The sequence below is a fragment of the Streptococcus sanguinis SK49 genome (assembly GCF_000212815.1).
GTDB lineage: Bacteria > Bacillota > Bacilli > Lactobacillales > Streptococcaceae > Streptococcus > Streptococcus sanguinis_C.
Window position 1 is genome coordinate 891,198 of record NZ_GL890985.1, and the last position, 230,686, is coordinate 1,121,883.

The window sequence follows — 230,686 nt, forward strand, 5'->3', positions numbered from 1 at the left end:
TGCATCGACGAGTGAGTCCGTATCAGCAAGCGAGTCATCTTCGACCAGTGCGTCTGTAAGTGCCAGCGAATCCGCGTCAACGAGTGCCTCAGTATCAGCTAGCACATCGGCCTCCACGAGTGCATCTGTAAGCGCTAGTGAATCTGCCTCGACCAGTGCGTCCATAAGCGCCAGTGAATCAGCCTCAACAAGTGCGTCAGTGAGTGCCAGCGAATCCGCGTCTACGAGTGCCTCAGTATCAGCTAGCACATCGGCCTCCACGAGTGCATCTGTAAGCGCTAGTGAATCGGCCTCCACGAGTGCATCTGTAAGCGCTAGTGAATCGGCCTCAACAAGTGCATCTGTAAGCGCCAGTGAATCTGCCTCGACCAGTGCGTCCATAAGCGCCAGTGAATCAGCCTCAACAAGTGCGTCAGTGAGTGCAAGTACTTCAGCCTCAACAAGTGCGTCTGTATCAGCGAGCGAATCAGCCTCGACCAGTGCGTCCGTAAGCGCCAGTGAATCAGCCTCAACAAGTGCGTCAGTGAGTGCCAGCACATCGGCCTTAACAAGTGCGTCGGTATCAGCCAGCACATCTGCCTCAACGAGTGCATCCGTAAGCGCCAGTGAATCTGCCTCGACCAGTGCGTCAGTTTCTGCGAGAGAGTCCGCTTCGACGAGTGCATCAGTAAGTGCTAGCGAGTCCGCCTCAGCGAGTGCATCTGTAAGCGCCAGTGAATCTGCCTCAACAAGTTCGTCCCTAAGTGCCAGCGAGTCCGCCTCAGCGAGTGCGTCTGTATCAGCGAGTGCATCGGTATCAGCTAGCACATCTGCCTCAGCGAGTGCGTCTGTATCTGCGAGCGAGTCCGCTTCGACGGGTGCATCTGTAAGCGCTAGTGAATCTGCCTCGACAAGTGCGTCGGTATCTGCGAGCGAATCCGCCTCGACAAGTGCATCAGTGAGTGCTAGCACATCGGCCTCAACAAGTTCGTCAGTGAGTGCAAGCGAATCCGCTTCAACAAGTGCGTCGGTATCAGCCAGCACATCCGCCTCAACAAGTTCGTCGGTAAGCGCCAGTGAATCTGCCTCAACAAGTGCATCAGTAAGTGCAAGTACATCTGCCTCAACAAGTTCGTCGGTATCAGCCAGCACATCCGCCTCAACAAGTGCATCAGTAAGCGCCAGTGAATCTGCCTCAACAAGTGCATCAGTAAGTGCAAGTACATCTGCCTCAACAAGTTCGTCGGTATCAGCCAGCACATCTGCCTCAACGAGTGCATCAGTAAGCGCCAGTGAATCTGCCTCGACAAGTGCGTCAGTTTCTGCGAGAGAGTCCGCTTCGACGAGTGCATCAGTAAGTGCTAGCGAGTCCGCCTCAGCGAGTGCGTCTGTATCAGAGAGCGAATCCGCGTCCATGAGCGCATCTGTAAGCGCTAGTGAATCTGCCTCGACAAGTGCGTCGGTATCAGCGAGCGAATCCGCCTCGACAAGTGCATCAGTGAGTGCTAGCACATCTGCCTCAACAAGTTCGTCAGTGAGTGCAAGCGAATCCGCTTCAACAAGTGCATCAGTAAGTGCAAGTACATCTGCCTCAACGAGTGAATCTAGATCCACGAGTGCGTCAGTTTCTGCCAGCACGTCAGCTTTGACGAGTGCGTCTGTATCAGCGAGCGAATCCGCGTCCATGAGCGCGTCTGTATCTGCGAGTGAATCTGCCTCGACAAGTGCGTCAGTTTCTGCGAGAGAGTCCGCTTCGACGAGTGCATCGGTATCAGCCAGCACATCAGCCTCAACGAGTGCGTCTGTATCTGCGAGTGAATCTGCTTTGACAAGTGCCTCAGTGAGTGCCAGCACGTCAGCTTCAACGAGCGCATCTGTAAGCGCCAGTGAATCTGCCTCGACAAGTGCATTAGTCAGCGCTAGCATGTCTGCGTCTACTAGCGCGTCAGTAAGTGCTAGCGAGTCCGCCTCAGCGAGTGCGTCTATAAGAGACTCTCAATCGACATCATTAAGCGCTAGTGTCTCAGTCTTTCATAGTCAGTCTGTATCAGCAAGTCTTTCTACGAGTCTGTTGGCTAGTCAGAGCACATCAGAAAGTCAGTCCGCTTCTGAAAGACAGTCTGAGCTGGATCTGATTTCCAGAGGTCTTTTACCTCAGACAGGGGAAACGGAGAGCAAAGCTTCCATCCTAGCTTTAGGCTTAGGAGCATTGAGCTTGAGCTTCAAGAAACGTAAAAAGAAAAGTAACTCTGAGAAGTAGTGTCAAGTAGAACTAATTAGTTTATATTTAGGCTGTTAAAAGTTCGCTTAGTTGGTAAGCTGTAGAAGTACTGAATGGAGCAAGATATGAGGAAATAACTTGATTTTCTCTAGTGTTTGTTAAAATTCTAGACACCGTACTAGTAAAAATAAACTGAGAAAAAATTGAAACAGGAAGTTTTGACAACTTCCTGTTTTTTGACAATTTTGTGAGAAAAAATATTTTTTATTGAATAAGAGAAGACTAGCTAATCTAGATTTTTAAGGTAATATTTTATATAATATCAAGTATAGAAATGATGTTTTAGAGTTTATGAAATGAAAGAGTAAGGGAAGAAATGAAAACGATTGTTTTGGTTGGTGATCAGGCCTATCAGGAGCAAGTTTCGACTACAATTAAGTCGATTTTGTATTACAATAAAAATGTAAAAATCTATGTTTTCAATCAGGGATTGAGTGACGAATGGTTTCGTGATTTTAATGAGCTGGCCGAGCAGCTGGACAGTGAATTGGTCAATATCAGCTTGGACCAAGTGACGATCAGTCCAGATTGGCTGACTCAGGACCATATCAGCTCAGCTACCTATGCTCGCTATTTTATTCCACAGTTTGTTGCTGAGGGGCGAGTCCTTTATCTGGATAGCGATCTGGTGGTCAATAGAGATTTGCAGCCTTTATTTGATATTTCTCTAGAAGGCAAGCTTGTGGCTGCGGTTGGAGATGCCGGAGATTATGGCTTTAATGCTGGCGTTCTGCTAATTGATAATCGAGCTTGGAAAGAAAGGCAGCTGCAGGAAACCTTTATCAAGGAAACGGACCGCATCATGGGCTTGGTCCAGTCTGGCCATATGGAGGCTTTTAACGGTGATCAGACGGTTTTAAATCATGTGCTGGCTCAGGACTGGCTGCCCTTGGATAAGATTTACAATCTGCAGGTAGGTCATGACTTGGAGGCCTTTTACAGCGGCTGGAATGGCCATTTTGAGCTGGATCAGGAACCTCTGATTATCCACTATACCACCTTTCGCAAGCCTTGGAACTCGGAAGTTAGCTATCGCTACCGTCAGCTTTGGTGGGACTTTCAGGCCTTGAGCTTGGCGGAGATTTCAGCCCATCATCGGGGAGAGTTTGAGCTGCAAGACCGATGGGAGAAGGCGGCTCTGAATTGCATGCTCCTGACTGATGTACAGGAGTTAGAGCAGATAGAGTTTTTAGCCCAGTCCCTGCATAGCGTTCATTTTTATATAGCCTGTTACACAGATATGGGAGCTTATCTGCAATCTTTGAGTCAGTATGAGAACATCCATCTTTATCCGCAGGTTATTCATGCAGTTCTGGATGAGCTCATTGATAAGTGCCAGGTCTATTTGGATATTCACCATGGAAGCGAGCACTATCAGCTGAGCAGTCGTTTCAAGGCACTTGGAAAGCCAGTTCTGGCTTTTGACAATACTAAGAAAAATGAAAACGAAGACCTGATCTATCCGCATGAAAATCCACAGGAGATAGTGGAAAAACTGCGCAGTCTGATGAAAAAAGAGAAGCCGCAAGCCTTTCGTGCTGTGGTGCTGGCAGCTAATGCTGCTTACAGTGAGCAGGTCTTAACCACCATTAAGTCCATCGTCTGCCACAATCGCTTTATCAAGTTTTATGTCATCAACAGTGACTTTCCAACAGAGTGGTTTGTCAGCATGCAGAAAAAGATGGCCAAGCTAGACTGCCAAATCGTCAATGCTCGAGTGTCTGCTTCGCTAGTGTCAAATTTTAAAACGGATATTAGTTATACTGTTTTCCTGCGCTATTTTGTAGCGGATTTTGTCGAGGAAGACAAGGCTTTGTATTTGGATTGCGATATCGTTGTCACGCGGGATTTAAGCTCCTTATTTGAAACAGAACTTGGAGATGCACCACTTGCTGCGGTCAAGGATCTGGGTGGGCAAGTGTATTTTCATCAGCATATCTTTAATGCTGGGTTCTTATTAATCAATAATGCCCTTTGGAAGCGAGAAAATATTCGCCAACGTTTGATTGAACTGACCAATGAATGGCATGACAAGGTACCTTCTGGTGACCAAAGCATTCTCAATATGCTTTTTGAAAACCGCTGGATGGAGCTGCCTTTTGCTTATAACTGCATTACGCTGCACACGACCTTTTCGGACTATGAGCCAGAAAAAGGTCTCTATCCGCCTGTGATTCACTATCTGACTGAGCGAAAGCCTTGGAAAGAGTATACCCAGTCCATCTATCGTGAGGTCTGGTGGTTCTATCAGGGACTGGATTGGTCGGATATGCAGGAGCCAGTCGGAGCCCTGACTCAAAAGATGGTGGAAGGGGAAGATGGATCAAGTCTGTCCTGCCTAGTCTACACCTACTCTTGTGACCTGATGCATATCAACTATCTGATTCAAGCCCTGCCTGCCTGTCATTTCTACATCGCTGCACCAGTAGTGGTAGCAGAGCCAATCACGCGTTTGCTCCAGTATCCTAATGTCAGCGTCAGTTCAGATATAGCGGGCATTCCGGCTCTCTTGGAGTCGCTGGAAGCCAAGTCTCAGCTGCTGCTGGATATCAATGCCGGTGATGAGGTAGGGAACATTATTGCTCGCTTTAAGTCTGCTGGTAAGCCAGTCTTTGCCTTTGATAGTACAGTCCATGGCCAGCAGGGGCAGGAAGTCTTTCCAGCTGATAACCCTGAAGTCATGGTGCAGGCTATTGAGAAGCTGGGCTTAGCCGAGCCTGAGGAGCGGCAGATTTCTGTACTCTCTATCGACCAGTCGCTGGATTATCTCTTGGAGAAAGGTGCTTCAGTAGTTCGCTTTGGAGATGGGGAGATGGATTTGGTTGCGGGCCGTAGTATCGTCTATCAAGACTTTGATCCAGAGCTGTCAGCACGCTTGAGAGAGATTATGTCTATGGAAAGCAATGAGCGTTTGATGATTTGTCTGCCCGATGTCTTTACAGGGCTAGAGCGCTATTCCATCGATGCCCAGAATTTCTGGAGTCTAAATCATTTGCCACATTTTCTTGAGAAATATAAAAATATTTGCCGAGCACCTTGGTATGGATCGACCTTTATTTCCCGTCCTTATATTGACTTGGAAGATAAGACACCGTCTGCGGGCTATTTTGCAAAGCTCAAGCAGCTATGGAAGGACAAGGACCTCTTGATCGTAGAGGGCTTGACTTCTCGCTCTGGTGTGGGCAATGACCTCTTTGACGGGGCTAAATCCATCAAGCGGATTATCTGTCCTTCTCGCAATGCCTACAGCAAGCTGGATGCCATCAAGCAGGCTGTTCGAGAATATGCGGACAATCGTCTGATTTTGACTATGCTGGGTCCGACGGCCAAGGTCTTGGTCTATGATCTGGTTCAGGAAGGTTATCGGGCGCTGGATATTGGGCATATTGACTCAGAGTATGAGTGGTTCCAGATGGGGGCTAGCCACAAGGTCAAGCTGTCGCACAAGCATACGGCTGAGCACAACTTTGATCAGGATATTGAGTTTAGAGACGACCAAGCTTATGACAGTCAGATTGTTGCCAATCTGGCTCAGGAATGAAGATTAGAAAAAGAATATGAAAGTTAATATTACCAATCTATACGGTATGTCTGGCCAGAGTACGGCCTTGATTGCCCAGAATGATGTGACCAAGCTAGCCAAGCAGCTGGGCTTCAATGAATTGAGTTTTTACTTTTACGATATTTACAGCGACAGCCAGTCGGAGCTAAGTACCCGTCTGGACGGTATCATGGCTAGTGTGGGCTATGGCGATGTGGTTATCTATCAGTCGCCGACTTGGAATGGCCGGGAGTTTGACCAGGCCTTTATCAGCAAGCTGAAGATTTTGCAGGCTAAGCTGATTACCTTTATCCATGATGTGCCGCCGCTGATGTTCCCGTCAAACTACTATCTGATGCCGGAGTATATCGACATGTATAATCAGTCCGATGTGGTCATCGTGCCTTCTGAGCAGATGCGGGACAAGCTTCTGTCAGAGGGAATGACGGTGGACAAGATTTTAGTTCAGCGCATGTGGGATCATCCCTATGATCTGCTCCTGCACCAGCCTCAGTTTGCGCCTAAGCTGTATTTTGCAGGAAGTGTAGAGCGTTTTCCACATCTGATCAATTGGTCTTATGCTACGCCGCTGGAGATTTTTTCGCCTGAGGAAGAGTCAAACCCAGAGGCCAATGTCAGCTATCGTGGCTGGGTCAGCCGGCCAGAGTTGCTCTTGGAGCTGTCCAAGGGCGGTCTAGGCCTGGTCTGGGGTGTTGAGGAAAATCCAGCAGACGAGCCGGAATACTACGGTCTCAATATCTCTCATAAGTCTGCCACCTATCTGGCAGCTGGGATTCCGGTTATCGTCCCTTCTTACCTGTCCAATGCAGAGCTGATTCGCGAGCGCGGTCTGGGCCTTGTCGTAGACAGTCTGGAAGAGGCCAGTCGGATCGTAGAAAGCCTGACTGCAGAGGAATATCAGGCTATGGTCGAGCGGGTTAGAAAGTTCTCTTTCTTGCTCAAGGAAGGTTATTTTAGCAAGAAAGTCTTAGTAGATGCGGTGATGGAAGTCTTATCTTAGAGCTTTTCCAGCCATCGTCATGAGGAGTCAGTGTGAAGTCATTTTTTAAACCGGTCATTATCAAAAAGTTTCTGTGGACCTTATTTTTCTTATTTATCTATGTCTTGGGAACCAAGCTGACCCTGCCTTTCATCGATATGAGTAAGGCAGCTGCCATGGACGGAACCTCTACGATCTTGAACTATGCGACAGCCCTGATGGGGGGAAATCTACGCAGTATGTCGCTCTTTTCTGTCGGCCTGTCTCCTTGGATGTCCTCTATGCTGATCTGGCAGATGTTTGCTGTGTCCAAGCGCCTAGGCTTGAGTAAGCTCCCTCTGGAAGTGCAGGAAAGACGGCGGATGCTGCTGACTTTGGTCATCGCCTTGATTCAGTCCGTGGCCCTGGTCCTAAACTTGCCACTGCAAGAAGCAGGCGGGGTGGATATGACTACGATTATGGTCTTAGATACCTTGGTCTTGATGGCTGGAACCTACTTTCTCATTTGGCTGACGGATTTGAATGCTGCCATGGGACTTGGAGGCTCCATCATGATTGTCATGGCCAGCATGATTGCCTACATTCCGCAGGATATTTGGAATTCCATTCAGGAGCTGAAGATTTCTTCACTTTGGCTGGCCTTGATGCTGGTTTTCAGTCTAGTCTTTCTCTATCTGGCTGTTACAGTTGAACGGTCCAAGTACCGAATTCCAGTCAATAAGATCAATATCCATAACCGTTTCAAGAAATACTCTTATCTGGATATTCGTCTGAATCCTGCTGGTGGGATGCCGATTATGTACGCTATGACCTTGGTCAGCATTCCACAGTATTTCCTTTTGATTATCCACTTTCTCCAGCCGGAAAACCAGTTGATTGAGCAGTGGATAGAAGCGCTGTCTATGGGAAGTCCAGCTTGGTTTATCCTCTATCTGCTGACCATTTTCATCCTGGCGCTGGCCTTCGCCTTTATCAATATCAGTGGCGACCAGATTGCTGAGCGGATGCAGAAGAGTGGAGAGTATATTGAAAATGTTTATCCGGGAGGAGCAACCCGCCGGTATATCAATGGTTTGGTGACTTATTTTGCACTAGTGGGGGCTTTCTATCTTATCCTGATTTCTGGTCTGCCTATGATAGTGGTACTTCTGGACATTCGCTATCTGCGGCTCAGCATGATTCCGGGGATTTTTATGATTTTTATCGGGATGGTCTTTTCTATTAAGGACGAGGTGGATGCCTTGACGCTTAATGACCGTTATCGTTCATTGTTGTAGGAGAAACTATGTATTACTTTATTCCTTCATGGAGTGGCAGTGGGGATCGGGTTTGGCACCGGGATATTGTCCCTTGGTACCGCTCCATGCAACGACTGGAGTTTGATGACTCGATTCATCAGATTCGGATTTTTCAAAGTGAAAATCTGCCAGTCCAGCTGCTTTTGCCAGCCTATATGCCGCATGCCCGCTATCTCTTGCATCGGCAGGATATTTTTGAGACGGACTATTACTCGGTCTTTGATGAGATTCAGGGGATTCAGTCTAAAGAAATGCAGGTCCTGCAAATCAAGGATCTGGACTGGGAACCAGACTGTGAGTTTGTCTATACGCCCTTTCTAATCATGGTCCGCAGGCAGGGACAGCTCTATGCCCATGTCGAGTTTGGAGTAGAAGGCTTTATCAGCTTCATCAAGTTTTTCAAGGATGACCAGCTGGAGAAGTTTTATATCTTTGATGACCGGGGCTTTGTCTCCAGTATCACCTATTATGAAGATGGTCAGCCCCTTTATCAGGACTACCTGCAGCCGGATGGTGACTGGCGGATTCGTGAGCATCTCAAGCCTGACGACAGTCGGATAGAGGTCAACCCTGCTTACTTACTGGACTTTGATAAGCTGGAGTATGAGCGGATGCCGGACTTAATCTTGGAGAAATTAGGTCACTATATCGAGCGCAATGCAGGAGAGGACAGCCGGTTTGTCCTAGCAACGCATCCCTTATACACTCAAGCCATTTTGCGCTTATTGCCCAAGAATGTTCAAATCATTCTCAGCTTTTTCTACGAGCGCAATCATACAGTGGATTGGTCAGCTCTAGAAGCAGATTTGCAGCAGGCAGATTTAGTCTTGACTGATCGTATGGATTTCAAGAAGGCTATCCAGCGCTACCTGCCTAGGCAGGCTCAGAAGGTGCATTACCTATCGCCTTTTGATACCCGTCTGCAGTTGGGCAAGAGTCAGCGCCGCCGTGAATCCAAGATTTTTTATCAGATTAATCTGGAAGAAGGGCTTAATGACTATGCCATCTTCAAGGTTCTCCACTATGTGGCCAAGCATCCGGATACGGAGCTGACTATCGGTGTTTACAATGCTTGGCAGGAAGGAATCCAAAAGGTGGAGACCAAGGTGCAGGAGGTTATTGATGAATTTCTGAATCGCTATGAATTTGTCAAGAACTACCGGCGCAGTGAGCAGGCTGAGAATGCCCTGCTGGAAAATCAGGAGCAGGACCTCCGTTTCACCATTAAAAATATCACAGACGAGCTCAGCTTGATTCAGGAGCTGGATGATACGCGGTTAATCATCGACCTGAGTGAGCAGCCCAATCTCTATACGCAGATTGCTGGGATTTCTGCCGGGATTCCGCAGATCAATCTGGTGGGCTCGGACTATGTGACCCATCTGCAAAATGGCTATATCTTGGACTCTATCTCTGATCTGCCGACTGCTGCAGACTATTACTTGGAAGGTTTGAAAAATTGGAACCAGGCCCTGATTTATTCCATTGAAAAAATCCATCATAATACTGGTCTGGAGCTGATTGGCCGGTGGGAGCAGTGGCTCAAGGAGGCTGAGAATGCAAAATAAGCTGAAAATCTTACAGATTGGCTCAAGCGATTGGAGCAAGGAGCTTGCTATTCCGGACAATATGGCCTGGTATTATTTCTTTCCCAACTCCAATCTAGCTATCAAAAAGGTCATGGAGATGGATAAGATTGGCAAGTTTGATGCGATTCTGGTAGACGATTTGCGTCGGATTCCAGATTTGTTTATGATTGAGTCCAAGATTATCCCTTATACAGTTTTCTATGATCAGGAACAGAAAACCCAGGAAGCGGATATTGAGTACTTCCTTAAGCGTCACTGTGCTCAGCCAACGGATATGAGCGATCGAGCTGACCTGCTCCGCAAGCTGTCTAAGGCTCTCTTTTCCGGCCAGTATGGAGATAAGATGACCCCGCTTGATATGGTGGTTAGCCCCGGATTTCGGGGCAAGATTTGCTACAATGGCTATGAAAATCTAGAGCTGGAAGGTGACTTTGGTCAGGACTTTCAGTCAATCCTGTCTTGGAAATACAATATTATAGCCAACAAGTTCAATCCAGTTGAACTCTGGCTTGAATATGAAAAGTCAGGCAGCTGTGAGCTGCGGCTGCGCCTCTATAATATCCAAGAAGGTTCGACTGCAGACATCGCTCGCGAGACTGTTTTCGCAGAAGAGGACATGCGCGAATCCATGGTTCTGGACAATGACTTTACTTCCTATCTGGGAGTCAGTCTGGAGGCTAGAGGCGAGGGACGGATTCAGGTTGGCGCTCTGCACCAGCGTCTGACCCGCTTTGAGTTTGGTAAGTATGTTCTGGGTGGAAAGATTTTTCGTGATAGTCACCGTCAGGAGATTAATTACTTCTTTTATCCAGGAGATTTGAAGCCGCCTTTGGCTGTTTATTTCTCTGGTTACCGTCGGGCGGAAGGCTTTGAGGGCTTCGGAATGATGCGGAGTTTGGGCTGTCCTTTTCTCTTGTTTTCAGATCCGCGCGTGGATGGCGGTATGTTTTATCTGGGCAGCCAAGAGCTGGAGAGCAGTATTCATAAGATTATCCAAGAGCATTTGGACTTTCTGGGCTTTACCGAGCGGGATCTGATTCTATCGGGCATGTCGATGGGGACCTATGGTGCGGTTTATTACGGTTCGGAGTTTCGTCCGCGAGCTATTGTTTTGTCCAAGCCCTTGGGAAATCTAGGCACTATTGCCCAACGTGGTCGTTTACGCCTGCCTGAGGTCTTTCCGACAGCTCTAGATGTCCTTCACCGTCACACGGGTGGCAAAGATCAGGAACATGTAGAGGAGTTGAATCAACGCTACTGGCGTAAGTTTGAGAAGGCTGATTTCAGTCGGACGACCTTTGGTATCGCCTATATGAAAGAAGAGGACTATGATCCGACGGCCTATGAGGACCTGGTAGCAGCTCTTCATCTGACTGAGGCTAAGCTGATTAGCAGAGGTGTCCCTGGACGCCATAATGACGACTTAGCTGTGTCTGTGTCTTGGTTTATGAATTACTATCGAATGATATTGGAAAAGGAATTTGGGAGAAAGAAATGAAGCTTCAAAAAAGAAAGGGCATATACTGGGAAGAGCTGAGAGGGGTTTCGGCAGCTGGTAAAATGACTGACTTTACCTATCTCTATGGCACTACCCTTATTATTCATTCCCCTTCACATGTATTTTTTGAAAATAAACTGATGGCCTCCGGCCAGACCATCCATGAATGGTCTTCCAAATGGAATTATCAGCGAGACCGGCAGGTGCCTGCTCTCCCCTTGCTCAAAAAGGGGGCTCGCTATTGCCTGTCTAGAGATATGACCACCTATCCTGAATCCAGCGTCTTTCTGAAAATCATCTTCTTTGACCGCTATGAGAAAGAAATCAGCAATCAAGTGGAGCGCTCGGAGAGTATGATTTTTACCTACCCAAACGAAGCCTATAGCTATAAGGTTCAGCTGCTGAGTGCAGGAGTTGAGTCCTTAGAGTTTCATTGCCTAAACATTGACCAAATCATAGAGGAGTCTGATGATTAAAAATCATTTTCAAATTCAGCGCTTGAAGAAAATCTTAGCCAAAGTCAAGAGCTTTGAGTCAGAAATGGCAGGCTTGTCAGATGCTGAGCTGCGGAAGAAAACTCAGGAATTTAAGGAGAGACTGACCGCAGGTGAGACTTTAGACGACTTACTGCCGGAGGCTTATGCTGTGGTGCGGGAAGCGGACAAGCGGGTGCTGGGCATGTTTCCCTACGATGTGCAGGTCATGGGGGCGATTGTTCTCCATGAGGGCAATGTCGCTGAGATGGCTACAGGGGAGGGCAAGACTCTGACGGCTACCATGCCGCTCTATCTTAATGCCTTATCTGGTCAAGGAGCTATGCTGGTGACCACCAATACCTATCTGGCTCTGCGGGACGCTCAGGAAATGGGGCAGGTCTATCGTTTTCTGGGGCTGACTATTGAGGCTGCAGTGGTAGCTGATGGGTCTGGAAATTTGACGCCCAAGCAGAAGCGGCTGATTTACCAAGCGGATATTGTCTATACGACCAATAGTGCCTTGGGCTTTGACTATCTGATTGAAAATCTAGCAGAGAATAAGGATAGCCAATATCTTAGTCCTTTCAACTATGTCATCATAGACGAGATTGACTCCATCCTCTTAGACAGCGCTCAGGTACCTTTGGTTATCTCTGGTGCTCCTCGGGTTCAGTCAAACTTCTATGGTATCATGGATACCTTCATTACGACTTTGAAAGAAGAAGAGGATTATCACTACGATGACGAGAAAAATGAAGTCTGGCTGACATCCAAAGGTATTCTGGCAGCAGAGTCTTTTCTTGACTTGGAGCATCTTTTTTCTAAGGAAAATCAAGAGTTGGTCCGCCATCTCAATCTAGCCTTGCGGGCCCACAAGCTCTACAAGAAGGACAAGGATTATGTTGTCCGCCAGGGTGACAAAGAGGCAGAAGTCGTACTTTTGGACCGCTCAACGGGCCGTCTGCTGGAAATGACTCGGCTTCAGGGAGGCCAGCACCAGGCTATTGAGGCCAAGGAGCATGTCAAGCTGACGGAGGAAACGCGGGCCATGGCTTCCATCACCTATCAGAATCTTTTCCGGCTCTTTCGGAAAATCTCTGGTATGACCGGGACCGGCAAGGTGGTGGAGAGCGAGTTTATGGAGACTTACTCCATGTCTGTCATCAAGATCCCGACCAACCAGCCAGTTATTCGGCGGGATTTACCAGACCAGCTTTACCAGACCCTGCCAGAAAAAGTCTTTGCTTCATTGGACGAGGTCAAGCACTACCATGCCCAAGGCAATCCGCTCTTGATTTTCACCGGTTCAGTAGAGATGTCAGAGATTTACTCTTCTCTACTGCTGAGAGAAGGCATCGCCCACAATCTGCTCAATGCCAACAATGCGGCGCGTGAGGCGCAGATCATCGCTGAGTCTGGACAGAAAGGTGCGGTGACGGTGGCTACATCCATGGCCGGCCGCGGTACGGATATAAAGTTGGGACCGGGTGTCGCTGATTTGGGTGGTCTCGTGGTGATTGGCACTGAGCGGATGGAGAACCAGCGGATTGACCTACAGATTCGTGGCCGTTCAGGCCGCCAAGGTGATCCGGGAATTAGTAAGTTTTTCATCTCGCTAGAGGATGATCTGCTCAGGAAGTGGGGACCAGACTGGCTCAAGAAGTTCTACAAGGACTACTCAACCGAAGAAGTTCAGCAGCATCCAGTCCAGCTGGGACAGCGCCGCTTTAGACGCTTAGTGGCTAAGGCTCAGAGAGCTAGCGAAAGCAGCGCCAAGATGTCCCGTCGGATGACGCTGGAATATGCCCAGTGTATGAAGATTCAGCGGGAGATTACCTATGCTGAGCGCAATCGCTTGATTCAAGCTGAGGAGCGGATCGATGAAGAAATCAGCCGTGTCCTCAGTCAGGTCATTCATCAGGCAGCCTATGAGCAGTCCTATGAGTCACGGGCTGACCTCTATCGCTTTATCTTAGACCATTTCAGCTATCATGCTGAGCGTATTCCTTATGATTTCGATATTTATTCGCCGGAGAAAATTGCAGAGCTCTTGCAGGATATTGCCGAGCAGGAATTGCAGGCAAAGAAAGCCTATCTCAAGTCTGACAAGCTCTTTACCCATTTTCAGCGGGTGTCCGTTCTCAAGGCTATTGATGAGAACTGGGTCGAGCAGGTGGACTATCTGCAGCAACTCAAGACGGCCTTAAGCGGTCAGCATTTCTCTATGAAAAATCCTCTGGTAGAATATTATCAAGAGGCTTACGATGGCTTTGAATATATGAAGGAGCGCATGAAGCAGCAGATTGTCAAGAATCTTTTGATGAGTGAATTGGCACTCAATCCCAAAGGAGAAGTCATTATGTACTTCCCGTAAGACGAGGAGAATATGACAGTATATAACATCAACTTAGGCATCGGCTGGGCCAGCAGCGGTGTGGAATACGCCCAAGCTTATCGGGCCCAGCTTCTGCGCAGAATCCAGCAGCCGGCTAAGTTTATCTTTATGGATATGATTTTAGCGGATAATATCCAGCATCTGACGGAAAATATTGGTTTTCTGGATGAGGAAGTTATCTGGCTTTATAACTATTTTACTGATATCAAGATTGCACCGACGACGGTGACGCTGGATCAGGTGTTGGCTCAAGTCGCAGGTCAGCCGGAACGCTCGGAGAGAGAGGGCAAGATTGTCCGTTATTTCTATCCGCAGGATGATCAGTTTATCACTTGCTATCTGCGGCAGGAAGACCAAGACTTTGTGGAGCATGTGGAGTATGTCTCGCGGGGGAGATTGATTCGCAAGGATTATTTCTCCTATGTCCGCTATGCCAGTGAATACTTCGCACCCCACAATGATGCTGCAACCCTCTACCAGCGCCGTTTCTACCATGAAGACGGCAGTGTGGCCTATGACATGCTGATAGAGGATGGTCAGGAAGAGCTCTATTGCTTTCCAGATCGGATTTTCTATTCCAAGGCTGAGCTAGTTCGTTATTTTCTTCAGAGCTTGGAGTTAAAATCTGATGATGTGGTTATCTTGGATAGGGAGACTGGGATTGGTCAGGTTGTCTTTGAGGAGAGTCAGAAGGCTAAGCTGGGAGTAGTGGTCCATGCAGAGCATTTTAGTGAAAATGCCAGCAGTGACGACTACATTCTCTGGAACAATTTCTATGACTACCAGTTTACTAATGCAGACAAGGTGGACTTTTTCATCGTGGCAACAGAGGCTCAGAAAACGATTCTAGAGCAGCAGTTCCAGCATTACTTGGATAAGCAGCCCAAAATTGTCACCATACCGGTTGGGAGTCTAGACCAGCTAACTTATCCCAAAGAGCCTCGCAAGCCTTTCTCCATGATTACGGCTTCGCGACTTGCTACAGAAAAGCATATTGATTGGCTAGTGGCAGCGACTGTCCAAGCACAAGCCCAGCTGCCTGAGCTGACTCTGGATATTTACGGTAAGGGGGGCGAAGAGGAGAAGCTGCGCCGCAGGATTGAGGAAGCAGGAGCTCAGGACTACATTCGGCTTAAAGGGCATGCAGATTTGAGTCAGATTTATGCAGGCTATGAGCTTTATCTGACGGCTTCAACCAGCGAAGGCTTTGGTTTGACTCTTATGGAAGCGGTCGGATCAGGTCTGCCCCTCATTGGCTTTGATGTCCGCTATGGCAATCAGACTTTTATCGATGATAGCAAAAATGGTTATCTGATACCGGTCAGTTCCAATCAGGTCGAGGATCAGATTATTGCTGCTTTTGTGGAGAAAATAATAGCTCTCTTTAGCCAAGGACGCCAGCAGGAGATGAGCCAACACTCTTATCAAGTGGCCGAGAATTATTTGACCAGCCGAGTTGAAGCGGCTTGGTCCCAGCTTTTAAAGGAGGTCAGAGATGATTCAGCTCTTTGATTATTACAATCAGGAAACCCAGGATCTGCATGATTCCCTCCTTGCAGCTGGCTATGACTGTCCGACCATTGTCATTGAGGCCAATGGCTTTCTGCCGGACGACATGATCTCCCCCTATACTTACTTTCTGGGGGATGAAGAGGGAGCAGACCACCCGCTCTTTTTCAATCAAGTGCCGGTGCCACCTTTCTGGGAAATCACAGGCGACCACCAGTCAGCGCGTGTCAGTGACATGGGGGAAGAAAGGGCACGGATTCACTATGCAAGTCAGGCCAAGGGCCGGCTGGTCAAACAGGTGGATTGGCTGGATAAAAAAGGCCAGCTGCGACTGAGTGAACGCTATAATAAGCAAGGCCGCTGCTTTGCGAAAACAGCCTATAAATCAGGCCAGGAGGCTTTCAACACAACCTATTACAGCACTGATGGTCAGGAGCGTATCGTGGAAAATCACGCCACCGGTGACATCATCCTGACTCTAGACCAAGAGCCCTTGCGGATTTTTAAAAGCCGAGTGGATTTTATCTGTTTCTTTTTAGAGCGGCTAGACTTGGACTTGGATCACATTCTCTTTAATTCGCTGGCTTATTCTTTCCTAGTTTCCCACAGCTTGACAGGGCGTGCTGGGCAGGATATTCTCTTTTGGCAGGAACCTCTGTATGATGAGCTTCCGGGCAATATGCAGCTGATTCTGGAAAATAGCCAGCTGCGGGCGCAGACCATTGTCATTCCAGATCTGGCGACTTATGAAAAGGCCAAGAGTCTGGCTACAGCTGACCAGCAGCAGAAGTTTCTGCATCTGGGCTATCATTATGATTTCAAGCGGGATAACTACCTACGAAAAGATGCTTTAATTCTTACCCATTCGGATCAGATTGAAGGCTTAGAGACCTTGGTTCAGTCCCTGCCACAGCTAGTCTTTCGCATTGCAGCACTTACGGAAATGTCACCTAAACTCTTGTCTATGCTGTCCTATAAAAATGTCGTCCTTTATCAAAATGCCAGTCTCAAGCAGATCGAGCAGCTCTACTTGGAATCGGACATTTATCTGGACATCAATCACGGAGGTCAGGTCCTGCAGGCAGTTCGCAAGGCTTTTGAGAACAATCTCTTGATTCTAGGCTTTGAGCAGACCCTGCATGACAGGCACTACATTGCTCAACAGCATATTTTCGACAGCAGCCAGCCAGCTCAACTGGCATCAACTTTGGAAGAAGCCTTATCTGGTGTTGAGCAGATGCGGTCAGCCTTGCAAGCTCAAGGCCAGCATGCCAACGATGTACCCGTCAGTCTTTATCAGGAGACTCTCCAAAGCTTATTAGGAGGTCAGCATGGCTAAAAAAGATTTATTTCATAAGGATATTGAGGGGCGGTTAGATGAGATCAAGCATGGTAGACCCAAGAAAGAAAAGGCCAGTCTGGGAGAAAATCTTAACAAGATTTTTGTCATCGCTTTGGGCTTGATGATCTTGATTGGCTTGATTTTTACATTGATTGGAGCCTTGAGGAAATAAAATGCAAACAATATTGATTACACTTACCATTGTAGCAGCTCTTGTCTTGATTTTGCTGGTTAGTCTTCTTCCCAGAGAAAACCAGCAATTTTACAGAGACACCAATATATCAATCGGCAAGTCAGGCTACTGGGAAACCCATCTCGCAAAGAAAATCCTAGTTCTTTTGGCAAGCCTTGCCTTGATTATTCTCATGATTTTCTTTATGATTCAATCCCTCTAGCATCTGTTTAGGAAGTTACTCAGACGACTGCTAAATAAGAAAGACCCTCTATTGCAGACAATAGAGGGAATTTTTATAAGCAAATTTTGTATGTAAAGGTTTTAATTTCTGAAATCACCTTGATATTTTTCTGAAAAGGAGTAAACTGGATATACAAGTGATGGAGGTTTGGTATGAAATTATACGTTCAGTTGATGATTATTTTTATGATTTCCCTCGTTGGAGAAGGGATTTCAAGTGTTTTCCATCTGCCAGTTCCGGGCAGTATCATAGGTTTAGTCTTGCTGTTTTTGGCTCTGCAGTTTAAGCTCCTGCGCCTACGTCATATCAGTATGGTTGGCAATTTTCTTTTAGCAAATATGACCATCCTTTTTCTGCCTCCAGCAGTTGGTATCATGGATAAATTTCAGGTCATCGCGCCTTATCTGCTGCCGATTATTTTGATTGTTTTAGGAGCGATTGTGCTTAATGTCTGCGTGATTGCAGTTGTGGTGCAGCTGATTAAGACTCGTTTTGAAGGAGATTATGAGGAAGGAGACGCCAGCAATGTCTGATTTATGGAGCAACCCTCTCTTTGGCCTTGCCTTATCTATCTTGGCCTATCTTTGTGGCCTATTGATTTTTCGAAGATTTCCTCATCCCTTGACAACTCCTTTGCTGATTGCAGCAGTTTTGGTCATTGCTTTTTTAAAATTAACCGGTATTTCCTACAAGGATTACTATGTCGGTGGCTCCTATTTAAACAACCTGATTGTGCCATCTACGGTTGCTTTGGGGATTCCGCTTTACAAGACTTTTCATTTGATGAAGCACCATGCACGCAGTATTTTGATTGGGACCTTTGCGGCGGTTGTAGTCAATACCAGCTTCACTGCTCTGCTGGCTAAGTTTTTCGGAATGGACTTCTTTCTGGCTGTTTCTCTTTTTCCGAAATCAGTCACAACGGCCATGGCTGTCGGTATCACAGACAAGCTGCAAGGTCTTGCTACAGTGACATTAGTGGTGGTGGTTGCGACGGGCATTCTGACCAGTGTCTTAGGACCAACGCTTCTTAAGCTTTTAAAAATCACAGACCCGGTAGCTATCGGTCTAGCTTTAGGGGGAACCGGCCATGCGGTAGGAACGGGAACCGCCTTTAAATACGGCCAGGTCGCAGGAGCTATGGCAGGACTTGCGATTGGCGTGACCGGCCTCATGTACGTTCTGGTCAGTCCTATCGTGGCAGCGATTATTCTGAAGTAAAAATAAACAAGGTTGAAACAAAACGTTTCAACCTTGTTTTGACTATTGCAGATTTAGTTTGTTTTTTATGATGGCATAGATTGTAAAATAGAAATCGAAAATTTTGACCAGTTCAAAGACGATTCGGATAACCAGTGAAAAATCCAGTACCTGGCTAAGATTTGTATAGAAGTTATCATAACTATAATCATACAGATTTAGGAAGTTTGTTGCGGAATATGGAGTAGGCAGGAATATGGATAAGACCGTCAAAACAGTCCAAATCAAAAATCCAAAGAGTACAGCCATCATAATCCGATTTTTCTTAAAGAGCTGCCCAATAGATATGACCAAATAAAAGAAGAGAATGCCAGAGATAATTTGTAAAAGATTAAGGAATCCATATTTGATAAGCCAGATCCAGATATCTGGTATGTAACTAAGGTAACTAAACAGTTCTCCTAAGGAATGACCCGCGATAGGTAGGGCGATTCCAAAAATTAGGAGACTGCCAACAAACATGGTTAGTGTACACAAGAGACTCCATAAAATTGCTGAGAGGAGCTTGGATAGGAGAATCTGATGTGGTGTGACCGGAAGAGTCCAAGTCAGATAGCCTTCACGTCCAAATACATTTTTATAAAAACGCCGGATAATAATGATAGTATTAGACAGAAAGACAGCGCAGGCTGCTGAAAATATCAGTAAGAAGAGCAAGTAGAAAAAAACTAGAAATCCTAAAGTAGACGATGGATAATCACTCAGAAAATTCAGCTGTTCAGGTTTCAGAACACTGCCGGCAAATATCCCCATGACAATCGAGAGACTTAAGAAGATTGCAAAAGTGATACAGTACCATTTGTAATTAGACTTAAAATCGTATTTAAATAATTTTCCAAACATATAGTGAAGTCCTCCTAATAAAAGCGAAACTGGCTGCGGAAGAGATTATCAATGGATTGATTATACTGTTGACGAAGCTGATTAGTATTTTCATGCAGAAGAATCTGACCTTGGTTAATCAGGATTACTTCATCCAAGATTGGCTCGATATCTGCAATCAAGTGGGTGGAAATGATGACAGAAGACTGAGGTGTGCGGTTTTGAATGATGGTCTGCAGGATATAGTCGCGAGCAGCCGGATCAACACCACCGATAGGCTCGTCTAGGATATACAGTTCCGCATGGCGGCTCATGACCAGAATGAGCTGCATTTTTTCCTTGTTTCCTTTTGAAAGGCTTCCGATGCGCGCTTGAGGATCGATATGAAGATCCTTTAGAAGCTGCATGGCTTTCGCGATGTCAAAATTATCATAAAAATCTTGGAAATATTTTACAGCTTCGATTACTTTGGAGCTGTCGCTCAGATAAGTCGTATCTGGCAGATAGGAAACGATTCTTTTGGTATCAGGAGAAGGTTTGACGCCTTTGAGATAAATATGACCAGAGGTGGGCTGCAAGAGACCATTGATAAGCTTGATAATAGTTGTCTTGCCGCTGCCATTAGGACCTAGAAGTCCGATAATTCTGCCAGGTTGGATGTTTAAGCTCACATCATACAGGGCGGGTGCGTCGCCATAATTTTTATGGACATGGTCAAGATAGACCAGAGGATACTGATTCATACATGTCTCCTTTATTTTCTTCAATTTACAATTATTATACCTTTTCCTTAGGAAAATGGCAAAGAAAGCCGGAAGGGGTGAATGGAATCTTTATGTTCAGTCAAACTCCTATTTCCCTCATTCAGTGAATTGCGGTATAATAGTTATAAGAAGAAGCAAAGCGTGTTCAAGGAGAATAATGTGGTAATACAACTTGATACCAAGACTGTTTACAGTTTTATGGATAGCTTGGTCCCGATAAAGAAATATGTGCAAAAAGCCAAGGACTTAGGATACAGTCATCTAGGCATGATGGATGTGGACAATCTCTATGGTGCCTATCATTTCTTAGAGGAAGCCGAATCTGCGGGACTGCAGCCGCTTTTAGGCTTGGATCTGAGTCTGATCAAGGATGAGCAGGAGCTTCATCTCCGTCTGTTGGCCTTAGACAGTCAAGGCTATCGCAATCTGATGAAAGTCTCAACTCTCAAGATGATGGGACAAAAGAACTGGGAGGATGTTCAGCATCTATTTAAGGGATTAGCTTTGATTGTTCCTGCTTTTGACGGAGTAGCAGATTTAGATTTGGGGTTGGATTTTTATGTTGGTGTCTTTCCAGCAACGCCCAAGCAGGAGTTCGGTCGGCCAACCCTGCCCCTGCATACTGTCCGATATTTTGACACGGGGGATTTGGAAACCTTGCAGATGCTCCGGGCTATTCGAGAAAATGCCAGCCTGCGGGAGATTGGCAGCCTTCCCAATCATGAGTTTTTGCTGGCACCAGATGCTCTGGCAGGAGCTTTTAAGGAAACTTTCCCAGAGAGTCTGGCTAATCTTGAGAAGCTAGTCCGTCATGTTCACTATGATATCAATAGGGAGCTGAAACTGCCCCGCTTTAATCGGGAGCGGCCAGCTGTGGAAGAACTAAGGGAGCGGTCTGAAGCTGGCTTAAAAAAACGCGGTTTAACACGCAAACTTTATCAGGAACGGCTGGATCAGGAGCTGGCTGTCATTCATCAGATGGGCTTTGATGATTATTTTCTCATTGTCTGGGATTTGCTGCGCTTTGGTCGCAGTCAGGGCTACTATATGGGCATGGGTCGAGGCTCTGCTGTTGGCAGTCTGGTGGCCTATGCTTTGGAGATTACTGGGATTGACCCAGTCAAGAATAACCTGCTTTTTGAGCGCTTTCTAAATCTAGAGCGCTATACCATGCCCGATATTGATATCGATATTCCTGATGTTTACCGGCCGGAGTTTATCCGCTATGTTCGGGACCGCTATGGCAGTATGCATGCGGCTCAGATTGTGACCTACTCAACCTTCGGAGCCAAGCAGGCCATTCGCGATGTCTTCAAGCGCTTCGGTCTGCCAGAGTATGAGCTAACCAATATCACTAAGAAAATCCGCTTTGGCGATAGTCTGACCTCTGCTTATGAGAAAAATATGGCCTTTCGTCAGATTATCAACAGCAAGCTAGAATATCAAAAGGCCTTTGATATTGCTAAAAAAATTGAAGGTCATCCCCGTCAGACTTCTATCCATGCAGCTGGAGTTGTGATGAGCGATAATGACCTGACTGACCAGATACCGCTCAAATACGGCGAGGACATGTATATCACCCAATATGATGCCCACGGTGTGGAGAGCAACGGTCTGCTCAAGATGGACTTTCTGGGCTTGCGCAATCTGACCTTTGTCCAGCGGATGAAAGAAGCAACCCTGAAAAAATATGAGGTAGATATTAAGATTGCAGAGATTGACTTGGCGGATGCAGACACTCTGAAACTCTTTGCGGCTGGTCAGACCAAGGGGATTTTCCAGTTTGAGCAGCCGGGGGCTATCAGCCTGCTCAAGCGGATTCAGCCGGTTTGCTTTGAGGAAGTAGTGGCCACAACCTCTCTCAACCGTCCTGGAGCCAGCGATTATATTGACAATTTTGTCAAGAGAAAGCATGGACTGGAGCAGGTGGCGCTGATTGATGATAGTTTGGCTGATATTCTAGCTCCGACTTACGGTATCATGCTCTACCAAGAGCAAGTCATGCAGGTTGCCCAGCGCTTTGGTGGCTTTAGTCTGGGGAAAGCCGATATTTTACGAAGGGCCATGGGCAAGAAAAGTGCTGCTGAAATGCACCGCATGCAGGAGGACTTTGTCGCAGGTGCTCTCAAACTTGGTCACTCGGAATCCAAAGCCAAGGAAGTCTTTGCTATTATGGAGAAGTTTGCTGGTTATGGCTTTAACCGCAGCCACGCCTATGCCTACTCAGCTCTGGCCTTTCAGCTGGCTTATTTCAAGGCTCACTATCCAGATGTTTTCTTTGATGTCATGCTCAATTACTCTAGCAGTGACTATATCACTGATGCCCTGAGTTTTGACTTTGAAACAGCGCCCCTCAGTATCAATAATATTCCCTACCATGATAAGTTTCAGGATAAGAAGATATTTTTAGGCATGAAAAATATCAAAGGCCTGCCTAGGGATTTGGCTTACTGGATTATCGAAGAGCGACAAAATGCTGCCTTTACTGGGGTGGAAGACTTTATTCTGCGCCTGCCTCAGAATTACCATAAGATTCCGCTGCTGACTCCTCTGATTCAGCTGGGGCTCTTTGACAGTTTTGAGAAAAATCGCCAAAAAATTCTAGCCAATCTGCCTAATTTATTTGTATTTGCGGATGAGCTGGGCAGCCTCTTTGCCGATACGACTTATTCTTGGACAGAGGCTCAGGATTTCAGCGATGCTGAAAAGTTTGAGCTGGAACAGAGCATTATCGGTGTGGGGCTTAGCGATCACCCCTTGGTTAAACTGGCCAAAGAAGCGGACCAGCCCTTTAGCTGGATTAGTGATTTGACGGAAAATAGCAGAGCTAGGATTTTAGCTCAAGTCCAGACTGTCAAGACTATTCGGACTAAAAAGGGCGAGAACATGGCCTTCTTGCAGGTTTCAGATACGAAGAAAAAACTGGATGTTACCCTCTTTCCTGATACTTATAGACAGCTGGGTGAACGTATTAAGGAGAAGGGCATTTACTACTTGACTGGCAAGATGCAGGAGCGGGATGGACGCTTACAGCTGGTCTTGTCAGATATAGAAGAAGCCACTACAGAACGCTTCTGGATAAAACTTGCTGGACATGAATATGATCGGGAAATATCTCAGATTTTGCAGAAATACCCCGGTAATATTCCGGTTGTCCTGCGCTATGAAGATGAGAAGCACACCATGTCTGCACCGCATTTTCGAGTGGAGAAATCGGAGCAGCTGCAAGAGGAATTGAAGAATTATACTATGAAAACGATTTTTCGTTAAAAAATATGGAAAATAAGAGAATTTTCATGATGATTGTGGTATAATCTATAAGAATGTTAAAAAGAAAAAGGAGCAAAAAGCGAAATGAAACGTATTGCTGTTTTGACTAGTGGTGGTGATGCCCCTGGTATGAATGCTGCCATCCGTGCGGTTGTTCGTAAAGCAATTTCCGAAGGAATGGAAGTTTACGGTATTTATGATGGTTACGCTGGAATGGTAGCTGGCGAGATTTACCCACTTGATGCAACATCAGTTGGTGACATTATTTCTCGCGGTGGAACTTTCCTTCACTCTGCTCGTTACCCTGAGTTTGCCCAAGTTGAAGGGCAGCTGAAAGGAATTGAGCAGCTTAAAAAACATGGAATCGAAGGTGTCGTTGTTATCGGTGGTGATGGATCTTACCACGGTGCGATGCGTCTGACAGAGCACGGCTTCCCCGCTGTTGGTGTTCCAGGAACCATTGACAATGATATCGTCGGAACAGACTTCACTATCGGTTTTGATACTGCTGTTACTACAGCTATGGATGCGATTGACAAGATTCGGGATACCTCATCCAGTCACCGTCGTACTTTCGTTATCGAAGTAATGGGTCGTAATGCTGGTGATATTGCTCTTTGGGCAGGTATTGCATCTGGTGCGGATGAAATCATCGTTCCAGAAGAAGGTTTCAAAATCGAAGAAGTTGTTGAAAGCATTAAGAATGGCTATGCCAAGGGTAAGAAACACAACATCATCGTCTTGGCTGAGGGTGTCATGTCAGCGGATGAATTTGCTGAGAAGCTGAAAGAAGCTGGTGATATGAGTGACTTGCGTGTCACAGAGCTCGGACATATCCAGCGTGGAGGCTCACCGACTGCGCGTGATCGTGTCCTTGCATCTCGTATGGGAGCACATGCTGTTAAACTGCTTAAAGAAGGTATCGGCGGAGTTGCTGTTGGAATCCGCAATGAGCAGATGGTTGAAAGCCCAATTCTGGGAACTGCTGAAGAAGGAGCACTCTTTAGCTTGACTGCTGAAGGCAAGATTGTTGTCAATAATCCGCACAAGGCTGATCTGGACTTGGCTGATTTGAACCGCAGCATCAATATTTAATTATTATTTGTTATTCAGGCCAAGAGGCCAAATAGAAGAAGGAGTTTCATACAATCATGAATAAACGTGTAAAAATCGTTGCAACATTAGGTCCTGCGGTAGAAATCCGCGGTGGTAAAAAATTCGGTGATGACGGATATTGGGGAGAAAAGCTGGATGTTGAAGCATCAGCTCAAAACATAGCTAAGCTGATTGAAGCTGGCGCAAATACATTCCGTTTTAACTTCTCACACGGTGACCATGCTGAGCAAGGAGAGCGCATGGCAACTGTTAAGCGTGCAGAAGAAATTGCCGGCCAAAAAGTTGGTTTCCTACTTGATACAAAAGGACCAGAAATTCGTACAGAATTGTTTGAAGGCGATGCAAAAGAGTACTCTTACAAAACTGGTGAAAAAATCCGTGTTGCTACTAAGCAAGGTATCAAATCAACTCGTGATGTGATTGCTTTGAACGTTGCCGGTGCCCTTGACATCTACGACGATGTTGAAGTTGGTCACCAAGTTTTGGTTGACGATGGTAAACTTGGTCTTCGTGTTTTCTCAAAAGACGATGCAACTCGTGAATTTGAAGTAGTCGTTGAAAATGACGGTATCATTGCTAAGCAGAAAGGTGTGAACATCCCTAACACTAAGATTCCTTTCCCAGCACTTGCTGAGCGCGATAATGATGATATCCGTTTCGGTTTGGAACAAGGTATCAACTTCATTGCGATTTCATTCGTACGTACTGCAAAAGACGTCGACGAAGTTCGTGCAATCTGTGAAGAAACTGGTAATGGACACGTTCAATTGTTCGCGAAAATCGAAAACCAACAAGGTATCGATAACTTGGACGAAATCATTGAAGCTGCTGACGGTATCATGATTGCCCGTGGTGACATGGGTATCGAAGTACCATTCGAAATGGTTCCAGTTTACCAAAAAATGATCATCACTAAGGTAAATGCAGCTGGTAAAGTGGTTATCACAGCAACTAACATGCTTGAAACCATGACAGAAAAACCACGTGCAACTCGTTCAGAAGTATCAGACGTATTTAACGCTGTTATCGATGGAACTGACGCAACTATGCTTTCAGGTGAGTCTGCAAACGGTAAATACCCACTTGAGTCAGTAACAACAATGGCGACTATCGATAAGAACGCTCAAACCCTTCTTAACGAATATGGCCGTTTGACAACTGACAACTTTGAGCGTAACTCTAAGACTGAAGTTATGGCTTCAGCAGTTAAAGATGCTACAAACTCAATGGATATCAAGTTGGTAGTTACTCTTACTAAGACTGGACACACAGCTCGCTTGATTTCTAAATACCGTCCAAACGCTGATATCTTGGCTATCACTTTTGACGAATTGACTCAACGCGGTCTTATGCTGAACTGGGGTGTTATTCCAGTGACTACTGAAACTCCATCTAATACAGACGATATGTTTGAAATCGCTGAAAAGATTGCAGTTGAGCAAGGCTTGGTTGAATCTGGTGATGATATCGTTATCGTTGCTGGTGTGCCGCTTGGTGAAGCAGTTCGTACCAACACAATGCGTATCCGTACAGTACGTTAATCTAAGATAATAAGAAGAACCGTTGATTGAAAAATCATCGGTTTTTTCTCTTGTCGAAGTGACGACCATTATCTTGTGTGGGAAGAAGGACACATCAGCGTTTTGATTTTTGAAATAAGATTGTCCCTTTGTCTATTTTATCTAAAAATGATATAATGGTATAAAAGAGATGGGAGAGACTAATGTTAAAGAGAGATTTATTAAGAAATATTATTATTTTTTCAGTACTGGCAGCTATCATTATAGGGCTGAGAGTTTTTATTTATACGCCTTATCGGGTGACTGAGCAAGACAGCAATGCTTACTTGGCAAAGAATGACTTGGTCTTGGCGACGAGAAAGCAAGACATCAAGCGTGGAGACTTTGTTCTCTATGAAGTGGACGGCAAAGACTATGTCGGCCGGGTCATTGCCCTGGAAAAGGATCAAGTAACCTATATGGATGATCTTCTTTACCTGAACGGTCAGGTCATGTCGGAAGAATACATTGAGAAAATGCGCGAGAAATATCTAGCTTCAGCAGGAAGTTCGGGTTACTATACTCATGATTTCTCTGTTATGGATTTGAAGGGCTCAAAGTCTGATAAAATTACTAAAGATTCTTATTTGATTCTTAATGATCGACGGGAAAATACGAAGGACAGCCGAGAATTTGGGCTCATCAAAGCCAGTCAAATCAAGGGAGTGGTGGAGTTCCGACTCTCACCGCTTAATGAATTTGGTTTTATTAAGAATAAGTAAATTAAAGTCTATTTTAAACCAAGGCAGGGCAAGCCTTGGTTTTTTCTTTGAAAATCAACTTTAAAGTTACAAGTAAACATAAAGATACTTGTCCTGATGTGGTATACTAATATCAAAAGACTGTTAAAGGAGACTGCTCTTGAAGTCAAGAAAGAAAAAATTATTATTTTTGGCTATACTTGCACTGATTTTTCTGACTGCATGTAGCAGCATAGTAAATAGAGATGGTGAAAAAATATGGATGTCAGAAACTGAAATGTCGGAGCTTCATAAGAAAGAGCAAAAGCTTGCACTTTATATCATTAATCATTATGAAGATGTTCAAAAAATTGAATTTACAAAGATTTCAAGAAAGCCTTTTGGACAGGCAAGATATGCTGCTTTACTTGTTAATGATAAGATAAAGATTTATACCGACCTAGATGATAGCTATGACAACTATTATTTGTCTGACAATCCTGAAAAAGACGGCCTGAAAGCTAAAGAGAAACCAACAAATTTGCAAAGTCTAGATAATATTACTGTTATTTATTATACAGGGAAATGAAGGATGTGTTGCAATGAAAAAGCCAGACTGACTTAATCATCAGACTGGTTTTTTCGTGTCTCTTGGTGAAAGATGTTTTGCCATACTTCGTGGCGGCGCCAGAGGCTGGTATGGATAACACCGTCCATTTCATAGCGGATGAGTTTGGTTTTCTGGCTGACAGAAAGCAGTTCAACGTTTTTGAGAGGAGTTTTTGAGGCTCTTTCTGCCTGAAATTCAGCCTTGTTTAGCTGTCGGCCATCTTGGGAAATGTAGAGAAATTCGGCGGACAGAAGTGTATCCAGTTGGTTGCCTTGCTCCACGAGCTGTTCACGCATGAGCAGGTTTGGGTAAAGATTGTCCAGCGTCTCATCCTCGGGAATGGGAGCAGGCTCAATATGAATGTCAATATCAAAGACTCCGAAGCGCTCCATAAGCATATCCTCAACTTGGTCCGCAATCTCATGGCTTTCAAAAACAGACAAATCCGGATTCATTTCCAAGATAATATCCAGATATATATTACTGCCATAGGTCCGGCCGCGCTGTGACTTGACTTGAGTGATTTTAGGAATTTCCAAGATAGCTTGCTTATAGTCCTGCAGCAGGCTTTCATCAAATCCGTCGGACAGGCTGAAGGAAGATTCCATAAAGATATCGTAGGCCGTCTTGAGAATGAAGAAGGTAATGATAATGGCTGCTAGCTTATCAACGATTGGAAAGTTAAAGGCGCTGGCAATGATAGCAACTGAAGTGCCGATAGAAGTGACAGCGTCTGATAGGTTATCCTTGGCTGCGGCATCCAGAGCCTTGGAGTGAGCTTTTTTAGCCAGTGTTTTATTGTAAAAATAAACACCTAACATAATGATTGCCGAGATGATTCCGACCACGGCACCAACTGGGTCAAGCTTGGTCTCTTGATTGGAAATAATTTTCTGAATGGTCTCTATCAAGACATCAAATCCAACGAAAAACATGATGAAAGATGTGATGAGACTGGCCAGATCTTCTATCTTCCAGTGGCCAAAGCGATGGTCACGGTCGGCTGGTTTTCTAGCCATACGCAGGCCAATTAAAACGGCGATATTAGCCACGATATCAGAGACGTTGTTGAAGCCATCGGCCGTCAGACTGGAGGACTGGAGGGTCGAGCCTGCGATAATCTTGACCGCTGAGAGAATCAGATAGGTAGCGATGGACAGGATGGCTCCTCTCTCCGCTAGCTTCAGATTGTTACTAGGATTTTTCATGACAGCCTTTCTTTCTAGTGGGGCAGCAGAATGGAAAAGAGACTTGCGAAAAAATGTCATCTCTGGACAGGTACTCTAAGTCTCATATGGGCATATTATAGCAAAAATAGGCCTGATTTTCAATTTGAATCGGGCTTAGGGTGCCTTAAATGACTTTGCCGAAAATCTAATCTAAAATCAGAAATTCCTCTTCTTTCTGGTTTAGCTTCATCAGGATTTTTGTTATAATAGTAGCATTGACTTTGAAAGAGGAAGAAAAATGCATCCTTTATTAAACGGTATGAATGACCGTCAGGCTGAGGCGGTTCAAACAACAGAAGGGCCTTTGCTGATTATGGCGGGAGCTGGATCGGGTAAGACCCGTGTCCTGATCCACCGCATTGCCTATTTGATTGATGAAAAAATGGTCAATCCATGGAATATCTTAGCCATTACCTTTACCAATAAGGCGGCGCGGGAGATGAGAGAAAGGGCTGAAAAACTTAAAACGGAGGCCCAAGATTGCTTAATCGCTACCTTCCACTCCATGTGTGTGCGTATTCTGAGACGAGAAGCAGATCATATTGGCTACAACCGCAACTTTACGATCGTTGATCCTGGCGAACAGCGGACTCTGATGAAGCGAATTCTCAAAAATCTCAATCTGGACCCTAAAAAGTGGAATGAGCGTGCCATTCTGGGAACTATTTCCAATGCTAAGAACGACCTGATTGATGAGGTAGCCTATGCAAATCTAGCTGGTGATATGTATACAGAGATTGTAGCTAAGTGCTACACGGCCTATCAAAAGGAATTGCGCCAGTCTGAGGCTATGGACTTTGACGACTTAATCATGCTGACCCTGCGACTCTTTGATCAAAATCCTGACGTTTTGACCTACTACCAGCAACGCTACCAGTACATCCATGTGGACGAGTATCAGGATACCAATCATGCTCAGTATCAGCTGGTCAAGCTCTTGGCTTCCCGCTTTAAGAATATTTGCGTAGTCGGAGATGCTGACCAGTCTATCTATGGCTGGCGGGGAGCCGATATGCAGAATATCCTGGACTTTGAAAAGGATTATCCAGAAGCTAAGGTAGTTCTGCTAGAGGAAAACTATCGTTCCACCAAGACCATTCTTCAGGCAGCTAATGAAGTCATCCGAAACAACCGCAACCGCCGTCCTAAAAATCTCTGGACTCAAAACGAAGACGGTGAGGAAATTGTCTACTATCGGGCTAATGACGAGCAGGATGAGGCTCTTTTTGTCGCCCGAACTATTGATCAGCTGAGCCGAGAAGGATATAGTCATAAGGATTTTGCAGTTCTTTACCGGACCAATGCCCAGTCACGGACAGTGGAGGAAGCCCTGCTAAAGTCCAATATTCCCTATACCATGGTCGGTGGAACCAAGTTCTACAGCCGCAAGGAAATCCGAGATGTTATTTCTTATCTCAATCTCATCGCCAACCCTAGCGACAATATCAGCTATGAACGCGTGGTCAATGAGCCTAAGCGTGGTGTCGGACCAGGAACGGTGGAGAAAATTCGGGATTTTGCGTCCAGTCAGGAAATCTCCTTGCTAGATGCGTCGGCCAATATCTTGCTGTCTCCGGTCAAGGGAAAAGCGGCTCAGGCGGTCTATGATTTTGCCAATATGCTTCTGGATTTGCGGGAGCGCTTGGACGACTTTACAGTAACGGAGCTGGTAGAAGCCGTATTGGAAAAGACAGGTTATGCTGCAGCCTTGGCTGCCCAAGCAACCTTGGAAAGCCAAGCACGGATTGAAAATATCGAAGAATTCCTGTCTGTAACTAAGAACTTTGATGAAAGTCCAGATAATCCTGCTGATGAATCTGGTCTTGATAAGCTCAGCCGTTTTCTCAATGACTTAGCCTTGATTGCAGACACAGATGACGGAGATACGGAGAGTTCCGAAGTGACTCTGATGACCCTCCACGCGGCCAAGGGATTGGAATTTCCGGTCGTCTTTCTGGTTGGAATGGAGGAAAATGTCTTCCCTCTAAGTCGGGCGTCTGAAGATGAGGATGAATTGGAAGAGGAGCGGCGCCTGGCCTACGTCGGCATCACCCGAGCAGAGAAGATTCTCTATCTGACCAACGCCAATTCCCGTATGCTTTATGGTAAAACCAACTATAATCACCCTACTCGTTTCTTGAGAGAAATCAGCTCAGACTTGCTAGACTATCAAGGCCTGGCTCGACCGGCAAATAGCTCCTTTAAGGTCAGTTATACCAATAGCGACACCAGCAAATTCGGCCAGGGCATGAGTCTGGCTCAAGCCCTACAAGAGCGGAAACGTCAGGCGGCTCCTAGTTCCATTTCTACAGGCAGTCTGCCTTTTGGAAAGAGCAGTCAGAGCCAGCCTTCTAAGCCGGAAGTTGCTTGGGCTATCGGAGATATTGCCCACCATAAGAAATGGGGCGATGGGACAGTTCTGGCAGTCTCTGGCAGCGGCAACAGCCAAGAGCTCAAGATTAATTTCCCAGAAGTCGGTCTGAAGAAAGTGCTGGCCAGCATAGCACCGATTGAGAAAAAATCATGATGAGGCAGTCGATTGAAGCCTGGATCTATCATCCAGAGGAACGAGAAATCTTGCTCTTGAAAGTGGAAGCTGAGACAGTTTCCTTTTGGCAGCCCATTACTGGTGGGATTGAGAGCGGCGAGAGTCCAGAAGAAGCCTGCCTTCGTGAAATAAAAGAAGAGACCGGTTTGCTCTTAGCTTGTTCAAATCTGACGGCTCTTGGAGATTTCACAGTAAAGATTGATGAAAATCTGTCCATCCACAAAGATCTCTTTCTAGTTCTGACTGAACAGAAGGCAATCCAGATTTCTGATGAGCATGTGGGAGCTCAGTGGATAGCTTTAGACAAAGTTTCGTCGCAGTTGTACTGGCCTAGCAATCAGGCGACTTTTGAGATTATATCTGAGAAGCTATAAGATATAGCTTCTCTTTATTTCTTTTGATAAGGAAATTCTATTAGTCAAGCGAGACGTTTAGTGGTAGACTTATCACATAACTATAGTGAGGTGACCTTATGACACGTGAATTTAAATTTGAAACTCTGCAGCTTCATGCTGGACAGACAGTTGACCCGACTACTAAGTCGCGGGCTCTGCCTATTTACCAGACAACTTCCTATGTGTTTGATGATACTCAGGAGGGAGAAGATCTCTTTGCCCTGCGCAAACCGGGCAATATTTACACTCGGATTACCAATCCGACCCTGTCTGCTTTTGAGGAGCGCATTGCGGCTTTGGAAGGTGGAGTCGGAGCTCTAGCAACAGCTTCTGGTATGGCAGCTGTTACCTACACCATTCTAGCTTTGGCGCATGCTAGCGACCATGTAGTGGCAGCTTCCACTATCTACGGTGGTACCTTTAATCTGCTCAAAGAAACCCTGCCTCGCTATGGCATTACCACGACTTTTGTGGATATTGAAAATCTGGCTGAAGTAGAAGCAGCCATTCAGGACAATACAAAGTTGGTTCTGATTGAAAGTTTGGGCAATCCTTTGATAAATATTCCTGACTTTGATGCTTTGGCAGAGCTGGTTCATGCTCATAAAATTCCGCTGATTTCCGACAATACCTTTGCCACGCCTTATCTGATCAATGTCTTTTCTCACGGAGTGGACATTGCGGTACATTCTGCGACCAAGTTTATCGGCGGTCATGGAACCAGCATCGGCGGTGTGATTGTGGACAGCGGTCGTTTTAACTGGGAAGCTTCTGGCAAGTTTCCGCAGTTTGTTGATCCGGACCCGAGCTATCATGATATCAGTTATACGCGCGATGTCGGAGCAGCAGCCTTTGTCACTGCAGTCCGGACTCAGCTCTTGCGCGATACGGGCGCAGCCATGTCTCCCTTCAATGCCTTTCTCTTTTTGCAGGGGTTGGAAACTCTCTCTTTGCGTGTAGAGCGTCATGTGTCCAATGCCGAGAAGATTGTAGATTTCCTAGCTGGGCATCCTAAGGTCGAGCAGGTCAATTATCCAAAGCTTGCTGACAGTCCTTATCATGCTTTGGCTAAAAAATATTTCCATAAAGGTGTGGGCTCCATCTTTACCTTTAATGTCAAAGGTGGGGAGAAAGAAGCTCGTAAGGTTATTGACAGCTTAGAGATTTTCTCTGACTTGGCCAATGTAGCAGACGCCAAGTCTCTGGTTGTCCATCCAGCTACAACGACTCACGGACAGATGTCGCCAGAGGCTCAGCTGGCAGCAGGCATCACACCAAATCAAATCCGTCTCTCTATCGGCTTAGAAAATGTGGATGACTTGATAGAGGATCTCAAACTAGCCTTGGAATCTATCTAATTTTCAAGGCCTCTAGACTGAGCAAATAAGAATAAAACTAGGTTGGAAATAAGCTGCACCCCAAAAGCTAGATTTTTTGTGTCTAACTTTTAGGGTGCAGTGCATTTCGCCTAGTTTTTTGTTATAATAGTATGAAATATATAAAAATAGTAGGAGATTAAAATGACAATTTCGGTGATTGTTCCGTGTTTCAATGAAGAAGAGTCTATTCCTCTGTTTCATGAAGCTATGGAAGCGGTCAAATATCAAATCCGTGACCAGTTTGAATATATTTTTGTCAATGACGGATCGACGGACCGGACCTTGGCTGTTTTGCGAGAGCTCAGCAGTCGCTGTCCTGATGTGCACTATCTGTCCTTTTCTCGTAATTTCGGAAAAGAAGCAGCCCTCTATGCTGGTTTGCAAGAGGCGAGCGGGGAATTTGTGACGGTCATGGATGTGGACTTGCAGGATCCGCCAGAGCTCCTGATTGAGATGAAGGCCATGCTGGACTCGAATCCTGAGCTGGACTGTGTGGGTACCCGTCGCACTACTCGCGAGGGAGAGCCGCCTATCCGAAGCTTTTTTGCCAATTTGTTCTATAAGCTGATTAACAAGATTAGTCAGGTAGAGATGGTAGATGGTGCGCGTGACTTTCGACTGATGCGCAGCCAGATGGTAGAAGCTATTCTGGAAGTTTCAGAGTACAATCGCTTCTCCAAGGGAATTTTTGCCTGGGTTGGCTTCAATACCGAGTACTTGGAATACAAAAATGTCGAACGAGTAGCTGGTAAGACCTCTTGGAATTTCTGGTCACTATTCAACTATTCTTTGGAAGGCATCGTCAATTTCTCTGATGCTCCGCTCAACATCGCCTTTTTAGGAGGTATCCTGTCTTGGATTTTAGCCTTCATCCTGATGGCAGTGATTATTATTCGCACCTTGGTTTTTGGTGACCCGACATCGGGTTGGCCGTCTCTTATGACTGTCATTCTCCTTATCGGCGGCTTCCAGCTGCTGACCATCGGCATACTGGGTAAATACATTGGCAAAATCTTTATGGAAACCAAGCATCGCCCAATCTATGTGATTAAAGAGAAGAGTAAGTGAGTTTTTGAGCTTAAGTTATTCTTATTTAGCTGAGGAGAGATTGTGAAAAATAAAAAAATTAATATTGTCTTATGCTTATCTTCGTTTATTTATACGATACAGTTTTACATCAATAATAAAATCACCCCAGTAGGAGACCAAACAGCATTTTTAGAATATGCTAAGGAATTTCATTACAATTATTTATTCTTTGGGATTGATCGTTATTTTACTTGGAGTAGTAGACTACTCATTGAGTCAGCCACCTTGTTATTTTCTGTTCACGAAAAGCTGTTTATAGCAGCAGCCTTTCTGGCAACTTTACTTTTGGTTTATGCTTTAAGGAAGCTGACTCCTTCCTTGCCTTGGCTGCCAGCTTTACTAATTTTTATATTCCTTCCAGCAACTGAATTTTTAAGCGCGGGTTCTATTCCAACCTATGTCAATTACATTTTCCCTGCTTCTTTGTTGCTTTTCGCACTTTTTTTCAGAGAATCTAAAAATATTTGGATTAATATGGCTAGCCTTTTGTGCTTTTTAGTTGCTATCATGCAAGAACAATTAGCTGTCTACGCTTTTTTGTGGCTTCTGTTTGAAACTGTTCTTGCGAAAAAAGATAAAAAACCTTTACTGGGTAATTTATGCTATTTGGCACTAAGCGCTTTAGGAATCATATCAGCCAAGCTGTCTCCGGGGAATGCTCTGCGTTTGGAGAAGAACATTGTCAGTTGGTTCCCAAACTTTCCTAACTTGAATATCTTTCAAAAGCTTGGGCTGGGCTTTCTGGAGACAGGGGATAATATGCTTTCCACGTCCTTTGCCTTTGTGATGGTCTTCTTGCTTGTGCTCTTTGTCTATGCTCTTCATAAGAAAAATGTAACGGCCATAGCACTGAGCGGCTTTGTCATACTCAATATTTTTTCACAAAAAATGGGCTGGAATACTATTTTTGGTACCTTAACAGGTATCAGTAAAGTAGCCAGAGAATCAGGGACATTTTCTTTTAATATCACGTATATGAGCGCGGTAGCTTTTTATGGCTTGCTGCTATTAATGATTCTTTACGCTTTATGGCTTGTAGTTTCTGACTGTAAAGAAAAGATATGGTTGACCTATTTGTTTGTAATTGGCTTTATTGGCCGCATGGTCATTTCATTATCTCCGACTCTCTATGCATCAAGCACTCGAACTTTTTTGCCTCTGATGATAAGTCTATTCATTATTACTTGCAGATTGTTGTATCACTTATATACAGAATATCAAAAGCGGCAAGAGGATGTTCTCTAGATTATACTATTAAGTATATTTTCCGATAGGGATTCGACCAAGCAGATTTTTTCTGCTTTTTTTGTTATAATAAACTCATTGAATGTTTATGATGTGAAAGGAAAGACAAATGATTTTAATTACAGGTGCGAATGGACAGCTGGGTACAGAGCTTCGCTATCTTTTGGATGAGCGCAATGAGGAGTATGTGGCTGTTGATGTGGCGGAAATGGATATTACCAATGCGCAAATGGTGGACAAGGTCTTTGCGGAAGTCAAGCCAAGCTTGGTTTATCACTGCGCAGCTTATACTGCAGTTGATGCGGCTGAGGACGAAGGAAAAGAGCTGGACTATGCCATCAATGTGACCGGGACCGAAAATGTTGCAAAAGCAGCAGAAGCACACGGAGCGACCTTGGTCTACATCTCAACAGACTATGTCTTTGACGGACAAAAGCCTGTCGGAGAGGAATGGGAAGTAGATGACCGGCCGGATCCACAGACAGAGTATGGCCGTACCAAGCGCATGGGTGAGGAGCTGGTTGAGAAATATTCCAGCCGTTTCTATATTATCCGTACTGCCTGGGTCTTTGGTAACTACGGTAAAAACTTTGTCTTTACCATGCAAAATCTTTCTAAGACGCACAAAACTCTGACTGTAGTCAATGACCAGCATGGCCGTCCGACTTGGACTCGTACGCTGGCTGAATTTATGACTCATCTGGCTGAGAATCAAAAGGAATTTGGTTATTACCATCTGTCTAATGATGCGGCTGAGGACACGACATGGTATGACTTTGCAGTGGAAATTCTCAAAGATACAGATGTGGAAGTCCAGCCGGTTGATTCCAGCAAATTCCCGGCCAAGGCTAAGCGACCTTTCAACTCAACTATGAGCCTGACCAAGGCCAAGGCTACAGGCTTTGTCATTCCGACTTGGCAGGATGCCTTAAAAGAATTTTACAAGCAGGAAAAGAAGCAGTAATTGGCTATATAAAGAAGGACATAGTTGTCCTTTTTTTATTGGCTGATTAATGCCCTATTTTCACTTTTCACTAAAAATATAGTATAATGAGGGATAGAATATATTTGGAGAATAATAATGTCCTCAACATCTGATATACCAAAACCTTTAATAGAAAGAGAAGAATACAGTAATAATAAAAGACTCTTATCAAATAAAGCTATAAAAAACAACTATATATGGAATATGATTGGAAGCTTTTCAGCATCATTTGTTTCAGTAGTCTTGTTGCTCTTAGCATCAAGACTACTGACATCAGATGCTTCTGATATGTTTAGTATTGCCTTTGCTTTAGGACAACAGTTCTATGTGTTGGGATATTTTCAAATTCGAAATCTTCAGTCAACAGATGTAAAAGACAGATATAGTTTCGCATCATATCACAATACTAGACTTTTTACTGTTTTTTTGATGTTAGCGACTGCAGTTGCTTATATTATTTGGCAAGGATACGACTTTTACAAAGCAAGTATAATTTTTCTATTAGTTTTTTACAGAGCTATTGATGCATATTCTGATGTGTTTCAAGGTTTGTTTCAGCAGAGAAACCGTTCTGACTTAGCTGGTAAAATTCAATTTTATAGAAGTTGTTTTTGTATGCTACTTTTTGGAGGGACTATATTTGTTACTAAGTCTTTATTGTTAGCAAGTTTCGTTATTGGAATAGTCAACCTAATGTTAACAATCCCTTTAGATATTAGATATTATAGAAACTATTTTTGTCATGAAAGTTTATCTCCAAGGTTATTGAAAGATAGAAGAAATGTATCTGCTATTTTGAAAAGTAGTTTTCCATTATTTTTTAACGGATTCTTATTAGCTTATATTTATAATGAGCCTAAAATTAGCATTGACTTACTACTATCTGTAGGTCGTCTTCCTGCGGGGATGCAAAGAGATTTCAATATTTTATTTATGCCAGTCTTTGTATTGTCTCTTTTGTTTCTTGTATTGAGACCTCTAACTACTCAGCTTTCTATTTATTGGAATGAGTATAAATATGAAAAATTTTTTAAACAGACCAATCAACTTTTTCTATGTATGATAATTTTAGGAATATTGATTGTTGGTGTAGGATATTCCATAGGAACTGAGATTTTAGGTGTGGTTTATGGTGTTAATTTGCAAATCTATAAAGTTCCTTTTTCTATCTTATTAATAGCAGGTATTTTAAATGTATTAGTTTTGATAATTGATATTATCATGACTATTTTCGGGAAACAGCTTTACCTTATGGTTGCATATTTACTGACATTTGCTGTTTCAAAATTTATTACTTTACCATTTATTCGCTCCCAAAAATTAATGGGAGCAGCAAATTCTTTTTTGCTTTCTATGTTTGTTTTTTTTGCAACAAGTCTAATTATTTATGTCGTTGCTAAAAATCAGGAAAAAAGAAAGATGTAAGATTTGATGAATATCTTATTTACACTAAATGATGCGTTCGTACCTCAAGTTGCAACCTGTATGTGTTCTATATTTGAGAATAATAAATTTGCTGAGAATATTACAGTATATTTAATTGGCGAGAGGATAAGCCAAGAGAATCAAAATAAATTAAAAGGATTCGCTAAAAGTTACGATAGAAAAGTTTGTATTATTTCTATAAATAATATCGCAGACTATATTGACTTTGATTTTGATACAAACGGTTGGTCTTCAATTATTTTGGCACGTCTTTTTTTAGATAAACTTCTTCCACAAGAAGTTGATAGGATCTTATATCTCGATGGAGATACACTAGTTCTAGAAGATTTAGGTTCATTTTATTATCGCGATTTAGGAGATAAGGTAATAGGTATGTGTCCTGAACCAACTGTGGATAAGTCAAGAAAGGAATTTCTAGCTTTGAAAGAGCATCCCTATCATAATTCGGGTGTCCTATTGATCGATCTAAAAAAATGGCGTAGGGAAGAGATTGGTAAACAGGTCATAGAATTTTATCAATTTCATGAAGGAAAGCTATTCGCACCAGACCAAGATGCCTTAAATGGAGCCTTGAAAGAGCAAATTTTTACCTTGCCAATTTCCTTTAATTATTTTAATATTTATGATGTCTATCCTTATAAAACGTTGAGTGAATTAAGTAAGCCAACTAAGTTTATGTCACAGGAAGATTTTAATCATTTTCGGAAAGCACCTACAATTATTCACTATCTTGGTGAAGAGAGACCTTGGCGGAAGGGGAATAGACATAGGTTTAAAAAGGAGTACCTATATTATCTACACAAAACTCCATGGAAGGGTACACCAATGGAAGAAGGTTGGCAGCTGTATTTTGTTTGTTTTAGAATCTTTAATATTGTTATGAAGCCTTTTCCAATGCTAAGATATAAGATTATCAATTCCCTAATCCCGAGCTTTATGAAATATAGAAAAAAACAGTTACAGAAAAACAAAAAATAATGTGATGACATGTTATAGAAAGAATAGATTAAATTAATGAAAGTTTTAATGATAATACCTGCTTATAATGAGGAAGAAAGTATTTTAAATACAGTTATGAGCATTGTAGAATATCGGAAGAAAGTTGATTTTGACTTAGACTACATAGTTATCAATGATGGGTCAGTTGACAGAACTAAGGAGATTTTGGACAGCCATCATCTGAATGCTATTCATTTGGTTATGAATTTAGGGATTGGCGGAGCTGTTCAGACGGGCTATAAGTATGCTCTTGAGAAGAATTATGATGTGGCCGTACAGTTTGATGGAGACGGCCAGCATGATATTGAGTCGCTGGATGCTTTGCTGGAGCCTATTCGTCGTCAGCAGGCTGATTTGGTTGTTGGTTCTCGTTTTATCGGTGACAAGTCTTCAGAATTTCAGACGACTTTCATGCGGCGATTTGGCATTACCATTATTTCAGCTTTTATTAAATTAACAACAGGCAAAAGGATTCTGGATACCACATCAGGCTATCGTTTGGCCAATCGAGACATTATTAGACAATTCGCTGAGCGCTATCCTATAAAATATCCTGAGCCAGAATCAATCGTCCATATCTTGAAGCGGAAATATAAAGTGGTGGAAGCACCAGCCAATATGTTTGAACGTGCAGGAGGAGTCTCTTCGATTACTCCGATTAAGTCCATTCGCTATATGATTGAAGTTTGCTCTTCGATCTTGATTGCTGCTTTTATGAAAGAGAGTGAATAATGTCCATTTTGTCTATTGTTATGCTGGTGGCTTCAGTCCTATTCCTGTATTTTGTCTTTCGGAATATCAATCAAAACAATATTTTATTTGAGCAAGCCTTTATGTGGATTATTATTGGCCTTGTGCTGATTGTTATTTCTATTTTTGATTGGATTCCCGTTTCGATTGCCAAATTGTTAGGCTTTGAACTGACCTCAAACTTTGTCATGTCCTTGGCCATCTTTTTCTTGCTGGTTATTGTTTTTTTACATACTATTTCCATTTCCAAGCAAAAGGAGCAAATCAAGCAGTTGGTGCAAGAACTGTCCATCATGAAGCAAAGGATGTCCAAGTTAGAGAGTGAAAAAGATGAAAAATAACCATACCTGGGTGATTTGCGCCTATGGCGAAAGTGAATTTTTAGAAGCTTGTATCCTGTCTTTGCAAGCTCAAACCTTGCCATCAAAGATTATCTGCTATAGCTCAACACCGTTGGATTCAATTAAGCAGCTGTGCCAGAAGTACGGTATTCCTTTTTACACGAAAGAAGGCGGTGGTATCGGTAAGGACTGGAATAATGCCCTTTCCTTTGTTGAGACTTCTTATGCTACCATTGCCCACCAGGATGACTACTATGAGCCAACTTATCTAGAAGCAGTGATGCAGAAGATAGAGCAGTCTAAGGACATTCTCATTGCCTATACAGACTATTTTGAAGAGAAAAATGGAGTTAAAATTCCGGCTAATACCAATCTGAAAATCAAGACTCTCATGCTTAAAACCTTGAATCTGATGCCATCCAGTCGTTTTTGGAGAAATCGGGTTCTGGCTTTTGGCAATCCCATTTCCTGTCCGGCGGTGACTTATAACTTAGAGGCATTAAGAGATTTTCGATTTGATGAGGAAATGCGCGTGAGTCTGGATTGGTATGCTTGGTACAAGATTAGCGCCTATAAGGGTCGCTTTGCTTATATTTCTGAGAAGCTTATGTGCCACCGGATTCATGGAGAATCTGAAACAACCAAGACTATTTCAGATAATACTCGAACCAAAGAGGACTTGTTTATGTATCAGCTTTTCTGGCCAAAGTGGGTGGCTAATCTGATAAATAAAGCATACATGAAGAGTCAAGATGCTAACTCAAACTAATAGAGTTATTTACAAGGAAAGTATATGAAAGATTTAATATCTGTTGTTGTAACTTGTTACAACCATCAAGATTACATTGAGCAGTGTTTGCGCAGTATTTTTGCTCAGACCTATCGAAATATTGAGTTACTGGTATTGGATGATGGCTCCTCTGACCATTCTGCTGAAATCATAGAGGCTGTCTTAGCGGATTCCCCTTTTCCGACGCGGTTTGAAAGCCATGAAAATATGGGGGTCGTCAAGACAAGAAACAAGGCTTTACAGCAAATTCAAGGCACTTATTTTATTTTTGTGGATAGTGACGATTTTCTGGATTCAGACTATATTGAGAGCTTCTATACAAGCATGGTGCAAGAGGAGGCAGATATTGTCTATGGTGATTTGTATGATCCTGATAAAAAGGAAGTTTACCTTAAATCACGGCCATTTGACAAGCTAGCTTTCTTAACGGAAAATTTTATTTCCAACTGTTCTCTCATTCGTCGTTCGGTTGCTGATGGTATTTATTATGATGAAGCTCTGAATCGTGAAAAACTGGAAGACTATGATTTCCTTTTGAACTTAATTATCAATCAAGGAGCGAAACCTGTTTATGATGCAAAAACAAAGCTGAATTATCGGGTCTTTGATAAGGAATCAATCTCTAAACGGAATTCTACGAGATATCATTACGAAATGTATCTGAAAATTCTGCGTAAGTATGTGAGACAGATACCAGATGATATTTACCAAGCTCTGGGCCAGAACATATTTACACTGGAAGGTCGTTTGGATGAACTGATTCAGCATATGGATAAAGTGAACGACTATGTTCTTGAACTGCAGGAGGATCAGCGACAGTTACATAAAAATCTAGATTCCCTGAAATCCAGACTGAGAACGATAAAGGAACAGCGAGATGAGGCTATTCAGGAGCAGTTTCGTATTCGCCGATCTATTTCCTATCGGCTGGGGAATGGCGTGATTACGCCATTGAAACGTCTGGCTCGATTAGTCAGAAATCCTCGCAGTATCAAAGCTGTTTTAAGTCGGATTAAGCAACAGCTGGTTCGTTTGAAACGCCAAGTTAAGTCTCCTAAGGTTTATTATTATCAATGGCTGCGGAACTCTCAAAGGGAAAAAGCTCTTGCTTCAGTTTCAAGCGGCGAAAAAGTCTTAGTCTATGTCATTTTTGAATCCGAGCCACGCTTGCAGCAGTACAAACTTATCTTTTTAGAAAAGTTAGCAGCTTTGGCTGATAAGACTCTCATCGTCGTTAACGGCGGACTGGTTGCAGAAGATTTAGAAACTTTAGGACAGTATGGTCAAGTCTTGGTGCGGGATAATACCGGCTATGATACAGCAGCTTTTCGTGAAGGTATTCTTTCCTTGGGAAAGGAAAAGCTACAGCATTGTTCTCAGCTGATGCTCGTCAATGACACCAATATCGGCCCTATGAGTGATTTGGCGGCTGTCTTTCAAACTATGGCTGGCAGAAATCTTGACTTTTGGGGGATTTCCTATGGTGAGACCCAGGAAGATATCACTGGTTTTAACCGCTATGGTTACATTCCCAACCACCTACAGTCTTATTTTTTGGTGATTGAGCCTTTGCTGCTTCAGTCCGAAGAATTCTACGACTATTGGCAAGTGCTGACTGACACGGATTCACGGGAAGAAGCTATCGGAAAGCATGAAACGACTTTTACCAAGTACTTTGCTGACTTGGGCTATCGCTACGATGCCTTGGTTCACGAAAATCAGGATTCGGCTATGTATATTCACCCATTAAGGATGTTAAAGGCTGGCAGTCCTCTGATTAAGTATACTTCTTTGAGGAATTATGATGATCAGCAGTTTTTATGGCAAGGTCTGGAAAGAGAGTCAGAGGTTCCTGATGTATTGGACTATGTTCGGGAGAAGACAGACTACCCAGTGGAGATTCTTGAGAACATCGTTCAAAAATTCAAAGATGTGCCTCGTAATCAATATATTCTCATCATTGACGGTGTAGAGAATATCATTCCGCAGTGTACGCGCTACCGTGTACTAAATAAGGCAGAGCAGCTTAGAAAGAATGGTTTTGCAGTGAAAGTGGTCAATGCGTCTAAGTTTATTCTGTCTCAGGCCCAGTATGCCAGCCATATCATTATCTACCGCGCTCCTTGGTCCGCTCAACTCCAGCTTTTATGTGATTTGGCTCGGGAGGAGCATAAGCCAGTTTATTTTGATATTGATGATTTGGTCTTTGATACCCTTTATACCGACCAGCTAAGCTATACACAAGGCTTATCTGAGAAGGAAAAGGGCAATTATGATGCTGGGGTGAAGAATTACGGAAAAATGCTGGCGGCTTGTGATGGAGCGATTACCTCCACTAATCAGTTAAAAGAGGAATTGCTCAAATACAAGGACTCCGTCCTGCTGAATCGTAATCTGGCGTCCAGCGAATTGATTGCGGTTAGCTCGCAGTTCTTGAAGGAAGACTTTGGTGCAGACGACAGAATCAAAATCGGTTATTTCTCTGGCTCCATCAGCCACAATGAAAATTTTGAGCTCATCAAGCCGGCTATCAAAGAAGTGCTGGACCACTACTCATCCGTCGAGCTTCATATTGTAGGGCACTTAGATATCCCGCATGATATGAAACAATATACGCAGCGTATTGTCGTCCATGAGTATGTGGACTGGAAGACCTTACCTCAGTTGATTGGTCAGGTTGATATTAATCTGGCTCCACTGGTTGACTCAGTCTTTAATCGGGCCAAGTCAGAAATCAAGTGGATAGAAGCAGCTCTAGTCAAGGTGCCAACGATTGCCAGTCATATCGGTGCTTTTTCTGATATGATGATTGACGGTCAGACTGGACTTTTGGCTAAAGATAGTGAATGGAAAGAAAAGCTGGAAAGTCTGATTCTTTCTGCAGATTTACGTAGAGAACTGGCAGAGAACGCCTACGCTTTTGTATTAGAAAATTGCAGTTTAGATAAAAAAGATGAAATGGTGACTTATTTTGAAAAGAAATAAAGAAGTAAAAGTCGAGAATATTTTCTTATTATTGGCAAGTATCTTTGTCTTGACTTTTATGATTGCACAGCCGATTAATCGGGTGCCTGATGAGACCAATCACGCTCGTATGACATGGGAAATCTTCCATAAACCGACCAGTCGAACATATAAATGGATGGACAAAATCCCCTCCACACCGAATGTTTCGCCGGCAGAGTACAAGCAGCTGTTCTCAGAGAAGATAGATCTGGCGCAAGAAGAGTTTACCTTTGGCTTTAATCTCAAGGCTATCTCTTTCCTGCCTCAGCTGCTAGGTATGACCTTGGGAAGCTTGCTTTATCCGTCAGTAGGCTTCATCATGATGCTGGGGCGGCTCTTTAATGCTTTGGCATATATCTTCGGGGTTTATCTGCTAATTAAATACTTCAAATATGGCAAAAAAGCTCTACTTTTCCTTTCTCTTTTGCCTATTATGGTCCAGCAGGCTGCTTCTCTCTCTTACGATGTGATGAACTACCTGGAAATTATGTTGGCGATTGGCTTTTTGACCAATATTGCCTACCATAAGAAATTTACCAATAGAAATCTACTAGAGCTTTTGGTAATTTCTATAGGCCTCTTTGTAACCAAACCGAATAATGTTCTTTTATTAGGATTGCTGCCTTTTGTTGATTTTGAGTTTGAAGGATTCCTTGCGGTTCTGAACAAGCCTTTTGTTGCAACCAAAGCTTTTGTAGCTCGTTATCGTCCTATCTTCTATGTACTTGGCTTTTCAGCTTTCTTTCTTGCCTTGCATCTGGCATTTCGCAATCAGGGAGGGCTCTTGCACTATGGCCAAGTCTTGCTGAATACGCTCTTTAAGCAAAGTGTTAATGGCGACTTGAATACAATTTTGACAATCGGTATGTTTGGCTTTTTGGGGAATTTTACTATCCAGCTGCCGCTTTGGTTGATTTTTATCGATGTGGCAGTCTTGGCGCTTATCTTCTTGCAATCGCAGAAAGATTTTATGACCAAGGGCTACGCAGTCATGTCGCGGTATCTGTTTCTGGTTCAAGTGATTGCTGTTGTGTCGATTATGTATCTGCAGTGGACGCCTATTGTCCTCGGTAAAGGTGCCATGATATCGGTTGGTGCTCAGGGACGTTATTTTACACCTTTCTTGATCTTACTGCTACCAACTGTTGCTAATCTAGGAACCTTGGACATTAAAGACAGGGTGGTGAATCGAATGATGGTTGGGACTCTGGTAGCTAACTTCTTGGTTTCCCTCTACTTGATGGTGCCCTTTTATTGGAATGTATTAGGATAAGCTATGAAAAAAAAGATATTATTCATTTCGCCGACTGGAACGCTAGATAATGGAGCTGAAATCTCTATTGTCAATTTGATGGAATACTTGGTCCAGACGGGCCATCAGGTTATCAATGCGATTCCGGATTATCATGTAGCCGTTCAGCAGGACTATATATCCAGCTTGGCAGCCTTGGGTATTGAGACTATAGCCTTGCCGGCAGTTAAATGGTGGTGGGGGGACGCGCCTGGTGGCCTGCCAGGTAGTCCTGAGTCTAGAGCTCGGTCTTATCAGGATAATACCTCAGCGCTCAGAAAGATACTAACGGAGCGAAAGATTGATTTGGTTATTACCAATACGGTCAATATGTTTCAAGGAGCAGTGGCAGCGGCCTGCGAGAATGTTCCGCATTTCTGGCTGGTTCATGAATTTCCTGACGGAGAGTTTGGCTACTATAAGGAAAAGCTAGATTTTATCAGTGATTATTCGCAGGAAATATTTGCAGTTAGAGGTGCATTGCAGAGACAGTTACAGGAGCTGCTGCCAAACAGAAAAGTCTTGTCTTTTGCCCCTTTTACGAAAATTCATCCTACTAATACAGGAGAAAAGGATAGAGCCGAAAGGCGTATTGTGTCAGTCGGACGTTTGACAGAGCGGAAAAATCAATTAGAATTGATAAAAGCCTATAACCAGTTATCTCAGCCAAAACCGCCCTTAGTTCTGATCGGAGCCTGGGATGAGGAGTACAAAAAAAGATGCGATACTTATATCTCTGAACATCAGGTCAAAAATATTAGTTTCTTGGGACACAAGGACAATCCTTGGGCAGAGGTGACGGCAGCAGACCTAGCGGTATTTCCTTCTGCTATGGAAACCTTTGGTTTAGTCTATATTGAAGCGATTATGAATGGTTTTCCGACCATTTTGTCGGACAATCCTGGTCATCTATCCGCCTATGAAATCTTTGAAGAAGGTCAGCTGTATTCATCTGGCAATATTGAGGAGTTGGCTGATAAGATAAACATTGCCTTGGCAAATTTTGAGGGATTAAAAGACCAGTCGGTGGCCAATCTTGGCAAAATCCAAGAGCACTACACAGTTCAGAGTGTTTACCAAAACTTATTGGATAAGATTGAAAACACTGAAATGTACCAGGTTAACTCCTTGCGTCATGTCAAATGCTTATTGGATACAAATTTACCTTCTCAACAAGCCAGCTCTTTCTTACGCAAAGTGAAAAATAAGCTATTTTCTGGTAGAAGAGGTTAAAGAAAGAAAAGGACAAGTGCAGCCGTGGCTCTACCTGTCCTTTTTGTATTATACAAACACACTAGAAAGTGGTATAATAGAATGGACTGTAAAATCTTGAATTGAGGGAAATCATGAAACATGTCTTCATCATCGGGAGTCGGGGACTTCCTGCCAAATATGGAGGATTTGAAACCTTTGTCGAAAAATTGACAGAGCATCAAATCTCTTCTCACATCCAATATCATGTGGCTTGCTTATCAGATGATGAAGCTTTTCATCATTTTGACTACAAGGGAGTCGACTGCTTTACAGTCAAGCCACCTAAGCTTGGCCCAGCCCGCGTAATTGCCTATGATATGATGGCTGTCTCCTACGCCCTCAAGTTTGCTAAGAAAGAGCAGATTGAGCAGCCTATTTTTTACATTCTTGGAAATACGATTGGTGCTTTTATCTTTCCTTTTGCTCGTCGTATCCATCAGGCAGGCGGTCAATTCTTTATCAATCCTGACGGGTTGGAGTGGAAGCGGGCCAAATGGTCTAAGCCAGTCCAAGCCTATCTCAAGTATTCTGAAAAGGTCATGACCAAGCATGCAGACTTGGTTATTGCGGACAATCAAGGTATCGAAAGCTATATTCAAAAAGCTTATCCTTGGTCTAAAACGACCTGTATCGCTTATGGAACCGACCTTTATCTGTCCAATTTGACAGAAAACGAAGGCAAGGTCAGGGTCTTCTTTGAAAAGTGGGCCAGTAAGGAAAAAGACTATTACCTCATTGTCGGACGCTTCGTTCCGGAAAACAACTATGAAACCATCATTCAAGAATTCATGAAATCCAAAACCAGACGTGACTTGCTGATCATCTGCAATCATGAGGGCAATCCCTATTTTGAAGAGCTCAAGCAGAAAACAGGCTTTGACCGTGATTCTCGCATTAAGTTTGTCGGTACGGTCTATGATCAGAATCTGCTCAAATATATCCGTAATCATGCTTTTGCATACATACATGGTCATGAGGTTGGCGGGACTAATCCGGGACTCTTGGAAGCACTGGCTCAGACAGATGCCAATCTGGTGCTGGATGTGGACTTTAACCGTAAGGTAGCAAAAGAAACGGCTCTCTACTGGCAAAAAGAACCTGGCCAGCTAGCCCAGCTGATTGACCGAGTAGATGCGCAAACAGAGTTTACGGAGCTAGGTCAAGCCGCCAAAGAAAATATGAAAGAAAACTACACCTGGGAAAAAATTGTGGGTGAATACGAGGATTTATTTTTATCATGAAAGTGACCATTCTTCTGTCCACCTATAATGGGGAGCAGTTTCTGGCCGAGCAGATTAAGAGTATTCAAGAGCAGACATATAAGGGCTGGCAACTGCTGATTCGTGATGATGGCTCTACAGATGGGACGCGGGCTGTCATTGAGGACTTTTGCCGCAAGGATGACCGCATTGCCTTTATCAATCGGGGAAATCCACAAAATCTGGGTGTCATTCAGAGTTTTCATAGCCTGCTTCAATACCAAGATTCGGATTTCTATCTCTTTAGCGACCAAGATGACGTTTGGCTGCCAGACAAGATTGCCATGCAATTGGCTGAGGCAGACAAATATGATAGCAGTCAGCCCTTACTGGTTTATACTGACTTGAAGGTCGTGGATCAAGAGCTACAGGTTGTTCATGAAAGTATGATTCGCACTCAGTCAGATCACGCTAATACAGAACTAGTCCAAGAGTTGACGGAGAATACAGTGACGGGTGGTGTTTCTATGATAAATCGCGCCTTGGCCCAACTTTGGACTGGGAAGGAAGAGCATGAACTGCTCATGCACGACTGGTATCTGGGCTTGCTGGCTGCGGCTTTTGGAACGTTGGTCTATATTGACAAGCCGGGTGAGCTCTATCGGCAGCATTCGAATAATGTGTTGGGAGCTCGAACGCTCAGAAAACGCGTAAAAAACTGGGTTCGTCCCCATGTTCTTTTTGCCAAATATTGGAAATTGATAAAAGACAGTCAGACTCAGGCTAGAAATTTGCTGGTCCTGCCGCTGACTGCTGAAAATAGAGAGTTAATTGAGAACTTTGTGACCATTATGGAGGTGCCTTTTAAGGAGCGCTGGCGCAGGATTCGCCAGTATGGCTATCGTAAAAACCGCACTTTCCATACCCTTGTTTTTACGAGCCTCATTCTCACAAAGTTTGCTTATAAGGAGTAATATTCATGGATTTTTTTAGTAAAAAAAATCGTATTCTTTTGAAAGAATTAATCAAGACGGATTTTAAATTACGTTATCAAGGGTCCTTAGTCGGCTATCTCTGGTCGATTTTGAAGCCATTGATGATGTTTACCATCATGTATCTGGTCTTTGTCCGCTTTTTGCGATTTGATGATGGGACACCCCACTATACAGTAGGGCTTTTGCTGGGGATGGTTTTCTGGTCTTTCTTTACCGAAGCTACCAATATGGGCATGCTTTCCATCGTCTCTCGGGGAGATTTGCTTCGTAAATTGAACTTTCCAAAACATACCATCGTCATTTCATCGGTTCTTGGAGCAGCTATCAATTTTCTGATTAATCTGGTCGTTGTTTTTCTCTTCGCCTTGATTAATCAGGTGGAATTCGGCTTGCATACGCTGGTGATTATTCCTCTTTTTCTGGAGGTATTGGTCTTGGCAATGGGCTGCGCCCTCATGCTGTCTTCCTTGTTTGTGAAGTATCGGGATATTGGACCGATTTGGGAAGTGGCTCTTCAAGCAGGAATGTATGCTAGTCCTATTATTTACTCTCTGACCTTTCTTTTGCAGCGGAAGCAACTCTTCGTCGCTAAAATTATGATGCTCAATCCGATTGCTCAGATACTGCAGGACATGCGCCATTTCATTGTTGCTCCTGTTAATGTCAGAGGCTGGGATATCGTGAATAACAAACTAATCGCCCTCATTCCTTACTTAATTCCTTTTGTGGTATTGGCTCTAGGTTTGTTCTTCTTTAATAAAAATGCTAAGAGATTTGCGGAGATTTTATAATGTCAAATAATATTGCAGTAAAAGTCGACCATGTAAGTAAATTCTTTCGATTGCCTACTGAGGCTACTCAGAGTTTGAGAACCAGTCTGGTCAATCGCTTTAAGGGGATCAAAGGCTACAAAGAACAGCATGTTTTGAAAGATATTTCCTTTGAGGTCGAAAAAGGTGACTTCTACGGGATTGTTGGCCGCAATGGATCTGGTAAGTCCACCCTCCTGAAAATTATCTCTGAGATTTATATTCCGGAGAAGGGCAAGGTAACTATTGATGGTAAGTTGGTTTCCTTTATTGAGCTGGGTGTCGGTTTCAATCCAGAACTAACTGGCCGCGAAAATGTCTATATGAATGGTGCCATGCTGGGATTCTCAACAGAAGAAGTAGACGACATGTACGATGATATCGTGGAGTTTGCTGAGCTGGGCGAGTTTATGAATCAAAAACTCAAGAACTATTCCAGCGGTATGCAGGTGCGTTTGGCTTTTTCTGTGGCCATCAAGGCTCAGGGTGATATTCTGATTTTGGACGAGGTCTTGGCTGTTGGGGACGAAGCCTTTCAGCGTAAGTGTAATGACTATTTCAAAGATCGCAAGGAGTCAGGTAAGACGACCATTCTGGTGACCCATGACATGGGAGCTGTTAAAAAATATTGTAATAAGGCAGTCTTGATTGAAAATGGCTTGGTCAAGGCTATCGGCAATCCAGATGATGTGGCCAACCAGTATAGTCTGGACAACGCGACTGAAACAAAAGCCATGAACGAAGGATTCCAGGTTGAGAATGCAGCGGTTTCTGATTTGAAGGTTAAGCTCTTGCATTCGCCTCAGATTTCACCTGAACAAGAGATTGAATTTGAAATTTCTTATCAGGTTAATCAAGACCTACCGACCTATGTTTCCTTTTCTTTGACAGATATCGATCGAACCATCTGGCTTTACAATGATAATTCCATGGATCAGCCGACAGAAGGACCTGGACAGAAGCGCTTGACTTACAAATGCCATGTATCACAGATAAATAACGCTAAGTTAAAACTGCAGGTTTCGGTGCGGGATAAGGAAGAACAAATTCTAGCCTTTGCAGACTCTCAGAACAACCCAGTTATCTTAATCAATCGTCAGGATATTAAGGATGACGATGTCTCTGCTAAGGATTCTGCCACTGGCTTAATCCAGCGTAATGGCAGTTGGAAGATTTCTCAATCATAAAGAATAAGGTATTTTCATGGAACGAATATTACTCTATGTTCATTTCAATAAATGCAATCATATAAGCGGTCATGTCTTCTATCAATTGGAGCAGCTAAAGCCGCTTTTTTCTAAGATTCTTTTTATTTCAAATAGTCCTTTGAGCAATGAGGACAAATGTCGGCTGAGAGAAGACTTGGGAATTTCTGACTTGCTTGAGCGGGATAACCGAGGCTTTGATTTTGCAGCCTGGCGTGACGGTATGAACCGGCTGGGTTTTGACACTTTACAGAACTCAGACTCTCTGACTCTCATGAACGACACTTGCTTTGGTCCGCTATGGGATTTAGCGCCCATTTATCAGCGCTTTGAAGAGGATTCTCAAGTTGATTTTTGGGGAATGACTAATTTTCGCAAGACCAGGTACTTTGAAGAACACTTGCAGAGCTACTTTGTAACCTTTAAGCAGTCAGTTCTCAAAGACAAGACTTTCCGTGAATTTTGGTCTCAGGTAGAAGATTTTACTGACGTTCAAGATGTGATAGACCATTACGAGACCCAGTTTACCAAGCGTTTTGTAGAGGCAGGATTCAGATATCAAGCTCTCCTTGATACCCGTCAGGAAGAAGCAGGAGAATTGCTTCATCCAGACTTTTCATACTATAAGCCTCTTAGGATTCTGGAAGCAAAGGTTCCTTTTCTAAAAGTGAAGGCTCTCAGGGGCAATCCTTTTTTGGCTAGGTATTTGCTGGAAGAACTTGAAATTAACTCATCTTATCCGACTTTCCTGATTAGGGAACACCTTTTCTATCATTTTGGTCCAGACCTTCCTTGTTTGCTGCAGGACAAGTATTTGTCTCAGGCAACTTCGAACTATCGATCTGCTCAGCCTGTCCTCCTGCATATTCATGTAACGGATCTTCCTATTTTTCAGCAGTATCAGGACAAGCTATTTTCTCTGTCATCTCAGTATCAGTATTTAGTGACTGTAGCGCAGCCAGAAATGCTGAAACAGCTGCAGACAGCTCTGGGTCATCTGGGCAATAAAGTTCAGCTTGTACTAAGCCAGAAATCGTATGCCTGGATTGCCATGCTGGAGCAGAAGGAAATCCTGCAAAACTATGCTTATATCGGTCATCTATCTACTCATAGATTGGTAGAGAATCAGGCGGCTTTTGACCAAACCATGCGCTCTGATTTGATAAATCTTATGGTGGATTATGCGGATGCAAGCATAGAAGCGCTAGAGAAGGAGGCTGCTGTAGGGCTGGTTATTCCAGATTTGCCGCGCCTAGTCAGAGATGGCTTGTTTGAGTCAGAACCGGCACGTCCAAGGCTGGCTGCTATCTGGCAGGAAGCTGGTTTGCATAAGTCTTTTGACTTTATGACCGCCCCTTCTCTGACGAGAGTCTATGGCGGCTTCTTATGGTTCAAATATTCTGCTTTGGCTAGTTTGTTCCCGATGAAGAGCTTAGAAAATTCGCCATCCTCTGAGCAGGAATTGTCTGATGTTTTAGAGCAATTATTGGTTTATCTAGCTTGGGACAATCATTATGATTTCAAGATTATGCCCTTATCTTCTCTACCCTCTTTACTGGACTGGCAGAGGAAAAAAGCAGAGTTGACCGAGCAAAAAGAAAAATTAAGTCAGAAAAATTTATCTCAAAAGATACGAAATCGTTTGTCCAATCTTTTAAAGAAAAAGTGAGATTCTTGGTTTACAAAAAATCTCGCTAGAGAATTTAACTATTTACCAAAAAGAAAATGAAATTTTTACTCAATCACTATAAGCAGTTTTCATACCTGCTAATTAGTTTTTTACTTTTAGATATAGTCGCTGTTACGACGGTTTTATTGTTGGAGGAAGGCGAAGATTTGCGGAATTATCCAGCCTTGTGGCTGGCCTTTCTGATGTTGCTCCCTCTTTTGTTTGGCTTGGGCAAGCTTTTGTCTCAGCTCTTCAGCAAAAGATTCTTTATATGGTTAGCCATTATTTACGCTCTCTATACGGGATTCTCTTACTTACTGACAGTAACGCAGCATGTCAATGATTTTGAGTTCAAAGCAGAACGGGTTTTCAGCAATCATTTTTGGCAGTTTAACTCCCTGCCGGGCTTGCTTTTGATTTTCTTATTCGCTTATATTTTTATCCATTCTCCAAAGCTTAAAAAACGCTTCGCAGGTAAGTTCTTGCAAGTTACTAAGAAAAATAGAGAGGTACTGGAAAATCTTTTTCTATCCCAACTCTTCCTATTTCTTACTTTGATGGATGATAAGATGCCGGAATTGCTGCATCACCAAAGCTATTTAGTGAATTTCCTTAAGGAAGGCAAGTTGGATATAACGCAGAACTTTATGCTAACTCTCCTCTGCCTTATCGCAGTTATCTTTATCCAGCTTTCTCTCCCTAGCTTTCTAGCTGTTAAGGGATTGCGCGATCTTGCTCAGAATAAGGCCAGTGTTTCTGTCGCTTTTGTGTTGAGTGCAGTGTTTGCTCTTATCTTTAATTACACCATTCAAAATACTATCCGTGGAGATGTGGTTGTTTTAGAGAGGCATCTTTTCACTGGAGCCAGTCTCTTTCAAATCATTGTCTTTTTCATGATTTTTATGGCTCTTTACCTGATTTTCAATCATTTTCTCCTGCCAACCATGCTGATAACAGCGCTAGTAGTGGTTGCTACCATAGCCAGCAGTCTGAAATTTCAGTATCGCCAAGAGCCAATTTTGCCTAGCGATATGGTCTGGCTGAGAAATCCCAAGACCCTCTTTGACTTTCTCGGAGGCAATTACGGATTTTATGCTATCTTGGGACTAGTTGCTTTAGGCGCTCTCTACTGGTATTTGCGTAAGAAAATCTTGCCAGGCAAGCTCATTACCGTTCTTAAATACCAGCTTATCTTGCTAGTCCTGCCCTTGGTCTTTTTCTTGGGAGTCATGGATATATTTGCCACTAAAAAGAATGGCAAAATAGTAGAGAATATCCCAGTCATTTCGGTCTTGAATAATTACCATGACCTGACTTGGATGGGAAATACTGTCAATTCACAGCTTCGCTCCCTTTCTTTTGTCTGGTTTTCACAGATGTCGGATACAACCATGATTGAGCCACGTGGCTATTCTAAGGAAAAGATTCAAGAGATAGAAAAAAAGTATAAGAATGTTGCGGAAGCTATTAACAAAGAACGCCAGAATAAAATCGAAGATCAAACGGTAATTTATCTCCTGAGTGAAAGTTTTTCTGACCCTGCTCGGGTTGACGGCGTTACTATGTCTGAGAATCCAATTCCTTATATTCAGGAAGTTAAAACTCGCACCACCAGTGGACTGATGAAGTCAGACGGCTATGGTGGAGGAACGGCCAACATGGAATTTCAGACTCTGACAGGTTTGCCTTTTTATAATCTGTCTCCGTCTATTTCGGTTCTCTATACTGAAATTGTCCCGAGGATGAATAGATTCCCTTCCATTAGTGATGCTTATTCATCTAAGAATCGGACAGTGATCCATCTGGCCTCCCCTAGCAATTATGCCAGAAATGTCATTTACCAGGATTTGGGATTTGATACCTTTATTCACTATGGTACCAAAGGCCTGAAGGGGGATAATATAGGTGGTAATTACAGCGATAAAACGACTTATAATCAAGTCTTGGAGCATTTGAATGGCAAGCAGGGACAGTTTTTCTCTGTCATGACCATGCAGAACCACATGCCTTGGAGTGAGCCCAATCCTGTCTATATGTCTGCCAGCTATCCTGATTTTAGCAAGGAAGGGAACGAATCTCTTTCCAGCTATGTCAGAATGCTTTACCATACAGATCAGGCGACCAAGGAGTTTTTGGAGAAGCTTTCAAAGGTAGATAAAAAAGTAACAGTCGTCTTTTACGGTGACCATTTGCCTGGTCTCTATCCTCAGTCAGCCTTTAAAGAAAATCCAGAAAGCCAATATCTGACAGATTATTTCGTTTGGAGTAATTATGAAACTCCTAAACTCGATTATCCAAGAGTCAATTCTAGTGATTTCTCCGCTCTCTTACTGGAGCAGACAAATTCCAAAGTATCACCTTACTATGCTTTGTTAACAGAAGTATTGCATAAGGCCAGTATAGATAAAAAAGAATTGGACGAAGAAGCTCAAGAAATAGCAGATGATTTGAAACTGATTGAATATGATATGGTCAGAGGCAAGGGCTACTTGTCTGATAGCTTCTTTAAGACAGCAAAATCATAAATAAAAAAATAGAATAGGCAAGTCTACCTGTTCTATTTTTTCTTAATTTATGCTAAACTAGTAGTATGGGGGTGTGAGCATGATAAAGATTTTCGGTAAGGTTCGCTATCATTGGCAGCCAGATGTAGCCATCCTGATAATATATTGGTCTTTATCGGTCATTCCGATTTTTGTTGGCTTAGCTTTGATGTATGAAAGCTCACGAGTGCCGACTCTTGTTCTGTTTTCTTTCTTCTTGTTCATGGTTTTGTTGGGAATGGGAGTTCATCGTTATTTTACCATTTATGATGATGGAACCTTGCGAATTATCACAGCCAATCCCTTTACTCCGATAAAGGTCAAGATTTCAGATATTGAAAAAGTCGAAGTGACCAAGACGTCAATTACCTTATATTTTAAAGGGCAGAGCCGCAGCCGGAGTTTTTGTATGCGCAAGTGGCCTAAGAAATATTTTGTCAATGCCCTAGCCCTTAATGAGCATTTTAAGGGTGAGGTAGAATTAGTAGATAATTTTACCCATATTGACTATTTTGAAGCTTACTATGGCAGTCAGTCCAAAAAATCCTAGTCTTTCAAAAGAGCTCGGGTTGGGCAGTTTTTGATGGCTTCCACGACATCGGGATCCTCAGCGATTTCCTTTTCTAGGAGCTGGTCGTCCTGGTAAAATTTGACGATGCCATTGTCATGATAGTCAAAAAGATCTGAGTAGGTTTGACAGAGCCCACAGGCAATGCACCGTTCGGGAATGAGTGTTACTTTCATACCCATATTGTAATAAGATTTTAAGAAAAACTCAAGGAGGAAGTCATGGAAAAAGAACCATGGGAAGAAGATGTATACGATAACGGAGAAGATAAGTTGAAACGAACCAAGAAGTTTAGCGCCTTGAATGCAGATCGCTTGTTGACCATATTAACCATTATTTTCTGTATTTTAGTAGTTGCGGTGGTGTGCTTCCTGACCTATCTGTCTACTGGAGGGAGTAATAGACAAACCCAAATGGAAGGTTTCTACGGCACTTCAGCAGCAAGTTCCAGCAGTGAAGCGTCTTCTACAGCAGAGCAGCCAGCGGCAAATACCACAGAATCCTCTGAGGGAACTCTGACTGTTCAGCCTGGCGAAGGAGAAGCAGCCATTGCGGCGCGTGCAGGTATTTCTATTGCCAAGCTGGAACAGCTTAACCCTTCTCATATGTCCACTGGTTCTTGGTATGCCAATCCAGGTGACGTTGTGAAGATTGAGTAGGAGCCAGCTATGAAACAGATTCAAATTGCGATTGACGGTCCTGCTTCCAGTGGAAAATCGACTGTTGCCAAGATTATTGCCAAGGACTTTGGCTATACTTATTTAGATACAGGAGCCATGTACCGGGCTGCAACCTATCTGGCTCTGCGGCATCATTTGACAGAAGCAAATGCCACTGAAATTGTAGACTTGCTCAATAATCATTCGGTCAGTTTTGGTCGAGCGGAAGATGGCGAGCAGCTAGTCTTTGTTGGCGACGTGGATGTGACTCACCCGATTCGGGAAAATGAAGTCACCAATAATGTTTCCTGGGTATCTGCCATTCCTCAAGTTCGTGAGAAACTGGTGGCCTTGCAGCAGCAAATTGCAGCTCAGGGAGGGATTGTCATGGATGGCCGTGATATTGGAACGGTTGTCTTACCTCAGGCTGAGCTCAAGATTTATCTGGTAGCCTCGGTCGAGGAAAGAGCTGAGCGCCGTTATAAGGAAAATCTATCAAAAGGTATTCCTGCTGATTTGGAGAAACTGAAAGAAGAAATTGCAGAGCGAGATTATAAGGACAGTCATCGCGAGGTTTCGCCATTGAGACCGGCAGACGATGCCATACATTTTGATACCACTGGTATTGGCATTTCTGAAGTTGTTGCATTTATCGAAGAAAAAGCGAAAAAAATCATTGACAAATAAAATGAAACTTGGTATGATAGTAGAGTTGAGAAAAGCAGAAGTGAGAGCTTCTCGCCTTGCGACTAACGTTGTCTGGCTCTACAGGATTCAGTTTCAGTAATGAAATACTATCATGTAGTGCGGGTTTGCGTTAGCAGGTCCGCACTTGTTTTTCTCTAAAAATAAAAAAGAGGTGAAAACCATAGCAAAACAAGACTTATTCATCAATGATGAAATTCGTGTGCGTGAAGTTCGCTTGATCGGTCTTGACGGCGAACAATTAGGTATTAAACCGCTGAGCGAAGCGCAGTCTCTTGCGGATGAAGCAAATGTCGATTTGGTCCTGATTCAGCCACAAGCTAAACCACCTGTTGCAAAAATTATGGACTACGGTAAGTTCAAATTTGAGTACCAGAAAAAACAAAAAGAACAACGCAAGAAACAAAGTGTTGTTACTGTGAAGGAAGTTCGTCTGAGTCCAACTATTGACAAGGGAGACTTTGACACTAAACTTCGCAACGCACGCAAGTTCCTTGAAAAAGGAAATAAAATAAAGGTATCTATCCGCTTCAAAGGCCGGATGATTACCCACAAAGAAATCGGGGCTAAAGTTTTAGCAGATTTTGCTGAAGCGACTCAGGATGTTGCTATCATTGAGCAAAAGCCTAAGATGGATGGACGTCAGATGTTCATGCAGATGGCGCCAATTCCTGACAAAAAATAGATTGTCAGAAAGATAGAAAAAGGAGAAAACATTATGCCAAAACAAAAAACACACCGCGCATCAGCTAAACGTTTCAAACGTACAGGTTCTGGTGGCTTGAAACGTTTCCGTGCTTACACTTCTCACCGTTTCCACGGAAAGACTAAGAAACAACGCCGTCATCTTCGCAAAGCAGGAATGGTGCATGCAGGAGACTTCAAGCGTATCAAAGCAATGCTTACAGGTCTGAAATAAGAGCTGCTGTAACAATTATCTAGGAAATATTGGAGGAAATATAAATGGCACGTGTTAAAGGTGGCGTTGTATCACGCAAACGCCGTAAACGTATTTTAAAATTAGCTAAAGGTTACTATGGAGCAAAACATATCTTGTTCCGTACTGCAAAAGAGCAAGTAATGAACTCTTACTACTATGCATACCGTGACCGTCGTCAGAAAAAACGTGATTTCCGCAAACTTTGGATCACTCGTATCAATGCGGCAGCTCGTTTGAACGGACTTTCATACTCACAATTGATGCATGGTTTGAAATTGGCTGAGATTGAAGTTAACCGTAAAATGTTGGCTGACTTGGCTGTTAACGATGCAGCAGCTTTCACAGCTCTTGCAGATGCAGCTAAAGCTAAGCTTGGTAAATAATTAAAATAAGAACTGAGGATTTCCTTGGTTCTTTTTCCATAACTATTAATGAAAAGTATAAAGAAAGAAATAGCCCGCCATGCCACTTATAGTATAGATAAAGGCTTGTTACTGATAAGACAGCTTTCATGGTAAAGCTAGTTAAAAATAGGGAATTGCGATATAATAGAAAAAACAGATACTTATGTGAATAAAAAATCAGTAGAATGGAGAAATTATGTCGGAGAATCGTTTAGCTTGGGATCAGTATTTTGCGGCTCAGGCTCTCTTAATCGCTAATCGTTCAACCTGTAAGCGAGCCAAGGTTGGCGCTGTATTGGTCAAGGATAATAAGGTTATTTCAACTGGTTACAATGGCTCGGTTTCAGGGACTGAGCACTGTATTGACCATGAGTGTCTGGTTATTGACGGTCACTGCGTGCGGACCTTGCATGCTGAGGTCAATGCCATCTTGCAAGGAGCCGAGCGGGGAGTCCCCAAGGGATTTACGGCTTATGTGACTCATTTTCCCTGTCTCAACTGTACCAAGCAACTGCTTCAGGTCGGCTGTAAGCGAGTGGTCTACATCAACCAATATCGGATAGATGACTATGCTCAGTATCTCTACAAGGAGAAAGAGGTGGAATTAGTTCATCTGCCGCTGGATGATGTCAAGAAGGCTATCGCTCAGACGGATTTGGTATAGAATGAGGAGTTTATGTGAAAAGCGCATATGTATGTTATGTAGCAAAATATTCTCTGAATCAAGCGTGTATTATAGAGGTTGGACATAAGCGAAATGCTATTATCTGAGGAACAATAGTGGGATAGATATCTTGCCTCTTCAGTCTAAAAAATAATTAGAAAGGATGAATCAAATGACGAATAATGAGATGAATAAAGATAATAATCAATCTATTGAGGAACAAAATATTCCTGACGTTACTATGAAGAATTCAAAAGAAACCAAGTATAGGTCAGGTCTGCTGTCATTTGCTTTTTATCTATCGATAATTTATCTTGTCTTGTTTGTTTTACTTTTCACTCTAGCAGGTCCATGGGGGATCGTCTTGTTAATTTTCCTAGCACCCAGCTTAATTTGTATTTTAATTGCGACCGTTTTAACTGGTATTGGAAAGAATAGAGGAAATAAGGGTTTACTGTATGCAGGTTCAGGACTTTACCTGATTTCTGCCTTTTTTGCAGGAGACCCAGATTGGTTTCTTTTTCAAATCGCTCCATTTGTTTTAGCAGCTCTTGTTTTGTTCGGAACTCTAATGGCTAAAGAAGTGGAGAGGTAACAGAAGAAAATTTGGTGCTAAACTATATCTTCTCTTTATGTTTTTATTTTGTTATTTAGTCTGGATAGGTTTGTTAACTTCCAAGAATGAATGGAGCTTAACAAGGTATAGTTTTAATCTATATCTTGTTCTTTTTTTAAAAAAAGGGAGTGGTATCGTAAATTATGGTATAATGAGAAAGTTATATAGTCCCGATAAGATGATAGGAAACTTCTATCAGTACTTTGTAACTCTATAACAATTTTTTAAGGGGGGACATTTCTATGTCAGAACGTAAACTTTTCACGTCTGAATCTGTATCGGAGGGACATCCCGATAAGATTGCAGACCAAATTTCCGATGCTATTTTGGATGCTGTCTTGAGTCAGGATCCAAATGCCCATGTGGCTGCTGAAACAGCCGTTTATACGGGCTCGGTTCATGTTTTTGGTGAGATTTCGACCACAGCTTATGTAGATATTAACCGTGTTGTTCGAGATACCATTGCAGACATTGGCTACACCAATACAGAGTATGGATTTTCAGCTGAGACAGTCGGTGTGCATCCGTCTTTGGTGGAGCAGTCGCCAGATATTGCTCAAGGTGTCAATGAAGCTCTGGAAGTTCGTGGGAATGTGGATCAAGATCCATTGGACTTAATTGGTGCTGGAGACCAGGGGCTTATGTTTGGCTTTGCAGTGGATGAAACGCCGGAGCTCATGCCGCTTCCTATCTCGCTCAGTCACAAGCTAGTCCGTCGATTGGCAGAGTTGCGCAAATCAGGAGAGATTGCCTATCTGCGTCCAGATGCTAAGTCTCAGGTGACTGTTGAGTATGATGAAAATGACCAGCCAGTGCGCGTGGATACGGTAGTTATTTCGACTCAGCATGATCCAGAAGTGACCAATGAAGAGATTCATCGTGATGTGATTGAAAAGGTAATTAAAGCAGTTATCCCAGCCCAATATTTGGATGATAAGACGAAATTCTTCATCAATCCGACTGGTCGCTTTGTAATTGGGGGGCCTCAAGGAGACTCTGGCTTGACTGGACGTAAGATTATTGTGGATACTTACGGCGGTTATGCTCGTCATGGTGGCGGTGCCTTCTCTGGTAAGGATGCAACCAAGGTCGACCGCTCGGCTTCATACGCAGCTCGTTACATTGCTAAAAACATCGTGGCGGCTGGACTGGCCAAGAAAGCAGAAGTTCAGTTAGCCTATGCCATTGGTGTGGCTCAGCCGGTTTCTGTACGGATCGATACTTTTGGCACTGGTGCTGTTGCAGAAAGCAAGCTTCAGGAAGCTGTTCGTCAGATTTTTGATTTGCGTCCGGCCGGTATCATTCAAATGCTGGATCTGAAACGTCCAATCTATCGTCAGACAGCAGCTTATGGCCACATGGGTAGGACAGATATTGACCTGCCTTGGGAAAAGTTGGATAAGGTAGAGGCATTGAAAGCAGCAGTGCAGTAAGATGACAGTTCTCAATCGTAATGGTTGAGAGCTTTTTTATATAGGTGGCTTTTATAAGGCAAGCAGTCTAGCCTTGCGCTTCTCTCATTCTTAGCAATACTGGATTTTTCTGAAAATACTATTAAAAAAGCAATTTTTCAGTTTCATTTTAATTTCAATTGTCTTATTTATCTAAAAGTATAGGAAATTTCCCGAATCTGTGGTATAATAAATGGCAATACCTTGAAAGAGCTTTATTTTAAACATGAAAAAAATTGTAATACATGGTGGTCGCCCCTTAAAAGGAGAGGTGACTATTAATGGTGCTAAAAACAGTGTTGTTGCCTTGATTCCGGCTGTGATTCTGGCGGATGATATTGTAACGTTGGATGGCGTTCCAGATATTTCGGACGTGGATAGCCTGATTGATATTATGATTGCCATGGGAGCTAGTGTTACTCGCTCTGAGGATAGTCTGACGATTGATCCGCGTGGTATCCAAAACGTCCCTATGCCTTATGGGAAAATCAACAGTCTAAGAGCCTCCTATTATTTCTATGGCAGCTTGCTTGGTCGCTATGGTGAAGCAACGGTAGGCCTGCCTGGTGGTTGTGACTTGGGGCCGCGTCCTATTGACTTGCATCTCAAGGCTTTTGAAGCGATGGGGGCTAAGATGACCATGGACGGCAACTACATGAACCTATCCACAGGAGGTCAGCAGCTGAAAGGAGCTAGCATTTATATGGATACGGTCAGCGTGGGTGCTACCATCAATACGATGTTAGCTGCTGTCAAGGCCAAAGGTCGGACCATTATTGAAAATGCAGCGCGGGAGCCTGAAATCATTGATGTGGCAACTCTCTTGAATAATATGGGAGCGCACATCCGTGGAGCAGGTACTGATATTATCACGATTGAGGGGGTTCCACACCTTCATGGAACGCGCCATCAAGTAATTCCTGACCGTATCGAGGCAGGAACTTATATCGCCCTTGCTGCAGCTATTGGTCAGGGAATTCAGATTAATAATGTTCTTTATGAGCATTTGGAGAGTTTTATTGCCAAGCTTGAGGAAATGGGTGTTCGGATGACGGTTTCTGAAGACAGCATTTTCGTCGAAGAACAGCAAAATCTGCGAGCTATCAACATTAAGACTTCTCCTTATCCAGGCTTTGCAACTGACCTACAACAGCCTATTACCCCGCTCTTACTGACGGCTAATGGCCACGGTAAGATTACGGATACCATCTATGAGAAGCGGGTTAACCATGTGGCGGAGCTGGCTAAGATGGCAGGTAAGATTTCGACCAGCAGCGACCAGATTGTCTATGAGGGACCAAATCAACTGCAGGGAGCTCAGGTCAAGGCGACTGATTTACGAGCAGGAGCTGCCTTGGTTATTGCAGGTTTGATGGCTCAAGGAAAGACAGAGATTACTAATATCGAGTTTATCCTGCGTGGCTATTCTAATATTATTGAAAAATTAACAAGTCTGGGTGCAGATATCCAGTTGATAGAAGAATAAGCGTTTTTCGCTTATTTTTTGTAGAGGTAGCAGATGAATTTGTGGACACATTTGGCAGCCTACTCATTTATTGAGACAGAGCATGCATTTTTGCGGCCCATTGTCTTTGAAGATGCAAGGGCCCTATATAAGATTGCGTCCAATCCGGAAAATACTCAGTTCATCTTTCCGACAGAAGCAAGCCTAGAGGAAAGTGAATACGTCATTGCCAATTTCTTTATGAAAAATCCTCTGGGGATTTGGGCCATTTGTCACAAGGAAACGCAGGAAATGATTGGCTCTGTCAAGTTTGAAAAGATGGACGAGATCAAGAAAGAGGCTGAGTTAGGCTATTTTCTGCGGCAAGACTACTGGGGACAAGGACTGATGACAGAAATTGTTCGAGAGATTGCTTTTCTATCTTTTACTCGCTTTGGCTTCAAACGGCTCAGTATTATCACTCATGCAGAGAACCTAGCTAGTCAAAAGGTGGCTCAAAAATCTGGCTTCAGCCTCTACCGGCAGTTTAAAGGGAGCGATCGGTACACGAGGAAGATGAGAGATTATCTGGAGTACCGTTATGAGAGAGGAGATTTTAATGAGTAAGCATCAGGAAATTTTAACCTATCTTGAAAATCTTCCAATCGGCAAGAGGGTCAGTGTCCGAAGTATTTCAAACTATCTGGGAGTTAGTGATGGGACGGCCTATCGAGCTATCAAGGAAGCGGAGAACCGCGGTATTGTTGAGACTAGGCCTCGGAGTGGTACGGTTCGGGTTAAGTCCAAGAAAGTGGTCTTGGAGCACCTGACATACAAGGAAATCGTTGATATTACTGGCTCAGAAGTATTGGCTGGAGAAGATGGTCTAGAAAAAGAATTCAATAAATTTTCTATCGGAGCCATGACGGAGCAGAATATTCTGCGCTATCTGACAGAGGGGGGGCTCCTGATTGTCGGAGACCGGACGAAAATTCAGCTCTTGGCTCTGGAAAATGAGAATGCGGTGCTGGTAACTGGAGGCTTTGAAGTCAGCTCGGAAGTTCTGAAGATGGCTAATTTGCTTAATATACCGGTTCTCAGGACCAAGCACGATACCTACACTGTTGCAACCATGATTAATCGGGCCCTGTCCAATATGCAGATCAAGACCGATATTTTAACAGTGGAGCAGGTCTATCGCTCTAGCCACGAGTACGGCTTCTTGCATGATACTGATACTGTTCGTGACTATCTGGACTTGGTTCGTCGCAATCGTGCCAGCCGGTTTCCGGTTATCAACCAGCAGCAGATGCTGGTGGGAGTAGTAACCATGAGAGACGCGGGGGATAAGTCTCCTCTGACAACCTTGGACAAGGTCATGACGAAAAACGTCTTTATGACAGGCCTATCGGCTAATATTGCCAATATCAGTCAGCGCATGATTGCAGAAGATTTTGAAATGATACCAGTAGTTCGCAGCAACCAGACCTTGCTGGGTGTAATCACGCGCCGGGATATTATGGAAAAAATGAGCCGTTCTCATATTTCTAGCCTGCCGACTTTCAGTGAGCAAGTAGGACAGAAGATTAGCCGTCAGGATGATTTGTTCTCCTTTACCGTTGAGCCTTTTATGCTGGAGCAAAATGGTGTGTTGGCTAACGGTGTGCTGACAGAAATTTTGACTCGGATTACCCAGCAGCTCATGGTCAACAGCGGCCGCAGCTTGATTATCGATCAACTGATGATTTATTTCTTTCAAGCGGTCCAGATTGATGACCTGCTGCATATCCAGCCGCGCATTATACGTCAGACTAGGCGGACAGCTATTATTGACTTTGAGATGTATCTGGAAGCGATGCTGGTTGCCAAAGCGACGATTACAGTGAAAATTAATTAAGAAGAGGAATTTAGAGAAAGAATGATTACTTTAAAATCACAGCGTGAAATTGACTTGATGGACAAGAGTGGAGATTTTCTGGCTTCGGTCCACATTGGTTTGAGAGATTTGATTAAGCCAGGAATTGACATGTGGGACATTGAAGAGTATGTTCGCAAGCGTTGTAAAGAAGACAATGCGCTGCCTCTGCAAATTGGTGTGGAAGGCTCTGTTATGGACTATCCTTATGCGACTTGCTGCTCTCTTAATGACGAGGTAGCCCATGCCTTTCCCCGTCATCAGAAGCTGGTAGAAGGTGATGTCATCAGCGTTGATATGGTGGTTGGCTTGGTCGATAAGGCAGAGCTGGATGTGTCCAAGCTAGATTTTGACAATGTAGCACAGATGAAGCAGCACACAGAGAGCTTCCGGGGCGGTGTGGCAGATTCTTGCTGGACCTATGCAGTAGGGAAGATTAGCCCAGAGGCTCAGCAGCTGATGGATGTGACCAAGGAATGTCTCTACCGTGGAATTGCGGCTGCCAAGGTTGGCAATCGTATCGGTGACATTGGAGCAGCCATTCAGGAATATGCTGAAAGTCATGGCTATGGCGTTGTGCGGGATTTAGTGGGGCATGGTGTTGGCCCAACCATGCATGAGGAGCCTATGGTGCCGCATTACGGTCGAGCAGGACGCGGCTTGCGCTTGCGTGAGGGAATGGTTCTGACTATCGAGCCCATGATCAATACAGGTACCTGGGAAATTGATACGGACTTTGAGACCGGCTGGGCACATAAAACGCTGGATGGCGGCTTGTCTTGCCAGTATGAGCATCAGTTTGTCATTACAAAAGATGGTCCTGTCATTCTGACCAGCCAGGGAGAAGAAGGGACTTATTAGAAATCAAAGGCTGGGCACTTGTCTCAGCTTTTTTTGAAGGAGAAGAGAGTGAAGAAATTATTTGCCAAGATTCGCAGAAATCAGTTTTTAAGAGCATTTTTCCGCTTTTATCGGGCAGCAGATAGTGAGCTGACCAGCGTTGCAGTTGCTTATTATTGGCTGATTTCCGTTTTTCCCTTGCTCTTGATTGTTGTCAATATTCTGCCTTATTTCAATATTCCAATTGCGGATTTTCTGACAGCTATCAAGGACATGCTGCCAGAGACTTTATATGATGTTGTAGCAAAAGTTATGCGTGAAGTGCTGACCCAGCCTTCGACTGGCCTGTTGAGCTTCTCAGTCTTGTCAGCTCTTTGGACTTTTTCCAAGTCCATGAATTTCCTTCAGTTTGCCTTTAATAAAGCCTATGGGGTAGCCAAGAGCCGAGGGCTGATTTCTCATCGCGTCATGAGTTTGGTTGTCAGTATTGGTCTGCAGATTCTCTTTGCCTTTACCCTCTTTCTGACCATGTTTGGTCATATGTCGCTGGATTTCCTCCGTACTTACTGGAAGCTAGATAACCAGCTTTATCAACACTTGCAGAATTTTACCGAGCCTCTGATTTACGCCTTACTCTTTGCGGTTTTGGTTATGTTCTATTATTTCCTGCCTAATGTGAAAATCAACAAAAAACGCTATGTTCTGCCGGGCAGCGTCTTTGTGATCTTGACCATTCTAGCTTTGATGAATATCTTTTCAGTTTACATGGATAATTATTTAAATCACCTGGTTGATGTTCGCTTTTTTAGCTCCATCATTATGGTTGTGATGATGTTTTGGTTTATCATGATTGCTAAAATTTTGATTGTTGGCGCAGTGCTCAATGCCAGTATCCAGAGCTATTGTGAGTCAGGGTTCCAAGTTGAAAGCACGGGTAAATTTTCTTTTAAGAATCAGCTGGTGAAAGAAAAACAGTAGGATAGATACATAAAAAAACTCAATTTTCTAGTCACTATGTCTTAAAAAATGAAAGGAGAAGAAAACTATGCCTACTTTAAAAACTGCAAAACAATTAGCAGTATCTTCAAATAAAGAACTTGTTTCTATGCTCCTATCTCAAAAACTACCTCTACTTAAGAGAGCAGCCAAGCAAATGAGACACCAACGTATAGAAGGCCTGGATCAAGCATTAGCTGAAGCTCTGGACTTTGTTATGACTAAACCAAGGTCTTGGGAAGCTCAGAATGAGTTGATTTTAGCAATTGCGGCTACGGAATGTACTAGCCTACTGCCTTATTTGGAGGAATTAGTTCAAGAAAATTACTCAGCGACTGTTCTCTATCGAAGCTTGGCTTTAGCTATCGTATATTTACAAAATAAAGACAAGAAAGAATTGAGCTATGTATACTCTAGCTTAGATAGTGGCAACCAGAACTTATTTGCTGGTGCTTTGCTAGGCTTGAATCAAAGAGAAGTTGTACTCAGTCATGAGGAAATCCAGGACTTCTATAGAGCGGCTAAACGTGAAGTTTACTTAGAGAACTTCAGGCAGGTCATTTCTCCAATTCAGGTCCTAGTATCAATGGCTTACCTGTTTGAGGACAAGGATCGACAAGAACTGATTAGCTACTGTCAAGAATTGAATTCTGCATTTTTCTCTAGTATCAATACTAATCTTAATAAGAATAAGAAAAATCCTTACTTGTAAGGATTTTGGTATAGATTTCTTAAAGAGGATTTTCCTCTTTTTATTTTTCAGCAATTTTATTGCATTTGCAACAAAATGTGTTATAATAGTTTCAAATAAAAATCAAAGGAGGGGATATGTCAGTATTGCGGGAAATTGGGATTATCGCCCGGGCTTTGGATTCCATTGCTAATATTGAGTTCCGTGACATAGAGCTGGCACGGGGGCAATATCTTTATCTGGTGCGAATCGCGGAGAATCCGGGAATTATCCAAGAGGAGCTGTCGGAGCTGCTCAAGGTGGATCGCTCAACGGTTGCCCGCTCTGTCAAGAAGCTAGAGGCCAAGGGCTTGGTCCAGCAGAAGGCAGCCAAAGACAACAAGAAGAACAAGGAATGGTTTGTGACGGAAAAAGGGGAAACACTTTATCCTTTTATCCTAGCGGAGAATGACTATTCTGAAGAGACATCCCTGCAGGGCTTTTCTCAGGCGGAAGTGCAAGCCTTGGAAAAAATGCTGGTCCGAGTGCGTGAAAACATCACAGGTGACTGGGAAGCCGTCAAAAAAGGACAAAAAAGAAACTATTAAGATTGAAGAGGTGCATCATGAAAGTTACAGTTGAACATGAATTTTGGCAAGTATTTCCGGAAGCTCAGATTAGTGTTTTAGTGGTCAAGGGGATTGATAATAGTGTGGATGAGAGTAAGGACTCATATTTCAAATCCCTCCTGGATAAGGGAGCAAAACGAGCTGAGGACTTTATTCCAGATGAGAACTTCACTCAAAATGAAGTCATTCAGGAGTGGCGGCAGGCTTTCAGCCAATTCAAGACCAAGAAAGGAGCACGATCCTCTATCGAAGCCCTGCTCAAACGGGTTAGTCAGGGGAGGGAATTTCATCCAATCAATCCTTTGGTTGATATCTATAACAGTGTCTCGCTGTCTTATGCAGTTCCTTGTGGCGGTGAGGATTTGGATAAGATTGTCGGAGGTCTTCATCTAGGAAAAGCCAAGGGTGGGGAAGCCTTTTTCCCATTGGGTGCTGAGAGTGACGCACCGGCACTGCCAGAAGAAATCATCTACTATGATGAAGAGGGAGCTGTCTGCCGTTGCCTTAACTGGCGAGAGGCCCAGCGAACTATGCTGACCGAGGAGACCAAGAATGCCATCTTGGTTATCGAGTCCATCAACGAAGAGCAGGCAGTGCGTGCCCAAGCAGCTATGATAGAGCTTCAGACTCTGATTGAGGACTATTTTGGTGTCAAAGGTGAAATCACCCACCTGACGCTTGATAATCCAAGCTTGGAAATCTGAGAATAAAAAAATCTGGATCAGAATTATCTGGTCCAGATTTGCTTTTATAGGGTGAAATAGACTGATTTGTTGTTATTTTTTCTTGTTTTTAAAGACAAAAATCTTACTAAAGATATAGTTGAGGACGATAATAAGTACTTGGGCAATGAAGGTTTCGATGGTATTGACCATTTTAATATTGTTATTGACAAACTGGCCTATAATCTGTGGGAAACTAGTGACAAAGATAAAAGTCAATAGTAAATTTAAGCCCATAGTAGCCAAACGTGCAGTGAAAAATTTGATAAGTCTAGAAGGCCAGCCACTCCTTGCTTGCTTGAAAACGATAGTATCGTTGGTTACAAAGGCAAAGAGAATACCAAGAATATCACCTATTATTGTAGCCAGTAGTTCGTTTCCCGTCAATTCATAGCAGAGCATCCGACTGACAACGGATACGACAGTTGTTGCCACACCAAAGAAAAGATAGGACAGAACCTCATTGTCAAAGAATTTTTTGATTAAAGTTTTCATAAAGATAGTCTATCATATTTCTAGGATTTATGCTATACTAGTTGGGTTGCCAAATCTGTGGGGGAATCAACTAATGATGCTCCTCTCATGTGATGCAACCCTTGGCGCTTAGCTTCTTTCGCCAAGCATATTACACGCGGTAAAGCCGCTAAAGGAGAAAACATGAAACAAGAAAAACTGAGAGTTCGTGATTTGGCTCAGATTGCCATTGTTGCTGCCATTTATGTTGCCCTTACGATTACGCCCCCTTTAAATGCGATTAGCTTTGGTGCTTACCAGTTCAGAATTTCTGAAATGATGAACTTTATGGCCTTTTATAATCGGAAATATATCATGGGTGTGACTATTGGCTGTATGATTGCCAATCTATATAGTTTTGGAATCATTGATGTCTTTGTTGGCGGCGGATCCACCTTGGTCTTCCTGTCACTAGGTGTCTATCTTTTCAGTCGCTATAAGAATCAATATCTGATTAAAGGCTTGATTCGTTTGGATCATTTCTATTTTGCAGTATTCTTTTCTATTTCGATGGTGACTATTGCTGCAGAATTACACTTCTTGCAAGGCCTGCCATTCTTCCTGACTTGGTTTACAACGGCCATTGGAGAATTTGCTTCCTTGATTGCTGGAGCCATCGTCATTAACCTGATTGCCCGACGAATTGATTTAACAAAATAGGCTTTTTGTGGCTCTGATGTGTGTAAATAGACAGATTGGAAACATTTGCATATTTTTTTACTTCATGGTATGCTAGAAGTGTACATTTAGACTAAGATTAGTCTCATTAAACTTCTTGGTAGGGGAGACCAAAAAACAACGCAAGGAGGTTCTGTATGGAACAAAATGAGCAGCTTAGGGAGTATTTGATAATCAAAAAAGAGGCCTATCATTGGCTTCTTTGGTGGGGACTTGCATACCTTATTGGAGTGGCGGGTGTCATTATATTACTATATAATGATTTACCGTCCTACAATAGGTATTTTTCTATTCTCACGATTATTATGCTCCCTATTTGGTTTGTCGGGGCTTTTCCTCTATTTATGGCAAAAAATCAAATAGAAAAAGAGCACCCAGAATTTAAAGCTGTTAAGACCAAAGAGGTCGTGGTGCCTATGTCTATGCGGAAAAAGCGATATCTGATGCTTCTTCCAGCGCTCGTAGTTGTGGCTTTTGTCTTTGTGCAAAGCTATCAGTCGGGCATGGCAGAGAAAGAAAAAAGGAAATCTACGAGATTATCCAACAGTATCGTAATTAAGGAAGGAGAAGAGTATGGCAAGTGATGAAGAATTGAAAAGCAGGGTAGAAAACCTGAGCGGTGAAAAGAGAAAATATGAGCGGGTGCGAAATAGTATTCGGTCGCATAGTTTGAGTCATATGCGTAGTCTGGATGATATGAACAATTTTATCGATTATTGTGAAAAAATCATCGGCATTGTAGACGGTGAAGAGGGCTATCATTACATCAGCAATCTTTCTGAACATCTCAAAGAAGATGTCAAAACGATGAAAAAATACCGCGACTATGTTCGTGACGCCAATCAGTCATTCGTCAATCTGCACAATCTTTTAGAATCGAAAATCAGTAGCCTTGACAGTCAGATTGATAGTGCTAAATCTGAATACAATGAAGGAAAATGGAATCCTTTCGAAAGAATGTGGTAATTAAGGAGGAGTGTGTATAAATGAATACAAATATCAATGATATTCAAGACCGTTATACGGCTGAGACGGTACAATACGAAAGTAGCAATATTGCTGCGGTGTTGGAAAATCTAAAAGCAGCCGTGACTTTGATAGAGACAACCATTCCTTCTAATATCTCCGCTATGGAAAGCAGTGAGAGCCTCTGGAGCGGAAAGGCTAAGGAGCAATATCTGGGGCTGAAGGATTTTCTCAAACAGTACCAAGGTGATTTTTCTTCTAGCGTGAAGGAGCTGAAAACGGCTGTTGAGGGGCTGGAAACCCTGCTCAATTCAACTTCCCAAGCCAATGTAAAAAAGGAGATTGACAACGGATGAAGACTTTTACTTTGGAGGCGATTTACGCCTTACACATGTTTAACGATTATTCGGATGACCTCTTCTTTCTGCCCCTGCCTAGCGAAGAGGGAAAAACTCGCTTGGAAAATCTGCGCCAGGTTTTAGAAAAAGGCTACGAGGACTTGGGGAAAATGGGCTTGGTGATTGATAACGAGCCGACGGAAGAGTGCGCTTATTACGGCGCTTTTCTGGAGCGTTATCACAAGGCGATTTACCATTGTCAGGTGGACAGCAATTATTTCTGCGCGCAGGAAACCGACAGCAACAAGTGGACGACGACGGTCATCAAGCAGATTGGCGATAATCAATATGTGATTGAAACTTTGCATAGCCTGGTTTTTCTGGCGCATTTGAAAGACATTCATCCGATTTTGAAGGACTTGGAAGAGAAGCGCAAGAACTACGCTTACTACAGCTGGGAACCTTTTTCGGCTTTTCGCTTACAGGCTTACTATGCCGACAATGAAGCCATTCGTTTGCAGACATTTCGGCGCAAGGAGCTGCTGAAAGACAGTCTCTTTTTGGAGGCGCCATCGGGCTTGTATGAGTTTGATGTGGCGCATGAACGCATTCGCTCGGTGGACGGTGAGGAATTACGAGATGAGATTATCCACGATTTGAAAGTGAGGGTGTAATATGGCAGACAAAATTAGTATTGACCTAACGCAGCAGGAACAGCTTTTGCTCCATATCCGAACTATGGTCACTTCAGCAACCCAGCTGAGTACGAAATTAAAAGAAGGAGTTGACGGCTTGCCTGCGCTCACTTCAAAGGGAGAAGTGCATAATCGTATGGTTGGAAATGAGAATCAGCTGATTCGATTTGTCACGAAAGCGCAGACTTTTCAGACTTTGACCGAGGTCATATTTAAGCACACACAGACCACCTATAGCGAATTTATTGATACTGATAAGATACTGGCTATGGACATCGCCAACAGTATTTTATATAGCTCCGAGACTTCTGCTGAGGACAAGCAGGGGATAAAAGACGATCCTAAGGGCTCTGTTGACAAGCTGAAAAAATCTATTCAAGACGAGAATGGTGAAATTCACAAGAATATGAAGGGGACCAAGTCTTCTGATATTATCATCGGTACTGGCGGAGCCTGATAGATAGGAGTTACAATGGCTAAATATTATACGAATGAACCTGACTTTAAAGAAGGCTCTAAGACGGGTTGGTTTCACAGCAACATCAACTGCGTAAAGGACTTGCTACGCGATATTGATGAAGTGTCAAATAAGGTCAATTCTGAGGGCTTAGCTCATCTCTATGTGGCAACGGGAGAAGCGACTTTGGGGCGTGACATGCCCGTCGGTCCTTTTGAAGATGCGGAGCACCATGCTCTTCATCGCTTGGATGCCTCTAAGAAAGTCCACAAGGAAATCGTCCAAAATATTGACGGGAAATTCTTTGAGGGTTTGGATAATGCTTTGGAGAGTCTCAATAAGGTCAACGAAGGGAAAAACCAGTATAAGAGTAAGTATTTGACTTATACGAAAACCAACACGGCTTACGATGAGTACGGGACTGCGATAGAGTACACCACCACAGAGCACTACAGTATTTCGGATATTGTCAATAGCGACAAAACACCGATACCCGCTGCCAAGGAACTCTACGATGTTAAGCTCAAGCTGGCAAAAGAAGGCTTGGCGAAAATTGAGAAAGAAGATCATGAGAATTACGAAAAGCTCAAGGGCTTGAGCGACCAACAGCTCATGGAAGCTATGTTTCCGACGCAAGTCGGCGAGTACGAGCGGGCGCGCTCGACTTGGAAGGAGAACAACAAAGGCTGGTTGCAGTGGGTTGAAATTGGTGGTAAAATTATAGCAGTGGGTGCCATTATCGCAGGGAGCGTCCTGAGTGGCGGTACCCTAGCTCCTATCCTTATCGGAGCAGGGACTGCTTATCTGGTGGCAGATAGCGGTTATCAGGCGATTAGCGGGGAGACCATTTCGGGGAAACGGTTGACTGACGGGGAGCGTATCTGGGCAGGTGTGGACGCAGTCTTGACGGCAGCGACCGGTGGCTTTGCGACCTATGCCAGCGTGCTTGCCAAGACAGGGAAAGCCGCCTCTACGACGGTACAGACGGTAGGCAAAGCTGTCAATTATGCCGACGATGCCAATGACATCGCTCATACGGTGACCGCGATGCAGGATGACCCCTTGGGCGCAGCACTCCAGTTTGGAATAGGGCGTGCGATTGGTCATGGAGCTACTGCTCTTGGAAATAAAGCCCGAGCAAGATTTGGCAGGGGTGGCAGTGGAGCTGATGTAGACTTGCCAAGTAGTGGGAAAGGTGTGGATCTGCCAGCAGGCAATGCAGGCTTGAAGACCCATGCGGACACAGATGTGGATCCGTCTACGCTTGGTACAGGCAAGAAGCCAAAACCAGAGATTCAGACGCCTCAACATCAAGAAATACCAAGCCCAAGCAAGAAGCCAGAGCTTGATGTGACGAAGACAAGCAAGCCTGAGATTGACCGTGCAAGCAGTCCAGAGATAACTGGCCCAAGTAAGAAGCCAGAAATTGATACTTCTAAGACGGCGAAACCCGAGATTGACAATCCAAGCCGTCCAGCGGTGGATAAGACCAACAGCAAGCCGAGCGAGATTGATACAGGCAAGACGGTTAAACCGGAGGTCAGCCAAGCTCGTCCGAGCGAGGTGGCGTCACCAAACAGTCGTCCAAAAGAAGTGGATGTGACCAAGAAGCCAGACATTGAAGCCAGTCGCCCAGCCGAAGTCAATCCGACCAAGGTTAAGCCAGAAATGGAAACCAAGGTCAAACCAGACATTGACGCAGCTGCGGCTAGTGCCAGTGCCGTTCCGAAGGTCAAGGCACAAGAACCCGACCTACCCAAAGCAGGACAACCCGAAGTCACCCCTGACGCTGGCAAGAAAGTGCAGAAGCCAGAAGAAGTGGATACCGAAGTTGGAACAACTGAGCCTCGATATGGTGAAAGAAGAATATCAGACACAGAATATGCAAGCCTGAGAAGGAAAACGCCGTCTCCAGAAATGAGGAGAAAAGTCAATAAAGATGTAGTTTTGCCTATGGATGACCCTGCTATTCCAGGACATACAATAGAAAAGGGAGAAACATTAGAAGCTGACCATATAGTATCAATGGATAGAATTGCAAAAATGGAAGGTTTTGATAAGCTAACTAGAGAACAACAATTAGAAATATTAAATTATGAGGATAATTTCGTTGGGTTGAGCAAATCAGCAAATGCCTCTAAAGGCTCAAAAACTTATGAGGAATGGACAATGTATGTCAAAGAAGGTATTCCAATCAATCCAGAATTTAGAGAAAAAATGATTGCTAGGGAAAAAGAACTTGAAGGAATTATTCAAAATATGATAGACTCATATGTGAAAGGAAATGGAGGATAACAGAAGTGACTAATAAAATAGATTTTTTAAACGAATATAGTTTATCTAGTTCAAGTGTAGAAATTGTGACGGATGAAAGCCAAATTGTAGAGGCTCCAATTCCAAATTTTTGGAAAGAAGCACTTTTGTCAGATAGTTTGGAAGAAAGAAAAGAAAAAATTCTTTCAGTGTGGAAAGAATATTCTTCTTCTGATTTGCGAAACACAATTTCTTATTTAGGCGATTATTTAAAAAATATAGACTTGATTTGTTTAGACGGCGAATATTCGCTTTTGTATACGATTTTGACTTACCAAACAGGAGAAGAAATCTATTATGAAGGGAAGCAACCCGTTACAGTTGAGGTGCTGAAACAAAAGTTTGGAGAAAACGCACCAACTATAAAACAATCAATAGCAGATTTCTATACTCATATCCACAACGGTTTTTATGATTATACAAGTAAAAGCATGGGGATTGATAACCTTAAAAATGTGAACTCTATGGCAGATTATGACTGGGAATATTTGCAACAGTTAGACATAGATTTAATCCCACTTTATAATTTTTTCAGTAACGGTATGGGGGAATACGTTGTTTTAGACATCGAAAATGGAAACACCTATTTATGGTCGTCAAGAGAACTTCCTAAAAGGCAGTCTGACTTTTGGGCTTTGGTAGACGAATGGATTATAATTGGATTAGATTTTTAAAACAGAGAGTATAATTTGTTGGTACCCTAAATGTTAATCAAGAAAAGTATAACATTTGGGGTATTTTTGTTATTCAATACAATTTACCTTGACATCTTTTCATCTTATGCTATACTAATTTTATTACTTTTGGGAAGAGTAAGTGTTGAGGGAGATTGGGAGAGGCATGATTTGCTTTTATCTCATACTTGCTCACTCTGTCTGACCCTCGGACGGGGTCGACTAATTTTGGTTTACTTCGTCAGAGGTTCAGATTGTTTGTCCGTGTTCTCATTCGCACACACCAATCCTCTGATTGTGTGGATTTGTTCTCATTCAGACAATCTGACCCTCGGAAAGAGTGCCCGAGTTCTGATTGACTCCATCAGAGGCTCAGATTGTTTGCCCTTGTTCTCATTAGCACAATCCGAGGCTCTGATGAGGCAAATCTGTTCCAGTTTACTCTGTCAGAGGGTCGGACAAGCTCTTTTCAAAAGTAATGACCATATCCGAGGGGGATCGGATAAAAATGAAAAAGAAAAGGTGGATATATGCCAGCAAAACAAACATTATTAAATCTGAAAACGAGCAGTTTACGCTATGCCGAGTTTTCTCAGTTTATCGCGCGTTTCTTGGATGATGTGGAAAAAGAAAACTTGGATGTTAAGAAAGAAGAAATCTTGTCTAACCTGCTGGGTCAGCTAAAGACTAATTTGCCTGCTTATCAAGCGTCGCTGGGACAAGTTCGGGCGAGTGAAAAATCCAGCACGATTACCGAAGCCGATCTGTTGCGGGATGAAGATTTTCAAGCACTGCGCGAAGCGATTAAACCTTACCGCAATAGCCGCCGCGAAAACGAAAAGGCAGCTTACAAGACTTTAGACTTGCTTTTCGACCAGTACAAGAAAGCGACCAAGGTTTCCTATGAAGAAGAAACAGCACTTTTAAACAGCTTATTAGAAAAACTCAGAAAAGCAGAATACCAATCTGCTATTGAGACTTTAGGAATTGGGCGCTTTATGAATAACTTGACCGAAAGCCAAGCTGCTTTTGAAAAAGTTTTCTCTGACCGCTCACAAGAAAAGCTCGCTAAAGTCAGCTTTGACACCAAGCAACTGCGCAAGGACTTGGCAGTTCCTTACCAACAACTAAGCGACTATGTAGCTATTCTAGCTCAGTTGAAAGAAGACGCTATTTACCAAAAGACCTTATCTGTCCTCAACAACAGCCGCAAGTACTACGCCGATGTCTTGGCACGCCGCAAGGGCAAAGATAAGAAAGAAGCGAAAAAGGTAGAAACGGAAACAGAATAAAAAAGACGCTCCACTTACTCATAAGTGGGGCGATTTTTCTCTTTACGCCGTTTGGCTTCTCGTTCCAGTTTTGCCCAGTAGAGCTCGCATTGTGACTACTACAAACAACAAAGGCTGGTTGCAGTGGGTTGAAATTGGTGGTAAAATTATAGCAGTGGGTGCCATTATCGCAGGGAGCGTCCTGAGTGGCGGTACCCTAGCTCCTATCCTTATCGGAGCAGGGACAGCTTACCTGGTGGCAGATAGCGGTTATCAGGCGTTTAGCGGGGAGACCATTTCGGGGAAACGGCTGACTGACGGGGAGCGCATCTGGGCAGGTGTGGACGCAGTCTTGACGGCAGCGACCGGTGGCTTTGCGACCTATGCCAGCGTGCTTGCCAAGACAGGGAAAGCCGCCTCTACGACGGTACAGACGGTAGGCAAAGCTGTCAATTATGCCGACGATGCCAATGACATCGCTCATACGGTGACCGCGATGCAGGATGACCCCTTGGGCGCAGCACTCCAGTTTGGAATAGGGCGTGCGATTGGTCATGGAGCTACTGCTCTTGGAAATAAAGCCCGAGCAAGATTTGGCAAGGGTGGCAGTGGAGCTGATGTGGACTTGCCAAGTAGTGGGAAAGGTGTGGATCTGCCAGCGGGCAATGCAGGCTTGAAGACCCATGCGGACACAGATGTGGATCCGTCTACGCTTGGTACAGGCAAGAAGCCAAAACCAGAGATTCAAACGCCCCAACATCAAGAAATACCAAGTCCAAGCAAGAAACCAGAGCTTGATGTGATGAAGACAAGCAAGCCTGAGATTGACCGTGCAAGCAGTCCAGAGATAACTGGTCCAAATAAGAAGCCAGAAATTGATACCACTAAAACGGCGAAACCCGAGATTGACAATCCAAGCCGTCCAGCGGTGGATAAGACCAACAGCGAGTTGGATACAGGTAAGCCCGTGAAGCCGGAGGTCAGCCAAGCTCGTCCGAGCGAGGTGGTGTCACCAAACAGCCGTCCGAAAGAAGTGGACGTGACCAAGAAGCCCGATATCGAAGTGACTCGCCCAGCCGAAGTCAATCCGACCAAGGTTAAGCCAGAAATGGAAACCAAGGTCAAACCAGACATTGACGCAGCTGCGGCTAGTGCCAGCGCCGTTCCGAAAGTCAAGGCGCAAGAACCCGACCTCCCCAAAGCCGGACAACCCGAAGTCACTCCTGATGCCGGCAAGAAGGTGCAGAAGCCAGAAGAGGTGGATACCGAAGCAACTAAGGCTGGTATAGGAATGTCGGAAGATGCAAATTATGCACAAAAGACATATGGTCACTCGTTCAGTCAAGAAGGACAGAAAATATATTCTGAATTAGCAGGGGAACCTATAAAAACAATTGATGATTTAGTTGATGCAATAAAATCGGGTAAAATAGATATTAAAGACTTACCGGTTGAATATATCAATCGCGATGGAAATACTTTGATATTGAATACTCGTACATCACAGGCTTTAACTCAATCAGGTATTCCTAGGAGTGATTGGCATACGATTGATAGGACGGGAGAAAAGTTACACGAGACTTTGCTTGACGGACAACTACAAAGAAACAAACTCACTTCAGATGGTATTAAAGAAGTTAGACCAAGTAACAGAAAAGGATAATAAATATGACATACAAAACAGAATATGTTTTACCTATGTTTTCTTCAAATTTAGAAAAAGAGCCTGAAATTCAGATAACAGGTTTGGAGGTTGCAATTCGGATTTCAGGTTATGATGATGAGGAACAATTTAGTGATGTTCTACTAAAATTTCAATCAGTCTTGGAATTTACTCGGACATCCTCAAAATTTGGAATAACAGAGGGTTCTTATGATACAGTCATTAAAATTGAAAATTCTAAAAGATTAGCGGAGTTAAAAGAAGCAAATGAAAGGGACTATGCGTTTTGGTCTCCTAATCATTATGCTTTTTACCTAGACGGCTCAGGTTTCTTTCAAATAATTGCTGATAGTTTTGAGGTGGAAAGGCTTGTTTGATTATACAAAACTTAGTAGAGAAGTATCCTATATATTAAGACATAATCCAGATAAATATGGTATAAAGCTGGACTCGGAGGGGTGGTGTTCAGTTGATGATTTAATACATAATTTATCAGAAACTCCTTTATGGAAAGGACTTACAAGAGATGACCTTGAAACAATGATAGAACTATCTGACAAAAAGCGTCATGAAATAAAAGGTGAAAAGATTAGGGCTTTTTATGGACATTCAATAAAAGACAAATTATCTAAAACAGCCAATAAACCACCGAAAGTTTTATACCATGGAACAGTTCAAAGATTTTTAAATCAGATTTTACAAACTGGGCTAATTCCAAAAGAAAGGCAGTATGTTCATTTGTCTTCTGATGTGAGTACAGCAAAGCAGGTAGCTTTGAGAAGAGATGACAGAGCTATCATTTTAGAAGTTGCTGCCCAGTCTGCTTGGGAAAATGGTGTAAAATTTTATATTGGGAATGAAGATATATGGCTTTCTGAGCCAATTCCTAGTGAGTATATTTCTATTATTGAGGATAAATAATCTTTTTATGAGTAGAAATAGAAAGAAAGGGGAAAAGAATGTCCGATAAATCAATGAAAATGACAATGATGACAGAACAATTTGAAAAGGGCGATAGCGGAGAAACAGTAGAGGGCATTACTCTCATTGTTGACGGTGTTGTCAAAGACGTGACAGATATTCTTAAGGAAACAAAAGGATATAATTCAACCTTAGACTTAATTCAAGATGCTATTGTTCGTGGATTGGCTGAAATCAGGGAGTCATAGTTTTATTTAAGAGGACGTTAGTCCTCTTTTTTGTTATACTGGAAAGTGTAGGGGAACAAAATGGAAATTTTAAACAAGTACATTGACAATCCAATCCGAGATTAACAACTCAAGCCGAGCGAGGTGGCGTCACCAAACAGTCGTCCAAAAGAAGTGGATGTGAGCAAGAAGCCAGACATCGAAACCAGTCGTCCGGCCGAAGTCAATCCGACCAAGGTCAAGCCAGAAATGGAAACCAAGGTCAAACCAGACATTGACGCTGCGGCAGCTAGTGCCAGTGCCGTTCCCAAGGTCAAGGCGCAAGAGCCCGACCTACCCAAAGCCGGACAACCCGAAGTCACCCCTGACGCTGGCAAGAAGGTGCAGAAGCCAGAAGAGGTGGATAATCCAAATAGCGATAAAGGAATATCACAACAGACACCTAGAGTTATCCCTGGGCAAGATGGAGTTGTAACAGGCGGTAGTTCAACTAAACTAGGTAAAAATATGATGGAAGATATGGGGCTTAGTAGGGGGCAAAAATGGACTGGTTATCAAGCCCAACACATCATTCCGGCAGATATGGCTGATCACCCTGTTATACAAAAAATGGGTATGGATTTGGATGATGCAAGTAATGGGAAATTTTTGCCTGTGCCAGATTCGGTAGATACTACAAGTGTTAGTCCATTATCAAGACATAGAGGTTATCACTCCACGTATAATGAATTTGTTCGTGCACAGTTAGATAATATTGATGTAAATCAATCTCCTGCAATGTTGCAAAAAGAGGTTAAAGAGTTACAAAGAAAATTAGGCATACTGCAAGATAAGGGTCTGCCTTTATATCCTAAATTTGGCGCAACCGCCGAACTTTGGGAAAGATTTATGAAAAATTTAGACTAATTATTGAAGGATGATTTTATGACTAATAACATGAAATTTTTAACAAATATTCTATTCTCTGAAGACATAACAAGAGCACTAGAACAAGTTCAAAGTATAAATAGCTCCGAACAACTGTTCATCTTGTTAGACAATTATAACTGGGACAGTGGCTTTGACCTTCCGCAAGCGGTACTTGACAATCCTGCTTGTACTAACGCTGTAGCGCTACTGGCATTTGATAGAGCGGACGGCTACCGTTTCCTTTTCGAGGGGTTCGGAGAATATTCCTCGCCAGTTTGGCAAGACTTTGTGACGTCTTTATATAAAGATTTATGTGAGAACAAATTTCCTGACGGAGAGCTTGGTTATTTGCCTGAACTTAGTAAAGTGCAGAAATTTAAGTTGAAAAAACAACATCCAGATTTACCGACGATATTTCTAGACGGAGTTGACGGAGAGCATGTCCGTGTAACTTTATAAAAGTAGGCTATATATCGTATTATATTTGCGAAATGGAAGAAAATAGACGATTGATTATTTTAAATGACACTTTCGGGAAAGAGGGGTCAGATGAGGAAATTGCTGGGCTTACGATTTTGGTGGACGGCACGATTAAAATCGCTTTTGACAAAATTCAAGCCATGCGTCAGTATGACAGTTATAACGAAGTCTTGCGGGATGTCATTTTTGAAGGTTTAGAAAAGATATTCACAGAAAACCGATGATTTTGGGTAAAGTTTTTAATGGTTAAAAATATATTACTAACAGGTTCATGGTACGGTGAGATAAGCTCTCTCAGTAGAAGAATTGAGAGAAAAATTAGTGCAAGTACAAGATGAAAAAGATTGTATCTTGTTAATTGCTGAATTGCTCAAAAAAGGAGATTTTTCTGTAAAAAATCTTTTGATTGACTTGATGAATACCACTAAAGACGATGCCGTGCTTAATCTGTGTATTCGCTTGTTTTGTTCAGTCTGTACTCACGAAGATTTAGAAAATCCTCAAAATTTGAATTTTTTAGCTAATGTGTCAGAGCTTGGTGCTTTAACTTTTGCTTCAAGCGCGATTAACAGTCTGTCTTATGAAGTCATCCCTTATTTGCTAGCTTTATGGGAGGATTGGGAAGATACAGATGTAGCGGTTGCTATTCGTGATAGTTTAGACTCTTATCTAGATTACTATGATGTTCTTGGTGAAGAAGCCGACCTTGATGAAGTGGGACAGTATTATTTGGATAAAGTCCAATCAGTTGATAAAAGACTTTATTACTATGAAAAGGGACCGATTTTTCTTGGTGATTTAACAAAAATCATCTTCCAGCGTTTGTATATGGCGGCTAACCAAAAGGAACGTTTCGCTCTTTTTATCCAGCCAAGTCTTCTTTCAGTCTTATCTGGTTATCATTTTCCACTTGAATATGGACAGGAAGTTAGCGAGCAAGATTTACGGAAAGCTCAAGAATTCGTAGACTTTCTGGCTCAAAAAGAGTGGAAAAAAAGTACAAAATATTTTTATGGCTACAACTTGTAGTAAGGTTTTAAGAGGACGGACGTCCTCTTTTTTGCAGTGGGGTAGAGTAAATGACAGATAAAATAGAATTTTTAAACAAGTATACTTTAACTTCTTCAGAAGTAGAAATTGTAACAGATAAAGCAAATATTCTAAATGCCCCAATTCCAGATTTTTGGAAAGAAGCACTTTTGTCAGATAGTTTGGAAGAAAGAAAAGAAAAAATTCATCAATATCTTGCTTTTGGGCTAGGAAGTTAAGCAATTCTGTAGTAAACTGTGGCATAGGAATAAATCTCTTTCTAGTAATGTTTCGCAACTCTACTATAACGGATTTATTCCTTTTTGTGTTTACACAACTTATTTTACACTACCCAAAGTGGATGTGTAAATATCACAGTGTATTTACACCTAAGTATAGACGAAAAGTCATCTATAATCAATATCGAAACAGTTTGGGTGAAATATTCCACCGATTATGTAGTTATAAAGGTGTTGAAATTATTGAGGGTCACTTAATGCCAGATCATGTACATATGTTGGTAAGTATTCTACCGAGGATAAGTGTTTCTAGTTTTATGGGGTATTTAAAAGGTAAAAGTGCTCTCATGATGTTTGATAAGCACGCCAATCTAAAATATAAGTTTGGGAACCAACATTTTTGGGCGGAAGGCTATTAGGTGAGTACAGTAGGACTTAATGAAGCCACAATTAAGAAATATATCCAAGAGAAGGAAAAGCATGATATAGCGTTGGATGAATTGAGTGAAAAAGAATATGAGGATCCCTTTAGGGATAGTGGCAAGTAATGCAAACACCTCTTTGAGAGATTTGTGACGAGTCAAGAGCAATGAGGCTTGAACAAAGTGAAAGCCAGCGTCTTTAGGCGCTGGCTGGTGATGTGGGCTTATAGCCCTGGGACAAACCACCCGTTAGACGGGTGGTTATGATGTCCTTTTGTTTTTTAGGAAAAATTGGGAACAAATAGAGGAAGATTTTGTGTATTTGTGATAAAATAGAAGTATGAAAGAAAGAATGTCAGAATTAGTAGAATTGCTCAATCGATACGCCCATGAATATTATACGGCAGATAGGCCAAGCGTATCGGACAGCGAGTATGACAGACTCTATCGTGAGTTAGCGGAGTTAGAAGAAAAGTACCCAACCGATATCCTGCCTGACAGTCCGACGCATCGGGTGGGCGGGAAGATTTTAGAAGGATTTGAAAAATATCCACACCAGTATCCTCTCTTTAGTTTGCAGGATGCTTTTTCACGTGAAGAATTACTAGCCTTTGACCAGCGGGTTCGCAAGGAATTTCCACAAGTCTCTTATCTTTGTGAGCTCAAGATTGATGGGCTCTCTATTTCCCTGACCTATGAAAAGGGAATCTTGGTAGCAGGAGCGACTCGGGGGGACGGCTCTGTTGGTGAAAATATCACTGAAAATCTCAAGCGGGTCAAGGATATTCCTCTGACCTTGAAAGAACCGCTAGACATTACGGTTCGCGGAGAGTGCTACATGCCCAAGGCTTCCTTTGATGCGGTCAATCAGCTGCGACAGGAAAATGGTGAGCCTGAGTTTGCCAATCCACGTAATGCAGCAGCGGGAACCTTGCGCCAGCTGGACACAGCAGTTGTGGCTAAGCGCAATCTAGCGACTTTCCTATACCAAGAAGCCAGTCCTACTCAGGTTGGCAGCCAAGAAGAGGTCTTAAACAAGCTGGCAGATTTGGACTTCTCAGTCAATCCTACTCATATTCTGGCGGACTCTATTGAATCAGTTTGGGAGTTTATCGAAAAGATCGCTGAGGAGCGGGATAGCCTGCCTTATGAAATTGACGGTATTGTCATCAAGGTTAATGACTTGGCGGTGCAAGAGGAGCTTGGATTTACTGTCAAGGCACCTAAGTGGGCTATCGCCTATAAGTTTCCGGCTGAGGAAAAGGAAGCCCAGCTTCTATCTGTTGACTGGACAGTGGGTCGGACGGGAGTTGTGACTCCGACAGCTAATCTGACGCCTGTCCAGCTAGCGGGAACGACAGTTAGCCGAGCGACCTTGCACAATGTGGACTACATTGCCGAGAAGGATATTCGTCAGAAAGACACCGTTATCGTCTATAAAGCAGGAGATATTATTCCAGCTGTCTTGCGAGTGGTCGAGTCCAAGCGGGTGTCAGAAGAGGCTTTGGAAGTGCCAAGCCATTGTCCAAGCTGCGAGAGTGAGCTAGTGCACTTTGAAGACGAAGTGGCTCTGCGCTGCATTAACCCGCTCTGTCCAGCCCAGATCAAGGAGGGCTTGATTCACTTTGCTAGCCGGGATGCCATGAACATTACCGGCCTTGGTCCAGCAGTGGTAGAGAAGCTCTTTGCTCAAAATCTAGTCAAGGATGTGGCTGGAATCTATCGGCTAACGATAGAAAATTTACTAGAACTAGAGAACTTTAAGGAAAAATCAGCAAATAAGTTGTATACTGCTATTCAAGCTTCCAAGAAAAACTCAGCTGAACGCCTCTTGTTTGGCTTGGGGATTCGCCATGTGGGAAGCAAGGCCAGTCGGATTTTGCTGGAGAAATTCCATGATATTCTTAGGTTGTCTCAGGCCAGCCAAGAAGAGATTGCGGCTATCGACAGTCTTGGGACGGTGATTGCCCAAAGCCTGCATACCTATTTTGAGCAGGAAGGCTCTCAGATTCTTTTGGCGGAACTGCAGGAAGCAGGTGTGAATCTGGACTATCTGGGACAAAAGGCAGCGGCTGATGCAGCCCTATCAGGTATGACGGTTGTTTTGACTGGTAAATTACAAAAATTGACACGCAATCAAGCCAAAGAAAAATTGCAGAGTCTAGGTGCTAATGTTTCTGGATCTGTTTCTAAAAAAACGGATCTGGTAGTAGCTGGCGCAGATGCCGGCAGCAAGCTGGCCAAGGCTCAGGAGTTAGGAATTGAAATTCGGGATGAAGATTGGCTTGATAGCTTATGAGGCTGAAGTATGAAGGATAAGATTAAACGAGCACGATTGATTTATAACCCGACTTCGGGACAGGAAATTATTAAGAAAAATATAGCGGAAGTTCTGGATGTTTTGGAGGATGTGGGCTATGAAACCAGCGCCTACCAAACCACTCCAGCGCCTCTTTCTGCTCAAAAAGAAGCTGAAAGAGCAGCAAAAGCAGGATTTGATTTGATTATTGCGGCAGGCGGCGACGGTACCATCAATGAGGTAGTCAATGGCGTAGCGAATCTGGACGAACGGCCTAAATTGGCCTTTATTCCAACTGGCACAACTAACGATTATGCGCGTGCTCTCAAGATTCCCATGGGAGACCCAGTAGCGGCGGCCCGCATTATTGAAAAGAACCAGACCATTAAGATGGATATTGGCCGGGCCTATGGTAACAAGTATTTTATCAATATTGCAGCGGCTGGAACCTTGACAGAGCTGACTTATAGCGTACCTAGCGAGGTCAAATCTCGCCTAGGCTACTTTGCTTATGTCGCAGAAGGAGCAAAAAAACTCCCTCGCTCTAAGTTCCGCAAGGTCCGTATCAAGCATGACCACGGTGTCTTTGAAGGGAAGATTTCGCTCATGTTTGCGGCTCTGACCAATTCTATCGGTGGTTTTGAAAAGCTAGCGCCAGATACTAAATTAGACGACGGGAATTTTACCTTGATTTTGGTCAAGACAGCTAATCTCTTTGACATGCTGAGTCTGATGATGCAGGCTATCAATGGCGGTCAGCACGTTGGCGATATCAATGTAGAATACCTCAAAACAAGCAAGCTGCAGCTGGAAGTTTTAGATAAAAAAGGTCCATTTATGCTGAATTTGGATGGAGAATATGGCGGTGATACGCCTGTTGAACTGGAAGTGCTGCACGGCCATTTGGAATTTTTTGCCAATATTGATGAAATCAGTCAGACAGCCCTTTCAATAGAATAATTTTAGATAAAGAGATGAAAGAACATGCTAGACTATAAAGTCTTAGTCCATTATCACAATCCTACTGGAGATTATTTCTCCTATGATATGTGGCAGTGGCAAATAAACCAATGGGGACAGGAAGTAGCCTTTTCCAAACTTGATTATTTTGGTATTCAGGGGGAATTATCATTTCAAACCTGGGAGCCCTTAGATCATGCTCATGTGATTATCAAACGCTCAGACTGGTCTAGCCAGTCCTGTGACTATCATATTGATCTGTTGCCTCCTCATCTGGTGACGGAAATTTGGCTGATTGAGGGAGATGCTCAGGTGTATTATTCCCTGCAGGCTGCAACGACAAGTCACCAGTATTCACGCCGGCGTCCGCATAACTTTGATATGGCCTTGAGAACAGACTATTTTGATGAATGCTGGGGCTATCAAGGCTGGTTGGGACACCGTCAGACGGACGGCGAACATACTTTCAAAGTTTGGGCACCGACAGCTAGGAAGGTAGAGTTGGTAGTCTATGAATCGGCTGACAATCAAGCTCCTGTTTATAGAATCTTCCCAATGAAAAAAGGAGACCGATATTCTCACGACCATAAGGAAAACACCATCGGTGTCTGGTCAACTGAAATAGCAGAAGACTTGACCGGCAAAACTTATCATTACCATGTTAGCTTTGAATACCGTAATTTTTATACTCGCGATCCCTATACCATTGCGACCAGTCCAGATGGCAAGCGATCAGCGATTCTTGGAGCGGATGAGACAGAAGTAGCGGGCTTTGAGGTTCGACAGGGCAAAGAAGCTTTCTGGCGCTTGGATAATCCAAATCAAGCAGTGATTTATGAGATGCACATTCGGGATTTGACCAAGTCGGAGACTTCAGGCGTGGATAGTCAGCTGCGCGGGACCTTCTTGGGAGCCTGTCAAAAAGGCACTACCAATCATCAAGGGCAAAAGACAGGCTTTGACTATATCAGTGATTTAGGCGTTAATGTCGTCCAGCTTCAGCCTGTCTCTGACCGTCACAAGGACTATGATGAAAATGGAGAGCTAATCTACAACTGGGGCTATGACCCGCAGAACTATCATGCTCCAGAGACTAGCTTTTCCAGCAATCCTGCTGACCCAGCGCAGGCCATCCGTGATTTGAAAACGATGATTCAGGCCTACCATGATGCGGGGATTTCTGTGACAATGGATGTTGTCTACAATCACATCTACTCGACCTATGATTCTGCTTTTCAGGCTACGGTACCGGATTATTACTATCGGATGAATCCTAACGGCTCTTTCCAAAACGGAACTGGAGTGGGGAGTGAGACAGCCAGCGAACATGAGATGTTCCGCAAGTTTATGATTGACTCTCTGCTCTACTGGGTAGAGGAGTACAATGTAGATGGCTTCCGCTTCGACCTGATGGGAATTCATGACGTGGAAACGATGAATGCCATTCGTCATGCTATGGATGAGGTAGATCCGAGAATCCTGCTCTATGGAGAAGGCTGGGATATGGGAACAGGCCTGAGACCAGAAGACAAGGCTAAGAAGGACAATGCCTATCAGTTGCCGCGGATTGGATTTTTCAATGATACAGAGCGGGATGCGGTCAAAGGAGCCGAGGTATACGGTGGCATCAAGGCTGGTTTTGTCAGTGGTCAGGCGACGGAAGATATCGTCGCTAAGTCTATCCTCGGCAGCAGTGAGCTAGGCAGCTATCGCAGTCCTGATCAAGTCCTTAACTACGTGGAGGCTCACGACAATTTCAACTTGCATGATTTGCTTGCGGAGCTGCATCCTGATGATGATATTCTGACTCGCACCAAGCGGATTGAGCTGGCAACTGCCATGAACCTGCTCATGCAGGGTATGGCTTTCATGGAGGTTGGACAGGAATTTTCTCGTACCAAGCTCGTAGCTACGGGGGAAGACGACCAAGTCCTGCATAGCGATCGCGAAAGGGCTATGAACAGCTACAATGCGCCAGATGCAGTCAATCAGGTGAATTGGGATATTTTGCAGCACCATCAAGAGAGTATTGATTTTATCAAGGACATTATTCGTCTCAAGACAAGCTGCAAAGCCTTTTCTTATCAGACCTATGAAGATATTTATAAGCATGTCTTTGTCCAATCAGCAGAACAGGGCAGTGGCTTGATTATCTTTGAAATCAAGGATGACAAGCACTATCAAGTCATTTTTAACGCTAGCGGCCTGCCTTACTATCTGCCTAATGCAGATAAGCTGCGCCTTGTAGTTGGCAATAGCCGTCATAAGAAGCCTTTCTATGTTGAAAATCTGACGGTTTCTGTTTTTGAAGTTATTTAATGAAATATTAGCTACATGAAAAGTGGCTCTTTGTCAACTGTAGTGGGTTGTGAAAAGTCATATTCTGGAGAGGACTAAATCAGTCCTCTCCTTTTTGATATTCAAAGCGATGAGGATTCTAGTTTTAAAATTGTCAAAGTTCCGAAAGCCGAAAGCATTTCGCTCATTCCTACAGTGGTTTTACCCACTACAGAAATTATAGAGCTACTTTTTCTACCACTTACTTAGGAAATCTTACCACTTACCGAAAAGGGGTAGATTTGCTATCGTCCATTTGTTAGGATAAGGGTGCAAAGGGGAAGGCAGTTTAAATTCTAAGGAGGCAATCATGAAAACATCATTTTTGAAAAGCGCTGTGGCGTTGGTAACATGTGGCTTGGTGGCTTTTGGAGCAGCGCAAGTTCGAGCTGACCAGCAAAAATTGCCGTCGGGCACGCCTTATGACCAAATCGGTCAGAAAATTGAAAATTTCCACAAGGAACACGAAAAAACCAGCGCGGGACTGGCGGCAGCAGTCTTTGATAAGGACGGCCAAACCATTTACCAAAAGAACTTTGGCTATATGGACAAGGAAAAGAAGCTGGCTGTGGACGACAAATCGGTTTTTGAGTGGGGCTCTGCCACCAAATTGACCGTCTGGCTCAGCGTCATGCAGCTCTGGGAAGAAGGAAAAATTGACCTAAAAACAGATATAAAAGAGTATTTGCCCAAGGATTTCCTGAAACACCTCAAATACGACAAGCCCATTACCATGCTGGGTCTGATGAACCACCAAGCGGGTTTTGATGAAACGCCGCTGAACACAGGAACAGGCAAGAGCTTGGAAGAATTACTAAAAAGCCAGCCCGCTCAAACTTATGAGCCAGGGACGGTGACATCCTATTCCAATTACAGTACAGCTCTAGCAGGCTATATCGTGGAGCGCATCAGCGGACAGGACTTTGCGGATTATGTCCACGAGCATATTTTCCAGCCTTTGGGCATGAACCATACCGCTCTCTTACCTGATTTGTCGGACAATACCTATGTCCGAGACAAGCGGCAGGGTGAGAAAACCTATGATACAAACGGAAGTTTATATCTAGATAAATTGCTTCCCGCGGATATTTATCCAGCGGGGCAGGCGACAGGGACTTTTGCCGATTTCAAGCGGTTCGCGCAAGCTCTTTTGAGAAAGGAAAAGCTCTTTAAGCGCCCAGAAACCTGGAATGAACTGTATCAGACAACTTCTACATTCTCAGATAAAGCAGTCGCTAAGAATGCCCACGGCTTTTGGGTGACAGAGTATGAGATAGGCTCTATTTTAGGGCACGGCGGTCATTCTTTTGCCGGTTTTTCAACCATGATTTCGCTGGATTTCAAGTCGGGTATCGGCATGGTTACCATGGTAAATCAGAGAGAAGAAGCCACCTTTTCTTTCGGTCTGCCCGATTTAGTCTTTGGCAAGAAAAAGCAAGCCCCTAACCAGTCTCAAAAAGACTTTCAGGAGGGCATGTATCGGACTTCCCGCTCCATTCAGCAAGGCCCGACCTCTATTTCGCGCCTTACTCCTGTTTATACTTTTTATGTGAAAGATGTGATAAAAGACGGTCATTTATTAGTCAGCAACTATTGGCTTTTGCAACAGCGCCAAGGCCGAACAGAAGTTGAAACAACCTATAATAATTTAGAAAAGCTCTCGCTTTGGGAGGTGATAAAGGATTATGGCTCTGTCGCTCTGCTGGGACTGGCATCGGTTTATGCCGTACTTGTTCTTCTGTTAGCTGCTTTGAGCAAGATATATCGCTCACTTTTTGGAAAAGAAAGCAAAAGACCGACTCCAAGAAGTTGGAAAATTTGGCATTATGGCACTTGCGGACTGATTTTGGTTAGCCTAGTCAATCTAGCAGGTCTCGTCATAGTTGCCGTTTCGGGGAAGTACATGCCCGATTATCGCTGGCAAGCCATTCTCTTTGCCCTGCTTGCACTGATTTTCTTAGTCAATGCTGGGTTGCCAATCTTTCTGCGCTCAACCTTCCAAGTGAGCAAGGGTCGAAAAATCTTGACCTACTTGACCAGCAGCGCTTCACTTATCGTCGTTCTCAATATCCTCTACTGGAGCCTCTACCAATGGTGGGCACTTTAATAGAAAGGAAAGCTATGACCCATTCTCAAAAAATCGAAACAATGATTCAAAACGGATCCGACCAACTCTACACCGTTTGCTATCCCAATCCTGACAAGGAAACGATTATCCTGCTGCACGGTGGACCGGGAACGCCTGATGACTTCAAGCTCTTTATCCCTAAGCTCGAAAAAGATTATCAACTGATTGTCTTTTACCAGCGGGGAACGAGAAAATCGCCCTGCCTGAGTGGCGACTACAGCATGGAAGCCTACATTGCGGACATCAACACGATTGCCGACCACTTCAATGTAGATAAATTTCACCTTTTGGGACATTCCTGGGGCGGATTGTACGCGCAAATCTACGCCAGCAAAATCCCTGAGCGGGTTCTTAGTCTCTTTCTTTCCTCTCCGGGAACAGGCACGAGCAAGCAGTGGCAGCAAATGGAAAAAGAGATGATGAATTACAATAAAAATCACTGCACGACTATCGAATGGCTAAAAATGGGAATCTATTCTCTGCTCGGCAATCTTGGTAGTTCCAAGGCTTCGCAAGCTCTCTTTCGCCAAGTTGTCCGTAATTACAATGCCGACTATCCAGCCTTTCATGATGTGAAACTAGACATGAGCAATGTTTCAGTCCAAGCAGGCAATCAGACAAGAAAGGAAATTATGGCCTATCCTCTCTTGCCCCGACTAGAAGATCCTGCTTTTCCTATTACCGTGACTTTCGGTGACAATGATATTTTTGGTGCTAGCATGCACTTTGTCATCAGCCGCTATCCCAGCGCTCAGGTGTTCACCATTAAAAACAGCGGCCACTTCCCATTTCTCCACAATCCAGAAGACTACTTTGCTATCTTGCACCAGCATTTTCAACCTTAGCATGAACCTCTAAAGTTTTCCAACTTTAGAGGTTTTCACTTATCTGCAACTTATCCCTCTTTTTCGGGCTCTTTGTCAACTGTAGTGGGTTGATGAAAAGTTATAATCTGGAGAGGACTAAATCAGTCCTCTCCTTTTTGATGTTCAAAGCGATGAGGATTCTAGTTTTAAAATTGTCAAAGTTCCGAAAGCCGAAAGCGTTTCGCTTGATGACTTCGATGAGGTTGTTAGTAGCTTCTAGTTTTGCGTTTGAGTAGGGCAATTCCAGTGCGTTCAGGATATTATCCTTGTTTTTCAAGAAGGTCTTAAAAACAGTTTGAAAAATAGGATTTACATAAGAAATGGTATCTTCAATGAGTCCAAAGAAATGGTCAGCCTGTTGCTCTTGAAAATGAAACAGTAAGAGTTGGTAGAGTTCATAGTGTTCTCGGAGTGCTTGAGAGTAAGAGAGAAGCTTTTCCAGAATCTCTTTGTTGGTCAAATGCAACCGAAAAGTTGGACGATAAAAGCGTTTATGACTTAGTTTTCGACTATCTTGTTGGAGCAGTTTTCAGTAGCGTTTCAGTGCCTTATATTCGTGTGATTTTCGATCAAATTGATTCATGATTTGAACACGAACACGACTCATAGCACGGCTGAGATGTTGCATAATGTGAAAGCGATCAAGGACGGTTTTAGCGTTTGGGAATAGTTTTCTGGCAATATCGTAGTAGGGACTAAACATGTCCATGGTAATGATTTTGACTTGGTTTCGGACCTGTCTGGAATAGCGCAGAAAGTGATTGCGAATCGTTGCTTGAGTCCACCCATCTTAAGATAGCTATAATCTTTCTGGAATCGAAATCCTGTGCAATGAAGCTCATCTCTATCTGCCGATTGAAACAGTCACTTCCCTGACTGTTTCCACATCCCAGCTCATGTGTTCTGGAAGGTAGTTGAGGTTTGCCTTGAACTTGAATTCTTTCAATTTACGAATGACGGTGGAAGTAGAGACAGCTAAGCTTTCAGCGATGGCCGTCATAGGGACTTTCTCGATTAGTTTTTGAGCGATTTTCTGCTTGACGATGGTTGCAATTTGGTGATTCTTCTTGACTAAGGAAGTCTCTGCGACCGCCATTTTCCTACAGATTTTACAGCGGAAACGTCGTTTCTTTAAGCGAATCAGCATTTTATATCCCACACACTCTAGATAGGGAATTTTTGATTCTTTCTGGAAGTCATATTTAGCCATTTGTCCTTGACAGTGGGAGCATTTAGGGGCAGGATAATCTAGCTTAGCGATGATTTCTTTATGTGTACCAGCATCTAGAACATCCAAGATAGTGATATTCTGGTCTTTTATTCCCAGTAAGTTTGTGATAAAATTTAACTGTTCCATAAGAGTCTTTCTAATGATAGTTTCATCGCTTTTCATTATAAGTCTTATGGGACTTTTTTTCTACAACAAATAGGCTCCATCATTCCTACAGTGGTTTTACCCACTACAGAAATTATAGAGCCTGAAAAGCCTTAAGTCCATTGGACTTAAGGCTTTTGCTATCTATGGATTGGCTGTGGAGCTAGAGCTGGAAGAGCTCGAGTCTTCCTGACTGCTGTCTTCGTCGCTGCTGCTGGTTTGGAACTGCTCTGGATGCAGTGCACGATAGCTTGGCGAATTAAAGAGGTCCACAGTGGAGACATTGCCTCGCTTAGAGTAAAGACTGGTTGATTGGTCGCCTTTTTCCTTTTCAATAGCCAACAAGGCTTTCATTGAATTAAGATAAGAGTAATCTTTAGGGTTGACCTTGCCTAAGTCATTCCCCTTGTAGAAACGAATCAAGTCGCCGGTCTGAATAGCGTCACTCATCTTCAGCTGAGTATTGGCAGCATTGCGAATCTCATCCAGCTCCTTCTTGATGGTTTCGTCAGGATTGGTAATTTCCTCACCGGTTTGGGTGTAGTAGGTCCGTCCGTTGAAGCTAGTGTATTTTGGAGTGACAAAGTTATTGCTGGATCGGAATGCTGTGATTTGCTGATGCTGAGTTGATAGCATATCTTGGCCGACCTGAAGGTAGTTTTTAGAGTCAATGCCCAGTAAATGCTCCAATGTTGGCAGCATATCTACTTGACCACCGTATGTATCAATTATCTTTCCTTTGTCCATGCCAGGCACCACTACCATGTAAGGCACGCGCTGCATCATGGCATTGTCATAATTGGACCAAGTCTCAGAGGTTTTGCCTACAAGAGGGGCCAAGTTAGGATTACGGGTTTGGGAAATTCCAAAATGGTCTCCATAGAGAACGATAATAGAGTTGTCATAGAGGCCAGATTCTTTGAGATAATCAAACAAGGCCTTAACAGAAGAATCTAGATAGTTGGCAGTGGCAAAGTAGCCGTTGATGGTTTCATCCTTGGTCTTAGCCAGCGGGAAGCCAATTTCGTCACCAATCAAGCTAGTCGTGTAAGGATAGTGATTGGAAACCGTGATATACTTAGCATAGAAAGGCTGCTGCAGGTGTTCCAGATATTTGATGGAATCTTTCAGCATAATCTTATCGTTCAAACCATACTGGAAGGAGTTGGTGTCGTCCTGCTTGGTAAAGTATGACGCGTCGAAGAAATAGTTATAACCCCATTGCTTGTAAGCTGTATTGCGGTTCCAGAAGCTTCCTGTATTTCCGTGGAAAACAGCAGAAGTATAGCCGCCATTTTTAGAAAGAATAAAAGGTGCAGCTTGCTGGGTATTGGTACCGCCGTAGTTAACCATGAAGGAGCCTTGGTTGAGACCGAAGAGTCCAGTTTCAATCATGGTTTCTGCGTCAGAAGTCTTTCCAGCCTTGACCTGATTGAAGACATTAGAGAAAGCTAAAGTCGAGTTGGAGTGGTAGAGGGAGTTGAGGAAAGGTGTCACCTCGTACTCTTTCCCATCTGCCTGCAGCTTATAGTCAATCAGGAACTGCTGGAAGCTTTCCAGATGGACATAGATGACATTGCGACCCTTGGCAAACCCGTAATATTCTGGATTTGGTTCCGCATAGTGGGATTGGATATATTCTGTTACTGGTTCCAAGTCTTTTTCAGAAGCTTTGGAACGCTCACGATTGGCGGTATATGTCTGGTTAGCACTGTATCCTAGAAAGGCTGGTAAGCCCAGAGCCCGAACTACATAATAGTTGGAAAATCCACGTGACAAGAGCTCAGGCCGGTCAATTTCAGCCAAGAAAAGGTTGGCAGAGAACAACATGGCAGACAGGGAGGTCACAGCAAAGCTGGCGCGTTTATTGAAAGGCCGGTCATCCATTCGGATGTATTTCTTAAAGAATAAGAAGGCCAAAATCGGGAAATCAATCAGATAAAGAATATCCCAAGGGCGGAAGAGCTCCAGTGCTGCTTCCCCAAGTCCAGCTGAAACGCTGCTAGAAGCCAGCATAGTATTGACTGTAACAAAGTCACTGAACTCGCGGTAGTAAATGGAGTTAGATACCAGCCAAGCAAAGAGGAGCAGATAGATTCCGAAGGCTAGGCTGTAGAATAATTTGGTTCGTTTTACGTAAAGTGCTAGTCCCAGTAGCAAAAGGCTGATAGGAAAAGGGTTGATAATAGCTAAAAATACTTGATAGGCACCTTGAATATCAAGGTTAAAATCAATCGTATAGGCCCACATGGTTTTTATCCAATAGAGGACCAGTAAAATCAAGACAAAACCTAGTCTCGTACTCATGAAATTGAGTAAATTCTTGGTTATTTTTTTCACAAAAAGTTACTTCCTTGTCTTATTTCCTAAAAATTTTCTCCTCTAAGTATAACATAATTTCTCCAGTTAAGGAAAATTTGAGCCGCATTTGAGATATTTTAAATCGGCGAAATTGTAATATTTCTATAAAAGCCTTATCCTCTCTATGGAGAGGTTTATAGTCGTTTTGCACTTGTTTGTGAAATCTTTTGTTAACTCAAATGTAAAATATGCTTTGAGAATTTTCACAATCTTTGGTATAATATAATTTATGAATAAACTTACTGTTACTCAACAGGCAGAAGAAAAACTGAGAAAGGGCATTCTTTTATTAGATAAAAAGGATTTTGGTGCTCTTTCGCTTCAGAATCAATGTGTGCAGCTCCAAAACCGTCAGGGCAAGTTTTTAGGCACAGCTTATCTCTCTCCACAAAATAAGGGAGTTGGCTGGCTGATTTCCCAGAAGAAGGTAGAGCTGAACTCGGATTTTTTTCAAACTCTCTTTGAGCAGGCTAAGAGCAGACGTTCTACTTATTTCCATTCGTCTGACACGACGGCCTTTCGACTCTTTAATCAAGAGGGGGATGGCTTCGGTGGCTTCACGGTGGATTTCTACAATGACTTTGCGCTTTTTTCTTGGTACAATGACTTTGTCTTTGCTATCAAGGAGCAGATTCTGACAGCCTTCGCTAAGGTTTTCCCAGAGATTCAGGGAGCTTATGAAAAGATTCGTTTCAAGGGTTTGAACTATGAATCAGCTCGTCTCTACGGAGCGGAAGCTCCAGAAACCTTCACAGTCTTGGAGAACGGTGTTCGCTATCAGGTTTTTCTGAATGATGGTCTCATGACCGGTATCTTTCTGGATCAGCACGATGTGCGTGCCAGTCTGGTAGATGGTCTGGCTGCTGGTAAAAGTTTACTCAATATGTTTTCCTATACAGCTGCTTTTTCAGTAGCAGCAGCCATGGGCGGTGCCAGTCAGACAGTATCAGTTGATTTGGCCAAGCGAAGCCGTGAGCTGTCTGAAGCTCATTTTATGGCCAATGGTCTGACACTGGATCAGCATCGCTTTCAGGTGATGGATGTCTTTGATTATTTTAAATACGCTAAGCGTCACGATCTAAGCTTTGATGTCATTGTGATAGATCCGCCTAGCTTTGCTAGAAATAAAAAGCGAACATTTTCAGTTGCTAAAGATTATCATCGTTTGGTTGCACAAGCTTTGGAAATCTTGAATCCTCAGGGAATCATGATTTTAAGTACCAATGCAGCCAATCTTTCCAAAAGTAAGTTTAAACAAGAAATTGAAAAAGGCCTTGCCGGCAGAAAGCACCGCTATCTTGCGGAGTATGGCCTGCCAGCAGACTTTGTCTATAATAAAAAAGACGGGAGCAGTAATTACCTCAAGGTATTTACAATAAAGGTGGACCAATGAAATTAGTCGTTTCTGTAATGCCCAAGAGTTTAGAAGAAGCTCAAGAAATTGATGTGTCACGCTATGAAGATGCGGATATTATTGAATGGCGGGCAGATTTTCTGGCCAAGGATGACATTTTAAATGTTGCGCCAGCTATTTTTGAAAAATTTGCCGGACGTGAATTGATTTTCACCTTGCGGACCCGTCAGGAAGGCGGAGAAATCGAACTATCCGATGATGAATACGTAGCTCTCATCAAGGAAGTAGCAGGTTTTTACCAGCCGGATTATATCGACTTTGAATATTTCTCTCACAAGGGGAAATTTGAAGAAATGCTAGAGTTTCCTAATCTGGTGCTGAGCTACCATAACTTTGAGGAAACGCCTGAAAATATGATGGAAATCCTCTCTGAGCTGACTTCTCTGACCCCTAAGGTTGTCAAGGTTTCTGTCATGGCTCATAATGAGCAGGATGTGCTGGACTTGATGAACTATACTCGCGGTTTCAAGACTTTGAATCCTGAGCAAGATTTTGTCACCATTTCCATGGGAAAAGTTGGCAAGATTTCACGCATTGCGGCTGATTTGACAGGTTCCAGCTGGTCTTTTGCCAGTCAGGATATGGCGTCAGCACCCGGTCAGATTTCTCTGAGCAATATGAAGAAAATCCGGGAGATTTTGAATGAGAATTAATGGCCACACCCGCATGGCTGCTGTGGTTGCCAAGCCAATTAAGCACAGTATTTCTCCTCTTATTCACAATATGGCTTTTGAAAAGACTGGTGTCAATGGTGTCTATTTAGCTTGGGAAGTAGAAGCGAAGGATCTGCAGGCCAGTATAGAAAATATCCGCAGATTCGATATGTTTGGTGTCAATCTTTCCATGCCCTACAAGCAGGAAGTGATACCTTATCTGGACGAGCTTGATGTCAGCGCCCGCTTTATCGGAGCAGTCAATACGGTTGTGAATAAAAATGGAATTTTAGTTGGTTATAACACAGATGGCAAGGGATTTTTTAAGAGCTTGCCTTCTTTTGCTATTCGGGGCAAAAAAATGACGATTTTGGGAGCAGGTGGAGCAGCGACAGCCATTATTGCTCAAGCAGCTTTGGATAAGGCAGAGGAAATTTTTGTTTTCACTCGGCAGGCTTCCTATGAGAAGATTGTTAGCAGAATGGCAGCTATCAGCCACCAAACCAAGAGTTGTATCCAAGTACTAACCTTGGAAGATGCGGATAGCTTGCAGGGTAAAATCAACCAATCAGACCTTCTGGTCAATGGGACTAGTCTAGGTATGGATGGCATTAGCATGCCCCTGCCTGAACAGATTGAGCTGCCTAGCCAGATTTTAGTTGCAGATGTTATCTACCAACCTTTTGAAACACCCTTTCTCAAATGGGCCAGAAATCAAAATGTCACAGCGGTCAATGGACTCGGTATGCTGCTATATCAGGGAGCAGAAGCCTTTGAGCTTTGGACCGGCAAGACCATGCCCAGTCAGGAAATTTGGCAGTGTTTACAAGAATTGTATAAATAAGGAGGCGCTTATGAAACTGAATGTGAATCTCCCGCATCATCCCTATGATATTCTCATCGAAAAGGGGTCTTTATCTCAGGCTGGAAGTTGGCTGAGTCAGCTTTGGCAGCCTCAGAAGGTGGTTATCGTCACGGACAATCGAGTGGCTAGATTCTATGCGGAAAAGGTCAAGCTGAGCTTGGAAGCGGCTGGGTTTGAGACTTTTGTCTTTGACTTTTTGGAGGGTGAAGCCAGCAAGAACTTAAAAACGGTCAACAAAGTCTATGAGTTTTTGGTCAAGGTTGGTCTGACTCGCAGTGATGGTATCGTGGCCTTGGGTGGCGGTGTTGTTGGTGATTTGGCAGGATTTGTTGCTTCGACCTACATGCGGGGCGTTCATTTCGTGCAGATTCCTACCAGTCTGACAGCTCAAGTGGACTCCTCTATTGGCGGTAAGACAGGTGTCAATACGCCTTGGGCAAAGAATATGGTCGGGACTTTTACCCAGCCTGACGGAGTTCTGATTGACCCTCAAGTCTTGCAGACTTTAGGCCAGCGTGAACTGATTGAAGGCATGGGCGAGGTGGTCAAGTACGGCTTGATTGAGGACAAGGAACTCTGGAATGAGCTGTCAGAAATGGATGGCAGTCCTGAGTCGATTTTGGAGCATGCTGAAAGCATCATCTACCATTCCTGCGATGTTAAGCGTAAGATTGTGGTCGAGGACGAGCTGGATAATGGCGTCCGCCTCTATCTGAATTTCGGTCATACTATTGGGCACGCTATCGAAGCGACAGCAGGCTATGGAAAAGTCATGCACGGTGAAGCAGTGGCGATTGGCATGGTACAGGTTTCCCGCGTCGCTGAAAAGAAAGGCCTCATGCCAGCCGGAATTACAGAAGACATCGTCCGTATGTGTCAGAAGTTTGGCTTGCCGGTGGATTATCAGCCTTGGAATGAAGTTGCTCTCTATCAGGCCTTGACTCATGATAAGAAGGCTAGAGGCAACTCTATCAAGCTAGTACTGGTGCCTGAGCTGGGTTCGGCTAGTATTCACCAGATTCCGCTGGAAGAGATGAAAGAATTTCTGAAGAAATAAGTGCCAGATGGAGTTTAAGACGATTGGACAGTTTGGATGAAAAAATAGACAGAATGTCCAGTTTTTTCCATCTCAGAATAGGAGAAAATGTATGAGATATTTAACAGCAGGTGAATCGCACGGACCACGTCTGACAGCTATTATTGAGGGAGTGCCGGCTGGTCTTCCTCTGACCGCTGACTATATCAATGCTGAGCTCAAGCGCCGTCAGGGTGGGTACGGTCGTGGTGCCCGTATGAAGATTGAAAGCGACCAAGTCGAGATTACGTCTGGGGTTCGTCATGGCTTGACCATGGGCGGCCCGATTACCCTCAATGTTACAAATCTGGATCATCAGAAGTGGCTGGAGATTATGAGCGCGGCAGATGTGGATGAAAAGAAAAAAGGGCTGCGCAAGATTACCAAACCACGCCCTGGCCATGCGGACTTGGTTGGTGGTATGAAATACCGCTTTGACGATTTGCGAAATTCACTTGAGCGTTCTTCTGCCCGCGAAACGACCATGCGTGTAGCAGTCGGAGCAGTAGCCAAGCGTTTGCTTGAAGAAATCGGTATGGAGGTAGCCAGCCATATCGTAACCTTTGGTGGCATTGATATTGATGTGCCGAACAATCTGACTGTAGGAGAAATCAAGGAAAGAGCTGCCCAGTCAGAGGTTTCCATTGTCAATCCCAATCGCGAAGAAGAGATCAAGGCCTATATTGATCAGATTAAGAAAGACGGGGATACCATCGGTGGTGTCATTGAGACGGTTGTTGGCGGTGTGCCGGTCGGTCTGGGCTCCTATGTTCAATGGGATAAGAAGCTGGATGCCAAGATTGCTCAGGGAGTCGTGTCCATCAACGCTTTCAAGGGAGTTGAGTTTGGCGTAGGCTTTGAAGCAGGCCGTCTCAAGGGCAGTCAAGTCATGGATGAAATCCTCTGGTCTGAGGAAGATGGCTTCACTCGCAGAACCAATAATCTAGGCGGCTTTGAGGGCGGTATGACCAATGGTCAGCCAATCGTGGTGCGAGGTGTTATGAAGCCCATTCCAACCCTTTACAAGCCACTGATGAGCGTGGATATTGAGACCCACGAGCCTTATAAGGCGACAGTCGAGCGGAGCGATCCAACGGCTCTGCCAGCAGCGGGTGTAGTTATGGAAAGCGTGGTGGCGACAGTTTTAGCCACTGAAGTTCTGGAGAAGTTCTCTTCGGACAATTTAGAAGAACTAAAGGATGCGGTAGCTCGCCATCGGGAATTTGTCAAGAACTTTTAGAAGTAAGGAGAAGGGCATGGAGAGAAAAACGGTCTATATCGTAGGTCTGGGACTGATTGGAGCTTCCTTAGCTCTGGGTATCAGGAGAGCTCATCCTGAGATAGAGATTCTTGGTTATAATCGAAGTGAGGAATCCCGCAGAGTTGCCTTGGAACGTGGAATGGTAGACCGGGTAACGGATGATTTTGCCGCCTTTGCTCCACTGGCTGATGTGATTATTCTGGCTGTGCCCATCAAGCAGATCATAGCATTTATCAAGGAACTAGCGGAGCTGGATCTGAAGGAAAATGTTATCATCTCTGATGCTGGATCGACCAAGGCAGAGATTGTGGCATCTGCAGAAAAATATCTTCAGAATAAGCCCGTCCGTTTCGTCGGAGCTCATCCTATGGCTGGAAGTCACAAGACCGGAGCCAAGGCAGCCCTTGTCACTCTCTTTGAAAATGCCTATTATATCTTCACGCCCTCTAGCCTGACCAAGCCTGGTACGCTTGAGGAAATGAAAGACTTGCTAAGTGGTCTTCATGCCCGCTTTATTCAAGTAGATGCAACCGAGCACGACCGAGTCACCAGTCAAATCAGTCATTTTCCGCATATCCTTGCCTCTAGCCTTATGGAACAAGCAGCAGCTTATAGCCAAGAGCATGAACTGACCCAGTCTTTTGCAGCCGGTGGTTTTCGAGATATGACGCGGATTGCGGAGAGCGAGCCAGGTATGTGGACCTCTATCCTCTTGACAAATCCCGAAGCCATTTTGGAGCGGCTGGAAGATTTTAAAGATCAGTTAGACAAGGTGGCCGCAGCGATTGAGGCCAAGGACGAGAGAGCTATCTGGGAATTTTTCGATCGAGGACGGCAGAGCCGTAAGCAGATGGAAATTCATAAACGAGCTGGTGTGGATAGCTTTTATGACCTCTTTATTGAAGTGCCTGATGAAGAAGATGCGATTTTAGGTATTTTGGAGCTCCTGCGAGGAATTTCTGTTGTCAATATTCGTATCAACGAGGAAAACCGAGAAGATATCAACGGTATTCTGCAAATCACCTTTAAAAATCACCATGATTTGGAAAAATCTGCTAAAATAGTAAGAGAAAATACGGATTACCTAGTGTCCGAAGACTAATATAGATTGGAGAACTCTATGTCAAATATTTATGATTTAGCCAATGAACTGAGCAGAAATCTGCGTGATTTGCCTGAGTACAAGGCAGTTGCAGAAAGTAAGAAAGCAGTGGATGCTGATAGCGAAGCGAAGGCTATTTTTGCAGATTATCTGGCTTTCCAGCAGGAGTTGCAACAGCTGGCTCAGACTGGTCAGGTACCGACTCAGGAGGTACAGGACAAGATGACTTCCTTTGGTGAGAAGATTCAGGGCAATGCTGTTCTTTCTGAATTCTTCAATAAGCAGCAGCAACTGTCCATCTATCTGGCGGACATTGAGCGTATCATCTTTGATCCGGTGCAGGATTTGCTTAAGTAAGCTAATAAAAAAAGAAGAATCTGGACTGAATACCCGGATTCTTTTTGCTTCGGCTAGGATTCCAGAAATTTTAAGAATTTCTGGTCTTTTTATGATAAAATAAGAAGCAACAAAGGAAAGTACGAGGTCACCTATGAAATTATCAACCGATGTAAAAGGCCTGAAGGGCCGTATCCGCGTACCTGGAGATAAGTCTATCAGTCACCGTTCCATTATTTTTGGTAGTTTGGCTAAGGGAGTTACTATCGTTCGTGACATTTTGAGAGGGGAAGATGTGCTGTCTACCATGCAGGTTTTTCGCGACTTAGGCGTGCAGATTGAGGACGATGGAAATTTAGTCAATATTCATGGCGTAGGATTTGAAGGTCTGCAAGCACCGAAAAATAAGCTGGATATGGGCAATTCTGGAACGTCTATCCGTTTGATTTCTGGTGTTTTGGCTGGCCAGGATTTCGAAGCGGAGATGTTTGGTGACGATAGTCTATCCAAGCGGCCTATGGATCGGGTGACCATTCCTCTTCGGCAGATGGGAGTCGAGATTGCTGGTCGGACTGAGCGTGATTTACCACCGCTCAAGATGAAGGGGAGCAGGGAACTGCAGCCTATTCACTATCAGCTGCCAGTGGCTTCTGCTCAGGTTAAGTCGGCCTTGATTTTTGCTGCCCTGCAGGCTCAGGGAGAGTCAGTTATTATAGAAAAGGAAATCACCCGCAATCATACAGAAGATATGATTGCCCAGTTTGGTGGGCAGATTAAGGTCAAAGGCAAGGAAATTCGCATTCAGGGCGGTCAGGAATTCACTGCCCAAGAAGTGACGGTTCCAGGAGACATTTCCAGTGCGGCCTTCTGGCTGGTGGCTGGATTGATTGTGCCGGACTCTAAGATTGTCTTAGAGAATGTCGGCATCAATGAAACTCGTACAGGTATTCTAGAAGTGATAGAGGCTATGGGCGGACGGATGACGCTGTCAGATGTCGATTCAGTAGCCAAGTCTGCAACCATCACCGTTGAAACGTCTGAGCTTAAGGGAACGGAGATTGGCGGCGAGATTATCCCGCGCTTGATTGATGAGTTGCCGATTATTGCACTTCTTGCGACGCAGGCTCAGGGACGGACTGTCATTCGTGATGCAGAGGAGCTCAAGGTCAAGGAAACCGATCGGATCCAGGTGGTGGCAGACGCTCTTAATAGCATGGGCGCAGCTATTACCCCGACGGAAGACGGCATGATTATCGAAGGGAAAACACCTCTTCATGGTGCCCAAGTCAATACCTTTGGTGACCATCGTATTGGGATGATGACGGCAATTGCTGCTTTATTGGCTCAAAGCGGTCAGGTAGAACTTGAGCGATCTGAAGCCATTAAGACCAGCTATCCAAGCTTCTTCAGCGACTTGGAGGGTTTGATGCATGGCTAAGATATTGCTGGGCTTTATGGGAGCCGGAAAATCCACAGTGGCTAGAGGCTTAGCCCAAGACTTTGTCGATATGGATGAACTGCTCTGCCAGCGGCTGGGCATGTCTATTAAGGACTATTTTGATCAGCATGGTGAAGCGGCCTTCCGGGCTGCTGAAGCCCAGCTCTTGGCTGAGTTGATCGATACGGACTTGGTCATTTCAACTGGCGGCGGTGTAGTCGTCAGCTCGGAAAACCGCAGATTACTTGCTCAGAACGCTGACAATATCTATCTGAAAGCAGATTTTGAAACGCTCTATCAGCGAATTCAGCAGGATGCTAAGCAGGAGCGACCTTTGTTCTTAAACCAGAGCAAGTCAGACTTGCAGCAGATTTTTGAGCAGCGTCAGGCCTGGTATGAGGAAGTAGCGACCCAGATTGTCGATACGAGGCTCAAAAGCCCGCAGGAAATTATTGAGGAAATTCAATGAAAATAGCATTTCTAGGCCCTAGAGGCTCCTTTTCTCACCATGTAGCCCAAGCTGCCTTTCCGAGCGAGGACTTGGTGCCTTATCAGAATATCACTGAGGTCATGAAGGCTTATGAGGCTAGGGAAGTGGATTACTCGGTCGTTCCGGTGGAAAATTCCATTGAGGGCAGTGTCCACGAGACCTTGGACTATCTCTTTCATCAAGCAGATATTCAGGCGATGGCTGAAATCGTCCAGCCCATCAAGCAGCAGCTCTTGGTGACGGATTTGGAGAAGCCAATTGAGAAGATATTTTCTCACCCGCAGGCTATTGCTCAAGGAAAGAAATATATCCGCCAGCATTATCCGCAGGCTGCCATTGAGGTGACGGCTAGTACGGCCTATGCAGCTCGTTTTGTGGCAGAGCATCCTGAAAAGAATTTTGCGGCTATTGCCCCGCGCACGGCTGCAGCAGAATACGGGCTCAAAGTAGCGGCCAGCGACATTCAGGAAATGGAAGAAAATTATACCCGCTTCTGGATTCTGGGTCATGAGGTGCCTAAGCTTGAACTGGCTAAGACAGGAGACAAGCAGACACTGGCTTTGACCCTGCCGGATAATCTGCCTGGTGCCCTCTATAAGGCTTTGTCGACCTTTGCTTGGCGTGGGATTGACCTGACCAAGATTGAGAGCCGGCCTCTAAAAACAGCTTTGGGAGAGTATTTTTTCATTATTGACATTGACAACGAGCAGAAAAAATTGTCGGATTTTGCCTATCAAGAGTTGACAAGTCTTGGAATTACTTATAAAATTTTTGGTAGCTACAGTGTGTTTCTGATTCAGGACAAGTAGCAGAAGATTGGAGAAGAGATGAAGAAACCAGAAAATCTTAGCCATCATGAGCAACTCCGCTTAGATTATCTCTATAAAAATTATTATTATCTAAACGATAAAGAAAAGAAAGAATTTGACTATCTGCGTCAGAAGTCCAAGGGGATTGGCAGTTCAGCCAGTGCGCCGAACCATGAAGAGCAGCCGCATACAGTTGGTGACGCCTACGAACAAGAGCCTGTGGAAATGGATTCTTCTGGCCTCTTGCCCAAGTACCCTGAGCGTTCTTCTCGCAGCAGAAGTCAAAAGAAGGCGCCGGAAGCTCTGGCAGGAGCTGGTCTGGGACAAAACAAGCCTAAGAAACCTCGCAAAAAAATTCGCTTGAAACGAATTCTGCTCTGGGCAGGGATTTTCCTGCTTATGGTCTTGGGGGGCATGATTTTCATGTTTATAAAAGGCTTGACGACAGCTCACACTGGCAATTCTAAGCCAGCAGAAACAGAATTTTTTGACGGTAAGGATACTAAGGACGGAGTGAATATCCTCATTCTCGGAACAGATGGCCGGGTTGGTGACGACTCGACTGAGACGAGGACTGACTCCATTATGGTCTTGAATGTTGGCAATAAGGACCACAAGGTGAAATTGGTCAGCTTTATGCGTGATACCCTCATTCACATCGATGGCGTCAGCAATGAGTACACCGATCCGTCGCAGGCAGATTACTATGACCAAAAGCTCAATTCTGCCTATACGATTGGGGAGCAAAACCACAACCGTGGTGCAGACTATGTCCGCCAGATGCTCAAAGATAATTTTGATCTGGACATCAAATATTATGCACTGGTGGATTTCCAGACCTTTGCGACAGCTATTGACACCCTTTTCCCAAATGGCGTCAGCATGAATGCCCAGTTCTCAACGATTGATGGGGAGAAAGTGACAGAAGTTGAAGTGCCAGATGACCTGAATATGAAAGACGGTGTGGTACCCAACCAAACAATCAAGGTCGGTCAGCAGCAGATGGACGGTCGGACCTTGCTCAACTACGCTCGCTTCCGTAAGGATGATGAGGGCGACTTTGGCCGGACCCGCCGCCAGCAGGAAGTTTTGACGGCTGTCTTCCAACAGGTCAAGGATCCGACTAAGCTTTTTACTGGATCAGAGGCTCTTGGTAAGGTCTTTGCCTTGACTTCGACCAATGTGCCTTACAGCTTCCTTTTGACCAATGGTCTCTCTATGGCTGGAGATTCCCGCAATGGAGTTGAGCGCCTGACGATTCCGGAAAATGGCGACTGGGTGGATACCTATGACATGACGGTGGTCAAGGGCTCTTGATTGACTTTGAAGCCTATAAAGAAAGACTGCAGCAAATGGGTCTCAGATAAGATATATGATATAATGAAAGGTGGGACGATGTCCTGCCTTTTCTTTTGGAAAATGGCAGAGCGATAAAGCAGAAAGAGAAAAATATGTTAAAAAAGAATGATGTGATTGAAGTTGAAATCGTGGATCTAAGCCATGAGGGAGCAGGGGTGGCCAAGGCAGAAGGCCTGGTTTTCTTTGTGGAAAATGCCCTGCCGGGTGAGCTCATCCGTATGCGTGTGCTCAAGGTCAACAAAAAAATCGGCTTTGGCAAGGTGGAGGAATTTCTCCGTACTTCAGACCAGCGCAATGAAAATCTTGATATGGCCTATCTGCGTACGGGGATTGCCGACTTGGGGCATTTGAACTATCCAGCCCAGCTGGACTTCAAACGCAAACAGGTCAAGGACAGTCTTTATAAGATTGCTGGTTTGTCCGATGTTGAAGTGCCGCCGACACTTGGTATGGAGCAGCCGTTGGGCTACCGTAATAAGGCTCAAGTGCCTGTTCGTCGTGTCAATGGTCAGCTGGAAACAGGATTTTTCCGGAAAAATTCCCATGACCTCCTGCCGATTGAAGATTTCTATATTCAGGATCCAGTCATTGACCAAGTTATCCTATTTACACGTGACTTGCTGCGTCGTTTTGACCTCAAACCTTACGATGAGCAAGAAAAGACAGGACTCATTCGCAATCTAGTTGTTCGCCGTGGCCATTATTCAGGGGAAATCATGGTAATTCTGGTCACAACCCGACCTAAAATTTTTCGAGTGGAGCAGTTGATGGAGCGCTTGACAGAAGCATTCCCAGCTATCAAATCCATCATGCAGAATATCAACGACCAGCCCGGCAACGCGATTTTTGGAAAAGACTGGCGAACGCTTTATGGCCAAAACTACATTACCGACCAGATGCTGGGAAATGACTTCCAGATTGCTGCGCCTGCCTTTTACCAAGTTAATACCGAAATGGCAGAAAAGCTCTATCAGACAGCCATTGACTTTTCCGAACTGACTGCAGATGATGTGGTGCTTGACGCCTACTCTGGCATCGGGACTATCGGTCTATCAGTTGCCAAGCAGGTCAAGCAGGTCTATGGTGTCGAAGTGATCCCAGAAGCTGTCGAAAATAGCCAAAAGAATGCGGCAATCAACGGCATTACCAACGCCAGCTATGTCTGCGCTCCTGCTGAGGAAGCCATCCAAAACTGGCTTAAAGAGGGTATCCAAGCGGATGTCATCCTAGTCGATCCACCACGAAAAGGACTGACCGAGAGCTTCATCAAAGCCAGCGTCAGCATGGAACCCAAGAAAATCACTTATATCTCCTGCAATGTCGCTACTATGGCGCGTGATATCAAACTCTATCAAGAATTAGGATATGAGTTGAAGAAAGTCCAGCCTGTAGATTTGTTTCCTCAAACGCACCACGTGGAGTGTGTAGTGTTGCTACAACGAAAAAAAGGGTGAAAATCCTTGATTTTAAGCTATTTTACAAGCATTTTGTCTTTGTAGATAAAGGCAATTTTGACGTCAAAAAAGTCCTAAAAAGGCACATAGATGTATATGTATTTGTAGATGTCGTTTGCGCATCGGAAAAATGAATACAACAATAAATATTTATCTAAAGAGAGAACAATTGTTTATTGTTCTCCTTTTTTTATTTTCAGGAGGGAAAATGACAAAAGAATTACAATCATCACGCTATATTGTCATTTCATTTTTAGTACGTGAAATGGGAATAGATATTGTTGAGGCCATATCTCTTATGGCTGAATTAGAAAAAAGTGGCTTGGTTCGCTTGGAATCAAGTGGAGATTTAATACTCAAAGAACTTGGAGGAGCGCTATGAATCGAATTACCGCAAATCAATACCAAACTTCAGAACGGTATTACAAATTACCTAAAATTCTTTTTGAGGATGAGAAATATATGGATATGAAACTAGAAGTAAAGGTGGCTTATTCTATTTTAAAAGATCGTTTAGAATTATCTCTCAGTCGTGGTTGGATAGATGAAGAAGGCGCGGTCTATTTAGTATTTTCTAATTCTAAACTGATGAGGCTGTTAGGTTGTTCGAAGTCAAAACTACTATCAATCAAAAAAACTCTTAAAGAATATGACTTAATTGATGAAGTTCAACAGTCTTCAAGTGAGAAAGGGAGACTTGCTAATAAGATTTATTTAGGGGAATTGTCTTCTACCCCAGTAGGTAATTCAAACATGCCTAGTGTTAAAAAAAGACTAGGGCAGGTTGAAAATGAAACGACCCCTGTCTCTTATTCAGCCCCTAGTGAGACTGAAGTTAGTGAGACTAAATATAGTGAGACTGATTCTTTATTTATTGAGGATGAGGAGGAGAGGAATACTCAACCTATCTTGAAAAGAAAAGTAGAAAAGGTCACAAAATATGATCGAGATTATATTTGGGGATTGGTACAAGATCAATTTAGACGAGAGGGGTTTTCTGAAACAGCCAGCGAAATTGCTATGACTGATTTTGAGAGAATCTATCAGTATGCTCTTGACAATGTTCGCTTTGTTAGACGAGCGGAAGTTTTGGCTGAATTTGTGTTTAACGGCTTGTATTCTGTTTGGAATAACCGTGTTAGAAAAGGAGGTGGTTAAATGTCGCCAATCGAGTGGATATTAGTTTTGCTCATTGTCATTTCAAGTGGTGTGACACTTTGGACATTGATAGTCGATCAGAAAGGGGTGATAAAGAAATGAAATTTATTGATTTATTTTCAGGTATCGGTGGCTTTCGACTAGGAATGGAAAGTGTCGGACACGAGTGTATTGGATTTTGTGAGATTGATAAATTTGCTAGAGAATCTTATAAGTCCATTTTTCAAACAGAAGGAGAAATAGAATTTCATGACATACGAGATGTTTCAGATGACGAATTTAAAAAACTTAGAGGGAAAGTCGATATCATCTGTGGGGGATTCCCTTGTCAAGCATTTTCAATCGCAGGAAGACGATTGGGATTTGAAGATACTAGAGGCACTCTGTTCTTTGAAATTGCTCGGGCGGCCAAACAAATCCAACCACGTTTTCTTTTTCTTGAAAATGTTAAAGGCCTACTCAATCACGATAAGGGACGGACGTTCACCACAATCCTTACCACGCTTGATGAATTGGGGTTTGATGTTGAGTGGCAGGTGCTTAACAGTAAGGATTTTGGCGTTCCCCAAAACAGAGAGAGGGTGTTTATTATCGGACATTCTAGAAAGAAAGGTACCAGACTCCTATTTCCTTTCAGACGAGAAGGTCAAGCAACTAACTCTGAGACTTTGAAAGAACTAGGGAATTTAAATCCATCAAGAAGTGGAATGAGTGGTAAAGTCTATTATTCAGAAGGTCTTGCGCCAACTTTAGTTCGTGGAAAAGGAGAAGGATTTAAGGTTGCGATTCCTTGTATGACACCAGATAGATTAGACAAAAGACAAAATGGTAGACGTTTCAAGGATAATCAAGAGCCAATGTTTACTTTAAATACTCAGGATCGTCATGGCATTGTCGTTGTTGGAGATTTACCGACTAGCTTTAAGGAGACAGGTCGTGTCTATGGAAGTGAGGGCTTATCTCCAACACTGACTACAATGCAAGGTGGAGATAAAATTCCTAAAATACTAATTCCAGAACCAATCCAATTTCTAAAAGTCCGAGAGGCAACGAAAAAAGGATATGCTCAAGCAGAAATAGGAGATTCAATCAATTTGGAAAGACCAAGTTCTCAGTATCGTCGTGGTAGAGTTGGCAAAGGTATAGCGAATACGTTAACAACTAGTGGTCAAATGGGAGTAGTAGTGGCTAGCTATGAAGGAGAAGATAAACAAGTTTATCATGTAACCGGTGTCTTGATAGATGGACAATTTTACCGTCTAAGGATAAGACGAATCACTCCTAAAGAGTGTTTTCGCTTGCAGGGATTTCCTGATTGGGCTTTTGAAGCTGCTAGAAAAGTCTCTAGTAATAGTCAGCTCTATAAACAAGCTGGTAATAGTGTAACCGTTCCTGTGATTGCCGCAATCGCAAAAAAATTAAAAGAAATAGAGGAAAAAGATGAAAGCATTAAATAAAGAATCAATACTAGATTGTGATGAATTAGAAACAGAATTACATGACGCAGAAATCAAACAGCTGGATGAACAAATATTTTTGATGCCCAATTATCCATGTGAGTTTGAGGTGACATTTTTAGATGATTACCATAAAAAACACAACTACCCCCTATTTTACGAATCCTATCTTCAAAACATTATGGAATTCCTTGAAAGTCAGGATATAAAGAACGGAGCTGATGCCTTTGTAGATGATCATCAGAATCTTGTTTTTGTTTTATATGGACAAGGCTATCGAGCCGAGGGAAAAGAGGGAATACTTACAACCCAAGTAACTGTAAAAGCTTATGATGAAGACAAGAAACCGATTAACTTCGCAAATTTATTAGATTCCTTAATAGTCTCAGAATATCAAATGGAACCGAATCTTTGGGAGGTCTCCCATGATTGATCTCTATCTAAGTAAAAATAGCCATAGAAATCAACTTCTTTTAGACTTCTTCCAAAACTATGGCATCGAGGTATCTTGTCATTCAGTTTCTGAAATGACAAAGGATAAATTAATTGAGATGATGAGCTATTCTTCAGATTGTTTTGAGTTTTTATCTCCTAATTTATTACGATTTAAGAACCGTGACAATCTAAAATTAACAGATTTCATTGAAATGATATTAAAAAATCCTGAACTAACTATTAGACTTCCTCTTGCGGTTTCAAATAAGAGGGTTTATCCAAATCTGAATCTGGAGGAGGCTAGAGCTTTATTGCCAAGAGATACAAAACAATTGATTTACATGGCACAAACACATTATTTATCTAACTAAAGGAGAAGCAATATGGCTGAACGATTTTGGGAGAACTTGTCCATTATTTTGGCTGAAAGAAATATTAGCTGGATTGAGTTAACCAGAAAAATGTTTGCGGGAGAGTTTCACTATCCAAGTGAATTGAATCGTTTGTATCAAAAGATTCGCCACTATAAGATGGAACAACGAATGCCTCAAAGTCCATGGGTAGAAAGGATTGTGCAGGTATTAGATTTAGATTATGAAGATTTATTTCGGAGGTAACTATGAAAAGAATAATTCCAGTTTATATATTCCAACAAGTAAATGTCCTATTGGTATCCCTATACTTACTGAAATTTCTTTGTATCGGTGAGTTAACTATACTACAGATTCTCTATGGAGCGTCGCTTATTTCTTTTTTATGGATGTATGGTCAACGAAAACAAGTGATCAAAGTTAATATGAAAACTAGGATAAAATGGCTTGGTATTGGATTTGTCAGCCTACTGATTATAAGTCTATGTTTTAGTCTGATTCATGCTCAAGGAAGCACGAATCAAGCAAACTTAATTGGCCTTCAACATCAAGTTCCTTGGTTTTCATTTTTATTGTTCTTAATCAATGCGAGTATGATTGAAGAATTTTTGTATCGAGAAATTTTATGGAACTTGGTCAAAAAATTAGATATCAGAATTGCGTTGACAAGTGTTTTGTTCGCTTTAGCTCATCATCCAGGAACCATTCTAGCTTGTTGTTTGTATGTTTCATTGGGAATGTTTTTAGGGATGGTACGCTATAAATCGGACTTATGGGGCAGTATGGGGCTACATTTGGTGTGGAACCTACTAGTTTATAGTTTGCTGCTTTTTTAGAGTAAATTAGCTTGTTTTAGGGAAATGAAATGCTAACGTTATGTAACAATGTTAGTCTTTTATTTCAAACTCTTTGATTAATATGAATTTAGCTCGACAGAAAAATAAGAAATGTGATAAAAATTTCAACTACTCTTGTCTATAATAAAGCTACCTGTTCTTTGAAAATTGAATCCACTCCGTCTTGATTAGCGTGCCTGTGTAAGTAGGGACTGAGAGTATTTCCCTGTGAAGGGCAACTGGCACAAGACGTGTGTGAGAATTTTCTAACAGACACGGAGTTTATCGTTACCAGACTTAAACGATGCGACAAACTAGATAAAGGAGTTAATCATGAAGGTAGTAAACTTGTATGATTTGAAACAAATGGGAAATAAAGGTGGTTGTACCATCCAATTGATTCATCACTTTCCTTTTGGTATGGGCTTAGGACATCTCAAAAAAGACTACATTGAATTTAAACGTGTTGGTATCGTTGATGGGAAAGCAGTAGAAGTTACTCTTCGAGAACCTTATTCGAGAGATCTACTGCAGGTAGTTAAGTCGATTAAGCAACGTCAGAAATTGATAGCTTATCGTTATAAAGAAGGAAAGTTGCTATTTGTTAAGAAGGAGGCCTCAGATGTCCTCTGAACAACAGGAACGAATGGCAGTTCAATATGCAGAGCGTAGTCTTTTGTTTACTGTCAAAAGTCTTTTAAAGATTCTAGAATGGTCTAGACGTCAGGCTTTAGCACAGGATTCCGCCTATAAGATAGGGGTACAGAAATTAGAAGAATTGCTACAATCTCCTTATTCGATTGATACGATTAATCTGAAAAAAGATTTTTTAGACAAACCAATTGATATAGAGAAATTTAAAGCTTTTTTAGAAAAAGAAGAGATTCCTTTAGCCATCGCTTGGCAAGGGGATTCTCTGCATTTCTACACGAAAGACCGTTCGATTCTGGACAATCATTTAGACCATCTTTTAGAAAAAATGGTTAATGATCCGGAGAAATTAGCTGATTTTACCATGGATAAGTCATTAGATGATGCAATTGATGAGGCGAAATCCCAAATTACCTTTAGACAAGAAGGAGCCGTCAAACAGAAAGAGATGGTGAGATGATGTACAGTGGAAAGAAATTCCTACTATTCTCACTGTTAGGTATCTTACTAGGCTATCTTTTTCATCGTTTGACGCTTTTGTATGATTCCTATACTGGAAATACCTTAGATAAATGGACTCATCTTCTAATTGAAGGTCAAGATGAAGTTCTTCAGTCGCCATGGAATGTTTCTTTTACTGGAAAATCAAGTGCTTTTTTTCTTCTAGGTTTTGTGATGATGTTACTGGTTTATCTCTATCTAGAGACTGGTAAAAAACAATACCGAGAAGGGGTAGAATACGGGAGCGCCCGTTTTGGAACTCTAAAAGAAAAGAAGCTCTTTTACGGTAAGGAATTTTCTCATGATACGATCTTAGCACAAGATGTTCGTTTGACATTATTAGATAAAAAACCACCCCAATATGATAGAAATAAGAATATTGCGGTGATCGGAGGTTCAGGAAGTGGGAAGACCTTTCGCTTTGTGAAACCCAATCTGATTCAGATGAATAGTTCTAATATTGTAGTGGATCCTAAAGATCACTTGGCCGAGAAAACAGGCAAACTCTTTTTAGAACATGGCTACCAAGTAAAGGTGTTAGATTTAGTCAATATGAAGAACTCAGATGGCTTTAATCCTTTTCGCTATATAGAGACAGAAAACGATTTGAATCGCATGCTGACGGTTTATTTTAATAATACCAAAGGCTCTGGATCCCGTAGTGATCCATTTTGGGATGAAGCTTCTATGACTTTGGTCCGAGCTTTAGCCTCCTACTTGGTCGATTTCTATAATCCACCCAAAACAAGAGAACAACTCATAGAAGAAAGTCGTTTAAGTCAAAAGGAATACCAAAACTTGTTGAAACGTCAAAAAAAAGAAGTGGAAGAGCGAAAAAAACGAGGGCGTTATCCAAGTTTTGCTGAAATCTCAAAACTCATTAAACACTTATCCAAGGGTGAAAATCAAGAAAAAAGTGTCTTAGAAATTCTATTTGAAAATTATGCTAAAAAGTATGGGACTGAAAATTTTACCATGCGAAATTGGGCAGATTTTCAAAATTATAAGGATAAGACTCTGGATTCTGTTATAGCTGTAACCACTGCTAAATTTGCCCTCTTCAATATTCAAAGTATCATGGATTTGACCAAAAGAGATACCCTTGAAATGAAGACATGGGGCAAGGAAAAATCAATGGTCTACTTAGTTATCCCTGATAACGATAGTACCTTTCGCTTTCTTTCAGCCCTCTTTTTTTCAACCGTATTTCAAACCCTAACAAGACAAGCAGATATTGATTTTAAGGGTCAATTGCCTCTTCATGTGAGAGTTTACTTAGATGAGTTCGCAAATATCGGAGAAATTCCAGATTTTGCTGAACAAACCTCAACAGTTCGCTCTCGTAATATGAGTCTCGTTCCTATTCTACAAAATATTGCCCAACTTCAAGGGCTCTATAAAGAAAAAGAAGCTTGGAAAACCATTTTGGGGAACTGTGATAGCTTAGTCTACTTAGGTGGGAATGATGAAGATACCTTTAAATTTATGAGTGGATTACTCGGTAAACAAACCATTGATGTTCGAAATACCAGTCGTTCATTTGGCCAGACAGGTTCAGGATCCCTTTCTCATCAAAAGATTGCCCGTGATTTAATGACACCTGATGAAGTCGGAAATATGAAACGGCATGAATGCCTGGTTCGAATTGCCAATATGCCTGTCTTTAAAAGCAAAAAATACAATTCCATCAAGCATCCAAACTGGAAGTACCTAGCCAATCAAGAAACCGATGAACGGTGGTGGAACTATCAGATCAATCCTTTGAATCAAAGACAAGAAAACCATCTTGAAGGTCTTAGAATTCGTGATTTAACTTTTGAATCTAGTTTAAAATAAAAATAGAAAAGAGGAAATAGATGATTACGCATTTTAAAGGTTTTGTTTATGGAGTAGACGCAAGTGCTATGTTTGCACAAGCTATGTCTTTGTTACAGAAGGGATTGATTGCGGTTGGTGCCTTTCTCGTTGTTGTGGGGATTGTTAACCTTGCAACCAACATTAAAGATGGTGGACCAGGTGTTCGGAATGCCATTCTTGAAATTGTCGGTGGTGTTATGGTCGGGGCTGCTGGAGCCTTTGTAACCCAGATTTCAATTTAGGAGGATAAACAATGACATGAATCTTAGTTTAGTCTCACCCTTTGTTTACCTTGCATCTGAAAAAATATCAGCTGAAAATTTATTTGAAGGATTTAATGTAGATTTACAATCTACGGTAGATTTGATTAAATCTCTATCTAGCTATAATCCAACCGTTTGGAATTATATGTCTAGTATTACTAAAAGTGTCATGCAGCCTCTTGGAGTTGCGATTTTATCAGTTGTTCTCATCTTAGAATTTTCAAAGATGGCAAAGAAGATTGCTAACTCAGGTGGAGCGATGACCTTTGAAGCATTAGCCCCGATGTTGATTAGTTATATCATGGTCGCAGTTGTAATTACCAACACGACCGTCATTGTAGAAGCCATCATCGGGATTGCGAGTCATGCCATTGAACAAGTGGCCTCGATTGTGGCACACGGTGGGGCAAAGTATGATACCATCTCTGGATTAAAAGGGTCAGGATTTATTGGCCGGATGATTGTGGGCTTTTTCGCCCTCCTCATTTGGCTTGTTCGGATAGTAAGTGCAGCCATGGTCAATCTTTTGGTATCTATTCGATTTATTCAACTCTATCTTATGATTCCATTTGCCCCTCTTACGATTCCAACATTTTTAAGTGATGAGTGGAAGTCTATTGGTATTGGCTATTTAAAAAATATTATGGTCTATGCGGTACAAGGGGTTCTCATTTTTCTGATTGTTTCTCTTGTTCCTTTGTTTGAATCTGCTGGGAAAATAGCTGTTTCAAATGGTGCAGGAGTCCTGCAATCACTTGCGATTATGTTTGGTAGTTTGGTACAAGCTATCTTACTGATTATTGCCCTCGTTGGTTCTCAACGTACGGCTCGCTCAATCTTAGGTATGTAATTAGATAAAGGCTAGGAAGTGAATGCTTCTTAGCCTTTTTAGAAAGGAAAGTCATGAATACACGTGTCTTTAAAGACATTTCAAAATACCAACACAGGGCTTGGTTAGGTTTCACCACAAGACAAATCATCTTTGTTTTACCAGCCTTTATTGTCACAATTATTGTTTTGGGCTTGAATCTCTTTTTCTGGCAATTTGGAGATTGGTTTGTTTACGGTTTTGTGTTTGCTTTTACCATCCCCCTCATGCTTTTTGGAGTCTATAAACCCAATGATTTATATTTTGAACATTATTTGAAATACCGTCTTCATTTTGAATTAACGGTTCCCCTACGCACAATTACAGGAAAGAAAGGACCTGAACATGAAAAGAAAATCAAATACATTAAAGAAGCAAAAAACTTCAATGACTAATAAAAAGGAAGTAGTTAAAGGGAAAAAAGAGGAAGTGTTACCCTCTACGGCTAATACTCTTTCCTATCAAGCCCTATATCAAAATGGTCTGATGCAGGTAAAAGAAGATTATTTCTCACAAAGCTATTTACTTGGTGATGTCAATTACCAGACCGTTGGTTTAGAAGATAAGGGCGCAATCATTGAGAAGTATTCTGATTTGATTAACTCTTTAGATGACCAAACCAACTTCCAATTGACTATCTTTAATAAAAGATTGAATTTAGAAAAATTCAGACAAAGTGTTTTGTATGAGGAAAAAGAAGATGGATATGATACCTATCGTAAAGAATTGAATCGGATGATGAATCAGAATTTAGACAGTGGTGAAAATAATTTTTCAGCTGTGAAACTGATTAGCTTTGGTAGAAAGGATTCTAATCCCAAACAAGCTTATCGCTCCTTGTCTCAAATTGGAGAATATTTCAAGAGTGGTTTCTCAGAAATTGATGCTCGATTTGAATCCTTGGCTGGAGAAAACCGTGTGAACTTGTTGGCGGATATGCTTAGAGGAGAACACCATCTTCCTTTTTCTTACCGTGATTTAACGAGATCTGGTCAGACAACTCGTCACTTCATAGCCCCTAATCTCTTGGATTTTAAAAACAAGAATTACCTACAAATCAATGACCGCTTATTACAGATTGTCTATGTGAGAGACTACGGCATGGAATTAGGGGATCAGTTTATCCGAGACCTCATGCAAGGAGATTTGGAATTGATTGTAAGCCTTCATGCTCAAAGTTCGACTAAGGCAGATGCCATGAAGAAACTACGAACAAAGAAGACCTTGATGGAATCCCAAAAGATTGGGGAACAACAAAAACTAGCTCGTACAGGTATCTATTTGGAAAAAGTAGGCCATGTTTTAGAAAGCAATATCGATGAAGCTGAAGAACTCTTAAAAACCATGACCGAGACAGGAGATAAACTATTTCAAACAGTCTTTTTGATTGGTGTTTTTGGTCAGGATGAAGAAGAACTCAAACAAGCTCTAGATACGATTCAACAAGTGGCCGGCTCAAATGACCTAATGATTGATAAACTTCCATATATGCAAGAAGCAGCCTTTAATAGTTTGCTGCCATTTGGTTGTGATTTTTTAGAGGGAGTATCACGGAGTTTATTAACGTCCAATATAGCAGTGAACTCTCCATGGACTTCAGTAGATTTACAAGACCGCAGTGGGAAATATTACGGTATCAATCAAATCTCAAGTAATATTATTACCATTGATCGCAGCCTATTAAATACACCGTCAGGTCTGATTTTAGGAACATCTGGAGCTGGGAAAGGGATGGCAACCAAGCATGAAATTATCACGACCAAAATCAAGGAATCTGGTGAAAATACTGAAATTATCATTGTGGATCCAGAAGCAGAATACAGTGTCATTGGACGAGCTTTTGGGGGAGAAATGATTGATATTGCGCCCGATTCCCAAACTTATCTCAATGTCCTTGACTTGTCTGAAGAAAATATGGATGAAGATCCTGTAAAGGTAAAATCAGAATTTCTTTTATCCTTTATCGGCAAGTTATTGGATAGAAAAATGGATGGAAGAGAAAAATCGATTATCGACCGAGTTACCAGACTCACCTATCAGTCATTTAAAGAGCCTTCTTTGGAAGAATGGGTCTTTGTCTTGAGCCAACAACCAGAAGAAGAAGCGCAGAACTTGGCACTTGATATGGAACTGTATGTCGAAGGTTCTCTTGATATTTTTTCTCATAAGACCAATATTCAGACAGGATCTAACTTCTTAATCTATAATGTTAAAAAGTTAGGAGATGAGCTGAAACAAATCGCTCTTATGGTAGTGTTTGATCAGATATGGAATCGTGTTGTTCGGAACCAAAAATTAGGGAAGAAGACCTGGATTTATTTTGATGAGATGCAGCTTCTCTTATTAGATAAATATGCCAGTGATTTCTTCTTTAAATTGTGGAGTCGTGTCAGAAAATATGGAGCCAGTCCGACTGGAATAACTCAAAACGTCGAAACCTTATTGTTAGATCCAAATGGTAGACGGATTATTGCAAATAGTGAATTTATGATTCTCCTCAAGCAAGCAAAAAATGACCGAGAAGAACTAGTTCAACTCTTAGGCTTGTCAAAAGAACTCGAAAAATACCTTGTCAATCCAGAAAAAGGGGCAGGACTGATAAAAGCTGGTTCAGTTGTCGTACCCTTTAAAAATAAGATTCCTCAAGGTACTCAATTGTTTGATATCATGAGTACGGATCCTGATAAAATGGCTTCTAACTAAGGGGAAGTAGAATGAAGGATAAAAGAAAAATCATACGTGCCCGAAAGGCATTTAGAAGAAGTCTAAAAGATGAGAAGAAATTCTTGAAACAAGGAAAGAAGGAGGTGAAGAAACAGAAAAAAGATTCCGCTGTACTGGATGAAAAAGCATGGAAAAAAGAGATAAAAGAAAAGCTAGAGGAGATGAGAGAAGCTTCAAAGGAGAGAGTAAAACAAGCAAATGAAGACTACAATCATATTCTTCAAAATAGTCCTCCATCTCTTTTGAATCGAAAAGAATTAAGAGACAGACGGTTGCCTCATGCTAGGAAACGATTGAAAATAGCCAAGAAGCAATTTAAGGATGCAAAGGTAGAAGCAAAAGAAGAAAGAAAAGAGAGTCGTAAAGAAAGAAAAACCAATCAAAAATTTCTTTATGGTCAGGAATCGAAAGCAAAATCTAATTTTTTCTTTCAAGGGAAGAGTTTAGAAGAATTAAAAGCTAAGAAAGAAGTCAAGGCTGCAAAAGAGAATCTAAAATCTACTAAACAAGCCTATAAGTCCAAAAAAGTAAGTAGGAAAGCCAAAACTTTTCTTTATGTCCTTGGACGTGAAGGTGGAGAGTTAGCTTCAGAAAATGAAGATTTAGAAGGCTATCGCACACTTCAAGAGACCATTAGAAAAGGGAAACGCTACAGTAGGCTTTCTTATAATCTTGGGAAAGCTAGTGTCAAAACAGGACAAGCAACAGGTCGTTTTACCAAGAAAAGACTGACCAACACAAAAGAGCGATACCATCATTTTAAGGCTGGAAAAGGATGGAAACTAGGGAAAGAGAATCCAAGTTCCTTTAAAAATCAGTTTCGAAAATTAAAGAAACAAGGTCTTACTAGTGTCCGAAATATCTATCAAAAACTAAAAGCAGCCTTTTCCTTCTTTACATTTGCGGCCGGAAATCCTGCAACCTGGATAGTTGGAGGAATAGTCTTTCTTCTTTTACTTATGATGAGCTTCTTTTTAGGATTTTCATCTGCTAGTTTGATTCAACAAGATGAATTTGAATTAACAAAAGCTTATACCCACCTAACCTGGGAAGACGCAGAACATACTCGCAAAAATGACAAAGGAATTACTTATTACACAAAAGTTGATGATGTGATGGGGTATATGAACTTTAAATTCCATGACTATGAGTTACACAAACCAGTTCACTTATTTAGTTCCGAAACTTACAAGGATTATCTGTCTACTTTGTGGCATGATTTAAACGATGGGGATGATTTGAAATCCATGCAAGACCTCTATGAAACTCCTAAGTATAAACTATCGAAAGACGATCAAGAGGAAATAAAGGAACTAAAAGAAGAGGGTGTCTATGCTTCCATGCAGGAATTGGACAATCCATTTGAGGGGAAAAGCAACGAAGATAGTCTAACCATGACTTATCGTTATGGATACTATGATTTAGATGGAAAACCTACCCTTCAGGAGTACATTCTACTAGAAGCGAAGGCTCACCAAACAATTGTCGCACCAATGGATGGAGTTGTATCTCTAGACGGAGATGATGTTATCCTTACTAACGGAAAAGGAGAGAATGAGAGTCGATTGACCTTGTATTCTATTCATAATGGCCGTGCGATTGAGGGAACAAGGGTCTTAACTGGTGATGTTATTGGTGAGACACCAGACGATACAGGTTTGAAAGTTTCCTATCAAAAGTATAAGAACAAGAAAGAAAAATTGGTGTATGTCAATCCGCAATTTTATTTTCCAAAAGTCATTCAACTTCAGACAACTATCTTACCTGCCATTGGTCAGTTTGGTGGGGATGAGTTTGAACGAGCAAAACATATTTATGAGTTTTTGAAATCTCAAGGGGCAAGTCCCCAAGCCATTGCGGCTATTTTAGGAAATTGGTCGGTAGAATCTTCTATCAATCCTAAACGAGCTGAAGGGGATTATTTATCTCCTCCAGTTGGCGCTACCGATTCCTCATGGGATGATGAAAGATGGTTAGCGATAGGAGGGCCAGCCATTTATAGTGGTGCTTATCCTAATATCCTTCATAGAGGTTTGGGGTTAGGTCAATGGACGGATACCGCAGATGGGTCAACACGTCATACAGCTTTGTTAAATTATGCACGCACCCAAAATAAGAAATGGTATGATTTAGACCTCCAACTTGATTTTATGCTTCATGGGGATAGTCCTTACTATCAAAGTTGGTTAAAGGATTTCTTTAAAAATACGGGTAGTGCAGCCAATCTCGCCCAACTCTTCCTTACCTATTGGGAGGGAAATTCTGGTGACAAACTACTGGAAAGACAAACTAGAGCAACGGAATGGTATTATCAAATTGAAAAAGGCTTTAGTCAAACAAATGGAGGACAGGCAAAAAGTGACCCACAATCCCTTGAAGGGGTTCGTGGGGACTTGTATGATCATTCTGTTCCTGGTGGTGGAGATGGTATGGCCTATGCCTATGGACAATGTACATGGGGTGTTGCGGCTCGTATGAACCAGTTAGGATTAAAGCTAAAAGGTAGAAACGGAGAGAAGATTTCAATCATTAATACCATGGGAAATGGTCAGGACTGGGTTGCGACAGCTTCAAGTCTTGGTGGGGAAACTGGCTCTACACCAAGAGCAGGTGCCATTGTTTCTTTTGTGGGAGGTACACATGGCACACCAGCAGACTATGGTCATGTGGCTTTTGTCGAGAAAGTTTATGATGATGGCTCTTTCCTTGTGTCTGAGACAAACTATGGGGGTAATCCTAACTATACCTTTAGAAAAATCTCTCAAGCAGATAGTGCCATCAGTTTTGCTTATACTACGAAATAGAAGAGTTTACACTTGAAATTTTAACAATTTTAGGTAGAATAAATAGTGTAGATGAGTAGTCGGCTCATGGTCAATCTGATAGTAATCTTGGACATAAGGGCCAAGTGGTGGCGGACACCAGAACGAAATCCGATAGCAATCTTGGACGTAAGGGCCAAGCGGTGGCAGACACCAGAATAAACCGACTGACTAGGTGGCTTACAGACTCTGTAAACCACCTTTTTTGTGAGGAAAATATGGCAAATTCTAGAGATTATCGTAATCCAAATTACACCGAAAAAATAAAACTTCAGCGTTTTTTTACTCAGCTACAAATTGCGGCTTCTTTTTTTAAAGAACACTTCGTTGGCAAAATCATGTATTATGAAACAGAAATAGAAAGTGTTGAACTTCATTTTTCACCTACTAATTTCGGGTCTTCGGAATATATAGTGGAATTACTTTCTTAATAGTTTAAAAACAACTGGTGTTTAAATCGGATTTTCTGGTGGGATGTTAGGATAATCAATAGTATTATATAAAAGTATCAATCACATACGAGTGATACTTTGGGAAAAAAATAAAATAGTCCAATTTACTTGACCGTGTACTATGGTACATGGTTTATAATATTCAGGGGGTGAAATAAGATGATTTATCGCATTAGTGAGTTTGCAGATAAATGTGGAGTTAATAAAGAAACGATCAGATATTACGAGCGAAAAAATTTATTACAAGAACCTCACCGAACGGAAGCTGGTTATCGGATATATTCATATGATGACGTTAAGCGTGTTGGGTTTATTAAACGAATACAGGAACTTGGTTTCTCTTTAAGCGAGATTTATAAATTACTTGGTGTTGTAGATAAAGATGAAGTTCGTTGTCAAGATATGTTCGAATTTTTTTCTAAAAAACAAAAGGAAGTGCAAAAACAAATAGAGGATTTAAAACGAATTGAAACTATGTTAGACGACTTAAAACAACGATGTCCAGATGAAAAGAAATTACATTCGTGTCCAATAATAGAAACATTAACATGAGAGATTAATTAACGAAAGGAGCTTTTTTATGAATAAATTTAAGGTAAACATTTCAGGAATGACTTGTACGGGTTGTGAAAAACACGTAGAATCAGCACTTGAAAAGATAGGTGCTAAAAATATTGAGTCTAGTTATCGTCGTGGTGAAGCAGTATTTGAACTGCCCGATGATATTGAGGTTGAAAGTGCAATAAAGGCGATTGCTGACGCAAATTATCACCTGGGCAAAGCAGAAGAATTTCAATCGGAACAAAAGACGAATTTATTGAAAAAATATCGGCTAAACATTGAAGGAATGACCTGCACTGGTTGTGAAGAACATATTGCGGTTGCTCTTGAAAATGCAGGTGCAAAAGGGATTGAAGTAGACTTTCGTCGCGGAGAAGCACTGTTTGAACTACCGTATGATGTAGACATTGATATCGCGAAAACAGCGATTACTGACGCACAATATCAACCGGGCGAAGCAGAAGAAATACAAGTGCAATCGGAAAAAAGGACAGATGTAAGTTTAAATGATGAAGGTAACTATGATTATGATTACATCATCATCGGTTCTGGTGGAGCTGCCTTTTCATCTGCCATTGAAGCCGTTACTTTGAACGCAAAAGTGGCTATGATTGAGCGTGGAACGGTGGGTGGAACTTGCGTTAATGTCGGATGCGTTCCTTCTAAGACCTTATTAAGAGCAGGGGAAATCAATCATCTAGCAAAAAATAATCCATTTGTGGGATTACACACTTCGGCTTCAAATGTTGATTTAGCGCCATTAGTAAAACAAAAGAATGATTTAGTAACCGAGATGCGAAATGAAAAATATGTGAATTTAATTGATGATTATGGTTTTGAATTAATAAAAGGTGAAGCAAAATTCGTAAATGAAAATACAGTTGAAGTAAATGGCAATCAAATCACAGCCAAAAGATTTTTAATAGCTACAGGTGCTTCTTCAACTGCACCTAATATTCCCGGATTAGATGAAGTAGATTATTTAACAAGCACTAGCTTATTGGAATTAAAGAAGGTTCCAAATCGTCTTACCGTAATTGGTTCAGGATATATCGGCATGGAATTAGGACAACTATTTCATAACCTCGGGTCAGAAGTCACTTTGATTCAAAGAAGCGAGCGTCTATTAAAAGAATACGATCCTGAAATTTCAGAAGCCATTACTAAGGCCTTAACAGAACAGGGAATTAATTTAGTAACAGGTGCAACCTATGAACGAGTTGAGCAAGATGGAGACATTAAAAAAGTTCATGTTGAGATAAATGGTAAAAAGCGAATTATTGAAGCAGAACAATTGCTAATTGCCACTGGAAGAAAACCAAATACAGAATCATTAAACTTACATGCAGCAGGCGTTGAAGTTGGTTCCCGTGGTGAAATTGTCATTGATGATTATCTTAAAACGACCAATTCCCGAATTTATTCAGCTGGAGATGTCACTCTCGGTCCCCAATTTGTTTATGTAGCTGCTTATGAAGGTGGACTTGCTGCTCGTAATGCAATCGGAGGACTAAATCAAAAGGTCAATTTAGAAGTGGTTCCAGGCGTTACGTTTACTTCTCCATCGATTGCAACGGTTGGTTTAACGGAGCAACAGGCAAAAGAAAAAGGATATGAAGTGAAAACATCGGTATTGCCGTTGGATGCTGTTCCAAGAGCGCTCGTTAATCGGGAAACAACAGGTGTTTTCAAATTAGTGGCAGACGCGAAAACATTGAAAGTGTTAGGGGCGCATGTAGTGGCAGAAAACGCAGGAGACGTAATTTATGCAGCAACATTAGCTGTGAAATTCGGTTTAACTGTTGGAGATCTGAGAGAAACGATGGCTCCATATCTAACAATGGCAGAAGGATTGAAGCTGGCTGTCCTAACTTTTGATAAAGATGTTTCGAAATTATCTTGCTGTGCAGGCTAAGGGAACTTTTTTACAACTCCCTATTCAAGTGAACCAGCTAATGCTTTAAGGGATTTTCTAAGTGCATTTGTGGTCACAAAAATAATTTAACACTGATGATTTCGACATCAAATCTATAATTGATACCTTAACACCGCAGAGTAATAAAGGATGAATAATATGTCAGACTTATTATCCTTACCAGACATTAAAACAATAGAACCGCCACAAGAAAATGAAACCGATATGATGTTTAAAGTTGAAGCAGTCGGACCACCTGAATGTTGTCCTGAATGTGGTTTTGACAAGTTGTACAAACACAGTTCAAGAAATCAACTAATTATGGATTTGCCCATTCGTTTAAAGCGAGTGGGCTTACAATTGAACCGTAGACGATACAAGTGTCGTGAATGCGGATCTACCTTCTGGGAACGCCTAATATCTGTAGATGAAAAGCGTAGTATGACCAAAAGGCTTTTAAAGTCCATTCAAGAGCAATCCATGTCTAAGACCTTTGTAGAAGTCGTAGAAAGCGTTGGTGTTGACGAAAAAACCATTAGGAACGTTTTTAAGGACTATGTGGCACTCAAAGAACGTGAATACCAGTTTGAAACTCCTAAGTGGCTTGGGATAGACGAGATACATATTATCCGTAGACCTCGGCTTGTATTGACTAATATTGAACGCAGGACTATTTATGACATCAAGCCTAACCGTAACAAGGAAACAGTCATCCAACGTCTTTCAGAAATCAGTGACAGGACTTACATTGAGTACGTCACAATGGATATGTGGAAGCCCTACAAAGACGCAGTGAACACTATCCTTCCACACGCTAAAGTTGTCGTAGATAAGTTTCATGTAGTTAGAATGGCTAATCAAGCCTTAGATAACGTCAGAAAGTCTTTGAAAGCCCATATGAGCCAAAAAGAAAGACGTACCTTATGCGTGAAAGGTTTATCCTTCTAAAGCGTAAACACGATCTAAATGAACGTGAATCATTCCTCTTAGATACTTGGTTAGGTAATCTTCCTGCTTTAAAAGAAGCCTATGAACTCAAAGAAGAGTTTTACTGGATATGGGATACTCCTGATTCAGATGAAGGTCATCTTCGTTATAGTCAATGGAGACACCGTTGTATGTCCAGCAACTCTAAAGACGCATATAAAGACCTCGTGAGAGCCGTAGACAACTGGCATGTTGAAATATTCAACTACTTTGATAAAAGGCTCACTAATGCTTATACGGAGTCAATTAACAGCATTATTAGGCAGGTAGAGCGAATGGGTAGAGGTTACTCGTTTGATGCCTTACGAGCCAAAATCCTTTTCAATGAGAAGCTCCATAAAAAGCGTAAGCCACGATTTAATTCAAGTGCTTTCAATAAAGCTATGTTATACGATACTTTCAATTGGTATGAAGTGAATGATCACGACATTACAGACAACTTAGGTGTCGTTTTTTCCACACTTATTAAGAATTAGGAGAAGGGTGATTTATAAGCCCTTTTCCACCATAAAATCCGAATACCCCTAATTTCATGCACCTATGTGGTGTTGATTACCGAAAAGGTGCAGGCAGTTTCTTTGACGATTGTTTAAATAGGCATGTCATAATTGATGAGTTGAAAATAAAAAAAGATGGAACCACAATGCAAAAGTTACAAGTTTTAGGATCCATTGAGGAGTTATTGGGAAAGCATGTTCATCTAACTGGTTCAGGACGTTATTTGTATTTGGAGTTTGATTATGCTTTACGTACAAGAAAACAGATACTAGCATTAACATTGAAAGAGACATCAAGGAAAATTGTTCCTCAATCTTTATTAGATTTGAAGAGAAAGACAGTATTTCCAAAAGGTCAAAAAGTAATTTCAATTTACTCAAAACATTTACAAACGTCGGAACTTTTTTATTATTTAAAAGATTAGTTTACATATCTTTTGTGGCATAAAATATATTTTTATCATTTTCAGGAGAACGCAGTTTTGGCTCGTTCTCTTTTTTTTGTTGTGATACTTCTTTCAAGGAATATTTGGTAGGATTGGAGTGAAAAAAGATTAACTAGGAAAGAAGGAAGTATATGGAAGGCATTTATCAACGTGATTCGGATCGAGATGGATTAACTGATGCTCAAGAATTGGCGCTAGGAACCAATCCTCTTAGCGCAGATTCTGATGGTGATGGACGTTCAGATTTAGTGGAAGTAGAAGAAGGAACCAATCCCTTAGAAAAGGATTTACAAGACATAGACCAAACAAGTATAACTGAACCGTCTTCAGTATTTATGGAAATGAAACAAAAGATTTCAGATATGATGGAGAGTCACTACAAGGAATTTATACAGGCTCTTATTAGTATTGAAACAGGGATTGAAAACGAACAAGACCTAGAAGACTTATATACTTACTACATGAGAACAGATTCTATTTCTCTTTTGTCTAGTGATTTAGAAACCAGTCCTCAAAAGGTTGAAATGGAGATAGAGTTGTAGGGGAATCATGTGATTCTCCTATTTTCGTATAGATGAAAGGAGCGAGTATGGAAGTAAAGAAATTATTGGCTATGTTTCGTGGAACAATTCCAAAAGATAGGGAGAAAATGGACCTATTTCTTCGTTATCAAGCGCAACATTTTGATGAGAAATGGCAAGACTTGGTAGAGAGTTTTTTGGCTGAAGAGGGCAAGATAGAAGAGATACCTCATGTGTATTCGTTTCATCAAGATATTATTTCTTTCCTAGAGGCTAGTTCTGAAAATAATGACCAAAATTTAGAAAGTTACACAAGAAATTTTGGACAAGCAGGTCTAAGTAAATTATCTCAATTAAGTAATTTTGAGAAAAACTTGGTGCTAGAAGTCGCAACCTATAATCTTTCCACTCGATTTTACATCCAATCTGAAAAAGAGAAGTTAGAACCATTAAGTGAGCTTGTATGTCTTCAGAATCAGGATGTCAATTTAGTCAATGTCTATCGGGTTGCGAATAATCTATCTGACCGCATTAGTAGAGATATAGAAGAGTTTCTTCTAATGGTTGATTCCAAAGAACTAACAAAAGAAGTTCTTGAGATTCATTTTGAAGAAAAAGAAGGAGATGTTCTAGCCTATTTGGGTTCAGAATTGATGGCTACTTTAGATACTGTTACGGATTTTGTCCATCATGAAGAAAACTACCAACAACTCCCACTGACACAAAAGCTGAAGATTATTACTCACTTTGATGATGTAAAAGCTAAAAGCGAAAGGTCTAAGCAAGTAGCGGAATCCTTATCTCCTTCAAGAGATATTGAACAGGAAACGGAAGAAACGAACTCCTTTTCTAATGTCGATAAAATTGTAGAAGAAGCTTTGAGGGAATATCCAATCGGTTCACAAGTAAGTTATAAAGGACAAGTATTTCAGTTGGTTTCGATTGAAAATGCACAGTTAAATGACTTAGTTCGCCTAGAGCTATTCAATGATTCCAACCAGTTATTTGAAGAGAATCCTATCTTATACTTGAACAGTTTGGAAGAGATTGAACAAGTATTGTCTCATTTGGAACTTGAAAAAGAAGATTCAGAGATTGAGATTGAATCACCAAGTGAAAGCCAGGAAATAGATTTGTTTTCCTATATGGAAGAGGATAATGAAAAGGAAAAGGATAAGGAAACAAAACCTTTAATTTCAGGTATAGAAGAGATGGATGTCCCCGTTCAAGATTTTGTTTTTCCAGATGATTTAGAGGACTTTTATCCTAAGACAAATCGAGAAAAGATTGAAACGAATATCGCCGCAATTGAACTTGTTAAAAGATTAGAAAAAGAGGGACGACAAGCGAATCCAGAAGAACAAGAGCTACTAGCCAAGTATGTCGGCTGGGGTGGTCTTGCCAATGAATTTTTCGATGAACTCAATCCAAAGTATGAAGCAGAACGTTTAACTCTTAAGAGTTTAGTAAGTAAATCAGAATACTCCACCATGAAACAAAGTTCTCTCACAGCCTATTATACAGATCCAATGATTATTCGCCAGATTTGGCAAAAGTTACTGGATGATGGTTTTGAGGGAGGAAGGATATTAGATCCTTCTATGGGGACTGGGAACTTCTTTGCGGCTATGCCTAGAAGTATACGAGAGAAATCAGAACTCTATGGGGTTGAATTAGACAGTGTGACAGGCGCAATCGCAAAACAACTCCACCCCAATACCCATATTGAAGTGCGAGGATTTGAAGAAGTGCCCTATCAAAATAATAGTTTTGATTTAGTCTTAACGAATGTTCCTTTTGGAAATTTTCGCATTGCCGATAAAAACTATGATAAACCTTATATGATTCATGATTACTTTGTCAAACACTCACTTGATTTAGTAAGAGACGGAGGACAAGTGTCGATTATCTCATCTATTGGGACAATGGATAAGCGGACAGATAATGTCTTACAAGAGATTAAATCCAACACTCATTTTTTAGGGGGAGTTCGTTTGCCGGATACGGCTTTTAAAAAGATTGCAGGTACTCGAGTGACCACAGATCTCCTCTTCTTTCAAAAGGATCAAGCAAAGAATCTTAATGAAGAGGAACTTGTTTTTAGTGGTTCTATTCTCTTTGAGGAGGATAAGCGTGTCTGGATCAATCCTTATTTTGATGGGAAATACAACACACAAGTTTTGGGTGAATATGAGGTACGTAATTTTAATGGAGGAACCCTCAATGTTAAGGGGGTATCAGAAACATTAGCTACTGACATAATGGAAGCATTAGAGAATGTGGAAGCACCTAAACCAATTGACAATTCTTTGAAAGCACCTGTTTTTATCCAAGAAGAAGTGGATAATTCTGTCCCAAGTCGTATACGTGAGGACTTAGCGCTGTATTCTTTTGGATATGAGGGAAATCAAATTTATTACCGAGATACGCATGGTATTCGAAAAAGCTCAAAAGTAGACGAAATTAGTTATTATATAGATGAGAAGGGAGAGTTTAAAGCTTGGGACAGTTCTTTGTCTGAACATAAAATAGACCGATTCGTGCAACTTCATTTGACTGATGAGGAAGCACTAGATGTTTACAAGTCAGAAGAAGCGAGTAAAAGAGGGAAATATAAGGGCTTGTTCAAAAAAACTGTATTTTATGAAAGTCCCTTATCAGATAAGGACATTAGTCGCATTAGGGGAATGGTTGATTTGAGAGAAACCTATCAATCCTTAATTGAAATTCAACGTCATCCAGATTATAGTCGAACAGATTTTCAGGTATTACTTAGTAAACTCAATCGTGAATATGACCGTTTTGTAAGTCAATTTGGATACTTGAATGCCTCAGTCAATCGGAACTTATTTGATAGTGACGATAAGTATTCCTTACTAGCTAGTTTAGAAGATGAATACATTGATTCTAAAAGTCAGAAAGTAAAATATAAAAAATCTTTAGCCTTTGAGAAAGCATTGGTTAGGCCGGAGAGAGTGATTGCAAGAGTTTCAACGGCTTTAGATGCCTTAAACTCCAGTTTATCGGATGGTAGAGGTGTTGATTTAGACTATATGGTATCAATTTATCCTGAACATAGCCAAGCTGCTATTTTAGATGAGTTAGGAGACCAGATTTTAATGGATCCAGAAAGCTATTTAAGAGGAGAAAGAAAATATCTTTCTAAGAATCAGTTTTTATCAGGAGATATTCTCAACAAGATAGAAGTAGTTCAACTATTAGTGGAGGAAAACAATCAAGAATATGATTGGAACCATGCTTTAGATTTGTTAGAATCTGTTCGCCCTCCACGGATTCATCTGGCAGATATTGAGTTTAAAATAGGATCACGTTGGATTCCTCAATCCGTTTATGGTAAATTTGCCTTTGAATGTTTTACCAATCGTGAATTTGAATTGTCTTCGCCAGATGTTGAACAAGTCATTGAAGTGAATCCTGTCGATGGCCAGGTTCATTTAAGGACATCATTTGCTTATCGCTATCCAAGTGCCAAAGATAGTAGTCTTGGAGTCAGTGGGTCACGTTATGATACAGGAAGAAAGATTTTTGAGAATTTACTAAATTCAAACCAACCGACGATTACCATGACTGTTACGGAAGGAGAAAAGAAAAAGACCATCACAGATTTGGAAAAAACCTCTGTTCTAAGAGCAAAAGAGCAGCATTTACAAGAACTCTTTCAAGACTTTGTCTCACGGTATCCAGAAGTCCAACAAGTCATTGAGGAAAGCTATAATCGTCTTTATAATCGAACAGTTAGTCGAGAGTATGACGGTAGTCATCTAGTCATTGATGGCTTGGCACAAAACATCAGTCTTCGTCCTCATCAAGAGAATGCCATTCAAAGAATCGTAGAAGAAAAAAGAGCCTTATTAGCTCATGAGGTAGGTTCAGGAAAGACCTTGACCATGCTTGGTGCTGGGTTTAAATTAAAGGAGTTGGGGATGGTTCATAAGCCCTTGTATGTAGTGCCCTCTAGTTTGTCTGCTCAATTTGGCCAAGAAATCATGAAATTTTTCCCTACTAAAAAGGTCTTTGTGACTACTAAGAAAGATTTTGTGAAGGCGAGAAGAAAACAATTTGTGTCACGTATTATTACAGGAGATTACGATGCCATTGTCATTGGGGATTCTCAATTTGAAAAAATCCCTGTCAGTAAGGAAAGACAGATGAACTATATCGAGGATAAACTCAATGAACTACGAGAGATTAAAACACATTCTGAAAATAAGTATACCGTTAAAGAAGCAGAGCAATCAATAAGTAGTCTAGAGAAACAATTGGAAGAACTGCAACGATTTAATCGTGATAGCTTTATTGATTTTGAAAACTTAGGAATTGATTTTCTCTTTGTGGATGAAGCACATCACTTTAAAAATATTCGTCCTATCACTGGACTTGGAAATGTAGCAGGGATTACCAATACAACGTCTAAGAAGAATGTGGATATGGAAATGAAGGTTCGACAGATTCAGGAAGAACATGATTTTAAGAATATTGTTTTTGCGACAGGTACACCTGTTTCCAATTCTATTAGTGAGTTATATACTATGATGAACTATATTCAACCAGATATCTTAAAACGCTATCAAGTTGATTATTTTGACTCTTGGGTAGGTGCTTTTGGAGAAATTCAAAACTCTATGGAATTAGCTCCTACAGGGGATAAGTACCAACCTAAGAAACGATTTAAAAAGTTTGTCAATCTACCTGAGTTGATGAAAATCTATAAAGAAACAGCCGACATTCAAACACAAGATATGTTGGATTTACCTGTTCCAGAAGCTCATATTATCCCAATTGAGAGTGAGTTAACTGAAAACCAGAAACTCTATTTAGAAGAATTAGTTATGAGGTCAGATATGGTCAAATGTGGAACAGTTGATCCGAGCCAGGATAACATGTTAAAGATAACAGGTGAGGCACGGAAACTAGCTATTGATATGCGTTTATTGGACTCTAGTTATAGTCTAGCAGACAATCATAAACTGCTTCAGGTAGTGGATAATGTTGAAAGAATTTATCGTGAGGGAATGGAAAATAAGGCTACTCAGATGATTTTTTCAGATATTGGCACCCCTAAGAAAAAGGATAATGGCTTTGATGTCTATTCTGAAATAAAGGCTTTATTAGTGGATAGAGGTATCCCTAGTAAGGAAATTGCCTTTGTACATGATGCCAATAGTGATGAAAAGAAGAATAGTTTGTCTCGAAAGGTCAATGCAGGAGAGGTGCGGATTCTCCTTGCCTCAACTGAAAAAGGAGGAACAGGTTTAAATGTTCAGAGCAAGATGAAAGCAGTTCATCACCTGGATGTACCGTGGAGACCAAGTGACATCCAGCAACGCAATGGACGGATTATCCGACAGGGAAATGAAAACAAGGAAGTGGATATTTACCACTACATTACTAAAGGTTCGTTTGATAATTATCTATGGGCAACTCAGGAGAACAAACTCCGCTATATTAAGCAGATTATGACTTCTAAGGAGCCGATTCGTGCTGCAGAAGACATTGATGAACAGACTATGACAGCTTCTGATTTTAAGGCACTAGCAACAGGTAATCCTTATCTCAAATATAAGATGGAACTAGAGAATGATCTAACTCTATTAGAAAATCAGAGACGAGCCTTTCAACGCAGCAAGGATCACTATCGTCATACAATATCTTATTGTGAAGAAAACATGCCCATCCTTGAGAAACGATTAAGTAAGTATGAAGGCGACATTCAACAGTCTGAAATGTCGAAAGATCAGGCATTTTCTATGATAGTTGGTAAACAAGCTTTTGAGCAACGAGCTGAAGCAGGGGAATCCCTACACCGTCTTATCCGTCATAATCAAGCTAACAGCAAAGAATTCCGTACCCTAGCAAGCTATCGAGGATTTGACATTAAAATGCTTAGTCTTCCAACAAATCAACCTCTTCCTGAAACCTTCTCTGTTAAGATTGTAGGAGAAAATCAATATTCTGTCAGTTTAGATTTGTATTCTCCTTTGGGAACAATTCAAAGGCTTCAGCATACGATTGATCACATTAAAGAGGACCAAGTGAAAACTCAGAACTTATTGGATGAATTAAAGGATAAATGGACTACTGCTAAGGTAGAAATTGAGAAAAATTTTCCAAAGGAAGAGGATTATCAAACTAAAAAGGCCGAATACGATGTACTCGCGCCATTGATTGAAACAGAAACGGATTTAGATATTATTGATCAAGCCTTAAGACAATTCCATGAAAAAGGAAACGAAAAGCAGGAACAACTTTCTTTTGAATTAGATTAAAAAATAGATACAAATAGCGGACAAGAAAAGAAAAGCGCGGTAAAATAAAGATAGAAAGAAACGAGGTAACGATTATGATGGAAGATACCTATTATCAATTAGAAGAGGCTTTGGTACAGGGATTTCAAACATCTGAAGAATACCAAGCCTACAAGGAGTTAAAGGAACATTATGAGGAAGTGACAGGCGATTACAGCTTTTCTATACGAGAATTCACTAGCCAATTGGAAATCGCTCTTCAGAATCATCGAGGTGTGGACTTTGAAGAACATGAAAGAGAGGAGTATTTGGAATTGGTTCAAAAACTAGAAGAGTTTGATTCCTCTCTTGCCACCCATTATCGTCAGTTAATTGATTAGAAAGGAGAGAGTCATGAATGATTTACTCCTTATCCCAGTAATTTTTTTAGCAGTAGGAGGAATTCTCATTCTTTTATGGAGACTCTTTCTTATTGTCAGTGGACTTTTCCTGATTGGTTTTGTCAGTTTTCTTATTTTCGTAGAAGTCTATGGAATTTATCTGTTCTTTACTGAACCTAGTTTATATTTTGATGATATCCGACAACATGGTTTAACTAGTTTTACGGTTGTGTACCTTTTCATCAATCTGATGTTGGTTCTAGGATTCAGTTGGCGCTTCATTAACTCCATAAATAAGAAAAAAATATGAACTTTTTAGATAATCAAAAGACTTTATCTGAATCTAAATTCGGATAAGGTTTTTTATTTGCCTTGATTCTTTCATATACTTCATAGCTAAATTGGAGCAATAATTTATGATAATTTTTATCCTTACTATTATTACTTGTATTTATGGCTTGTTTATGTCGTTCAATATGAGAAAGAGCTCTTCTCAAATTTTCTTCTTTTAAATTTTTCATAGTTACATTATAAGATGAAGACATCTAGTTTTGATTTTTTTCTCTGAACTGTACGATTTTGCGCCTGAAATGTAGGAATCACCTTTCGTTAAGGTGTGATAAAACTTACAAGTTCTTTTTGTTATTCTTGACCTAGTTTTTATAGAAAGAAGGTCTAAGATGTTAAATAAAGTCAAAACTAAAGCCTTAATTAGTGTTGGAGCAGTAGCCGCAACTAGCTTTATTCTCATGATGGGATATACTGCTGGTCAACATTCTACTGCTAAACAAAGTCGCAAAGAAATCGAATTGGCTGCAGCTAAACTTGTAGAGGACAAACAAGCAGAAGATAAAGCCAGCATTTTGTCATCGGATACTGTAAAAGAATTTTTGACTCAGTACTATACGAAAGAAAAGCTCGGAGAAAATAATACACGTATTCAACCTTATATGACTGAATCGGCTTATTCTCAAGAATTGTCAAGTCAAAATGATGCCATGAACCAAGTTTATAAGGACTATATTTTGGATTATCATTTTGAAAAAGCAGATATCTTTGTCAATCAGACTACGAATCAAGCTATTGCCATGGTCTCTTATAATGTAACCTATGTATCTGATTTAAAGAATGCCAACCAATCAAAGACTAATCAGACAGAAACAAGAACAGTTAAGTTATCCTATTCTAAACTACCTGGTAAGTTATTGGTCAACCAAGTACAGGTTTGGAAATCTGGGTTAGATGATTTAGATAAGGCAACTCCTAAAACTTTAGAAGAATCATCATCAATACCATCACTGCCAAATACTACGACAAAATGATGATATTGCATGAAAATAGAAGAATGTAAGCAAATTTCAATTCTTGATGTAGCCAATCGTTTAGGTATCTCCTGTAAACAAGTTTCTAGCCGTGTCTATGAACATCCTGAACACGATTCATTCCGAATTTTTTCAACTACCAATACTTTTAAATGGTTTTCAAGAGATATTCAAGGTGATGTTATTGATTTTGTTCGACTTGTTAAGGGAATCTCTTTTAAAGAAGCTCTAGCTTTTCTTTCTGAAGAACCTTTTCAAAAAGAAGCTGTTCAAGAAAAAAGAGAGAGACCATTTTATTATACTTTAAAGAGAGTAGAAGATTCTAACTGTAGTCTGGCCAGATATTACTTAACAAAATGTAGAGGAATCTCAGAAGAAATCATACAAAAGATGATTCAACAAGGTTTGATAGCACAAGCTAGTTGGAAAACAAATGAGACAGTTGAACCAGTTATCGTTTTTAAAAGCTTTGATCATCGTCACAAGCTGCAGGCAGCAAGCTTACAAGGGATATATAAGAATCACTCTCTTCCTAGAGAGAGGTTAAAAACGATTCTAAAAGGAAGCTATGGACATGTTGGAATATCCTTTGACATTGGTAAACCAAATAGACTGGTCTTTTGTGAATCGTTCATCGACTTAATGAGTTATTACGAGCTACATCAACAAAATCTATCAGATATTCGCTTGGTATCTATGGAGGGATTAAAAAGGTCTGTTGTCGCTTATCAAACTTTACGACTGATAGCTGAAGAAAATCAGAAGTTGGAATTTTTAGATACAGTAACACCTTCAAAGTTATTGTCTTTGATCAATACAATTCGTGATACCACCAGCTATTTTGATAATCATCCTGATTTATTGACACTGGCAGTAGATTGTGATGATGCAGGTAAAGATTTTTCTGATAAGTTATCTAGATCAGGATTTCCTGTTTTACTGGATTTACCTGATAATGAGTCTGGGAAAGAAAAACGAGACTGGAATGATGTCCTTAGAGAAAAGAAATCAGATTTACAATTGATGATCGAGACTGCAAAAGAGACATTGAGGAATCAACCAGTAAGGCAAACCTCTCAATGTTTAGAATTGTGATAACAAAATCAAGATGTTTTAGCTAATATTAGAATGAAGGAGGATCGTATATGACCATTATTGAACGCTTAGAAGAAAAGGTCACTAGGCAAGAAAGCAAGGTAGCAAGAGAGTCAGAAAAACTAGCTGCTTATAAAGAGCAACTAGAGACAGCGATGTTTGCGACGTTCAAAAGGCGTCAAAGCATTAGTCACATGAGTTTTGAAGAAGCTCTTGACCATGCATTTGGCAAAGAAAGACAATTCGATGATTCTGAATTTAGAAAGGATGAAATGAGTGAATGACAAAAGATTGGAATTTTAATCAACCATTAGAAAGCAAATCAGAAAATCAAGAAGATCCAGATAAAATTGCGGCCTTATTTGGAAATCATCAAGGAGGTAATGATGTAAATTATGAAGCAGCTTTTCAAAAGCGTAAACAAGCACCTGTGACGGAATCAAATTCTAGTTCTAAACCCAAAGTTACAGAGGTTAGAACAGGAAAAGAGACAGATATCACTACAAGTTATCAGCAACATCTTAAAAGACTGATTGCGGATAACAATAGCGATATTCAAAGTAGTCAAAAGAAAATTGAAGAGCTACATACTTTGATTGACACAAAGAATAAAGACAATAAGAAATTGCAGTCCATTTATGATGCGATTTCCGAATTACACTAAGCAGTCTTGATAGGCTGCTTTTTTTGAGAGGTTATAGATGTTTACAACATTTTTTAAGAAAAAACAAGACAATAGTGATGTATTTAAGCAACTAATTCATCGACTATCTGATATGTCTGTCCAAGATCTTGAAAAAATAGACCGACTGCTAGATATCATTTTCACTCCAGATCAAGGATCAGAACAACTAAAAACAGAATCAACTTATAGAGAAGAAACTTTGGACGACACATTAAAGGAAGCTAAGAATCAACTTCATAAGGAACAATTGGAGAAGAATTTAGAGAGATTTAGGAAAAATAGTCAATAACGCACCAATTTTGGTGCATTGTGCTTTTTTATGCTATAATTGAATTATAAAAATAAAGGAGTTTGCCATGATTGGAAAGAACATAAAATCCTTACGTAAAACACATGACTTAACACAAGACGACTTTGCCCGAATTGTAGGTATTTCACGAAATAGTCTGAGTCGTTATGAAAATGGAACGAGTTCAGTCTCTACGGAATTAATTGACATCATTTGTCAGAAGTTTAATGTATCTTATGTCGATATTGTAGGAGAAGATAAAATGCTCAATCCTGTTGAAGATTATGAATTGACTTTAAAAATTGAAATTGTGAAAGAAAGAGGTTCTAATCTATTATCTCGACTCTATCGCTATCAAGATAGTCAGGGAATTAGCATTGATGATGAATCTAATCCTTGGATTTTAATGAGTGATGATCTATCTGACTTGATTCATACGAGTATCTATTTAGTAGAAACTTTTGATGAAATAGAGAGATATAGCGGTTATTTGGATGGAATTGAACGTATGTTAGAGATATCTGAAAAACGGATGGTAGCCTAATGGAAATCCAAGATTATACCGATAGTGAATTCAAACATGCTTTAGAGCGGAACATTCGCTCACTGACAAGAGGAAAAAAGTCCAGTAAGCAACCTATAGCGATTTTGCTTGGAGGGCAAAGTGGTGCTGGTAAGACTACAATTCATCGTATTAAACAGAAAGAATTTCAAGGAAATATTGTTATCATAGATGGTGATAGTTTTCGTTCTCAGCATCCACACTATTTAGAACTGCAGCAAGAATATGGCAAAGACAGTGTTGAATACACCAAATATTTTGCAGGTAAAATGGTAGAGTCTTTAGTAACAGAATTGAGTAGTTTGGGATACAATCTTTTGATAGAGGGAACTTTACGAACAGTTGATGTTCCAAAGAAAACAGCACAACTCTTGAAAAATAAGGGATATGAGGTACAATTAGCCATAATCGCAACCAAGCCCGAATTGTCCTATCTGAGTACTCTTATCCGATACGAAGAACTGTATGCTGTCAACCCAAATCAAGCACGCGCAACTCCAAAAGAACATCATGATCTCATTGTAAATCATCTAGTTGATAATACACGGCAATTGGAAGAACTAGCTATCTTTGAAAGAATTCAAATTTACCAACGAGATAGAAGTTGTGTATATGATTCAGGAGAAGATAAAACTTCAGCAGAAACCGTTCTTCATGATTTACTATTTGGAGAATGGAATCAAGTTGAGAAAGAGATGCTTAAATCTGGAGAAGAAAGATTGAAAGATTTAACGAATCGAAATGATTGTTAGATCTCAAATTATAAAATAAACTATACTTATAATTTTTGTTAGTTGTTTGAGCTGGGCGAAAAGTTTTTAAAATCAAAAAAAACGCATAGTATCAGGTGTTGAAAAAGCTTGATATTATGCGTTTTCTTGTGGGAAGATTTACTCCATTTTCTTCAGGAATTAAGATTTTGTCCAGCCTCAAAAGTTCTAATCAATTTTAATAACTCAGAAAAAGAAGACTGACAAAATTTAACTTAACAGACGAAACTATAAAAGTTGGCGACTTGAAATTGGATAAATCACAATTTGACATTCCAAAGAAAGTGACCATCCTTTCTTCACGAGTTGCACCAGTCTATAAAAATGTCAATGGCGAAAGCATTGCGACAGAAGAAGTAGCTAAAATTACTTGCTCTGTACAAGATACAGACAAAATCCAAGCCTTGAAAGACCTGGGCTATTCCCTTGATGACCTCAAGGGTATTCGCTTGGAGATTGTAGACAATCTTGACAAGTTGGCTAAATCCGTTGAAAAGGATGAGCTGAACTCACTTGTAGTAGAACTTGTCAATCCAGAAGTCCACCTTAGTTGGCGAGCTAATAATAATGGTGGTGGAAATTGGGGAGGCTTAAAACTAGTGGCAACTGATATTAAATTTATTGGAGCCTAGACATGGATAACTCAGTGATGTTAGACTACTTAGCCGTAACGATTAAATGCTTAGCTCCAGATGATGTCATTGAGAAAATCCTCATTCTTCCTAAAGATAAGTTTGTTCTCAATGAATGGGGGATAAACAAGTACCAAAGGCATTATGCCTTCTCAGAGATAAAGGTTAACTTCAATAAAGACTGGGAATCAAAAATGGGAGTTTTTATCGAACTGAGAGGGCAGGGGTGCCGTCAGTATGAAGAATACATGGAAAGCAATGTCAATAACTGGGTAACCCTGATGAAACGCATTTCTGAATGCCATAGTAACTTTACAAGACTAGATATCGCCAATGATATTTTTGATGATAGCCTATCCGTCCCGCTTATTTATAGTTATTGTAAAAAGCAAAAAGACACCATGAGAGGAGCTGTAGAAAGGCTGGAAAAGTTGATTAATAATAAGAACTAAGTGTTGAAAGGAGGATACTGCCTCCTTCTCTATTTGACATAGATATTTTTTTAGGATATAATTTAATCCGAAATCAGACTAAAAGAGATGTAAGGAATTATTTTGGAAACAGATTTTATAAAGCAATTATCAGTACAAGAGAAAGAATTCTCATCTCTTTATCGTGTCATGGCTAAGAATTTTGGGCTATCTGAGAGTAGCGTGTGGGTCTGTTATTTTTTATTAGTAAATAGTGGTGATATCACTCAGCAGGACTTGGTTGAACAGATGATGTTCCCAAAACAAACCATTCACTCTTCGGTAAAAAAGTTGAGTGCTGACCAATATGTAAGGGTGACGCCACTACCAAGTTCTCGTAAGAGTAAGAAATTGTCCTTGACTGAAAAAGGCAAAACTTATATAGAGATGACCGTTGCTAAAATAGTGGAAGCAGAAAAAGAAGCAATAAGGGGCATGGGGCAAGAGGATATGCAAAAATATGTTGAACTTCAAGGAAAATATCTAACTCTTGTGAAGAATGAATTTACTAAAGCTGAGCTGTTAACTTTAACTGACAATATGGAGAATAATTGATGGAAATAGATAGTATTGAAATTTTTGGTGCTAAAGAGCACAATCTAAAAGACTTTGATGTGACGATTCCTAAGAATAAGCTAGTGGTTTTTGCAGGTGTTTCAGGTTCGGGGAAGTCTTCCCTTGTCTTTGATACGCTAGCAAGAGAAAGTAGTAGACAGTGGCAGGATAGTTATCCTCTCTTTTTACGGAACAAGCTACCTCACTATGAGCGTCCTCACGTAGACGAAATTAAAAATTTACCCCCATCTATCGTTGTCAATCAGAAAGCTTTAAGGACTAATACTCGTTCAACAGTCGGGACGGCTATGGACATTGCTCCGCTTATTCGTCTGCTGTTTTCACGGGTTGGTCAACCGAGTGCGGGTGGCTCAATGGCTTATTCTTTCAATCATCCTGCAGGGATGTGTCCTATTTGTACTGGGATTGGGAAGGTTTATCAGTTAATTGAGGATAAGATTTTTGATACCACAAAATCATTGAATGAAGGTGCTATTAATTTTAGTCAATTTTCGAGTGGCTGGCAGGCTTATCTTTACAAAAATAATCCTTTACTTGATGCAGATAAAAAGTTAGCTGATTTTTCTGAGGAAGAATGGCAGATTTTGCGAGAAGGAAGCGATGAAATAGTCAAGGTTGAATTTCGTTCTAATAATACGGGGAGTGTGGACCGTGTTGACTATGAAGGTGTAATTCCGCGTTTCTACCGCCTCTATCTGAAAAGGGATATTTCTAAGCTGAAAAAATCATTGCAAGAAGAAGTGCTATCTCTTGTCATCCAGGTACCTTGTGCCAGTTGTGAAGGCTCAGGACTAAACCCCAAGGCCTTAGCTTCTAAGATAAACGGGCATAATATTGTTGACTATATGAACTTATCAGTCAGTGAACTCTTGCCTTTACTTGAAGAAGTTGATAGTCCTTTAGGTCAATCATTAGTTGCACAAATCAAGTATGCTATTAAGCGGATGGAGACAGTTGGGATTGGTTATTTATCTTTGTCTCGGAAGACAGAAACCTTATCAGGTGGTGAGATACAACGGGTCAAGTTGGTGCGACACATTGGTTCCAGCCTAAGTAATGTCAACTACGTTTTTGATGAACCGACTGCAGGTCTGCACCCTCATGATGCCGAGAAAATCGGTCAGCTCTTGTTGGATTTAAGAGATAAGCACAACAATATTTTGGTTGTGGAACATAGCCGACAAATGTTAGCTTTAGCGGATGAAGTCATTGAATTGGGACCATTGGCTGGTCGGGAAGGCGGTAGGCTAATTTTTCAAGGAAGTCTTGTAGAGTTGCAAAAAGCTGACACCTTCACAACCCGTGTCCTAAAACAACCACTTAGACTGAATCAAGACCCACTAGCTTGGACAGAATATTTTGCCATCAAAGATGCTACTGCAAATAATCTTAAACAGGTTAATACAAAAATCCCTAAGGGAATCTTGACCGCAGTAACGGGTGTCGCGGGTTCAGGGAAGAGCTCTCTGATTGGTGTCGAATTTATCGAAAATTACCCAGATGCCATTATCATCGATCAAAAACCTATTGGTACCTCCATTCGTTCCACACCAGCAACTTACTTAGGAATAATGGATGAAATTCGAAAATTATTTGCCAAAGCCAACAATGTAACCCCTAGTTGGTTTAGCTATAATTCAAAAGGTGCTTGTCCAATTTGCAAGGGAACTGGAAAAAACGTTTATGACATGGCTTTTGCGGATTCAGTTGAGGTCGTTTGTGAGGAGTGCGGGGGTCACCGTTATAATCCTAAAGCGCTCAGCTATCGTTATCAGAATTTCACAATTGAAGAGATTTTGAATCTAACTGTCGAAGAAGCATTAACAGTTTTTTCTTCGAACGATAAGATTTGTCAATCTCTGTCAGTCATGAAGGAAGTTGGCTTAGATTATCTGACTTTAGGTCAGCCCACAAGTACCTTGTCAGGTGGAGAAGTGCAACGAGTTAAGTTAGCTAGTAAGTTACAAGAGTCAGGACAAATCTTTGTTCTCGACGAACCAAGCACAGGTCTGCATGGTAAGGATGTTGAACAACTGCTTAGTTTACTAAGACGCCTCGTCAATCAAGGGAATACGGTTGTGATGATTGAACATCGCTTAGAACTTATTGCTCAAGCTGATTGGATAATTGATTTAGGACCCGAGGGCGGAAAGAATGGGGGTTATATTTTATTCGAAGGCAAACCAAGAGATATTATCAGTTGTGAAGAGTCTCAAACGGGGAAATATTTGAAAGAAATTTTAAATTTCAGTTAAAATACGTCAATTGCTTCTAATCAGACAAAACCACATTATAAAAACAAAAAAGCCTAGAAACGTTGATTTCATAGGCTTTTGGTATATTGTCTTACTTAACTTCTGATAAGTAGAAGATTTATATTTGTAGTTAATCTTATGCCCTTGTAAAATTTTTGTATTTTTGAATGTTTTCTTAAGAAATAATATTTAAAATACAGAGATAAAATATATCCAAATAAAGAATAGTGTAAAATTTGAATTACCTTCATAGCTTTCCTTTCATATTATAATAGTTTATCAAATGAAGAAAGATTAGTATTATTGAGATACTAAAAAGTATCTATTTCATCATGAAATGTCTAAATTAAGAAAATTTCTACCATTTGAGATAGTATAGAAACCATTTGAGATTTTTATAATTTAATTTCCATCATTCTGATAAGATTAAACTGATTGAAGGAGGCTAAATATGAAAGACTACATTTTATATCAAGATAGAGCTATAGTAAAGGTACCACTCTCTAAAATTTATTTTGTTACAACTCACCCAACAAAAGCTCATGCTGTTCTTTTTGTAACAGCCGAAGGGAATTTTAAAGCTTCAACCTCACTATCCAAAATTGAAGCAGAAAGTACAGAAGAACTTATTAGATGCCATAGAAAGTTTCTTGTGAATAAAGATAAAATAACAGGATTTAACCATGAGACAAGAACGATTATGTTTCTGGATGATAGTGTATCAGACATTGCTTGTTCTAAAGACACTTTACAATATTAAAAAATCAGTGGAAAAATATATAAGAGTGAAATAGTGAATATTTTTATACTAGAAGATAATTTTTTACAACAGACTAGAATTGAAAATATTGTCAAAAAAATTTTGGTTGATAGTAAGATTGAGTATAGGCATTTTGAGGTTTATGGAAAACCTCAACAGCTTTTAGAGGACATTTCAGAGAGAGGAAGTCATCAATTATTTTTTCTTGATATTGAAATAAAAGATGATGACAAAAGAGGACTAGACGTTGCTAGAGAAATTAGAAAACTTGATTCTCAAGCAGTGATTGCTTTTGTAACATCACATTCTGAGTTTATGCCTGTATCTTTTGAATATTTAGTATCAGCTATTGATTTCATTAATAAAGAATTACCTGAACCATTATTTATTAAACGAATTGAAAATGTTATTTCAAGTGTTAGCGATAATCAAGGAAGAACAGTATCTGGGGACTCTTTTATATTTACAGGATTCAAAGCTCAAATTCAAGTGCCTTTTAAAGATTTATTGTACATTGAAACATCGACAATTGCTCATAAATTGACTCTTTATTCAAAAAGTGACATAGTTGAATTCTATGGGCAATTATCTGAAATTATTGAACAGGAACCACGTTTATTTCAATGTCATAGATCGTTTATCGTAAATCCTTATAATATATCTTTAATTGATAAAGAAAATCGGGTAGTTCATTTTCAAAACGGGTCTTCTTGTATTGTCTCTAGGTTAAAAATTCGTTCACTCTTGAAAGTTGTAGAAAGACTTCATGACTAAGGAGATTTAGATGATATTTTTACTAGATATTATAGGTGTTTTTTTATTGTATAATCTTATTCTTCATTATCAATCATCAAACACTCCGCCTGTAAGCTGGTACGTGAGGTAAATGTGCTCCAAGGTTTTGACAATTCGCGTCACATGAAGTTATTTAAGCATCTCCTTTTTTTTTTTACCATTTTCTGTTATAATAAATTGTACTTCTAAAATAGAAAGGTCTTAAGATGACAACTCTTATTAAACATAAACGTGTAGAATTTTCAGAACTTTTTTATGACTTAGTTTTTGTTTTTGCGATTTCAAAAGTAACTGCTTTAATTCACCATCTTCATAACGGTATTTTGACTTGGAATTCTTTCCTTGATTTTTTCATTGCTATTTTGGTTCTCATCGATTCCTGGATGATTCAAACCGATTATACCAATCGCTATGGAAAGAACTCTTTATTTAACATGGTAATCATATTTATCAAAATGGGACTTTTACTCTTTATAGCCAATATGATTGGACCTGATTGGCAACAATATTTTCATTATCTCTGTTGGGCTATTGGTACATTAACCCTTACCTTATTTTTTCAATATTTGGTTGAGTTTTTTAAAAAATCAACCGATAATGTTCATAGGGAAAGTATCAAAGGTTTTCTATGGATAACAGGTCTACGAAGTTTAGAAATCTATCTAGCAGCTCTTCTTCCTATTTACATTGGAGTCTATATCCTTTATGCTAGTATTCTGCTAACATTTATTACGCCAAGTATCTTGCTTAATAAAGATAAGCATTACCAGGTAAATCTCCCCCATTTAATCGAGCGCATCTCCCTTCTTGTCATTATTACGTTTGGAGAGATGATTACGAATCTAGCTAACTTCTTTACAATCGAGAATTTCTCGATTTATTCGGTTCTTTATTTCATTATTATGATTTCTCTGTTCTTGTTTTATTTTGGTCAATTCGACCATGCTATTGATGAAAAATCTAATCAAAAGGGACTATTTCTAATTTACAGTCACTATCCTATTTTCATTGGACTTATGATGATGACTGTATCGATGAGTTTTCTTCAGAATCCTGAAGCTAATCGTCTCTTTGCAACCAGCTTCTCTTATATCGGATTTGGCCTCTTTCAAGCTGCTGTCCTAGTAAATGGGTCCTATAACAAACACTATCTTCGCTATTCGAAAAGTTACTACTGTGTCCAAGCGACACTCTATCTGGCTGCCTTTATTCTCTCTTTGATCTTTGCTTCTAATCCTATAATAGTAGTGAGTATAACAACCATTTTAGCTCTAGCTATAGCCATTCATTTTATTTATTTTTATATGACACAGAATAAAAAATATTCCAAATCTAACTGGGAGTTATTTTAATGAGTTTATAACATTAAAAAGCTTTGGGAACCAAGGCTTTTTTTTCATTAATTTGTTTTTCTATTTTATCCTCCAATTTGATCTCGCACTGACATTTGTTTATAACAAAACTATATATCTAGAATAGCATAAACATTAGGTATTATAGGTTTTCAAACCAAATACGAGTCATTCGTTTTTGCCCCACTTTTGCCACGTTTTTAAAGCCTGACATTGAAAACACCTAGAAGTATTTCCCTAAAATCAGCTATATTTCAACACTTTTGTTTATTTTCAATATGAAAAGTTCTTACAAATTCATGATGGAGGCATCGTTCTAATCGGCTTAAAACTAATCCCATTACTTTCAAATGTATTGAAGTAAGGAGAGTAACGTCATTACTGACAAAGTCTAATTTAATTTACTAATCTAGTAAATTTATTCTTTTAGATAACTAGGTATTTAAATATAGTACTACTAATTTATTTATTTAAAATTACAAATCTATTGGTAGCTTTTTGGTAGCTAAACAGACAAATTTTATAATGTTTATCAAAGTGAACATAAAAAGAATGTTGATTTGTCAGCATTCTTTTTTATTTCAAATGTATTCTCGGAATTAGAACTTGGGGGTTATTAAACTCTTGATTTTTTCAACAAGCTATGGTATTCTTTTGTTAGTTAATAAACTTACAAAAAGGAGAACAAATGTTTTCACCTACTAAATTAAAAGAAAAAAGAGAAAGTCAAGGGTTATCGCAATCACAACTTGCATCCAGTTTGGGAATCAGTAGAGTCTCATACTTTAATTGGGAATCAGGTAAAACAAAACCGAATCAAAATAATCTAAGTAAGTTGAGCCAGATTTTAACTGTCGACCCTTGCTATTTTGAATCAGAGTATGAAATAGTTGAAACTTATCTCAAACTAACGGAAAAGAATCAAAAAGCGACACTTCATTATGCTACAGAATTGTTGAACAAACAGAATGAGAAGGTTGTAGACATTCCTGAGCGTTTTGCTTATAAGGTCTACGAAAAATTATCAGCTGGTACAGGAACAGCTTATTTTGATGATGGTAATTACGATACAGTTTACTTTAATCACCAATTTGATTATGACTTTGCATCATGGGTGTTTGGTAATTCGATGGAACCAACATATGAAAATGGTTCTGTAGCCCTTATTAAGCAAACAGGATTTGATTATGATGGAGCTATCTATGCCATAGATTGGGATGGTCAAACCTATATCAAGAAAGTGTATCGTGAAGAAAATGGGCTACGTTTAGTTTCACTCAATCGGAACTATTCAGATAAGTTTGCGCCTTATGATGAGAATCCTCGTATCATAGGGAAAATTGTTGGAAACTTTATGCCTTTAGAGGACTGAGTATGACTTGGTTTGATTATAGTCTCGAACCTAAAAGCGATATTGCCTTTATTGATATGAAATCTTTTTACGCAAGTGTAGAGTGTGTAGATAGAGGCCTGCATCCACTTAAGACTTCACTTTGTGTTATGAGTCGAGCAGATAATTCTGCTGGGTTAATCCTTGCTTCCTCTCCTATGTTTAAGAAGGTATTTGGGAAATCAAATGTTGGACGTTCCTATGATTTACCATTTGATGTAAAGACTAGAAAGTTCTCTTACTATAATGCTAGAAAGCAAGGGTTACCGACAACGATAGACTATGTTCACTATATAGAGGAATGGGCAAAATCAACTGTGATTGTTCCTCCGAGAATGGATACTTATATTGCAGTCAATATGGAGATTCAAAAAATCTTTCAAGATTTTGCAGCACCAGACGATATTTATCCCTACTCAATTGATGAAGGATTTATAGATTTAACCAGTTCATTAAATTATTTTGTGCCTGATAAAAGTATTAGTCGAAAAGATAAGTTAGACATCATCTCAGCTGCTATTCAAAAAAAGATTTGGAGAAAAACAGGAATTTATTCAACGGTAGGTATGTCTAATGCCAATCCCTTATTAGCGAAGTTAGCACTAGATAATGAAGCTAAAAAGACTCCGACAATGAGAGCCAATTGGTCCTATGAAGATGTTGAAAAGAAAGTATGGTCTATCCCTAAAATGACAGATTTCTGGGGAATTGGGAATCGTATGGAGAAAAGATTACATAGTTTAGGCATCTTTTCGATTAAAGAATTGGCACAAGCTAATCCTGACTTGATTAAAAAAGAGCTTGGTATCATGGGCTTAGAGTTATGGTTTCATGCTAATGGGATTGATGAAAGTAATGTTCATAAACCTTATAAGCCAAAGTCAAAAGGGATAGGGAACTCTCAAGTTTTACCTAGAGATTATGTCAAACAAAGAGATATTGAGATCATACTTCGTGAGATGGCAGAACAAGTTGCTGTTAGATTGAGAAGAGCTGGTAAGAAAGCAACTGTAGTTTCTATACACTTAGGGTATTCTAAAGTGGAACAGAAACGATCTATTCATACTCAAATGAAGATTGAACCAACTAATCAAACAGCACTACTGACAAACTATGTTTTAAAGTTATTTCACACTAAATATACTTCAGGAGCTATCAGAAGTGTTGCAGTGAGCTATTCAGGTTTAGTAGATGAATCATTTGGATTGATCTCATTATTTGATGATGTTGAGAAAATAGAAAAAGAAGAAAGGCTCCAGTCCGCAATCGATGCTATTCGAACAGAATTTGGTTTTACTTCATTATTGAAAGGGAATGCCCTGGATCAGGCTTCCAGAACAATTGCAAGAAGTAAACTCATTGGTGGTCATTCAGCTGGAGGATTAGATGGACTAAAATGATGAATCGTTCTTATTTACCTTTTTTGTCTGCAAGAGAGTATCAAGACCGTGGGATGGCTAAGTGGTTGGGATTCTTTTTGTCAGAACATTCAAGTTCTCTTTGGGAAGAAAAAAATAGAGAAGATATCTCCATTTCCCTATCAACGGAAGAGAAAGTTCTATTTGTTCGTCAACTTTATACGAATGCATTCCCAGCAACTTTTGTTTGTAAGCTCTCAAATAGAAGAAAAGTAGTCTCGGGTATTGTTAAAGAGATGGGGAGAAAGTCTATATCCATTAAATCAGACTTTGGTTTTTTTCGCTTAAAATGGGAAGATATACTCGATATACAGATAGAAGGGGTAGATTTATATGAATCGTAAAGAATTATATGATGATAAATTGCAGCTAGATTATTTTTCTGATTCTTATTTACGGTTTGAGTCAGATTTTTACAAGTATTCTGCTTTAGACATACCATTAACATTTATCACTGATGATATTTTACGTACAATGGCTATGTCTCAAAAACATTATTTTAAACTTAATAAAAGTAAATCTTTAGATAATCGTGATCATTATTTTGTTTTTTCTATCAAGATGAACAAAGATAGTAGTGGGATTAGGCAGTATGAATATCAAAGACATTGTTTTAGTTTGTAAGAGTCCGACAGGGCTCTTTTTTCTGTGATAATTTTATCAAAAAATATTTGTTATACTTTTTTTAATTTAGATTTATCTTGGGGGTTTGGGGGCGTACCACCACATTTTCATATCGTTTGTTTTTTGAACCGTGAGGTTTGAAATGGCAGGCGATATGATTTTTGAGATATTGTGTCCACAATATCTGAGCTCGCAAAGCCTTACAAAAATGTTGAAGCTGTTTTGAAAAATGTACTGACAGTGTCTGTAAGCTTACATTGTCAGTACAGGTATCAATAAAGGATGAAAAGTCATATGAAAAGAGATATACGTAGTATTCGGAAACAATTTCGCTTAACAGAAACGGAAGAAAAACAAATACTAGATTTAATGAGAGAGAAAGGAGAGGACAATTTTTCTGATTTTCTCCGTAAAAGCTTACTATTGTCTGATGGACAAAAACAGATGGAAAAATGGTTCAACCTTTGGAAAAAACAAAAGTTGGAACAAATTAGCCGTGATGTTCATGAAATATTAATAATTTCTAAAATAAATCATCAGGTTACTCAAGAACATGTTTCTATTTTGTTAACTTGTATTCAGGAATTAATTAAAGAGGTAGAAAAAACAAGTCCTCTTAGTGAAAATTTTCGTAACAAATACATGAGGTAGTAGAGTGGAGCACCGATATAGAACAAATTTAAAAAAAGTCTTTCTATCTGATTTAGAATTAGTCAAATTGAATGAAAATATCTCAAAAAGTAACTGCTTATCATTCTCAGAATATGCTAGACGAACTCTACTAGATCCTGGTATGAATTTTATCACCATTGATACAAATAGTTATCAAGATTTGATTTTTGAATTAAAACGAATCGGAAATAATATTAATCAAATAGCCAGAAGCATAAATTATTCGAACTTAATAACGGAAGTTGAATTAGATGAATTGAGAAAAGGTATAGAAGAGTTAATAGTAGAAGTGGAGAAAGATTTTCTTATCCAATCTGAAAAATTGAGGAAATTTTATGGTCATCACTAAACACTTTGCGATACATGGAAAAAATTATCGTTGTAAATTAATTAAATATATTTTGAATCCAAGTAAAACAAAAAACCTAACACTAGTTTCAGATTTTGGTATGAGAAATTATTTAGATTTTCCAAGTTATAAAGAACTAGTGAAGATGTACAATGATAATTTTTTAAGTAATGATACTCTTTATGAATTTCGTCATGATAGGCGAGAAGTAAATCAACGAAAAATTCATTCTCATCATATCATTCAGTCCTTTTCTCCAGATGACCATCTAACTCCCGAACAAATCAATCGGATTGGTTATGAGACAGTTAAAGAGTTGACAGGAGGTAGATTTCGTTTCATTGTAGCAACTCATGTCGATAAAGATCATATCCACAATCACATCATCCTAAATTCAATTGATCAGAATTCTGATAAAAAGTTTCTATGGGATTATAAGGCAGAACATAATCTACGAATGGTTTCTGATCGTCTTTCAAAAATTGCAGGGGCAAAAATTATAGAAAATCGTTATTCCCATCGTCAGTATGAAGTTTATCGCAAAACAAATTACAAATATGAAATAAAACAACGAGTATATTTTCTAATCGAGAACTCGAAAAATTTTGAAGATTTCAAGAAAAAAGCAAAAGCTTTACATTTAAAAATTGATTTTAGACACAAGCATGTTACTTTTTTTATGACTGATTCAAATATGAAACAAGTCGTACGTGATAGTAAATGGAGTAGAAAACAACCTTATAATGAAACTTATTTTAAGAAAAAGTTTGTTCAAAGGGAAATCATAAACATCTTAGAATTTTTACTTCCGAAAATGAAGAATATGAATGAATTGATTCAACAAGCAGAATTTTTTGGATTAAAAATAATTCCGAAAGAAAAACATGTTCAATTTGAATTTGATGAGATAAAGCTTTCAGAACAGGAATTGGGAAAAATGAATCGGTATAGTGTTAGCTATTTTCAAGACTATTTTAATAACAAAAATGAAACTGTTGTCTTAGATAATAAAAATTTAGTTGAACTTTACAATGAAGAAAAGCTAATTAAAGAAAAAGAGTTGCCGACAGAAGAGGTGGTATGGAAATCCTATCAAGATTTCAAGAGAAATAGGGATGCAGTTCATGAGTTTAAAGTAGACTTGAATCTTAATCAAGTTGAAGAAGTAGTAGATGATGGAATTTATATTAAGGTACAGTTTGGTATTCGACAAGAAGGACTTATTTTTGTACCAAATATTCAAATCAATATGGAAGAAGAAAAAGTTAAAGTATTTATCAGAGAAACTAGTTCTTACTATGTATATCATAAAGATTCAGCAGAAAAAAATCGCTTTATGAAAGGTAAAACTTTGATTAGGCAGTTTAATCTTCAGTATGAACCGCAGTATATGTATAGAAGAATTCCTCTTAGCAAAATTAAAGAAAAAATAGAACAATTAGATTTTCTTATATCTTCAGAAAATAGTCCGAATACTTTTGAAGACATAACAAAAGATTTCATTGACCAAATATCATATCTAGAGAATATGATTCAACAAGTCCAAGATAAAATTGATAATTTGTCTAGTTTAGAGGAAATATTGTTGAATGATACGGAAAATAGTTCAGGAAATTTAGAAAATAATATTAAAGTCAAGATATCAGTAGACACAATAGAGAAAGATTTATACGTATATAAAGGAAGGATTGAAAAACTGAAGGAACAACATAGAGAAGCTATAAATTTATTTGAGATGTTTAATCGTACGATAAAGAACTACCAGAAAACAAAAGATACGAAATCTAGCAAGGAAAATGAGATACATATAGAGTGAATAATTTCCTAAAAAGTATATATAGAATAGTTTCATGTGCCAATTTGTCACATTTTTAAAAATAAGAAAATAACTATATTATACTTGTTTTAGGAGACAACAAATGTTGAAAAGGATTAGAGATTTACGTGAGGATACTGATTTGACACAAGAATATGTTGCAAAAAAAATCTTAAATTGTACAAGATCAGCATATTCTAAAATGGAATCAGGTACCAGGTTAATCTCTATAGATGACCTTATCAAACTTGCAGATTTTTATAATGTAAGTTTAGATTACCTTGTAGGTCGAGTGGATAATAAAGAAGACCATTACTCCAAAAAGTATTAGGTTAAGAAAGCACATTGACAATTGAATAGTCCAAAATGGTACTTTCCTCATTTGTGGAGCAAATTTGAATGGCTCGCCATGATAAGAGCGATTTTAAAACCATCAATAAAATAGAGCGATACTTTATATGCCATGATACAAATGATATACAATGATACTTCTGATCGTTCAGGCTGCCACCGTAAAAGAGCAGCAAGTGAAATTCTTATGATGACTTCATCAGTCATGCCATGGAGGAGATTGATAAAAGATAAAAGGGAAGTGATTTTTTGAAATCAAATTTAGAAAATTATATAGTCGAGCTAGAGATGCTAAATCTATTATTTTTAAAAAAACTTATTAGCGAAAAAGAATATGAAAAAATAAAGCTGAAACTGCGTAAAATATACACAAATTAGCTGACCTTTTTTATTGGTTGCGGTAAAATAAATGCAGAGAAATAGGAGGTTAAGCCATGTCAAATAACGTTGAAATTATAAAAGCAAATCCTTTAGTAACTAGAAGAAATGATAATAGTGGTTCTTTATCGAGGAGAGTAGCAGCATATTGTCGTGTTAGTTCCGATAGTGATGATCAAAAAAATAGCTATGATTCTCAAGTTCGTCATTATAGAGAGTATATATCACAGCACCAAGATTGGAATTTGGTTGACATTTATGCTGATGAAGGTATATCGGGAACTCAAGTTGGAAAAAGACAAGATTTTCAAAGATTGATTTCAGATTGCCTTGATGGAAAAATAGACTATATCATTACTAAAGCTATTGCTCGATTTGCTAGAAATACATTAGATACTCTCAAATATGTTCGTTTGCTCAAAGATAAACAAATTGGTGTATTTTTCGAAGAAGAAAATATTGATACTTTAACTATGGATGGTGAGCTACTATTAACGATATTAAGTTCAGTGGCTCAACAGGAAGTTGAAAACACATCTGCTCATGTTAAAAAAGGTTTAAAAATGAAGATGCAACGTGGAGAACTGATTGGTTTTCAAGGTTGTCTTGGTTATGACTATAATCAAGATACAAAGTCAATATCAATAAATGAAAAAGAAGCCAAGATAGTACGTTATATTTTTGAACGATACATTGATGGTATTGGGGGTAGGGCAATAGCTAGAGAACTTGATGAACTAGGTTATAAAACTCCGAGAGGTCTTGATCACTGGCAAGATACAACAGTTTTAGGAATTATTAAAAACGAGAAGTATAAAGGTGATATTCTAATGGGAAAAACTTTCACTGTTGACCCCATTAGTAAGAGACGTTTAATAAATTTCGGTGAAGAAGATAAATACTACATTAAAAATAATCATGATGCAATAATTAGTCCAGAAATTTTTACACAGGCGCAAGAAATTAGATTACGGAGATCAGGAAACAAAAAAACCATAGCAAATACAAAAGGTAAACGAGAAAGATATTCAAGAATGTACCCTTTTAGCAGTAGATTGGAATGTGGTTTTTGTGGTACTGTTCTGTCTAGAAGAAGTTGGCACTCTAGTTCAGAGTACAAAAAGATTATTTGGCACTGTACAACATCTATAAAGAGAGGTAAAAAGTATTGCACTCATAGTAAAGGAATAGAGGAAAAAGCAATAGAAAATGCTTTTTTACAGAGCTACCAACAGTTGTTTTATGAAAATAATAACCTAACTGAAGACTTTCTTGAAATTATAAAAGAAGAGCTTACTGATGATACTTTAAAAGTGGAGTTGAATAAGATAGTTAGTAAATTAAATTCGTTGTACAAAAAAGAAGAAAAATTAGTTTCAATGAATCTTGATGGAAAAATAAGTGATTCTGTATATGAAGATAAATTCAATCAAATACAAATTGAGAAAGAAAAACTTTTAGAAGAAAAAGTAAACTTAGAAGTAACTTTAAAATCAGAAGTTGATATAAAAAGTAGATTAGAGAATTTTAAAGAAATTTTAACTTCACAAAAGACTTTGACTGAGTTTGACAAGGACATTTTTGAAAGTATCGTTGAAAAAATCATAGTAGGCGGAATAAATTCTGATGGAGAAATTGATCCAGCAATGTTGACTATAATTTTTAAAACGGGAGATTCTTCGACTAAAGATGCAAAATCTTACAAATCTAAAAGGAAGAATGCTAAAATAGAAAATGATAAATTGTGTTTTAATACCGTAACCGATGACGAAAAAAAGTGTACAAATAAAGAAAACAACGCATGTCGAGTGTGTAAGCTTGTTAGTGAAACGTAGCTAATCCTCAAAAGGTTCCCCAAACCTTTTGAGTTCCGCAGACGCATCATGTTGAGGCGGTATCACTGCTTGTGAAAGCCTAGGAATCTTTTGGCGAAAGAAATTTTAAGTTCTTGTATCCCCGTCTAGATAAAAAAAGACCATCTAAGTTGGTAAATAACTTCAGGAGGTTTATACGCTATGCTTAGAACTTATGTAACTAAAAAGTATTTATTCTTCTATTTTGTGGCGATTATGATTACTTGGCTGGAGGCTGTCATTACACCAGCTTTGATTCAGTATATTGTCTCTAGTTTTACCAATCACCAGTTGCATTTGCTGTGGCAGGTCTTGATTTGGGGGATTGTGGGGAATTTGATTCTCTTGCTAGGTTTGGCGGGGAAACGCTATTACTATGCACGAGTGCTGACGGACTTCAAGTTGGGGATTAAGCAGGCTATCTTTCAAACTTTCTTATATAGCCGTCGGATAGCAGATGAAGAGGTTTTGTCAGACCTGGAAAATGATGTGAAACAGCTAGAAGATAACTATATTGAGCCGACTGTTATTATCATTTCTTCTTTGGGATTTACAACCGTCTCCATATGCTATGCTCTCTGGACAAATTTTTATCTGGGCTTGCTCTTTATCATTTTTTATTCGATACCTGTCCTTTGTAGTAGCATAGGTTCCAAACGCTTGGATGCGATTACTAAGCAGAAATCCCTAGCTAACCAAGGCTACGTCTCTCAAGTGACCAATATGATTGCGGGTGCTCGTTCCATACGTCATTATCTGGGACAAAGCATGTTTTACAAACTGTTTTCCAAAGATTTACACAAGGCTTTAGAGCAAGAAGTCGCCTATGAAAAGCAACGGACGATAAACAGTCTCTTTATTAATGGGATTGATGCTTTTTGTTCGGTTGCGCCGATTGTCATTGGTGGTTTCATGACCTATTATAACTACCTTTCAGCAGCCAGCTTTGTTGGGATTTACCTAGTATCGCATAATATCGGCTACCAATTTCAGGAGTTATCTTACTTTATCAATACTAGAAAATCAGCCAAGTCTCTCTGTGATAAGTATCAAAACTTGCTGGGAGAGAAGTTGACAAAGCCTACTGTTCTTAAAGGTTCCGTCTTTCCTATCCAGCTAGAGCGAGTCAGCGTAGAGCGTGATGGTCAAGAAATACTAGCCCCTTGTGACCTTACCATTGAGGAAGGGGAAAAGATTGCCATTATCGGAGAAAGCGGGTCTGGGAAAACAACCTTACTGAACCTAATCTATGGTGAAATCAAGCCTAGTCAAGGTCGGATTCACTACCATGGACAAGAGCTAAACTCGGATGAACTCTATCAGGCAGGAGCCTACATTCTCCAGTCCAGTCATGTCTTTGATGGATTGACACTAGAAGAAAATATTGCTTTGGGACAAGAAATAGATTCCGTGAGGATGGAGGAAATCCTGCAGCAAACCGGTCTGAAAGCTCTCCAAGGCAAAACATCTAGAAACCAAACTCTGTCAGGCGGTGAGAAGCAGCGGCTAGAAATTGCCTGTGCGCTCTATCACAACCGCCAATTTATCCTGGCTGATGAAGTTAAAGCTAATCTGGACCTTAAAAACCAAGAGAAAATCAGTCAACTCCTTTTCTCCCTTCCACAAGCAGTCGTAGAAGTGATTCATCACTACAGTGAAGAGGACTTGAAGCGTTATGATAAGGTGATAAAATTGGAGAGATAGGTGGAGGTATAGATTTAAGAAAGGAGTGGCTGAGGCCACTCTCAGATTGCAGACAAAGTCCTTAGCACAAAAGTTTCTAAGGGCTTTGTCTGCAATCTGAACGCACCAAAATTGGTGCGTTATAATTTTTTGTGCTATAATGGAGTTATAAAATCACAGGAGAGAGCCATGATTGGAGACAATATAAAATCTTTACGAAAGACAAACGAATTGACACAACCAGAATTTGCACGGATTGTTGGTATTTCACGTAATAGTCTGAGCCGTTATGAAAACGGGATAAGTCCTATTTCAACGGAGTTGATAGACACCATTTGCCAGAAATTCAATGTATCCTATGTCGATATTGTGGGGGAAGAGAAAATGTTAAACCCAGTAGAAGATTATGAATTGACATTAAAAATAGAGATTGTCAAGGAACGTGGCACAAATTTACTAGCTCGCCTCTATCGTTATCAAGACAGTCAAGAGATTGCCTTTGACGATGAGAGTAATCCGTGGATTTTAATGAGTGATGATTTGTCTGATATGGTCAATACTAACATTTATCTGGTGACTACTTTTGAAGAACTAGAGCGTTACAGTGGTTACTTGGATGGAATCGAGCGTATGTTGGGAACATCAGAAAAACGGATGGTAGTTTGATGGGGATTCAGGATTATACCGAAGAAGAGTTTAATCATGTCTTAGCTCGCAATTTACGCATACTGACTAGAGGAAAACAAGTAAGTAAAAATCCAAGCGCTATCTTGCTTGGAGGACAGAGTGGAGCTGGTAAAACGACTATCCACCGTATCAAGCTCAAAGAATTTCAGGGTAATATAATCATCATTGATGGCGATAGTTTTCGAGCTCAATATCCACAGTACCTGGACCTTCAGCGAATTTATGGTAAAGATAGTGTCGAATACACCAAAAAATTTGCAAGACAAATGGTGGAATCCTTGGTAGAAAAACTGAGTGATGTGGGCTACAATCTTTTGATTGAGGGGACATTGCGAACGGTTGATGTACCAAAGAAAACAGCAGAACTATTGATAAGTAAAGGTTATGAAGTTCAGCTATCTTTAATCGCTACAAAGCCTAAGCTGTCTTATTTGAGCACGCTTATCCGATACGAAGAACTAAACGCTATCAATCCCAATCAAGCAAGAGCAACCCCAAAAGAACATCATGACCTGATAGTGAACAATCTAGTTGAAAATACCCGACAACTAGAGCAATTAGGCATCTTTGAAAGAATCCAAATCTATCAACGAGATAGAAGCTGTGTTTATGATTCGAGGGATGATGAGACCTCAGCAGCAGATGTTCTTCAAGACTTACTGTTTGGAGAATGGAGTCAGGTGGATATGGAAATGTTGAGGGTGGGGGAAGAGCAAATGAAAGAATTAAGCAAAAGAAATAATAAGTAGGGGGGGGAAAACAATACATGTATGAAATTAATATTGCTGATACAGAATTTGGAGAAATATTTTCTGATATAAAAAATCGTTATTTATCAACCGCAAATTTTCCAAAATTTATTATTGGTACAGGTTTATCCATAGTAATGGGAGTCCCTGGAATGGGGAAGTTGGCTGATGAACTAGATAAAAATTTTTCCTTAGAGGAGAACTTTGAATATAAACAGTTTTGGGAAAAGTGTAATTCTATAGTGAGGAATGATGGACTTGAAGCAGCTCTCTTAACAATTTCAAATACAGAAAATGCTTTCGTCGAAAAAATTCGGGAAATTACTGGTAAATTTATTTTGGAATCTGATTATGCTGTGAGAGAGAATATTTTGAGGGATTCATCTGGATTTGAAAAATTACTAAATTATCTAAACAATACAGTGAGTGTGAATAAAAAGATTATCGATATAATGACACCAAACTATGACTTAATTATTGAGACTATTGCAGATAAGTTAAAATTAACCACGACTCTAGGATTTAAAGGCAATCTGTTTCAAGAATTTGACTCAGAGTTATTGAAAGATCCTTATAAATATTATAAAAAATCAACTACAATATTAAGAATTTTTAAACCACATGGATCTATCAACTGGATAAAGCGAGCTGATATCACCTATCAAACTAATGATTACTGTTATCTAGAGAAGAATAGTAATTGTATTGAAATCATTGCTCCAGGCAGTATGAAATTTCAATATGGAATGACTCATAATCTACTAAGAGAGCATCGTGAGACTTTTAATAGTGTTTTTACAGATAATAAGAGTTCTCATGCTATTTTTATTTATGGATATGGTTTCAATGATGAGCAATTTGATACTGTTTTTGAAAACACAAACAAGGATGTGATTGTGTTGACGATGGATATAAAAGAAGAAGTTAGAGAAAGGGCTGTTTCTAATAAGAATTGGACTTTATTTTATAAAAATGTTATAGGGGAAAAGCAAAATACAACAAATCTCTCATTTATGGTTTATAAAGGTAAGCAGTACCAAATAGATAAGAATTTGTGGGATTTAGAAGAATTTGTAGAGTTATTTACAGGATAACGACGAGGAGAAAAATGGAAAATATACAGCAGTATTTAACTCAAGAAATTGGGAATGTACAAAATGTTGATACACAAAAAGTTATAGTTAATGTAAAAAAGGAAGAGTTGTTAAATAAACTAAAGATAAATGATTTGGCTATTCTTTCAGGTAATAATGCTGACGAGAAATTAATTGGCATTGTGACTAAGGTGAGTAAGAAAAGTATTGACTTTAATGATACTGAAGTTGATGAAGAATCTTTATTGGAGTATTCTTATAATTTTTGTAGTATAACTTTAGTAGGAACATTTTATAGCAAGATTTCTCCAACTCAGAATAATATTTTTAAAAGGGCAGTGAATACTTATCCAGAGATAAATAGCCCAGTTTTTCTAGCTGATGACGATGCACTATACATGATAATGAATTCCTTGACTAATAATCAAAGTCATGGAAAAGAATTAAAAATTGGGAAATATGCTAGTAATCAATCTGTTGAAGCAATTTTAGATGGAAATAAATTTTTCCAAAGACATGCTGCAATTGTTGGAAGTACGGGGAGTGGTAAATCATTTTCAGTCGCTAATATCTTAGAGAAAACCAATGCATTAGAATATTCAAATATTATTATTTTTGATTTACATGGAGAGTACAATGAGTTATCTTATGCAAAGCAAATAAAAATTGGTGATACAGCTAATGATTTACAAATTCCACTATGGTTTTTCAATTATGAAGAAATCCATTCTTTATTTATTGAATCGTCTGAGGGAACTTCTTCAAATCAAAGAGCTGTAGTAGTTAAACATATTCTTAGTAAAAAGAAGGAATATATAGATAGTAAAGCTAATTTTTCTTCAGATATTGTTACGGTTGATACTCCAATACCGTTTTCAACAAAAGAGTTAAAAGAATATTTAGAAAATGAAAATATTAAAGAAGAAAGAACTGGTGAAACATATAAGTCAGGTGAGAAGAAGGGACAAGAAAAAACAAGACAAGGACAATATTATAGCAAACTGACTAATCTGATTACAAGATTGCAAACAAAAATGGACGATAAAAAATATGGCTTTGTATTTAATGAACAGCATACTTCAGATTCTAAATACTTAAATAGATTTATTTCAGAAATAATGGGAAGAGATAACCATATTAAAGTTATTGATTTATCTGAAATACCATCAGATATGTTATCAATTGTCATTGGTATTGTAACAAGATTAGTATATGATGTACAATTTTGGATGACTCCCAAAAGAAATGAAACAAGACATCCCTTAGCATTTATTTGCGATGAAGCACATTTATACATACCCAAAGATGTAACTAAGCTAAAAGCTGTTGAGAAAAAATCATTAGAAATTTTTGAAAAAATTTCCAAAGAAGGGCGTAAGTACGGAGTTTCCTTAGTTGTTGTTTCTCAAAGACCAGCGGAATTAAATTCAACTATAATCTCTCAATGTAATAATATTATTTCGTTGAAAATAACAAATGATAGAGATAAAACAGCAGTAGCGACAATGCTGACAGATTCACTGGTTGGGTTAGTTGAGACATTACCTAACCTTGATGTTGGGGAATGTATTGTGATTGGTGATGCTATAAAGTTACCAACTAAAATTTTATTAGATAAACCTAAAGAAGAGCCTAAAAGTTCTACAATCGATTTTTGGGACAGATGGATTGATGGTCAACAGACAGTGTTTGATATTGATGATTCAATAAAAAATATGATTAAACAATCGCGTTGAATAATACATTAGACTTATTAGATAATCTATAGTGAGACTAAATAACTTCCATCCTAACAATTTCATCTGCCTTTGTATAGAGCCATTAGGCTCTTTTTTCATTCCCTCATTTTCCTGTGATAAAATCCTCAAATCTCCTCTGCTATACTTTTTTCAAATTGTAAAAATCCAACCAATATTTTTCTATGGAGGTTTGGGGGCTTGACACCACGTTTTCATATCGTTTGTTTTTCTGAACTGTGAGGTTTTGGAGGACAGACGATATGATTTTAGGGTTATTGTGTCCACAATAACTGAGTTCGCAAAGCATTACAAGGATGATAATCAGTTTTGTGAAAAAGTGTATGGATATTGTACGGTAGCTTACACTGTCAGTACAGGTATTTGGAAAGTAAGTATCAGTATGAAAAGAGATTTACGTGATATTCGGAAACAATTTCGACTAACAGATGCGAGAGAAAAAGGGGAAGTCAATTTTTCTGATTTTCTCCGAAAAAGTCTACTCTCCTCTGATTCACAAAAAACAAATGGATAGCTGGTTTGCCTTCTGGCAATCTCAAAAGATGGAACAAATCAGTCGCGATGTTCATGAGATTTTAATCTTGGCACAGATAGAACATCAAGCCACCAAAGATTATGTGTCCATTCTCTTAACTTGAGTGCAGGAATTGATTAAGGAGGTCAGGAATTCCATTCCCTTTAGTCAAGACTTCTGTGAGAAATATATTTAGAAAATAAACCTTCATTGTTGTACTGTTTCGAGGTATAAAAGTTTTGATATTTTTTGAAAAGATATACCTCCTATTCCCAAACTTAAACAATAGCTTGCAATCATTTTTTTAAAATAGTATACTAGGGCTAGGATATGGAATCGTTTGCATAAAGTTGCGATGAGTTTAAACAGTGAAATCTAGGAGATGAAAAGTATGGAATTAACAGCCATTTATCATAGACCGGAGTCGGAGTATGCCTATCTTTATAAAGAAGGTCAAGTTCATATCAGAATAAGGACTAAGAAAGAGGATATAGAGAAAATCGTTTTGCACTATGGGGACCCCTTTATTTTTCTTGAGGATTCTTATGAAGATGTAAAAGAGATGGTCAAAGTGACTTCTGACGCCTTATTTGATTATTGGCAAGTTGTTGTCTCTGTGCGCTTTGCTAGGCTCCAATATCTGTTTGAGCTTGAGGATAAAAAAGGTCAAAGCATCTTATATGGAGATAAAGGCTTCGCTGACAATAGTCCAGAAAATCTTGCTTTAGAGGGCAATGGTTTTAAACTCCCCTATATTCACGAAATTGATGGTTGCCAGGTTCCTGACTGGGTTTCAAAAACGATCTGGTATCAGATTTTTCCAGAACGATTTGCAAATGGAAATGCTGAACTTTCACCAGAAGGAGCTCTAGATTGGGATTCGTCTATCAGACCTAAAAGCAGTGATTTCTTTGGTGGGGATTTACAGGGGATTATTGAGCATCTGGATTATTTGCAAGACTTAGGGATTACAGGACTTTATCTTTGCCCTATCTTTGAATCTCCAAGTAATCACAAGTACAATACGACGGATTACTTTGAAGTTGATCGACACTTTGGGGACAAGGAGACTTTCTGTCAACTGGTGGAGCAGGCTCATCTGCGTGGCATGAAGGTTATGCTGGATGCGGTTTTCAATCATATGGGCGATCAATCCGCTCAATGGCAGGATGTTCTCAAGCATGGTGAAAATTCAGCTTACAAAGACTGGTTCCAAATTCAAGAGTTCCCAGTGACGAATGACAAACTTGTGAATCCCAAGGAACTGCCTTATCATACCTTTGCCTTTGCCAGCTATATGCCTAAGTTAAACACGGCAAATCCCGAGGTGAAAGACTATCTCTTAAGCGTTGCGACCTATTGGATTGAACATTTTGATATTGATGCTTGGCGGTTGGATGTAGCCAATGAGGTTGATCACCAATTCTGGCGAGATTTTCGTAAGGCTGTTTTGGCCAAAAAGCCTGACCTCTATATTCTTGGAGAGGTTTGGCATACCTCTCAGCCATGGCTAAACGGTGACGAGTTTCACGCCGTCATGAACTATCCTCTATCGGATAGTATCAAGGACTACTTTTTGACTAGGAGCAAGAAGATCAGTCAATTCATAGCTGAGATTAACTGCCAGTCCATGTATTACAAGCAGCAGATTTCTGAGGTTATGTTTAATCTCTTGGATTCGCATGATACGGAGCGAATTTTGGCGACTGCCAAAGGTGATATCCAGCTTGTTAAATCCGCACTTGCCTTTCTCTTTTTACAAAGGGGGACGCCTTGCATCTATTATGGGACCGAGCTAGAATTGGGCGGAGGTATGGACCCAGATTGTAGACGGGTCATGCCTTGGGACCGGGTTTCTAGTAGCAATGACATGCTCAATTTTATGAAGAACTTGATTCAGCTTCGTAAGGATATTGCGGATATTATTCAGTATGGGAAATTTACTCTAGAAGAAATCGATCCTGATGTACTGGCTTTAGAATGGGAACATGATCATCAAGCAATCCGAGCCGTTTTTAATCAGTCGAATGAGAATTATCTGTTAGACAGAGATTCAGCTGATTTAGTGAGTCATTGCCAAACTGATGACGAGAAACTTGTCATCTTACCAAAGGGATTTGTAGTTTACTCTAGACTCTAACCGTAGCAGTAAATGTCTTTCTTTCCTTCTTTCTGATATAATATTATCAAATTTCATTTTCACAAGATGAAAATTATCCTGCTTCCGGGCATACCTTCTTGATGATTATTGTAAGGTAGTTGTTGATAAGTGGAGAAACTATGCAAAGGAGTGCAATCTTATGCCTAGACCGAAAACTAAAGAAGAGTTGATGCTAGCTGCTAAGGAAAACTATGAGAAGTTACAAACTCTCATTTCCAAATTGTCTGATCAAGAGTTAAATACGCCCTTTGATTTTTCTCGGGATGAAAAGAAGAAGGAGGCCCATTGGAGACGAGATAAAAATGTAAGAGATGTTTTGATTCACCTCTATGAATGGCATCAGCTCTTGTTGAATTGGGTGCATTCCAATCAAAAGGGTCAAGAGCAGCCCTTTCTTCCTGCGCCCTATAACTGGAAGACTTATGGAGAGTTGAATCTGGAATTTTGGAAGAAACATCAGAATACTTCTCTTGAAGAGGCAACTGAGATCTTTCATCAGTCCCATCAAGATGTTTTGGACTTGGCAGACACATTTACAAACGAAGAATTATTTTCAAAAGATGTATATAAATGGGTCGGAGGGACTGTACTGGGTTCCTATTTTGTAAGTGCTTCTTCCAGCCATTATGACTGGGCCCTGAAAAAGTTGAAGGCTCATCAGAAAAATTGTAAAGCAAAATAGTCTGCGGAAGACAAGAATTAGAGAGAAATAAGAATGAAAAAATACAGCAAAATAATCATGTCCTGCGCCTGCCTGGCTTTGGCTTTTGGGCTGGCATCATGCGCTAGTTCGCAGAAAAATAATCAAACAAGTCAAACTACATCGACTTATTCAAATCTAAACAGTAAAAAGAGTGTCGAAGAAGTTAAGAGTTTGTTGGCTGCCAACTTGGATAAAGACAGTGTCGATAACTTTCTCAATCTAGTCAATGACTACAATGGTCTTGTTGGCTCTACTGGATTAAGGGGCGATTTCACTAAATTTACTAAAACCGAATATGATGTAGAAAAAATCAATCCTCTATGGCAGGCAAAAAAGGGCGATTTTATCGGAACAAATTGTCGGATTAATACTTACACTTTGCTGAAAAATAGCATCGACATCCCTCAAATAGAAAAAGATGACGAACTCTTGTTCATAGATAATGATTCGATTGACAAGGGCAAGCTCTTTGATGCCAAGGATAAGGAAGATTTTAATATTCTGTTTTCAAGAGTCAAGACTGAAGCGACTCAAGATGTAAAAGTCCACGCTAAGAAGATGGAGGTATACTTCAAACAGTTCAAGTTTAATGAAAAGGCTCGAATGCTCTCTGTCATTGTTCATGACAATCTTGACGGCGATTCTCTCTTTGTCGGTCATGTCGGCGTCTTGGTTCCAGATAAAGATGGCTACTTATTTATCGAAAAGCTGACCTTTGAAGAGCCTTACCAGGCTATCAAGTTTGCGACCAAGGAAGATGTCTACAAATACTTGCAGACCAAATATAAAGACTACACAGGAGAAGGACTGGCCAAACCTTTTATCATGGACAACGATAAGTGGGTAGAGGGTAAGTAGTCTGATTCAGTTAGCATTAAGAAAATAGAACTGGGAGATTTAACGTATGGAATTAAAAGATTTTACAGAAAAGGAACAGGAGCAGATTAATCAAGGGCTCAGCACTGCAGAAATTTCCGATAAGGAAACTGCTAAAAAGATTTTAGCACTTGTGCCCCAAGAGTGGATTAAGAGGATTCCTTTCTTCGTGAGAGTGCATGCGACGACCAAGACCGTTGAGAGAGTTGCTAAGCAATATCCTGAACTTTATGCTGTCGCTAAGCAGCAAGGCGAACTTCCTGACAAGGAAAGAGAAGAATTGCGCGTGATTATGACAAGCATTTTTGAAGAAAAGATGAATAAGCATAAGATTAAGTAAGCTTTTGTACCTATATAATTGTATATTTTTGGAAAAAGAATAATAGTGTTTTTATTATCTATATTCGATTTTAAAATACAGATAATATAAATTTATATTTTGTTTTATACAGAAAAATAAAAAATGGAGAAGAGTTTTATATGGATTTATTTTTATCAATGATCACATTTGTACTTGGTTTCTTAGCAGAGAAACTATTGGATTATATAATGGCATTCTTGGGCAAGAAAATGAAGAAGAAAAAACTAGAAACTACTCTAGAAAATTTTTACACAAAGCCACATCAAGATATAGTAATTACTGCGAGTGGGTTTCCATATTTTTCATTTGATTCTATTCAAGAAAGTATCAGTAGTAACAAGAAGCTATTGCTAACAACACCTAAAGAAGTAACAATAGATGATAACTCTAACTTTTCAAATAAAGATATCCTTAGAGATGATTTCCGTAAATTTATTTCAGAAAATGAATTAGAGACTCAATTGGAAACTATTAGAGAAGAGGTTTTTGCTTCTTTTTTAAAAAAGGAAAATGGCAATTACTTTAATGGTAAAATTTTAGGTGTAAATCGTCTTGATGGTCTATCTAGAACAAATGATATAAACGAAGCTCCAATATTATCAATAGACTTCTTTGAAACAGACTACTACACACATAAAATTGTTGAAAAATTAATTCAAAATTTAACTTTTAAAAAAGAAAGTTTAGTGAAGGACTTAAATAGTTCTTACAGCTGGTCTAGAAGTTCTTTTGGAGTAAGCTTGATTCTAATACTTCCAAAGCAAAACGAAATCATTTTGACCAAAAGATCAAGTAGAGCCTCATATACGGGTGGTAAGGAGTGGATATATGTTTCTGTTACTGAAACACTATCTGAAACGGATTTTGATGAGGAAACCCGAAGCCCGGATTTGTTAAAATGTGTATGGCGTGGTATTAGAGAAGAACTGGGACTTTCGGATAGGCAATTAAAAAAAGACACGTTAAAGTTTTATGAGTCATTTTATGAAACTCATTTTAAACAAGACAATATTGTTGCATCCGTTGAAATTTCTGAAGATTTAACTTTTTCTGAGATCTATTCTTTGCTTGCAAAAGATAAATTCTTAGAGATATCAGATATTATTACTATTCCTAATGATAAAAAAGCAATTTCTAACTTTATCGAAGATAATAGAAGTAAAATGAGAGCACAAACTATTTTTTCTTTAGAAAGCTTCAATGCTAGAAAGTGATAAGTTTTTAAGTCAAGTTGACTTTAACACTCTTTAAAAATTTCAAAATTTAGAAAAAGTAATACCGCGAACAGATAAGAGAAGAATTGCGCGTGATTATGACAAGCATTTTTGAAGAAAAGATGAATAAGCATAAGATTAAATGAGTTCTTACTTTGAAAGAAGTGAGAGCCTTAGGAAGTCACTGGAAGCAGTGGCTTTTTCGTTTTTTATGGACATGATGAGGCTAGTTATTAAAGCTCTATTTGGACGTTGAGTTCTAATTGGGCTTTGGGACTATTCTCCATGAGAATTATCGGTAAAAATGGTATAATGTTCCTATATTTTCTAGAGGAAAAGGCAGGCTATGAAATTACTTTATACAGATATTCGCCATTCTTTGACCAAGGTGTTGGTGGCGGAGGCTGAGAGCTTGGTGGCGGACGGTAAGCGAGTCTTTTATATTGCGCCAAATTCGCTTTCTTTTGAGAAAGAGCGGGCGGTTTTGGAGTGCCTGAAAACCCAGGCTTCCTTTGCCATTACGGTGACGCGCTTTGCCCAGATGGCTCGGTATTTTGTCCTCAATGATGTTCGGCAAGGGCATAGTTTGGACGATATTGGTCTGGGAATGCTGATTTATCGGACCTTGACAGAGTTAGATGATGGAGAGCTTAAGGTCTATGGCAGGATTAAGAAGGATGCCCAGTTTATCCAGCAATTGATGGATCTTTACCATGAACTGCAGACAGCCCAGATGTCCTTTGCGGATTTGGAATTTCTTGAGGAGCCTGAGAAGCGGGAGGATCTGGTCAAGATTTTTACAGCGGTGACTGCTGCTCTGAATAAGGGCGATTTTGATTCGTCTTCTCAGATTGCTGCTTTTGCCCAGCATATTCTGGCTGGTGATACGGATGAGGAGTTGGAGAATTTGGCCCTGGTCATTGATGGCTTTACTCGTTTTTCTGCCGAAGAGGAATACTTAGTCGGTCTTCTGCATCGGAAAGGTGTGGAGATTGTCATTGGGACCTATGCCAGCCAAAAAGCCTATCGAGCAGCCTTTCGTGAGGGGAATCTTTATCAAGCCAGCGTGGATTTTTTGAGAAAGCTGGCCGAGGACTATCAGGTCAAGCCTGACTATATTTCTCATGCAGAAGCAGAAGATGCCTTTGGACGGATTTCTAAGGTCTTGGAAAGTCGTTATGACTTTTCAGAGCCAGCTGTTGAAGTTAGTGAGACAGACCGCTCACAGCTTCAAATTTGGGCTACTATGAACCAGAAAGAAGAGTTGGAGTATGTGGCTAAGTCCATCCGGCAGCGGGTTCATGATGGTGTGCGCTATAAGGATATTCGTCTGCTTTTGGGAGATGTGGAAGCCTACCAGCTTCAGCTCAAGACCATTTTTGACCAGTATCAGATTCCCTACTATCTAGGGCGGAGCGAGTCGATGGCACAGCATCCGCTGGTCCAGTTTGTCGAGTCCTTGGAGCGGCTCAAGCGCTATAACTTCCAACTGGAAGACCTGCTCAATCTCTTAAAGACGGGGCTCTACGGCGATTTGACTCAGGAGGAGCTGGATCATTTTGAGCAATATCTGCGTTTTGCGGACATTAAGGGAGCCGGCAAGCTAGCTAAAGATTTCACGGCCAATAGTCAAGGGAAATTTGACCTAGACCGTCTCAATCATATTCGCCGCCGGGTTATGACTCCGCTACAAGGCTTTTTCAAATCCCGCAGCCAGACGGCGTCGGGGCTCTTAGCTAAATTTACGGAGTTCGTCCAAGCAGCCCGTTTGTCTGACAATTTGACGACTCTGCTGCAGGGAGAAAGTCAGCAGGAGCAGGAGCGTCATGAGGAAGTCTGGAAGGCTTTCAGCCATGTCTTAGAGCAGTTTGCTCAAGTCTTTGCAGACAGTAAGGTCAAACTGGATGATTTTCTAGCCTTGATTCTGTCGGGTATGCTTTTGTCTAACTATCGGACGGTACCGGCGACAGTAGATGTGGTTAAGGTCCAGTCTTATGACCTGATAGAGCCTTTAGCAGCTCCTTACGTCTATGCGATTGGACTGACCCAGGAGCGTTTTCCTAAAATCGCGCAAAACAAGAGTTTGCTCAGTGATGAAGATCGGGCTCGACTAAATGAAGCGACGGATTCTCAGGCGGAACTCCAGATTGCCAGCTCAGAAAATCTCAAGAAGAATCGCCATACAGCTCTGTCGCTGATGAATTCTGCTACCAAAGAGCTGGTCTTGTCTGCGCCAGCCTTGGTCAATGAGGTAGAGGATAGTGTGTCGACCTATCTGCTGGAATTGACTGCTGCTCCCCTTTCCTTGCCCATCATTGTCAAAAAGCCTCAGGCTTCCAGTGACGATATTGGCAGCTACCGAGCTCTCTTGTCTCAAATCATTGAGCTCCACCAAGAGGAGATTGACCGAGAGTGGACAGCAGAGGAGCAGACTTTTTGGGCGGTGGCTGTACGGGTTCTCCGCAAGAAATTGTCTGCAGAAGGCATCAGCATTCCGCACATCAGCCAGGAACTGAAAACAGAGTCTCTGAAGCCGGAAACTTTGAAAGCCCTCTACCCTCAGGACCAGCCTCTCCGACTTTCAGCGTCTGCTCTAAACGAATATTTCCGGCATCAGTATGCTTATTTTCTCAAGTATGTTCTGCGCCTGCAAGAAGAGTGGACCATTCATCCTGATGCTCGCAGTCATGGGATTTTCCTCCATCGGATCTTTGAAAAGGTCCTGCAAGATGGTTCGTCAGCTGATTTTGACCGGCGTTTAGCACAAGCTATGGAAGAGACCAGCCGAGAGGCCGAGTTTGAGAGCATCTACAGTGAGTCAGGTCAGACCCGTTTTGCCCGCCAGCTCCTGCTAGATACGGCGCGAGCGACCGGCCGTGTGCTGGCTCATCCAACTGGGATTGAGACCATTGGTGAGGAGACTGGCTTTGGCTCAGCTTCTAAGCCTTTCCTGATCTTGGAAAATGGCAGAGCAGTGACCGTGAGCGGTAAGGTGGACCGGATTGACCGTCTGACTAAGACAGAGAGTCTGGGAGTGGTGGACTATAAGTCTGGCGATATTAAGTTTAGCTTTGAAAAGTTCTTTAATGGACTGAATTCTCAGCTGCCGACTTATCTGGCAGCGATTGAGGAGTTAGCAGACTATCAAGAGGATAAGGGTACTTTTGGTGCCATGTATTTGCAGATGACCGATCCGATTGTGGCGCTTAAAGATACCAAGACCTTGGCGGATGCAGTCAATCAGTCTGTGAAACCACTCCAGTACAAGGGACTTTTTGTGGCGGATGCTGTCAAGGAGCTTGGCCCGCTCTATGAAAAAAATAAGACCAACTTGCTGAGTCAGGAAGATTTGGACTTGCTGCTGGCCTACAATGCTTATCTCTACAAAAAAGCTGCAGAAGGCATTCTATCAGGCCACTTTGCAGTCAATCCTTATACAGAGAATGGGCGCAGCATTGCTCCTTATGTAGAGCAGTTTAAGGCTATTACTGGCTTTGAAGCTAATCTCCACCTAGGACAGGCACGCCAGTTAGAAAAGCTGGATGCAAGTAAGTTTGATAGGCGGCCGACTGGTGAGAAGTTACGCCAGGCCTGGTTAGAAAAGATGAGGGAGGAGATGGAAAAATGAAGAGAATTCCTTTTTTAACTGCAGAAGAAATTGCTCTTAAGCAAGCCCAAGAAGCTGCTTCGGACAAGCCACAGAAAAAGACGGCAGAGCAGATTGAGGCCATCTACTCCTCTGGCCAGAATATTCTGGTCTCCGCTTCGGCCGGATCGGGTAAGACTTTTGTCATGGTCCAGCGGATTATCGACCAGATTCTTAGAGGTGTTGCTGTCAGTCAGCTCTTTATCTCAACCTTTACTGTCAAGGCGGCAGGCGAGCTAAAAGAGAGGTTGGAGAAGGAACTGGGGCAGGCCTTGAAAGAGGCCGATAGTCCTGAACTCAAGCAACATTTGGCCCAGCAATTAGCTGACTTGCCAAATGCCGATATTGGTACTATGGACGCCTTTACCCAGAAAGTGCTTAGTCGCTATGGTTACCTGCTTGGTTTGGCACCGAATTTTCGGATTCTCCAGTCTGCCAGTGAGCAGCTGATTCTGCAAAATGAAGTTTTCAGTCAAGTGTTTGATCGTTACTATGACAGCGAGCGTCAGGCTTTGTTTAGCCGTTTGGTTAAGAATTTTACTGGTAAGCGCAAGGATTTATCAGGCTTCCGGGATCAAGTTTATCGGATTTACAGTTTTCTGCAGTCAACCAGCAGTCCTCAGCGCTGGCTGGAGGAAACCTCCCTCTATGGCTATGAGCACAGTGACTTTGCAGCAGAGAGAGAGCGGATATTTGCTCAAATCAAATCAGTCCTTTGGGAGCTGGAAGCTTTCTTTTCCGCCCATTTGGAGCATGAAGGGAGAGAGTTTGCGGGCGCCAAGTATCAGGAAAATGTCCAAGATGCTCTGACCGTCTTAGCAGGCCTGAATGAATTGTCACCGATAGAAGAAACAGCTCAAATTCTCAAACAGATCGTGGCACTTTCCCAACTGTCCAATGGCCAGGCCTTTACAGCTCGGGTTGGCAAGAATGCAGACGAGCTCAAAAAAGAAATGGCCAAGGACTACAATGAAGCCAGAAAGCCTATGATTGAACGGCTGCGTAGCTTTGACCAGCAGCTTTATCAACTGGACTTTATCGAGCAGCATCAGGATGAGTGTCTGCCTCTGGTTGAGCTTCTGCGAGATTTTGTGGCGGACTTTGCACAGGCTTACCTGGAGCGAAAGAAAGCAGAAAATGCCTTTGAATTTGGTGACATCAGCCATTTTGCTATTGAGATTTTAGAGACATTCCCAGAGGTACGTCGCTTTTATCAAGAACGCTACCACGAGGTCATGGTAGATGAGTATCAGGATACCAACCACACACAGGAGCGCATGCTGGACTTGCTTTCCAGAGGGCAAAATCGCTTTATGGTGGGCGATATCAAGCAGTCTATCTACCGTTTCCGTCAAGCTGACCCGCAGATTTTCAGTGATAAGTTTAAGGCTTATCAAGAGGATAGTAGTCAGGGCAAGCTGATTGTCCTTAAGGAAAATTTCCGTAGTCATCTTGAGGTGCTGGAAGCAACTAATGATGTTTTCAAACGTCTGATGGATGAAGAAGTTGGTGAAATCGACTACAACGAAACCCACCATCTGGTGGCTGGAAATCCTGCCAAACGCGAGCCTAATCCAGCTAACCGCGCTTCTTTCTTGATCTATGAAGGCTCCATGGAGAGTCCGGAAGAGGAGGCTGATGAAGGCTTGCCACAGGCAGTATCAGCTGGAGAAGTGGACCTAGTCATCAAGGAAATCATCCGCCTGCACAATGAAGAAGGAGTGGCTTTTAAAGATATTACGCTGCTGACGGCTTCCAGAACCCGCAATGATTTGATTTTAGCTGCCTTTGAGCAGCACCAGATTCCGCTGGTACCAGATGATGGCGCCGCAAACTATCTGCAGTCAGTGGAGGTTTTGGTTATGCTGGATACCCTTCGGACCATCAATAATCCGCTGAATGACTATGCCCTGACTGCCCTTCTCAAGTCTCCCATGTTTGACTTTGGTGAGGACGAGCTGGCTCGGCTGTCCCTGCAGGCCAGTCAAGAGCATTCTCAGGAAAATCTCTATGAAAAATTGGTCAATGCTCTCCAAGGAAGAGGTTTGCAAACAGCTTTAGTCACCCAGGAACTGCAGAAAAAGCTGCAGCATTTCCATGAGACCCTGCAAGGCTGGCGGACCTATTCCAAGACGCACTCCCTGTATGATTTGATTTGGAAGATTTACCAGGACCGTTTCTACTATGACATGGTGGGGACTCTGGCCAATGGTGCCCAGAGACAGGCCAATCTCTATGCCCTCTCTTTGCGGGCCAATGAGTATGAAAAGTCTAGCTTTAAAGGCTTGTCTCGATTTATCGGGATGATAGACCGTATCTTGGAAAATCAGCACGATCTAGCCAGTGTGCCAGTGGCGGCGCCTAAGGACGCCGTTCGTCTCATGACCATTCACAAGAGTAAGGGGCTGGAGTTCAAGTATGTCTTCCTGCTCAATATGGACAAGGCCTTCAACCGTCAGGATAGCAGCTCTGCTATTATCCTTAGCCGGACCAAGGGAGTTGGCATCAAGTATGTGGCGGATGTATCGGTGTCTGTGGAAGACCCCTATGCGCCGAATCAGCTGCGCATTTCCATGGATACGCTGCCTTATCAGCAGAATCTAGCGGAGCTGCAGTTGGCCAGTCTGTCTGAGCAGATGCGTTTGCTTTATGTGGCCATGACGCGGGCTGAAACCAAGCTCTATCTGGTCGGCAAGGGCAGTCAAGAAGCCTTGGATAAGCGTCAGTGGGGCAAGAGCCAACAAGGGCGTTTGTCTGTCAGTCTGCGCAGCCAGCTCAGTAATTTCCAAGACTGGCTCTATGCCATTCAGGCTGTTTTTTCCGATGAGAATCTCGCCTACGAGACCCGTTTTGTCACTGATGAGGAGCTAACTTCCGAAGAGATAGGGCGAATTAATGAACCTGTGCTCTTTCCAGCGGATGATTTGGCGGATAATCGGCAGTCGGACGATATCCGTCGGGCTCTGGATATTTTAGAAAGTGTGGATCGACTGAATAGCCAGTATCGCTCTGCCATTGAGCTGCCTAGTGTGCGAACTCCAAGCCAGATTAAGAAGTTTTATGAGCCGATCATGGATACGGATGGCCTGGATATCATGGATGAGCGAGCAGCTTTTCGGCCTCAGCCTAACTTTGACTTGCCTGATTTTGGCAAGAAAGCCAAAGTGACTGGAGCGCAAGTCGGCAGTGCTGTTCATGAACTCATGCAGCGGATTCCTTTGGATAGCAGTCCCAGCATGGCTGTACTTCGTTCTGCTTTAGCTCAGGTTCAGGCCGATGAAGCGGTTAAAAAGCAGATTCAGCTGCCTAAGATTTCATCTTTCTTCGAGACGGATTTGGGACGACTCTTGATTGAGAACAGTGACAGAGTTCGTCGAGAAGCACCTTTTGCCATGCTCAAGAGGGACGAAATCAGTGGTCAGGAATTTGTTTTGCGGGGGATTTTGGATGGTTACCTGCTATTTGAAGACCGGATAATTCTCTTTGACTACAAGACGGATAAATACAAGGATTCGTCTGAGCTGATTGCTCGCTACCGTGGACAGCTAGACTTATATGCTCAAGCTCTCAACCGTTCTTATGTCATTTCGCAGATTGAAAAATATTTGATTCTGCTAGGCGGTGAGCAGTTGCAGGTGGTTAAGGTGGACTGATTAGCTTGTCGTGTTTGGAAAGGAAGGAAGCCTGTGGAACAGTTAGAACGCATTCAAAAAATGGAAAAGCACCTGAATAAATATTCTCAGGTATTGGCAAGAGCCCAGGAAGCTTTAGCTGAGTTGGAGCGTTGCCAGTCAGATTATATCCAGTTGAGAGACTACTATACTGGTCAGGAATTTTTTGATGATTTAGAGTTCTCGAATGGACCGGATTTCCCTGAAAATATAGCTTGCGGCGTCTTAAGCGAAGATGCTGTCTATGGTCTGATGGGGGAGCATTTTGAAACAGCGATTAATCTGTTGGATTTGTCTAGTGCTATGCTGAAAGAACGTTAATTCATTTAGAAAGAAAAAAATATTTAATTTTTTTCAAATTTCCTCTTGCTTTTTAATAAAAATTCATGTAGAATATTCAACAATAAATTGAAAGCGATGAGAGAAAAAGTCTGAGACAAGAAACAGAGAGTGCCTAATGGTGAGACGGCATGCAATCCTTAGACGACACATTCTTGAGTGCGGATGCGAAATCAGTCAGCAGTCTGAGACTAGTGTCCGACGGCTGATTGCCGTTATCAATCTGGAGTCTCGTACTCCCAGAGGGTCCTCAGGCGACTGGGGTCCGAATAAAGGTGGAACCGCGTGTCAACGTCCTTGCAAAGTTTTTTTGCGAGGGCTTTTTATTATATTTAAACTAGAAGATTCCCCCATTTTCTTTTACCAAAGCGGTAAATTTCGTCTTTCATTTATTAGAAGTTCTAAAAGATAATCAGAGTCAGATAATGGCTAGTGTGTGAAAGAGAGGTGGCAAGATGGTTAAGCTAAAAGGTCTCAGGCAGATCAATCCCTATGTAGCAGGGCAGCAGCCCAATGAGCCAGACATGATTAAGCTCAATACCAATGAAAATGCTTATGGGCCAAGTCCTAAGGTGGCAGAGGCCCTGCAGAACTTTGATACCCAGGAGTTGCGCAAGTATTCCAGTTTGGATCAGGCAGAGCTCTGTCAGGCTTTGGCGACAAACTTGGGTGTATCGTCTGACCAGCTCATTATCGGCAACGGGAGTGATGACATCTTGTCCATAGCTTTCCTAGCTTTCTTTAACAGCGGCGAGTCGGTCTTATTTCCGGACTTGACCTATGGTTTTTACAAGGTTTGGGCGGACCTCTACCATGTGCCTTTTCGAGAAATTCCTCTGACAGATGATTTTGAGGTCCATCCCTCCGATTATTTTGGAGATAATGGCGGCATTATCCTAGCCAATCCCAATGCTCCAACGGGGATTTATCTGCCGCTGGATCAGCTGGAGGAAATTCTGGCGTCCAATCAGGATGTGGTCGTGGTGGTGGATGAGGCCTATATTCACTTTGGCGGTCAATCTGCCCTGCCTCTGCTAGACACCTATCCCAACCTCTTTATCACGCGGACCTTTTCCAAGGATGCGGCTTTGGCTGGTCTGCGGGTAGGCTACGGCATCGGCCATCCAGACTTAATAGCTGTCATGAAAGCTATTAAGGACTCCATCAATCCTTACTCAGTGGATATGTTAGCAGAGCGCTTAGCCCTTGCGGCAGTGGAAGATTGGGATTATTATCGGGAAACTGGCAGAGCCATTCAAGAGACCCGAGATTGGTTTGCTGGGGAATTGGCTGCGCTGGATTTCCAAGTCCTGCCTAGTCAGACCAACTTTGTCCTAGCCCAGCCTAGTGGAATTTCTGCAGCAGAGCTTTTCCAGCAGCTAGAGGAGCGTCGGATTTATGTGCGGTATTTTCCAAAAGCAGAGCGAATCAAAGACTTTCTGCGTATCTCTATCGGACGGCGAGAGGAGATGGAAACAGTCCTGGCAGCTATCAAGGACATTTGCAGCAGCTGAGAGTTTGACTCGGAGCCAACCAATGTAAGAATAGAGTAAGAAAGGAAAGCAGCCTATGAATAAAATCACCCTTCCGATTGGCATGCATGACAAGCTTTTCAAGAGGGCGCGTGTGACTTACGAGATTGAGCGGGCCATCAGCGATTTCCTGATGGATCAGGGCTTTAATCGGATTGACACACCAACTTTGGAGCATTTTGAGGTCTTCAGTGACCATGTGGAGCTCCATCATTATCATCTTTTTGATAAAAAAGGCGAGTTGCTGGTGCTGAGACCAGATGTGACCAGCCAGATTGGTCGGGTTATTGCTTCGACTAGGGTGCACACGCCGACTAAGTTTTCCTATTCAGGCAAGGTCTTTCACTATCAAGAAGAGCTGCGCGGTCTTGCCAATGAGCTCAGTCAAGCTGGTATTGAGATTATCGGCTATCCAGCTCGAGAGGCGGTGCTTGAGGCTATCAAGACAGCCAAGCAGTCGCTGGATTTGGCGCAGGTTAAGTCTTATCAGTTCGAGTTTTCCCATGCAGCAATCCTGCAGACAATTCTAGAGAGTCTGGCTTTGGATTCGCAGGAGGAGGCCCAGCTGCTTGATTATATTCGCAAGAAAAATAGGACGGGACTCTTTGAATTCACCCAGACCAGTCCTAGTGAATTTGATGATTTTTTGCAGGAGCTGCCCTATTTGTTTGGTCCTAGCCAACAGGTTTTAGCTAGGGCTAGAGAGATAGTTGACAACGAGCGGATATTGACGGCTCTAGATGATATAGAGCAGGTTCTGCAGAGCCTATCAGGCTTGCTGGAACAGACAACTATGGACTTGGGGCAGGTAGCGGCCATGCCTTACTATACTGGATTGACTTTCAAGGTCTTTGGCGACCGAGTGCCAGATGCCTTTCTATCAGGTGGTCGCTATGACCAGCTTTTCAAGCGCTTCGGGGCAGCAGAGCTGACAGCTATCGGCTGGTCCCTAGACATTGACAGTGTCTATCAGGCCATTCATGATGACCTGCCTGACGAGGGCGGAAAGGAAGGTGATGGCAGATGAGTCAGATTACCATTGCCCTGACCAAGGGGCGGATTGAGGAAGATACGGTCAAGCTCTTGACCCAGGCTGGCTTTGATATGTCCTTCATGGCAGACAAGGGGCGCAGCTTGATTTTCGAAAGTTCAGACAGCTGTTTTCGCTTTCTCTTGGTCAAAGGGCCTGACGTGACAACCTATGTGCGCCATGGAGTTGCTGATCTAGGAATTGTCGGCAAGGATATTCTCTTTGAGCATCCGACCGGCTATCTGGAGCTGCTGGATCTGAACTTTGGGCTTTGTAAATTTTCACTGGCCTCGGTGCCCAGCTATGACCCTCATGATCACAAGCGCAAGCGGATTGCGACCAAGTACCCAACGGTAGCGACTGATTATTTTAATCAAAAGGGGGAAGATGTGGAAATCATCTCCATCCAAGGAAGTGTGGAGATTTCACCGGTGCTGGGTCTGGCGGATGCCATTGTCGATATTGTGGAGACAGGGCATACCCTGTCAGCTAACGGCCTGCTGGTTTTTGAAGACATTTGCCGAGTATCAGCCCGGCTCATTGCCAATCAGGCTTCCCTGAAAAATAACCCGGATATCATGCCTTTTGTGGCAAAGATTGAATCCCTAGTAGGAAGAAGAGAGGTGGCTTTTAAATGACAATTATCAAACGTTTAAGCGGAAGTAACGAAGAAATTTCACAGATTTTATATGAAGAGCAGCTGCAGCTCAGCCAGCAAAACTTAGATGTGGAAGAAGCAGTTGCTGAGATTATTGAAACGGTCAAACAAGACGGTGACCAAGCTTTAAGAGACTATACCATGCTCTTTGATAAGGTTGAGGTGGCAGACTTTGAGATTGGGCAGGAGCTGATTGACCAAGCTTTTGAGGAGATTGATCCAGAGGTCTTGGCCGCCCTGAAAAATGCCCAAGCCAATATCGAATCCTACCACCGCCAGCAGTTGGAGACTGGTTTTGAGGACAGTCCCAGCAAGGGTGTTGTCCGTGGTCAGTTGATTCGGCCGATTGAGCGGGTCGGTACCTATGTACCTGGCGGCACCGCAGCCTATCCGTCCTCCGTCCTCATGAATGTTATCCCAGCTAAGATTGCCGGTGTCAAGGAAATCATCATGATTACACCGCCCCAGGAGCATTTTACCCCAGCGATTTTGGTCGCCGCCAAGCTGGCTGGTGTGGATCGGATTTTCCGAATTGGTGGAGCCCAAGGTGTAGCAGCCCTGGCTTATGGAACTGAGACCATTCCCAAGGTAGATAAGATAACGGGACCGGGAAATATCTTTGTGGCTACGGCCAAAAAGATGGTCTATGGCATCGTGGGGATTGACATGATTGCTGGGCCTTCGGAGATTGGGGTCATTGCGGATCGTTCAGCCAGTCCCGTCTATGTGGCAGCTGACCTCCTGTCGCAAGCCGAGCACGACAAGCTGGCTCGGGCTATTCTGGTGACCGACTCGGAGGAGCTGGCGGACCAAGTGGAAGCAGAGCTGGACAGACAGCTGAAAGAGCTACCGCGGGAGGAAATCGCGCGTGCTTCGATTGAGAACAACGGCCGCATCATCCTTGCACCTTCCAAGGAAGCTATGTTTGAGCTCATGAATCAGGTGGCACCTGAGCATTTGGAAATTGCCATGGATGATGCTTACAGCTATCTGGATCAGGTTGAAAATGCTGGTTCTGTCTTTCTGGGGCACTATACCAGCGAGCCGATTGGTGACTACTATGCGGGAGCCAATCACGTTTTGCCGACTACCAGCACCAGCCGCTTTTCATCAGCTCTGGGAGTATATGACTTCATCAAGCGCATCCAGTACACCCAGTACAGCCGTGCTGCTGTAGGGGCGGCTGACAAGGATATTACCAGTCTGGCCTATGCAGAAGGCCTGCAGGGACATGCTAAGGCCATCGAAGCCCGCAGACAGGAAAAATAAAAGGAGTTGCCATGAGACAAGCTGAAATCAAGCGTAAAACACAGGAGACCGATATTGAACTGGCTGTCAATCTTGACCAACAGGAGCCGGTAGCTATCAAGACCGGTGTCGGATTCTTTGACCATATGCTGACCCTTTTTGCCCGCCACAGTCGGATTTCTCTGACGGTCAAGGCTGAAGGCGACCTTTGGGTGGACAGCCACCATACGGTTGAGGATGTGGGCATCGTATTAGGACAGACTCTGCGTCAGGCTTTGGGAGACAAGGCCGGCATCAACCGCTACGGTACTAGCTTTGTACCCATGGATGAAACACTAGGCATGGCCAGTCTGGACCTATCCGGTCGCTCCTATCTGGTCTTTGAGGCTGATTTTGATAATCCCAAGCTAGGGAATTTTGATACCGAGCTGGTGGAGGAATTTTTCCAAGCCCTAGCCTTTAATCTGCAGATGAATCTGCACCTGAAAATCCTTCATGGCAAGAACAGTCACCATAAGGCGGAAAGCCTCTTTAAAGCGACTGGCCGAGCTCTACGGGAGGCTATTACGATAAATCCAGAGATTCATGGAGTCAACTCCACCAAGGGCTTGCTCTAGCTTGTCCTTCTGAGTGAAAGGAGTTGATGTAGAGATGATGATTGTTATTGATTATGACGCGGGAAATACTGCCAATGTTCTCCGTGCTCTGGCTCAGGTCGGAGTAGAAGCGCGCCTGTCAGCTGATCTGCAGGAAATTCTGGACGCAGATGGTTTGATTTTACCAGGTGTCGGTGCTTTTCCTACTGCCATGCAGGAGTTGGAAAGTCGAGGGCTGGTGTCAGTTATCCAGCAGGCTGTGGCCGATGGTAAGCCTCTCTTGGGCATTTGCTTAGGCATGCAGCTCCTGCTGGAGTCTGGATTGGAGAATGGTCAAAGCTCTGGGCTGGGCTTGATTCCCGGTGTTTGCCGTCGGATTCCGGACCAGGCTGGTCTGCCTGTGCCTCACATGGGCTGGAATGACTTACAAATCCAGCAGTCGTCTGCTTTGACAGCTGGTCTTGAGGGCCAGTCAGTCTATTTCGTCCATAGCTACTATACAGATGTTCCGGAGGAGTACTTGGATGTGACGGCTGATTATGGGCTGCCTATCCCAGCTATGATCCACCGAGGATCGGTTTTTGGCTGCCAGTTTCACCCAGAAAAGTCCGGTGCTGTTGGCCTCGGTATCCTAGAGAAGTTTAAGGAGTATGTCTATGAAAATACTGCCCGCTATTGATATCAAAGACGGCCAGGCCGTCCGCCTTTTTAAAGGGGATTTTAGTCAGAAGACGGTAGTCAATCCCGATGTTTTGGATCAAGCTCGAGTTTTCAAAGAAGCCGGGGTTACTATGATTCATGTGGTTGACTTGGACGGAGCCTTAGAAGGTCGGGCGGCCAATCGAGATCTGATTGCCCAGATTAAAGCGGAGACTGGTCTAGATATCCAAGTCGGGGGCGGCATCCGCAGTCTGGAGCAGATTGAAGATTACCTGGCGGTTGGCATTGACCGTGTCATTATTGGCTCTATGGCGGTTAAGAATCCTGAATTTGTTGAGGCTGCGCTGGAGCGCTTTGGAAGCAGCAAAATCGTGATTGGCATTGATGCGAAAGAGGGGCTGGTTGCGACTGAGGGTTGGCTGGAAACCAGCAATCAGGACTATATCAGTCTGGCGCTGGCCATGGAAAAAATCGGCGTCCGTCTCTTTGTTTATACAGATGTGGACCGAGACGGGACTCTGACTGGCCCCAATATCCAGCATTATCAAAAATTGCTGGCGTCCCTCAAGCATGCTCAAGTCATTTCCTCTGGTGGTATCCAGTCAGCGGATGACTTAGATGAACTGAAAAAACTGGGCTTGGCTGGTGCCATTGTGGGTAAGGCCTACTATAGTGGACGAATTAGCCTAGAGCAGATTAAGGAAGCAGAAAGGGGATAGACATGCTGAAAAAACGAATCATTCCCTGTCTGGATGTCAAGGACGGTCGGGTGGTCAAGGGTATCAACTTTGTCAATCTGACTGATGTGGGCGATCCAGTTGATGCGGCCAAGGCTTACTATGAAGCCGGCTGCGATGAGTTGGTCTTCCTGGACATCACAGCCACTCATGAAGAGCGGGACACGACAGTCTTGATGGTCCGGCGCGTGGCAGAGCAGGTTTTCATTCCCTTTACCGTCGGGGGCGGCATTCGCACGGTTGAGGACATGAAGCGGATGCTGCAGGCTGGGGCAGATAAGGTTGCGGTTAATTCCTCAGCTCTGGCAAATCCTCAGCTTTTAGCTGACTGTGCTGAGAAATTCGGCAGTCAATGCGTGGTGCTGGCTGTGGATGCTAAGAAAGAAGCGGATGGCAGCTGGCATGTCTATCTGGCTGGTGGCCGCAAGGACAGCGGTCGCGACCTGTTAGACTGGGTTCAAGAAGCTGTCAGTCTTGGAGCGGGGGAAATTCTTCTAACCAGTATGGACAAGGACGGGACCAAGTCTGGTTTTGACTTGCCAATGCTGGAATCCGTCTCCCAAGTGGTTTCCGTTCCTATCATTGCCTCTGGTGGTGCTGGCTCTAGCCAGCATATCCTAGAAGTTTTTGAAAAGACTGCAGCGACAGGTGCTTTGGCCGCTTCGATTTTCCATTATGGTCAGGTCTCCATCGCAGAGACCAAAAAAGCCATGCTGGAAGCCGGATTGGAGGTACGCATCTGATGACAGAAGTGAAGTTAGACTTTCAAAAGCAAGGCGGTCTTATGCCTGCCATTATCCTAGACCACACCAGCAAAGAAGTCCTCATGCTAGCCTATCTCAATGAAGAAGCCTACCAGCTGACCCGCACCAGCGGTCAGATGTGGTACTGGAGTAGGTCACGTCAAGAACTTTGGAATAAGGGAGCCACCAGTGGCCACTACCAGACTGTCAAAAAAATCAAAGCTGACTGCGACCTAGATACCCTGCTGATCGAGGTAGACCAGCTGGGAGCTGCCTGCCACACCGGTGCTAAATCCTGCTTTTTTCATACAATCTGGGATGAAGAAGACAGCAAAACTGACTAAAAGCTTCCTTGCTTTACTTTAGTACTTGGTTAATGCAAGAATAAAACTAAGAAGTCAGTATCGAGATTCCGGCCTGCCATTGGAAAGAATTGTATTTTATAGTAAAATAAGGACAGTAACAAGGAGATACTATGCTAGAAACTCTCTATCAAGAAGCCCTCAAGCGCAAAAAAGAACCCAAGGAAGGCTCCTATACCAGCTATCTCTATGACAAGGGGATGGATAAAATTCTCAAAAAAGTCGGTGAAGAAGCGACAGAAGTGGTCATTGCGGCTAAAAATGCTGACAAGGACGAGATGGCCAATGAAACAGCTGATCTGCTCTACCATCTGGCGGTCGCTCTCGTCGAGACTGGCGTCAGTCTGAAAGAGGTAGAAGCCGTCCTCCAGGCTCGTCAGGGCAAGCAGAGTCGGATTCACGACCGACCTGAAATTGACCAATACTAAAGTGACACAAGATTTGCAGAAAGGCGGTCCAGCATGCGCGACAACCATCTTCATACCTATTTTTCCTATGATTCTGAGGCAGATTTCTGTGACTATCTGGACCATTATGAGGGCGAGATTGTCACCACCGAGCACTATGATTTGTCCAATCCCTACCCCTATGAAGCGACCTCGCCCCACGATGATGTGCCTGACTATGCGGCCTATTCAGCAAAAATAGCAGAGCTGAACCAGCAATATGGCAACCGCATCAAAAAGGGCATTGAAATTGGCTATTACGCTCCGCGTAAGGCCGATATCCTAGCTTTCCTAGCGGACAAGGATTATGACCTCAAGCTCCTGTCTGTCCACCACAATGGCAGCTTTGACTATCTGGAAGAGCCAGTCCTGCAGCTGGACAAGATGGAGCTGATTCCCTCCTACCTGAGAGAGTTAGAAGAGGCTATTGAGGCTGTGCCAGCAGATGTACTAGCTCACTTTGACTATGGTTTCCGAAAATTTGCGCTTACCGTAGAGGACTTAAAAACTTTTGAACCAGAGCTGCGACAGCTTTTTCAAAAGATGATTGACCATGGTCTGGCCTTTGAGCTTAACTGCAAGTCCATGTATCTATATGGTCACGAGGAACTTTATATCTACGCTCTTTATCTAGTTAAGGAGCTGGGCGGCCAGCGCTTTTCAGTGGGATCAGACGGCCACAAGCTGGAGCATTTTAGATTGCAATTTGACCGAGTTTCCAAAATCTTAACAGAGGCTGGAATAGGCGAAGAGCAGTTGATCTAGAAGGAGAAGTCATGGCCGAGATTAGGCCCTTAAAATCAGAGGAAATCCCGCTCTTAGAGGAATTTCTTTACCAAGCTATTTTTATTCCCCAAGGTCTAGCGCCGCTTTCTAGAAGCATCCTGAAAGAGCCAGATTTAGAGATGTATATCAAGGACTTTGGCAAGCAGCCAGATGATTGGGCTTTAGCAGCAGAAGTGGACGGCCTGCTGGACTTGCTCAAGGCCAAAGGCTACCCAAGTGTCTCCCTTTCCGTTTCCAAAGACAATCCTGCCGTTCGCTTTTATCAAAGACTGGGCTTTGTCACGGTTGAAGAGAGGGAAGATAACTATTTGATGCTGTGCCGATTGTAATAAGAAAAGAAAACTCATGAAACTAGAACGATTAATTTATATTCTACTAGCCCTTTTGAATAAAAGGCAGATAACAGCTAAAGAAATTGCTGAACGTTTTGAAATATCTACTCGTACCGTATATCGAGATATGGATACGCTCAGCTTAGCTGGAATCCCTATCTACTCAGAACGCGGAGATAAGGGTGGCTTTTATATACCGGATGACTACAAGATGGACAGCAGCTTTTTCACAGAAGAAGAAAAGCAGTTTATCATCAATATGAGCCAAAATGTTGGCAAAATTGTTGGACATCCTAGTTTTGATAATATTGAGCATAAGCTTGTTTCTCAAGAAGCGGCCGATAAGGTTAATCCTTTTTACTTCGATCTTACTTCGTGGTCTCTCAATACAAATTATTTACTTGAAATTGAGCAGGCTATACAAAGAGGGAAGAAAGTTTCCTTTTCTTATTTTTCTAAAAAACAAGAACAAAGCCAGCGAACGATTCTTCCTTATCGTCTGATTTTTAAACTAAATGCTTGGTATGTTATCGGCTACTGTTTAGAAAAGTTAGATTTTCGTTTTTTCAAACTCAGCAGGATTCGTGATTTGCAGCAAGTAGAAGAGGGTATCGAAGCTGGAGATTACCCTCTTTTATCTCAAGAAAAGCTAGATCTTTTTCTAAATCCATCCAAAGATAAAGTTGAAGGCAGTAAAGAAGAAGTGGAGTTGATTTTCACAGAATCTGCGCTTCCAAAAATTTATGATCATTTCACAGAAGAAGAAATCACTGTTGAGCAAACCAGAATAAAGGTCCATGCTTTCAGAGCATTGACACCGGCCTTTTTTGAATTGATTTTAAGTTTTGCTCATCAAGTAAAAGTCATATCACCAAAAAAACTGCAGGGAAAATTAATTCATACTCTTCAAAAAAATCTTCAGCAATATGACAGACTGTAGTCATATTGCTTTTTGTATAATCTTAAATGGCTTGAAGAACTCATTGTTTGAGTGTTTGCCTATATTATTTTTGGAGGTTCCAAATGGATACAAGAACATTAGCAGAAAGCTATTTTACCGCAGTCAATAAAGGTGGCTGGGAAGATTTCGTGGCTGAATATTTTGATTATGGAATGTGCGACAGTCAGGAGATCAGGCAAGGGCGTGATGTTTATCTGCAAGGTGCAGGTCAATTCTATGCTTTAAGTCAGTATCTTGAAGTGAAGAAGTTATTTGTAGAGGGACGAGAAGTAGCCGCTTTAAATCGCTATCGCCTGCAGTCGCCACACGGAAAAGAACTAGAATTGGATGTCGCAGAATTTTTAAAATTTGACGAATCAGACAAGTTAATTGCATCCACTATTTACTTTGATACTCATCGTTTCCAAGAGTTTATGCAAGGGAGATAAGCATGTAGAAAAGTCACCGATGGTGGCTTTTTTCAGTAACCAATAACTTCTACAAATGATTTATCGTATTATTTGTAAGTTTTCTTGCCAAGTGGTAAAATAAAGCCGAAATAAAATATGTTCTCCTAGAGCAATCTAATCGATTAGGAACAATGAATTTGACTGTTCTTCGTAGTCATATAAAGGAGTTGATTTTATGACTAATACTAGGCGAGCAGTGCTAGCACTGAGCTTGGGTGTTTTGTTATTGATAGCAGCGGGAATTCTACTGCAGGTTCATTTTTGGCGAATGATTATTTTGCTAGGTCTATTCTTTTTTGCTGAAGCATTTATCATCTGGTACTCTGGAAGTAAGTCTAAGTCGCAGATCAGTGGCGGGCAAAGCCTTGAATTCTTCTGGCTTTATATCAAACGCTTGAAAATTTTTTATATCACAATTATGTGTGTCGCAATTCCTTTCGTTTCTCTGTCTTCCAATCCTGCTTTCGATTTGTTTTTTGTGCTTGAGTTGTTAGTATTCTTGCTCTTAAGCAATTATATCTTTAGCTCTCATGGCATTCAACCGCCCAAGAAAGAGAGAGCTTTTAAAGTCTAATAGCTTTATTTGCAGCAGTCGATTTAACTGCTGTTTTTTCAAAAAATAAAAAACCTGGAAAAAATCCAGGCTTTTTAGTGAAATGTGCAGGCTTAGTGTGCTACACGTTTGCGAGCTGCTTTTTTACGGTTTTCTTCGATGAAAGCCGCTTTTTGTTCTTCAGGTTCGATGACTTTTTTCTTAACTGCATATACTGCGCCTGCCACAGCAGCAACAGTAGCTGCAACTCCTGTAAGAACGCCTTTTCCAAATCCTTTAGCCATGTGATTTCTCCTTTTCTGAACTTTTATTATTTATGTTATAATTAATAGTAACGAAAAATCAAAATTTTTTCAAGGAAAAAAGATGAAAACCAAGATAATTGTGATAGTGGGGCCTACGGCGGTCGGAAAAACGGCTCTGAGTATCGAGGTAGCCAAGCGCTTCAATGGCCAAATCATCAGCGGTGACAGCCAGCAGGTCTATCGTGGCTTGGATATTGGTACGGCCAAGATTCGTCCTGAAGAGCAGGAGGGCATTCCCCATCATCTGCTGGATGTGCGGGAGGTTGGAGAAAGCTACTCGGCCTATGATTTTGTGACTGAGGCGGCTCAGGCTATTCGCGAGATTGCGGCTCAAGGTCAGCTGCCCATCATTTGCGGTGGCACAGGGCTCTATATCCAGAGCTTGCTCGAGGGCTATCATCTGGGCGGCTCCGTTCCTCACGAGGAGATTCTGGCCTATCGGGCGCAGCTGGACAGTTGGTCAGATGAGGATTTATTTGAAAAAATAGCAGAGCTTGGTATCGAGATTCCACAGATAAATAGACGTAGGGCTATGAGGGCGCTAGAGATTGATCAGTTAGGTGGTCAACTAGAAAACAATCAACCAGACTATGAAGCCCTGCTGATTTGTCTAGATGATGAGCGGGAGCGACTTTATGAGCGAATCAATCAGCGAGTAGACCTGATGATAGAAGCTGGACTTTTGGAAGAAGCCCGCTGGCTGTTTGAGAAAGCTCCTACCAGTCAAGCCAGCAAGGGTATCGGCTACAAGGAACTTTTCCCCTACTTTGAAGGTCAGATGAGCCTAGAAGAGGCAGTGGACAAGCTCAAGCAGAATACCCGCCGTTTCGCCAAGCGCCAGCTGACTTGGTTTCGCAACCGGATGTCCGTGACTTTTTATCAGGTGGGAAATCCAGACTATAAGAATCAGGTCATGGAGGATATCAGGAAGTTTTTGTACAAGTAACTGGCTGACCAAGTCTTAGTAAGGATATGAGATGATAGAAACAGAGAAAAAAACAGAGCGTGTCTTTTTGGTCGGTGTGGAGCTAGCAGACACAGAAAATTTTGACCTATCTATGGAGGAGCTGAAAAGCCTAGCTAAGACTGCAGGGGCTGAGGTAGTCGGCTCCTATAGCCAGAAGCGGGAAAAGTATGACAGCAAGACTTTTGTCGGATCTGGCAAGTTAGAAGAAATCCGGCAGATGGTTGATGCTGAAGAGATTTCGACTGTCATTGTCAATAACCGTCTGACACCTAGGCAGAATGTCAATCTGGAGGAAAGCTTGGGGGTTAAGGTCATTGACCGTATGCAGTTGATTTTGGATATTTTTGCCATGAGGGCTAGGAGTCATGAGGGCAAGCTGCAGGTACATCTGGCCCAGCTCAAGTACCTGCTGCCTCGCTTGGTTGGGCAGGGTATTATGCTCAGCCGTCAAGCAGGTGGAATCGGCTCCCGCGGTCCTGGTGAAAGCCAACTGGAGCTCAATCGACGTAGTGTCCGCAATCAGATTCATGATATTGAGCGCCAGCTCAAGGCGGTCGAGAAAAATCGGGCTACCGTTCGTGAAAAACGGCTGGAATCCAGTATTTTCAAAATCGGTCTCATCGGTTATACCAATGCTGGCAAGTCTACGATCATGAACTGCTTGACCAGCAAGAGCCAGTATGAGGCAGACGAACTCTTTGCGACGCTAGACGCTACGACCAAGAACATCAACCTCAGTGGCCAGCTCAATGTCACTCTGACAGACACAGTTGGCTTCATTCAGGATTTGCCTACAGAGCTGGTATCTAGCTTTAAATCCACACTGGAAGAGAGTAAAAATGTCGATTTGCTGGTCCATGTTATTGACGCCAGCGACCCTCATCATGAGGAGCACGAAAAGACTGTCCTGGATATCATGAAGGAGCTGGATATGCTGGATATTCCCCGGCTGACTCTCTATAACAAAGCGGACAAGGCTGAGGATTTCACTCCGACCCTGACTCCTTATTCTTTGATTTCGGCTAAGGCGGACAATAGCAGAGCTCTTTTGCAGCAAGTCCTGCTGGAGCGGATGAAAGAGCTCTTTTTACCTTTTACCATCAAGGTAACGCCGGCTAAAGCATACAAGATTCATGATTTAGAGAAAGTCGCGATTATGGGGAATCGAGAATATATAGACGATATCGAAACCATTTCAGGTTGGATTGCCGAGAAAAACAAATGGAAACTGGAAGAATTTTATGACTGATTATATTGACCTGGCTCTGAAATACGGCGGTTTTACTAGCCTAGACAGGGTCTACTTAGAGCAAGTATTGGCTGGCCTGACAGAGGAGCAGAAGCTGAGCTTCATCACACCGCCGCCTAGCGTTATCAATGCTTACTTTGCTGAGCTTTATCAAAAGAAAAGTCCGGAAGCCGCGACAGCCTATTTTTTAGAAATCAGTCAGGCGCTGGACTTGTGGAATGCGGAGCCTAGCTTTGTAGAAAGCAAGCCTTTTGTCCGGCTCAATCTTTCTGGCAAGTCCTACGGCTTTTGCTATGAGAGTGAGGAAGTCGGCTTGGTCTTTCCTGAAAAGCCAGAGCCGGTAACAGCTGACCTGCTCTTTGAAATCGCCCAAGTCTTTCCACAGTACTTGGTCTACGAAGAAGCTGGGCGAATAAAAATGGTACCTCTCAAAGCTGAATCTCAAGTCGTGGATAGTCAGGCGCTGACTGCTTTGACCGATTGGCAGCAGCTATCGGATGGCAGCCAGAGAGTTCTTGGCTATAATCAAGATGAAGTCAGTCAGCTAGCTCAGTCCTATATTGGCAGGAAATACTACCACTCGCAGAATCGTTCTGCCATGATTTATATCATTTAGAAAGAAAAACATGCAATTACAATTTTTAGGAACCGGAGCCGGTCAGCCATCCAAGGCTCGCAATGTGTCCAGTCTTGTCCTCAAGCTGTTGGAGGAAATCAATGAAGTCTGGATGTTTGACTGCGGTGAGGGAACCCAGCACAAGATCTTGGAGACGACGATTAAACCGCGCAAAATCAGCAAGATTTTCATCACGCATCTGCATGGCGACCATATTTTTGGCTTGCCGGGCTTTCTATCCAGTCGTTCTTTTCAGGCTAATGAAGAGCAGACGGACCTAGAGATTTTTGGTCCCAAAGGCATTAAGAACTTTGTTCTGTCTAGTCTGCGCGTGTCTGGTTCTCGTCTGCCTTATCGGATTGATTTTCATGAGTTTGATGAAGATAGTCTGGGCAAGATTCTTGAAACGGACAAGTTCACAGTTTATGCGGATAAGCTGGATCACACAATTTTCTGTGTGGGCTATCGGGTGATGCAGAAAGATTTGGAAGGAACGCTAGATGCGGACAAGTTGCGGGCAGTGGGCGTTCCCTTTGGCCCCCTCTTTGGTAAAGTCAAAAATGGTCAGGATATCGTCCTAGAAGATGGTACCAAAATCATCGCAGCCGACTATATCTCAGCTCCTCGTCCGGGCAAAACTATTGCTATTCTGGGTGATACTCGGAAGACTGCTGCCAGCGTCCGTCTGGCAGTGGCAGCAGATGTGCTGGTCCATGAAGCGACCTATGGCAAGGGAGATGAAAAACTTGCCCGTAATCACGGTCATTCTACCAATATGCAAGCCGCAGAAGTAGCCAAGGAAGCTGGTGCTAAGCGCCTCCTGCTCAATCATATCAGTGCTCGCTTTCTAGCCAAGGACATCAGCCAAATGCGTCGCGATGCAAGTGCTGTCTTTGAAAAGGTTCATGTGGTCAAAGACTTGGAAGAGGTGGAGATATGAGAACCATCATCATCACAGGGGCTAGCGGTGGACTGGCTCAGGAAATGTTTAAGCTCTTGCCCCATGACCGACTGATTTTGGTCGGACGGAGCAAGGCTAAGCTGGAAAAACTATATGGAGAAAGGGAAAATCTTGACCTAGTGGAGCTAGATATCACAGATAGCTCAGCTTTGGAAAGATTTGCTGAGCGGATTGACAGTCAGTACGACCACGTAGATGTCCTAGTCAATAACGCTGGCTATGGGATTTTTGAAGAATTTGACAAAATCAGCTCAAATGATATCGAGGCCATGTTTGATGTCAACACCTTTGCCCTGATGAACCTGTCCCGGATCTTTGGAGCTCGCATGAAGCAGGCAGGTCAAGGACATATCGTCAATATCGTTAGTATGGCCGGCCTCATTGCCAGTAGCAAGTCCAGTCTTTACTCAGCGACTAAGTTTGCGGCTATTGGTTTTTCCAATGCCCTACGTTTGGAACTCCTGCCTTTTGGGGTCTATGTCACGACAGTGAACCCAGGTCCTATCAAAACTTCCTTTTTCGATCAAGCGGATCCTGACGGTTCCTATGTAAAAGCAGTGGATAAGTATATCCTTGAGCCTGACTTTGTAGCGAGCAAAATTGTCAGCTCCTTTGGCAAAAAGAAGCGGGAAATGAATCTACCAGGGATTCTCAATCTAGCTCACAAGCTTTATACCCTTTTTCCAAGAATTGCCGACAAGATGGCAACCGATATGTTTAACTATAAGTGAGGTCTCATGACAGCTAATCTACAAGCCTACAAAGCTCATCTGCAGGCGCCTTGGGGCAAGCTTCAGTATGATATTGTTTTTGCCTTTCTAGAGTCGCTGAGGGGCCAGAAAATCCTTGATTTCGGCAGTGGTTTTGGAATTGTGGCTGATTTTCTAGCGAAAAACAACCAAGTGACCGCCATCGAGCCTAGTTCAGAAATGATTTCCGAGCGCAAGCAGAACTTTTCCTATGAGCAATTGCAAGGCAGCTTGGAGCTTCTGCAAAAATTACCTGACCAGTCTTTTGACGTCATCGTTTGTCATAATGTTTTAGAGTATGTATCTGCCCCTGCTCTTTATTTAACAGAATTTTCCCGCCTCTTAAAAAAGAGCGGCAAAATTTCTCTGGTCAAGCATCACGAGGTTGGGCGCATTGTGCATACAGTGGTTTTTGAAAATGACCCAGAAAAGGCCCAGCAGCTTTTAGCGGGGCAGGAATATCAAACTCACAGTATGGGGGCTGCTAAGGTTTATCAGGTTCAGGAAGTTATCTCAGGTCTTCCATTAGAAGTTGAAGATTATCAGGGAGTACGAATTTTTTACGGGCTGCAATCCAATGACTACAAAGCTGCCCCTGACTGGGCTCAAAAGATGCTTGAGATGGAGCAGGCTGTCTGCAACCAATCTCCTTATCGAGACATCGCTGCCTTTCAGCATGTTTGGCTAAGGAAGGATAGAGAGATTTAAAATGAGAGGATTTACATGAAATTTTTAAAGAAACAAAAGGATTATTATGCTTTATGTTACATTTATAATTGGTTGGTTTTACTAATAGGTCCTCCTTTGAGTTTTTTTGCCTTAATTCTACTTGCTTTTGGTTTTGGTCAAGCATTTAGTACAGGTCAAACTTCTTCTTTAGAGTCGGGTATACTATTAGGTTTTCTTTTTTTAGTTTTGATTGGTATTTATGGGATTTTTTACCTTGTAATGTGGTTTAAATCACTAAGAAACTCGTTGAAAACGGGAAAATCATCTTTTTTTGCAGCTCCAATTAGTTTAATAATGACGATGATATGTCAGCTGCCTGTTTTTATTCTTATCTGCAAGGGGTTTAACTTACTTAGTCAATACAGATCAGAAATATTTCTAGGTCAACTTTACTCTGTGTTGACATTTTCTCTTTATCTCTATTGCCAGTATGGGAGAAAAGGAAAGAAAAGCAATAAAATTCTATATCTTTCCCAAGTTATTAATTTTTTACTAGTTTTTCTTCTAACATATCGAGTTTACTATCCTATATTTTTAAAATAATCTAGTTTGCAGATCTTTTAATAGAAAGTAGTAAGAAAGGCAGATTGTCGTCTTTCAGATTGTTTGCCTAGTCAAGACCTAAATCGAATGAAAAAGTGTTCATTTACATCTTAAACAAACCTCGTAAGGAGAAAGATTGATGCAAATGAGAGAAGTCGTAGGGTCAGGACAGCCAGTCAATTATGCCCTGCTCAGCCTTTTTCAATATATCGTCTCCATTATGCTAATTCTGGTTCACTGCCAGAGACTTTTTGAAAATGAAGCTCTACATTTTATTCAGAAGAGTATGTTTGGTCGCATGGCAGTGATGTTCGTTTTAATTTCTTTAGCCTATTTTTTCCGAGTACACTGGAAGCGAGAGCCTTATGCTGGGAAATTGCCTCTGTATATTAAAGGCATTTTAAAGGTCTATGGCTTTTGGAGCTTGGTCTATCTCCCCTATGCTTTGACTTACTTCCAATCTCTGCACTTGCCTCTCTACCTAGCTCCGCTGGCTATTTTAGCAGCGCTCTTCTACATCGGAATGAGTTACCAGCTCTGGTATATCCCCGCCTTTCTCTTAGGCTTGCTGCTGGTCCATTTTTTGTATAGGAAGTTGGGTCCCAAGAAAACATTTGTTCTTTTACTGGTTCTCTACGCCTTAGGTGCTATTGAGACATATCACGCCTATCTGTCGCCTAGTCTGCTGACAGACTGGTATGATGCTTATGCCAAGCTCTTTTTCACTAGCAGGAATGGCCTCTTCTATACGCCCATTTTTATCTATTTAGGCTACTTTCTAGCTGATTACGGGCAGATAGCCTTATTTCAGAAGAAACGTTGGCTGTCTCTTCTGTTGGCAAGTCTTTTCCTAGTAGGCGAAGGAGTACTGGTTTACATCAGGCAGGGACTGGATAAAAATTTTTTCTTTGCTCTCATTCCCTTTACACTTTTCTTATTCAATTGGCTGTTAAAAACTCAGTGGAAGCGTGAAAAAAACTGGCGACGTTTAAAAGATCTAAGTATCCTTTATTTCTTCCTCCATCCTATCTTTATTGAGTTATCTTTTTTTCTGCTCAAATCCCAGCAGCTGACCAAGTGGGAAAATGGCCGTTGGGCCTTCCTTCTGACGATTATCCTGACCCACCTGACATCAGAGTTGGTGATTCGATGGCGAGGGAAAAAAACAGAAAAGAAGTGAAAGTTTAGTTTTTGAAGAAAATCATATAGAGCGTTAAGAGCAACTATCAATTTTGAATAGAATTTAGCTATAAAACATTTCAAAGGAGTTCCACATGCTTGAACGTCTACAGCAGCAGTTAGCTTTTACCAATGAGCTGGAAAAACTGAAAGCCACTCATCGCAACAATCGGACCTTGGACGCTTATCGTTTTGAGAATTCTGCTGAGCATAGTTGGCAGGGTGCGCTCATGGCGCTAGTCTTTCGAGAATATATCCCCGAAGAAGTCAATCTGGAAAAGGTCATGTCTATGTTACTGATTCATGATTTGGGAGAAATTTATGCTGGCGATACCTTTATCTTTGACGATGTAGGCAGGAGCGATTCTTACGATAGAGAGTTGGAGTCCTTGAAAATCAGTTTGGACAAGCTACCATCAGATCAGCAGGAATCCTTTTTAGAGCTTTGGCAGGAGTTTGAGACTGGCATTAGCATAGAGGCTAAATATGCCCGAGTGTTGGATGCTCTGGTCCCTCTGCTCAATCACTTGGAAGTCGCTCAGCCCTATGACAACCCTCATGGCTTGACTAAGTCGCAGGTCATCGCAAAGAAATCCTTTATTCAAGAAACCTCTGAAAGTCTTTGGGGATTAGCTCAGGAAGTTATTGATAGAAGTGTTGCTAAGGGACTTTACCTGGATGAATGAGGCTTAGGAACTTGCTCGCAGATAGAAAGTTTGAGACTGGTTGAACCAGTCTTTTCATGTTATAATATTCAGACAAGATTGAACGGAGAAAGTGTTTCACTTATCATGATTAGCTCAAAATATGACTGGCAGTTTGCCACTAATTTTACAGACGAAAATTTTTTAAAAAAGGCTAAAAAAGCTGGATTAGAACCTGCCGCTGCTAGTCTCCTTTACCAAAGGGGTGTGCAGACTGAAGAAGCTTTGCAGGAATTTTTGGAGCCTAGTTTAGACCAGCTTCACGACCCTTATGATCTGCATGATATGGAGCGGGCAGTGGAGCGCATTCGCTCAGCGATTGAGAATTACGAGCAGATTTTGATCTATGGCGATTATGATGCAGATGGAATGACCTCGGCATCGATTGTCAAGGAAGCCTTGGAGCAACTGGGGGCTGAGTGTCAGGTTTATCTGCCCAATCGCTTTACGGACGGCTATGGTCCTAATAGCAGTGTTTACAAGTATTTTATTGAAAATCATGGGATCTCGCTCATTATTACAGTGGATAATGGAGTGGCGGGACTTGAAGCTATCGAGCTAGCCCAGTCTCTGGGCGTGGATGTTATCGTGACGGATCACCACTCTATGCCTGAGGAGCTGCCAAACGCCTATGCGATTGTCCATCCGGAACATAGCGGAGCGGATTATCCTTTCAAGCATTTGGCTGGCTGTGGGGTGGCTTTTAAGCTGGCAACAGCCTTGTTGGAAGAAGTCCAAGTCGAACTTTTGGACTTAGTTGCCGTTGGTACCATTGCTGATATGGTCAGTCTGACGGGGGAAAATCGGATTTTGGTTAAATATGGCCTTTCCGTCCTCAAAAATACCCAGCGAGTAGGACTTCAGGAACTTTTCAAAATTGCAGGCATTCAGCCAGACGAACTGGATGAAGAAACGGTTGGCTTTCAGCTTGCCCCCCGACTCAATGCCTTGGGACGATTGGATGACCCCAATCCAGCGGTTGAGCTTTTGACTGGCTTTGATGATGAAGAAGCTCGTGACATTGCTCTCATGATCAACCAGAAAAATGATGAGCGCAAGGAAATCGTCCAGCAGATTTATGAAGAAGCACAAACCATGCTGGATCCTAAGAGACCAGTGCAGGTGCTGGCTAAGGAAGGTTGGAATCCTGGAGTGCTAGGGATTGTCGCTGGGCGCTTGCTGGAAGAGCTGCACCAGCCAGTCATAGTGCTCAATATTGAGGATGGCATCGCTAAGGGCAGCGCCCGCAGTATTGAAGCGGTCAATATTTTTGATGCCTTGGACAGTCATCGTGACCTTTTTGTAGCCTTTGGCGGCCATGCTGGAGCAGCTGGTATGACTCTTGAAGCAGACAAGCTAGAAGAGTTGTCTGATATTTTGACAGCTTACATCTCAGACAATGATTTGGATTTGACTGGCAAAACAGCCCTGTATTTAGATGAGGAGTTGTACTTGCCAGAACTAACCCTGGATACACTCAAAAGCTTTGAAAAACTGGCGCCTTTTGGTATGGACAATAAGAAGCCGCTTTTTTACCTCAAGGATTTTAAAGTGGACAATACTCGGACTATGGGAGCTGGCAATAGCCATCTCAAGCTAAAAATTTCTCAGGGAGATGCTACTTTTGAAGTAGTAGCTTTTGGGCAAGGAAGCCTGGCGACAGAGTTTGCCCAAACCAAGAATCTGGAGCTGGCTGTCAGCCTCTCTGTCAATAAATGGAATGGACAGACCAGTCTCCAGCTCATGCTGGTAGATGCTCGTGTGGACGGTGTTCAGCTTTTCAATATCCGCAGCAAAAATGCGACGCTGCCTGACAAGGTTCCAGTCTTGCGTTTCACAGAAGAGCTGCCAGATTTGACAAATAGCAGAGCGGTTGTGGTTTATGACCTGCCTGATGATTTGCAGGTTTTGAAGAAGATTCTTCAGTCTCAGGATTTTGAAGCGATTTACTTTAAGAATGAGATTGCCAAGCCATACTATCTGACTGGTTATGGCAACCGTGAGCAGTTTGCAAAACTCTACAAGACAATCTATCAGTTCCCCGAGTTTGATGTACGCTATAAGCTCAAGGACCTAGCAGCTTACCTGAAAATTGACCCAATTCTCTTGGTCAAAATGATTCAGATTTTTGAAGAGTTGGGCTTTGTCAGCATCACGGAAGGCGTCATGAAGGTCAATAAAGAAGCAGAAAAGAAAGAAATTGACAGCAGTCACATTTACCAAGACCTCAAGCGCCTAGTCAAAGAACAAGAACTCATGGCACTGGGCACAGTGCAGGAGATTTATGATTATTTGATGGAGAGATGAGATGGTATAAGGCTGAGCCAAAGTCTTGCAAAGGAGAACATTTTAGATGAATGAAATTATCCTGAGTTTTAAACCAGAATTTTTTAAAGCTTTGCTAACAGGAAAAAAGCATTTTGAATATCGTTCAAGGATTCCTGAAAAAGAAACGGTAGCTTATTTATATCTTTCTTCACCCGCTAAGATGATTGTTGGGAAAATGGTTTTAGGTCAGCGTAATAAGATCCAAGACTTTTTAGAAAATTCAGATTTAGCAAATAGTAGTCGTTCATATTTGGAAAACCATTTGCAAGAAGGTGCTAAGTATTTTTCTCCAATTTACTCCCTATCTCTTCTTGACTCGCCTATATCATTAAAACAAGCTAAAGAATTATCTCCGAAATTTAACGCTCCTCAGGGGTATAGCTATGTGACAAATTATAAAGAATTGCATAATTTTCTTGAAAACTCTGTATTTTCAACATTTGAGATTAATCCATCTAATGGTTTGGACTTATTAGGCTTATTTTCGAAGGATATTGTAAAAAATTATGAACAAGGGATATCAACACCTCTTTATTTAGAACAATACATCTAATTTTGACTTGCCTAGAAAAAACGATTATAAAGAATAACCAACTCTAGGTGGTCTATAAATGAATGAAACATACTTTTTCAAATTAAATAACCTATCCCCTTAAAAAGTAAGTTTTCTGTTACCATTTGGAGGAAAAAGTGATATAATAGAGAGTAAAAAATTTTTTTGAAAGAAAGTATATCATGAATTTAAAAGACTACATTGCAACAATCGAAAATTATCCAAAGGAAGGCGTGACATTCCGTGATATCAGCCCGCTGATGGCAGACGGAAATGCTTATAGCTACGCTGTTCGTGAGATTGTTCAATATGCTACAGACAAGAAGATTGACATGATCGTTGGACCGGAAGCTCGTGGCTTTATCGTGGGCTGTCCAGTTGCCTTTGAGTTAGGAATCGGCTTTGCTCCAGTCCGTAAGCCTGGCAAGCTTCCTCGTGAAGTTATCTCAGCCGACTATGAAAAAGAGTACGGTGTTGATACCCTAACCATGCATGCCGATGCTATCAAGCCAGGTCAGCGCGTTCTAATCGTAGATGATCTCCTTGCGACTGGTGGAACAGTGAAGGCAACGATTGAGATGATTGAGCGCCTTGGTGGTGTAGTAGCTGGCTGTGCCTTCCTTATTGAGCTGGATGAGCTCAAGGGTCGCGAAGTTATCGGCGATTACGACTACAAGGTTCTGATGCACTATTAATACATAGTTTCTAACTATATCTAGTTAGAGAAAAAGTATAATTGAAAACTATATCTCCTTTCAGTATAATGAAAGTACATTGGATAAACAAAGAATAGGCTGGAAAAGTATTTCCAAGCCTTTCTAACGATTGAAGGAGATATTTTCATGCCAATTAAGATTGATAAGAAACTGCCAGCTGTTGACATTTTAAGTTCTGAGAATATCTTTGTCATGGATGACGATAGGGCGGACCATCAGGATATCCGCCCTCTGAATATTCTGGTACTCAATCTCATGCCCCAGAAAATGGTGACGGAGACTCAGATACTGCGCCATTTGGCTAATACCCCGCTGCAGTTGACTATTGACTTCCTCTACATGAGCTCTCATCAGTCTAAAACGACACGCGCAGAGCATATGGAGACTTTCTATAAGACTTTTGATGAGGTTAAAAATCGCTATTTTGATGGCTTGATTATCACTGGTGCGCCAGTAGAACATCTGCCATTTGAATCGGTGGACTACTGGGAAGAGTTCCAGCAGGTGATTGAATGGTCCAAGACCCATGTCTTTTCGACTCTGCATATCTGTTGGGGAGCTCAGGCTGGACTTTACGCTCGCTACGGCGTGGACAAGCACCAGATGACGCGCAAATTGTCGGGTGTTTATAGCCAGTCAGCTGACAGCAGCAACCTGCTTTTCCGTGGCTTTGACGATGAGTTTTATGCGCCGCATTCCCGTCATACCGAAGTTCTGAAGGAAGATATTGTTAATCTGACCAATCTGGAAATTCTCTCATATGGTGAAGATACCGGCCTCTCCGTGCTGGCTAGCCGAGACTTGCGAGAGGTGTATAGTTTCGGTCACATGGAATACGACCGCGATACTCTATCTAAGGAGTATTTCCGCGATTTGAAGGCAGGAAAGAATCCACATATTCCAGAAAATTATTTTAAAAACGATGATGTCCATACGACACCGGCCTTGTGCTGGAGTTCGGCCGCTGCACTCTTTTTCAGCAATTGGGTCAATTACGCTGTCTATCAGGAGACACCTTTCGACTGGGAGAGTCCTGAAAATGATGTATCGTTTTTTGCTTATCTATAAGAGGTGACATGACTTATTTATCAGCTTTTAAATCGGGCAATCTTGTAATCCCGAGTGCCCTTCTTTTGCATTTTAAGGACATCTTTGATTCCAGCGATGATTTTTTGGTCTGGCAGTTTTTCTATCTGCAAAATACGACTTCTCTGGAAGAGCTGGCGCCTAGTCAGATTGCGGAGAATATTGGCAAGACCCTGACGGAAGTCAATCGCTCTATGTCCCATCTGACGGAGAAAGGTCTCTTGCAGTATAAGACCATTGAGCTCAATGGAGAGACAGAGGTTATCTTTGATGCTTCGCCGGCTTTGGAAAAGCTGGATGAACTGCTGGCAGCAAAAAGCGGTCATCAGACTGTAGCAAAGGCGCCTCAGAATGTCTTGAAAGATTTGGTGGAGACCTTTCAGCAGGAGTTGGGCCGTCTCCTGACACCCTTTGAAATTGAGGACTTGACCAAGACTGTTCAAGACGACAAAACCAATCCTGACTTGGTCAAGGCTGCCCTTCGTGAAGCTGTGTTCAATGGCAAGGCCAACTGGAAGTATATTCAGGCTATCTTGCGCAATTGGCGTAAAGAAGGTATCACCACACTTGCTCAGGTAGAAGCCAAGCGGGAAGAACGTGAAGCAGCTAATCCTCAAAACGTGACAGTTTCAGATGATTTCCTCAATGCCATGAATTTGTGGAAGGACTGACTTTATTTGATTTACAGCGGCCTGTTAGATATGACAGGCCCTTGGTTTTATAAAAAAGGAGAAAAGTATGACGTATCAATTGCCAAAAGTCTGGTCTGCTGCGGACAGCGACCAAGGGAAATTTTCAGGTATCAATCAGCCTACTGCTGGCGCACGCTTTGAGCAGAAGCTTCCTGTCGGTAAAGAGCCTTTTCAGCTTTATTCACTTGGGACTCCAAATGGGGTCAAGGTGACGATTATGTTGGAGGAACTACTGGCAGCAGGGGTGACAGAGGCAGTCTATGACCTCTATAAGATCAGCATCATGGATGGCGACCAGTTTGGCTCAGATTTTGTGAAAATCAATCCCAACTCCAAGATTCCGGCATTGTTGGATCAGTCAGGTCATAAGCCGATTCCTGTCTTTGAATCAGCAAATATCCTGCTCTATCTGGCAGAGAAGTTTGGAAAGCTGATTCCGTCAGATTTGTCCGGTCGAACTGAGGTGCTCAACTGGCTCTTCTGGCAGACAGGAGCGGCGCCCTTCTTGGGAGGCGGATTTGGTCATTTCTTTAACTATGCTCCAGAAAAGCTAGAATACCCTATTAACCGCTTTACGATGGAAGCCAAGCGACAGCTGGATTTATTGGACAAAGAATTAGCCAAGAAAGCTTATATAGCTGGAGATGACTACAGTATTGCTGATATTGCTATCTGGTCTTGGTATGGGCAGTTGGTGCAGGATAAGATCTATCCAGGCGCAGCTGAGTTCTTGGATGCCACCTCCTACAAACACTTATCTGCTTGGGCGGAGAAGATTGCAGCTCGTCCGGCAGTCCAGAGTGGTTTAGCTGCCGAGTATCAGGAAATCAAATAAAAAAGTGATGGGCAGGACACCCCATCATCAAGTGGCGAGACAAAATCAGTTTATCAACAGGCTGATTTTTCTTTCGTTGCTTTTTTTATACCCTTAAAAATGATATACTGAATAGAAGAATGTTTAGAAAAGAGTAAGCAATGCAAAAAAAGACTATTTCCCAGCGCTTGGAGCGAGTGGCTGCTTTTGTGCCGGATGGGGCAAAGTTGCTGGATGTTGGGAGCGATCACGCCTATCTGCCTATTAACCTGATTCAGGAAGGACGGATTGAGAAGGCTCTGGCCGGTGAAGTGATAGAGGGGCCTTTTCAGTCTGCCCAGAAAAATGTGGCAGAGCATGGGCTGACGGAGCAGATTGAGGTTCGCTTGGCCAATGGTCTGGCGGCTTTGGAAGCAGAAGATCAGATCGACACCATCGTTATCGCTGGCATGGGTGGTCGCTTGATTTCAGAGATTTTGGAAAATGGTAGAGCTAAGCTTGGATCTATTTCCCGCTTGGTTCTGCAGCCCAATAACCGAGAGGATGAGCTTCGCAGCTGGCTGGTATCTAACGGCTTTCGTTTGCTGGCTGAGGAAGTCTTAGAAGAATCTGGTAAGTTTTACGAAATCTTAGTGGCAGAAGCTGGCCAGCAAACTTTGACAGAGCAAGAAAAGCGTTTCGGACCTTTTTTGATGAAGCAACAGTCACCTGCTTTTCAGCTAAGATGGCAGAAAGAACTGAAGAAACTTGAAGGAGCTCTAGTTCATATCCCAGAAAAAAATGAGCTGGAACGCTCTGCTATGTCTCAAAAAATCGAAAGTATCAAGGAGGTGCTCCATGCTAGCAAGTAAAATCATCGCCCGTTATGAAGCCTACTGCCCGCAAGAACTGTCCATGGAGGGCGACATTTCTGGCCAGCAAATCGGGACTTTGGATAAAGAAGTAGCCAAGGTTCTAGTGGCGCTGGATATTCGTGAGCAGACAGTGGCGGAGGCTATTGAGGCAGGTGCTGGACTGATTATCGTTAAGCATGCGCCTATCTTTCGCCCTCTTAAGGACCTAGTGGCGGATAAGGCGCAAAATCAAATGATTTTAGACCTCATCAAGCATGATATTGCTGTCTATGTCAGCCATACCAATATTGATGTCGTGGAAGACGGGCTAAATGACTGGTTCTGTCAGCTTTTAGAGATTGAGGAGACAAGTTTTCTCAGTCAGACGGGGCCAGATCACGGTATTGGTCGCGTGGGGAAGATTGCTCCTCAGACCTTTGGGGACTTTGCGGCTAAGGTCAAGGCAAGTTTTGGACTAGATAGTTTGCGTATGGTCACTTATGAAGAAGCAGACCTCGAACGCGTCATTGAGCGTGTGGCTATCTGTGGTGGCAGCGGTCAGTCCTTTTATTCGGAGGCCATTGCCAAGGGAGCGCAGGTCTACATTACAGGTGATATTTACTATCATACTGCTCAGGAAATGCTGACAGAAGGTCTTTTGGCGCTGGATCCTGGACATCATATCGAGGTTCTTTTCACGGAAAAATTAAAAGAAAAGCTTGACACTTGGAAGGCAGAAGAAGGCTGGGAGATTGAGATTCTGGCTAGTCAGGCTTCGACCAATCCTTTCCGGCATATTTGAGAGGGAGCGACATGAAAAAAGTAGCAGTGATTGGAGCTGGGATTGTTGGCTCAACAGCCGCTTACTATCTATCCAAATCCCCAGATGTGGAAGTGACTGTCTTTGATGATGGCAAGGGGCAGGCAACCAAGGCAGCCGCTGGCATAATCAGTCCATGGTTTTCCAAACGTCGTAACAAGGCTTGGTACAGGATGGCTCGTCTAGGCGCTGATTTTTATCAGGATCTGATTGCGGATTTGAAAGCGGCTGGTATCCAGACAGACTTTTACCAACAGACAGGTGTTTATCTGCTGAAAAAGGATGAAAGCAAGCTGCAGGAACTTTATGATTTGGCTGCTAATCGTCGGGAAGAGTCGCCCTTAATAGGGGACTTGAGTCTTCTCAGCAGTCAAGAAGCCCAGAAGAAATTTCCAGACTTGCAAGGCTTTGAGCGACTTCTCTATGCTTCTGGCGGTGCCCGTGTGGAGGGAGCACTCTTGACGGAGACGCTTCTGAAAGCCAGTAAGGCAGAACTGGTTGAGAAAAAGGTAAACTTGACAGTAGAAAGAGAGCAACTTCTTGTGGACGGACGCAGCTTTGACTGTGTTATCTTAGCTGTGGGGGCTTGGCTGGGAGAAATCTTGCAGCCACTGGGCTATAAGACAGATGTTCAGCCGCAAAAGGGACAGCTGTGTGATTTTAAGCTGGCTGAGCAGACGGATGATTACCCTGTTGTTATGCCTGAGGGCGAGCTGGATATCATTCCCTTTCTGGCAGGCAAGGTCAGCGTCGGTGCCAGTCATGAAAATGATCAGGGCTTTGATTTGACGGTAGATAAGAAAGTGCTGGATCAATTGCAGCAAGAAGCAGAAGCTTATTTGCCAAGGCTGTCTAAAGCAGAGATTTTAGGCGAGCGCGTGGGAACGCGGGCTTATACCAGTGACTTTGCGCCTTTCTTTGGGTCTGTTCCAGACTTGCCGTGTGTCTACGCTGCCAGTGGATTAGGATCTTCTGGTCTGACAACTGGCCCGCTCATCGGACGTCAATTGGCTCAGATGGCTCTAGGAGAAGCGGGGGTGCTGAATCCAGTTGACTATCCTATTGAGAGGTATGTGGAGAAGGTTTGATATGACAGAAACTATTTTGAATTGGGTCAATATTTGTGTGAAAAAAGATGAAGAAATCCTACTGCTTAATCGCCAGCATGATAACTTTAAAGGGTGGATACAACCAGGCGGGAAGGTGGAGTTTCCAGAATCTTTCTTCGAAGCTGCAAGGCGCGAATTAAAAGAAGAAACGGAGCTGACTGCTCTAAACATGGAATTGAAGGGGATTTCAGGCTTCACTAATCCGAGTAAAAAAGAACGGTATGTGTATTACGATTTTCTTTGTACTGCCTTTGAGGGGCAAGTCAGGGGAAACGCTCATGAAGGAGAGCAAAAATGGTGGAAGATTTCCGAACTTGACCAAATAGATATGCAGGACGACATACGTGAACGTCTGCCTCTCTACTGGCGGAAAGGATCTTTTGAGCGGATTCATTACTGGAATGAGGAAAAACACTGTATCGGGGAAACCAAGACGATTTTGTATGATTGATTTTAGAGGATAAGGAGAAGTTATGGACTGGTTACGATCGCAGCCTGTGGTTATGCAGGCATTCTTGGCTGGGCTTTTTACATGGGGGTGTACTATTGTAGGCTCAGCTGTTGTATTTTTCTTTAAAAAAGTCAGTCGCAAGCTGCTGGATATTATGATGGGCTTTGCGGCAGGCGTTATGATTGCGGCTTCCTTTTGGTCGCTTCTGGCGCCGTCGATTGAATATGCCCAAAGTTCTTATGGCAAGCTGTCCTGGCTGCCGGCAGCGATTGGTTTTTTAGTGGGAGGTTTTTTCCTGCGGCTGATTGATGCGGTGGTGCCTCACTTGCACTTGAGCAAGGATATTTCGGAGGCTGAGAGTGTTTCTGAGCATAGCCGCAAGAAGCTATCCAAGACAGCCCTGCTCTTCTTAGCCATTACCATTCACAATTTTCCAGAAGGTTTGGCAGTCGGAGTAGCCTTTGGTGCTTTGGCCGCCAATCCTAGTCCGGAAGCCTTTGTCGGCGCGATTGGCCTAGCTTTGGGAATTGGCCTGCAGAATGTTCCAGAAGGAGCGGCTCTGTCCATTCCGATTCGGACGGACGGCAAGTCTCGGCTTAAAGCCTTTTACTGGGGTTCCATGTCTGCGATTGTAGAGCCAATCGGGGCTGTTCTTGGGGCAGTTGCTGTTATGGCCATGACGGCGATTCTGCCCTATGCCCTATCCTTTGCAGCAGGCGCAATGGTTTTCGTGGTGGTAGAGGAGCTGATACCGGATTCGCAAACCAATGGCAATACTGATGTGGCGACTTTGGGTCTCATGGTGGGCTTTGTTCTCATGATGGTCTTGGATGTGGCTTTGGGTTGATGCCAACTTGGAATCAAAGAGCGGAAGAAAGCGGAATTTCCGCTCTTATTCTTTTATTTAAAGGTAGTGAAAAGGATGACATCCGCTTTCAAAAATGGTAGAATAAGGAGAATACATTAAGAGAGGAAACTCATATGAAAGGTATTATTCTTGCAGGTGGTTCTGGTACACGTTTGTACCCATTGACCCGCGCTGCGTCAAAACAGCTCATGCCGGTTTATGACAAACCCATGATTTATTATCCACTGTCAACTCTTATGCTGGCTGGTATCAAGGACATCTTGATTATCTCCACTCCGACGGATCTGCCTCGTTTTGAGGATCTGCTGGGAGATGGCTCTGAGTTTGGTATCAAGCTCTCTTATGCAGAGCAGCCAAGTCCGGACGGGCTGGCACAAGCCTTTATCATTGGGGCTGATTTCATTGGAGATGACCGCGTGGCGCTGATTCTTGGGGATAATATTTACCATGGACCAGGTCTGAGTAAAATGCTCCAAAATGCTGCTGCTAAGGAAAAAGGAGCAACTGTTTTTGGCTACCATGTCAAGGATCCAGAACGCTTTGGTGTAGTAGAATTTGATGAGAATATGAATGCTATTTCCATCGAAGAAAAACCAGAACAGCCGCGCTCTAACTATGCAGTGACAGGACTGTATTTCTACGATAATGATGTTGTAGAGATTGCCAAGAATATTAAGCCAAGTCCTCGCGGAGAACTGGAAATCACTGACGTTAACAAGGCTTACTTGGATCGTGGCGATTTGTCTGTTGAGCTTATGGGACGTGGTTTTGCCTGGTTGGATACAGGTACCCACGAAAGTCTCTTAGAGGCAGCTCAATATATCGAAACAGTTCAGCGGATGCAGAACGTTCAGGTGGCAAATCTAGAAGAAATTGCCTATCGTATGGGCTATATCACTAAAGAGCAAGTGCATGAATTGGCGCAGCCATTGAAAAAGAATGAGTATGGCCACTATCTCTTGCGTTTGATTGGAGAAGAATAAGAAAATGACGGAACAATTTTTTGATAAGGAATTAGCAGCGCGTGAGGTTCCTGGAATTCCAGGAATGATGGAGTTCGATATCCCTGTTCGTGGGGACAACCGAGGCTGGTTTAAGGAGAATTTCCAAAAGGAAAAAATGCTGCCGCTAGGCTTTCCTGAAAGCTTCTTTGCAGAAGGAAAACTACAAAATAATGTCAGCTTTTCTCGTAAAAATGTCCTGCGTGGTCTTCATGCTGAGCCCTGGGACAAGTACATCTCTGTTGCAGATGACGGCAAGGTGCTGGGATCTTGGGTAGACCTGCGTGAAGGTGAGACTTTTGGCAATACCTACCAGACAGTAATCGATGCCAGCAAGGGGATTTTTGTGCCACGTGGCGTCGCCAACGGCTTCCAAGTCCTTTCTGACACCGTTTCTTATAGCTATCTGGTGAATGACTACTGGGCTTTGGAACTCAAACCGAAGTATGCCTTTGTCAACTATGCAGACCCAGCTTTAGGCATCCAGTGGGAAAACTTAGAAGCAGCAGAAGTCTCAGAAGCAGACAAGAACCATCCATTACTCAAGGATGTCAAACCTCTAAGAAAAGAAGATTTGTAAAAAAGAATTCTTTTCTGATGCATTAATTAATACTGAAACATATGATTAAGCTCAGCTCCTATCCGAGCGAAGCGAGTGGAAGAAATAATTGCCGCTGTGGTGTAAGTCATGTAACAAATTATTTAGTTTGTTACATGACAGGGGATTTTTGAGACTTTAGGCTCAAAAATAAGCAATGAAACCGGAGGTTTGCTTGCGTCCCCACCACCTAAGGCAATTATAAAAAAGTTAAGGAATAAAAATGACTGAATACAAAAAAATTATCGTGACAGGCGGAGCTGGTTTTATCGGTTCTAACTTTGTCCACTATGTTTATAATAACTTTCCAGATGTCCATGTGACAGTGCTGGACAAGCTGACTTACGCGGGTAATCGAGCTAATATTGAAGAAATTTTAGGCGACCGCGTTGAGTTGGTTGTTGGAGATATTGCTGATGCAGACTTGGTAGATAAGCTGGCTTCCGAAGCGGATGCTATCGTTCACTATGCGGCAGAAAGCCACAATGACAACTCACTCAATGACCCGAGTCCGTTTATCCACACCAACTTTATCGGAACTTACACACTCTTGGAAGCAGCTCGTAAATACGACATTCGTTTCCACCATGTGTCAACTGACGAAGTCTATGGGGACCTGCCTTTGCGTGAAGATCTGCCAGGTCATGGAGAAGGTCCAGGTGAGAAATTTACCGCTGAAACCAAGTACAATCCAAGCTCGCCTTACTCATCAACCAAGGCAGCTTCAGACTTGATTGTTAAAGCTTGGGTGCGCTCATTTGGCGTGAAAGCGACGATTTCTAACTGTTCAAACAACTATGGTCCTTACCAGCACATTGAGAAGTTCATTCCGCGCCAAATCACCAATATCCTGAGCGGTATCAAGCCAAAACTCTACGGTGAAGGAAAAAACGTCCGTGACTGGATTCATACCAATGACCATTCATCAGGTGTTTGGACGATTCTGACCAAGGGTCAAATCGGTGAAACTTACTTGATTGGTGCTGACGGTGAGAAGAATAATAAGGAAGTGCTGGAGCTGATTCTCAAGGAAATGGGACAGCCAGCTGATGCTTATGACCATGTGACAGATCGTGCCGGCCACGACCTTCGCTATGCCATTGATGCCAGCAAGCTCCGCGATGAGCTAGGATGGAAGCCAGAGTTCACCAACTTTGAAGCAGGTCTCAAAGAGACAATCAAGTGGTACACAGACAACCAAGACTGGTGGAAATCAGAAAAAGAAGCAGTCGAAGCCAACTATGCTAAGACTCAGGAAGTAATTAAGTAAGAATAGGCTATCTATGATGAGCCTTGTAAAACTAGCGCTATGTGATTGAGAGGCTGGGATTATCTGTCCCAGCCTTTTCTCACAGGATTGTTAGCTTTTTAATATGTTTGTTACAGAAAATTATGCAAAAATAGTGTAAAATAAGATAAATCCTTGCTGTGTTTTTAGCTAAGGGGATTTTCTCAAATTAAAGGAATACAAACATGAAAATGGTAAAAAGAGTAGTGGGAATTGCTTTGGTGCTGTTGCTTGCAGCGGTGCTGTTTCTGGTTCCTGCATCTGTTAATCAAAGTGAACAATTAAAGAATGTTCAAGGCAGTGCTTCCTGGATGAGCATTATTGAGCCAGCTTTGAGCAATGCCAATGTGACGGCTCAGGGAGTCAGCACAGAGGTATCTCTCAATAGCGTCCAGCTCAATCAAGTGCTCAAGTCTTCTCTAACCGACTCTGAGAATCAGGAGCTGCTGAACAGTGTTTACAGCATTGAAGGAAATAAGCTGCGCATCCAGTATCCAGTCAAACTGCTCTTTATCGACAGTAAGCTGGACCTAGAGGTGGATGTGACGGTGAGAGATAATGTCTTGCACATCACAATTGATAGTGCCAAGCTAGGCTCTCTTCCTATCCCTAAATCTTGGGTGACAGGCATGCTGAAGCAACAAATGCAGGCCTCTAATTCATCTATCACAACGGAGGGAGATAGTTTCCTTCTAGCTCTGCCGCAGAGTCAATTCAGCATTAATAAAATCAGCTTCCAGAACGGTGCTGCTAAAATCCAGTTCAGCATGGGTTATGGAATCTAAAAAAGAAAACTTCATTTGAGGAGGAGTCTTTCCGAATCAAATGGAGTTTTTATACTATTAGTTGAGCAGTAGCATTGTGAGGGAGAAAAGATGCCTATTCCTAATATCCAGCAAGAGGAGCTGATTGTTATTGATGACAATCATCGTTTGCGGGCCTATGATGGTCAGTTTGAGCTAGCCTTGGACTGGTACCAAGATCCAGATATGATTTATATGATTGATGGCAGAAGAGAGCCCTATTCGCCGGAGCAAGTTCAAAAGATGTATGAGTGTTTGGCTTCGCTAGGTGAAGTGTATTTTATTGAGGTTTGGGAGCAGGAGTGCTGGCTGGCTATTGGGGATGTGACCTTTTGGCAAGATGATTTGCCTATTGTCATTGGAAATGCGGACTACCGTAGGAAAGGAGTTGGCAAGAAAGTTCTTTCTGCTTTGATACAGCGCGCACGCAATCTAGGCTATCAGAAACTAACAGTTCAAGAAATTTATGATTTCAATCAGCCCTCTTGCAGTCTATTTGAGTCGCTTGGTTTCTATCCAACTCATGCTAGGGAGAGAGGTAGGTCCTATACACTTGATTTGACCTTGCCCATAGCGCAGATCCAGCCCAGTCAGTTCTACCTTTCACGGGAAAAGCTGGACAGGATTAGCATTGATTTTGACCAACAAGAACTTGAAGCTTTACCTGTCAAGCGCATGGATGGAAAAGTTTTCTTTACTGATGGACATAGCAGAGCCTTTAAGGCATATCAGGCTGGCCTCTCTCATATCCCCATCTATTATGATAGGGACGATCTTAACTGGGATTTTTATCAATACTGTGTTCAGGCTTGTCAAGAAAGAGGTATCTTCTCGGTAGCTGATTTACAGAACCGCATTTTGTCCAAGGAAGACTATCAGATCCATTGGCTTGATTGGTGTAAAAGAGAAGCTGGAAAATTTGATAAGAGCTGATATCGCGAAGCTCTTGTGTTATAATAGATAAAGGAAATCAATATATTAAATCAGAGGTAAGATAATGCTTTATGAATTTTGTGCGGAAAATGTAACCTTGTTAAAAAAGGCTATGAAGGCTGGAGCCCAGCGGATTGAGCTCTGTGATAATTTGGCTGTCGGAGGCACGACACCCAGTTACGGCGTAATTCAAGCAGCAGTTGACTTAGCCAAGCCTTACGGTGCGACTGTGATGACCATGATTCGGCCCCGAGGCGGTGATTTTGTTTACTCGGAACTTGAAATTGAGATTATGCTGGCAGATATCCAAAAAGCCAAGGAAGTCGGCAGTCAGGGAGTGGTTTTTGGTGTCTTGACGGAGAAGAACGAAATAGATGTTTCGAAGATGCAGCGCCTGCTGGAGGCATGCAAGGGACTGGAAGTAGTCTTCCACATGGCTTTTGATGCGATACCGGCTGAATACCAGTTTGGCGAAATGGACTGGCTGATTGAGAACGGTGTCCAGCGAATTTTGACCCACGGAGGACCTGACAGTGAGCCAATTGAGGAGCATTTTGCTTGGCTGGACGAATTAATCGAGCATGCTGCTGATCGGATTGATATTATGCCGGGCGGTGGCATTCATCTAGGCAATCGTCAGCAAATTATAGACAGTCTGGCAGTTGACCAGCTGCATGGAACTAAAATTGTATTTTAAGGAGGAGAAGGGCTCTAGCGGCTCCTAATAAAATGTTGGAACTATTTGAAAAATACAAGGCTAATCCAGATAAGCTTCAGACTTACGGTTTTAAGGAGTCTGACGGGGCTTACCATTTCTCGCAGAAGATTATGAAGGGTAACTTTCGCTTGGAGGTGACTATCAGAGATGGGAAGCTGGACTATCAGGTCTTTGATTGTGATACTGATGACGCCTATCTGCAGGTCAAGATGGAGCAGGTGACGGGGGAGTTTGTCGGTCGGGTTCGTGAAGCTTGTCAGGCAGCTCTTCTGGCTATCCGTCAGCACTGTTTTGACGAGGTTGGCTTTCTCTATGAGCAGAGTAAGCGACTGCGGGATCACGCAACTGAGGTTTATCAGGGGCAAATAGAGTACCTCTGGGAGAAGTCGTCCAGAAAGAGCTCGACTAAAGCAGGGGTTTTCCGCCACCAGGACAGTAAAAAATGGTATGGGGCTTTTCTGACCACAGACTGGTCTAAGTTTGAAGCAGAGCGAAGCGGCGCTATTGAGGTGCTAAATGTTAAGAATGATCATGTGGCGGAGCTGATTCAGAAAAAGGGGATTTACCCGGCCTTTCACATGAATAAGAAATATTGGCTCAGTCTGCCCTTGAATGATACACTGAGCGATCAGGAAATCTTTGATTTACTGGCTGTTAGTTACCAGCTGACCAGTAAAAAATAGAATCGAAGCACAGCGCTCCAATCCGCTGTGTTTCATTTTTCCTCAAAAAACAGTATAATAAAAAGACTAGTAAGAATAGGAGAAATTATGAACCTCATTAGAAAATTAGCCTGGTTTTTTAAGTTGGAAAAGCGGCGCTATATCATCGGTATCTTGGCCTTATCCTTGGTCAGCGTCTTCAATCTGATACCGCCTAGAGTCATCGGTCAGGTTATTGACCGAATTGCTAGCAAACATCTGACTTCTCAAGAGCTGCTCTTTAATTTGCTGTTGCTGATTGCTTCAGCTTTTATCATGTACGGCCTGCGTTATGTCTGGCGCCTTTATATCTTAGGGACGTCCAATAATCTGGGACGGATTCTGCGCTCTCGATTGTTCGAGCACTTTACTCACATGTCTCCCTCTTTTTATCAGAAATACCGTACAGGGGACTTGATGGCTCATGCGACCAACGATATCAATGCAATTGTCAGTCTGGCTGGGGGTGGAGTCATGTCAGCTGTGGATGCTTCTATTACAGCCCTGGTGACCCTGCTGACTATGTTTTTCGTTTTGGACTGGCGGCTAACCTTGATTGCCATTGTGCCCATGCCCTTCTTGTCGTGGGGTACGGGCTTGATTGGCCGAAAAAATCATGAAAGTTTTAAGGCTGCTCAAGAGGCATTTTCGGATTTGAACAATAAGGTTCAGGAGAGTGTTTCAGGGATTCGAGTGACCAAGTCCTTTGGCTATCAAGAGGCAGAGACTCAGTCTTTTGCACAGACCAATCAGGAAGTCTACGAAAAAAATGTTTTAGCTGCCAAGTACGATTCTCTTTTTGACCCCTTAGTTTTGCTTTTTATCGGTCTTTCTTATGTTTTGACCTTGATTTTCGGTGGAATTTTCATCTCCCAAGGGCAGTTTACCATAGGAGAGTTGGTTACCTTTATCACTTATCTGGATATGCTGGTTTGGCCGCTGCAGGCTACAGGCTATCTTTTTAACATCGGCCAGCGAGGGGCTGTTTCCTATGAACGGATTGAGAAACTGCTGGCTCAGGAGTCAGATGTCAAGGAAGCTGAACAACCCCTTTCTCATGCGGAAAATGGTCGATTGGATTATGATATTCAGAAGTTTTCTTATGCCGAGGAGACTAGTTTATCTGATATTCATTTTTCCATTGAGCAGGGACAGACACTGGGAATTGTCGGTCAGACTGGCTCAGGGAAGACCACTCTTCTGCGCTTGCTGCTACGGGAACAGGATATCCAGGAGGGGGCTATCTATCTGAATGGCCATGATATCCGAGAGTACCGCCTCAAAGATTTGCGCCGTCTCATCGGCTATGTACCACAGGAACAGATGCTCTTTGCTCTGTCCATTCGGGACAATATCCGCTTTGCTAATCCCCAACTGACAGATAGCCAGGTTCTAGCTGCCGCTCAACTATGCGGTGTGTATGAGGATATTCAGGCTATGCCAGAGGGGCTGGATACAGTTGTTGGTGAGCGGGGCTTGTCCTTATCTGGCGGACAGAAGCAGCGCTTAGCGATGAGTCGGGCTATTATTACCAATCCTGAAATCCTGATTTTGGATGATTCCCTATCGGCTGTCGATGCTAAGACGGAGAACCTGATTTTAGAAAATCTAAAGTCAGAGCGTGCTGGCAAGACAACCATCATCACAGCTCATCGGCTGTCAGCCTTGGTGCATGCAGACCTGATTTTGGTCATGGAAGAGGGGCGTATCAAGGAGCGGGGTACTCACCAAGAGCTATTGGAGCAAAAGGGCTGGTATGCCCAGACATACCATAATCAGCAGCTGGCAGAAAGCTTGAAGGAGGAAGATTAATATGAAAAAGAAAGCAACTTTTCATCGCCTCCTAGGCTACATGTGGCGTTACAGGATAGTGAGCAGTATGGCCTTGACCTTCATCCTGCTGACGACTCTAGTTACAACGGCATTGCCGCTTCTGGCCCGCTATTTTATTGATCAGTTTATCGGGCGCAATCAAGCCTGGGCTGGCCTGCCTTTGCTGGCTCTTTACTATGGTCTTTTCCTCTTGCGGGTACTTTTTACCTTCTTGGGAAAGTATTTCTTTGCGCGTGTGGCTCAAAGTGTGGTTCGGGACTTGCGACAGGAAAGCTTTGCCAATATCCAGCGTCTGCAAATGGCTTATTTTGATAGGACGCCAGCTGGTGCTATCGTTTCCCGCCTGACTAATGATACTCAGGCAGTCGCAGATATGTTCAGTGAGATTTTTTCTAATTTTTTGAGCTCCTTGCTGATTTTAGTTGTTACTTTGAGCGCCATGTTTGCCCTCAACTGGCAATTGACCCTGATGATTGCTCTCTTTTTACCTCTGATGGCAGCTTCTATCTTGCTTTATCAGCATCTATCCAATCGTCAGCTGAAGCAGGTCCGGAATAAGCTCAGCGATTTGAATGTCAAGCTATCTGAAAGTATTGAAGGAATGCGGATTATTCAGGCTTTTGGGCAAGAGAAGCGCTTGCTGCGGGAATTTGAAGAAATCAACGGTCAGCATTTAGGCTTCACAAATCGCTATCTAAATATCAACAGTCTCTTTCTAAGGCCGGCTATGTCCCTTCTGAAAATCTTGGCTTATGGAGTGATTCTGACTTACTTTGGCTTGATTTGGCAAGTGGCGGGAATTACGGCTGGTATTATGTATGCCTTTATCCAGTATGTCAATCAGCTTTTTAATCCTTTGATTGATGTTATGCAGAATTACTCTGTTCTACAGACATCTATGGTTGCTGCGGAGCGAGTTTTTGAAATTATGGACCGCACAGACTACGAGCCTGAGCAGGCTAACCAAGACTTGCAAATCCAAGATGGCAGTATCGAATTCAAGCATGTTTCCTTTTCTTATGATGGGAAGCGTGATGTTTTGCGGGATATTTCCTTTTCTGTCAAAAAAAGCCAGACGATTGCCTTTGTGGGCTCGACTGGCTCTGGCAAGTCCTCGATTATCAATCTTTTCCTGCGTTTTTATGAGTTTGAGCGGGGGCAGATTTTGATTGATGGACGCGATATTAAAGACTATAGTCAAGCGGAGCTGCGGCGAAAGATTGGCCTTGTCTTGCAGGATCCTTTCCTTTATCACGGTACCGTTGCTTCCAATATCCAGCTTTACCAAGAGCAGCTGACGCGAGGAGAAATTATAGAAGCGGCTAAGTTTGTAGACGCTCATGGCTTTATCAGTCAGCTGCCTCAAGCTTATGATGCCCCTGTGACTGAGCGGGGAGCGACTTTTTCCAGCGGTCAGCGTCAGCTTCTAGCCTTTGCCAGAACCATCGCCACCAAGCCTAAAATCTTGATTTTAGATGAGGCGACAGCCAATATTGATTCGGAGACAGAGGAGCTGATTCAATCCTCACTGAGAAAAATGCGGCGGGGTCGGACAACCATTGCCATTGCCCACCGGCTGTCTACTATTCAGGATGCCGATTGCATCTATGTCTTAGACAAGGGCCGCATTATCGAATCCGGCAGCCACGAAGAATTGTTAGCACAGGATGGAACCTATAAGAAAATGTACCAACTGCAGGCTGGGATGATGGAGTCTTGAAAAACCTGATTATAAATGAAAGGTGTAGAATTCCGAATGAATTCTACACCTATTTTAAATAGTCTTTTAATTTCTCTACATTTTCTTCTAAGTTATCATAAGGAAGCTTGGCATACTGGTAAGGGCAGCTAGCAAGGTAGCTTTGTTCAAAGAAGTCAAGCGGCAGGCTGCTGTGTTTGAGAGCACTGACAGAAGAAAGTGACCTCAAGTCTAACAGAATGCCGTCCTTGGTCAGATAGCTGGCTAGTGGCAGCTGAGCTTGCTCTAGCAGTATCTGCGCCTTTCTTGCTTCCTCTTCTTGAAGCTGCAGCAGCGCCAGCCTATTTTTTTCAAACATGAGACTGTCGATGTAGAGAGATAGAGCCTTCTGCATGATGAGGTTGCTGTCATAGTCCACGGCACTTTTGTAAGCGATAAAGGTCTTTTGAATCTGGGGTGGAAGGAGCAGGGCAGTAATCCTTAGGGCCGGGAAAAGGCTGGTAGAAAAGGACTTGATGTAGATGACGCGCTGGCTATTGTCTAGATAATGAAAGGTTAGCTCCCGCCGGCTATCAAAGTCTGATAGGTAGTCATCTTCTACAATATAGACATCATAGAGCTGGGCCAGCCGAAGAATCTCTTCCTTGTCCTGCCGACTGTAAGAGTGGCCCAAGGGATAGTGAAAACGCGGGATAGTGTAGAAAAACTTGATCTTTCCGCTTTTAAAAATCCTCTCCAGCTCTTGCAGATTAATCCCCTGCGGTGTCCTTTCAATGGTTTCATAAGGAAGTTTTTGCGCTAGCAGAAGATCATTAATTCGATGGTAGGTCGGTTGCTCTACTAAGATACGCTCTTTTTGGTTGGGAAATTCAATCTGTGAAAGGATATAGAGGGCCTGCTGGGTGCCGGAAGTCAGTACCAACTGATCCCTAGTAGCATAGACAGCAGAGTCCAGCATTAGCTTTTGCACAGAGCGACGCAGATCCTCCAGTCCTTCCTGCTGAGGGTAGTAGTTGAAGAGATAATTTTCCCGGCCAATCAGAGTTTCATTCACACAGAGTCGGAAATCCTCGTAGGCTTGGTGGCGGTCATCCCTCACAGGCAGCTCCAAATCCTGCTTTTCTTCCTGGGCATTCTCCAGCACATAGTAGCCGCTTTTGGGAACGGCATAGATGTACTTCTGATACTTGAGCTCAATCAGAGCCTTCTGCGCAGTATCCTTACTACAGTGATAACGCTCAGCAAGCTTTCGGACAGAAGGAATTTTCTGACCAGTTGCCAGTTTTCCCTCTTTAATATCCTTAGTAATCTTATCAACGATGCGCTGGTATTTTGCTTTGGTCATAAAACTGTCCCCATACAGATCTGATTTTTTCATATTGTAACTCATTTTCAGATATTTTACAATAGAGAGCAAGTAGGAGGAGTCATGAAAACAAAAACAGTTATTCTATCCACAGATATTTCTGGCTTAGGTAAGGTTGCCGCAACAGCTGCCCTGCCGCTTTTTGCAATTTGTCAGCTAGAGGTTGCCCTCTTGCCAACCATGATTTTATCGTCCCATACAGGCGGTTTTTCAGACATCTACATAGATGATTATACGAGCGGGATGCTTGCTTTTTTGAAACAATGGCAGAGCCTGGAGTTCGACTTTTCAGCTTTGGTAACAGGATATTTGAAATCTGACATACAGGTGGAAAATTTGCTGCGCTTTAAAAAGGAAAAAAGCTTGCCCCTTATCGTGGATCCTATCATGGGAGACAAGGGGACTTTTTATCAGGGATTTTCAGATGCCCATCTAGACCATATGCGTCGCCTCTGCCAGCATGCCGATTTGGTTCTGCCCAATTTGACGGAAGCCTGTTTGTTGTTGGAGGAATCCTACGAAGATAGCTTATCAGAAGATAGATGGGAGGACTACTGCAAGCGTTTGGCTGAGTTAGGACCGAGCAAGGTCTTGCTAACTGGCTTGCCCATGAAAGAAAATCAGATTGGTGTGGCCTATTTTGATGCGGCAACAGAGGAGTTTAACCTCTTTTCTAGTCCAGCTTTGCCCCAGCAATTTTTTGGAACGGGTGATATATTGACGACACTTGTAGCTGCGGCTTTTGTTCAAGGGGTCGACATCAAGCAAGCCCTACCTATGATTTTGAAGTTTATTGAAAAGAGCTTGGCACTTAGCTTTAAAGAGCAAATAGATCCAAAGAAGGGCGTTTTTTACCAGCCCTACCTAGGAGAGCTTTTTGCTGATTTTCAAGCCTTAATGGAGGAAAAAGATGAAGAAACAAACACTTGATTTGCAAACCTTAACCATGATTAGTTTATTTGCTGCTTTGATTTTTCTGAGCATTCAGTTTTTTAAAATTCCTGTCGGAGCTCAGTTTATTCATTTTGGAAATGCACTGGTGGTGGTGGGTTGTCTGATTTTTGGCAGTAAACTCGGTTTTTTGGCGGCTGCTATTGGACTAGGAATATTTGACTTGCTAAATGGTTACGCAGTGGAAATCCCAATTATCTTGTTAGAAGCACTTGCGGTGGCCGTGGTGATTCATTTTCTGTATGAAGGACTCTTTCAGAGAAAGGATCAACTAAGAAATATTCTTATGACAGCAGTAGCAGCTGCTTTGGTAAAAATTGTGCTTAATATCCTCAAGTACACTCTGACAGGAACACTGCTTGGCGGGAGTAGTTTACCAGCAGCCTTTTTGCTGGCAGTAGCTGAGATTACTGGTACATTTGGCTCCAGTCTAGCGACAGTCATTGCTGTCCCAATCTTATATCCAATTTTTAAGCAAGTCAGAAAAGCGCATAAGCAAAGAAGACCACTGAAAAGTAAGGATGAATCAATAATCAACATAAACAAAGAAACCGTCTGAGAATTCTCAGACGGTTTTGTATTTTTTCTTACATAAAGTAAACGATAGCAAGGTATTGTAGGGCAGAGGCCGCTAGAATGAAAAGGTGCCAAATCATGTGGAAGTAGGGCTTCTTTTGAGCATAGAAGCCAGCTCCTACAGTATAGCAGAGACCACCAGCCAGCATGAGTCCCCAGAAAACTGGTCCGGTTTGACCGATAATCTGCGGAATGATAAAGACTACCAGCCAGCCCATAATCAAATAGAGAGCCAAACTGAATTTTTCATTGACCTTCTTAGCGAAAATCTTGTAGAGGATACCAAAGATGGTCGTGCCCCACTGGATAGCAATGATGAGATAGCCAAACCAGTTATTCATCAGCGACAGCACGACTGGCGTGTAGCTGCCAGCGATAGCGATATAAATCATGGAGTGGTCGATAATGCGCAAGATATATTTATGGGTCGAGCCATAGGACATAGAATGGTAGACAGTTGAAGAGAGAAACATGAGAAAGAGGCTGATAACAAAGATAGAAGTTCCGATAGCAGCAACCAACCCGTGCCCTTCATAGCTATAAATGGCCGAGATAGGCAGCAGAATCAGCATCAGGACGGCCCCTACCGCATGGGTAACAGCATTGGCGATTTCCTCTCCGAAGGATAGTTTTTTACTGAGTTTAAGCGCGTAGTTCAAGATTTTCTTCCTCCTCATTTGGTACTTGGATTAGGGATAAGGTCTTTTGATAGAGTTTAACCGTCTGGCAAGCAGTGGAAATGATGGGTGCCACCTCCAGCTTGCTACCGTTCATATAGTCAACGAAGTCGTCATAGAGTTCTCGCGAATCTGCTGATTTATGAAGCATATTTAAAGTAGCTGAAATTTCCTGGATAGAAAAGACCGTTTTTAAGGTCGTAATGGCAATCAAACGTGCTACCTGACGACGTTGATATTTTTTCTTGACCGGCTTGGCAATATAGCCATGCTTGACGTAGTTGTTAATCATAGAAGCAGTCAGTCCCTTGTCAGCGGATGAAATGGAAGAGCCACAGACATTGTTTACATAGAGCAGAACCTGGTCCAAATATAGGTCCAGTTCTGGTAATTCGTCCCATTTGGGAAAAACTTGTTGAGCGTTCAAATCTTTATCACTTTCTTATCTAGTCTTTATAACTAGATGATAACATCTCTGTAAATCAAAGTCAAGCAAAAAATAGAATGTCCCTTTGAAATTTGATATAATTTTAAAAAGAAGAAAGGGAGGTTTCAGATGAAAAAACAAATAATCTTTGATATGGCAGCCTTCCTAGGCAGTCTGATTTTTTGGTCTTGGCTCTATATGCGCTTTTTTTATGCCTATGTAGCCGTTGTCTTTTACAAGAATCAGCCAGAGTGGAACCTGTTGATACCAGCTTCTATCATCCTGACTCTGACAGCTATCAGTTCGCTTTTTATACGTGGCCTCTACAGTCGGCACATTCCTCGTTGGCTGGTGCTAGCTAGTTACACCCTCTATTTTCTCATTCTATTCTATGCCCTCTTTTTGAAAAATATCGGCAGGCAGGGCTTTAGTCTGGACCTGCAGTCTTTTACCTATAATTGGATTTATGGAGATAAGCTGGTACCAACCATGAATATCATTATGTTCATTCCGCTGGGCTTTCTCTGCAAGCTGTCATGGAAACATGCGGCTTATTTTACCTTGGCTATCAGTCTGGTTGAGGGTAGCCAATATCTCTTTCACCTTGGCATTTTTGACTTGGGTGATATCCTGACTAATCTGCTAGGCTTCATTATCGGCAGCTATCTACTAGAGACAGCCTTGGGAAAATGGGTTGTCCATCATATTCACTAAATGAAAGAAGGAAACTATGAAAATTCTTATCCCAACTGCGAAAGAGTTGAATCTAACTGCTCCATCTGCAATCCCGAATCCACTTTCAGCACAAACTCAGGCTGTGTTGGATGAGTTGGCAACCATGTCAGTAACTGACTTGGCATCATTTTATAAAATCTCCCCAGAAAGAGCGGAGGTAGAGTGGCAAGCCATTCAGGCTTTGCGAGAAGGAACTGCTCAGTATGCTCCAGCCCTTTATCTTTTTGATGGCCTTATGTACCGCCATATCAAGAGGCAGGACTATACCAAGGAGGAAAGTCAGTATATTGAGAAGCATCTTGCCATCACATCAGCGCTTTACGGTGTCATCCCAGCCCTGGAGCCCATAGCGCCCCATCGCTTGGACTTTATGATGCCACTCAAGTTAGATGGGAAGAGTCTCAAGGCATTTTGGAAAGAAGCTTATGACCAAGCTCTGGCAGAAGATGAGATGATTTTCTCCCTCCTGTCCAGCGAGTTTGAAACAGTCTTTTCCAAGGAAATCCGTCAGCGCATGATAGGCTTCAAGTTTCTGGAAAACCGAGGCGGTAAGCTGAAAGTCCATTCGACCATTTCTAAAAAAGCGCGTGGTGAGTTTTTAACAGCTCTAATAACTAACCAAGTAACAGAAGTCGAACAGATGAAAAAACTAAGCTTTGCTGGCTTTACTTACCGACCTGATCTGTCTAGTGAACAAGAATTGGTTTATGTGAAGGAAGTGTAGAAGAGATATTTATATAAGGAAAAAGCATTCTTTTTATATGTGAAATTAAACAAAACACTTTAAAAGTCTTAAATTTTATTTGTCTCTTTAAAAGTACTAAAATGGCGACTGTTTTGATGAATCTCATACTAAAACCCCTCGCAATTTTTGCGAGGGGTTAGTGTCTTATAAGTTTTCTTTTCTTTTTATAATCTTCTCTTTTTAGTTAAGGGCTGCTAAAAGAGCATCAGCCTGTGCTGAGAGTTCAGCAAGTTTGTCTTCTGCGACAGTCAGTTGACCAGTTCCCCATGCTTCTGGGTTGATACCAATACCTGTGAATGGTTCTACCACATTCATACGAATAAATGGCAGCAGGCTGCGATAGTGCTTGAATACTTCGTCTGGTGATGTGCCGTTAGCTACAGATGAAACTGTAACAGCCTTAGCATTCAGAGCAGATGGGCCAGTTGGGTCTGATAGATCCAGAGCGCGTGAAGTCCAGTCTAAAAGGTTTTTCACTACTCCTGGAATAGCCCAGTTGTAGACAGGTGAGAAAATCCAGATGGCATCAGCGGCCAAAATTTCTTCACGAACCTTAGTAACAGCAGCTGGAGCAGGACTTTCGATGTCTTGGTTAAAGAATGGTACATCTTTGTAATCAAGATATGAAACTTCTGCATTGCCAGCCAAAGCTTTTTCTGCTTGCTCAGCCAATTGGTGGTTGAAAGAACCTTGACGAAGCGAGCCGACGATGAATAATACTTTAGACATTGCATTGTCTCCTTTTTTATAATATAAAGAGATATCTCTCTTGTTACAATATATGTTACAACATTAATCACTAGTTAGCAATTATTTAGCTCAATTTTTTGAAATTTTTTAGAATGCGAATCAAATCCTGCTTATCGTCTTCTTCAAGAATGGACAGAGCTTGCTGAATATTTTTAATATGATCAGGCAGGGCAGCTTCAATTTTAGCTCTGCCTTGTTTCGTCAGACCAATCAAAAAAGCCCGGCGGTCATTTGGGTCGCAGGTGCGGACAATCCAGCCGTCGCGTTCCATATTTTTGATGACGACAGTCATGTTGCCAGAAGTAGCCAGTATACGGTCAATCAGGTCCTGAATACGCAGCTCTCCTTTGCTGTATAGGGTTTCTAAGACGGAAAACTGAGTAGGAGTCAAATCATGCTTTTTAAAAATTTGGGCTTCAATGGCACGGATAGTTCTTTCTGCCTTATGAAAGACAATCATGGTTTTCAAATCAAGCAGAGTTTCTTTGCTTAAATCGTCTGTAATCTTCATAACAATATTTTACCAATAAATAGTATCATATGCAAGGATATTGCTTTAGAATTATGAGAATATTCTCATCAAAAAAAGATAGAAAAATAGGAGTATTTGTAGTATAATGACGGAGTGAAATATAAAAATAGAAATAAAGCCAGTTTTCCAATTTGGCAGTACCTTATCGGTATTTTTATCGTTCTCAGCGTTCTTGTCTTTTCATTTTTTGCAGATTTGCAAGTGTCTATGCAGCCGAGACAGTCGGCTAAGGAAGCAAGCAGACGCTTGGCCAAGGAATATGCAGATCTTGAAAAAGTGGATTCTTTTGCCATCTACAATGGGCAGGAATCCTACTACAGTCTGCTTGGCAAGACAAGTAAAGGTGTCGAAAAAGCTGTTTTGATTGCAAAAGATACCAATGAGATTCGAGTCTATCGACTGGACCAAGGTGTCAGTCAGGCAGAGGCGGAGAGAATTGCCAAGGAAAATGGAGCAGGAACTATTGATAAGGTGACCATGGGCTATTTTCAGGATCAGCCCATCTGGGAAGTCAAGTCGGGAGGCACCTACTACCTGATTGGTTTTGAAAGCGGACAGTTGGTCAGCAAGGAGGGACTATGAAATTATCAAATCGTGTCTTAAAGATGGAAGAAAGCGTGACTCTGGCAACAGCAGCGCGTGCTAAAACTTTGAAAGCACAGGGGCGGGATATTCTGTCTCTGACTCTGGGAGAGCCAGATTTTCCAACGCCTAAGAACATCCGAGACGCTGCTGTAGCAGCTGTTGAGGATGGGCGTGCTAGCTTTTATACGGTGACTAGCGGTCTGCCAGAGCTAAAAGAAGCAGTGGTAGAGTATTTTGCCAACTATTACGGCTACACCATCCAGCCTAATCAAGTGACGGTGGCAAGCGGAGCTAAGTTCTCCCTCTACACTTTCTTTATGAGTGTGCTTGATCCAGGTGATGAAGCTATCATTCCGACGCCTTACTGGGTCAGCTACGGCGACCAGATTAAGATGGCCGAGGGGACTCCTGTTTTTGTTCAAACCACTGAGGAAAATAATTTCAAGGTTACGGTGGAACAGCTGGAAGCTGCTCGTACTGATAAGACCAAGGTCTTGGTTTTGAACTCGCCGTCCAATCCGACTGGTATGATTTATACAGCGGATGAGCTAAGGGCGATTGGGAACTGGGCTGTGGAGCATGATATTCTGATTTTGGCAGATGACATCTATGGACGGCTGGTTTATAACGGTAATACATTTACGCCAATTTCCAGTCTGTCTGAGGAGATTCGCAAGCAGACGGTGGTCATCAATGGTGTCTCTAAGAGCTACTCCATGACAGGCTGGCGGATTGGCTACGCAGTTGGTGAGCCGGAGATTATTGCGGCTATGAGTAAGATTGCTGGCCAGACGACCTCTAACCCGACAGCAGCGGCTCAATATGCAGCTATCGAAGCTCTGACTGGCAGCCAGGAAACGGTCGAGACTATGCGTCAGGCCTTTGAAGAGCGTCTCAATACCATCTATCCTCTCTTGGCTCAAGTGCCAGGTTTTGAAGTGGTTAAGCCACAAGGGGCCTTCTATCTCTTTCCAAATGTCAAGAAAGCCATGGAAATGAAAGGATATACCGATGTGACCGAGTTTACGACAGCAATTTTAGAAGAAGTTGGTGTAGCTCTGGTGACCGGAGCAGGGTTTGGTGCTCCAGAAAATGTCCGTCTTAGTTATGCGACGGATTTGGATACGCTCAAAGAAGCCGTTCAGCGCCTGAAGCAATTTATGGAGAGCAAATAGATCTCTCAATCTTAGACTGCTTTCGAAGATTTATAAACAATAGATAAGGATGGACTCAGAGTTCGTCCTTTTTAGTTACCCTAAACTGCATTGGCAAACAATTTGATAAAGTTGTAAAAGAATATAGATTATAAGCATATGAGGTTTTTTCCAAACAATTGTTTTCTTAGATTACTTTATTAATTTATAATATAACACTTTCGAAAATTAGATATCTTTTAAAAAGATTTTTGATTTTATCCTTTTCAAGGATAGCTATTGCAATCGCTTTATGGTAAAATATAGAACAGATGTCCAAAAGATTTGTCTTGAAATAAAGTGACATTTAGCAACCAATCTAGGAGGCAGATATGATTGATCATTTTGGGATTACAGTCAAGGATTTGGAAGCCAGCAAGCTCTTTTATCAGCAAGCTTTAGAGCCATTGGGCTACAAGATTGCCTTTGAAATTCCTCAGGCAGTAAGTTTTGCTGAACCTCGGACTGCTCCAGCTGGAGATTTTTGGTTAAGTCAGGGGCAATCAGATGCATCTCATTTTGCCTTTCGTGCGGAGACAAGGGAGCAGGTGGATGCTTTTTATCAAGCAGGCCTTGCAGCGGGTGGTCAAGATAATGGTGCCCCAGGCATTCGTCCCAAATATCACCAGCCTTATTATGCAGCCTTTGTCTTGGATCCGGATGGTAATAATGTCGAGGCAGTCTGTCATAAAGAATAAAAAATAGAAAAGAGAAAAAACGTGTCAAAGAAAATCGTAACAATTATTGATGTGAAAAATTATGTTGGTCAAGAAGTGACCATCGGTGCTTGGGTAGCCAATAAGTCAGGTAAGGGTAAGATTGCTTTCTTGCAGCTGCGCGATGGCTCTGCCTTTTTCCAAGGGGTGGCCTTCAAGCCTAACTTCATTGAGAAATTTGGCGAAGAAGAAGGATTGGCGAAGTTTGATACGATTAAAAAGCTTAGCCAAGAAACTTCTGTCTATGTGACAGGGGTTGTCAAGGAAGACGAGCGTTCAAAATTTGGCTACGAGCTGGACATCACAGACATCGAAATCATCGGTGAGTCAAATGACTATCCAATCACGCCCAAAGAACATGGGACTGACTTCCTCATGGACAACCGTCACTTGTGGCTGCGTTCTCGTAAGCAAGTAGCCATGATGCAAATCCGCAATGCCATTATCTACGCTACCTATGAATTCTTTGACAAGAATGGCTTTATGAAGTTTGACAGCCCAATCTTGTCAGGAAATGCAGCAGAAGACTCAACTGAGCTCTTTGAAACAGACTACTTCGGAACTCCAGCATACTTGAGTCAGTCAGGTCAGCTTTATCTGGAAGCAGGTGCCATGGCTCTTGGTCGCGTCTTTGACTTTGGTCCTGTATTCCGTGCAGAAAAATCAAAAACCCGTCGTCATTTGACTGAGTTCTGGATGATGGATGCAGAGTATTCATACTTGACGCATGATGAGTCACTCGACTTGCAAGAAGCTTATGTTAAAGCTTTGATCCAAGGTGTGCTTGACCGTGCTCCTCAAGCTTTGGAAACGCTGGAACGTGATGTAGAACTTTTGAAACGCTATATTGCAGAGCCTTTCAAGCGTGTTAGCTATGATGAAGCGATTGACCTCTTGCAAGCCCATGAAAATGATGAGGATGCTGACTATGAGCATCTTGAACATGGAGATGACTTTGGTTCGCCACACGAAACATGGATTTCAAACCACTTTGGTGTACCAACCTTTGTTGTGAACTACCCAGAAGCCATCAAGGCTTTCTATATGAAACCAGTTCCTGGAAATCCAGACCGTGTCCTCTGTGCAGACTTGCTTGCTCCAGAAGGCTACGGTGAAATCATCGGTGGTTCTATGCGTGAGGAAGACTACGATGCGCTCGTTGCTAAGATGAATGAACTTGGTATGGATACTTCAGAATATGAATTCTACCTTGATCTTCGTAAGTATGGAACAGTTCCGCACGGTGGCTTCGGTATCGGTATCGAGCGTATGGTAACCTTTGTAGCAGGAACCAAGCATATCCGTGAAGCCATTCCATTCCCACGTATGCTGCACCGTATTAAACCGTAAATCAATAAAAACGCCCAGGGGGCGTTTTTTCAAAGCACTAGAAAGAAGAGGTGGAGATTATGTAACCAGCGGATTAACAAGTGATAAAGGATAGAAATTAAAAAACACTTGTTAAAGGAGAAAAAATGTTTAAAAGAAGTTATCGGAAAAATATCGGTCTTATGGCCGGAGTAGAATTTTTTGCTTTTCTAGGCATTACTAGTTTTTGGATTTTATTTCTAAGTCAAAACGGCATGTCCCTTTGGCAGATTGGGCTTTTAGAAAGTATTTTTCATGCAACTAGCGTTATTTGTGAAATTCCTTCAGGGATGTTGGCGGATCGTTTTTCCTACAAGACCAATCTTTATCTGAGCCGGATAGCCGGGATTGTGTCTTCTGTTCTCATGTTGGCCGGGCAGGGGAACTTTTGGATCTATGCACTGGCTATGGTTATTAGTGCTTGGTCCTATAATTTTGATTCGGGGACAAGCGCAGCCATGGTCTATGATTCATCTGTGGAGGCCGGACTCAAGGAACGTTACTTATCCATCTCCAGCTTTATGTCTGGAGTGGCTGAAGCGACCCGGTCTTTGGGAACGGTCTGGGCTGGATTTTTTGTCCATGGACAATTGCATCTGACCTACTATATCATGATTGGAACCTCTATTATCGTTCTTTTCTTGACCTGGATGCTGAAGGAGCCAAGTGTCAAAGCAGAGAAAGCGGAACGTCTGACCATGAAAAAAATTATCTGGGCTGTCAAAGAGGAGTTGCAGAGAAATCCCAGCCTTTTTATCTGGATTATTCTTTCCCAAATCATCGGAACGCTGATGTGTATGTTTTATTTTTATTATCAAAATCAATTGCCTGACTTAAAAGATTGGCAGATTTCGGTAGTCATGCTGATTGGCAGTGCTTTGAATATCTTGGCGGTCTATCTGGCGAGTGTGATTGGAAAGAAGTATTCTGCCTTAAAACTTTTTCCTTCAGTGGTTCTTCTAACCGGAGCAAGCTACCTGCTGTCCTATTTTGGAACTCCGATCATTTATATTTTGATTTATCTAATCAGCAACGCCTTGTATGCTCTTTTCCAGCCGATTTTTGACAACGATTTACAAAAGCAGCTGCCAAGTGAAGTGCGGGCGACCATGCTCAGTGTTTATTCTATGATGTTCAGCCTGAGTATGATTGTTAACTTCCCTATGACAGGCTGGTTGATTGATTACTTTGGCTTCGACTGGACTTTTATAGCTTTGGGCAGCTTCTTATTGGCAACGACACCATTTTTGCATTCGGGATTAAAGAAAATAAGCCAGAGCTTACAAGAAGTCTAAGATTAATGTTCTCTTTCTGCTGGTCAGAAGGAGAATATTTTTTAGCCTTTGAAAATTATGGTAAAATAAATACAGTTAAATGGAGAAGTAGGCAGTATGAAAGATTTATTGAAATATTTCAAGGGCTATATCAGAGAGTCTTTGTTGGGGCCCTTGTTCAAGCTTTTGGAAGCCAGTTTTGAACTGCTGGTTCCGATTTTGATTGCGGGGATTGTGGACGAGACCATTCCTAGACACGACAGCTCCCATCTCTACTGGATGGTTTTTCTTTTGATGGGCTTGGCTGCTCTGGGCGTGGTGGTAGCAGTTGTGGCCCAGTATTATTCGTCAAAGGCGGCAGTTGGCTTTACTCGTCAGATGACAAGCGACCTCTATCAAAAAATCCTGCGTTTGCCCAAGGCTAGTCGGGATGAGTTGACGACTTCTAGCTTGGTAACTCGACTGACGAGTGACACCTATCAGATTCAGACGGGCATCAATCAATTTCTTCGTCTCTTTCTGCGGGCGCCCATCATCGTTTTTGGCTCTATCATTATGGCCTTTACTATCAGCCCGGTCATTACCTTGTGGTTCTTGCTCATGGTGGCAATTTTAACGGCTATTATCGTTTTCATGTCTCGTCTGATGAATCCCCTCTATGCCAAGATTCGTCAGCTGACTGACCAGTTGGTCAATCTGACGCGTGAGCAGCTACAGGGCATGCGGGTTATACGGGCTTTCGGTCAGACTCAGCGTGAGATTCAGAGTTTTCGCAATCGCAATGAGCTCTATAAAACCTGGCAAATCAGGACGGGAGCTCTGGCTAGTCTGATTAGTCCTCTGACCTTTCTTACAGTCAATGGTACTCTGATTGCTGTGATTTGGCAGGGGAATAGCTTTATCGGCAAGGGCTTGCTGACCCAGGGGATGCTAGTAGCCTTGGTTAATTATTTATTGCAGATTTTGGTGGAATTGCTCAAGCTGGCTATGCTGGTCAACTCGCTCAATCAAAGCTATATCAGTGCTGGTCGTATCAGTCAGGTATTCGAGCAAGCAGAAGAAGATGTCCTGCAGGAATTAGTGCAGGAAACTGCTCTGCCAAATCAAGCTATAAAAGTCCAGCAGGTCAGCTTTTCCTATCCAAATGCAGCTAGTCCAGCCTTGACTGGTCTGACTTTTGATTTGAAAAAAGGTCAGACTTTGGGGGTTATTGGTGGGACAGGTTCAGGGAAGTCTACTCTGGTTCAGCTGCTGGCTCATCTCTATCCAGTGGCTGCTGGTCAGTTGACCATCTTTTCCCAAGGACGCAGTCCTAAAAATCTCAGAGAATGGCGGTCTTGGATTAGTCTGGTGCCTCAGAAGGCGGAGCTTTTCCAAGGAACTGTCCGCTCCAATCTGACTTTAGGATTGTCAACCAAGCCAACAGACGCAGACTTGTGGCAGGCTTTAGAGATTGCTCAGGCGACAGACTTTGTCTCTCAGAAGGACGGGGTCTTGGATGCGACTGTAGAGGCCTTTGGCCGGAATTTTTCTGGCGGTCAGCGTCAGCGTTTAACCATTGCAAGAGCTGTCTTGCGGAGGGCGCCTTTCTTGGTTTTAGATGACGCAACCTCTGCTCTGGACTATCTGACAGAGGCCAGACTCCTGCAAGCTATTAAGAATGAATTGACTGAGACCAGTCTGGTCTTGATCTCTCAGCGGACCAATAGCTTGCGCTCAGCGGATCAAATCTTAGTGCTGGATAAGGGTGAACAGGTGGCTCTTGGTCGCCATGAGGAACTCTTAGTCAGCTCTGCCATTTACCGAGAAATCCATAATTCACAGCATAGTCAAGGAGAGGAGGGCAAGCATGAAGCATAAGACATCACCTAGCAGCTTGAGGCGTTTAACTCGAGACTTGCTGCAGGCGCGCTGGCTCTTTCTCCTAGCTAGTCTGGGAACAGTGGCTCAAGTGGCTCTGACTGTTCTTCTTCCAGTTTTAATCGGGAATGCGGTTGATAGTGTTCTTCTTCCTCAAGCGGATCAGCATTTGATGCCGATTTTGGGCCAGATGTTGTTGGTCATCTTAGCCAATACGCTGATTCAGTGGCTCAATCCCTTGCTCTATAATCAGCTGGTTTATCGCTATAGCCAGCAGCTCCGTCAAGGTGTTATCAAGAAAGTTCATTATCTACCTTTGGCCTATCTAGATCGGCAGGGAACAGGCGACTTGGTTAGTCGGGTGACGACGGATTTGGAGCAGCTCAGCAATGGCCTACTTATGGTTTTCAATCAATTTTTTGTAGGTTTGCTGACCATCTTAGTGACTATCATTAGCATGGCCAGATTGGACTTTTTCCTCTTGCTTTTGGTTCTGCTTTTGACGCCCCTTTCTCTCTTCTTAGCTCGCTTTATTGCCAGAAAGAGTTTTAGCTTTTTCCAACGTCAGACGCAGGCGAGGGGAGCGCAGACCCAGCTGATTGAGGAAAGTCTGACCCAGGAAAGTCTGATCCAGGCTTTTAATGCTCAGGAGCAGTTTGATACAGCTTTTACTCGCAGCAACCAAACCTATGCAGACTATTCTCAGGCGGCTATTTTCTATTCTTCGACGGTTAATCCTTCGACTCGTTTTATCAATGCCCTGATTTATGCTTTGATTGTAGGCTTTGGGGCTGTCCGAATCATTCAGGGAACAGGTTTTACGGTTGGGCAGCTGGTAACTTTTCTCAACTACGTCAACCAGTACACCAAGCCTTTCAATGATATATCGTCTGTCATGTCGGAATTGCAGAGCGCTTTAGCTTGTGCGGAGCGGATTTACAGCATTTTAGATCAAGAAGAAATAGCGGAATCTGGTCAGGAAATCCTCCAGTCGGAAGATGTCAGAGGACAGATTAGCTTTGAGAATGTGGCTTTTGGCTATGAGACTGGTAAAGAGCTGATTCAGGATTTGAATATAAGGATTCCAGCAGCTAGCAAGGTCGCCATTGTCGGGCCAACTGGTGCTGGCAAGTCAACCTTGATCAATCTCCTCATGCGCTTTTACAATGTAGACAGTGGTCTTATTTCGTTAGACGCTACTCCCATCAGCTATTATACTAGAGCCTCTTATCGTCAGCAGTTTGGTATGGTACTGCAAGAGACTTGGCTTAAGACGGCAACCATTCATGATAACATAGCTTTTGGCCGGCCAGATGCCAGCCGAGAAGAGGTCATTGCAGCTGCCAAGGCGGCCAATGCTCATTTCTTTATCCAGCAGCTGCCTCAGGGGTACGACACCTACCTAGCGGATGCTGGGGACTCCCTTTCTCAAGGTCAGCGGCAGCTCTTGACCATTGCCCGTGTCTTCCTTTCCGTTCCTAAAATCCTAATCTTGGATGAGGCGACTTCCTCCATCGATACTCGGACAGAAGTCTTGATTCAGGAGGCTTTCAGCAAGCTCATGGTTGGACGAACTAGCTTTATCATCGCCCACCGTCTGTCCACTATTCAAAATGCTGACATCATCCTCGTCATGGTAGACGGTGATATCGTCGAGCATGGTAATCATCAGGAGCTCATGGCAGCCAGAGGTGTTTATTACCAAATGCAGACGGCGCAGGAGTAGAAGAGGAGCTTTATTAAAGTTCACAGATTGATGCTAAACAGAATTAAAAGAGTTGGAATTTCCAACTCTTTTTGCTTATAATTCAACTTCCTCCAACCCTGTCTCCGTCAGTCGATAAATCTTCTGGCAGACTTCTTTGAGAAAGATACGGTCATGGGAGACAGCGATGATGGCGCCAGGATAGGTCGCCAAAAGCTGGCGAACCTGGGGCTGAGATGTGGGAGAAAAGTTGCGGGTTGGCTCGTCCAGAAGGAGGATATTGGGACGGTCTAGGACTAGTTTGAGCAGGAGGAGCTTGGCTTTTTGACCGCCGGAAAGCTGCCCAATCGGGTGACGGGCCTCGTCGCGCGTGAACTGGAGACTGGCTAGATGCGTCAGGATTTTCTCCTCCTGGGACTTGTCGCCAGAGGGAGCCAGAAAGTCCAAAGGGCTGCTCTCATCAGCCAGCAAGTCACCATAATGCTGGGGCATATAACCGACCTGCATATCTGTCCGCTCACGCAGGATCTTCCATATTTCCTTAAGCAGAGTGGACTTGCCTGCGCCATTAGCACCAATCAGTCCGATTTTTTCCTGGCCGCAGACCTCCAGAGTCAGGTTCTCTGCCAGTTGTCGTTCATCTATTTCCAGTTTCATTTCTTCTAATTTTAGGATTCTTTTGGTCAATGGCAGAGCTTCTATGTCTGAGAAGTGAAGGCTGATGACATCTTCCTGTGTCGGGATTTCGGTCATTTCAGCACCTGCCTTTTCAAATCGTTTGCCCTGCGAGAGGATGTTTTTCATCTTCTTGGCTACCAGTCGACCTGCAGTAGCATCATGGGTGTTTCGTAAAGTATGCTCCACACTCTGCTTAACCCGTCGGTGTTTTTCCATGGTCTTGGCGTGTTCTTCCCGCTCTTTCCGTGCCAATTGACCTTGTTTTTCAAAGGATTCCTGACGCTGATGGCGGTAATTTTCATAGTCCAGACTCTTGATGCTGGTTCTAGCCTCCTGCTTCTTTTTGATTCGTTCCAGATGAACAATCTTGGTCGCAACTTGAGCGAGAAAGTGCTCGTCGTGAGAGACGAAAAGGACCGTTCTCTGGCTGTGGCTGATAAAGTTTTCCAGCCAAGTCAGAGTTTCGAGATCAAGGTCATTGGAGGGCTCATCAAGAAAGAGAATGTCCCAATCACTGGCTAGTTTCTTGATGAGTTGGACCTTGAGTTTTTCTCCTCCAGATAGGCTAGAGAGCCGCTGCTGACTGGCAAAACGCTGGCAGTCAAAGTTGAGCTCCCCAGCATAGCGGTAGAGCTTGGCATAGTCCAGTTCGGTCTCAAAATCAGCAAAGAAATAGTCATTGAGCGTCAGTTGGGCATCCTCTGAAGGTAGCTGCTGGGGCAGGTAGACAGCAGCAGTATAGGACTTATCAATCTGTCCGCTGTAGCTGACATAGGAGCTGACCAGTCGCTCGTCTAGCAAGAGCTTGAGCAGGGTGGACTTGCCATTGCCCTCCTCACCGATAATAGCGACCTTGTCTCCTTGATTGACAGTCAGTGACAAATCTTTGACTAACTCCTTCAGGTCTTTTAGGTGGGTGATCGTTAGATTTCTTATTTGAAGCATAGATGTCTCCTTCGTTTTATAACACAAAATACAGCCCTGCTTTATTTAGCAGAGCTGTTTTTAGTTGCACAAAGCAGACACAGGAGTGTCTAAGTAGGATTATTCGTTCATAGGCTTCCAGCTTACACTGTCATAGGAGCGACAGGATTAATCTAAAGATAAGCAAATAAAAGCTAGAAAGCACAAAAAAATGAACATCCCGCGGATATGCAGAAACATGACAAAATCTACTAAATAAAGTTTCCTTTAAAAAATAGACTTAATTTTTCATGTCTCCGTGTACCTCCGAAATAGTTCTGTCTTAAGTCTAGCAAAAGATAGTAGATTCGTCAAGCGCTTTCAAAAAAATAAAAATTTTTTAAAATTTTTTGGAGCAATTTTTATAAACTCTCTAAAAATATTGATTTCAAGGCTTTTCAGCTGTTTTTGATATATAATTTTTTAATTATATAAAAATTTGACATATACCAGAAAATTATATATAATCGTCTTGTATATAAAAATTATATATATAAAAAATGATTATACAAATAGGCCTAAAATTTGTAAAAGATAAGAAGAGCTGGAATGTGATAGATTCCAGTTGTCATTTTAAATTGTATCTAAGGAGTAAGAAACCATGCCAAAAACTTTATTTCTCTGGCTTTTGACAGTCCTAAGCTTAGGGCTAGTAAAAACGCCTCAAGCTAAGACGATGGAGCAATCTTTGAAGTCTAACACGGCGGTCATTCAGATTAGCCAAAAAATTCAGGACTATGTCAAGAAAGATGAAGCGACAAGGGTGGCTGTAGAAGCAGTGACTTTTGATTAGATGATGCAAATCATTGCATAAGAAAGGAGAAAGCTATGTTAAGAATTTTTATCCGAATGGTATACAGAAGTATCGCCTATGCGATTGTTGAAGCTAAATAGAAAGGAAATATCATGAAAAAATCATTTATTCTAACACTTTTAACGATTATAACTCTAGGACTCTTCCGGCCGGTTACAGCCTTGGCTGAGGAGCAGAAGTTGCCGTCTGGTACGGAGCGCAGCCAAATTGGTCAAAAAATCCAAGACTTTGTCAAGGAACATGAAAAGACAACAGCCGGTATGGCAACAACCATTTTTGACAAGGACGGGACTATTTACCAAGGCAGTTTTGGATATATGAACAAGGAAAAAGGCATTAAAGCCGACGACAACAGCGTCTTTGAATGGGGGTCAGTCGGGAAACTAGCTATCTGGGTCTCTGTCATGCAGCTCTGGGAAGAGGGTAAGATTGACCTTGACGAAGACATTCGCACCTATCTGCCAGAGGGATTTATGAAGACTTTGCGCTACGACAAGCCCGTTACTATGATAGACCTCATGAACCATCAGGCCGGCTTTGGCGAGTCTACTCATGCCTACAAGGAAGATAAGGGCTTGTCTATTGAGGAGATTCTGGCAGTTAATCAGCCAGAACAGTCCTACGAGCCCGGCACCATGACAGCCTACTCAAACTTTTCTGCTAGTCTGGCAGCCTACATCGTCGAGCGAATATCTGGTCAGGACTTCTCAGCCTATGTCCATGAACATATCTTCCAACCACTAGGGATGAAAGACACTGCTCTATCAGCCGACTTTAAAGAAAATCCAAAGATTTACCAGAAGCGGATGGAGCAAATCTCTTATCGGGCGGACGGGACATCTATGGGAACTAGCTATTTTCATTTAGGACTTTACCCGGCAGGGAATGCCGTCTCTACTCTGGCTGACTTCCAGAAGTTTGCCCAAGCGCTTTTGAAGAAAGAAAAGCTTTTCAAGCACGCTGAGACTTGGACAACCCTTTACACGGCAACCTCGAATTATCCAGGAACGGATATGCCGCTCAATATGCACGGATTTTGGACACGGGAGTACGGCACGACGCTTGTTGGCCATGGAGGAAACTCAACTGGCTACTCATCTTATATTCTGCTGGACTTGAAAAATGGTATAGGTATGACTATTATGACGAATCAAGATCATGAGTTGGTTTATAACTATGAAATGCCAGCCTTGGTTTTTGGACCTAAGAAAAAGACGGACTCAGCCACCTTTGACAAATTCCAGTCTGGAAATTACCGATCTGCTCGCTACTTTGCCAGTGGTCCTATGTCTATCTCCAGAACCTTGCTTTACACTCAGTTTGTCAAGAAATCTAAGGACAATCCGCTTTTGACCCAGAATTTTTCAGTAGTCAGCGGTAGTGGAGACGAGACTAAGGTAACAGCTTCCTATGGCGATAACTTCAGAGTCAAGGATAGCGAGATTCTGAAAGACTGGTCCTTGCTTATTTCAGCAGCAGTCGGAATTGTTTTCAGTATCATTCTCTTTTTGGCACGGGGCGGACTGGATCTCTTCCGCTTGGTCTTCAAAAAAGGCCAATCTAAAACACCAAAACATCTTCGCATCTGGACTTATCTAACTTCTTTAGCTGGAGTAGGTGTGGCTATAAACTTCCTCCTCCTCTTTAACACATTTGCTACCGACGATCTGAGCTTTCTAGCTAGCTGGCGCTACATTGTCTTTGCTGGTCTGGGATTGATTCTGGCTGGCTGTGCAGTCTTCCCGCTTCTGACCAAGGCAAGAAAAGGGCTGAGTAAGAGCCGACTCTACCTAACTGTCTTGACTAGTCTGTCAGCTCTAGCT

The 230,686-nt window shown here is 42.1% G+C and carries 220 protein-coding genes, 7 pseudogenes, 1 riboswitch and 1 other annotated feature (1 of these 229 running past the window's edge); of the genes and pseudogenes, 211 read left to right on the plus strand and 16 right to left on the minus strand.

Annotated features, from left to right (window positions below; all coding sequences use genetic code 11):
- Positions 1-472 precede the first annotated feature (472 nt).
- From HMPREF9380_RS12210 to HMPREF9380_RS06490, 15 genes and pseudogenes are all read left to right on the plus strand, one after another.
- Positions 473-1,921, plus strand: a pseudogene (locus HMPREF9380_RS12210) (hypothetical protein); the annotation flags it as partial.
- The gene (locus tag HMPREF9380_RS12215) at positions 1,904-2,239 is read left to right on the plus strand and encodes an LPXTG cell wall anchor domain-containing protein (RefSeq protein WP_050540540.1); all 336 of its coding nucleotides are present in this window, start codon (positions 1,904-1,906) and stop codon (positions 2,237-2,239) included. The pseudogene HMPREF9380_RS12210 and the gene HMPREF9380_RS12215, both read left to right, overlap by 18 nt.
- Before the next feature lie 337 nt (positions 2,240-2,576).
- Positions 2,577-5,801, plus strand: coding sequence for an SP_1767 family glycosyltransferase (locus tag HMPREF9380_RS06550; protein ID WP_002933031.1), 3,225 nt, complete (start codon positions 2,577-2,579; stop codon positions 5,799-5,801).
- Between the two features lie 16 nt (positions 5,802-5,817).
- Positions 5,818-6,822 (plus strand): sugar transferase, encoded by a 1,005-nt coding sequence (locus tag HMPREF9380_RS06545; RefSeq protein ID WP_002933032.1) that lies wholly within the window; start codon positions 5,818-5,820, stop codon positions 6,820-6,822.
- 32 nt (positions 6,823-6,854) lie between these two features.
- On the plus strand, positions 6,855-8,078 hold the full coding sequence (gene secY2, locus HMPREF9380_RS06540; protein ID WP_002933033.1) for an accessory Sec system protein translocase subunit SecY2: 1,224 nt from the start codon (positions 6,855-6,857) through the stop codon (positions 8,076-8,078).
- Between the two features lie 8 nt (positions 8,079-8,086).
- Entirely contained in the window at positions 8,087-9,667 is a 1,581-nt protein-coding gene (gene asp1 / locus HMPREF9380_RS06535) for an accessory Sec system protein Asp1 (protein ID WP_002933034.1), read from the plus strand.
- The gene (gene asp2, locus HMPREF9380_RS06530; RefSeq protein ID WP_002933040.1) at positions 9,657-11,186 is read left to right on the plus strand and encodes an accessory Sec system protein Asp2; all 1,530 of its coding nucleotides are present in this window, start codon (positions 9,657-9,659) and stop codon (positions 11,184-11,186) included. Before asp1 ends, asp2 begins: the two co-directional genes overlap by 11 nt.
- Positions 11,183-11,662, plus strand: coding sequence for an accessory Sec system protein Asp3 (gene asp3, locus HMPREF9380_RS06525; RefSeq protein ID WP_002933043.1), 480 nt, complete (start codon positions 11,183-11,185; stop codon positions 11,660-11,662). The genes asp2 and asp3 overlap by 4 nt, the downstream gene beginning before the upstream one ends.
- Positions 11,655-14,036: an accessory Sec system translocase SecA2 gene (gene secA2 / locus HMPREF9380_RS06520; RefSeq protein ID WP_002933045.1), complete on the plus strand. Its 2,382-nt coding sequence runs from the start codon at positions 11,655-11,657 to the stop codon at positions 14,034-14,036. Before asp3 ends, secA2 begins: the two co-directional genes overlap by 8 nt.
- 12 nt (positions 14,037-14,048) lie before the next feature.
- Positions 14,049-15,569 (plus strand): accessory Sec system glycosyltransferase GtfA, encoded by a 1,521-nt coding sequence (gene gtfA / locus HMPREF9380_RS06515; RefSeq protein ID WP_002933052.1) that lies wholly within the window; start codon positions 14,049-14,051, stop codon positions 15,567-15,569.
- Positions 15,553-16,905, plus strand: coding sequence for an accessory Sec system glycosylation chaperone GtfB (gene gtfB, locus HMPREF9380_RS06510; protein WP_002933055.1), 1,353 nt, complete (start codon positions 15,553-15,555; stop codon positions 16,903-16,905). Before gtfA ends, gtfB begins: the two co-directional genes overlap by 17 nt.
- Entirely contained in the window at positions 16,898-17,080 is a 183-nt protein-coding gene (gene asp4, locus HMPREF9380_RS06505; RefSeq protein WP_002933059.1) for an accessory Sec system protein Asp4, read from the plus strand. Before gtfB ends, asp4 begins: the two co-directional genes overlap by 8 nt.
- 1 nt (position 17,081) lies before the next feature.
- The gene (asp5, locus tag HMPREF9380_RS06500; RefSeq protein WP_002933062.1) at positions 17,082-17,303 is read left to right on the plus strand and encodes an accessory Sec system protein Asp5; all 222 of its coding nucleotides are present in this window, start codon (positions 17,082-17,084) and stop codon (positions 17,301-17,303) included.
- Between the two features lie 173 nt (positions 17,304-17,476).
- Positions 17,477-17,857, plus strand: coding sequence for a CidA/LrgA family protein (locus HMPREF9380_RS06495; protein WP_002900667.1), 381 nt, complete (start codon positions 17,477-17,479; stop codon positions 17,855-17,857).
- Positions 17,850-18,545, plus strand: a complete 696-nt coding sequence (locus HMPREF9380_RS06490) for an LrgB family protein (RefSeq protein ID WP_002910116.1) — start codon at positions 17,850-17,852, stop codon at positions 18,543-18,545. The genes HMPREF9380_RS06495 and HMPREF9380_RS06490 overlap by 8 nt, the downstream gene beginning before the upstream one ends.
- Positions 18,546-18,587: 42 nt before the next feature.
- On the opposite strand, the gene HMPREF9380_RS06485 is transcribed toward HMPREF9380_RS06490, so the two are convergent.
- Together HMPREF9380_RS06485 and HMPREF9380_RS06480 are read right to left on the minus strand one after the other, a co-directional pair.
- On the minus strand, positions 18,588-19,427 hold the full coding sequence (locus HMPREF9380_RS06485) for a hypothetical protein (protein WP_002933064.1): 840 nt from the start codon (positions 19,425-19,427) through the stop codon (positions 18,588-18,590).
- Positions 19,428-19,441: 14 nt separating this feature from the next.
- Positions 19,442-20,149, minus strand: a complete 708-nt coding sequence (locus HMPREF9380_RS06480) for an ABC transporter ATP-binding protein (RefSeq protein WP_002904198.1) — start codon at positions 20,147-20,149, stop codon at positions 19,442-19,444.
- A gap of 180 nt (positions 20,150-20,329) precedes the next feature.
- Between HMPREF9380_RS06480 and HMPREF9380_RS06475 the strand changes: the two genes are divergently transcribed.
- From HMPREF9380_RS06475 to HMPREF9380_RS06455, 5 genes are all read left to right on the plus strand, one after another.
- Positions 20,330-23,440 (plus strand): DNA polymerase III subunit alpha, encoded by a 3,111-nt coding sequence (locus HMPREF9380_RS06475; RefSeq protein ID WP_032907305.1) that lies wholly within the window; start codon positions 20,330-20,332, stop codon positions 23,438-23,440.
- An 84-nt stretch (positions 23,441-23,524) separates the two neighbouring features.
- Positions 23,525-24,535 carry a 6-phosphofructokinase gene (gene pfkA / locus HMPREF9380_RS06470; protein WP_002895919.1) on the plus strand — a complete coding sequence of 337 codons (1,011 nt, stop codon included), beginning with the start codon at positions 23,525-23,527 and terminating at the stop codon, positions 24,533-24,535.
- Between the two features lie 56 nt (positions 24,536-24,591).
- Positions 24,592-26,097, plus strand: coding sequence for a pyruvate kinase (gene pyk, locus HMPREF9380_RS06465; RefSeq protein WP_002895918.1), 1,506 nt, complete (start codon positions 24,592-24,594; stop codon positions 26,095-26,097).
- A 182-nt stretch (positions 26,098-26,279) separates the two neighbouring features.
- Positions 26,280-26,837: a signal peptidase I gene (gene lepB / locus HMPREF9380_RS06460; protein WP_002933088.1), complete on the plus strand. Its 558-nt coding sequence runs from the start codon at positions 26,280-26,282 to the stop codon at positions 26,835-26,837.
- 139 nt (positions 26,838-26,976) lie between these two features.
- A complete protein-coding gene (locus HMPREF9380_RS06455) occupies positions 26,977-27,384 on the plus strand; it encodes a hypothetical protein (protein ID WP_002933089.1) in 408 nt (135 codons plus the stop codon).
- Positions 27,385-27,416: 32 nt separating this feature from the next.
- On the opposite strand, the gene HMPREF9380_RS06450 is transcribed toward HMPREF9380_RS06455, so the two are convergent.
- Positions 27,417-28,613 (minus strand): cation diffusion facilitator family transporter, encoded by a 1,197-nt coding sequence (locus tag HMPREF9380_RS06450; RefSeq protein ID WP_032907501.1) that lies wholly within the window; start codon positions 28,611-28,613, stop codon positions 27,417-27,419.
- Between the two features lie 259 nt (positions 28,614-28,872).
- On the opposite strand from HMPREF9380_RS06450, the gene pcrA reads away from it, so the two are divergent.
- The 21 genes from pcrA to HMPREF9380_RS06345 all read left to right on the plus strand — a co-directional run bounded on the left by pcrA (position 28,873) and on the right by HMPREF9380_RS06345 (position 55,122).
- Positions 28,873-31,161 carry a DNA helicase PcrA gene (gene pcrA / locus HMPREF9380_RS06445; protein WP_002933092.1) on the plus strand — a complete coding sequence of 763 codons (2,289 nt, stop codon included), beginning with the start codon at positions 28,873-28,875 and terminating at the stop codon, positions 31,159-31,161.
- On the plus strand, positions 31,158-31,556 hold the full coding sequence (locus HMPREF9380_RS06440; RefSeq protein ID WP_002933093.1) for an NUDIX domain-containing protein: 399 nt from the start codon (positions 31,158-31,160) through the stop codon (positions 31,554-31,556). Before pcrA ends, HMPREF9380_RS06440 begins: the two co-directional genes overlap by 4 nt.
- A 98-nt stretch (positions 31,557-31,654) precedes the next feature.
- Positions 31,655-32,935 carry an O-acetylhomoserine aminocarboxypropyltransferase/cysteine synthase family protein gene (locus HMPREF9380_RS06435; protein WP_002933094.1) on the plus strand — a complete coding sequence of 427 codons (1,281 nt, stop codon included), beginning with the start codon at positions 31,655-31,657 and terminating at the stop codon, positions 32,933-32,935.
- A 162-nt stretch (positions 32,936-33,097) separates the two neighbouring features.
- Positions 33,098-34,024: a glycosyltransferase family 2 protein gene (locus HMPREF9380_RS06430; protein ID WP_002933097.1), complete on the plus strand. Its 927-nt coding sequence runs from the start codon at positions 33,098-33,100 to the stop codon at positions 34,022-34,024.
- Between the two features lie 42 nt (positions 34,025-34,066).
- Positions 34,067-35,290, plus strand: coding sequence for a hypothetical protein (locus tag HMPREF9380_RS06425; RefSeq protein ID WP_002933098.1), 1,224 nt, complete (start codon positions 34,067-34,069; stop codon positions 35,288-35,290).
- Positions 35,291-35,399: 109 nt separating this feature from the next.
- Positions 35,400-36,254 carry a dTDP-4-dehydrorhamnose reductase gene (gene rfbD, locus HMPREF9380_RS06420; protein WP_002933099.1) on the plus strand — a complete coding sequence of 285 codons (855 nt, stop codon included), beginning with the start codon at positions 35,400-35,402 and terminating at the stop codon, positions 36,252-36,254.
- A 225-nt stretch (positions 36,255-36,479) separates the two neighbouring features.
- Positions 36,480-37,700, plus strand: a complete 1,221-nt coding sequence (locus tag HMPREF9380_RS06415) for a lipopolysaccharide biosynthesis protein (RefSeq protein ID WP_376739447.1) — start codon at positions 36,480-36,482, stop codon at positions 37,698-37,700.
- A 6-nt stretch (positions 37,701-37,706) separates the two neighbouring features.
- Positions 37,707-38,699, plus strand: coding sequence for a glycosyltransferase family 8 protein (locus HMPREF9380_RS06410; protein WP_002933101.1), 993 nt, complete (start codon positions 37,707-37,709; stop codon positions 38,697-38,699).
- Between the two features lie 36 nt (positions 38,700-38,735).
- Positions 38,736-39,452 (plus strand): glycosyltransferase family 2 protein, encoded by a 717-nt coding sequence (locus tag HMPREF9380_RS06405; protein WP_002933103.1) that lies wholly within the window; start codon positions 38,736-38,738, stop codon positions 39,450-39,452.
- On the plus strand, positions 39,452-39,811 hold the full coding sequence (locus tag HMPREF9380_RS06400) for a DUF2304 domain-containing protein (RefSeq protein WP_002933110.1): 360 nt from the start codon (positions 39,452-39,454) through the stop codon (positions 39,809-39,811). The genes HMPREF9380_RS06405 and HMPREF9380_RS06400 overlap by 1 nt, the downstream gene beginning before the upstream one ends.
- Positions 39,801-40,580: a glycosyltransferase family 2 protein gene (locus HMPREF9380_RS06395; protein WP_002933114.1), complete on the plus strand. Its 780-nt coding sequence runs from the start codon at positions 39,801-39,803 to the stop codon at positions 40,578-40,580. Before HMPREF9380_RS06400 ends, HMPREF9380_RS06395 begins: the two co-directional genes overlap by 11 nt.
- A 24-nt stretch (positions 40,581-40,604) precedes the next feature.
- Positions 40,605-43,586, plus strand: coding sequence for a rhamnan synthesis F family protein (locus tag HMPREF9380_RS06390; RefSeq protein ID WP_002933117.1), 2,982 nt, complete (start codon positions 40,605-40,607; stop codon positions 43,584-43,586).
- Positions 43,573-44,880 carry a DUF2142 domain-containing protein gene (locus HMPREF9380_RS06385; RefSeq protein ID WP_002933123.1) on the plus strand — a complete coding sequence of 436 codons (1,308 nt, stop codon included), beginning with the start codon at positions 43,573-43,575 and terminating at the stop codon, positions 44,878-44,880. Before HMPREF9380_RS06390 ends, HMPREF9380_RS06385 begins: the two co-directional genes overlap by 14 nt.
- A 3-nt stretch (positions 44,881-44,883) precedes the next feature.
- Positions 44,884-46,131 carry a glycosyltransferase family 4 protein gene (locus tag HMPREF9380_RS06380; protein WP_002933129.1) on the plus strand — a complete coding sequence of 416 codons (1,248 nt, stop codon included), beginning with the start codon at positions 44,884-44,886 and terminating at the stop codon, positions 46,129-46,131.
- 113 nt (positions 46,132-46,244) lie between these two features.
- Positions 46,245-47,393 carry a beta 1-4 rhamnosyltransferase Cps2T gene (gene cps2T / locus HMPREF9380_RS06375; RefSeq protein ID WP_002933131.1) on the plus strand — a complete coding sequence of 383 codons (1,149 nt, stop codon included), beginning with the start codon at positions 46,245-46,247 and terminating at the stop codon, positions 47,391-47,393.
- Positions 47,390-48,325, plus strand: a complete 936-nt coding sequence (locus tag HMPREF9380_RS06370) for a glycosyltransferase family 2 protein (RefSeq protein ID WP_002933134.1) — start codon at positions 47,390-47,392, stop codon at positions 48,323-48,325. Before cps2T ends, HMPREF9380_RS06370 begins: the two co-directional genes overlap by 4 nt.
- Positions 48,326-48,330: 5 nt before the next feature.
- A complete protein-coding gene (locus HMPREF9380_RS06365) occupies positions 48,331-49,137 on the plus strand; it encodes an ABC transporter permease (protein ID WP_002933137.1) in 807 nt (268 codons plus the stop codon).
- A complete protein-coding gene (locus HMPREF9380_RS06360; RefSeq protein ID WP_002933140.1) occupies positions 49,137-50,342 on the plus strand; it encodes an ABC transporter ATP-binding protein in 1,206 nt (401 codons plus the stop codon). The genes HMPREF9380_RS06365 and HMPREF9380_RS06360 overlap by 1 nt, the downstream gene beginning before the upstream one ends.
- Positions 50,343-50,358: 16 nt before the next feature.
- Complete coding sequence (locus HMPREF9380_RS06355) at positions 50,359-52,029, plus strand: rhamnan synthesis F family protein (protein WP_002933142.1); 1,671 nt, start codon at positions 50,359-50,361, stop codon at positions 52,027-52,029.
- A gap of 56 nt (positions 52,030-52,085) precedes the next feature.
- On the plus strand, positions 52,086-54,554 hold the full coding sequence (locus HMPREF9380_RS06350; RefSeq protein WP_002933145.1) for an LTA synthase family protein: 2,469 nt from the start codon (positions 52,086-52,088) through the stop codon (positions 54,552-54,554).
- A 79-nt stretch (positions 54,555-54,633) separates the two neighbouring features.
- Positions 54,634-55,122, plus strand: a complete 489-nt coding sequence (locus HMPREF9380_RS06345; protein WP_002895031.1) for an EbsA family protein — start codon at positions 54,634-54,636, stop codon at positions 55,120-55,122.
- Here HMPREF9380_RS06345 and HMPREF9380_RS06340 read toward each other — a convergent pair.
- Entirely contained in the window at positions 55,119-55,316 is a 198-nt protein-coding gene (locus tag HMPREF9380_RS06340) for a ferredoxin (protein ID WP_295345912.1), read from the minus strand. The genes HMPREF9380_RS06345 and HMPREF9380_RS06340 overlap by 4 nt on opposite strands.
- Before the next feature lie 45 nt (positions 55,317-55,361).
- Here HMPREF9380_RS06340 and HMPREF9380_RS06335 point away from each other — a divergent pair, with 45 nt between their 5' ends.
- The 16 genes from HMPREF9380_RS06335 (at position 55,362) to HMPREF9380_RS06260 (ending at position 67,777) form a co-directional block, all read left to right on the plus strand.
- Positions 55,362-55,799 carry an SAG1386/EF1546 family surface-associated protein gene (locus tag HMPREF9380_RS06335; RefSeq protein WP_002897255.1) on the plus strand — a complete coding sequence of 146 codons (438 nt, stop codon included), beginning with the start codon at positions 55,362-55,364 and terminating at the stop codon, positions 55,797-55,799.
- A 9-nt stretch (positions 55,800-55,808) separates the two neighbouring features.
- Positions 55,809-56,486, plus strand: a complete 678-nt coding sequence (gene cmk / locus HMPREF9380_RS06330) for a (d)CMP kinase (protein WP_002933147.1) — start codon at positions 55,809-55,811, stop codon at positions 56,484-56,486.
- Positions 56,487-56,512: 26 nt separating this feature from the next.
- Positions 56,513-56,643 (plus strand) — a sequence feature (ribosomal protein L20 leader region).
- Positions 56,644-56,658: 15 nt separating this feature from the next.
- Positions 56,659-57,189, plus strand: a complete 531-nt coding sequence (gene infC / locus HMPREF9380_RS06325; RefSeq protein ID WP_002895037.1) for a translation initiation factor IF-3 — start codon at positions 56,659-56,661, stop codon at positions 57,187-57,189.
- Between the two features lie 33 nt (positions 57,190-57,222).
- Positions 57,223-57,423: a 50S ribosomal protein L35 gene (gene rpmI, locus HMPREF9380_RS06320; RefSeq protein ID WP_002895038.1), complete on the plus strand. Its 201-nt coding sequence runs from the start codon at positions 57,223-57,225 to the stop codon at positions 57,421-57,423.
- A gap of 44 nt (positions 57,424-57,467) precedes the next feature.
- Complete coding sequence (gene rplT, locus HMPREF9380_RS06315; RefSeq protein ID WP_000124830.1) at positions 57,468-57,827, plus strand: 50S ribosomal protein L20; 360 nt, start codon at positions 57,468-57,470, stop codon at positions 57,825-57,827.
- Positions 57,828-58,044: 217 nt separating this feature from the next.
- On the plus strand, positions 58,045-58,512 hold the full coding sequence (locus HMPREF9380_RS06310; RefSeq protein WP_002895042.1) for a deoxycytidylate deaminase: 468 nt from the start codon (positions 58,045-58,047) through the stop codon (positions 58,510-58,512).
- A gap of 172 nt (positions 58,513-58,684) precedes the next feature.
- Positions 58,685-59,107, plus strand: a complete 423-nt coding sequence (locus HMPREF9380_RS06305; protein WP_223311157.1) for a hypothetical protein — start codon at positions 58,685-58,687, stop codon at positions 59,105-59,107.
- A 263-nt stretch (positions 59,108-59,370) separates the two neighbouring features.
- On the plus strand, positions 59,371-60,561 hold the full coding sequence (gene metK / locus HMPREF9380_RS06300) for a methionine adenosyltransferase (RefSeq protein ID WP_002933152.1): 1,191 nt from the start codon (positions 59,371-59,373) through the stop codon (positions 60,559-60,561).
- 244 nt (positions 60,562-60,805) lie between these two features.
- A complete protein-coding gene (locus HMPREF9380_RS06295) occupies positions 60,806-62,065 on the plus strand; it encodes a UDP-N-acetylglucosamine 1-carboxyvinyltransferase (protein WP_002895048.1) in 1,260 nt (419 codons plus the stop codon).
- Positions 62,066-62,098: 33 nt separating this feature from the next.
- On the plus strand, positions 62,099-62,650 hold the full coding sequence (locus tag HMPREF9380_RS06290; RefSeq protein ID WP_002933154.1) for a GNAT family N-acetyltransferase: 552 nt from the start codon (positions 62,099-62,101) through the stop codon (positions 62,648-62,650).
- On the plus strand, positions 62,643-63,920 hold the full coding sequence (spxR, locus tag HMPREF9380_RS06285) for a CBS-HotDog domain-containing transcription factor SpxR (RefSeq protein ID WP_032907310.1): 1,278 nt from the start codon (positions 62,643-62,645) through the stop codon (positions 63,918-63,920). Before HMPREF9380_RS06290 ends, spxR begins: the two co-directional genes overlap by 8 nt.
- A 21-nt stretch (positions 63,921-63,941) precedes the next feature.
- Entirely contained in the window at positions 63,942-64,799 is an 858-nt protein-coding gene (locus HMPREF9380_RS06280; RefSeq protein ID WP_002900015.1) for a methionyl aminopeptidase, read from the plus strand.
- 33 nt (positions 64,800-64,832) lie between these two features.
- Complete coding sequence (locus HMPREF9380_RS06275) at positions 64,833-65,756, plus strand: YihY/virulence factor BrkB family protein (protein WP_002933157.1); 924 nt, start codon at positions 64,833-64,835, stop codon at positions 65,754-65,756.
- 67 nt (positions 65,757-65,823) lie between these two features.
- A complete protein-coding gene (locus HMPREF9380_RS06270; protein ID WP_002933159.1) occupies positions 65,824-66,486 on the plus strand; it encodes a hypothetical protein in 663 nt (220 codons plus the stop codon).
- A gap of 116 nt (positions 66,487-66,602) precedes the next feature.
- Complete coding sequence (locus HMPREF9380_RS06265) at positions 66,603-67,052, plus strand: MarR family winged helix-turn-helix transcriptional regulator (protein ID WP_002924152.1); 450 nt, start codon at positions 66,603-66,605, stop codon at positions 67,050-67,052.
- A gap of 17 nt (positions 67,053-67,069) precedes the next feature.
- Positions 67,070-67,777 carry a B3/B4 domain-containing protein gene (locus HMPREF9380_RS06260; RefSeq protein ID WP_002933166.1) on the plus strand — a complete coding sequence of 236 codons (708 nt, stop codon included), beginning with the start codon at positions 67,070-67,072 and terminating at the stop codon, positions 67,775-67,777.
- Between the two features lie 72 nt (positions 67,778-67,849).
- Here the strand turns inward: HMPREF9380_RS06260 and HMPREF9380_RS06255 are convergent, their stop codons facing one another.
- The gene (locus HMPREF9380_RS06255; RefSeq protein ID WP_002924154.1) at positions 67,850-68,290 is read right to left on the minus strand and encodes a GtrA family protein; all 441 of its coding nucleotides are present in this window, start codon (positions 68,288-68,290) and stop codon (positions 67,850-67,852) included.
- Between the two features lie 28 nt (positions 68,291-68,318).
- Positions 68,319-68,455: riboswitch (PreQ1 riboswitch) on the plus strand.
- On the opposite strand from HMPREF9380_RS06255, the gene HMPREF9380_RS06250 reads away from it, so the two are divergent.
- The 24 genes and pseudogenes from HMPREF9380_RS06250 to HMPREF9380_RS06145 all read left to right on the plus strand — a co-directional run bounded on the left by HMPREF9380_RS06250 (position 68,453) and on the right by HMPREF9380_RS06145 (position 90,159).
- Positions 68,453-68,968: a QueT transporter family protein gene (locus tag HMPREF9380_RS06250; RefSeq protein WP_002933168.1), complete on the plus strand. Its 516-nt coding sequence runs from the start codon at positions 68,453-68,455 to the stop codon at positions 68,966-68,968. It overlaps the preceding riboswitch by 3 nt.
- Before the next feature lie 155 nt (positions 68,969-69,123).
- Positions 69,124-69,570, plus strand: coding sequence for a hypothetical protein (locus tag HMPREF9380_RS06245; RefSeq protein ID WP_002933169.1), 447 nt, complete (start codon positions 69,124-69,126; stop codon positions 69,568-69,570).
- Positions 69,560-69,952, plus strand: coding sequence for a hypothetical protein (locus tag HMPREF9380_RS06240; protein ID WP_002924159.1), 393 nt, complete (start codon positions 69,560-69,562; stop codon positions 69,950-69,952). Before HMPREF9380_RS06245 ends, HMPREF9380_RS06240 begins: the two co-directional genes overlap by 11 nt.
- Before the next feature lie 20 nt (positions 69,953-69,972).
- Positions 69,973-70,308, plus strand: coding sequence for a hypothetical protein (locus HMPREF9380_RS06235; RefSeq protein WP_002924160.1), 336 nt, complete (start codon positions 69,973-69,975; stop codon positions 70,306-70,308).
- Positions 70,305-70,964, plus strand: coding sequence for a hypothetical protein (locus HMPREF9380_RS06230; protein ID WP_002924161.1), 660 nt, complete (start codon positions 70,305-70,307; stop codon positions 70,962-70,964). Before HMPREF9380_RS06235 ends, HMPREF9380_RS06230 begins: the two co-directional genes overlap by 4 nt.
- A 1-nt stretch (position 70,965) precedes the next feature.
- Entirely contained in the window at positions 70,966-71,442 is a 477-nt protein-coding gene (locus HMPREF9380_RS06225; protein ID WP_002924162.1) for a hypothetical protein, read from the plus strand.
- 15 nt (positions 71,443-71,457) lie between these two features.
- Complete coding sequence (locus HMPREF9380_RS12005; RefSeq protein WP_002933170.1) at positions 71,458-73,737, plus strand: hypothetical protein; 2,280 nt, start codon at positions 71,458-71,460, stop codon at positions 73,735-73,737.
- Positions 73,738-73,742: 5 nt separating this feature from the next.
- Positions 73,743-74,429 carry a hypothetical protein gene (locus tag HMPREF9380_RS06215; RefSeq protein ID WP_002933171.1) on the plus strand — a complete coding sequence of 229 codons (687 nt, stop codon included), beginning with the start codon at positions 73,743-73,745 and terminating at the stop codon, positions 74,427-74,429.
- Between the two features lie 530 nt (positions 74,430-74,959).
- Positions 74,960-75,721, plus strand: a complete 762-nt coding sequence (locus HMPREF9380_RS06210) for a DUF6261 family protein (RefSeq protein WP_002933172.1) — start codon at positions 74,960-74,962, stop codon at positions 75,719-75,721.
- A gap of 91 nt (positions 75,722-75,812) precedes the next feature.
- Positions 75,813-77,363: a hypothetical protein gene (locus tag HMPREF9380_RS12010; RefSeq protein ID WP_002933175.1), complete on the plus strand. Its 1,551-nt coding sequence runs from the start codon at positions 75,813-75,815 to the stop codon at positions 77,361-77,363.
- A 5-nt stretch (positions 77,364-77,368) separates the two neighbouring features.
- Positions 77,369-77,740: a hypothetical protein gene (locus tag HMPREF9380_RS06205; protein WP_002924187.1), complete on the plus strand. Its 372-nt coding sequence runs from the start codon at positions 77,369-77,371 to the stop codon at positions 77,738-77,740.
- Entirely contained in the window at positions 77,733-78,284 is a 552-nt protein-coding gene (locus HMPREF9380_RS06200; RefSeq protein WP_002933177.1) for an RNA 2'-phosphotransferase, read from the plus strand. Before HMPREF9380_RS06205 ends, HMPREF9380_RS06200 begins: the two co-directional genes overlap by 8 nt.
- Before the next feature lie 38 nt (positions 78,285-78,322).
- Positions 78,323-78,532, plus strand: a complete 210-nt coding sequence (locus tag HMPREF9380_RS06195; protein ID WP_002924190.1) for a hypothetical protein — start codon at positions 78,323-78,325, stop codon at positions 78,530-78,532.
- A gap of 159 nt (positions 78,533-78,691) precedes the next feature.
- A complete protein-coding gene (locus tag HMPREF9380_RS06190) occupies positions 78,692-79,417 on the plus strand; it encodes an AHH domain-containing protein (protein ID WP_231908363.1) in 726 nt (241 codons plus the stop codon).
- 18 nt (positions 79,418-79,435) lie between these two features.
- A complete protein-coding gene (locus HMPREF9380_RS06185; RefSeq protein WP_002924193.1) occupies positions 79,436-79,879 on the plus strand; it encodes a DUF4274 domain-containing protein in 444 nt (147 codons plus the stop codon).
- Between the two features lie 32 nt (positions 79,880-79,911).
- The gene (locus HMPREF9380_RS06180) at positions 79,912-80,124 is read left to right on the plus strand and encodes a hypothetical protein (protein WP_002924195.1); all 213 of its coding nucleotides are present in this window, start codon (positions 79,912-79,914) and stop codon (positions 80,122-80,124) included.
- An 82-nt stretch (positions 80,125-80,206) separates the two neighbouring features.
- Positions 80,207-80,929 (plus strand): Imm47 family immunity protein, encoded by a 723-nt coding sequence (gene imm47 / locus HMPREF9380_RS06175; RefSeq protein ID WP_111681459.1) that lies wholly within the window; start codon positions 80,207-80,209, stop codon positions 80,927-80,929.
- Positions 80,930-80,979: 50 nt separating this feature from the next.
- Positions 80,980-81,168, plus strand: coding sequence for a hypothetical protein (locus HMPREF9380_RS06170; RefSeq protein ID WP_002933180.1), 189 nt, complete (start codon positions 80,980-80,982; stop codon positions 81,166-81,168).
- 122 nt (positions 81,169-81,290) lie between these two features.
- Positions 81,291-81,716 (plus strand): annotated as a pseudogene (gene tnpA, locus HMPREF9380_RS0111005) (IS200/IS605 family transposase).
- A 214-nt stretch (positions 81,717-81,930) separates the two neighbouring features.
- A complete protein-coding gene (gene ligA / locus HMPREF9380_RS06165) occupies positions 81,931-83,889 on the plus strand; it encodes an NAD-dependent DNA ligase LigA (protein WP_002933189.1) in 1,959 nt (652 codons plus the stop codon).
- Positions 83,890-83,898: 9 nt separating this feature from the next.
- Entirely contained in the window at positions 83,899-84,849 is a 951-nt protein-coding gene (locus HMPREF9380_RS06160; protein ID WP_002914839.1) for a diacylglycerol kinase family lipid kinase, read from the plus strand.
- A gap of 24 nt (positions 84,850-84,873) precedes the next feature.
- Positions 84,874-87,168, plus strand: a complete 2,295-nt coding sequence (pulA, locus tag HMPREF9380_RS06155) for a type I pullulanase (protein ID WP_002933190.1) — start codon at positions 84,874-84,876, stop codon at positions 87,166-87,168.
- Positions 87,169-87,496: 328 nt separating this feature from the next.
- Positions 87,497-89,293: a serine hydrolase domain-containing protein gene (locus HMPREF9380_RS06150; protein ID WP_002933191.1), complete on the plus strand. Its 1,797-nt coding sequence runs from the start codon at positions 87,497-87,499 to the stop codon at positions 89,291-89,293.
- Entirely contained in the window at positions 89,278-90,159 is an 882-nt protein-coding gene (locus HMPREF9380_RS06145; protein ID WP_002933192.1) for an alpha/beta fold hydrolase, read from the plus strand. Before HMPREF9380_RS06150 ends, HMPREF9380_RS06145 begins: the two co-directional genes overlap by 16 nt.
- Positions 90,160-90,259: 100 nt before the next feature.
- Here the strand turns inward: HMPREF9380_RS06145 and HMPREF9380_RS11445 are convergent.
- Positions 90,260-91,537: pseudogene (locus HMPREF9380_RS11445) on the minus strand (ISL3 family transposase).
- A gap of 162 nt (positions 91,538-91,699) precedes the next feature.
- A complete protein-coding gene (locus HMPREF9380_RS06140) occupies positions 91,700-93,895 on the minus strand; it encodes an LTA synthase family protein (protein ID WP_002933203.1) in 2,196 nt (731 codons plus the stop codon).
- A gap of 250 nt (positions 93,896-94,145) precedes the next feature.
- Here HMPREF9380_RS06140 and HMPREF9380_RS06135 point away from each other — a divergent pair, with 250 nt between their 5' ends.
- The 27 genes and pseudogenes from HMPREF9380_RS06135 to HMPREF9380_RS06010 all read left to right on the plus strand — a co-directional run bounded on the left by HMPREF9380_RS06135 (position 94,146) and on the right by HMPREF9380_RS06010 (position 120,097).
- Positions 94,146-95,309, plus strand: coding sequence for a class I SAM-dependent rRNA methyltransferase (locus tag HMPREF9380_RS06135; RefSeq protein WP_002933206.1), 1,164 nt, complete (start codon positions 94,146-94,148; stop codon positions 95,307-95,309).
- A complete protein-coding gene (gene aroD, locus HMPREF9380_RS06130; RefSeq protein ID WP_002933208.1) occupies positions 95,306-95,983 on the plus strand; it encodes a type I 3-dehydroquinate dehydratase in 678 nt (225 codons plus the stop codon). Before HMPREF9380_RS06135 ends, aroD begins: the two co-directional genes overlap by 4 nt.
- Positions 95,973-96,827, plus strand: coding sequence for a shikimate dehydrogenase (locus HMPREF9380_RS06125; protein ID WP_002933211.1), 855 nt, complete (start codon positions 95,973-95,975; stop codon positions 96,825-96,827). Before aroD ends, HMPREF9380_RS06125 begins: the two co-directional genes overlap by 11 nt.
- 10 nt (positions 96,828-96,837) lie before the next feature.
- Positions 96,838-97,905 (plus strand): 3-dehydroquinate synthase, encoded by a 1,068-nt coding sequence (aroB, locus tag HMPREF9380_RS06120; RefSeq protein ID WP_002933215.1) that lies wholly within the window; start codon positions 96,838-96,840, stop codon positions 97,903-97,905.
- A gap of 91 nt (positions 97,906-97,996) precedes the next feature.
- Positions 97,997-99,163, plus strand: a complete 1,167-nt coding sequence (gene aroC / locus HMPREF9380_RS06115) for a chorismate synthase (RefSeq protein WP_002933216.1) — start codon at positions 97,997-97,999, stop codon at positions 99,161-99,163.
- Positions 99,164-99,179: 16 nt separating this feature from the next.
- The gene (locus tag HMPREF9380_RS06110) at positions 99,180-100,286 is read left to right on the plus strand and encodes a prephenate dehydrogenase (protein ID WP_002933218.1); all 1,107 of its coding nucleotides are present in this window, start codon (positions 99,180-99,182) and stop codon (positions 100,284-100,286) included.
- Positions 100,287-100,304: 18 nt separating this feature from the next.
- Entirely contained in the window at positions 100,305-100,643 is a 339-nt protein-coding gene (locus tag HMPREF9380_RS06105; RefSeq protein ID WP_002897285.1) for a YlbF/YmcA family competence regulator, read from the plus strand.
- 133 nt (positions 100,644-100,776) lie between these two features.
- Positions 100,777-102,060, plus strand: coding sequence for a 3-phosphoshikimate 1-carboxyvinyltransferase (gene aroA, locus HMPREF9380_RS06100; protein WP_002933221.1), 1,284 nt, complete (start codon positions 100,777-100,779; stop codon positions 102,058-102,060).
- Entirely contained in the window at positions 102,053-102,529 is a 477-nt protein-coding gene (locus HMPREF9380_RS06095) for a shikimate kinase (protein WP_002933223.1), read from the plus strand. The genes aroA and HMPREF9380_RS06095 overlap by 8 nt, the downstream gene beginning before the upstream one ends.
- Entirely contained in the window at positions 102,526-103,359 is an 834-nt protein-coding gene (gene pheA / locus HMPREF9380_RS06090; protein WP_002933225.1) for a prephenate dehydratase, read from the plus strand. The genes HMPREF9380_RS06095 and pheA overlap by 4 nt, the downstream gene beginning before the upstream one ends.
- 18 nt (positions 103,360-103,377) lie before the next feature.
- Positions 103,378-104,726, plus strand: a pseudogene (locus HMPREF9380_RS06085) (LCP family protein).
- Between the two features lie 84 nt (positions 104,727-104,810).
- The gene (gene rlmD / locus HMPREF9380_RS06080) at positions 104,811-106,172 is read left to right on the plus strand and encodes a 23S rRNA (uracil(1939)-C(5))-methyltransferase RlmD (RefSeq protein ID WP_080560653.1); all 1,362 of its coding nucleotides are present in this window, start codon (positions 104,811-104,813) and stop codon (positions 106,170-106,172) included.
- Positions 106,173-106,380: 208 nt separating this feature from the next.
- Positions 106,381-106,554 (plus strand): hypothetical protein, encoded by a 174-nt coding sequence (locus HMPREF9380_RS11915; RefSeq protein ID WP_000159607.1) that lies wholly within the window; start codon positions 106,381-106,383, stop codon positions 106,552-106,554.
- Positions 106,551-107,330: a replication initiator protein A gene (locus tag HMPREF9380_RS06075; RefSeq protein WP_002933239.1), complete on the plus strand. Its 780-nt coding sequence runs from the start codon at positions 106,551-106,553 to the stop codon at positions 107,328-107,330. Before HMPREF9380_RS11915 ends, HMPREF9380_RS06075 begins: the two co-directional genes overlap by 4 nt.
- A gap of 98 nt (positions 107,331-107,428) precedes the next feature.
- The gene (gene dcm, locus HMPREF9380_RS06070) at positions 107,429-108,787 is read left to right on the plus strand and encodes a DNA (cytosine-5-)-methyltransferase (protein WP_032907314.1); all 1,359 of its coding nucleotides are present in this window, start codon (positions 107,429-107,431) and stop codon (positions 108,785-108,787) included.
- The gene (locus HMPREF9380_RS06065; RefSeq protein WP_000645882.1) at positions 108,771-109,220 is read left to right on the plus strand and encodes a hypothetical protein; all 450 of its coding nucleotides are present in this window, start codon (positions 108,771-108,773) and stop codon (positions 109,218-109,220) included. Before dcm ends, HMPREF9380_RS06065 begins: the two co-directional genes overlap by 17 nt.
- Positions 109,213-109,593, plus strand: coding sequence for a thioredoxin domain-containing protein (locus HMPREF9380_RS06060; protein ID WP_002933252.1), 381 nt, complete (start codon positions 109,213-109,215; stop codon positions 109,591-109,593). The genes HMPREF9380_RS06065 and HMPREF9380_RS06060 overlap by 8 nt, the downstream gene beginning before the upstream one ends.
- A gap of 12 nt (positions 109,594-109,605) precedes the next feature.
- Complete coding sequence (locus HMPREF9380_RS06055) at positions 109,606-109,839, plus strand: hypothetical protein (protein WP_000840776.1); 234 nt, start codon at positions 109,606-109,608, stop codon at positions 109,837-109,839.
- A 2-nt stretch (positions 109,840-109,841) separates the two neighbouring features.
- Complete coding sequence (locus HMPREF9380_RS06050) at positions 109,842-110,429, plus strand: CPBP family intramembrane glutamic endopeptidase (protein ID WP_002933255.1); 588 nt, start codon at positions 109,842-109,844, stop codon at positions 110,427-110,429.
- 333 nt (positions 110,430-110,762) lie between these two features.
- Positions 110,763-111,062: a hypothetical protein gene (locus tag HMPREF9380_RS06045; RefSeq protein ID WP_000869763.1), complete on the plus strand. Its 300-nt coding sequence runs from the start codon at positions 110,763-110,765 to the stop codon at positions 111,060-111,062.
- Positions 111,052-111,540 carry a hypothetical protein gene (locus HMPREF9380_RS06040; protein ID WP_000093677.1) on the plus strand — a complete coding sequence of 163 codons (489 nt, stop codon included), beginning with the start codon at positions 111,052-111,054 and terminating at the stop codon, positions 111,538-111,540. The genes HMPREF9380_RS06045 and HMPREF9380_RS06040 overlap by 11 nt, the downstream gene beginning before the upstream one ends.
- Positions 111,540-113,417 carry a VirD4-like conjugal transfer protein, CD1115 family gene (locus tag HMPREF9380_RS06035; protein ID WP_032907319.1) on the plus strand — a complete coding sequence of 626 codons (1,878 nt, stop codon included), beginning with the start codon at positions 111,540-111,542 and terminating at the stop codon, positions 113,415-113,417. The genes HMPREF9380_RS06040 and HMPREF9380_RS06035 overlap by 1 nt, the downstream gene beginning before the upstream one ends.
- Before the next feature lie 20 nt (positions 113,418-113,437).
- Entirely contained in the window at positions 113,438-113,680 is a 243-nt protein-coding gene (locus tag HMPREF9380_RS06030; RefSeq protein WP_000627865.1) for a hypothetical protein, read from the plus strand.
- A 16-nt stretch (positions 113,681-113,696) separates the two neighbouring features.
- Positions 113,697-114,551 (plus strand): conjugal transfer protein TrbL, encoded by an 855-nt coding sequence (locus HMPREF9380_RS06025; RefSeq protein ID WP_002933258.1) that lies wholly within the window; start codon positions 113,697-113,699, stop codon positions 114,549-114,551.
- A 53-nt stretch (positions 114,552-114,604) separates the two neighbouring features.
- Positions 114,605-114,964 (plus strand): PrgI family protein, encoded by a 360-nt coding sequence (locus HMPREF9380_RS06020; RefSeq protein WP_002933260.1) that lies wholly within the window; start codon positions 114,605-114,607, stop codon positions 114,962-114,964.
- Positions 114,915-117,272, plus strand: coding sequence for a VirB4-like conjugal transfer ATPase, CD1110 family (locus tag HMPREF9380_RS06015; RefSeq protein ID WP_173361589.1), 2,358 nt, complete (start codon positions 114,915-114,917; stop codon positions 117,270-117,272). Before HMPREF9380_RS06020 ends, HMPREF9380_RS06015 begins: the two co-directional genes overlap by 50 nt.
- An 11-nt stretch (positions 117,273-117,283) precedes the next feature.
- Complete coding sequence (locus HMPREF9380_RS06010) at positions 117,284-120,097, plus strand: phage tail tip lysozyme (RefSeq protein ID WP_002933263.1); 2,814 nt, start codon at positions 117,284-117,286, stop codon at positions 120,095-120,097.
- A 29-nt stretch (positions 120,098-120,126) separates the two neighbouring features.
- Here HMPREF9380_RS06010 and HMPREF9380_RS11920 read toward each other — a convergent pair whose 3' ends face one another.
- Positions 120,127-120,315, minus strand: a complete 189-nt coding sequence (locus HMPREF9380_RS11920) for a hypothetical protein (RefSeq protein ID WP_173361590.1) — start codon at positions 120,313-120,315, stop codon at positions 120,127-120,129.
- Between the two features lie 18 nt (positions 120,316-120,333).
- Here HMPREF9380_RS11920 and HMPREF9380_RS11750 point away from each other — a divergent pair, with 18 nt between their 5' ends.
- The 9 genes and pseudogenes from HMPREF9380_RS11750 to HMPREF9380_RS05970 all read left to right on the plus strand — a co-directional run bounded on the left by HMPREF9380_RS11750 (position 120,334) and on the right by HMPREF9380_RS05970 (position 132,450).
- Positions 120,334-120,546 carry a hypothetical protein gene (locus tag HMPREF9380_RS11750; RefSeq protein WP_141562910.1) on the plus strand — a complete coding sequence of 71 codons (213 nt, stop codon included), beginning with the start codon at positions 120,334-120,336 and terminating at the stop codon, positions 120,544-120,546.
- Between the two features lie 180 nt (positions 120,547-120,726).
- Positions 120,727-121,119, plus strand: coding sequence for an Hg(II)-responsive transcriptional regulator (gene merR, locus HMPREF9380_RS06000; RefSeq protein ID WP_000640385.1), 393 nt, complete (start codon positions 120,727-120,729; stop codon positions 121,117-121,119).
- Positions 121,120-121,147: 28 nt separating this feature from the next.
- Positions 121,148-123,043, plus strand: a complete 1,896-nt coding sequence (gene merA / locus HMPREF9380_RS05995) for a mercury(II) reductase (protein ID WP_002933267.1) — start codon at positions 121,148-121,150, stop codon at positions 123,041-123,043.
- A 228-nt stretch (positions 123,044-123,271) separates the two neighbouring features.
- Positions 123,272-124,506, plus strand: a pseudogene (locus tag HMPREF9380_RS11755) (ISL3 family transposase).
- Between the two features lie 56 nt (positions 124,507-124,562).
- Positions 124,563-124,952, plus strand: coding sequence for a PBECR4 domain-containing protein (locus HMPREF9380_RS05990; RefSeq protein WP_000549845.1), 390 nt, complete (start codon positions 124,563-124,565; stop codon positions 124,950-124,952).
- Between the two features lie 152 nt (positions 124,953-125,104).
- A complete protein-coding gene (locus tag HMPREF9380_RS05985) occupies positions 125,105-125,515 on the plus strand; it encodes a thrombospondin type 3 repeat-containing protein (protein WP_000398569.1) in 411 nt (136 codons plus the stop codon).
- A gap of 47 nt (positions 125,516-125,562) precedes the next feature.
- Positions 125,563-131,781: a DEAD/DEAH box helicase family protein gene (locus HMPREF9380_RS05980; RefSeq protein ID WP_173361591.1), complete on the plus strand. Its 6,219-nt coding sequence runs from the start codon at positions 125,563-125,565 to the stop codon at positions 131,779-131,781.
- Positions 131,782-131,855: 74 nt separating this feature from the next.
- On the plus strand, positions 131,856-132,140 hold the full coding sequence (locus HMPREF9380_RS05975) for a DUF5962 family protein (RefSeq protein ID WP_002933285.1): 285 nt from the start codon (positions 131,856-131,858) through the stop codon (positions 132,138-132,140).
- A gap of 13 nt (positions 132,141-132,153) precedes the next feature.
- Positions 132,154-132,450, plus strand: a complete 297-nt coding sequence (locus tag HMPREF9380_RS05970) for a DUF5966 family protein (protein WP_032907324.1) — start codon at positions 132,154-132,156, stop codon at positions 132,448-132,450.
- A gap of 13 nt (positions 132,451-132,463) precedes the next feature.
- Here HMPREF9380_RS05970 and HMPREF9380_RS05965 read toward each other — a convergent pair whose 3' ends face one another.
- The gene (locus HMPREF9380_RS05965) at positions 132,464-132,661 is read right to left on the minus strand and encodes a hypothetical protein (protein ID WP_002933288.1); all 198 of its coding nucleotides are present in this window, start codon (positions 132,659-132,661) and stop codon (positions 132,464-132,466) included.
- A gap of 159 nt (positions 132,662-132,820) precedes the next feature.
- Between HMPREF9380_RS05965 and HMPREF9380_RS05960 the strand changes: the two genes are divergently transcribed.
- The 52 genes and pseudogenes from HMPREF9380_RS05960 to HMPREF9380_RS05705 all read left to right on the plus strand — a co-directional run bounded on the left by HMPREF9380_RS05960 (position 132,821) and on the right by HMPREF9380_RS05705 (position 183,123).
- On the plus strand, positions 132,821-133,462 hold the full coding sequence (locus HMPREF9380_RS05960; protein WP_000933082.1) for a hypothetical protein: 642 nt from the start codon (positions 132,821-132,823) through the stop codon (positions 133,460-133,462).
- 9 nt (positions 133,463-133,471) lie between these two features.
- Entirely contained in the window at positions 133,472-134,557 is a 1,086-nt protein-coding gene (locus HMPREF9380_RS05955) for a toprim domain-containing protein (RefSeq protein WP_002933291.1), read from the plus strand.
- Positions 134,558-134,607: 50 nt separating this feature from the next.
- The gene (locus tag HMPREF9380_RS05950) at positions 134,608-134,841 is read left to right on the plus strand and encodes a DUF5965 family protein (protein WP_002933293.1); all 234 of its coding nucleotides are present in this window, start codon (positions 134,608-134,610) and stop codon (positions 134,839-134,841) included.
- Entirely contained in the window at positions 134,838-135,221 is a 384-nt protein-coding gene (locus tag HMPREF9380_RS05945; RefSeq protein ID WP_002933294.1) for a DUF5945 family protein, read from the plus strand. The genes HMPREF9380_RS05950 and HMPREF9380_RS05945 overlap by 4 nt, the downstream gene beginning before the upstream one ends.
- 37 nt (positions 135,222-135,258) lie before the next feature.
- Entirely contained in the window at positions 135,259-135,531 is a 273-nt protein-coding gene (locus tag HMPREF9380_RS05940; RefSeq protein WP_002933295.1) for a hypothetical protein, read from the plus strand.
- A gap of 67 nt (positions 135,532-135,598) precedes the next feature.
- Entirely contained in the window at positions 135,599-136,075 is a 477-nt protein-coding gene (gene pezA, locus HMPREF9380_RS05935; protein ID WP_000579598.1) for a type II toxin-antitoxin system antitoxin PezA, read from the plus strand.
- The gene (gene pezT / locus HMPREF9380_RS05930) at positions 136,075-136,845 is read left to right on the plus strand and encodes a type II toxin-antitoxin system toxin PezT (protein WP_002933296.1); all 771 of its coding nucleotides are present in this window, start codon (positions 136,075-136,077) and stop codon (positions 136,843-136,845) included. The genes pezA (HMPREF9380_RS05935) and pezT overlap by 1 nt, the downstream gene beginning before the upstream one ends.
- Before the next feature lie 218 nt (positions 136,846-137,063).
- The gene (locus tag HMPREF9380_RS05925; RefSeq protein WP_032907328.1) at positions 137,064-137,495 is read left to right on the plus strand and encodes a hypothetical protein; all 432 of its coding nucleotides are present in this window, start codon (positions 137,064-137,066) and stop codon (positions 137,493-137,495) included.
- Between the two features lie 2 nt (positions 137,496-137,497).
- Positions 137,498-137,887 (plus strand): annotated as a pseudogene (locus tag HMPREF9380_RS05920) (replication initiation factor domain-containing protein); the annotation flags it as partial.
- Between the two features lie 162 nt (positions 137,888-138,049).
- Complete coding sequence (locus HMPREF9380_RS05915) at positions 138,050-138,520, plus strand: MarR family transcriptional regulator (protein ID WP_000447038.1); 471 nt, start codon at positions 138,050-138,052, stop codon at positions 138,518-138,520.
- Positions 138,520-140,796 carry an ATP-binding cassette domain-containing protein gene (locus tag HMPREF9380_RS05910; RefSeq protein ID WP_002933299.1) on the plus strand — a complete coding sequence of 759 codons (2,277 nt, stop codon included), beginning with the start codon at positions 138,520-138,522 and terminating at the stop codon, positions 140,794-140,796. Before HMPREF9380_RS05915 ends, HMPREF9380_RS05910 begins: the two co-directional genes overlap by 1 nt.
- A gap of 451 nt (positions 140,797-141,247) precedes the next feature.
- A complete protein-coding gene (locus HMPREF9380_RS05905; RefSeq protein WP_000656274.1) occupies positions 141,248-141,556 on the plus strand; it encodes a LytTR family transcriptional regulator DNA-binding domain-containing protein in 309 nt (102 codons plus the stop codon).
- Between the two features lie 33 nt (positions 141,557-141,589).
- Positions 141,590-142,330: a response regulator transcription factor gene (locus tag HMPREF9380_RS05900; protein ID WP_002933301.1), complete on the plus strand. Its 741-nt coding sequence runs from the start codon at positions 141,590-141,592 to the stop codon at positions 142,328-142,330.
- 227 nt (positions 142,331-142,557) lie between these two features.
- The gene (locus tag HMPREF9380_RS05895; RefSeq protein ID WP_002933302.1) at positions 142,558-143,703 is read left to right on the plus strand and encodes a low temperature requirement protein A; all 1,146 of its coding nucleotides are present in this window, start codon (positions 142,558-142,560) and stop codon (positions 143,701-143,703) included.
- A gap of 688 nt (positions 143,704-144,391) precedes the next feature.
- Positions 144,392-145,075 carry a LexA family transcriptional regulator gene (locus HMPREF9380_RS05890; RefSeq protein WP_000492701.1) on the plus strand — a complete coding sequence of 228 codons (684 nt, stop codon included), beginning with the start codon at positions 144,392-144,394 and terminating at the stop codon, positions 145,073-145,075.
- Positions 145,076-145,077: 2 nt separating this feature from the next.
- Positions 145,078-146,493: a Y-family DNA polymerase gene (locus HMPREF9380_RS05885; RefSeq protein ID WP_002933303.1), complete on the plus strand. Its 1,416-nt coding sequence runs from the start codon at positions 145,078-145,080 to the stop codon at positions 146,491-146,493.
- Positions 146,490-146,855 (plus strand): hypothetical protein, encoded by a 366-nt coding sequence (locus HMPREF9380_RS05880; RefSeq protein WP_002933305.1) that lies wholly within the window; start codon positions 146,490-146,492, stop codon positions 146,853-146,855. Before HMPREF9380_RS05885 ends, HMPREF9380_RS05880 begins: the two co-directional genes overlap by 4 nt.
- Positions 146,845-147,135 (plus strand): DUF5960 family protein, encoded by a 291-nt coding sequence (locus tag HMPREF9380_RS05875; RefSeq protein ID WP_001080188.1) that lies wholly within the window; start codon positions 146,845-146,847, stop codon positions 147,133-147,135. The genes HMPREF9380_RS05880 and HMPREF9380_RS05875 overlap by 11 nt, the downstream gene beginning before the upstream one ends.
- A gap of 294 nt (positions 147,136-147,429) precedes the next feature.
- Positions 147,430-147,786 (plus strand): SAG1252 family conjugative relaxosome accessory protein, encoded by a 357-nt coding sequence (locus tag HMPREF9380_RS05870; protein WP_032907334.1) that lies wholly within the window; start codon positions 147,430-147,432, stop codon positions 147,784-147,786.
- A 4-nt stretch (positions 147,787-147,790) separates the two neighbouring features.
- The gene (locus HMPREF9380_RS05865) at positions 147,791-148,156 is read left to right on the plus strand and encodes a MobC family plasmid mobilization relaxosome protein (RefSeq protein WP_002933308.1); all 366 of its coding nucleotides are present in this window, start codon (positions 147,791-147,793) and stop codon (positions 148,154-148,156) included.
- Positions 148,143-149,972 (plus strand): SAG1250 family conjugative relaxase, encoded by a 1,830-nt coding sequence (locus tag HMPREF9380_RS05860; protein ID WP_002933310.1) that lies wholly within the window; start codon positions 148,143-148,145, stop codon positions 149,970-149,972. The genes HMPREF9380_RS05865 and HMPREF9380_RS05860 overlap by 14 nt, the downstream gene beginning before the upstream one ends.
- Before the next feature lie 103 nt (positions 149,973-150,075).
- Positions 150,076-150,303, plus strand: a complete 228-nt coding sequence (locus HMPREF9380_RS05855) for a helix-turn-helix domain-containing protein (RefSeq protein ID WP_002933311.1) — start codon at positions 150,076-150,078, stop codon at positions 150,301-150,303.
- A gap of 454 nt (positions 150,304-150,757) precedes the next feature.
- Positions 150,758-152,536: a recombinase family protein gene (locus HMPREF9380_RS05850; RefSeq protein ID WP_002933312.1), complete on the plus strand. Its 1,779-nt coding sequence runs from the start codon at positions 150,758-150,760 to the stop codon at positions 152,534-152,536.
- Positions 152,537-152,716: 180 nt separating this feature from the next.
- Positions 152,717-154,258 (plus strand): streptosactin export ABC transporter GggC, encoded by a 1,542-nt coding sequence (gene gggC, locus HMPREF9380_RS05845; RefSeq protein WP_002933313.1) that lies wholly within the window; start codon positions 152,717-152,719, stop codon positions 154,256-154,258.
- Positions 154,259-154,426: 168 nt separating this feature from the next.
- Positions 154,427-154,903: a type II toxin-antitoxin system antitoxin PezA gene (pezA, locus tag HMPREF9380_RS05840; RefSeq protein ID WP_002933314.1), complete on the plus strand. Its 477-nt coding sequence runs from the start codon at positions 154,427-154,429 to the stop codon at positions 154,901-154,903.
- Positions 154,903-155,673 carry a zeta toxin family protein gene (locus tag HMPREF9380_RS05835; RefSeq protein ID WP_002933315.1) on the plus strand — a complete coding sequence of 257 codons (771 nt, stop codon included), beginning with the start codon at positions 154,903-154,905 and terminating at the stop codon, positions 155,671-155,673. Before pezA (HMPREF9380_RS05840) ends, HMPREF9380_RS05835 begins: the two co-directional genes overlap by 1 nt.
- Before the next feature lie 17 nt (positions 155,674-155,690).
- On the plus strand, positions 155,691-156,767 hold the full coding sequence (locus HMPREF9380_RS05830) for an SIR2 family protein (protein ID WP_002933316.1): 1,077 nt from the start codon (positions 155,691-155,693) through the stop codon (positions 156,765-156,767).
- A gap of 14 nt (positions 156,768-156,781) precedes the next feature.
- Entirely contained in the window at positions 156,782-158,503 is a 1,722-nt protein-coding gene (locus tag HMPREF9380_RS05825) for an ATP-binding protein (protein ID WP_002933317.1), read from the plus strand.
- A 403-nt stretch (positions 158,504-158,906) separates the two neighbouring features.
- Positions 158,907-159,234: pseudogene (locus HMPREF9380_RS11470) on the plus strand (SAG1252 family conjugative relaxosome accessory protein).
- Between the two features lie 195 nt (positions 159,235-159,429).
- A complete protein-coding gene (locus HMPREF9380_RS05815) occupies positions 159,430-161,178 on the plus strand; it encodes a glycoside hydrolase family 13 protein (RefSeq protein ID WP_032907338.1) in 1,749 nt (582 codons plus the stop codon).
- A 160-nt stretch (positions 161,179-161,338) separates the two neighbouring features.
- Positions 161,339-161,881: a ClbS/DfsB family four-helix bundle protein gene (locus tag HMPREF9380_RS05810; protein WP_002933320.1), complete on the plus strand. Its 543-nt coding sequence runs from the start codon at positions 161,339-161,341 to the stop codon at positions 161,879-161,881.
- A 33-nt stretch (positions 161,882-161,914) separates the two neighbouring features.
- The gene (locus HMPREF9380_RS05805) at positions 161,915-162,760 is read left to right on the plus strand and encodes a DUF4300 family protein (protein WP_002933321.1); all 846 of its coding nucleotides are present in this window, start codon (positions 161,915-161,917) and stop codon (positions 162,758-162,760) included.
- 46 nt (positions 162,761-162,806) lie between these two features.
- Positions 162,807-163,118, plus strand: a complete 312-nt coding sequence (locus HMPREF9380_RS05800; protein WP_002933322.1) for a hypothetical protein — start codon at positions 162,807-162,809, stop codon at positions 163,116-163,118.
- A 140-nt stretch (positions 163,119-163,258) separates the two neighbouring features.
- Entirely contained in the window at positions 163,259-164,353 is a 1,095-nt protein-coding gene (locus tag HMPREF9380_RS05795; RefSeq protein ID WP_002933323.1) for a hypothetical protein, read from the plus strand.
- A gap of 346 nt (positions 164,354-164,699) precedes the next feature.
- A complete protein-coding gene (gene rexB / locus HMPREF9380_RS05790; protein ID WP_002933324.1) occupies positions 164,700-167,981 on the plus strand; it encodes an ATP-dependent nuclease subunit B in 3,282 nt (1,093 codons plus the stop codon).
- Entirely contained in the window at positions 167,978-171,652 is a 3,675-nt protein-coding gene (gene addA, locus HMPREF9380_RS05785) for a helicase-exonuclease AddAB subunit AddA (RefSeq protein ID WP_002933328.1), read from the plus strand. The genes rexB and addA overlap by 4 nt, the downstream gene beginning before the upstream one ends.
- Before the next feature lie 33 nt (positions 171,653-171,685).
- Positions 171,686-171,991, plus strand: a complete 306-nt coding sequence (locus tag HMPREF9380_RS05780; protein ID WP_002933329.1) for a DUF4298 domain-containing protein — start codon at positions 171,686-171,688, stop codon at positions 171,989-171,991.
- Between the two features lie 473 nt (positions 171,992-172,464).
- Positions 172,465-173,523, plus strand: a complete 1,059-nt coding sequence (gene hisC, locus HMPREF9380_RS05775; protein ID WP_002933330.1) for a histidinol-phosphate transaminase — start codon at positions 172,465-172,467, stop codon at positions 173,521-173,523.
- 55 nt (positions 173,524-173,578) lie between these two features.
- A complete protein-coding gene (locus HMPREF9380_RS05770; protein WP_002933331.1) occupies positions 173,579-174,568 on the plus strand; it encodes an ATP phosphoribosyltransferase regulatory subunit in 990 nt (329 codons plus the stop codon).
- Positions 174,565-175,209, plus strand: a complete 645-nt coding sequence (gene hisG / locus HMPREF9380_RS05765; RefSeq protein ID WP_002933335.1) for an ATP phosphoribosyltransferase — start codon at positions 174,565-174,567, stop codon at positions 175,207-175,209. The genes HMPREF9380_RS05770 and hisG overlap by 4 nt, the downstream gene beginning before the upstream one ends.
- Complete coding sequence (hisD, locus tag HMPREF9380_RS05760; protein ID WP_002933336.1) at positions 175,206-176,498, plus strand: histidinol dehydrogenase; 1,293 nt, start codon at positions 175,206-175,208, stop codon at positions 176,496-176,498. The genes hisG and hisD overlap by 4 nt, the downstream gene beginning before the upstream one ends.
- A gap of 11 nt (positions 176,499-176,509) precedes the next feature.
- Positions 176,510-177,094 carry an imidazoleglycerol-phosphate dehydratase HisB gene (gene hisB, locus HMPREF9380_RS05755; protein WP_002906292.1) on the plus strand — a complete coding sequence of 195 codons (585 nt, stop codon included), beginning with the start codon at positions 176,510-176,512 and terminating at the stop codon, positions 177,092-177,094.
- 34 nt (positions 177,095-177,128) lie between these two features.
- Entirely contained in the window at positions 177,129-177,752 is a 624-nt protein-coding gene (hisH, locus tag HMPREF9380_RS05750; RefSeq protein WP_032907340.1) for an imidazole glycerol phosphate synthase subunit HisH, read from the plus strand.
- Positions 177,730-178,452: a 1-(5-phosphoribosyl)-5-[(5-phosphoribosylamino)methylideneamino]imidazole-4-carboxamide isomerase gene (hisA, locus tag HMPREF9380_RS05745; protein ID WP_002933341.1), complete on the plus strand. Its 723-nt coding sequence runs from the start codon at positions 177,730-177,732 to the stop codon at positions 178,450-178,452. Before hisH ends, hisA begins: the two co-directional genes overlap by 23 nt.
- Before the next feature lie 2 nt (positions 178,453-178,454).
- Positions 178,455-179,213, plus strand: coding sequence for an imidazole glycerol phosphate synthase subunit HisF (gene hisF / locus HMPREF9380_RS05740; RefSeq protein ID WP_002933347.1), 759 nt, complete (start codon positions 178,455-178,457; stop codon positions 179,211-179,213).
- Positions 179,213-179,557, plus strand: coding sequence for a phosphoribosyl-AMP cyclohydrolase (gene hisI, locus HMPREF9380_RS05735; protein WP_002933349.1), 345 nt, complete (start codon positions 179,213-179,215; stop codon positions 179,555-179,557). Before hisF ends, hisI begins: the two co-directional genes overlap by 1 nt.
- 131 nt (positions 179,558-179,688) lie before the next feature.
- The gene (gene hisE, locus HMPREF9380_RS05730; protein ID WP_002933351.1) at positions 179,689-180,003 is read left to right on the plus strand and encodes a phosphoribosyl-ATP diphosphatase; all 315 of its coding nucleotides are present in this window, start codon (positions 179,689-179,691) and stop codon (positions 180,001-180,003) included.
- 33 nt (positions 180,004-180,036) lie between these two features.
- Complete coding sequence (locus HMPREF9380_RS05725) at positions 180,037-180,786, plus strand: PHP domain-containing protein (RefSeq protein WP_002933353.1); 750 nt, start codon at positions 180,037-180,039, stop codon at positions 180,784-180,786.
- Between the two features lie 11 nt (positions 180,787-180,797).
- On the plus strand, positions 180,798-181,136 hold the full coding sequence (locus tag HMPREF9380_RS05720; RefSeq protein ID WP_002933354.1) for a GNAT family N-acetyltransferase: 339 nt from the start codon (positions 180,798-180,800) through the stop codon (positions 181,134-181,136).
- A 16-nt stretch (positions 181,137-181,152) separates the two neighbouring features.
- A complete protein-coding gene (locus HMPREF9380_RS05715) occupies positions 181,153-182,079 on the plus strand; it encodes a helix-turn-helix transcriptional regulator (protein ID WP_002933355.1) in 927 nt (308 codons plus the stop codon).
- Positions 182,080-182,162: 83 nt separating this feature from the next.
- Entirely contained in the window at positions 182,163-182,528 is a 366-nt protein-coding gene (locus tag HMPREF9380_RS05710; protein ID WP_002933356.1) for a nuclear transport factor 2 family protein, read from the plus strand.
- A gap of 196 nt (positions 182,529-182,724) precedes the next feature.
- Complete coding sequence (locus HMPREF9380_RS05705; RefSeq protein WP_002933357.1) at positions 182,725-183,123, plus strand: hypothetical protein; 399 nt, start codon at positions 182,725-182,727, stop codon at positions 183,121-183,123.
- A gap of 92 nt (positions 183,124-183,215) precedes the next feature.
- Here the strand turns inward: HMPREF9380_RS05705 and HMPREF9380_RS11475 are convergent, their stop codons facing one another.
- Positions 183,216-183,386, minus strand: a complete 171-nt coding sequence (locus HMPREF9380_RS11475) for a DUF3042 family protein (protein ID WP_002895160.1) — start codon at positions 183,384-183,386, stop codon at positions 183,216-183,218.
- Positions 183,387-183,468: 82 nt separating this feature from the next.
- Between HMPREF9380_RS11475 and miaA the strand changes: the two genes are divergently transcribed.
- The 29 genes from miaA to HMPREF9380_RS05560 all read left to right on the plus strand — a co-directional run bounded on the left by miaA (position 183,469) and on the right by HMPREF9380_RS05560 (position 210,969).
- Positions 183,469-184,353, plus strand: coding sequence for a tRNA (adenosine(37)-N6)-dimethylallyltransferase MiaA (gene miaA, locus HMPREF9380_RS05700; RefSeq protein ID WP_002933358.1), 885 nt, complete (start codon positions 183,469-183,471; stop codon positions 184,351-184,353).
- 31 nt (positions 184,354-184,384) lie between these two features.
- The gene (gene hflX, locus HMPREF9380_RS05695) at positions 184,385-185,623 is read left to right on the plus strand and encodes a GTPase HflX (RefSeq protein WP_002933359.1); all 1,239 of its coding nucleotides are present in this window, start codon (positions 184,385-184,387) and stop codon (positions 185,621-185,623) included.
- Entirely contained in the window at positions 185,616-186,239 is a 624-nt protein-coding gene (locus HMPREF9380_RS05690; protein WP_002933360.1) for a hypothetical protein, read from the plus strand. Before hflX ends, HMPREF9380_RS05690 begins: the two co-directional genes overlap by 8 nt.
- Positions 186,240-186,249: 10 nt before the next feature.
- Positions 186,250-187,179, plus strand: coding sequence for a ribonuclease Z (gene rnz, locus HMPREF9380_RS05685; RefSeq protein ID WP_002933361.1), 930 nt, complete (start codon positions 186,250-186,252; stop codon positions 187,177-187,179).
- On the plus strand, positions 187,176-187,931 hold the full coding sequence (locus tag HMPREF9380_RS05680) for an SDR family NAD(P)-dependent oxidoreductase (RefSeq protein WP_002933362.1): 756 nt from the start codon (positions 187,176-187,178) through the stop codon (positions 187,929-187,931). Before rnz ends, HMPREF9380_RS05680 begins: the two co-directional genes overlap by 4 nt.
- Positions 187,932-187,937: 6 nt before the next feature.
- Complete coding sequence (locus HMPREF9380_RS05675) at positions 187,938-188,657, plus strand: class I SAM-dependent methyltransferase (RefSeq protein ID WP_002933363.1); 720 nt, start codon at positions 187,938-187,940, stop codon at positions 188,655-188,657.
- Positions 188,658-188,672: 15 nt separating this feature from the next.
- Positions 188,673-189,221, plus strand: coding sequence for a hypothetical protein (locus HMPREF9380_RS05670; RefSeq protein WP_002933366.1), 549 nt, complete (start codon positions 188,673-188,675; stop codon positions 189,219-189,221).
- 139 nt (positions 189,222-189,360) lie between these two features.
- A complete protein-coding gene (locus tag HMPREF9380_RS05665; protein WP_002933368.1) occupies positions 189,361-190,401 on the plus strand; it encodes an acyltransferase family protein in 1,041 nt (346 codons plus the stop codon).
- 94 nt (positions 190,402-190,495) lie between these two features.
- A complete protein-coding gene (locus tag HMPREF9380_RS05660; protein ID WP_002933371.1) occupies positions 190,496-191,086 on the plus strand; it encodes an HD domain-containing protein in 591 nt (196 codons plus the stop codon).
- 105 nt (positions 191,087-191,191) lie between these two features.
- Entirely contained in the window at positions 191,192-193,411 is a 2,220-nt protein-coding gene (gene recJ, locus HMPREF9380_RS05655; RefSeq protein ID WP_002933372.1) for a single-stranded-DNA-specific exonuclease RecJ, read from the plus strand.
- Positions 193,412-193,457: 46 nt separating this feature from the next.
- A complete protein-coding gene (locus HMPREF9380_RS05650; RefSeq protein WP_002933375.1) occupies positions 193,458-193,985 on the plus strand; it encodes a hypothetical protein in 528 nt (175 codons plus the stop codon).
- A 182-nt stretch (positions 193,986-194,167) separates the two neighbouring features.
- Entirely contained in the window at positions 194,168-194,680 is a 513-nt protein-coding gene (locus HMPREF9380_RS05645) for an adenine phosphoribosyltransferase (protein WP_002897341.1), read from the plus strand.
- 147 nt (positions 194,681-194,827) lie between these two features.
- Complete coding sequence (gene metA / locus HMPREF9380_RS05640) at positions 194,828-195,769, plus strand: homoserine O-acetyltransferase MetA (RefSeq protein ID WP_002933379.1); 942 nt, start codon at positions 194,828-194,830, stop codon at positions 195,767-195,769.
- Positions 195,770-195,777: 8 nt separating this feature from the next.
- Positions 195,778-196,458: a DnaD domain-containing protein gene (locus HMPREF9380_RS05635; RefSeq protein ID WP_002933382.1), complete on the plus strand. Its 681-nt coding sequence runs from the start codon at positions 195,778-195,780 to the stop codon at positions 196,456-196,458.
- Between the two features lie 67 nt (positions 196,459-196,525).
- A complete protein-coding gene (yghU, locus tag HMPREF9380_RS05630) occupies positions 196,526-197,314 on the plus strand; it encodes a glutathione-dependent disulfide-bond oxidoreductase (RefSeq protein ID WP_002933384.1) in 789 nt (262 codons plus the stop codon).
- Between the two features lie 140 nt (positions 197,315-197,454).
- Positions 197,455-198,144: a tRNA (adenine(22)-N(1))-methyltransferase gene (locus tag HMPREF9380_RS05625; RefSeq protein ID WP_002933386.1), complete on the plus strand. Its 690-nt coding sequence runs from the start codon at positions 197,455-197,457 to the stop codon at positions 198,142-198,144.
- Positions 198,131-198,928: a Nif3-like dinuclear metal center hexameric protein gene (locus tag HMPREF9380_RS05620; RefSeq protein ID WP_002933388.1), complete on the plus strand. Its 798-nt coding sequence runs from the start codon at positions 198,131-198,133 to the stop codon at positions 198,926-198,928. Before HMPREF9380_RS05625 ends, HMPREF9380_RS05620 begins: the two co-directional genes overlap by 14 nt.
- Positions 198,929-198,939: 11 nt before the next feature.
- Complete coding sequence (locus HMPREF9380_RS05615) at positions 198,940-200,034, plus strand: NAD(P)/FAD-dependent oxidoreductase (RefSeq protein ID WP_002933390.1); 1,095 nt, start codon at positions 198,940-198,942, stop codon at positions 200,032-200,034.
- Between the two features lies 1 nt (position 200,035).
- Positions 200,036-200,506, plus strand: a complete 471-nt coding sequence (locus HMPREF9380_RS05610) for an 8-oxo-dGTP diphosphatase (protein ID WP_032907343.1) — start codon at positions 200,036-200,038, stop codon at positions 200,504-200,506.
- Positions 200,507-200,528: 22 nt separating this feature from the next.
- Positions 200,529-201,353 (plus strand): ZIP family manganese transporter TmpA, encoded by an 825-nt coding sequence (gene tmpA, locus HMPREF9380_RS05605; RefSeq protein ID WP_002933395.1) that lies wholly within the window; start codon positions 200,529-200,531, stop codon positions 201,351-201,353.
- A gap of 134 nt (positions 201,354-201,487) precedes the next feature.
- Positions 201,488-202,357 carry a glucose-1-phosphate thymidylyltransferase RfbA gene (gene rfbA, locus HMPREF9380_RS05600; protein WP_002897349.1) on the plus strand — a complete coding sequence of 290 codons (870 nt, stop codon included), beginning with the start codon at positions 201,488-201,490 and terminating at the stop codon, positions 202,355-202,357.
- Positions 202,358-202,361: 4 nt separating this feature from the next.
- Positions 202,362-202,955, plus strand: a complete 594-nt coding sequence (locus tag HMPREF9380_RS05595) for a dTDP-4-dehydrorhamnose 3,5-epimerase family protein (protein WP_032907346.1) — start codon at positions 202,362-202,364, stop codon at positions 202,953-202,955.
- Positions 202,956-203,196: 241 nt separating this feature from the next.
- Positions 203,197-204,243: a dTDP-glucose 4,6-dehydratase gene (gene rfbB / locus HMPREF9380_RS05590; RefSeq protein ID WP_002933399.1), complete on the plus strand. Its 1,047-nt coding sequence runs from the start codon at positions 203,197-203,199 to the stop codon at positions 204,241-204,243.
- A 203-nt stretch (positions 204,244-204,446) separates the two neighbouring features.
- A complete protein-coding gene (locus HMPREF9380_RS05585) occupies positions 204,447-205,046 on the plus strand; it encodes a hypothetical protein (protein WP_002920904.1) in 600 nt (199 codons plus the stop codon).
- Positions 205,047-205,136: 90 nt separating this feature from the next.
- Positions 205,137-205,997 (plus strand): GNAT family N-acetyltransferase, encoded by an 861-nt coding sequence (locus HMPREF9380_RS05580; RefSeq protein ID WP_002933401.1) that lies wholly within the window; start codon positions 205,137-205,139, stop codon positions 205,995-205,997.
- 64 nt (positions 205,998-206,061) lie between these two features.
- Positions 206,062-206,694 carry a copper homeostasis protein CutC gene (locus tag HMPREF9380_RS05575; protein WP_002933402.1) on the plus strand — a complete coding sequence of 211 codons (633 nt, stop codon included), beginning with the start codon at positions 206,062-206,064 and terminating at the stop codon, positions 206,692-206,694.
- Positions 206,695-206,726: 32 nt separating this feature from the next.
- Positions 206,727-207,398: an MmcQ/YjbR family DNA-binding protein gene (locus HMPREF9380_RS05570; protein ID WP_002933403.1), complete on the plus strand. Its 672-nt coding sequence runs from the start codon at positions 206,727-206,729 to the stop codon at positions 207,396-207,398.
- Between the two features lie 87 nt (positions 207,399-207,485).
- Positions 207,486-209,228 (plus strand): ABC transporter ATP-binding protein, encoded by a 1,743-nt coding sequence (locus HMPREF9380_RS05565; protein WP_002933404.1) that lies wholly within the window; start codon positions 207,486-207,488, stop codon positions 209,226-209,228.
- Between the two features lies 1 nt (position 209,229).
- The gene (locus tag HMPREF9380_RS05560) at positions 209,230-210,969 is read left to right on the plus strand and encodes an ABC transporter ATP-binding protein (protein WP_002933405.1); all 1,740 of its coding nucleotides are present in this window, start codon (positions 209,230-209,232) and stop codon (positions 210,967-210,969) included.
- A gap of 49 nt (positions 210,970-211,018) precedes the next feature.
- On the opposite strand, the gene HMPREF9380_RS05555 is transcribed toward HMPREF9380_RS05560, so the two are convergent.
- The gene (locus HMPREF9380_RS05555) at positions 211,019-212,338 is read right to left on the minus strand and encodes an aminotransferase-like domain-containing protein (RefSeq protein ID WP_002933406.1); all 1,320 of its coding nucleotides are present in this window, start codon (positions 212,336-212,338) and stop codon (positions 211,019-211,021) included.
- A gap of 39 nt (positions 212,339-212,377) precedes the next feature.
- Here HMPREF9380_RS05555 and HMPREF9380_RS05550 point away from each other — a divergent pair, with 39 nt between their 5' ends.
- Together HMPREF9380_RS05550 and HMPREF9380_RS05545 are read left to right on the plus strand one after the other, a co-directional pair.
- On the plus strand, positions 212,378-213,244 hold the full coding sequence (locus HMPREF9380_RS05550) for a pyridoxamine kinase (protein WP_002933407.1): 867 nt from the start codon (positions 212,378-212,380) through the stop codon (positions 213,242-213,244).
- Positions 213,225-213,824, plus strand: a complete 600-nt coding sequence (locus HMPREF9380_RS05545; RefSeq protein WP_002933409.1) for an ECF transporter S component — start codon at positions 213,225-213,227, stop codon at positions 213,822-213,824. The genes HMPREF9380_RS05550 and HMPREF9380_RS05545 overlap by 20 nt, the downstream gene beginning before the upstream one ends.
- 28 nt (positions 213,825-213,852) lie before the next feature.
- Here the strand turns inward: HMPREF9380_RS05545 and trhA are convergent, their stop codons facing one another.
- Together trhA and HMPREF9380_RS05535 are read right to left on the minus strand one after the other, a co-directional pair.
- Positions 213,853-214,500 (minus strand): PAQR family membrane homeostasis protein TrhA, encoded by a 648-nt coding sequence (gene trhA / locus HMPREF9380_RS05540; RefSeq protein ID WP_002913457.1) that lies wholly within the window; start codon positions 214,498-214,500, stop codon positions 213,853-213,855.
- Positions 214,484-214,945, minus strand: coding sequence for a DUF1836 domain-containing protein (locus tag HMPREF9380_RS05535; protein ID WP_002933411.1), 462 nt, complete (start codon positions 214,943-214,945; stop codon positions 214,484-214,486). The genes trhA and HMPREF9380_RS05535 overlap by 17 nt, the downstream gene beginning before the upstream one ends.
- 129 nt (positions 214,946-215,074) lie before the next feature.
- Between HMPREF9380_RS05535 and HMPREF9380_RS05530 the strand changes: the two genes are divergently transcribed.
- Positions 215,075-215,659, plus strand: coding sequence for a VanZ family protein (locus tag HMPREF9380_RS05530; RefSeq protein WP_002933413.1), 585 nt, complete (start codon positions 215,075-215,077; stop codon positions 215,657-215,659).
- A gap of 16 nt (positions 215,660-215,675) precedes the next feature.
- Positions 215,676-216,404: a peroxide stress protein YaaA gene (yaaA, locus tag HMPREF9380_RS05525; RefSeq protein ID WP_002933414.1), complete on the plus strand. Its 729-nt coding sequence runs from the start codon at positions 215,676-215,678 to the stop codon at positions 216,402-216,404.
- Between the two features lie 201 nt (positions 216,405-216,605).
- Here yaaA and HMPREF9380_RS05520 read toward each other — a convergent pair whose 3' ends face one another.
- Positions 216,606-217,154, minus strand: coding sequence for an NADPH-dependent FMN reductase (locus HMPREF9380_RS05520; protein WP_002933416.1), 549 nt, complete (start codon positions 217,152-217,154; stop codon positions 216,606-216,608).
- An 85-nt stretch (positions 217,155-217,239) separates the two neighbouring features.
- Positions 217,240-217,686, minus strand: a complete 447-nt coding sequence (locus tag HMPREF9380_RS05515; protein ID WP_002933417.1) for a MarR family winged helix-turn-helix transcriptional regulator — start codon at positions 217,684-217,686, stop codon at positions 217,240-217,242.
- 114 nt (positions 217,687-217,800) lie between these two features.
- Between HMPREF9380_RS05515 and HMPREF9380_RS05510 the strand changes: the two genes are divergently transcribed.
- From HMPREF9380_RS05510 to HMPREF9380_RS05480, 7 genes are all read left to right on the plus strand, one after another.
- Entirely contained in the window at positions 217,801-218,289 is a 489-nt protein-coding gene (locus HMPREF9380_RS05510; RefSeq protein ID WP_002933418.1) for a cell wall elongation regulator TseB-like domain-containing protein, read from the plus strand.
- Positions 218,286-219,467: a pyridoxal phosphate-dependent aminotransferase gene (locus HMPREF9380_RS05505; protein ID WP_002933419.1), complete on the plus strand. Its 1,182-nt coding sequence runs from the start codon at positions 218,286-218,288 to the stop codon at positions 219,465-219,467. Before HMPREF9380_RS05510 ends, HMPREF9380_RS05505 begins: the two co-directional genes overlap by 4 nt.
- A 350-nt stretch (positions 219,468-219,817) precedes the next feature.
- The gene (locus HMPREF9380_RS05500; protein ID WP_002933420.1) at positions 219,818-220,183 is read left to right on the plus strand and encodes a VOC family protein; all 366 of its coding nucleotides are present in this window, start codon (positions 219,818-219,820) and stop codon (positions 220,181-220,183) included.
- Between the two features lie 21 nt (positions 220,184-220,204).
- Positions 220,205-221,551 (plus strand): asparagine--tRNA ligase, encoded by a 1,347-nt coding sequence (asnS, locus tag HMPREF9380_RS05495; RefSeq protein ID WP_002933421.1) that lies wholly within the window; start codon positions 220,205-220,207, stop codon positions 221,549-221,551.
- Between the two features lie 125 nt (positions 221,552-221,676).
- Complete coding sequence (locus HMPREF9380_RS05490; RefSeq protein WP_002933423.1) at positions 221,677-222,864, plus strand: MFS transporter; 1,188 nt, start codon at positions 221,677-221,679, stop codon at positions 222,862-222,864.
- Between the two features lie 96 nt (positions 222,865-222,960).
- The gene (locus HMPREF9380_RS05485; protein WP_002933425.1) at positions 222,961-224,703 is read left to right on the plus strand and encodes an ABC transporter ATP-binding protein; all 1,743 of its coding nucleotides are present in this window, start codon (positions 222,961-222,963) and stop codon (positions 224,701-224,703) included.
- Positions 224,693-226,429: an ABC transporter ATP-binding protein gene (locus HMPREF9380_RS05480; protein WP_002933427.1), complete on the plus strand. Its 1,737-nt coding sequence runs from the start codon at positions 224,693-224,695 to the stop codon at positions 226,427-226,429. The genes HMPREF9380_RS05485 and HMPREF9380_RS05480 overlap by 11 nt, the downstream gene beginning before the upstream one ends.
- Before the next feature lie 75 nt (positions 226,430-226,504).
- On the opposite strand, the gene HMPREF9380_RS05475 is transcribed toward HMPREF9380_RS05480, so the two are convergent.
- Positions 226,505-228,031: an ATP-binding cassette domain-containing protein gene (locus tag HMPREF9380_RS05475; RefSeq protein WP_002933430.1), complete on the minus strand. Its 1,527-nt coding sequence runs from the start codon at positions 228,029-228,031 to the stop codon at positions 226,505-226,507.
- A 619-nt stretch (positions 228,032-228,650) separates the two neighbouring features.
- Between HMPREF9380_RS05475 and HMPREF9380_RS05470 the strand changes: the two genes are divergently transcribed.
- The gene (locus HMPREF9380_RS05470; protein ID WP_002933432.1) at positions 228,651-228,842 is read left to right on the plus strand and encodes a hypothetical protein; all 192 of its coding nucleotides are present in this window, start codon (positions 228,651-228,653) and stop codon (positions 228,840-228,842) included.
- Positions 228,843-228,955: 113 nt separating this feature from the next.
- Positions 228,956-230,686, plus strand: partial view of a serine hydrolase domain-containing protein gene (locus HMPREF9380_RS05465; RefSeq protein ID WP_002933434.1) — the 5' portion only. 51 nt of this gene lie beyond the right edge of the window; the window shows 1,731 of its 1,782 coding nt (coding positions 1-1,731); its start codon is at positions 228,956-228,958; the stop codon falls past the right edge of the window.

What these genes read in the sequence shown, in the direction of transcription:
- spxR (WP_032907310.1), top strand. Translation starts at nt 62,643, where the DNA reads ATGAGTAAGCATCAGGAAATTTTAACCTATCTTGAAAATCTTCCAATC.
- rnz (WP_002933361.1), top strand. Translation starts at nt 186,250, where the DNA reads ATGCAATTACAATTTTTAGGAACCGGAGCCGGTCAGCCATCCAAGGCT.
- rlmD (WP_080560653.1), top strand. Translation starts at nt 104,811, where the DNA reads ATGTTAAAAAAGAATGATGTGATTGAAGTTGAAATCGTGGATCTAAGC.
- asp4 (WP_002933059.1), top strand. Translation starts at nt 16,898, where the DNA reads ATGGCTAAAAAAGATTTATTTCATAAGGATATTGAGGGGCGGTTAGAT.
- HMPREF9380_RS05830 (WP_002933316.1), top strand. Translation starts at nt 155,691, where the DNA reads ATGTATGAAATTAATATTGCTGATACAGAATTTGGAGAAATATTTTCT.
- HMPREF9380_RS06255 (WP_002924154.1), bottom strand. Translation starts at nt 68,290, where the DNA reads ATGAAAACTTTAATCAAAAAATTCTTTGACAATGAGGTTCTGTCCTAT.
- HMPREF9380_RS05860 (WP_002933310.1), top strand. Translation starts at nt 148,143, where the DNA reads ATGGTCATCACTAAACACTTTGCGATACATGGAAAAAATTATCGTTGT.
- HMPREF9380_RS06410 (WP_002933101.1), top strand. Translation starts at nt 37,707, where the DNA reads ATGAATATCTTATTTACACTAAATGATGCGTTCGTACCTCAAGTTGCA.
- HMPREF9380_RS06180 (WP_002924195.1), top strand. Translation starts at nt 79,912, where the DNA reads ATGGAAGAAAATAGACGATTGATTATTTTAAATGACACTTTCGGGAAA.
- pezT (WP_002933296.1), top strand. Translation starts at nt 136,075, where the DNA reads ATGGAAATCCAAGATTATACCGATAGTGAATTCAAACATGCTTTAGAG.
- HMPREF9380_RS06335 (WP_002897255.1), top strand. Translation starts at nt 55,362, where the DNA reads ATGGAAAAAGAACCATGGGAAGAAGATGTATACGATAACGGAGAAGAT.
- HMPREF9380_RS06310 (WP_002895042.1), top strand. Translation starts at nt 58,045, where the DNA reads ATGTCGGAGAATCGTTTAGCTTGGGATCAGTATTTTGCGGCTCAGGCT.
- HMPREF9380_RS06350 (WP_002933145.1), top strand. Translation starts at nt 52,086, where the DNA reads ATGAAATTTTTACTCAATCACTATAAGCAGTTTTCATACCTGCTAATT.
- HMPREF9380_RS06290 (WP_002933154.1), top strand. Translation starts at nt 62,099, where the DNA reads ATGAATTTGTGGACACATTTGGCAGCCTACTCATTTATTGAGACAGAG.
- HMPREF9380_RS06050 (WP_002933255.1), top strand. Translation starts at nt 109,842, where the DNA reads ATGAAAAGAATAATTCCAGTTTATATATTCCAACAAGTAAATGTCCTA.
- HMPREF9380_RS06430 (WP_002933097.1), top strand. Translation starts at nt 33,098, where the DNA reads ATGACAATTTCGGTGATTGTTCCGTGTTTCAATGAAGAAGAGTCTATT.
- HMPREF9380_RS05515 (WP_002933417.1), bottom strand. Translation starts at nt 217,686, where the DNA reads ATGAAGATTACAGACGATTTAAGCAAAGAAACTCTGCTTGATTTGAAA.
- HMPREF9380_RS05940 (WP_002933295.1), top strand. Translation starts at nt 135,259, where the DNA reads ATGTTTACAACATTTTTTAAGAAAAAACAAGACAATAGTGATGTATTT.
- HMPREF9380_RS05720 (WP_002933354.1), top strand. Translation starts at nt 180,798, where the DNA reads ATGGCCGAGATTAGGCCCTTAAAATCAGAGGAAATCCCGCTCTTAGAG.
- HMPREF9380_RS05965 (WP_002933288.1), bottom strand. Translation starts at nt 132,661, where the DNA reads ATGAAAAATTTAAAAGAAGAAAATTTGAGAAGAGCTCTTTCTCATATT.
- HMPREF9380_RS06280 (WP_002900015.1), top strand. Translation starts at nt 63,942, where the DNA reads ATGATTACTTTAAAATCACAGCGTGAAATTGACTTGATGGACAAGAGT.
- HMPREF9380_RS06150 (WP_002933191.1), top strand. Translation starts at nt 87,497, where the DNA reads ATGAAAACATCATTTTTGAAAAGCGCTGTGGCGTTGGTAACATGTGGC.
- dcm (WP_032907314.1), top strand. Translation starts at nt 107,429, where the DNA reads ATGAAATTTATTGATTTATTTTCAGGTATCGGTGGCTTTCGACTAGGA.
- HMPREF9380_RS05560 (WP_002933405.1), top strand. Translation starts at nt 209,230, where the DNA reads ATGAAAAAGAAAGCAACTTTTCATCGCCTCCTAGGCTACATGTGGCGT.
- HMPREF9380_RS11915 (WP_000159607.1), top strand. Translation starts at nt 106,381, where the DNA reads ATGACAAAAGAATTACAATCATCACGCTATATTGTCATTTCATTTTTA.
- HMPREF9380_RS06205 (WP_002924187.1), top strand. Translation starts at nt 77,369, where the DNA reads ATGACATACAAAACAGAATATGTTTTACCTATGTTTTCTTCAAATTTA.
- HMPREF9380_RS06345 (WP_002895031.1), top strand. Translation starts at nt 54,634, where the DNA reads ATGATAAAGATTTTCGGTAAGGTTCGCTATCATTGGCAGCCAGATGTA.
- HMPREF9380_RS06395 (WP_002933114.1), top strand. Translation starts at nt 39,801, where the DNA reads ATGAAAAATAACCATACCTGGGTGATTTGCGCCTATGGCGAAAGTGAA.
- HMPREF9380_RS06065 (WP_000645882.1), top strand. Translation starts at nt 108,771, where the DNA reads ATGAAAGCATTAAATAAAGAATCAATACTAGATTGTGATGAATTAGAA.
- yghU (WP_002933384.1), top strand. Translation starts at nt 196,526, where the DNA reads ATGACGTATCAATTGCCAAAAGTCTGGTCTGCTGCGGACAGCGACCAA.
- HMPREF9380_RS06125 (WP_002933211.1), top strand. Translation starts at nt 95,973, where the DNA reads ATGAGAATTAATGGCCACACCCGCATGGCTGCTGTGGTTGCCAAGCCA.
- HMPREF9380_RS05520 (WP_002933416.1), bottom strand. Translation starts at nt 217,154, where the DNA reads ATGTCTAAAGTATTATTCATCGTCGGCTCGCTTCGTCAAGGTTCTTTC.
- HMPREF9380_RS06030 (WP_000627865.1), top strand. Translation starts at nt 113,438, where the DNA reads ATGATTACGCATTTTAAAGGTTTTGTTTATGGAGTAGACGCAAGTGCT.
- HMPREF9380_RS05680 (WP_002933362.1), top strand. Translation starts at nt 187,176, where the DNA reads ATGAGAACCATCATCATCACAGGGGCTAGCGGTGGACTGGCTCAGGAA.
- rpmI (WP_002895038.1), top strand. Translation starts at nt 57,223, where the DNA reads ATGCCAAAACAAAAAACACACCGCGCATCAGCTAAACGTTTCAAACGT.
- HMPREF9380_RS06400 (WP_002933110.1), top strand. Translation starts at nt 39,452, where the DNA reads ATGTCCATTTTGTCTATTGTTATGCTGGTGGCTTCAGTCCTATTCCTG.
- HMPREF9380_RS05555 (WP_002933406.1), bottom strand. Translation starts at nt 212,338, where the DNA reads ATGAGTTACAATATGAAAAAATCAGATCTGTATGGGGACAGTTTTATG.
- pulA (WP_002933190.1), top strand. Translation starts at nt 84,874, where the DNA reads ATGCTAGACTATAAAGTCTTAGTCCATTATCACAATCCTACTGGAGAT.
- merA (WP_002933267.1), top strand. Translation starts at nt 121,148, where the DNA reads ATGAATAAATTTAAGGTAAACATTTCAGGAATGACTTGTACGGGTTGT.
- HMPREF9380_RS05980 (WP_173361591.1), top strand. Translation starts at nt 125,563, where the DNA reads ATGGAAGTAAAGAAATTATTGGCTATGTTTCGTGGAACAATTCCAAAA.
- HMPREF9380_RS05985 (WP_000398569.1), top strand. Translation starts at nt 125,105, where the DNA reads ATGGAAGGCATTTATCAACGTGATTCGGATCGAGATGGATTAACTGAT.
- metA (WP_002933379.1), top strand. Translation starts at nt 194,828, where the DNA reads ATGCCAATTAAGATTGATAAGAAACTGCCAGCTGTTGACATTTTAAGT.
- HMPREF9380_RS06210 (WP_002933172.1), top strand. Translation starts at nt 74,960, where the DNA reads ATGCCAGCAAAACAAACATTATTAAATCTGAAAACGAGCAGTTTACGC.
- HMPREF9380_RS06040 (WP_000093677.1), top strand. Translation starts at nt 111,052, where the DNA reads ATGTCCTCTGAACAACAGGAACGAATGGCAGTTCAATATGCAGAGCGT.
- HMPREF9380_RS05485 (WP_002933425.1), top strand. Translation starts at nt 222,961, where the DNA reads ATGAAAGATTTATTGAAATATTTCAAGGGCTATATCAGAGAGTCTTTG.
- pezA (WP_000579598.1), top strand. Translation starts at nt 135,599, where the DNA reads ATGATTGGAAAGAACATAAAATCCTTACGTAAAACACATGACTTAACA.
- HMPREF9380_RS05825 (WP_002933317.1), top strand. Translation starts at nt 156,782, where the DNA reads ATGGAAAATATACAGCAGTATTTAACTCAAGAAATTGGGAATGTACAA.
- HMPREF9380_RS05530 (WP_002933413.1), top strand. Translation starts at nt 215,075, where the DNA reads ATGAAAAAACAAATAATCTTTGATATGGCAGCCTTCCTAGGCAGTCTG.
- HMPREF9380_RS05625 (WP_002933386.1), top strand. Translation starts at nt 197,455, where the DNA reads ATGCAAAAAAAGACTATTTCCCAGCGCTTGGAGCGAGTGGCTGCTTTT.
- HMPREF9380_RS06545 (WP_002933032.1), top strand. Translation starts at nt 5,818, where the DNA reads ATGAAAGTTAATATTACCAATCTATACGGTATGTCTGGCCAGAGTACG.
- HMPREF9380_RS05715 (WP_002933355.1), top strand. Translation starts at nt 181,153, where the DNA reads ATGAAACTAGAACGATTAATTTATATTCTACTAGCCCTTTTGAATAAA.
- hisD (WP_002933336.1), top strand. Translation starts at nt 175,206, where the DNA reads ATGACAATTATCAAACGTTTAAGCGGAAGTAACGAAGAAATTTCACAG.
- HMPREF9380_RS05705 (WP_002933357.1), top strand. Translation starts at nt 182,725, where the DNA reads ATGACTAATACTAGGCGAGCAGTGCTAGCACTGAGCTTGGGTGTTTTG.
- HMPREF9380_RS06185 (WP_002924193.1), top strand. Translation starts at nt 79,436, where the DNA reads ATGACTAATAACATGAAATTTTTAACAAATATTCTATTCTCTGAAGAC.
- HMPREF9380_RS06160 (WP_002914839.1), top strand. Translation starts at nt 83,899, where the DNA reads ATGAAGGATAAGATTAAACGAGCACGATTGATTTATAACCCGACTTCG.
- HMPREF9380_RS06020 (WP_002933260.1), top strand. Translation starts at nt 114,605, where the DNA reads ATGAATACACGTGTCTTTAAAGACATTTCAAAATACCAACACAGGGCT.
- ligA (WP_002933189.1), top strand. Translation starts at nt 81,931, where the DNA reads ATGAAAGAAAGAATGTCAGAATTAGTAGAATTGCTCAATCGATACGCC.
- HMPREF9380_RS05890 (WP_000492701.1), top strand. Translation starts at nt 144,392, where the DNA reads ATGTTTTCACCTACTAAATTAAAAGAAAAAAGAGAAAGTCAAGGGTTA.
- hisG (WP_002933335.1), top strand. Translation starts at nt 174,565, where the DNA reads ATGAGTCAGATTACCATTGCCCTGACCAAGGGGCGGATTGAGGAAGAT.
- HMPREF9380_RS05990 (WP_000549845.1), top strand. Translation starts at nt 124,563, where the DNA reads ATGCACCTATGTGGTGTTGATTACCGAAAAGGTGCAGGCAGTTTCTTT.
- HMPREF9380_RS05575 (WP_002933402.1), top strand. Translation starts at nt 206,062, where the DNA reads ATGCTTTATGAATTTTGTGCGGAAAATGTAACCTTGTTAAAAAAGGCT.
- HMPREF9380_RS05660 (WP_002933371.1), top strand. Translation starts at nt 190,496, where the DNA reads ATGCTTGAACGTCTACAGCAGCAGTTAGCTTTTACCAATGAGCTGGAA.
- HMPREF9380_RS05505 (WP_002933419.1), top strand. Translation starts at nt 218,286, where the DNA reads ATGAAATTATCAAATCGTGTCTTAAAGATGGAAGAAAGCGTGACTCTG.
- HMPREF9380_RS05500 (WP_002933420.1), top strand. Translation starts at nt 219,818, where the DNA reads ATGATTGATCATTTTGGGATTACAGTCAAGGATTTGGAAGCCAGCAAG.
- HMPREF9380_RS05545 (WP_002933409.1), top strand. Translation starts at nt 213,225, where the DNA reads ATGAAGAAACAAACACTTGATTTGCAAACCTTAACCATGATTAGTTTA.
- HMPREF9380_RS06415 (WP_376739447.1), top strand. Translation starts at nt 36,480, where the DNA reads ATGATTGGAAGCTTTTCAGCATCATTTGTTTCAGTAGTCTTGTTGCTC.
- HMPREF9380_RS06230 (WP_002924161.1), top strand. Translation starts at nt 70,305, where the DNA reads ATGAAGACTTTTACTTTGGAGGCGATTTACGCCTTACACATGTTTAAC.
- addA (WP_002933328.1), top strand. Translation starts at nt 167,978, where the DNA reads ATGAAGAGAATTCCTTTTTTAACTGCAGAAGAAATTGCTCTTAAGCAA.
- HMPREF9380_RS06035 (WP_032907319.1), top strand. Translation starts at nt 111,540, where the DNA reads ATGTACAGTGGAAAGAAATTCCTACTATTCTCACTGTTAGGTATCTTA.
- hflX (WP_002933359.1), top strand. Translation starts at nt 184,385, where the DNA reads ATGATAGAAACAGAGAAAAAAACAGAGCGTGTCTTTTTGGTCGGTGTG.
- HMPREF9380_RS06010 (WP_002933263.1), top strand. Translation starts at nt 117,284, where the DNA reads ATGAAGGATAAAAGAAAAATCATACGTGCCCGAAAGGCATTTAGAAGA.
- HMPREF9380_RS06390 (WP_002933117.1), top strand. Translation starts at nt 40,605, where the DNA reads ATGAAAGATTTAATATCTGTTGTTGTAACTTGTTACAACCATCAAGAT.
- HMPREF9380_RS05690 (WP_002933360.1), top strand. Translation starts at nt 185,616, where the DNA reads ATGACTGATTATATTGACCTGGCTCTGAAATACGGCGGTTTTACTAGC.
- HMPREF9380_RS05910 (WP_002933299.1), top strand. Translation starts at nt 138,520, where the DNA reads ATGGAAATAGATAGTATTGAAATTTTTGGTGCTAAAGAGCACAATCTA.
- HMPREF9380_RS06195 (WP_002924190.1), top strand. Translation starts at nt 78,323, where the DNA reads ATGTCCGATAAATCAATGAAAATGACAATGATGACAGAACAATTTGAA.
- asp2 (WP_002933040.1), top strand. Translation starts at nt 9,657, where the DNA reads ATGCAAAATAAGCTGAAAATCTTACAGATTGGCTCAAGCGATTGGAGC.
- HMPREF9380_RS06480 (WP_002904198.1), bottom strand. Translation starts at nt 20,149, where the DNA reads ATGAATCAGTATCCTCTGGTCTATCTTGACCATGTCCATAAAAATTAT.
- HMPREF9380_RS05810 (WP_002933320.1), top strand. Translation starts at nt 161,339, where the DNA reads ATGCCTAGACCGAAAACTAAAGAAGAGTTGATGCTAGCTGCTAAGGAA.
- HMPREF9380_RS06075 (WP_002933239.1), top strand. Translation starts at nt 106,551, where the DNA reads ATGAATCGAATTACCGCAAATCAATACCAAACTTCAGAACGGTATTAC.
- HMPREF9380_RS06270 (WP_002933159.1), top strand. Translation starts at nt 65,824, where the DNA reads ATGCCTACTTTAAAAACTGCAAAACAATTAGCAGTATCTTCAAATAAA.
- HMPREF9380_RS05800 (WP_002933322.1), top strand. Translation starts at nt 162,807, where the DNA reads ATGGAATTAAAAGATTTTACAGAAAAGGAACAGGAGCAGATTAATCAA.
- pfkA (WP_002895919.1), top strand. Translation starts at nt 23,525, where the DNA reads ATGAAACGTATTGCTGTTTTGACTAGTGGTGGTGATGCCCCTGGTATG.
- rplT (WP_000124830.1), top strand. Translation starts at nt 57,468, where the DNA reads ATGGCACGTGTTAAAGGTGGCGTTGTATCACGCAAACGCCGTAAACGT.
- HMPREF9380_RS06450 (WP_032907501.1), bottom strand. Translation starts at nt 28,613, where the DNA reads ATGAAAAATCCTAGTAACAATCTGAAGCTAGCGGAGAGAGGAGCCATC.
- hisE (WP_002933351.1), top strand. Translation starts at nt 179,689, where the DNA reads ATGCTAGAAACTCTCTATCAAGAAGCCCTCAAGCGCAAAAAAGAACCC.
- gtfB (WP_002933055.1), top strand. Translation starts at nt 15,553, where the DNA reads ATGATTCAGCTCTTTGATTATTACAATCAGGAAACCCAGGATCTGCAT.
- HMPREF9380_RS06110 (WP_002933218.1), top strand. Translation starts at nt 99,180, where the DNA reads ATGGAGAGAAAAACGGTCTATATCGTAGGTCTGGGACTGATTGGAGCT.
- HMPREF9380_RS06490 (WP_002910116.1), top strand. Translation starts at nt 17,850, where the DNA reads ATGTCTGATTTATGGAGCAACCCTCTCTTTGGCCTTGCCTTATCTATC.
- miaA (WP_002933358.1), top strand. Translation starts at nt 183,469, where the DNA reads ATGAAAACCAAGATAATTGTGATAGTGGGGCCTACGGCGGTCGGAAAA.
- HMPREF9380_RS05570 (WP_002933403.1), top strand. Translation starts at nt 206,727, where the DNA reads ATGTTGGAACTATTTGAAAAATACAAGGCTAATCCAGATAAGCTTCAG.
- hisC (WP_002933330.1), top strand. Translation starts at nt 172,465, where the DNA reads ATGGTTAAGCTAAAAGGTCTCAGGCAGATCAATCCCTATGTAGCAGGG.
- HMPREF9380_RS05550 (WP_002933407.1), top strand. Translation starts at nt 212,378, where the DNA reads ATGAAAACAAAAACAGTTATTCTATCCACAGATATTTCTGGCTTAGGT.
- HMPREF9380_RS05725 (WP_002933353.1), top strand. Translation starts at nt 180,037, where the DNA reads ATGCGCGACAACCATCTTCATACCTATTTTTCCTATGATTCTGAGGCA.
- HMPREF9380_RS05875 (WP_001080188.1), top strand. Translation starts at nt 146,845, where the DNA reads ATGAATCGTAAAGAATTATATGATGATAAATTGCAGCTAGATTATTTT.
- rfbA (WP_002897349.1), top strand. Translation starts at nt 201,488, where the DNA reads ATGAAAGGTATTATTCTTGCAGGTGGTTCTGGTACACGTTTGTACCCA.
- HMPREF9380_RS05880 (WP_002933305.1), top strand. Translation starts at nt 146,490, where the DNA reads ATGATGAATCGTTCTTATTTACCTTTTTTGTCTGCAAGAGAGTATCAA.
- pezA (WP_002933314.1), top strand. Translation starts at nt 154,427, where the DNA reads ATGATTGGAGACAATATAAAATCTTTACGAAAGACAAACGAATTGACA.
- HMPREF9380_RS06250 (WP_002933168.1), top strand. Translation starts at nt 68,453, where the DNA reads ATGAAACAAGAAAAACTGAGAGTTCGTGATTTGGCTCAGATTGCCATT.
- hisF (WP_002933347.1), top strand. Translation starts at nt 178,455, where the DNA reads ATGCTGAAAAAACGAATCATTCCCTGTCTGGATGTCAAGGACGGTCGG.
- HMPREF9380_RS06485 (WP_002933064.1), bottom strand. Translation starts at nt 19,427, where the DNA reads ATGTTTGGAAAATTATTTAAATACGATTTTAAGTCTAATTACAAATGG.
- pcrA (WP_002933092.1), top strand. Translation starts at nt 28,873, where the DNA reads ATGCATCCTTTATTAAACGGTATGAATGACCGTCAGGCTGAGGCGGTT.
- HMPREF9380_RS06355 (WP_002933142.1), top strand. Translation starts at nt 50,359, where the DNA reads ATGGAACGAATATTACTCTATGTTCATTTCAATAAATGCAATCATATA.
- hisH (WP_032907340.1), top strand. Translation starts at nt 177,129, where the DNA reads ATGATGATTGTTATTGATTATGACGCGGGAAATACTGCCAATGTTCTC.
- tmpA (WP_002933395.1), top strand. Translation starts at nt 200,529, where the DNA reads ATGGACTGGTTACGATCGCAGCCTGTGGTTATGCAGGCATTCTTGGCT.
- HMPREF9380_RS06095 (WP_002933223.1), top strand. Translation starts at nt 102,053, where the DNA reads ATGGCTAAGATATTGCTGGGCTTTATGGGAGCCGGAAAATCCACAGTG.
- HMPREF9380_RS05620 (WP_002933388.1), top strand. Translation starts at nt 198,131, where the DNA reads ATGCTAGCAAGTAAAATCATCGCCCGTTATGAAGCCTACTGCCCGCAA.
- HMPREF9380_RS06145 (WP_002933192.1), top strand. Translation starts at nt 89,278, where the DNA reads ATGGTGGGCACTTTAATAGAAAGGAAAGCTATGACCCATTCTCAAAAA.
- HMPREF9380_RS05855 (WP_002933311.1), top strand. Translation starts at nt 150,076, where the DNA reads ATGTTGAAAAGGATTAGAGATTTACGTGAGGATACTGATTTGACACAA.
- HMPREF9380_RS06045 (WP_000869763.1), top strand. Translation starts at nt 110,763, where the DNA reads ATGAAGGTAGTAAACTTGTATGATTTGAAACAAATGGGAAATAAAGGT.
- HMPREF9380_RS06380 (WP_002933129.1), top strand. Translation starts at nt 44,884, where the DNA reads ATGAAAAAAAAGATATTATTCATTTCGCCGACTGGAACGCTAGATAAT.
- HMPREF9380_RS06365 (WP_002933137.1), top strand. Translation starts at nt 48,331, where the DNA reads ATGGATTTTTTTAGTAAAAAAAATCGTATTCTTTTGAAAGAATTAATC.
- HMPREF9380_RS06240 (WP_002924159.1), top strand. Translation starts at nt 69,560, where the DNA reads ATGGCAAGTGATGAAGAATTGAAAAGCAGGGTAGAAAACCTGAGCGGT.
- HMPREF9380_RS05815 (WP_032907338.1), top strand. Translation starts at nt 159,430, where the DNA reads ATGGAATTAACAGCCATTTATCATAGACCGGAGTCGGAGTATGCCTAT.
- HMPREF9380_RS05970 (WP_032907324.1), top strand. Translation starts at nt 132,154, where the DNA reads ATGAATGATTTACTCCTTATCCCAGTAATTTTTTTAGCAGTAGGAGGA.
- pyk (WP_002895918.1), top strand. Translation starts at nt 24,592, where the DNA reads ATGAATAAACGTGTAAAAATCGTTGCAACATTAGGTCCTGCGGTAGAA.
- HMPREF9380_RS06015 (WP_173361589.1), top strand. Translation starts at nt 114,915, where the DNA reads ATGAAAAGAAAATCAAATACATTAAAGAAGCAAAAAACTTCAATGACT.
- HMPREF9380_RS05610 (WP_032907343.1), top strand. Translation starts at nt 200,036, where the DNA reads ATGACAGAAACTATTTTGAATTGGGTCAATATTTGTGTGAAAAAAGAT.
- HMPREF9380_RS05895 (WP_002933302.1), top strand. Translation starts at nt 142,558, where the DNA reads ATGACAACTCTTATTAAACATAAACGTGTAGAATTTTCAGAACTTTTT.
- HMPREF9380_RS05885 (WP_002933303.1), top strand. Translation starts at nt 145,078, where the DNA reads ATGACTTGGTTTGATTATAGTCTCGAACCTAAAAGCGATATTGCCTTT.
- HMPREF9380_RS05490 (WP_002933423.1), top strand. Translation starts at nt 221,677, where the DNA reads ATGTTTAAAAGAAGTTATCGGAAAAATATCGGTCTTATGGCCGGAGTA.
- HMPREF9380_RS05595 (WP_032907346.1), top strand. Translation starts at nt 202,362, where the DNA reads ATGACGGAACAATTTTTTGATAAGGAATTAGCAGCGCGTGAGGTTCCT.
- HMPREF9380_RS06060 (WP_002933252.1), top strand. Translation starts at nt 109,213, where the DNA reads ATGATTGATCTCTATCTAAGTAAAAATAGCCATAGAAATCAACTTCTT.
- HMPREF9380_RS06225 (WP_002924162.1), top strand. Translation starts at nt 70,966, where the DNA reads ATGGCAGACAAAATTAGTATTGACCTAACGCAGCAGGAACAGCTTTTG.
- HMPREF9380_RS05580 (WP_002933401.1), top strand. Translation starts at nt 205,137, where the DNA reads ATGCCTATTCCTAATATCCAGCAAGAGGAGCTGATTGTTATTGATGAC.
- HMPREF9380_RS06435 (WP_002933094.1), top strand. Translation starts at nt 31,655, where the DNA reads ATGACACGTGAATTTAAATTTGAAACTCTGCAGCTTCATGCTGGACAG.
- HMPREF9380_RS05770 (WP_002933331.1), top strand. Translation starts at nt 173,579, where the DNA reads ATGAATAAAATCACCCTTCCGATTGGCATGCATGACAAGCTTTTCAAG.
- yaaA (WP_002933414.1), top strand. Translation starts at nt 215,676, where the DNA reads ATGAAAATTCTTATCCCAACTGCGAAAGAGTTGAATCTAACTGCTCCA.
- gggC (WP_002933313.1), top strand. Translation starts at nt 152,717, where the DNA reads ATGCTTAGAACTTATGTAACTAAAAAGTATTTATTCTTCTATTTTGTG.
- gtfA (WP_002933052.1), top strand. Translation starts at nt 14,049, where the DNA reads ATGACAGTATATAACATCAACTTAGGCATCGGCTGGGCCAGCAGCGGT.
- HMPREF9380_RS06105 (WP_002897285.1), top strand. Translation starts at nt 100,305, where the DNA reads ATGTCAAATATTTATGATTTAGCCAATGAACTGAGCAGAAATCTGCGT.
- HMPREF9380_RS06265 (WP_002924152.1), top strand. Translation starts at nt 66,603, where the DNA reads ATGTCAGTATTGCGGGAAATTGGGATTATCGCCCGGGCTTTGGATTCC.
- HMPREF9380_RS05805 (WP_002933321.1), top strand. Translation starts at nt 161,915, where the DNA reads ATGAAAAAATACAGCAAAATAATCATGTCCTGCGCCTGCCTGGCTTTG.
- rfbB (WP_002933399.1), top strand. Translation starts at nt 203,197, where the DNA reads ATGACTGAATACAAAAAAATTATCGTGACAGGCGGAGCTGGTTTTATC.
- cps2T (WP_002933131.1), top strand. Translation starts at nt 46,245, where the DNA reads ATGAAACATGTCTTCATCATCGGGAGTCGGGGACTTCCTGCCAAATAT.
- aroA (WP_002933221.1), top strand. Translation starts at nt 100,777, where the DNA reads ATGAAATTATCAACCGATGTAAAAGGCCTGAAGGGCCGTATCCGCGTA.
- metK (WP_002933152.1), top strand. Translation starts at nt 59,371, where the DNA reads ATGTCAGAACGTAAACTTTTCACGTCTGAATCTGTATCGGAGGGACAT.
- hisA (WP_002933341.1), top strand. Translation starts at nt 177,730, where the DNA reads ATGAAAATACTGCCCGCTATTGATATCAAAGACGGCCAGGCCGTCCGC.
- HMPREF9380_RS06370 (WP_002933134.1), top strand. Translation starts at nt 47,390, where the DNA reads ATGAAAGTGACCATTCTTCTGTCCACCTATAATGGGGAGCAGTTTCTG.
- HMPREF9380_RS06170 (WP_002933180.1), top strand. Translation starts at nt 80,980, where the DNA reads ATGACAGATAAAATAGAATTTTTAAACAAGTATACTTTAACTTCTTCA.
- HMPREF9380_RS06055 (WP_000840776.1), top strand. Translation starts at nt 109,606, where the DNA reads ATGGCTGAACGATTTTGGGAGAACTTGTCCATTATTTTGGCTGAAAGA.
- HMPREF9380_RS05565 (WP_002933404.1), top strand. Translation starts at nt 207,486, where the DNA reads ATGAACCTCATTAGAAAATTAGCCTGGTTTTTTAAGTTGGAAAAGCGG.
- HMPREF9380_RS05975 (WP_002933285.1), top strand. Translation starts at nt 131,856, where the DNA reads ATGATGGAAGATACCTATTATCAATTAGAAGAGGCTTTGGTACAGGGA.
- HMPREF9380_RS06405 (WP_002933103.1), top strand. Translation starts at nt 38,736, where the DNA reads ATGAAAGTTTTAATGATAATACCTGCTTATAATGAGGAAGAAAGTATT.
- hisI (WP_002933349.1), top strand. Translation starts at nt 179,213, where the DNA reads ATGACAGAAGTGAAGTTAGACTTTCAAAAGCAAGGCGGTCTTATGCCT.
- HMPREF9380_RS05960 (WP_000933082.1), top strand. Translation starts at nt 132,821, where the DNA reads ATGTTAAATAAAGTCAAAACTAAAGCCTTAATTAGTGTTGGAGCAGTA.
- asp1 (WP_002933034.1), top strand. Translation starts at nt 8,087, where the DNA reads ATGTATTACTTTATTCCTTCATGGAGTGGCAGTGGGGATCGGGTTTGG.
- HMPREF9380_RS05585 (WP_002920904.1), top strand. Translation starts at nt 204,447, where the DNA reads ATGAAAATGGTAAAAAGAGTAGTGGGAATTGCTTTGGTGCTGTTGCTT.
- HMPREF9380_RS06305 (WP_223311157.1), top strand. Translation starts at nt 58,685, where the DNA reads ATGACGAATAATGAGATGAATAAAGATAATAATCAATCTATTGAGGAA.
- HMPREF9380_RS05675 (WP_002933363.1), top strand. Translation starts at nt 187,938, where the DNA reads ATGACAGCTAATCTACAAGCCTACAAAGCTCATCTGCAGGCGCCTTGG.
- HMPREF9380_RS05470 (WP_002933432.1), top strand. Translation starts at nt 228,651, where the DNA reads ATGCCAAAAACTTTATTTCTCTGGCTTTTGACAGTCCTAAGCTTAGGG.
- HMPREF9380_RS05645 (WP_002897341.1), top strand. Translation starts at nt 194,168, where the DNA reads ATGAATTTAAAAGACTACATTGCAACAATCGAAAATTATCCAAAGGAA.
- HMPREF9380_RS06135 (WP_002933206.1), top strand. Translation starts at nt 94,146, where the DNA reads ATGAATAAACTTACTGTTACTCAACAGGCAGAAGAAAAACTGAGAAAG.
- HMPREF9380_RS05480 (WP_002933427.1), top strand. Translation starts at nt 224,693, where the DNA reads ATGAAGCATAAGACATCACCTAGCAGCTTGAGGCGTTTAACTCGAGAC.
- HMPREF9380_RS05835 (WP_002933315.1), top strand. Translation starts at nt 154,903, where the DNA reads ATGGGGATTCAGGATTATACCGAAGAAGAGTTTAATCATGTCTTAGCT.
- HMPREF9380_RS05950 (WP_002933293.1), top strand. Translation starts at nt 134,608, where the DNA reads ATGACCATTATTGAACGCTTAGAAGAAAAGGTCACTAGGCAAGAAAGC.
- HMPREF9380_RS12215 (WP_050540540.1), top strand. Translation starts at nt 1,904, where the DNA reads ATGTCTGCGTCTACTAGCGCGTCAGTAAGTGCTAGCGAGTCCGCCTCA.
- asp3 (WP_002933043.1), top strand. Translation starts at nt 11,183, where the DNA reads ATGAAGCTTCAAAAAAGAAAGGGCATATACTGGGAAGAGCTGAGAGGG.
- recJ (WP_002933372.1), top strand. Translation starts at nt 191,192, where the DNA reads ATGATTAGCTCAAAATATGACTGGCAGTTTGCCACTAATTTTACAGAC.
- HMPREF9380_RS05710 (WP_002933356.1), top strand. Translation starts at nt 182,163, where the DNA reads ATGGATACAAGAACATTAGCAGAAAGCTATTTTACCGCAGTCAATAAA.
- secA2 (WP_002933045.1), top strand. Translation starts at nt 11,655, where the DNA reads ATGATTAAAAATCATTTTCAAATTCAGCGCTTGAAGAAAATCTTAGCC.
- HMPREF9380_RS05870 (WP_032907334.1), top strand. Translation starts at nt 147,430, where the DNA reads ATGAAAAGAGATATACGTAGTATTCGGAAACAATTTCGCTTAACAGAA.
- merR (WP_000640385.1), top strand. Translation starts at nt 120,727, where the DNA reads ATGATTTATCGCATTAGTGAGTTTGCAGATAAATGTGGAGTTAATAAA.
- HMPREF9380_RS11750 (WP_141562910.1), top strand. Translation starts at nt 120,334, where the DNA reads ATGGCAAATTCTAGAGATTATCGTAATCCAAATTACACCGAAAAAATA.
- HMPREF9380_RS05795 (WP_002933323.1), top strand. Translation starts at nt 163,259, where the DNA reads ATGGATTTATTTTTATCAATGATCACATTTGTACTTGGTTTCTTAGCA.
- HMPREF9380_RS05650 (WP_002933375.1), top strand. Translation starts at nt 193,458, where the DNA reads ATGAATGAAATTATCCTGAGTTTTAAACCAGAATTTTTTAAAGCTTTG.
- HMPREF9380_RS05670 (WP_002933366.1), top strand. Translation starts at nt 188,673, where the DNA reads ATGAAATTTTTAAAGAAACAAAAGGATTATTATGCTTTATGTTACATT.
- HMPREF9380_RS06235 (WP_002924160.1), top strand. Translation starts at nt 69,973, where the DNA reads ATGAATACAAATATCAATGATATTCAAGACCGTTATACGGCTGAGACG.
- rexB (WP_002933324.1), top strand. Translation starts at nt 164,700, where the DNA reads ATGAAATTACTTTATACAGATATTCGCCATTCTTTGACCAAGGTGTTG.
- aroB (WP_002933215.1), top strand. Translation starts at nt 96,838, where the DNA reads ATGAAACTGAATGTGAATCTCCCGCATCATCCCTATGATATTCTCATC.
- HMPREF9380_RS12005 (WP_002933170.1), top strand. Translation starts at nt 71,458, where the DNA reads ATGGCTAAATATTATACGAATGAACCTGACTTTAAAGAAGGCTCTAAG.
- HMPREF9380_RS05955 (WP_002933291.1), top strand. Translation starts at nt 133,472, where the DNA reads ATGAAAATAGAAGAATGTAAGCAAATTTCAATTCTTGATGTAGCCAAT.
- HMPREF9380_RS05635 (WP_002933382.1), top strand. Translation starts at nt 195,778, where the DNA reads ATGACTTATTTATCAGCTTTTAAATCGGGCAATCTTGTAATCCCGAGT.
- HMPREF9380_RS05665 (WP_002933368.1), top strand. Translation starts at nt 189,361, where the DNA reads ATGCAAATGAGAGAAGTCGTAGGGTCAGGACAGCCAGTCAATTATGCC.
- HMPREF9380_RS05850 (WP_002933312.1), top strand. Translation starts at nt 150,758, where the DNA reads ATGTCAAATAACGTTGAAATTATAAAAGCAAATCCTTTAGTAACTAGA.
- rfbD (WP_002933099.1), top strand. Translation starts at nt 35,400, where the DNA reads ATGATTTTAATTACAGGTGCGAATGGACAGCTGGGTACAGAGCTTCGC.
- HMPREF9380_RS06360 (WP_002933140.1), top strand. Translation starts at nt 49,137, where the DNA reads ATGTCAAATAATATTGCAGTAAAAGTCGACCATGTAAGTAAATTCTTT.
- HMPREF9380_RS05475 (WP_002933430.1), bottom strand. Translation starts at nt 228,031, where the DNA reads ATGCTTCAAATAAGAAATCTAACGATCACCCACCTAAAAGACCTGAAG.
- cmk (WP_002933147.1), top strand. Translation starts at nt 55,809, where the DNA reads ATGAAACAGATTCAAATTGCGATTGACGGTCCTGCTTCCAGTGGAAAA.
- HMPREF9380_RS06260 (WP_002933166.1), top strand. Translation starts at nt 67,070, where the DNA reads ATGAAAGTTACAGTTGAACATGAATTTTGGCAAGTATTTCCGGAAGCT.
- HMPREF9380_RS06295 (WP_002895048.1), top strand. Translation starts at nt 60,806, where the DNA reads ATGAAAAAAATTGTAATACATGGTGGTCGCCCCTTAAAAGGAGAGGTG.
- HMPREF9380_RS05615 (WP_002933390.1), top strand. Translation starts at nt 198,940, where the DNA reads ATGAAAAAAGTAGCAGTGATTGGAGCTGGGATTGTTGGCTCAACAGCC.
- asp5 (WP_002933062.1), top strand. Translation starts at nt 17,082, where the DNA reads ATGCAAACAATATTGATTACACTTACCATTGTAGCAGCTCTTGTCTTG.
- lepB (WP_002933088.1), top strand. Translation starts at nt 26,280, where the DNA reads ATGTTAAAGAGAGATTTATTAAGAAATATTATTATTTTTTCAGTACTG.
- HMPREF9380_RS05905 (WP_000656274.1), top strand. Translation starts at nt 141,248, where the DNA reads ATGAAAGACTACATTTTATATCAAGATAGAGCTATAGTAAAGGTACCA.
- HMPREF9380_RS06550 (WP_002933031.1), top strand. Translation starts at nt 2,577, where the DNA reads ATGAAAACGATTGTTTTGGTTGGTGATCAGGCCTATCAGGAGCAAGTT.
- HMPREF9380_RS06025 (WP_002933258.1), top strand. Translation starts at nt 113,697, where the DNA reads ATGAATCTTAGTTTAGTCTCACCCTTTGTTTACCTTGCATCTGAAAAA.
- HMPREF9380_RS06340 (WP_295345912.1), bottom strand. Translation starts at nt 55,316, where the DNA reads ATGAAAGTAACACTCATTCCCGAACGGTGCATTGCCTGTGGGCTCTGT.
- HMPREF9380_RS06440 (WP_002933093.1), top strand. Translation starts at nt 31,158, where the DNA reads ATGATGAGGCAGTCGATTGAAGCCTGGATCTATCATCCAGAGGAACGA.
- aroC (WP_002933216.1), top strand. Translation starts at nt 97,997, where the DNA reads ATGAGATATTTAACAGCAGGTGAATCGCACGGACCACGTCTGACAGCT.
- HMPREF9380_RS05945 (WP_002933294.1), top strand. Translation starts at nt 134,838, where the DNA reads ATGACAAAAGATTGGAATTTTAATCAACCATTAGAAAGCAAATCAGAA.
- hisB (WP_002906292.1), top strand. Translation starts at nt 176,510, where the DNA reads ATGAGACAAGCTGAAATCAAGCGTAAAACACAGGAGACCGATATTGAA.
- HMPREF9380_RS11475 (WP_002895160.1), bottom strand. Translation starts at nt 183,386, where the DNA reads ATGGCTAAAGGATTTGGAAAAGGCGTTCTTACAGGAGTTGCAGCTACT.
- aroD (WP_002933208.1), top strand. Translation starts at nt 95,306, where the DNA reads ATGAAATTAGTCGTTTCTGTAATGCCCAAGAGTTTAGAAGAAGCTCAA.
- pheA (WP_002933225.1), top strand. Translation starts at nt 102,526, where the DNA reads ATGAAAATAGCATTTCTAGGCCCTAGAGGCTCCTTTTCTCACCATGTA.
- HMPREF9380_RS06245 (WP_002933169.1), top strand. Translation starts at nt 69,124, where the DNA reads ATGGAACAAAATGAGCAGCTTAGGGAGTATTTGATAATCAAAAAAGAG.
- HMPREF9380_RS06495 (WP_002900667.1), top strand. Translation starts at nt 17,477, where the DNA reads ATGAAATTATACGTTCAGTTGATGATTATTTTTATGATTTCCCTCGTT.